At 51.8% G+C, this 192,035-nt stretch carries 158 protein-coding genes, 3 tRNA genes, 2 rRNA genes, 1 riboswitch and 1 other annotated feature; of the genes, 33 read left to right on the top strand and 130 right to left on the bottom strand.

The features are described 5' to 3' along the window. The 5 genes from HMPREF1207_RS14300 to HMPREF1207_RS14280 form a co-directional block, all read right to left on the bottom strand. Positions 1-188, bottom strand: a 16S ribosomal RNA gene (locus HMPREF1207_RS14300); the annotation flags it as partial. 465 nt (positions 189-653) lie between these two features. Beyond that, positions 654-2,672 carry an NAD-dependent DNA ligase LigA gene (ligA, locus tag HMPREF1207_RS14295; RefSeq protein ID WP_009674192.1) on the bottom strand — a complete coding sequence of 673 codons (2,019 nt, stop codon included), beginning with the start codon at positions 2,670-2,672 and terminating at the stop codon, positions 654-656. 41 nt (positions 2,673-2,713) lie between these two features. After that, a complete protein-coding gene (pcrA, locus tag HMPREF1207_RS14290; RefSeq protein WP_009674193.1) occupies positions 2,714-5,047 on the bottom strand; it encodes a DNA helicase PcrA in 2,334 nt (777 codons plus the stop codon). A gap of 50 nt (positions 5,048-5,097) precedes the next feature. Further along, on the bottom strand, positions 5,098-5,784 hold the full coding sequence (locus tag HMPREF1207_RS14285) for a heptaprenylglyceryl phosphate synthase (protein WP_009674184.1): 687 nt from the start codon (positions 5,782-5,784) through the stop codon (positions 5,098-5,100). 293 nt (positions 5,785-6,077) lie between these two features. Next, complete coding sequence (locus HMPREF1207_RS14280; RefSeq protein WP_009674186.1) at positions 6,078-6,500, bottom strand: DUF6130 family protein; 423 nt, start codon at positions 6,498-6,500, stop codon at positions 6,078-6,080. Between the two features lie 144 nt (positions 6,501-6,644). Between HMPREF1207_RS14280 and HMPREF1207_RS14275 the strand changes: the two genes are divergently transcribed. After that, positions 6,645-6,944: a hypothetical protein gene (locus tag HMPREF1207_RS14275; protein ID WP_016423760.1), complete on the top strand. Its 300-nt coding sequence runs from the start codon at positions 6,645-6,647 to the stop codon at positions 6,942-6,944. A gap of 91 nt (positions 6,945-7,035) precedes the next feature. On the opposite strand, the gene HMPREF1207_RS14270 is transcribed toward HMPREF1207_RS14275, so the two are convergent. From HMPREF1207_RS14270 to HMPREF1207_RS14245, 6 genes are all read right to left on the bottom strand, one after another. Continuing rightward, a complete protein-coding gene (locus tag HMPREF1207_RS14270) occupies positions 7,036-8,226 on the bottom strand; it encodes a spore coat protein (RefSeq protein WP_016423759.1) in 1,191 nt (396 codons plus the stop codon). A gap of 80 nt (positions 8,227-8,306) precedes the next feature. Continuing rightward, positions 8,307-8,555: a hypothetical protein gene (locus HMPREF1207_RS14265; protein WP_009674191.1), complete on the bottom strand. Its 249-nt coding sequence runs from the start codon at positions 8,553-8,555 to the stop codon at positions 8,307-8,309. A gap of 176 nt (positions 8,556-8,731) precedes the next feature. After that, positions 8,732-9,652: a DUF4340 domain-containing protein gene (locus HMPREF1207_RS14260; protein ID WP_009674181.1), complete on the bottom strand. Its 921-nt coding sequence runs from the start codon at positions 9,650-9,652 to the stop codon at positions 8,732-8,734. After that, positions 9,649-11,037, bottom strand: coding sequence for a GldG family protein (locus tag HMPREF1207_RS14255; protein WP_009674185.1), 1,389 nt, complete (start codon positions 11,035-11,037; stop codon positions 9,649-9,651). Before HMPREF1207_RS14255 ends, HMPREF1207_RS14260 begins: the two co-directional genes overlap by 4 nt. Positions 11,038-11,042: 5 nt before the next feature. Beyond that, positions 11,043-11,759, bottom strand: coding sequence for an ABC transporter permease subunit (locus tag HMPREF1207_RS14250; RefSeq protein ID WP_009674182.1), 717 nt, complete (start codon positions 11,757-11,759; stop codon positions 11,043-11,045). Further along, positions 11,752-13,158, bottom strand: a complete 1,407-nt coding sequence (locus tag HMPREF1207_RS14245; protein ID WP_009674190.1) for an ABC transporter ATP-binding protein — start codon at positions 13,156-13,158, stop codon at positions 11,752-11,754. Before HMPREF1207_RS14245 ends, HMPREF1207_RS14250 begins: the two co-directional genes overlap by 8 nt. 248 nt (positions 13,159-13,406) lie before the next feature. On the opposite strand from HMPREF1207_RS14245, the gene HMPREF1207_RS14240 reads away from it, so the two are divergent. Both HMPREF1207_RS14240 and HMPREF1207_RS14235 read left to right on the top strand, forming a co-directional pair. Then, on the top strand, positions 13,407-13,925 hold the full coding sequence (locus HMPREF1207_RS14240; RefSeq protein WP_256124246.1) for a sigma-70 family RNA polymerase sigma factor: 519 nt from the start codon (positions 13,407-13,409) through the stop codon (positions 13,923-13,925). Continuing rightward, entirely contained in the window at positions 13,918-15,240 is a 1,323-nt protein-coding gene (locus HMPREF1207_RS14235) for a DUF4179 domain-containing protein (RefSeq protein WP_016423757.1), read from the top strand. Before HMPREF1207_RS14240 ends, HMPREF1207_RS14235 begins: the two co-directional genes overlap by 8 nt. A 66-nt stretch (positions 15,241-15,306) precedes the next feature. Here the strand turns inward: HMPREF1207_RS14235 and HMPREF1207_RS14230 are convergent, their stop codons facing one another. Together HMPREF1207_RS14230 and HMPREF1207_RS14220 are read right to left on the bottom strand one after the other, a co-directional pair. Continuing rightward, positions 15,307-17,946, bottom strand: a complete 2,640-nt coding sequence (locus HMPREF1207_RS14230; RefSeq protein ID WP_009677102.1) for a U32 family peptidase — start codon at positions 17,944-17,946, stop codon at positions 15,307-15,309. Positions 17,947-18,278: 332 nt separating this feature from the next. Beyond that, the gene (locus tag HMPREF1207_RS14220; RefSeq protein WP_009677097.1) at positions 18,279-20,351 is read right to left on the bottom strand and encodes a glycosyl hydrolase family 18 protein; all 2,073 of its coding nucleotides are present in this window, start codon (positions 20,349-20,351) and stop codon (positions 18,279-18,281) included. 805 nt (positions 20,352-21,156) lie between these two features. Between HMPREF1207_RS14220 and HMPREF1207_RS14215 the strand changes: the two genes are divergently transcribed. After that, entirely contained in the window at positions 21,157-22,542 is a 1,386-nt protein-coding gene (locus HMPREF1207_RS14215) for a glycine--tRNA ligase (protein WP_009677029.1), read from the top strand. Between the two features lie 161 nt (positions 22,543-22,703). On the opposite strand, the gene HMPREF1207_RS14210 is transcribed toward HMPREF1207_RS14215, so the two are convergent. Next, positions 22,704-24,848 carry a methyl-accepting chemotaxis protein gene (locus HMPREF1207_RS14210; RefSeq protein WP_009677061.1) on the bottom strand — a complete coding sequence of 715 codons (2,145 nt, stop codon included), beginning with the start codon at positions 24,846-24,848 and terminating at the stop codon, positions 22,704-22,706. Between the two features lie 178 nt (positions 24,849-25,026). On the opposite strand from HMPREF1207_RS14210, the gene HMPREF1207_RS14205 reads away from it, so the two are divergent. From HMPREF1207_RS14205 to HMPREF1207_RS14180, 6 genes are all read left to right on the top strand, one after another. After that, positions 25,027-28,248: an FG-GAP-like repeat-containing protein gene (locus HMPREF1207_RS14205; RefSeq protein WP_009677105.1), complete on the top strand. Its 3,222-nt coding sequence runs from the start codon at positions 25,027-25,029 to the stop codon at positions 28,246-28,248. Positions 28,249-28,371: 123 nt separating this feature from the next. Then, positions 28,372-28,623, top strand: coding sequence for an acyl carrier protein (locus tag HMPREF1207_RS14200; RefSeq protein ID WP_009677019.1), 252 nt, complete (start codon positions 28,372-28,374; stop codon positions 28,621-28,623). A 4-nt stretch (positions 28,624-28,627) separates the two neighbouring features. Further along, positions 28,628-29,821, top strand: coding sequence for a hypothetical protein (locus tag HMPREF1207_RS14195; protein WP_009677109.1), 1,194 nt, complete (start codon positions 28,628-28,630; stop codon positions 29,819-29,821). Positions 29,822-29,832: 11 nt separating this feature from the next. Continuing rightward, positions 29,833-30,738 carry a hypothetical protein gene (locus HMPREF1207_RS14190; RefSeq protein WP_009677014.1) on the top strand — a complete coding sequence of 302 codons (906 nt, stop codon included), beginning with the start codon at positions 29,833-29,835 and terminating at the stop codon, positions 30,736-30,738. A gap of 153 nt (positions 30,739-30,891) precedes the next feature. Beyond that, on the top strand, positions 30,892-32,043 hold the full coding sequence (locus HMPREF1207_RS14185) for an MBOAT family O-acyltransferase (protein WP_009677092.1): 1,152 nt from the start codon (positions 30,892-30,894) through the stop codon (positions 32,041-32,043). 154 nt (positions 32,044-32,197) lie between these two features. Next, a complete protein-coding gene (locus HMPREF1207_RS14180; RefSeq protein ID WP_009677027.1) occupies positions 32,198-33,166 on the top strand; it encodes a sugar phosphate isomerase/epimerase family protein in 969 nt (322 codons plus the stop codon). A 78-nt stretch (positions 33,167-33,244) separates the two neighbouring features. Here HMPREF1207_RS14180 and HMPREF1207_RS14175 read toward each other — a convergent pair whose 3' ends face one another. Continuing rightward, complete coding sequence (locus HMPREF1207_RS14175) at positions 33,245-33,445, bottom strand: DUF2759 family protein (RefSeq protein WP_009677089.1); 201 nt, start codon at positions 33,443-33,445, stop codon at positions 33,245-33,247. A 304-nt stretch (positions 33,446-33,749) separates the two neighbouring features. Between HMPREF1207_RS14175 and HMPREF1207_RS14170 the strand changes: the two genes are divergently transcribed. After that, positions 33,750-35,366 carry a nitrite/sulfite reductase gene (locus tag HMPREF1207_RS14170; protein ID WP_009677005.1) on the top strand — a complete coding sequence of 539 codons (1,617 nt, stop codon included), beginning with the start codon at positions 33,750-33,752 and terminating at the stop codon, positions 35,364-35,366. A 270-nt stretch (positions 35,367-35,636) separates the two neighbouring features. Here HMPREF1207_RS14170 and uvrA read toward each other — a convergent pair whose 3' ends face one another. Both uvrA and uvrB read right to left on the bottom strand, forming a co-directional pair. Then, the gene (uvrA, locus tag HMPREF1207_RS14165; protein WP_009677111.1) at positions 35,637-38,528 is read right to left on the bottom strand and encodes an excinuclease ABC subunit UvrA; all 2,892 of its coding nucleotides are present in this window, start codon (positions 38,526-38,528) and stop codon (positions 35,637-35,639) included. A 468-nt stretch (positions 38,529-38,996) separates the two neighbouring features. Then, complete coding sequence (uvrB, locus tag HMPREF1207_RS14160; protein ID WP_009677026.1) at positions 38,997-40,994, bottom strand: excinuclease ABC subunit UvrB; 1,998 nt, start codon at positions 40,992-40,994, stop codon at positions 38,997-38,999. 290 nt (positions 40,995-41,284) lie between these two features. Between uvrB and HMPREF1207_RS14155 the strand changes: the two genes are divergently transcribed. Both HMPREF1207_RS14155 and HMPREF1207_RS14150 read left to right on the top strand, forming a co-directional pair. Continuing rightward, complete coding sequence (locus tag HMPREF1207_RS14155) at positions 41,285-42,085, top strand: flagellar motor protein (protein ID WP_009676980.1); 801 nt, start codon at positions 41,285-41,287, stop codon at positions 42,083-42,085. Continuing rightward, positions 42,069-42,896 carry a flagellar motor protein MotB gene (locus tag HMPREF1207_RS14150; RefSeq protein WP_016423755.1) on the top strand — a complete coding sequence of 276 codons (828 nt, stop codon included), beginning with the start codon at positions 42,069-42,071 and terminating at the stop codon, positions 42,894-42,896. The genes HMPREF1207_RS14155 and HMPREF1207_RS14150 overlap by 17 nt, the downstream gene beginning before the upstream one ends. Before the next feature lie 248 nt (positions 42,897-43,144). Here HMPREF1207_RS14150 and HMPREF1207_RS14145 read toward each other — a convergent pair whose 3' ends face one another. The 5 genes from HMPREF1207_RS14145 to ftsE form a co-directional block, all read right to left on the bottom strand. Continuing rightward, positions 43,145-44,434, bottom strand: coding sequence for a PDZ domain-containing protein (locus HMPREF1207_RS14145; protein ID WP_009677081.1), 1,290 nt, complete (start codon positions 44,432-44,434; stop codon positions 43,145-43,147). Between the two features lie 175 nt (positions 44,435-44,609). Then, on the bottom strand, positions 44,610-46,064 hold the full coding sequence (locus HMPREF1207_RS14140) for a S41 family peptidase (RefSeq protein ID WP_009677074.1): 1,455 nt from the start codon (positions 46,062-46,064) through the stop codon (positions 44,610-44,612). 95 nt (positions 46,065-46,159) lie between these two features. Then, complete coding sequence (locus HMPREF1207_RS14135; RefSeq protein ID WP_009676971.1) at positions 46,160-47,416, bottom strand: murein hydrolase activator EnvC family protein; 1,257 nt, start codon at positions 47,414-47,416, stop codon at positions 46,160-46,162. Between the two features lie 44 nt (positions 47,417-47,460). Beyond that, complete coding sequence (gene ftsX / locus HMPREF1207_RS14130; protein WP_036739724.1) at positions 47,461-48,378, bottom strand: permease-like cell division protein FtsX; 918 nt, start codon at positions 48,376-48,378, stop codon at positions 47,461-47,463. Further along, a complete protein-coding gene (gene ftsE, locus HMPREF1207_RS14125) occupies positions 48,368-49,054 on the bottom strand; it encodes a cell division ATP-binding protein FtsE (protein WP_036739723.1) in 687 nt (228 codons plus the stop codon). The genes ftsX and ftsE overlap by 11 nt, the downstream gene beginning before the upstream one ends. Positions 49,055-49,312: 258 nt before the next feature. Here ftsE and HMPREF1207_RS14120 point away from each other — a divergent pair, with 258 nt between their 5' ends. Then, entirely contained in the window at positions 49,313-50,755 is a 1,443-nt protein-coding gene (locus tag HMPREF1207_RS14120) for a VanW family protein (protein ID WP_009677051.1), read from the top strand. 127 nt (positions 50,756-50,882) lie between these two features. Here the strand turns inward: HMPREF1207_RS14120 and argH are convergent, their stop codons facing one another. The 93 genes from argH to HMPREF1207_RS13650 all read right to left on the bottom strand — a co-directional run bounded on the left by argH (position 50,883) and on the right by HMPREF1207_RS13650 (position 154,012). Next, on the bottom strand, positions 50,883-52,298 hold the full coding sequence (gene argH / locus HMPREF1207_RS14115) for an argininosuccinate lyase (RefSeq protein WP_016423753.1): 1,416 nt from the start codon (positions 52,296-52,298) through the stop codon (positions 50,883-50,885). A gap of 99 nt (positions 52,299-52,397) precedes the next feature. Beyond that, positions 52,398-53,636, bottom strand: coding sequence for an argininosuccinate synthase (locus HMPREF1207_RS14110; protein WP_009677056.1), 1,239 nt, complete (start codon positions 53,634-53,636; stop codon positions 52,398-52,400). Between the two features lie 32 nt (positions 53,637-53,668). Next, on the bottom strand, positions 53,669-54,625 hold the full coding sequence (gene argF / locus HMPREF1207_RS14105) for an ornithine carbamoyltransferase (RefSeq protein WP_009676993.1): 957 nt from the start codon (positions 54,623-54,625) through the stop codon (positions 53,669-53,671). Between the two features lie 65 nt (positions 54,626-54,690). Next, the gene (locus HMPREF1207_RS14100) at positions 54,691-55,881 is read right to left on the bottom strand and encodes an acetylornithine transaminase (protein WP_009677078.1); all 1,191 of its coding nucleotides are present in this window, start codon (positions 55,879-55,881) and stop codon (positions 54,691-54,693) included. Positions 55,882-55,922: 41 nt separating this feature from the next. After that, positions 55,923-56,708 carry an acetylglutamate kinase gene (argB, locus tag HMPREF1207_RS14095; RefSeq protein ID WP_009677010.1) on the bottom strand — a complete coding sequence of 262 codons (786 nt, stop codon included), beginning with the start codon at positions 56,706-56,708 and terminating at the stop codon, positions 55,923-55,925. Between the two features lie 45 nt (positions 56,709-56,753). Then, positions 56,754-57,980 (bottom strand): bifunctional glutamate N-acetyltransferase/amino-acid acetyltransferase ArgJ, encoded by a 1,227-nt coding sequence (gene argJ / locus HMPREF1207_RS14090; RefSeq protein WP_009677060.1) that lies wholly within the window; start codon positions 57,978-57,980, stop codon positions 56,754-56,756. An 86-nt stretch (positions 57,981-58,066) separates the two neighbouring features. Next, on the bottom strand, positions 58,067-59,116 hold the full coding sequence (argC, locus tag HMPREF1207_RS14085; RefSeq protein WP_009677006.1) for an N-acetyl-gamma-glutamyl-phosphate reductase: 1,050 nt from the start codon (positions 59,114-59,116) through the stop codon (positions 58,067-58,069). 249 nt (positions 59,117-59,365) lie between these two features. Continuing rightward, complete coding sequence (locus tag HMPREF1207_RS14080) at positions 59,366-60,250, bottom strand: YitT family protein (RefSeq protein ID WP_009676976.1); 885 nt, start codon at positions 60,248-60,250, stop codon at positions 59,366-59,368. 583 nt (positions 60,251-60,833) lie between these two features. Continuing rightward, positions 60,834-61,947 (bottom strand): peptide chain release factor 2 gene (gene prfB, locus HMPREF1207_RS14075; protein ID WP_138918248.1). Its coding sequence is split into 2 segments (ribosomal slippage): positions 60,834-61,874 and positions 61,876-61,947, totalling 1,113 coding nucleotides; the frame shifts between segments, so codons are not numbered across the junction. 197 nt (positions 61,948-62,144) lie between these two features. Next, positions 62,145-64,649: a preprotein translocase subunit SecA gene (secA, locus tag HMPREF1207_RS14070; RefSeq protein WP_009677018.1), complete on the bottom strand. Its 2,505-nt coding sequence runs from the start codon at positions 64,647-64,649 to the stop codon at positions 62,145-62,147. A gap of 493 nt (positions 64,650-65,142) precedes the next feature. Continuing rightward, positions 65,143-65,691 (bottom strand): ribosome hibernation-promoting factor, HPF/YfiA family, encoded by a 549-nt coding sequence (gene hpf, locus HMPREF1207_RS14065; protein ID WP_009677046.1) that lies wholly within the window; start codon positions 65,689-65,691, stop codon positions 65,143-65,145. Positions 65,692-65,888: 197 nt separating this feature from the next. Beyond that, positions 65,889-66,086, bottom strand: a complete 198-nt coding sequence (locus HMPREF1207_RS14060; protein ID WP_009677088.1) for a cold shock domain-containing protein — start codon at positions 66,084-66,086, stop codon at positions 65,889-65,891. A 244-nt stretch (positions 66,087-66,330) separates the two neighbouring features. Then, positions 66,331-67,089, bottom strand: a complete 759-nt coding sequence (locus tag HMPREF1207_RS14055; RefSeq protein ID WP_231392047.1) for an FkbM family methyltransferase — start codon at positions 67,087-67,089, stop codon at positions 66,331-66,333. Positions 67,090-67,154: 65 nt separating this feature from the next. Then, entirely contained in the window at positions 67,155-68,912 is a 1,758-nt protein-coding gene (locus HMPREF1207_RS14050) for a glycosyltransferase family 4 protein (protein ID WP_009677108.1), read from the bottom strand. Between the two features lie 26 nt (positions 68,913-68,938). Beyond that, entirely contained in the window at positions 68,939-70,174 is a 1,236-nt protein-coding gene (fliB, locus tag HMPREF1207_RS14045; RefSeq protein WP_016423751.1) for a flagellin lysine-N-methylase, read from the bottom strand. 26 nt (positions 70,175-70,200) lie between these two features. Continuing rightward, entirely contained in the window at positions 70,201-71,295 is a 1,095-nt protein-coding gene (locus tag HMPREF1207_RS14040; RefSeq protein WP_016423750.1) for a glycosyltransferase family 2 protein, read from the bottom strand. Positions 71,296-71,359: 64 nt separating this feature from the next. Beyond that, positions 71,360-75,055 (bottom strand): IPT/TIG domain-containing protein, encoded by a 3,696-nt coding sequence (locus tag HMPREF1207_RS14035; protein WP_016423749.1) that lies wholly within the window; start codon positions 75,053-75,055, stop codon positions 71,360-71,362. An 18-nt stretch (positions 75,056-75,073) separates the two neighbouring features. Continuing rightward, on the bottom strand, positions 75,074-75,403 hold the full coding sequence (locus HMPREF1207_RS14030; protein WP_016423748.1) for a hypothetical protein: 330 nt from the start codon (positions 75,401-75,403) through the stop codon (positions 75,074-75,076). Beyond that, positions 75,396-75,788, bottom strand: a complete 393-nt coding sequence (gene fliS / locus HMPREF1207_RS14025) for a flagellar export chaperone FliS (protein WP_009676997.1) — start codon at positions 75,786-75,788, stop codon at positions 75,396-75,398. Before fliS ends, HMPREF1207_RS14030 begins: the two co-directional genes overlap by 8 nt. 41 nt (positions 75,789-75,829) lie before the next feature. Further along, positions 75,830-77,332, bottom strand: coding sequence for a flagellar filament capping protein FliD (fliD, locus tag HMPREF1207_RS14020; protein ID WP_009677032.1), 1,503 nt, complete (start codon positions 77,330-77,332; stop codon positions 75,830-75,832). 12 nt (positions 77,333-77,344) lie between these two features. Then, positions 77,345-77,686, bottom strand: coding sequence for a flagellar protein FlaG (locus HMPREF1207_RS28495; RefSeq protein ID WP_016423747.1), 342 nt, complete (start codon positions 77,684-77,686; stop codon positions 77,345-77,347). 65 nt (positions 77,687-77,751) lie between these two features. Next, complete coding sequence (locus HMPREF1207_RS14010) at positions 77,752-78,573, bottom strand: flagellin N-terminal helical domain-containing protein (RefSeq protein ID WP_009677020.1); 822 nt, start codon at positions 78,571-78,573, stop codon at positions 77,752-77,754. 165 nt (positions 78,574-78,738) lie between these two features. Further along, positions 78,739-78,966, bottom strand: coding sequence for a carbon storage regulator CsrA (csrA, locus tag HMPREF1207_RS14005; RefSeq protein ID WP_009677067.1), 228 nt, complete (start codon positions 78,964-78,966; stop codon positions 78,739-78,741). A 1-nt stretch (position 78,967) separates the two neighbouring features. Further along, positions 78,968-79,399: a flagellar assembly protein FliW gene (gene fliW, locus HMPREF1207_RS14000; RefSeq protein WP_009677044.1), complete on the bottom strand. Its 432-nt coding sequence runs from the start codon at positions 79,397-79,399 to the stop codon at positions 78,968-78,970. A 63-nt stretch (positions 79,400-79,462) separates the two neighbouring features. Beyond that, on the bottom strand, positions 79,463-80,035 hold the full coding sequence (locus HMPREF1207_RS13995; protein ID WP_009677107.1) for a DUF6470 family protein: 573 nt from the start codon (positions 80,033-80,035) through the stop codon (positions 79,463-79,465). Positions 80,036-80,047: 12 nt separating this feature from the next. Next, positions 80,048-80,959, bottom strand: a complete 912-nt coding sequence (flgL, locus tag HMPREF1207_RS13990) for a flagellar hook-associated protein FlgL (protein WP_009676978.1) — start codon at positions 80,957-80,959, stop codon at positions 80,048-80,050. A 13-nt stretch (positions 80,960-80,972) separates the two neighbouring features. Beyond that, complete coding sequence (gene flgK / locus HMPREF1207_RS13985) at positions 80,973-82,538, bottom strand: flagellar hook-associated protein FlgK (RefSeq protein ID WP_009677022.1); 1,566 nt, start codon at positions 82,536-82,538, stop codon at positions 80,973-80,975. 51 nt (positions 82,539-82,589) lie between these two features. Continuing rightward, positions 82,590-83,090 (bottom strand): flagellar protein FlgN, encoded by a 501-nt coding sequence (locus HMPREF1207_RS13980; RefSeq protein WP_009676969.1) that lies wholly within the window; start codon positions 83,088-83,090, stop codon positions 82,590-82,592. A gap of 25 nt (positions 83,091-83,115) precedes the next feature. Continuing rightward, complete coding sequence (gene flgM / locus HMPREF1207_RS13975; protein WP_009677024.1) at positions 83,116-83,379, bottom strand: flagellar biosynthesis anti-sigma factor FlgM; 264 nt, start codon at positions 83,377-83,379, stop codon at positions 83,116-83,118. Between the two features lie 144 nt (positions 83,380-83,523). Then, complete coding sequence (locus tag HMPREF1207_RS13970) at positions 83,524-83,940, bottom strand: flagellar protein (RefSeq protein ID WP_009676992.1); 417 nt, start codon at positions 83,938-83,940, stop codon at positions 83,524-83,526. Between the two features lie 130 nt (positions 83,941-84,070). Then, positions 84,071-84,586 carry a ComF family protein gene (locus HMPREF1207_RS30310; RefSeq protein WP_231392046.1) on the bottom strand — a complete coding sequence of 172 codons (516 nt, stop codon included), beginning with the start codon at positions 84,584-84,586 and terminating at the stop codon, positions 84,071-84,073. A gap of 330 nt (positions 84,587-84,916) precedes the next feature. Further along, on the bottom strand, positions 84,917-87,160 hold the full coding sequence (locus HMPREF1207_RS30305; protein WP_016423746.1) for a DEAD/DEAH box helicase: 2,244 nt from the start codon (positions 87,158-87,160) through the stop codon (positions 84,917-84,919). Positions 87,161-87,244: 84 nt separating this feature from the next. Then, entirely contained in the window at positions 87,245-87,637 is a 393-nt protein-coding gene (locus tag HMPREF1207_RS13955) for a hypothetical protein (protein ID WP_009677033.1), read from the bottom strand. Between the two features lie 50 nt (positions 87,638-87,687). Next, positions 87,688-88,413 carry a response regulator gene (locus HMPREF1207_RS13950; RefSeq protein ID WP_009677083.1) on the bottom strand — a complete coding sequence of 242 codons (726 nt, stop codon included), beginning with the start codon at positions 88,411-88,413 and terminating at the stop codon, positions 87,688-87,690. Then, complete coding sequence (locus HMPREF1207_RS13945) at positions 88,385-89,572, bottom strand: sensor histidine kinase (protein WP_170318734.1); 1,188 nt, start codon at positions 89,570-89,572, stop codon at positions 88,385-88,387. The genes HMPREF1207_RS13950 and HMPREF1207_RS13945 overlap by 29 nt, the downstream gene beginning before the upstream one ends. Before the next feature lie 88 nt (positions 89,573-89,660). Continuing rightward, complete coding sequence (locus HMPREF1207_RS13940) at positions 89,661-92,279, bottom strand: stalk domain-containing protein (protein WP_009677094.1); 2,619 nt, start codon at positions 92,277-92,279, stop codon at positions 89,661-89,663. 480 nt (positions 92,280-92,759) lie between these two features. Continuing rightward, positions 92,760-93,968, bottom strand: coding sequence for a methionine adenosyltransferase (gene metK, locus HMPREF1207_RS13935; RefSeq protein ID WP_009677028.1), 1,209 nt, complete (start codon positions 93,966-93,968; stop codon positions 92,760-92,762). 146 nt (positions 93,969-94,114) lie between these two features. Further along, positions 94,115-94,393: an alpha/beta-type small acid-soluble spore protein gene (locus tag HMPREF1207_RS13930; protein ID WP_009677087.1), complete on the bottom strand. Its 279-nt coding sequence runs from the start codon at positions 94,391-94,393 to the stop codon at positions 94,115-94,117. A 230-nt stretch (positions 94,394-94,623) separates the two neighbouring features. Continuing rightward, positions 94,624-95,205 (bottom strand): hypothetical protein, encoded by a 582-nt coding sequence (locus HMPREF1207_RS13925; RefSeq protein WP_009677113.1) that lies wholly within the window; start codon positions 95,203-95,205, stop codon positions 94,624-94,626. Positions 95,206-95,265: 60 nt separating this feature from the next. After that, positions 95,266-98,307: an S-layer homology domain-containing protein gene (locus HMPREF1207_RS13920; RefSeq protein WP_009677021.1), complete on the bottom strand. Its 3,042-nt coding sequence runs from the start codon at positions 98,305-98,307 to the stop codon at positions 95,266-95,268. A 427-nt stretch (positions 98,308-98,734) separates the two neighbouring features. Then, complete coding sequence (locus HMPREF1207_RS13915) at positions 98,735-102,604, bottom strand: S-layer homology domain-containing protein (protein WP_009677080.1); 3,870 nt, start codon at positions 102,602-102,604, stop codon at positions 98,735-98,737. Positions 102,605-102,869: 265 nt separating this feature from the next. Then, on the bottom strand, positions 102,870-103,982 hold the full coding sequence (locus HMPREF1207_RS13910; protein ID WP_009677093.1) for a glycosyltransferase family 4 protein: 1,113 nt from the start codon (positions 103,980-103,982) through the stop codon (positions 102,870-102,872). Positions 103,983-104,100: 118 nt separating this feature from the next. Next, a complete protein-coding gene (locus HMPREF1207_RS13905) occupies positions 104,101-104,880 on the bottom strand; it encodes a WecB/TagA/CpsF family glycosyltransferase (RefSeq protein ID WP_009677062.1) in 780 nt (259 codons plus the stop codon). A 15-nt stretch (positions 104,881-104,895) separates the two neighbouring features. Further along, positions 104,896-106,044, bottom strand: a complete 1,149-nt coding sequence (gene csaB, locus HMPREF1207_RS13900) for a polysaccharide pyruvyl transferase CsaB (RefSeq protein ID WP_009677090.1) — start codon at positions 106,042-106,044, stop codon at positions 104,896-104,898. After that, the gene (locus tag HMPREF1207_RS13895) at positions 106,008-108,071 is read right to left on the bottom strand and encodes a DUF5693 family protein (protein WP_016423744.1); all 2,064 of its coding nucleotides are present in this window, start codon (positions 108,069-108,071) and stop codon (positions 106,008-106,010) included. The genes csaB and HMPREF1207_RS13895 overlap by 37 nt, the downstream gene beginning before the upstream one ends. Positions 108,072-108,170: 99 nt before the next feature. Further along, positions 108,171-109,865: a phospho-sugar mutase gene (locus HMPREF1207_RS13890; protein ID WP_009677009.1), complete on the bottom strand. Its 1,695-nt coding sequence runs from the start codon at positions 109,863-109,865 to the stop codon at positions 108,171-108,173. Between the two features lie 45 nt (positions 109,866-109,910). Next, positions 109,911-110,339: a 3-hydroxyacyl-ACP dehydratase FabZ gene (fabZ, locus tag HMPREF1207_RS13885; protein ID WP_009677001.1), complete on the bottom strand. Its 429-nt coding sequence runs from the start codon at positions 110,337-110,339 to the stop codon at positions 109,911-109,913. Between the two features lie 201 nt (positions 110,340-110,540). After that, complete coding sequence (locus HMPREF1207_RS13880) at positions 110,541-111,095, bottom strand: CDP-alcohol phosphatidyltransferase family protein (RefSeq protein WP_009677052.1); 555 nt, start codon at positions 111,093-111,095, stop codon at positions 110,541-110,543. A gap of 116 nt (positions 111,096-111,211) precedes the next feature. Next, complete coding sequence (locus HMPREF1207_RS13875) at positions 111,212-111,469, bottom strand: DNA-directed RNA polymerase subunit beta (protein ID WP_231392080.1); 258 nt, start codon at positions 111,467-111,469, stop codon at positions 111,212-111,214. Between the two features lie 29 nt (positions 111,470-111,498). After that, positions 111,499-112,368, bottom strand: coding sequence for a flagellar hook-basal body protein (locus HMPREF1207_RS13870; protein WP_016423743.1), 870 nt, complete (start codon positions 112,366-112,368; stop codon positions 111,499-111,501). Between the two features lie 76 nt (positions 112,369-112,444). Next, entirely contained in the window at positions 112,445-113,263 is an 819-nt protein-coding gene (locus HMPREF1207_RS13865; RefSeq protein WP_009677055.1) for a flagellar hook-basal body protein, read from the bottom strand. A 9-nt stretch (positions 113,264-113,272) separates the two neighbouring features. Then, on the bottom strand, positions 113,273-114,274 hold the full coding sequence (locus HMPREF1207_RS13860) for a rod shape-determining protein (protein ID WP_009677017.1): 1,002 nt from the start codon (positions 114,272-114,274) through the stop codon (positions 113,273-113,275). A 167-nt stretch (positions 114,275-114,441) separates the two neighbouring features. After that, positions 114,442-114,732 carry a sporulation transcriptional regulator SpoIIID gene (gene spoIIID / locus HMPREF1207_RS13855; protein WP_009676986.1) on the bottom strand — a complete coding sequence of 97 codons (291 nt, stop codon included), beginning with the start codon at positions 114,730-114,732 and terminating at the stop codon, positions 114,442-114,444. Positions 114,733-114,930: 198 nt separating this feature from the next. Next, complete coding sequence (locus HMPREF1207_RS13850) at positions 114,931-115,677, bottom strand: M23 family metallopeptidase (RefSeq protein ID WP_009677013.1); 747 nt, start codon at positions 115,675-115,677, stop codon at positions 114,931-114,933. 77 nt (positions 115,678-115,754) lie between these two features. Continuing rightward, entirely contained in the window at positions 115,755-116,795 is a 1,041-nt protein-coding gene (spoIID, locus tag HMPREF1207_RS13845; protein WP_009677053.1) for a stage II sporulation protein D, read from the bottom strand. 225 nt (positions 116,796-117,020) lie between these two features. Continuing rightward, complete coding sequence (murA, locus tag HMPREF1207_RS13840; protein WP_009676982.1) at positions 117,021-118,343, bottom strand: UDP-N-acetylglucosamine 1-carboxyvinyltransferase; 1,323 nt, start codon at positions 118,341-118,343, stop codon at positions 117,021-117,023. A gap of 165 nt (positions 118,344-118,508) precedes the next feature. Further along, a complete protein-coding gene (locus HMPREF1207_RS13835; protein ID WP_009677070.1) occupies positions 118,509-118,760 on the bottom strand; it encodes a DUF1146 family protein in 252 nt (83 codons plus the stop codon). 4 nt (positions 118,761-118,764) lie between these two features. After that, positions 118,765-121,317 carry a S8 family serine peptidase gene (locus HMPREF1207_RS13830; RefSeq protein ID WP_009676970.1) on the bottom strand — a complete coding sequence of 851 codons (2,553 nt, stop codon included), beginning with the start codon at positions 121,315-121,317 and terminating at the stop codon, positions 118,765-118,767. Between the two features lie 136 nt (positions 121,318-121,453). Beyond that, positions 121,454-122,968 (bottom strand): NADH-quinone oxidoreductase subunit N, encoded by a 1,515-nt coding sequence (locus HMPREF1207_RS13825; protein ID WP_009677049.1) that lies wholly within the window; start codon positions 122,966-122,968, stop codon positions 121,454-121,456. A gap of 3 nt (positions 122,969-122,971) precedes the next feature. Then, entirely contained in the window at positions 122,972-124,600 is a 1,629-nt protein-coding gene (locus HMPREF1207_RS13820) for a complex I subunit 4 family protein (protein WP_009677041.1), read from the bottom strand. Then, on the bottom strand, positions 124,590-126,464 hold the full coding sequence (gene nuoL, locus HMPREF1207_RS13815) for an NADH-quinone oxidoreductase subunit L (RefSeq protein WP_009677058.1): 1,875 nt from the start codon (positions 126,462-126,464) through the stop codon (positions 124,590-124,592). Before nuoL ends, HMPREF1207_RS13820 begins: the two co-directional genes overlap by 11 nt. Positions 126,465-126,546: 82 nt before the next feature. Next, a complete protein-coding gene (nuoK, locus tag HMPREF1207_RS13810) occupies positions 126,547-126,858 on the bottom strand; it encodes an NADH-quinone oxidoreductase subunit NuoK (RefSeq protein WP_009676991.1) in 312 nt (103 codons plus the stop codon). Position 126,859: 1 nt separating this feature from the next. Then, positions 126,860-127,390 (bottom strand): NADH-quinone oxidoreductase subunit J, encoded by a 531-nt coding sequence (locus HMPREF1207_RS13805; protein WP_009677063.1) that lies wholly within the window; start codon positions 127,388-127,390, stop codon positions 126,860-126,862. Then, positions 127,383-127,835, bottom strand: coding sequence for an NADH-quinone oxidoreductase subunit NuoI (gene nuoI / locus HMPREF1207_RS13800; protein ID WP_009676972.1), 453 nt, complete (start codon positions 127,833-127,835; stop codon positions 127,383-127,385). Before nuoI ends, HMPREF1207_RS13805 begins: the two co-directional genes overlap by 8 nt. A gap of 45 nt (positions 127,836-127,880) precedes the next feature. Next, the gene (gene nuoH, locus HMPREF1207_RS13795) at positions 127,881-128,888 is read right to left on the bottom strand and encodes an NADH-quinone oxidoreductase subunit NuoH (RefSeq protein WP_009676967.1); all 1,008 of its coding nucleotides are present in this window, start codon (positions 128,886-128,888) and stop codon (positions 127,881-127,883) included. After that, the gene (locus HMPREF1207_RS13790) at positions 128,888-129,985 is read right to left on the bottom strand and encodes an NADH-quinone oxidoreductase subunit D (RefSeq protein ID WP_009677012.1); all 1,098 of its coding nucleotides are present in this window, start codon (positions 129,983-129,985) and stop codon (positions 128,888-128,890) included. The genes nuoH and HMPREF1207_RS13790 overlap by 1 nt, the downstream gene beginning before the upstream one ends. A 4-nt stretch (positions 129,986-129,989) precedes the next feature. After that, the gene (locus HMPREF1207_RS30575) at positions 129,990-130,961 is read right to left on the bottom strand and encodes an NADH-quinone oxidoreductase subunit C (protein WP_009677050.1); all 972 of its coding nucleotides are present in this window, start codon (positions 130,959-130,961) and stop codon (positions 129,990-129,992) included. Beyond that, positions 130,958-131,476, bottom strand: coding sequence for a NuoB/complex I 20 kDa subunit family protein (locus HMPREF1207_RS13780; protein WP_009676983.1), 519 nt, complete (start codon positions 131,474-131,476; stop codon positions 130,958-130,960). Before HMPREF1207_RS13780 ends, HMPREF1207_RS30575 begins: the two co-directional genes overlap by 4 nt. Then, positions 131,461-131,826, bottom strand: coding sequence for an NADH-quinone oxidoreductase subunit A (locus HMPREF1207_RS13775; RefSeq protein WP_009677054.1), 366 nt, complete (start codon positions 131,824-131,826; stop codon positions 131,461-131,463). Before HMPREF1207_RS13775 ends, HMPREF1207_RS13780 begins: the two co-directional genes overlap by 16 nt. Positions 131,827-132,015: 189 nt before the next feature. Then, complete coding sequence (locus tag HMPREF1207_RS13770) at positions 132,016-132,420, bottom strand: F0F1 ATP synthase subunit epsilon (RefSeq protein ID WP_009677079.1); 405 nt, start codon at positions 132,418-132,420, stop codon at positions 132,016-132,018. A gap of 147 nt (positions 132,421-132,567) precedes the next feature. After that, a complete protein-coding gene (atpD, locus tag HMPREF1207_RS13765) occupies positions 132,568-133,977 on the bottom strand; it encodes a F0F1 ATP synthase subunit beta (protein ID WP_009677112.1) in 1,410 nt (469 codons plus the stop codon). A 44-nt stretch (positions 133,978-134,021) separates the two neighbouring features. Next, on the bottom strand, positions 134,022-134,885 hold the full coding sequence (gene atpG, locus HMPREF1207_RS13760) for an ATP synthase F1 subunit gamma (protein ID WP_009676985.1): 864 nt from the start codon (positions 134,883-134,885) through the stop codon (positions 134,022-134,024). Between the two features lie 48 nt (positions 134,886-134,933). Further along, on the bottom strand, positions 134,934-136,448 hold the full coding sequence (gene atpA / locus HMPREF1207_RS13755) for a F0F1 ATP synthase subunit alpha (RefSeq protein WP_009677068.1): 1,515 nt from the start codon (positions 136,446-136,448) through the stop codon (positions 134,934-134,936). 16 nt (positions 136,449-136,464) lie between these two features. After that, entirely contained in the window at positions 136,465-137,013 is a 549-nt protein-coding gene (locus HMPREF1207_RS13750) for a F0F1 ATP synthase subunit delta (RefSeq protein WP_009677091.1), read from the bottom strand. Then, positions 137,010-137,495: a F0F1 ATP synthase subunit B gene (gene atpF, locus HMPREF1207_RS13745; protein WP_009677031.1), complete on the bottom strand. Its 486-nt coding sequence runs from the start codon at positions 137,493-137,495 to the stop codon at positions 137,010-137,012. The genes HMPREF1207_RS13750 and atpF overlap by 4 nt, the downstream gene beginning before the upstream one ends. Positions 137,496-137,605: 110 nt before the next feature. Then, positions 137,606-137,818, bottom strand: coding sequence for a F0F1 ATP synthase subunit C (atpE, locus tag HMPREF1207_RS13740; protein ID WP_009677035.1), 213 nt, complete (start codon positions 137,816-137,818; stop codon positions 137,606-137,608). A 106-nt stretch (positions 137,819-137,924) separates the two neighbouring features. Then, positions 137,925-138,704 (bottom strand): F0F1 ATP synthase subunit A, encoded by a 780-nt coding sequence (gene atpB, locus HMPREF1207_RS13735; RefSeq protein ID WP_009677116.1) that lies wholly within the window; start codon positions 138,702-138,704, stop codon positions 137,925-137,927. Positions 138,705-138,730: 26 nt separating this feature from the next. Further along, entirely contained in the window at positions 138,731-139,099 is a 369-nt protein-coding gene (locus HMPREF1207_RS13730) for an ATP synthase subunit I (RefSeq protein WP_009677002.1), read from the bottom strand. Next, entirely contained in the window at positions 139,092-139,325 is a 234-nt protein-coding gene (locus HMPREF1207_RS13725; protein ID WP_009677071.1) for an AtpZ/AtpI family protein, read from the bottom strand. Before HMPREF1207_RS13725 ends, HMPREF1207_RS13730 begins: the two co-directional genes overlap by 8 nt. Before the next feature lie 197 nt (positions 139,326-139,522). Further along, positions 139,523-140,659, bottom strand: coding sequence for a non-hydrolyzing UDP-N-acetylglucosamine 2-epimerase (gene wecB, locus HMPREF1207_RS13720; RefSeq protein WP_009676984.1), 1,137 nt, complete (start codon positions 140,657-140,659; stop codon positions 139,523-139,525). 24 nt (positions 140,660-140,683) lie between these two features. Then, a complete protein-coding gene (upp, locus tag HMPREF1207_RS13715; RefSeq protein WP_009676968.1) occupies positions 140,684-141,313 on the bottom strand; it encodes a uracil phosphoribosyltransferase in 630 nt (209 codons plus the stop codon). 240 nt (positions 141,314-141,553) lie between these two features. Next, positions 141,554-142,804: a serine hydroxymethyltransferase gene (gene glyA / locus HMPREF1207_RS13705; protein WP_009677114.1), complete on the bottom strand. Its 1,251-nt coding sequence runs from the start codon at positions 142,802-142,804 to the stop codon at positions 141,554-141,556. 103 nt (positions 142,805-142,907) lie between these two features. Further along, positions 142,908-143,567, bottom strand: a complete 660-nt coding sequence (locus tag HMPREF1207_RS13700; RefSeq protein WP_009677103.1) for a TIGR01440 family protein — start codon at positions 143,565-143,567, stop codon at positions 142,908-142,910. A 29-nt stretch (positions 143,568-143,596) separates the two neighbouring features. Beyond that, positions 143,597-144,055, bottom strand: a complete 459-nt coding sequence (gene rpiB / locus HMPREF1207_RS13695) for a ribose 5-phosphate isomerase B (RefSeq protein WP_009677057.1) — start codon at positions 144,053-144,055, stop codon at positions 143,597-143,599. A 164-nt stretch (positions 144,056-144,219) separates the two neighbouring features. Then, a riboswitch (ZMP/ZTP riboswitch) is annotated at positions 144,220-144,300 on the bottom strand. Between the two features lie 102 nt (positions 144,301-144,402). Beyond that, positions 144,403-144,984, bottom strand: a complete 582-nt coding sequence (locus tag HMPREF1207_RS13690) for a low molecular weight protein arginine phosphatase (RefSeq protein WP_009676966.1) — start codon at positions 144,982-144,984, stop codon at positions 144,403-144,405. 84 nt (positions 144,985-145,068) lie between these two features. Continuing rightward, positions 145,069-145,641 carry a manganese efflux pump MntP gene (locus HMPREF1207_RS13685; protein ID WP_009677045.1) on the bottom strand — a complete coding sequence of 191 codons (573 nt, stop codon included), beginning with the start codon at positions 145,639-145,641 and terminating at the stop codon, positions 145,069-145,071. Positions 145,642-145,882: 241 nt separating this feature from the next. After that, positions 145,883-146,968, bottom strand: coding sequence for an L-threonylcarbamoyladenylate synthase (locus HMPREF1207_RS13680; protein ID WP_009677104.1), 1,086 nt, complete (start codon positions 146,966-146,968; stop codon positions 145,883-145,885). A 29-nt stretch (positions 146,969-146,997) separates the two neighbouring features. After that, the gene (gene spoIIR / locus HMPREF1207_RS13675) at positions 146,998-147,708 is read right to left on the bottom strand and encodes a stage II sporulation protein R (protein WP_009677037.1); all 711 of its coding nucleotides are present in this window, start codon (positions 147,706-147,708) and stop codon (positions 146,998-147,000) included. Positions 147,709-148,373: 665 nt separating this feature from the next. Further along, positions 148,374-149,276 (bottom strand): peptide chain release factor N(5)-glutamine methyltransferase, encoded by a 903-nt coding sequence (gene prmC / locus HMPREF1207_RS13670; RefSeq protein WP_009677038.1) that lies wholly within the window; start codon positions 149,274-149,276, stop codon positions 148,374-148,376. 7 nt (positions 149,277-149,283) lie between these two features. Next, a complete protein-coding gene (gene prfA / locus HMPREF1207_RS13665) occupies positions 149,284-150,354 on the bottom strand; it encodes a peptide chain release factor 1 (RefSeq protein ID WP_009677084.1) in 1,071 nt (356 codons plus the stop codon). 215 nt (positions 150,355-150,569) lie between these two features. Beyond that, on the bottom strand, positions 150,570-151,670 hold the full coding sequence (gene ychF / locus HMPREF1207_RS13660; protein ID WP_009677072.1) for a redox-regulated ATPase YchF: 1,101 nt from the start codon (positions 151,668-151,670) through the stop codon (positions 150,570-150,572). Between the two features lie 273 nt (positions 151,671-151,943). Continuing rightward, on the bottom strand, positions 151,944-152,399 hold the full coding sequence (locus HMPREF1207_RS13655) for a hypothetical protein (protein WP_009676990.1): 456 nt from the start codon (positions 152,397-152,399) through the stop codon (positions 151,944-151,946). A gap of 185 nt (positions 152,400-152,584) precedes the next feature. Then, the gene (locus HMPREF1207_RS13650; protein ID WP_009677003.1) at positions 152,585-154,012 is read right to left on the bottom strand and encodes an amino acid permease; all 1,428 of its coding nucleotides are present in this window, start codon (positions 154,010-154,012) and stop codon (positions 152,585-152,587) included. A 352-nt stretch (positions 154,013-154,364) separates the two neighbouring features. Between HMPREF1207_RS13650 and HMPREF1207_RS13645 the strand changes: the two genes are divergently transcribed. The 10 genes from HMPREF1207_RS13645 (at position 154,365) to HMPREF1207_RS13600 (ending at position 165,854) form a co-directional block, all read left to right on the top strand. Beyond that, positions 154,365-155,591 carry a PucR family transcriptional regulator gene (locus tag HMPREF1207_RS13645; protein WP_009676988.1) on the top strand — a complete coding sequence of 409 codons (1,227 nt, stop codon included), beginning with the start codon at positions 154,365-154,367 and terminating at the stop codon, positions 155,589-155,591. A 137-nt stretch (positions 155,592-155,728) separates the two neighbouring features. Then, entirely contained in the window at positions 155,729-156,862 is a 1,134-nt protein-coding gene (gene ald / locus HMPREF1207_RS13640) for an alanine dehydrogenase (protein WP_009676981.1), read from the top strand. A 155-nt stretch (positions 156,863-157,017) separates the two neighbouring features. Continuing rightward, positions 157,018-158,220: an alanine racemase gene (gene alr / locus HMPREF1207_RS13635; RefSeq protein ID WP_009677096.1), complete on the top strand. Its 1,203-nt coding sequence runs from the start codon at positions 157,018-157,020 to the stop codon at positions 158,218-158,220. 597 nt (positions 158,221-158,817) lie between these two features. Continuing rightward, positions 158,818-159,351 carry a tRNA adenosine(34) deaminase TadA gene (gene tadA / locus HMPREF1207_RS13630; RefSeq protein WP_009677004.1) on the top strand — a complete coding sequence of 178 codons (534 nt, stop codon included), beginning with the start codon at positions 158,818-158,820 and terminating at the stop codon, positions 159,349-159,351. 81 nt (positions 159,352-159,432) lie between these two features. Then, positions 159,433-159,506: transfer RNA gene (locus tag HMPREF1207_RS13625), tRNA-Arg, on the top strand. Positions 159,507-160,231: 725 nt separating this feature from the next. Then, entirely contained in the window at positions 160,232-161,116 is an 885-nt protein-coding gene (locus tag HMPREF1207_RS13620; protein WP_009677106.1) for a class I fructose-bisphosphate aldolase, read from the top strand. Next, positions 161,113-161,874: an amidohydrolase family protein gene (locus tag HMPREF1207_RS13615; protein ID WP_009677016.1), complete on the top strand. Its 762-nt coding sequence runs from the start codon at positions 161,113-161,115 to the stop codon at positions 161,872-161,874. Before HMPREF1207_RS13620 ends, HMPREF1207_RS13615 begins: the two co-directional genes overlap by 4 nt. 27 nt (positions 161,875-161,901) lie before the next feature. Then, complete coding sequence (locus HMPREF1207_RS13610; RefSeq protein WP_009676995.1) at positions 161,902-163,251, top strand: phenylacetate--CoA ligase family protein; 1,350 nt, start codon at positions 161,902-161,904, stop codon at positions 163,249-163,251. A gap of 18 nt (positions 163,252-163,269) precedes the next feature. Further along, entirely contained in the window at positions 163,270-164,559 is a 1,290-nt protein-coding gene (locus tag HMPREF1207_RS13605) for a 3-dehydroquinate synthase II family protein (protein ID WP_009677064.1), read from the top strand. A 65-nt stretch (positions 164,560-164,624) separates the two neighbouring features. Next, a complete protein-coding gene (locus HMPREF1207_RS13600; protein WP_009677015.1) occupies positions 164,625-165,854 on the top strand; it encodes a phenylacetate--CoA ligase family protein in 1,230 nt (409 codons plus the stop codon). Between the two features lie 104 nt (positions 165,855-165,958). Here HMPREF1207_RS13600 and HMPREF1207_RS13595 read toward each other — a convergent pair whose 3' ends face one another. From HMPREF1207_RS13595 to HMPREF1207_RS13580, 4 genes are all read right to left on the bottom strand, one after another. Continuing rightward, positions 165,959-167,995, bottom strand: a complete 2,037-nt coding sequence (locus tag HMPREF1207_RS13595) for a sensor domain-containing protein (protein WP_231392045.1) — start codon at positions 167,993-167,995, stop codon at positions 165,959-165,961. A 316-nt stretch (positions 167,996-168,311) separates the two neighbouring features. Beyond that, entirely contained in the window at positions 168,312-170,300 is a 1,989-nt protein-coding gene (locus HMPREF1207_RS13590) for an FAD-dependent oxidoreductase (RefSeq protein WP_009677065.1), read from the bottom strand. 235 nt (positions 170,301-170,535) lie between these two features. After that, positions 170,536-172,083, bottom strand: coding sequence for a CAP domain-containing protein (locus HMPREF1207_RS13585; protein ID WP_009677042.1), 1,548 nt, complete (start codon positions 172,081-172,083; stop codon positions 170,536-170,538). A gap of 216 nt (positions 172,084-172,299) precedes the next feature. Then, a tRNA-Pro gene (locus HMPREF1207_RS13580) sits at positions 172,300-172,376 on the bottom strand. Between the two features lie 186 nt (positions 172,377-172,562). Between HMPREF1207_RS13580 and HMPREF1207_RS13575 the strand changes: the two genes are divergently transcribed. The 9 genes from HMPREF1207_RS13575 to HMPREF1207_RS13535 all read left to right on the top strand — a co-directional run bounded on the left by HMPREF1207_RS13575 (position 172,563) and on the right by HMPREF1207_RS13535 (position 181,050). Beyond that, positions 172,563-173,432, top strand: a complete 870-nt coding sequence (locus HMPREF1207_RS13575) for an ABC transporter ATP-binding protein (RefSeq protein ID WP_009677110.1) — start codon at positions 172,563-172,565, stop codon at positions 173,430-173,432. Next, on the top strand, positions 173,425-175,635 hold the full coding sequence (locus HMPREF1207_RS13570) for an ABC transporter permease (protein ID WP_009676989.1): 2,211 nt from the start codon (positions 173,425-173,427) through the stop codon (positions 175,633-175,635). The genes HMPREF1207_RS13575 and HMPREF1207_RS13570 overlap by 8 nt, the downstream gene beginning before the upstream one ends. Beyond that, positions 175,632-176,348 (top strand): hypothetical protein, encoded by a 717-nt coding sequence (locus tag HMPREF1207_RS13565; protein ID WP_138918250.1) that lies wholly within the window; start codon positions 175,632-175,634, stop codon positions 176,346-176,348. Before HMPREF1207_RS13570 ends, HMPREF1207_RS13565 begins: the two co-directional genes overlap by 4 nt. A gap of 43 nt (positions 176,349-176,391) precedes the next feature. Continuing rightward, positions 176,392-177,009 carry an RNA polymerase sigma factor gene (locus HMPREF1207_RS13560; protein ID WP_009676987.1) on the top strand — a complete coding sequence of 206 codons (618 nt, stop codon included), beginning with the start codon at positions 176,392-176,394 and terminating at the stop codon, positions 177,007-177,009. Continuing rightward, positions 177,002-177,838 (top strand): hypothetical protein, encoded by an 837-nt coding sequence (locus tag HMPREF1207_RS13555; RefSeq protein ID WP_009677059.1) that lies wholly within the window; start codon positions 177,002-177,004, stop codon positions 177,836-177,838. The genes HMPREF1207_RS13560 and HMPREF1207_RS13555 overlap by 8 nt, the downstream gene beginning before the upstream one ends. Then, positions 177,835-178,677 (top strand): ATP-binding cassette domain-containing protein, encoded by an 843-nt coding sequence (locus HMPREF1207_RS13550; protein WP_009676977.1) that lies wholly within the window; start codon positions 177,835-177,837, stop codon positions 178,675-178,677. Before HMPREF1207_RS13555 ends, HMPREF1207_RS13550 begins: the two co-directional genes overlap by 4 nt. Before the next feature lie 171 nt (positions 178,678-178,848). Next, entirely contained in the window at positions 178,849-179,373 is a 525-nt protein-coding gene (locus tag HMPREF1207_RS13545; protein ID WP_009676999.1) for an RNA polymerase sigma factor, read from the top strand. Continuing rightward, the gene (locus HMPREF1207_RS13540; RefSeq protein ID WP_009677023.1) at positions 179,370-179,918 is read left to right on the top strand and encodes a hypothetical protein; all 549 of its coding nucleotides are present in this window, start codon (positions 179,370-179,372) and stop codon (positions 179,916-179,918) included. Before HMPREF1207_RS13545 ends, HMPREF1207_RS13540 begins: the two co-directional genes overlap by 4 nt. Further along, a complete protein-coding gene (locus HMPREF1207_RS13535) occupies positions 179,908-181,050 on the top strand; it encodes a hypothetical protein (protein ID WP_009677030.1) in 1,143 nt (380 codons plus the stop codon). The genes HMPREF1207_RS13540 and HMPREF1207_RS13535 overlap by 11 nt, the downstream gene beginning before the upstream one ends. 101 nt (positions 181,051-181,151) lie before the next feature. Here HMPREF1207_RS13535 and HMPREF1207_RS13530 read toward each other — a convergent pair whose 3' ends face one another. The 11 genes from HMPREF1207_RS13530 to rrf all read right to left on the bottom strand — a co-directional run bounded on the left by HMPREF1207_RS13530 (position 181,152) and on the right by rrf (position 189,338). Next, the gene (locus HMPREF1207_RS13530) at positions 181,152-181,733 is read right to left on the bottom strand and encodes a thioredoxin family protein (protein WP_009677077.1); all 582 of its coding nucleotides are present in this window, start codon (positions 181,731-181,733) and stop codon (positions 181,152-181,154) included. 381 nt (positions 181,734-182,114) lie between these two features. After that, positions 182,115-182,264, bottom strand: a complete 150-nt coding sequence (locus HMPREF1207_RS13525) for a small acid-soluble spore protein P (protein ID WP_036739717.1) — start codon at positions 182,262-182,264, stop codon at positions 182,115-182,117. Positions 182,265-182,306: 42 nt separating this feature from the next. Then, positions 182,307-182,453, bottom strand: a complete 147-nt coding sequence (locus HMPREF1207_RS29840; RefSeq protein ID WP_016423741.1) for a hypothetical protein — start codon at positions 182,451-182,453, stop codon at positions 182,307-182,309. 31 nt (positions 182,454-182,484) lie between these two features. After that, positions 182,485-182,835 (bottom strand): hypothetical protein, encoded by a 351-nt coding sequence (locus HMPREF1207_RS13520; protein ID WP_009677036.1) that lies wholly within the window; start codon positions 182,833-182,835, stop codon positions 182,485-182,487. Between the two features lie 208 nt (positions 182,836-183,043). Continuing rightward, positions 183,044-183,133 (bottom strand) — tRNA-Ser (locus HMPREF1207_RS13515). An 82-nt stretch (positions 183,134-183,215) separates the two neighbouring features. Beyond that, positions 183,216-184,499 carry a serine--tRNA ligase gene (gene serS / locus HMPREF1207_RS13510; protein ID WP_009677100.1) on the bottom strand — a complete coding sequence of 428 codons (1,284 nt, stop codon included), beginning with the start codon at positions 184,497-184,499 and terminating at the stop codon, positions 183,216-183,218. Between the two features lie 89 nt (positions 184,500-184,588). After that, positions 184,589-185,161 (bottom strand): pyridoxal 5'-phosphate synthase glutaminase subunit PdxT, encoded by a 573-nt coding sequence (gene pdxT, locus HMPREF1207_RS13505; protein ID WP_009677008.1) that lies wholly within the window; start codon positions 185,159-185,161, stop codon positions 184,589-184,591. A gap of 29 nt (positions 185,162-185,190) precedes the next feature. Continuing rightward, on the bottom strand, positions 185,191-186,072 hold the full coding sequence (pdxS, locus tag HMPREF1207_RS13500) for a pyridoxal 5'-phosphate synthase lyase subunit PdxS (protein WP_009677085.1): 882 nt from the start codon (positions 186,070-186,072) through the stop codon (positions 185,191-185,193). 115 nt (positions 186,073-186,187) lie between these two features. After that, positions 186,188-187,489: a D-alanyl-D-alanine carboxypeptidase family protein gene (locus HMPREF1207_RS13495; protein ID WP_231392077.1), complete on the bottom strand. Its 1,302-nt coding sequence runs from the start codon at positions 187,487-187,489 to the stop codon at positions 186,188-186,190. Between the two features lie 109 nt (positions 187,490-187,598). Beyond that, the gene (gene guaB / locus HMPREF1207_RS13490) at positions 187,599-189,056 is read right to left on the bottom strand and encodes an IMP dehydrogenase (protein ID WP_009677073.1); all 1,458 of its coding nucleotides are present in this window, start codon (positions 189,054-189,056) and stop codon (positions 187,599-187,601) included. A 165-nt stretch (positions 189,057-189,221) separates the two neighbouring features. Continuing rightward, positions 189,222-189,338, bottom strand: a 5S ribosomal RNA gene (gene rrf, locus HMPREF1207_RS13485). Between the two features lie 148 nt (positions 189,339-189,486). Continuing rightward, positions 189,487-191,829 (bottom strand) — a sequence feature (most likely nonfunctional fraction of RNA operon). Positions 191,830-192,035: the final 206 nt, after the last annotated feature.

Genomic DNA, 192,035 nt, shown 5'->3' with positions numbered 1-192,035 from the left:
ACCGATTATCCGGTCTTAGCTACCGTTTCCGGTAGTTATCCCGATCTTACAGGCAGGTTGCCTACGTGTTACTCACCCGTCCGCCGCTAACTCTCAGAGAAGCAAGCTTCTCATCAAGTCCGCTCGACTTGCATGTATTAGGCACGCCGCCAGCGTTCGTCCTGAGCCAGGATCAAACTCTCCGATAAAGTTGTGCTGACCTTACGGCCAGCGGTTTATCTCAAGCTGATTAAGCTCAATTTTAAATCTATGCTGGTTGTAAATTAGTTCTGTTCAGTTTTCAAGGAGCTTACTTAATGTTTGCGTCACTTGCGGTGACAAGAACTAATATTATCAGGCTTTTTAACTATTTGCAACCCCTAATTTAAAAGAATTTTCTTCCAGGTGTTTAACGAGGTTGAAAAATGGGTACAAGCATGAAATTCAGGCTTCCAAAGCCTTTGAAATAACCCTGAATAGCCGCTGCTTTCTCCTTACAGCGCGCGGCGCTTGGCATCCACGACGATGGTCAATCACATGGTCGCTACCGCAAAGATCCCGCGGGATAAACCAGAAAACTGGTGGAGTTCCTCTCTCGAACTTCTTCTATATACAAGAGTAAAGACAAGGCCCGTACGAACGAGCCTTGTCTCTTGTATCCAAACGGCGTCTAGCTACTCTCCGAGCAGAGCAAGAAGCTCCTGCTCATCATCTATAATGCGGATGCCAAGAGATTGGGCCTTGGCAAGCTTGCTGCCGGCACTCTCCCCGGCGATCACGATGTCCGTCTTCTTCGAGACGCTGCCGGTTACTTTGGCGCCGAGGGCTTCGAGCTTATCCGCCGCTTCGTCCCGGCTCATCGCGCTGAGTGTACCTGTCAGCACGATGGTTTTGCCGAAGAGGGGGTGGCTCTCGTCCGCCGCGGCGGCCGGCTTTTCTTCCGCGCGAGGTGCGACGCCCGCCGTAAGCATGCGGGAGATGCTGTCCTGCATGAGCGGATCGCGGAAGAAGCTGTAGATGCTGTCGGCGACGATACCGCCGACATCCGGCAGCGCGATCAGTTCTTCGATCGACGCCTCCATGACCCTGCCCAGGCTGCCGAGATGCTCAGCCAGCACTTTGGTCGTGGTTTTGCCCGTATTCGGAATGCCTAAAGCAAACAGGAAGGACGAAAGGTCGCACTCCTTGCTTTTCTCGAACGCGGCAAGCAGCTTGTTGGCTTTTTTCTCGCCGAAACGTTCCAGCTTGATCAGATCGTCATAAGTGAGCCTGTACAGGTCCGCAGGATCGCGTACGCCTACCTCCTGATAGAGCTGTTCCGCCGTCATGACACTGAACGTATCGATATCCATCGCGTCGCGGGAAGCGAAATGAGTAATTCTGCCGATCATCTGAGGCCTGCAGCCCAGGCGGTTCGGACAGAATAAATGGGCCCCGCGCTGTTCAAGCGGAGTTCCGCAAGCCGGGCAATTTTCCGGGTAAACGATCTCTTCACCGTCAATCTCTTCCGTGGCTTTGCCGAGTATTTCCGGGATCACGTCGTTCGAACGGCGGATATAAACAAGACTCCCTAGAGCATGCTTCAAGTTTTTGCGTTCGATGTCACCGATATTGTTCAGCGTACAGTTTTGTACGGTCACCCCTGCCAGATCGACCGGTTCCACACGCGCTACCGGCGTTATTTTGCCTGTGCGTCCCACTTCCCAGGATACGGATTCCAGAACAGTTGTAACCTCTTCGGCCTCAAACTTGAATGCGATAGCCCAGCGCGGAAATTTCTCGGTATAGCCCAGCACTTCCCGCGTACGCATATCCGCGACTTTGACTACCGCTCCGTCGATGAGGAAGTCATAGGTTAGGCGATTGCTTCCGATACGCTCCAGTTCCTCCATAACATCGTCGATAGAGTCGAAAAATTTGATGTCCGGATTAACTTTAAACCGATTCACTTTAAGAAACTCCACCATCTCCCGGTGGTCGGTGAACCGGAGGTTATCGGAATAGCCTACATTATAGAAGAAGGCGCTCAGTTTGCGTTTCGCCGTTACTTGGGGATTCAGGTTGCGAAGAGCCCCTGCGGCCGCATTGCGCGCATTTTTGAACGGTTCGGCCGCCGTCTGATTATACTGATCCAAAACGGACAGGAACATCAGGCCTTCGCCCTGCACTTCAATGGTCCCGTCTTTGTACGGAATCTCCAGAGGGACGGAACGGATGGTTTTCACCTGCTCCAGGATTCCCTCTCCTACCGTTCCGTTGCCGCGGGTCGAAGCTTGGACAAGTGTCCCCTTGTCATACGTCAAATTGAGGGTGAGACCGTCGAACTTGAGCTCAACGACGAAGGTCGGATGCGGCAGAGGATTGTCCGGATTCTGTTTGTTGTACTCGCCAACGAGCTTCAATACTCGCGTCAGCCACGCGTTAAGGCCGTCTTTGTCCCGCGTCTTGTCCAGACTCCACAGCCGGGAGAGATGACGGTGGGGTTCGAACCCTTTCAACAGCTCGCCGCCGACACGCCTTGTAGGAGAATTCGGAAGAGTCACTCCTGACTCCTGCTCCAATTCCACCAGCCGGTCATACAGCTTATCATATTCGGCATCGGTAACTACCGGGCGGTCCAGCGTGTAATAGTTGTAATTGTGCTGCTCGATAGCTTCGATGAGTGTCTTCATCTCCGCAGTGAAGTCGGCCATCTATTTTCTTCCTCTCGTCTCATCTATTCCTTAAATTAGGGTTATTGCTTCGTAATCGGTGCAAACTTGGCCAAAAGCCGTTTGACGCCTACGGGCGCCGGGAAAGCGATCTGGAGCTCGGTATCGTCCCCCTTGCCTTTAACCGCCACGATAACGCCTGTACCCCATTTGCCGTGGGATACCTTGTCGCCCATCTTGAAGTCTCCTGGCTGACTTCCCGCTGCCGCAGGGGCCGTACGAGGCGTACTGCGCACAGTCGAGGCTCCCGGAGAAGACTTGCCGAACGAGGAAGTCTGGCTTCCCCAGGAAGAACCGCCCGCGGCCGATTGTCCGAAGCTTGTGGAGCCGGAGCTGCCGAAGCCGGAGGATGTGCGTCCCCCGAAGCTCGTACCGCCGCTGCGGGACCAGCCGGAGAATGTGCTACCCCCTCCGCCGGACGAAACGATCTCCATGAGCTCCTGCGGAATCTCTTTGAGGAACCGGGACGGCGGGTTGGCGCTTGTCCGGCCGAAAAGCATCCGCATCCGGGCGCAGGAAAGGAACAGGTTTTCTTCGGCACGCGTGATCCCTACATAAGCCAGGCGCCGCTCTTCTTCCAGTTCCTCGTTGTCCGTGGCAGCGCGGCTGTGAGGGAAGACACCTTCCTCCATGCCTATGATAAAGACAACGGGGAACTCCAGGCCTTTGGCGCTGTGCATAGTCATCAAGACGACCGAGTCCTGAGGGCCCTCATCTTTGTCCATCGTATCTATATCCGCAATAAGCGCGAGATCCGTCAGGAACGCGACAAGGGATTTGTCTTCATTACGGGTTTCAAACTCGCTGGTAACCGATAAGAACTCGTCGATGTTCTCCAGCCGGGACTTGGATTCCAGCGTATTCTCACGCTGCAGTTCCATCCGGTATTGGCTCATTTCCAGAACCTTCTCGGTCAGTTCCGTTACGGACAAGTAGTCCACCATCCGGTGAAGGTTATGGATCATCTCCCGGAAGTCCGCAAGCGCGTTGCGCGTTCTCGCTGAAATTTCAAGCGATTCCACTTCATCGAGCATAGCGAACATAGAGATTCCCCGTCTGGCCGCGAAATCGGCCACCTTATCCAGAGTAGTATCCCCAATTCCCCGCTTCGGAACATTCACGACCCGCGTCAGGCTGATATCATCGTCCGGATTGGAGATGAGTCTTAAGTAAGCCAGAATATCCTTGATCTCTTTACGATCGTAGAACTTGACGCCTCCCACGATCTGATAAGGAATATCGGATTTAATTAAAATTTCCTCGATGACCCGGGATTGGGCATTGGTCCGGTACAGGATCGCGTGATCCCCGTATTTTTGCGCGGAACCGACGTTCTTATTGATTTCACCGGCGATAAAATACCCCTCGTCATGCTCGGAATCCGCCTGGTATACCCGGATTTTGCTGCCTTCGCCTTTGTCGGTCCAGAGATTCTTGGCTTTGCGGCCCGTGTTGTTGCCGATCACCTTATTGGCCGCCTGCAGAATGGTCGAAGTGGAGCGGTAATTCTGCTCCAGCAAAATGGTCGTGGCGTTCGGATAATCTTCCTCGAAGTTGAGGATATTCGTTATGTCCGCTCCCCGCCAACGGTAAATCGATTGGTCGGAGTCACCTACGACACAGAGATTCTTGGATTTGTCCGCCAGCATCTGGCACAGCATATACTGGGCGCGGTTCGTATCCTGATACTCATCCACGTGAATGAAGCGGAATTTATTTTGATAAAAGTCCAGAACTTCAGGCACATCGGTAAAAAGCTGGATCGTCGCCATTATGAGATCGTCGAAATCCAGGGAGTTGTTGCTTTTAAGTTTTTTCTGGTACAGGGTATAGACTTTGGCCACCAGACCGTCAAAATAATCCCCGATCTTCTGCTCAAAACGCTGAGGGGTGATCAGTTCGTTCTTGGCTGTGCTGAGTGCGGCCTGAACGGCTTTGGGCTCGAATTTCTTTGTATCGATGTTGAGCTCTTTCATGCAAGTTTTAATAACGGATAATTGATCGCCGGAATCCAGGATGGAAAAATTCGAAGTGAACCCGATCCGGTCGATATCGCGGCGGAGAATCCGCACACACATGGAGTGGAACGTGGAGACCCAGATGTCGTTCGCGGACGGGCCCACAAGCTGTTCGACCCGTTCACGCATTTCACGTGCGGCTTTGTTGGTAAACGTGATGGCCAGAATGCTCCAAGGGGCCACCCGTTTCGCTCCGATCAGATACGCGATTCTGTGGGTCAACACCCGGGTCTTGCCGCTCCCCGCTCCCGCCATAATGAGAAGAGGCCCTTCGGTCGCTTCCACGGCTTTACGCTGCTGAGGGTTGAGCTTCTGAACGGCTTGCTGTATATCAATCATGAAATTACCTTCCTTCCACGGCTGAGCGGCCGAAACCGATCCCCGCTTGTTTATATCAACGCCCGCACTGTTTCCAGCGCCAGGTCCAAATCTTCATATATAAGGTTGCCGACCACAATCGTATCGGCGGCTTCGGCCGCCAGCTTGGCTTTCTCGGGACCGTCAATGCCGCCGCCGTAGAAAAGCCGGGTGCCTTCGAGGACACGTCTCGTCCTTCTGACAAGCTCCATATCGCCGAAAGTTCCGCTGTATTCCACATAAAAAATGGGCAGCCGCAACAGATGCTCCGCCATACGGGCATAAGCCACAACGTCACGCTCGGTCAGGTCCGTACGGGCTGACGTCACTTTCGCGGCGGTAGATTCCCCGTTCAGAATGACATAGCCTTCGACTAGAATTTCATTCCAGTCCATGATAGCCCCGTATTCTTTGAGCGCCTCGTGATGCCGTCCGAGAATCCACTGGGGATCTCCGGCATTAAGCACCATCGGGATAAAAAACAGGTCAAAGCCCGGCACAATCGCTTCCGCATCGGACACTTCCAATATGCAGGGCACTTCAAATCCGCGTATCCGAGCAAGCAGATCCACGGTATTGTCAAACGTTACACCGGACGAGCCGCCGACAAGAATGGCATCGGTGCCGGACAAGCAAATACGCTCCAGAGCCTCGTCGGCTATTTCCCGGTCGGGGTCGAGCTTAAACACATGTTTCCAGGTTGAGCTGTCTACGATCAAAACGTTTCTTCCCTCCGCTCAAGCATAGGCGTAAATAAGCCGCCTGTCTGCACTTCAATACCCTCAGTCTATGCTACGCGTCCGGGTGTGTCAAATCAGGAAACAGACCTCTTTTTATTATAAAACAGGAATGTACGTTCGCGAAAGAGGAACTTCCATTTTGAGAGGTGGGAGTGAAAGGAAGCCCACGCTTAAAGCCGGGAAAAATAAAAAAAGAAACCGGTCCGAACGCGAGGTTCGTCCGGTTTCGGCTTCTCGGGATACCCGGTTATGTAGGCCTTGAAAGGTCCGGTTTACTTTTTAATCGTTACATCGAATACTTTTTCCACATTTAAAGGAACATGATCGTTCTGCTGGAGGGACAGTTTGATCGTATGTTTGCCCGGAGGGATGTTTTCCAGGCGGACCGGGGCGTCTGTCTTCAGCATGGCTTTCTGAACGCCATCCACGTAAATGTGGAGATGGCCTTCGCCTTGTTTGGGCGCTGCTCCCATGCTGTCGCCTGCGATCGTCAAATTGCTGACCTTGTAGGAAATAACGGCGGATGTGCCTTCCTGCGTTAAGGTTGCGTCAATAGTCGGGGCCGCGCCTGAAACGGCCGAACTGCCGACCTGCTCCGATTTGTTCTGAAAGCCGCATGCCGTTAAGGCCCCGCTGCAGGCAAAGATGAGGAGAAGCATGAGCACAAAAGATCTTTTACCGCTTATTTTACGCATGATTTAGACACTCCTTTGATTAATATAATGGCCGGGAGGGACATCCCTGTAACTTGTATATGTGGCGCAATGAGGAAACATGCCAGCATCTTCGGCAAGGGAATACTGTAAACGGCGAAAATGCACCGGAAGGGAGAGGTGAATATGGTTAAAAAGAGAGAGCAGGGAACCTGCGAATTATGTGGACGCCACGAGGTGAAACGGACCGAACATCACTTGACTCCGAAGGAAAAAGGAGGCACCTTTCTGCCTACGGCTATGCTTTGCATTCCTTGCCACAAGCAGATTCACGCCCTGTTTACGAACGAACAGCTGGAGCGGGATCTGCATACGCTTGATGCACTGCGCGGCGATGAACGGATGCGGGCTTTCCTGAAGTGGATCCGTAAACAGCCATCGGCGTCACTTCCCCGAGTCCGCAAGTCCCGGGAATTGCGGCAATAAAAAAAACGCCTTTCGAGGAGGCGTTTTTTTTGACGGCACCTTGTATTGTGCCAGGCTGCCGACAGGATTCGAAAAACCGGGGCCAGAGCGGTTAACCCAGCGGACGATATGCAGGCGGCCTGCCGCCGCCCTCACCCCTATACGGGGAGTTGTAAGGCTGCTGTGCAGATGGCGGCGTGATTGGCGTCGGGCTGGACTGCTGCGGCTGGCGGGCGTAAGACTGCCCGTACCGCTGGGGCTGGCCGGCAGAGTAAGCGCCTGGCGCGGGCTGACCCGGCTGCGGCCGGGACTGGCCGTAAGGCTCGCGAGCCGAAGCCGGGGCCGGACTGCGGAAGCCGCCGTAGGACGGCCCCGGCCCGCCGGAAGCGTAGGCAACGGGCGGCGCTGCCGCGGCAGGCGTGCCGTAAGGCACCGCTCCGCCTGTGGCAGGACTGCCGCCGTACGGGGAGCGCGGAGCTGCGTACGGCTGGGCGGCGCTTGCCGCCGGTGCGGGAGCCGGCTGCTCGGGCGCTGCGGAAGCGGGCGCGCCTCCAAAGCGCGACGGCGCCATCGGCGCGGGGGCGGCGCTTGCCGCCGGTGCGGGAGCGGGCTGCTCAGGCGCTGCGGAAGCGGGCGCGCCTCCAAAGCGCGACGGCGCCATCGGCGCGGGGGCGGCGCTTGCCGCCGGTGCGGGAGCGGGCTGCTCAGGTGCAGCGAGCGCGCTCAAGCCCGTTTCCGCCGCTTCCGCGGAAACGGACTCTTCCTCTTCCGAGACTGACGGCTCGGGATGGTAGACGTCTCCGTATGAAGAATCATAGACGGAAGACGAGGAAAGAGAAGAATAGTAATCGGGACGTTCTCCGAATATTTCAAGTTCTTTCTCTTCGTATGTAACAGGTTCTAAGGCTGTGGTTTTGTCCGCCTCTGCTGTATACAGAACCGCTTCCGGCGACGCCCCTGTTTCAGCTTCTTTCGCTTCTATTCCGGCAAAATCTTTCCGGATAGCGGCTTCCAGCTCGGAGAGCGCCCGGTCGTGGCTGGCAATCTCCTGCAGCACGTCTTCCCCACTGGCGTTTTGAACCTTCTTCTTGTCCCCGCGATCGGCCAGAAGCCTGTACAGCTTATCCTGATCATCCAGCGTCTGCTGGAGAAGCTGGCGGTAAAGAGCGCGAATGCCGGGCTGCCGGGCATCCCATGCGGCCGATGCGTATCTGGACGCAAGCCTTTTAAAATCGGCCATCGTCCGTTCGGCAGCCCCCCATTGCTTCTCTCCGGCTTGATCCGTTTGAAGTTCCTGTTTCATCTACAGCCACCTCCATTTAGTTCATACGGTCTGTTCATAAAGATCCTCTACAGCTTAGAGCCTGAGATTTAAGGTGCCAGTCATAATTCCGTGCTTCTCAGCGCGGCCAGAAGCTGCCGGGCACAGCCGAGCCGGAGCACGGCCAATTGCTCTAGCACTTCCCGCAGCTCTACATCCGTGGAAGATTCCGCTTCTTCGGCACAGCGTTTGGCCAGTGTATGTTCAAAACGGATCAGGTCACCTAACGACTGAAGCTCGGGAAGAGTGACCCTTTCCAAATGTTCTTCTTTGTAAACGACACGATGCTCGCCGGCATGACTGATTGCCATTCCCTCAACCCCCTGATCGGATATTTTTATTAGCATGCCCATTTTTTACCCGTCCTATGTGATTCATTTTCTCTTAGCACAAGCAGCTCGCAGCAAAAAAAAGAATAAAAGCATCGTGCGCTTTTATTCTTCAGGGTCTTCCGTCTAATAAACGGAGGGAATGCAGACGGCATTCTCTATTCCTTTTTCACATTAGAAGCCGCTGCTTCTTCCATAGCCGCCAGCGGAATGGCATAGGCCCAATCCCCGCCCTGCTTGGCAATCCATACGGATTTGCCGTCGGAGCGGCCGCTGTACGTATCTTTCATCTCTTTGCCATCCACGGTCCGGACAATTTCCAGCGTCCATTCCCCCGGCTTAATCGCCTCATCGGCGGCCCGTTTCGGCATTTCTTCCGTTTTCATGAATAGCAGCTTATCCAGAACCTGGGTCGCCTCCGCTCCCTCGATCTCACGATCCGGCAGCTTCCATTTAGACTGGGCCGCCGATTTATCCGGTTCGTTCTTCGTCAGGGACCATTTATGATCCTTCCAGGAGAACGTGACGCTTTTTACCTGATCGTAATCGAATTTCACCGGACTCGTCTCCACGAAATCCAGCGGCGACTTATTCAAGACGGACAGCGAGGATTCTCCCACTTGATAGACGGCAGGAGAGCTTCCCAACTGCACATAGACGTACCCTTCCACCGGCGTCGGCGAACCGGCCTTCACTTCCTGAGAAGTACCGTCTGCAAGATTTACTTTATAGACGGATGAAGGCTTGTCGAGCCCGTATTTGGCCAGATCGGACGCCTTCTCTTCGACGACCCTTTCCTGTGTCAGTAAATTAAAAGAATCCATCCAGCCTTCGGTCAAGTTAGGATTAAGCGGGGCAGCCGAGGGCTTGGTCATCGACCATTCGCCGTCCTTGCGGACCAGTTCCGTCTGCTGGCCTCCGCTCAAGATAGAGAAACTTTGGACATCCGCAACATTTACATGGACAAGAGGCTTGGATGTCTCCGCTTGTTTTTCCTTGAAAAAATCCTGGCTCCAGGCATACCAGAGACCGCCCAGAAACACGAGAATCAAAAGCAGCGCGGGCGCGAATTTTTTCACCCTTTTCTCCTCCTCCACCAGATAAACCCGCCGAGCAGCAGGAAGATCAGCGGCATAAAGACGATCGCCACGAAAAAGATCGTTTTGGCCTGCCCCGGCGTTAAAGCAGCGGTTTGATACGCTTCATTCTGTCTGGGGCGGATCGTCACCTGATCTTTTTTCTCCTGAAGCCATCCGATGCTGTTCATCGCAAAATCACGGTTGCCCTGCACGTTGATCTCTTGGTCCATCAGGAAAGTGGAACCGCCGAGTATGACGGCCTTAGGCTTGCTGTCTTTATCTTCTACGGCATAGCCCAGGTTGAGCGGGCCTTTCACATCTTTGTCGTCCTGATTCGTCTGGGATTTCATCAGCCCGGCGATATCCGTTTCCCCGTAAGCCTGTGCCGACGTCTTCAAGATCGGCGTGCTTTTAAAGTCGCCCTCTTCCTGAGCATTCAGGGCAACTGCCAGCGACATCATCGTCAGGAGATTGTAGTTTTTCAGCTTTGTCGTGATGTCGTGATCCCCGTACTCGGGAATAATCGTAAGCGGGTCGTACAGAGTGCTCTGCTTCGCTTCGATGGCGACCGCATGCTGGTCCTTGACGCCGTATGTGTTCATGAGGGCATCGATGTTTTTCCATTTGGACGCCATTTCCTGGCTGAAGCCCAGGGAAACGTACAGCTTCCCTTTTCCGCTCAGGTACTGCTTGATCAGTTCGGCCTCTTTGTCGTTCAAATCGGTTTGGGGACCGATCAGAAACAGCATGTCGGCATCGTCCGGAATCTTGCCTTCCCGGTATAGATTAAGGTCTTTAACCGTGTAATTTTCGCCCTCCAGGCTTGATTTCAAAACGGTCATTTCCTGGAGCGTCATTTCCTGGTGCCCCGATAAGAAATAAACCGTATGTTTTTCGGTGCTGGTCAGGCTTTTGACGGCCTGGGTCATCTTCTCTTCCCCGGCAAACTGATATGATCCGGAGCCTTGACCGGCCGTGAACATCTCCTGGAAGGTGATCACTTTTTTCTGGCTTCCGCTTTCAAAAACAAGACTGCTCTGCTGAACACCGTACTGCTGGACTTTGGAGGGCTCTTTCAGCATGTCGTACTGATTATACGTAATCTTGCCCGTACGTTTGCTGTATTCCTGAACCATATCCGTCACTTCGCGGGTCAGCACGCCATCCGGATCCTCCTGAGGATTCGTAAAAGCCGTGACATGAATGTCCTTGCCCAGATCTTTGAGAGTTCCCAGCGTTTGATCCGAAAGTGTGTACATTTTGTTTTTGGATAAGTCGAGCTGAAAATCTTTCAATGAATGGAGAAAGAAGGTCAGCAGAATAAAAATTCCGATGACGGCGATTGAAATCACCGCCGTATTTGTACCGCGCAGCCATTTCTTCATCGCTGTCACCTCCACCGTTTTCTTTCAAGGGTCTGCATGCCGAGAATAAGGAACACGGCCGCAAGCGTCACGAAGAACAGGATATCCGCTCCTTGAAGAATTCCCTTCTGCATATTGGCCATCCGGCCGCTCATCGAGAATTGGATAATCCATTCCCGGAACTTGCCGCCGAATCCGTCGGCCATCCAGTCGATCAGCCAGAAAAACAGAAGAAAGGCAAAACCCGCAATCCCGGCCACCATCTGGTTGTTGGATAACGTGGAGGCAAACAGGCCGATCGCCATCATGGCCGCTCCCAGCAGGAACATGCTGAGGTATGACAGCCACAGGACCGGCTGGTCCAGCGTGCCGAAGGCAGACATGATCAGCGGATAAACCAGACTGCATATGGTAAGCAGAAACTGGACGATAAGCGCGGCCAGGTACTTGCCCAGCACAATTTCGCCGATTCCGGCAGGTGAAGTAAGCAGCAGCTCATCCGTACCGTGACGGAATTCATCCGCCACCAGACGCATCGTAAGCAGCGGGATGATGAACAGGTAAATGAACGTAATATTACCGACCACATACCGGATATCGATCAGGCTGGGCTGCACCATGACAAAATTCAAGTAAAACATGATGCCCGACACCAGCACATAAAAAGCGAATGCGACATACGAGGTCGGCGAATAGAAAAACAGCTGCAGTTCTTTCGAGCAGATCGCCCACGTTCTACGCATCTTCGCCGCCTCCCTTCGACTGGCCTGCCGCCGCGCTTCCGGACTTGTCTTTCAGCGGCAGCCATTTGCTTACACGATCCAGCCTGGACGACTGTCCCGGACGGCTCTCCGGCTCGTCTTCGGCAGAGCCGGACAAGCTCTCGTCGGTCGTCAGCTTGAGGAAAATATCCTCTAGGCTGAGGCTCTCCCGCTTCATCTCCAGGATGGGATAACCAGCTTCCGCCAGACGGAAGAAAAGCGGCTCGCGGATGTCCGTGCTATCGGCTGACGAGACGAGCAGCTTGACCGTATCCGGGGCAGTTCCCCCCGGAGAAGCGGTCTGCTGCCCGCCGGTCTTCGCCTGCGGTGCCGCCGAGGCGTCTGCTCCGGCTGCAGCCGGCTCTTCGACGTCCTCCGATTGGGGCCGTCCGGGGCCGTCCGTCTGCGCGGCGGAGCCGGAAGAGCCCGCCGGCTCTGCTGCTGCATCCGGCGAGGCCGGCGTCACAGCCGCTGCCTCTGCAGCCTCACTCGCGGGGTCGCCCGCGCCGCCGGATGCCGCTTCCGCTTCCGCGTCAGCCGCTTCGCCCGCTCCAGACGCCGCAGCCTCCGGGGCACTGGTCAGGCCAAGCGCCCCCGCAGCGGGTGCGCCGTCCGCCAGCTCCCGCACAGCGGCAATGCCGGCGGTAGTGCCCAGCAGGGAGATGATTTCCTCGCGCGGGCCCTTCACTTCCAGCGACACCTCGAAGGTGTCGCCCATCGTCGCGCCGAGCATCTCCGGCTTCTCGTCGAGCACAATCTGCCCCTGATTAATAATGAGCACCCGGTTGCACAGAGTATTCACTTCGGGCAGAATGTGCGTGCTGAGCAGCACCGTATGATTTTCGCCCAGCTCGCGGATCAGACTGCGGATTTCAATAATCTGCTTCGGGTCCAGCCCCGAAGTGGGTTCGTCCAGCACAAGCAAATCGGGTTTGTGGACAATCGCCTGCGCCAGTCCCAGACGCTGCTTATACCCTTTGGACAAGCTGCGGATGATCTGGTTTTCGCGTCCGTTAAGCCCCAGCTTGTCAATAATTTCGTTAACTCTGCCTTTTTGCGCCCGGACAGGTACGTCTCTGAGATCGGCCACAAATTTCAAGTACGACCGTACGGTCATTTCCGGATAAAGCGGCGGCGTTTCAGGCAAATATCCGATCTTGCGCCTTGCCTTGCGGGGATGATCGGCCATAGACAAGCCGTCCACCAGGATGTTCCCGCCCGTCGGATTCAAGTACCCCGTAATCATCCTCATGGTAGTCGTTTTGCCTGCTCCATTGGGCCCCAAAAAGCCCACGATTTCCCCGCGCTGCATGGAGAAATTGATCTCCTTAACTCCCCGGGAGTTTTCGTAGAGCTTGCTGACTCCGTTCACTTCCAGCAATCCTGCCCCCTCCTTTTCAACGGTCAATTAGGTGTTCACCAGTCACATGTTCTGGGATGGATAGACAACGTTCTTTTGTAGAAGCCGTACTCAATATATCCAGGGCACAATAAAACAAGCTTAAACAAAACTGAATTTCGGATTAAAAAAATGTGTCTAAATTGTGACAGAAATATTTTTGCCGGATCGCCGACGATCTTCTCTCCCGAACCGTCTAATACAATAGAACTGGAAGGAGGGACCTTTTTCTGGACACCGAAACGCTTGTCCGGGCTGCACGAAACGGGGACGATCAGGCTTTTACGCGGCTTATGGATGAGGAAAAAGCAAGGCTGTACCGGATCGCCTACGCCTACCTTCACAGCCGGCCGGACGCGCTGGATGCCCTGCAGGAAACGGCATTCCGGGCATTCCGCAGTATTCGCAAGCTGCATGATCACGCACTGTTTTCCACTTGGATTACACGTATTCTGCTGAATTATTGCGCCGATGAACGAAAGCGCCAAAAACGTACCGTTCCACCGGATTACGCCGCACCGAAAGAAGTATCCGGCCCCCAGCCCGACAGCCTGGATTTATATATGGCCCTGGATTGCCTTCAACCTTCCGAAAAACAACTCGTTATTCTCAAATATATGGAGGACTGGACCTATCCCCAGATCGCCGCTCTGCTGCAAATGCCGGAAAGCACCGTCAAAACGAGGGCGCGGAAGGCGCTCGATCAGTTAAAATCGATTCTCGGAAGGGAGGATGAAGCTTATGGATGAGCACGATTGGCTGCAAAAAGAACTGCGCGGAGCGGCAGAAGGGGAAATCCCCGCCGAGGCGGACCTTGCCATAGCGCAAGGTATTCAGAGAGCCAAGGCCTTACGGCGTCGGAAGCGGACGTCCTTAACCGCTGCGGCTTCTTTTATCTTGCTGGTTACGGTATTTGCGGCCATGGTCCATGTGTCTCCCGCCTTTGCCTCTGCGATCCGTCAGATACCGGGCATGGAGGTTTTCGTCCGGATACTGAGCACACAGGATAAAGGGTTGGCGCAGGCATTCGATAACGAGTTTTTTCAGCCGATTAACATATCCCACACGCAAAACGGAGAAACCTTCACGCTCAACGGCGTCATCGCCGATGAATCACGGATCGTGGTTTTTTATTCGTGGAGCAATGCCCACTCCACCTCGAAACGCGGCCCTGAGGTGAACCTGCACCCAGCTGACGGGAGCCATATGCCGGCTATTATTGGTTTTCAGCATTCGCCAGTCCCTGCCGAGCCTGTATCTTCAGGCAGCGACTACTTGGATGCGATGCTGGTAGAGGGGGCACCGATGCCGGAAGATTTCATTTTCGAAGCCAGGCTGGCGGGCGATGACGGTCCGGTTTGGAAAATACCTTTCAAGCTCGACCGGGAGCTGTTCATGAACCGGGTGGAAACGATTCCGATCGGTAAAAGCGTCGTCATACAAGGTCAAACGGTTACATTTAATGAAGCTAAGCTTTATCCGACCCGCATTTTACTCGACGTTTCGTACGAGGAAAGCAATACTAAGCAGCTTTTCGGGCTGCGCGACATTCATTTGGTCACCGAAAAAGGGGAACGTCTTCCGAACTGGGGCGCATCTAACGACACCGAGGATAAAAAGATACTCACCTTCGAAAGCCCCTACTTCACCCAACCGAAGGAACTGTATGTGGAAGGCAGCCTGGTGACCGCTCTGGACAAAGATCAATTGACCGTGAAGCTGGATGTGGCGAACAAACAGATCGTATCTCCGGACAACCGGCTTCAGCTTCTGAAGCTAACCGACATGGGCGACAGCTACGCCGTGTCCCTCAAATTAAGCGGGCTCGATTCCTCCTGGGACAATATGAACTACACGACATGGGACAGCTGGAAAGATGCGCACGGAAACACTGTCGAAGTGTCAAACCATACCTCAAGCAGGACTTTAGGAGAAGATCCCGAATCCAACGCATCCTTGGAATCTTTTACGATTCCCAAAAAAGACTACGGAGGCGTGCTGACCACAACCCTGCACGAATGGCCGAATCCTCTAAGAGAACCGTACCGCATTCGTATCAAGTAACGACACCTATAATCGAAAAAGGCCCGCCGGTTTCCCGGCAGGCCTTTCTTTGTTCCGATCCGTTGCTTATTCCATCGTATCCACGCGGCCCCATTTAACAAGCTGACCGCGGGTAACGCCGAGCTGATTGGTCGCTTTGAGCGTCTTCCATACCTGCGTGCCGGTAATGTTGCCGCGTATTGCACGGCGGTACAGGTCCAGCACTTCCTTGACCTTCTCCGGCGATTCCTCCAGGAACTCGACGCGGTAGGAGCGTACGCCCAGTTCAAGGAAATGGTTCAAATATTCGGCGCCGGACTGCTCAATGGCGTTGTAGACCGTGTTGCGGCAGCCTTCATCCACGCGAACCGGATGGGACATGCCGATCCGGTCCTGCAGGGAGGCGCGGTGATCCTCGCAAGGGCGTCCGCAGTTCGTGAAGTCGGTGCCTTCGCTCATAAACGTGCAGTACACGCAGTGCTCCGTGTGGAACATCGGCATATGCTGCTGGATCACCATCTCCATCTTCGACGTATCCGTGCGCGACAGCATATCCACCATCTGCTGGATATTCAGATCGTACGACGGAGTGACCATGGAGCATCCGGCATCTACAAAGAGCGAAGCCGTCTTATGGTTGGCGATGTTCAGCGAGAAATCGCCGATCAGCTCCGGCTGGTACTCCTCCGGGTTCTCCGCGCGGTACTTCATGAAGAAGTACATCGCGCCGGTGTTCCGGATAAGTACCGCATCCGGCCGCAATTTCAAAATATTGCGGAAGTAGCCGGTCTCGCCGGGCATATGAATGCGTGGAGTCGCCAGCGCAATCTTCTTGCCCGCGGCATGAGCGGCCTCCACAGCGGCCGGGAACTGCTTGATGAACTCGAAATCGGCGTAGATCATATCGACGTCGGTTTCGACAGCCGCAAGCACCTGCTCGATGCCGCGGCAGAGTGCGGTCAGGCGCACGCCGTAAGGCTGCGCTGCCTGTCCGCCAGCGGCTCCGGTGCCGTCTGCGGTCTTGCCCGCCGCGTCAACCGTGTGCGCAGGGGCCGCATCCGTGCGGCCGCTTACCCGGCGCTCTTCGGCGCTCACCGGCGCCTGGAGCAGCTGCTCGTCGGCGTAAGCGTCGACCTCGCGCTTCATGTACCGGCGCGGCTTCTGGCGCTCGGCTTCGAGCAGCTCCACGGCGCGGCGGCGCAGGGCGTTCAGCTCGCGCATCGGGACGATCACGTCGCCGCTAAGCTGGACGTCCAGTCCGGCCAGCTCGAAGATCGTGCCGCCGAGACGTCCCAGCTGCTCCGCCAGCACCTCTTCGCCGAGAGGGCGCTTCAGGGCCGCTTCCAGCAGCGCTTCGCTTTCCACGAACACACTGTGGTTCGAGGAAGGATCGCTCCACCAGGTCTTCAGCGGCTGGCCTACCGCTCCCGTGACGCGAAGGTGGACCGGGAACGTACGGTACGGCTTCTCCGTTTCGTACGTCTGACGCAGACGCTTGTCGAGCGCCGGATCGCTCGTCTTCCAGATCCGGTCTCCGACGCGGACACGTCCGAGGTCCACATCGTTGCGCCCCGGCACGATTTCGATCAGGCCGCCTTCGGCTTCGCCTTCCATCTTGACGCCTTTGCGGCGCAAGTCGTACACGCGGCCGCCCTCTTCCTTCTTCGTCGGGTCGCCCGCATCGAACACGATCCCGTCTCCGCGTTTGAGCGGCGCCTCAATCTCGCAAATGACCGCATCGCGCAGAACCTGCTTCACGCGGCCGAGGAATACGCCGCGGCTCTTCGGGAACGTGCCGTCCACGAGCTTCTTGTTGTTCGTTCCTTCGAGGAACCCGCTCGTGAATCCGCGCGAGAAGCTCTGCTGGAGTTCGCGGATATCTTCCTTGGACGGCTTCGCATCCTTCCCGTCGAAATACGCGTCGATAGCCCGGCGGTACTTGCTCACGACGTTGGCTACATACTCCGGACTTTTCAGGCGTCCTTCGATCTTGAACGAGGTGACGCCCGCTTCGATAAGCTGCGGAACCAGCTCGATAGCGGCCAAATCCTTGGGCGACAGCAGGTAAGCTACGTCCCCCATCGGTTTAGGCTCTCCGTCGACGATCAGGTCATACGGCAGCCGGCAGGCCTGGGCGCATTCTCCACGGTTGGCGGAGCGTCCGCCCCACATTTCGGATGTCAGACATTGTCCCGAATAGGAAACACACAGCGCACCGTGCACGAAAACTTCCATCGGAAGCTTCGCCTGATCGCCGATCGTTTTGATCTGCTTCAAGTTGTTTTCGCGTCCGAGCACGACACGTTCGATATCGAACGGTTTTGTAAACTCCACCGCTTCCGGTGAAGTAATGGTCATCTGCGTCGATCCGTGGATCGGGAAATCCGGGGAGATGTCGCGGATCATTTTGACAAGGCCCAGATCCTGTACGATTACCGCGTCCACACCCGCATCCACGCAAGCCTCGATAAGTTCTTTCGCATCGCGAAGCTCGTCCTCAAACACGAGAATGTTGAACGTCAGAAAGCCTTTGACGCCATATAAATGTAGAAACGACATAATGTCGGACAGTTCATCCATCTTGAAATTGTGCGCGCGTGCGCGGGCATTGAATTTTTCAACCCCGAAAAAAATCGCATTGGCGCCGTTCGCTACGGCCGCCCGCAGACAATCCCAGTCGCCGGCAGGAGCCAGAAGCTCTATATCTTCTCTGCGTAAAGATCGCATGATTCATATCCTTTCATTGTGCAAATCAGGTAACATAACTAGTGTACCTTTGTGAATGTTCGCCCGCAACCCGCAAAAGCCCCCGCGGCGCCCTTTTTTTGTCATAAGGTTAACAAAAATAAGCCTCCGGACAAAATTCTTCCGCAGGCGGCTGGCGGCCCCGGCCATAAGGAAGTCGTTCACCGCTGCGTACTGCCTATTTGAAGCACATCTACAGTCGTATAAGAAAGCGAAACGGAACCGTTCCAGCGCACCCATTCCATAGAAAAAGAGCGCCGTCATAAGACAGCGCCCGCTTTTCTTCCTATAAAAATCTCCAAATGGATAAGTGCTTAGTGAGGCAGATCGTTGGAAACGACCGTTTGCAGCGTTTTGTTGCTGTCGGCTTCCAGCTCCCAGAACATGACGCCGCGCAGCCCTTTGGACTTCGCATATTCGTTCTTCGCGTGAATCGAAGCCTCGTCCTCGTAAGTGATAAAAATTTTGCTCGTCGGGTTGTACAGGTAAGGTGTCTTGGTCACGTCGTTCCAGTAACGCGTGAAGCCCAGGCCGCCCACTGTATATTTGCCGCTTGCGTCTTTCGTCAGGTAGCCTTTGTTCTGCAGGTACGAGAAGTTGAACGTGGAGCCGTCCGAACCCGTGTTGGAGGAGCCGGAGCAGCTTTGGTACAGGCCGTCGCCTTTGGCTCCCGCGTTGCAGCCGTTCCAGCCGTAGCCGTAGAACGGTTCGCCTACCGTGATTTTGCTGGCCGGCACGCCTTTATTCAGATAGATTTTGACGGCGGAATCCACATTGAACTGCGGAGTGCCCGACGGATCGCTCGGATCGTTGTAAAGCGGTGCTACGTGATTGCTGGAAGTATCCCAAGGACCGTGGAAATCGTAAGTCATGATGTTGATCCAGTCCAGATAGTTCGCAGCTTGGGTGATCCAGTTCGAAGTGCCGCCCGCATCCGCCACGAAAGTGGAATTAGCTCCGGACGCGATCGTGATATAGTACTGCTTGCCGTCCTTCTGTCCGGCGGTGTCCAGTTGTTGGCGCAGAGTTTGCAGCAGCAGGATGTAATTGGCTTTATCCGCCGAGCGCTGGCAGGTTTGACCGGAAGCGCAAGGTACGCCGATGGCGTTCGGATATTCCCAGTCGATATCAATACCGTCAAAATTGTACTGGCGGAGCAGGGAAACCGCCGAAGTCGCAAAGTTTTGGCGGGCTGTCGCATCCGCAGCCGTGTTGGAGAACTGGTTGGACCAAGTCCATCCGCCGACGGAGAAGAACAGTTTCAGCTTCGGATTTTTCGTTTTCAGCTGAGCCAGCTTTTTCAGGCTCTCGTAGCCGCCGCCTTCGCCGACATCATCCACATAAGGATCGCCCAGTACGATGGACCCGTTCGGCGCGTTGTTTGCCGCTCCGTTGCCGTCCTGGCACGGCCAGGTTTGAGCATTCGGATTCTCGGGATCATTGGAAGGGTTGCCGTGTCTGCCGTTCCAGCAAATATCCAGGAACGCGTAGTTGATGGCGGATACTTTCGTTGCATCTACGTTAGCCGGTGTGAAAGAAGGCGTATTGTACGAAGTCCAGCTTGGGAAGTAACCGATAATCTCGTTGCTTCCGGTCGGCTGTGTCGTCGTCGTTGCCGTTACAGCCGCGCTTGCAGGGGACGCGTTGCCCGCCGCATCTTTGGCTTTCACGGTGAACGTGTACGCCGTGTTCGCCTGAAGGCCCGTCACCGTGTAGCTTGTCGAGGACGTGGAGCCCGCGAGTGCTGTGCCGTTGTATACGTCGTAGCTTGTTACACCGACGTTGTCGGTAGCCGCTGTCCAGCTTAGCGCTACACTGTTAGCGGTTACATTTCCGGCCTTTACATTAGTCGGAGCAGTCGGCGCCTGCGTGTCAGGGGCTGCCGTCTTAACCGTAACCGCCGCACTGGCTGCGGACACATTGCCGGCAGCGTCTTTCGCCTTCACGGTAAACGTGTAGGACGTATTCGGCTGCAGGCCGGTTACCGTATACGAAGTCGTCGTGGAAGTTCCGGCCAGGGTCGTGCCGTTGTACACCTCGTAACCGCTTACACCGATGTTATCGGTAGAAGCCGTCCAACTGAGTGCAGCGGAATTCCCCGTTACGGTTCCCGCGTTCAATCCCGTGGGCGCTGTCGGCGCTTGCGTGTCCGGAACGGCTGTCGATTTCTTCCACAGCGCCGGTACGTTCGGCGGCTCCCAGCCCTGCAGTGCCGTATGCGGCTGCACACATTCATAGAGCGTTCCGCTGTAACTGACGATCTCACCCTTCTTGTAAGCCGTTCCCGGTGCCCATTCCGACGCGCCCAAAGCGGTCAGCGGCAGGGATACGAGCAGCAGCAGGACGACCAGAGCGAACGCTAATCCTCTTTTTGCTTTTCCATTCATCCGTTAATTCTCTCCCTTCATAATTAGGAAACTTTCCGGGACAACCCGTTTAACCCGTCCGGGCACAGCCGTTTCCTTGACTGTCATTCGTATCTTGCTCGTCAGCCTGTCGTTCTTTCGTTTATCTCCTCCTCCGAGTCTCTGTAAAAGTTAAATGGCTTTAACTTTACAAGCTGCAAAATGTGCATCTGCGGATGCATGCGTCCGGGTCATTTTTATCGCCGCAGTTCTCTTAATACCTAAACAGTTCGACTCTCAACATTTATTTCCTTCCTTTTCCATAAAAATATTTTGCGTCCCGGCTGCGCATCTGCCGCATTGATTTTTTTGCACAACTTAGGTAAACTATTCCCAACTGCATACGATGCGGCCGTGAAGGACCAATAGTACCTGAATTTCCTTCGAATCAGCGATCCGGGAATGGTGGAAGCCCGGGCAAGGAACCAGCGAAACGGCAGTCCGGAGCCGCGTGCGGCAAGAAAGGGGATGCGCCAGCCAGGCGCCATTCACCGCAATCCGATCCTTTGTCCGATGAGCAAGCGCCGGACGGGTACGGAATGACGGGGAAAGGCGGATATCCGGGCGGAGCATCAACTAGGGTGGAACCGCGGGTGCTCAAGCTCTCGTCCCTAGGCATATCGGATGCCTGTGGGATTGGGGGCTTTTTCGATTGGGCGGCGGAGGGCTCCGTACGGATCTGCGGAGTCTGCTCAGACGGAAATTCCCATGACCCGGGCAGCGATCAGGCGATTTGGCTTGCATCATGTTTTACCCATTCCCGAAATACGCAAAGGAGCGAACAAAAATGAGCGTCAACATGGATCAAATCGTAGCTCTGGCCAAGCACAGAGGTTTTATTTTCCCGGGTTCCGAAATTTACGGCGGCCTGGCCAACACGTGGGATTACGGCCCTCTCGGCGTAGAACTGAAGAACAACGTGAAGCGCGCCTGGTGGAAAAAATTCGTCCAGGAGTCTCCGTACAACGTCGGTCTGGACGCCGCTATCCTGATGAACCCGCAAGCATGGGTCGCATCCGGCCACGTCGGCAACTTCAACGATCCGATGATCGACTGCAAACAGTGCAAGGCCCGCCACCGCGCGGATAAAATCATCGAAAACGCTTTGGATGCCAAAGGCATCGAGCTCGTGGTGGACGGCTTGTCCTTCGATCAGATGAAAGCGCTGATGGACGAGCACGAAATCGCCTGTCCGGATTGCGGCAGCCGCGATTTCACGGACATCCGCCAGTTCAACCTGATGTTCAAAACGTTCCAGGGCGTAACGGAGTCCAGCTCCAACGTCGTTTACATGCGTCCGGAAACGGCGCAGGGTATTTTCGTGAATTTCAAGAACGTACAGCGCACCATGCGCAAAAAGCTTCCTTTCGGTATCGGCCAGATCGGCAAAAGCTTCCGGAACGAAATCACGCCGGGCAACTTCACCTTCCGTACGCGCGAGTTTGAACAGATGGAGCTTGAATTCTTCTGCAAACCGGGCGAGGACATGAAATGGTTCGAATACTGGCGCGCATACTGCCGCGACTGGCTCTTGAACCTCGGCGTGAAAGAAGCCAGCATCCGTCTGCGCGACCACTCCGATGACGAGCTGTCCCACTACAGCAATGCCACGACGGATATCGAGTACCGCTTCCCGTTCGGCTGGGGCGAGCTCTGGGGCATCGCCGATCGCACCGATTACGACCTGAAGCAGCATATGGAACACTCCGGCGAAGATTTCAACTATGTGGATCAAGAAGCGGGCAACGAGAAGTACGTGCCGTACTGCATCGAGCCTTCGCTCGGCGCCGACCGCGTAACGCTGGCCTTCCTGATCGACGCCTTCGAAGAGCAGAAGCTGGAAGGCGACGACAGCCGCACCGTGCTTCACCTTCACCCGGCGCTTGCTCCTTTCAAAGCGGCGATCTTCCCGCTTTCCAAGAAGCTGTCCGAAGGCGCGCAGGCGATCTTCTCCGATCTGGCCAAAAGCTTCATGGTCGATTACGACGACACCGGCTCCATCGGCAAGCGTTACCGCCGTCACGATGAGATCGGCACGCCGTTCTGCATCACGTACGACTTCGAGTCCGAACAGGACGGCCAAGTTACCGTGCGCGATCGCGATACGATGGAACAAACCCGGATGCCGATCAGCGAGCTGAAGGCGTTCATCGAGAGCAAAATTCAGTTCTAAGACAGCATGGAGCTGATTAAAAGCCCCTTATGGAGCGGAATACAGCGTGAATCTAAAAAAGCTGCGCTCCGCCCCGCAAGGGACTTCCTACATGAAAAGCCCGGCCACCGCAGGATGCTGCGTCGGCCGGGCTTTTTGCTGTGCGGTTTATCGATCCGGTTCTACACCTTGAACTTCGTCAGCGATTCGCTCAACTGGCTGGAAACGTCCTCCAGCTTTCCGGACAGGCGTACCAGCCCTTCGCTCACGCTCTGCTGCTCGCTGCTCAGGGAAGCGACTTCTTCGCTTGTCGCGGAAGATTGCTCCGCAACGGCACTCACGTTGGCCATCGCATCGGCAAGCGTCATCTGGGACTCGTTCAGATCGTTGATGGAAGTCGAGACCTCATCCAACTGGATGAGCAGATTGTCCATCTCGTTTTTCACGGAAGAGAACATCTGGTTCGCCTCCTTCACCGACTCCGTCTGTTCGCGGAACAGCGGATAAGCGGCCGACAGCGCTTCTACCGTAGCGTCCATCTCGCGCTGAATTTCCTCGGTGATCTGGGCTACGTTCACGATCGATTCTCTGGATTGGTCCGCCAGATTGCGGATCTCTCCGGCAACGACCATGAACCCCTTGCCCGCCGCTCCGGCACGCGCCGCTTCAATACTCGCGTTCAACGACAAAATATTCGTCTGCGCGGTGATTTTCGTAAGCACATCGAGAATTTTGCGGATGGAACTGGTGCTCTGCTTGAGCGTATCGACCCGGTCTACGAGAGAGTGGGTCATCTGCTCGCTCTGCAGAGTTTTCTGCGTCAGTTCATCCATCTGCTCGATGCCCCGCTCACTCATCTGCTGCACTTCGGAAGTGGCGATAGACATCCGGATGTTTTTCTCGATGACGTATTTCATCTGCTCGGAAATTTGAGATGTCAGATCGTTTCCGTTCTCGGCCGCAACTGCCAGGCTTGTCGCCCCTCCGGCGATATCTTCCGTAGCCGTCGCGATTTCCCGCGCCGAAAGCGCGGTTTTCTTGGATGCGTCCGTAAGCTCCCGCGCCGTTTCGAGCACGCTGTCCGCCGAACGGTTCGTCTGATTGACGAGATCCGTGATTTTGCTCATCATGCCGTTAAAGCTCTTGCCCACTTGGCCGATCTCGTCCTGACGCTGTGTGAAGAGAGTGCGTACCGCCAGGTTGCCCTTCTCTCCTTCGTTCATCAGATGGCCCAGCTCGACCAGCGGTTTGCCGATCATGCGGCTCATCAGCCAGCCGACCACGACCGCAAGCAGAGCGGAAATAATCGCCACCCAGACGGTCAATACGAAAATGCCGTTCGCCTTTTCCGTGATTTCATCCAGCGGCGCAAAGCCGTAAATGAGCCAGCCCGTCTGTTTGCTTTTTGTATAAACGATCAGATTCGGTTCTCCGCTCACATCGGCCTTCGTACGGCCTTGATCCTGCAGCTGGCCTTCCAGTTTAACCTGTGCTTCCTTGCCGATCATGTCGGATTTCTCGGTCACCATCAGCTGCTGTTTGGCATTCATCGCTTCGATCCTGCCCGTTTGTCCGACGTGAACGCCGGAAAGCTGATTGTAGAGATAGTCCGTCTTGATCTCCAGCAGGACCATATAATTCCCTTGTCCGTAATCGTTCTTCATTACACGCGCGACACCGAATGTAGGGAAGGAAAGCTGTGTAAAATAGCCGTTGATTTTCGAATCGAACCAGATGGCCTTACCGTCTCCATCCTTCACGCTCTTAATGAGAGCGGTATTCTCCTGAATCAGCTTTTCCTGACCGTAGCCGGTAGGAACCCCTTTTTCCGTTACCGGAATAATGTAAATGCCCGCCAGATTCTCGTCCGTTTGCGAGTATTTCTTGAGGTTGCTGTCCAGATTCATCCGGGCGATGGCGACATCCGAATCGGATATATTCGGGCGTGCAAGCTGATCCACCGAAGCGCCGACCGTTTTGTCGATCATAATATCCAGCGACATCTTCTCGTAAGTCCGGAAAAGAAAATCAAGCTTTTCTCCCGTCTGGATAACGGTCTGTTGAGCCGCTTTCGATACTTCTTCTTCCACAACGCTGCTGGAAGTCTGGTAAGACAGCGTTCCCACAATCAGAACGGCGATCAGAATGCTGAGAAAAAAGATGACGAACAGCTTCGTTCCTACGGCTTTTAGCGCGGGAATCGAATTCCCGCCTCCCCCCGGGCCGGAAGGGCCGCCCGCCGCAGTCTTGGCCGGCGCAAGGTTCTGTATCTTTTTGACCGCGCTCCGCCAGCCTCCGGCTATCTTCTCACTCCACTTGTTACTCATAGCAACTCCCCATTTGTCAGAATGATTTCGGATTGTAAATATTCACCTTTCCTATATATCGGCGCTTGAGGTTTTATTTATGAACCTATTTTTCGGCAAAATTTTTCGGATTCGGCGAATGCGCGGAACCGCGGCGCAGCCGCTCCCAAAGTTAACAAACGGAGGGAGAAGTGCTATAATGGCAAGGATCATATACAAAAATCGAGGGATGAATTTGTCGAAAAAAAGAACCGCCATAGCGGTATTTTGCCTGGCCGCCCTTCTCTTGGCAGTCGGAGCGGCAGCCTTCCTCACAGGGAAGAAAGAGCAGGTCCGCCTGCTGTACGCAACCGGCGGCGATCGCTATGACACGGCGGCATTCGAACAGTTCCGGCAGTCGCTGGCGGCGAATCTGGAGCTTGAACGGAAGCCGATGGATGAAGTGTCGGCCCGCAAGCTGCAATCGTACGATGCGGTCGTGCCGGATCCGGAGCTCGCAAACATACCCGACAACGGATACATCCAGAAGCTCCAGGACTATGTGCAAAACGGAGGGCATTTGCTTCTCGACAATGCGTTCGCAAGCAAGTTTCCCGCCGATTTTCTGGGAGCCTATCAGACGCAGCTCATAGCGCCGCCGCAGGCCAAACCGCAGTTTCAATATCCGGCCGTGCCGGTGAACGCTCAAGGCATGCAGGAAGTCATCAAACTTTTCAGCGATAATTTCTTCAAACGGGAAACGATGGACAATCTTCCGGGCTTCTATTGGGGCTACGGCCTTGATCCTTCAACGGCGCAGCCGCTGGTTACGCTGAACGGACAAGCGCTCGTCGCCGTCAATAAGGTCGGCGAAGGAACGGTACTCCTGAGCAGCACCTTCCTGCCTAACCGGTACTTTATTACGGGCTACGATCTTCAAAGCGGCATGGACCCCACGCAGGGGTTCGGCAGCCTGGCCGCCAAGTACGATCAGCAGCGGAGCCTGAAACCGGGCACCGCCTTTTTCGACAAGAAAGACCTGAAGCTGGAGCCCTACTTCAACTTCGCTTTCTCGGCGGCCAACGCCCAGTTCCGCACGGAATTCGTCACTTACGTGTCCAAGGAAACCTTCGGGTACAGCGTGACCAAAGTACTCGGGCCTTACGGGCGTCCGGCCATGTCCTACCAGAACCATTTCGAAGCCATGCCAGCGTTCAAGGACAAGGAAGCGATCCAATGGGCGGAGCTGACGAAGAAGTACAATCAGATCCCGTCCTTCTCGCTGGTCCGCTCCGCCTTCTATTGGGGACAGTGGAAAGAGAGCGTCTCCGTCCACCTGAACGGCGGATCCAACGAGAAGCCGCAGTTCAGCGGGGAATCGCCCGCTTCGTATTACAGCAGCGGCATGCATCTGCAGTCCGAGGAAGGCGCCATACGCCTGGCGGAGTATCCGGACTACAAATCGCTGGCCGATCCCGTAGAAGGCCCGCACCGGCTCGTACCGGCGTTCGCGGACATCAACGGGGACGGGAAGGAAGACCTTCTCGCCGGCAGCAGCGACGGATACGTCTACGTGTATCCGAACCTCGGGCCGAAGCCGGAGGCTTACGAGCGCGATCCCGCGCCGGGCGGCCTCAAGCTGCCGGATGTGTACGGCAAGCCGGAGAAGCTGCTGCTGACGAGTGGCCAGCCGCTCAAGACCGGTCCGCATGCTTCCGTGCATGCGGTGGACTGGAACGCCGACGGGAAGATCGACCTTCTCGTCAGCGATGCCACCGGGGCCGTGCAGATCGCGCTCGGCCAAGGCGGCGGGCGGTTCGCGCCGCTAACCGCCCTGCAGGACCCGTCCGGGCCCATCAAGGTGCCCGGACCGGCTATCGCGGCCGCGGGAGATCTCCGCGGCCAAGGCTTTCCGGACCTGGTCGTCGGAGACGCCGACGGCAAGGTCCGGGTGTACCGCGCGCCGCAGGCAGGCGCGCTGCGCCTCTCCGCCGGCGCCGTAGTCGCGGACGTCGGCGCCAAGTACGCCGCGCCGTCCGTCCGTGACATGGACGGCGACGGCCGGGCGGACCTCGTTGTCGGCAGCAACGAGGGGGATCTGCGCGTGTTCCGCCAGGAAAGCGGCGGAACCTTCACCGCCCAGGGAAGCGTAAACGGCGCCACGCTGAATCAGATGGGCACGAACGCCCTGGTCGGCGGGCACAACTCCGTGCCGGTCTGGCACGATGTGAATCACGACGGTGTCGTAGACCTGATCGTCGGACAGCTGGAGTTCGGATCGCCGGTTCCGGTCGATTCGCCGGCCTTCCCTTACAAGGCGGAACTGCAGGAGTTCCTGCAGTATACGAAGCAGAATCATCTCGAATTGTATCCGCACATATATGTGCACAATTTCGTCAGCGACGCCCAGGAGAAGCAGGAGATCGCTCTGCACAAGCAGGCGTTCGAGAAGCTCGGCCTTCCCTGGACGATGCCCGGAACGAACCAGCACACCTGGCGGATCAACTTCCCGGACCGGCTTCAGACACTCCGCAACGAGAACGAGCAGGGAATCTGGTTCAACTTTGGCTTTACGCCGTCACATACGCCTACAGAGCCCCGGCTCGGTACGGATTACATCTGGGGGCTTCCTTTCCTGCTGACGAAGGACAAGAGCGGCAGCGATCAGCCTATGCTGATTTACACGCCGGCTCCGGTGCTTCGCAAAACAGGCGAAAGCTCTACGGTCGATATTTACGATTCTTATATCAAACGCGATATGCCCATTGATTACTTCGAACACATTGAGTATCACTTCCCTGCTCGCGTAGGGGAACTGGAGGATTTCGCTTCCTTCCTCGATGACATTCGGAATCAGTACGATTATAACTTTATGACGGAAACCCAAATGGCCCGTTCCTTCCTGACTACCTTGACAACGCAGGTTACCGTGAAGCGCACCTGGGCCGACTATATCATGGACGAAGTGAAAGACCGGATTTCCGGCAAAGGCCTTCATCTGTCTCTCACGATCGGAGCGGATACGTCCGCCGTGCCGAAACAGGCGGCCGAGTACGCCAATACGCCGGGCGTCGTGGTGGAAAAAGGCGAGAAATACGCGCCTTACTCCCTTGCCGCCAAGTCCGACGTATACACCGAGCGCAGCGGCAAGCTGTACCTCGGCCTTGCCCGCGAGGCGCAGCTTCATATCGGCAAGCCTGCCGGGGAAGCTCACATTGTCCGTGCCAATGTGCCGTTCGAGCTGGATACCCACGAGAGCGGCACCTGGAAACTCAATTTGCAGGCGGCCGGTCTGCAGCAAATTAAAATCTACAGCCCGGACGGGCTGACGATCCCGGGAAATCAGGCGGATATCAAGCTTGAACAAGATGCGGCAACCGGCATGTATACACTTACGCGTTACGGAGATAAGACGACCATAAGCCTGTCTCTTAAAAAATAAACGGAGGGGCCGGTTAACGCCGTCCCGCTCCCGAGTACAGCCGGTGCCTGCCGTTCCTACGGCCCATCCGGCTGTACGCCTTCTTTACACCAATCTATTCCTGCCTGGGAGGCCCGACTGACTATGGAAGAAATCATAAAGCAGCTGGAAGAACACATCAGAAGCCGCTATGAGATTGAAGAAGATGATGACGATTTCGGCGTAGATGTTCATCTGTTCGATTACGGCTTTATCGACTCGATGGGTGCTACGGCACTGATCGCTCATATCGAGCAAACGTACGGCATTCAAGTGACGAACCAAGATCTGATGCTGTATCCGATGAATACCGTTCGCGAGATCGCCCAATTCATTTCCACGAAAACCGGGAGGTAACACCATGGAATGCAAAATATCGCTGGAACGGCTTTCCGAAAGCCAGCACGGACAGGTTAAATACGCATCCGCTTTCGTGGATGAGCACATTCAGGAAATTTCTTTGGAAGACGGACATCTCCGGATCGTCCATACGTCCCCGAACGGCGACGAAGCGATCCGCGAACGCGTAGAGCGTCTTATCGAACGCTTCTCCAAGGGCGACTTCGGTTTTAAAGAAAACATCCTGTTCCGCAACGAAGTTTCCGTTCCATACAGCGGCGACATTATCCGCGAACTCGTGGAAAGCAAGAGCATTAAGGTGCTGGAGCCGGGCCTGTTTATTTTCCGCGAGCCGTTCTCCTCTCTCATGCGCTTTCTCGACTATTCGTTCGTTACGAAGATTGCGAATCGCTTCCAGGTGAAGGAAGAGTCTTACCCGGCCGTGATTCACTCGGAGACCTTGAACAAAACGAATCACTTCACTTCTTTTCCGGAGCATATCCACTTCCTCACGCACCTACGCGAAGATTTGGATGTGATCGAATCCTTCTCCGACTCAATCCGTGCTACCGGCGGCTGGAAGGACGAGCTTCCGCTCGATCTGAACGCCACCATGCCGAAGCCTAAATTTACGATGAACCCGTCCACGTGCTACCACTGCTATGAAGGCCTGCAGGGCGAGACTCTCGAAGGAGACGGAATCGTAGTAACGGCTGTCGCGAAGTGTCACCGGTTCGAATCCAAGAACCACACCGATTTCGGCCGTCTGCTCGATTTCTCGATGCGGGAAATTATTTTTGTGGGAAAACCGGATTTCGTGAAAGAAAATCGTCTGAAATCCATCGAATACATTAAAGAGCTTGCCGTAGAGTGGGAAGTCGACAGCTTGCTTGAAATTGCGAACGATCCGTTTTTCACCAACGATTTTCAGGTAAAAGCGTCCTTCCAGCGCAATCAGGAGATGAAATATGAACTGCGTTTGACGATTCCGTACCTGGACAAGTCCATCGCCTGCAGTTCCGTCAACTTCCACAGCAACACATTCGGCAACGCCTTCGACATCAAAGTAGGCAAGCGTGCCGCCGTTACCGGCTGCGTAGGATTCGGCATCGAGCGCTGGGCGTTTGCATTCCTCGCTCAATACGGCATGAATGAGGCCAACTGGCCGGCGTCTTTCCGTGAGCAGTACCATGCTTGGCAACAAAAATCCCTATAAAGAGTGATCGTGTGAACATACTCGCTTTTTTCAAGAAGAACAGCTTCGTCCTGGGGCTGCTTCTTATTTTTGTGGTCGCTGAAGCTCTTGTCATGTGGTGGAATCCTCTTGAGACGAGCCGTCGGTTCGGTAAAGACGACTTTACGAAGACGCTCTACCATCACGGCTGGTCGCGCAGCGGAGCCGTATTTTACGGCAATTCCTCCGTTACGGGGGCGTATATCGAGGAGAAGTCGGCAGCCAAGCTGGTCGAAATGGGCTTATCCTACGGGAAGCTGACGGATTTGCAGCAGATTCTTCAGCGCGGGTTATACTCCGTGAAAGATGAGCTGGTGATCGGCATCGATGTGCATACGCTGCTGGACAAGATGGAAACCGACTACCGGTTCCCGTGGAACAAGCCCTGGTACAAGCCGTACGTATACGCGTACCGGGCCGACTTCCTGGATGCGGGCAAGGAACTGGTCCGCAATCTGGCTTTTCAGGGGAGTCTCGCTTATGAGCCCCGCTGGATCGACAAGGAACTTTATCACGGGTACGCTACGGAAGACGCGATGACCAAAGGCTGGGCCCGGTACGAGAAGGATTACAACTGGATGACGCTCAAGGACATGCAAGATAACCTGGACGCGCTCCAATGGGTACTGGATGACGCTAAAGAGAAAGGGATACCGCTTCGCGTCGTTTGGATGCCATTCCGTCAGGACCATGTAAAGCCACCCTATACCGCTGCCATGAAGCAGGAAGTGAATGCGCGTCTCAAAGCCGCGGACGTTCCCGTGCTCGATCTCATGGACCGTTATGCGCCCAAGTACTTTCACGACCTCGTCCACCTTAACCGGGAGGAAGGGGCTCCCCTGTTTACGAAGGAGGTTGACGAATGGCTGCTTTCTTTAAGAAAACCTTCGAAATCCTGATTTATGTAGGAATGCTTTATTTGGTGCTCGTTTATTTTACCGGGCAAGGTTTGTTTATCTATGAAGGGTTTTAGCCCCAGCCTCCCCATGAGGTCTTACCTGTCCGCTTATGTGTGGACCCACTCATTCTCCGTCCGTTGAAGGAGTCCTGTTATGTTTTATTTGAACATGAACGCGCTGCTTGCCATGTGCGGCATGGTGTTCGTGCTGATGGCGACGAGAAAATGGCCGCAGAACAAACGCATCCTGATGCTGCTGTTCAACCTCGGCTTTCTTTTTCTGTGGAGCGGCAAACTGTTTGCGTTCTATATCGCCTATACGCTGCTTAATTATATATTCTTCGTCTATTTGTGCCGTACACCCGTCTGGCGGAAATTTGCGTTCGCGCTGTTCATTCTCGCCAACATAGGCGCCGTAATCCTGTTTCACATGCTCGGCAAGCAGGGCTCGGTTTCGCTTTTGGCAGACGGCGTGATGACACTCGGCATCATGTTCAACGTGCTCAAAATCATCGATGCGCTGTATTTCGCCTATTTCTTCGGCAAAGACGGGCAAGCCAAGGTTATCGACTATGTGAACTACATTCTGTTCATTCCCACGTTTACCTCCGGTCCGATCTTAAAGTTCCGTGACTTCATGGCCGATGTAAAAGTGCCGTACAAAGTCGATGCGCCCCAGTTTGAGGCGGGCGTGAAGCGGATTGTTTTGGGCCTTTTCAAAAAAGTCGTCGTGGTCGTCTGGATGACCGATCTGTTCAACAAAGTGATGGACCAGGAGCTTCATACCCATCAGAGCCTCTTCTTGATGATCTGGTTCTACCTGATGATTTACATGGACTTCTCGGGCTACTCGGATATCGCCGTCGGCTTCGGCCGTCTGATGGGCTTCACGATTCCCGAAAACTTTAAGAAGCCGTTCCTCTCTCCCACTCTTACTCAATTCTGGCGGAACTGGCACGCTACCTTGGGGGATTGGTTCCGCGATCATATCTTCATTTTCTTTTCCCGCAAAACGCCATCCAAGCTCATGACCGCCGGGCTTTCGATTTTCATTATGACGCTGATGGGACTGTGGCACGGCTTCTCGTGGCTGTTTTTGATCTACGGGGTTTATCACGGGGTGATTATCGCGATTGAGAATCTGCTCGGCAAGACGACCGTCATCCGCAGAAAGGTTTCCAAGCCTTACTTCTATATGCGATGCCTGCTAACCCAGGCTCTTGTCGTCGCGGCCATTATTATTAACTTGAATAACCCCGACGTGGTCTTACGCGTTTACAAAGGTCTTTTCCATCTCCCCTTCTAAAAGAGGCAGGTGGGAAGACCTTTTTGTTTTTCCGAAAAGCAAGCCGGTTTTCCCTGACTGGAACTTGTTACGGCTGTGCGCTTCATTTCCCGGCAAAGCGGTGATATAATAAGTGTACGCGCGTTCTTTTTATAATTCGTGGAGGTGTACAAAAATGAAACTAGGCGTGTTTGCCGTCCTTTTCGGACAAAAACCTCTAGAAGAAGCACTCGATTACATTGCAGAAAAAGGCCTTGAAGCGGTTGAAATCGGCACCGGCGGTTACCCGGGTAACGCTCACTGCAAGCCCGAAGAACTGCTTGCCGACGAAAGCAAGCTAAAGGCATTTAAACATGCGTTCGATTCCCGCGGCCTGACGATTTCCGCTCTCAGCTGCCACGGTAACCCGCTTCATCCTCAGAAGGCGGTAGCCAAACAGTTCCACGACGATTTTATCCGTACGCTAGAACTGGCTGAAAAGCTTGAAGTCCCGGTCGTAAACGGATTTTCCGGCTGCCCGGGCGATCACGAGGATGCCAAATATCCGAACTGGCCCGTAGCTCCCTGGCCGAACGATTTCCAGGAGATTCTCGACTGGCAGTGGACAAATAAAGTCATCCCTTACTGGACCGAAACCGGTAAATTCGCTTCGGACCGCGGTGTGAAAATCGCCCTTGAACTGCACGGCGGTTTCTCCGTTCATACACCGGGCACCCTGCTCCGTCTGCGTGAAGCAGCCGGCGAAGTGATCGGCGCGAACCTGGATCCGAGCCACATGTGGTGGCAGGGGATCGACCCGGTTCAAGCTGTTCAAATTCTCGGCCGTGAAAATGCGATCCATCATTTCCATGCCAAGGATACTTCGATCGATCCGATCAACGTGAATAAGCACGGCATCACGGATATGCAGTCCTACTCGCTTATGCTGGATCGCGCTTGGCAGTTCCGTACCGTCGGCTACGGCCACGACATGAAGACATGGGCGGATATCATCAGCGCCCTGCGTCTGGTCGGTTACGACTATGTCGTGAGCATTGAGCACGAAGACGGCCTGATGTCGGTTAACGAAGGCTTCACGAAAGCCGTCGAGAACTTGCAGCAGATTCTTATCAAAGAACCGCTCGGCGACATGTGGTGGGTGTAACTGAACAAAAAGAAAAGCCTCTTATCCGCAGATAAGGGGCTTTTCTTCATGCGCTGCATATTTGTAAGCGGCAGCTTGTTACCAGCCTTTGATCATGACGAAATCCATGAAAAGGAATACAGCCAAGCTAACCAACGCAAATGCGATCGCGAAAACGTTTTTTCTTTTGGCCGCGAACAGACGGACCAAGCCGATTGCGATCAGGATCGTAAAAATGATCACAAATGGATCGAATCCGGAAAAACTGGATGCTTGTGCTGCCTCTTCTGCAAATAACATTGTGAGAGACCTCCTTCATTTATCCAACCAGGTAACTTAACGAAATAGCCTTTTACTCTCTATGTTAGCTCTATCGGGGTCAAGATGCAAGGCCCTAGTCTTGATGTTAACAAGTTTGTCACGATTTATTCATTTCTATGAATAGGAGGGTAATTATAAACAAAACCTGTCTCTTTCATAATAATTGTTTATACCCGCTTTTGCCCTGCACGGATTTACGCCCTGACCTAAATATGATACGATCAACCTATCCTATTTCACACTTTTTCTATCGGAATTACGTATAAAAAGGGAGGTCCCACGCATGGCTTATCAACCGATCTGGGCTCAAGACACGTCGAAGCTGAACAAAATGGAACTCGTCAAGCTTCAAAAAGACGGACTCGATGTGATTCGTACCATTATTGAAAAGTATGCTCTGGAAGGATACGATTCCATTCCTGAAGACGATATGAATTTGTTCAAATGGGCCGGTGTTTATCAACAAAAGCCCAAGGACGGCCATTTTATGATGCGCGTCCGCATCAACTCCGGCGTATTGACCAGCGCTCAAGCTCGTGCACTCGCCGGCATTGCGGAAGATTACGGACGGAATCTGGTCGACGTCACCACGCGTCAGGCGATCCAGTTCCACTGGTTGACCGTTGAGAACCTCCCCGATATCTTCAAAAGGCTGGAAGAAGTCGGCCTTTATTCTTATGAAGCTTGCGGCGACTGCCCGCGTACGATTGTCGGCAATCCGCTGGCAGGTATCGATCCCGATGAGCTTATGGACACGACTGCCCTGGTAAATGAAGTAAACGATTTCTTCTTGATGAATAAGGATTTCTCCAACCTGCCGCGTAAATATAAAATGTCGATTTCCAGCAACGTATATAACTCCGCTCATGCTGAAATTAACTGCCTCGGTTTTACACCGGCCGTTAAAATCATTGACGGAGAAGAAGTGCTCGGCTTCCATGCTTGGGTCGGCGGCGGTCTTTCGGCGAAGCCCCATCTGGCCAAACAGCTTGACCTCTTCGTGCGTCCGGAAGAAGTGCTGAAAGTCGCTACCGGCGTTACGGTTATTTTCCGTGACTTCGGCTATCGTGAGAAGCGCCACCATGCGCGCCTGAAGTTTCTCGTGGCCGATTGGGGCCCGGAGAAATTCCTGGAGAAGCTCATCGAGCTGATCGGACCTATGCCAACCCGCGGAGAGGAGAAAGTCGCCGGCTGGACAGCCGCTTATTTTGACGGCGTTCACCCTCAAAAACAGGATGGCTACAGCTATGTCGGCTTGAACGTTCCGGTAGGCCGTCTCAATGCGGAAGAGCTGCGCGAACTGGCCCGCATCTCGGACCAGTACGGCCAAGGCACGATCCGCACGACCATGTCCCAGAACATCATTCTGTCGGATATACCGAACGACCGGGTGGACGATGTTCTCCAGGAAACCGTGCTGCAGCGTCTGACGCCGTTCCCGAAACGTTTCATGAGCCGGACGGTATCGTGCACAGGCAACGAATTCTGCAACCTGGCGATCGTCGAAACCAAGGAACGCGCACGCCGCGTTGCCGAGTACCTGGACGCCAATGTGGACCTGGACGAAGAAGTCCGCATCCACTTCATCGGCTGCCCGAACGCCTGCGGCCAGAAGCAAATCGCGGACATCGGCTTGCAGGGTACGCTCGTTAAAACGCCGGATGGCCCGGTAGATGCGTTCGATATCGCAGTCGGCGGTATCCTCGGTCCCGGCGCCCAGTTTAACACCGGGCTGAAAGGCCGTGTTAAAGGGGACGATGTAGGCCCGGTGCTCGCCGAGCTTATCCGTTTCTACAAGGAGAACCGCAGTCCAGAGGAAACGTTCCATCAGTTCTTCCTCCGCGTAGGTGCACCTGCATTCCAGGCGAAATTGACGGAAATCCTTACGGTAGCTTCTTAATTCGAAAGGATGGGAATGCGCTGAATTCGGGTGCAGCTGCCGACCACAGCATCCCTTATGCTCGTACAGAGCTTTCATGATCATGAATCCCATATATTCTTAAAGAACTACAGAAAACGGGCAGGATCGTTCTAAAGCGATCCTGCCCGTTTTTCTTTTATTTACTTGTCGTCCAACGCAAAAGAAACAGGAGCAAAGCGAATCACCGCTTTGTTCCTGCTTCCTTTTTGCTTCGAGGCAAGGTGCCTAAGAGTACGCCCGACGCCTGCCTTAGCTGACCGCGTCCTCCAGCAGTTCCTTCGCGCGCTCGGCATAGTCGTCCGAACGCTTGCGGTCGCGGTCCAATATCGGTTTGAGATATTGGCCGGTATAGGAGCCTTCGACCTTGACGACGGCTTCCGGAGTACCGGCTGCGACGATTTCACCGCCGCGGTTGCCTCCTTCTGGGCCCAAATCGATCAAATAGTCGGCTGTTTTGATTACATCCAGATTATGCTCAATAACCAGAACCGAATCGCCATTCTCAACTAGACGGTGAAGCACTTTCAGCAGCCGGTCGATATCGTGAATATGCAGACCCGTTGTCGGCTCATCCAGGATATAGATCGTCTTGCCTGTACTGCGGCGGTAAAGCTCCGCCGCCAGCTTCACACGCTGGGCTTCCCCGCCGGACAAGGTCGTTCCGGGCTGTCCGAGCTTCATGTAACCCAAGCCTACGTCCAGAAGGGTATAAAGCTTGCGGTGAATCCGCGGTATATTCTCAAAGAATTCGCAGGCATCTTCTATCGTCATATCCAGGATATCGGAGATGCTTTTACCTTTATAGTTGACTTCAAGCGTTTCACGGTTGTACCGTTTGCCTTTGCAGATTTCACACGGCACATAGACGTCCGGAAGGAAGTGCATCTCGATTTTGATAATCCCGTCGCCTCTGCACGCCTCGCAGCGTCCGCCCTTCACGTTAAAGCTGAAACGGCCCTTCTTATAACCACGGATTTTCGCTTCCGTCGTGGAAGCAAAGAGATCACGGATATCATCGAAGACTCCCGTATACGTTGCCGGGTTGGAACGGGGCGTCCGTCCGATTGGCGATTGATCGATATCAATCACCTTGTCCACGTGCTCCAGACCCTTCATTTCACGATACAGACCCGGACGTACTTTGGCTTTGTTAAGATCGCGTGCCAGGGTCTTATACAGGATCTCGTTAATCAAGGTACTTTTACCCGATCCCGACACGCCCGTTACGCACGTAAATACACCCAGCGGGAATTTCACACTTACGTTGCGGAGGTTATTTTCCTTGGCTCCTTTAATCTCGAGCCATTTCCCGTTCGGCTTGCGCCGCTCGGCCGGGATCGGAATGAATTTTTTACCGCTCAAATACTGGCCCGTCAGGGAGTTGTCATTGTTCATGATCTCTTCCGGCGTACCTTGAGCGATGATTTGTCCGCCGTGAATACCCGCACCCGGACCGATATCGATAATATAATCGGAAGCCATCATGGTGTCTTCGTCATGTTCCACAACGATCAGCGTGTTGCCCAGATTTCTCATATGCTCCAGCGTCTGAATCAGGCGTGTATTATCACGCTGGTGGAGACCGATACTCGGCTCGTCCAGAATGTAGAGGACACCCATCAGCGATGACCCGATTTGGGTAGCAAGCCGGATACGCTGGGCCTCGCCCCCGGATAACGTTCCCGCCGCCCGGTGCAAAGTCAAGTAATCCAGCCCTACATTTACCAGGAACCCTAGGCGTGCTTTGATTTCTTTAAGAATCAGGTGGGCGATGGTCCGCTCTTTCTCGGACAGCCCTCCGTCAAGACCCTCAAACCAGTTCTGAGCGTCTCCGATAGAGAGCTCTGTCGCATGGGCAATGTTGGTTCCCCCTACCGTTACGGCAAGGGTTTCCGGTTTAAGCCGCTGTCCTTTACATTTCGGACATGGCTTGGAGCTCATGTACGCCTCAATGTGTTCGCGGATCCCATCCGAGAAAGTGTCGCGATAACGACGCTCCAAATTCCTTACGATTCCCTCAAACGGGACGTAAGCGTCCTTGACGGTTCCGAATTCATTCTGATAACGGAAGCGGACACGCTGCCCGTCTGTGCCGTACAGAATGATTTTGAACTGCTCCTGGCTCAGTTCCGAAACCGGAACATCCATCGGAATCTGATAGTGGCTGCAAACGGCCGCCAGGAATTGAGGGTAGTAAGTGGACGTGCTTCCCGCCCAAGCTTCAAAAGCTCCCTGGTTGATGGTCTTGTTCGGATCGGACACCAGAAGATCCGGATCTACAATCATCTGGCTGCCAAGACCGTCACACTCCGGGCAGGCTCCGAACGGACTGTTAAAGGAGAACATGCGCGGAGACAATTCATCAATGCTGAACCCGCACTCCGGGCAGGCGAGATTCTGGCTGAAGAGCAGTTCTTCCTGGTCGATAATATCGACGATAATGCGGCCTTCGGACAACTTCAGCGCCGTCTCCAGGGAATCCGCCAACCGGCTTTGAATATCGTCTTTAACGACGATACGATCAACAACGACTTCAATGTTGTGCTTTTTGTTCTTCTCCAGCGTAATCTTGTCGGAGAGATCCATGATTTCTCCGTTAACACGCACGCGGACGAAACCCTGCTTCTGAATATCGGCCAGCAGCTTGGTGTGCTCGCCTTTCCGTCCGGAAACAAGCGGAGCCAAGATTTGAAGCTTCGTCCGTTCCGGATATTCCATCACCCGGTCGACCATTTGTTCGACGGTCTGGGAAGTAATCTCAATGCCGTGTACGGGACAGTGCGGTTTCCCGATACGTGCGAAGAGAAGACGCAGGTAATCGTAAATCTCCGTAACGGTTCCAACCGTAGAACGGGGATTCCGGCTGGTGGTCTTCTGGTCGATCGAGATCGCCGGTGAAAGCCCTTCGATGGAATCGACGTCCGGCTTGTCCATTTGTCCTAAAAATTGCCGCGCATAAGCAGACAGCGATTCAACGTAACGGCGCTGTCCTTCCGCATAAATGGTATCGAAGGCCAGGGACGACTTCCCGGAACCGCTGAGTCCCGTAAGCACGACGAACTTGTCGCGCGGAATGGTCACATCAATGTTTTTCAGATTGTGTGCCCGTGCCCCTTTAATGACTATGTTTTCTGTGGCCACCTTGTACGTACACCCTCTCTATTCGCAGGCCGTCCAGTCCTTTCCCCGGAACATCTGGAAGGTTCCCTTCCCGGGTTCTAAGGCTGAGCTTCCTGTTAGTTAATCTCTTTGATGCTCCACACACTTCAAAATCCAGTCTCTATTGTCTGTTCCGGCTTGTACATACCGACTCTTCGAATATAGCAGAACAGATTTACACCAAAAAGAAATCTATGAACAAAACCCTTCGTCCAGCTGTCGCTTGAACGCGGGTCCCATTAAATATTAATCAAAACGTATATACGTCAATATATACGATAATCTATCAATTGTGCAACTGTCATCCCCAACTATACGGGTGCAGGTACTCTATTTACCATATTTGCCTCGCTTAGTACCAGTTATGCCCCGATTGGGCCGGATATAAGCAGACAGACAGGCAGGATCCCTTTCTGTTCTCCTGCCTGTCTGTGCCGCATCGTTGCTATCCTAACCTTCCGCTTTCAGTTCAAGAAGAGCATCGCGCAATTCCGCAGCTCTCTCAAATTGCAAACTCTTCGCCGCATCTTTCATCTCTGCCTCGAGACGTTCGATTACCGCGGCGCGATCTTTCTTGGACATCTTGCCTGTCTTCACTTCTGCCAGGTACTCCGTCTTCTCCTCGGCGACTTTCGTCGCCTCGATTACGTCGCGAATCTTCTTGGCAATGGTTTGCGGGGTTATCCCGTGCTCTATATTGTAGGCTTCCTGTATGGTCCGGCGGCGTTCGGTTTCCTTAATCGCCTTATCCATGGAATCCGTAATTTTATCGCCGTACATAATCACGCGTCCATCCGCATTCCGGGCCGCCCGGCCGATCGTCTGGATCAGCGAACGTTCCGCGCGGAGGAAGCCTTCTTTGTCGGCATCCAGAATAGCCACCAGCGAAACTTCCGGCAAATCAAGCCCCTCCCTAAGCAGGTTGATTCCCACAAGAACGTGGAAGGTACCGAGCCGCAGGTCGCGGAGGATTTGCATCCTCTCCAAAGTCTTGATATCGGAATGCAGATAACGCACCTTAATGCCGATTTCCTTGAAGTAATCCGTTAAATCCTCGGACATCTTCTTCGTGAGGGTCGTCACGAGAACCCGCTCGTCCTTGGCGATCCGGTCTTGAATCTCGCCGATGAGGTCGTCGATCTGACCTTTGGTTGGCCTCACTTCAATGATCGGATCAAGCAGTCCGGTCGGACGGATAATCTGCTGAACCATCTCCGGACAGTGTTCCAGCTCGTATGGCCCCGGCGTTGCCGAGATATAAACGATCTGATTCACCTTGCGTTCGAACTCCTCGAACTGCAGAGGACGGTTATCCAGCGCGGACGGCAGACGGAATCCGTGCTCGACCAGCACTTCCTTGCGCGCCCGGTCCCCGTTGTACATCGCACGGATCTGGGGCAGCGTCACGTGGGACTCGTCGACCATCACCAGCATGTCGTCCGGGAAATAATCGAGAAGCGTATAAGGCGTCGCCCCGCGTTCGCGGAACGTCAGCGGCCCGGAATAGTTCTCGATCCCGGAGCAGAAGCCCATCTCCGCCATCATTTCGATGTCGTAGCGCGTTCTCTGTTCCAGTCTCTGCGCTTCGAGCAGCTTGCCCTTGCCGCGCAGTTCCTCGAGCCGCTCCTCCAGCTCGCGCTCGATGTTCACCAGCGCACGCTTCATCGTATCTTCTTTCGTTACGAAGTGAGACGCCGGAAAAATCGCGATATGGTCGCGTTCACCCAGAATCTCGCCCGTAAGCACGTCGATTTCGGTGATCCGCTCGATCTCGTCCCCGAACAGTTCCACACGGACAGCCTGTTCGCTTCGGGAAGCCGGGAAAATCTCAATGACATCGCCACGGACACGGAACGTGCCGCGCACGAAGTTCATATCGTTGCGCTGATACTGGATGTCCACAAGCCGGTGAAGAATCTCGTTGCGGGACTTCTCCATTCCGGTGCGCAGCGACAGCAGCAGCGATCCGTATTCCGCAGGTGAACCGAGGCCGTAAATACACGACACGCTCGCTATGATGATAACGTCTCTGCGTTCAAACAAAGAACTCGTCGCCGAATGGCGGAGCTTATCGATTTCTTCATTGATGCTGGAGTCTTTCTCTATATACGTATCCGAAGAAGCTATATAAGCCTCCGGCTGATAGTAATCATAGTAGCTGACGAAATAAGACACGGCGTTGTTCGGAAAAAACTCCTGGAACTCGCTGCAAAGCTGAGCCGCCAGCGTCTTATTGTGCGCAATAATGAGGGTCGGACGGTTTAGCTGGGCAATGACCTGAGCCGCCGTAAACGTCTTTCCCGTACCCGTTGCGCCCAAAAGCGTCTGGTGCCTCGTCCCGTTCTGTATGCTTTTGACGAGCTCTTGGATCGCGGAAGGCTGGTCTCCCTGAGGAGAAAAATCCGATACGAGTTCAAACTTGTTCGTGCTCTTGATTATTTCACTCAAAATTTATCACCCACCGTCAGGTAGTCAAATTTAAAAGCACGCGGCGGCTTGCACCCCGTATGCCTGTCTTAATACCTATAAACTTTTACCCGTCTTGCTCCGATATAGAACATATATACTTACCTACAACGGAGATATTCGGGCTGCCGGAAATAAGAATATGTGTTCCCGTATAATTATACTCTTTTTATGATCCGGTTGCAAATATTCAGACTCATTTTCATTTCCTTATTTTAGGCGGCAGCCTGGTCTGCATCATGAACATATTTCGATTCTAGAGGTGGTCAATCGTGGATTTGGCAACATTGTTAGGGCTTATACTCGGCTTGGGGGCACTAATCGGGGGATACATGTGGGACGGCGGTCATCTGACCTCGCTCCTCGTTCCAAGTGCCATGCTGATCGTCTTCGGAGGCACCTTCGGTGCAGTCGCGGTGAGTTTCCCGGTAGCAACACTCAAAAAAATTCCGAAAGCGCTCGGAATCGCATTCAAGCAAACCCAGCGGGACACGACCGCCACCATCGACGAAATCGTCGACATGGCTTCCATCGCCCGCCGCGAAGGCGTACTGGCCCTGGAACAGAGAGCCCAGGAGCATCCCAATCCTTTTCTGAGAGACGGTCTTATGATGGTCGTAGACGGAACGGATCCGGAGCTTACCCGGCAGATTCTGGAGCTTGAAATGGATTCCATCGAACACCGCAACGACGGCATGTCCAAAATGTTCGAAGCCGCAGGCGGCTACTCTCCGACCATGGGAATTATCGGAACGGTGCTCGGACTTATTCACGTACTCGGCAACTTGTCCGACCCTTCCACACTCGGTCCGGCCATCGCGGTCGCTTTCTCCGCCACCCTGTACGGCGTTATGTTCGCCAACGTGGTCTATCTGCCGATCGGCAACAAGATCAAGCTGCGCGGCAAAGAGCAAATTTCCGAAATGGAACTGATGCTGGAAGGCATTCTGGCTCTACAGGCCGGTGAGAATCCTCAGTTGATCCGCAAAAAGCTGGCTTCCTTCGTTCACGAGAAGAATGCCGATAAGCAAAGCAGCGGAGAGGCGGGTGCCGTTCTTGCGGAAGAGAGGTAAGAAACAAGAAGAACACGTGAACCATGAACGCTGGCTGATTACTTATTCCGACTTGATTACGCTGCTCCTGGTATTTTTTATCGTCATGTACGCGATGAGCAAAGTCGATATGAACAAATACGAGACTATGGCCAAGGCCCTGAATTCGCAATTTATGAAAAATGAATCCCTTCTGCCTCAAGGCAGCGGAATTTCCGGCACGATTATACCCACGGCGAGCGACGGAACCAAGCCTAAGAAGGATACCTCCGCGGAAGAAGCGGCCAAGAAAGAGCAGCAGCTCAAGGACATGCTTCAAGCGATTCAGGCGTACATCAAAGAGAACAACCTGGAAGCTAAAGTTTCCGCATCGGATACACCGCGGGGCATCGCCATTACGCTGAACGATCTGTTCCTGTTCGATCTGGGTAAAGCCGATCTCAAACCGGCCGCTTATCCCGTACTTGAAAAGCTCGCTACCCTTCTACCTACGCTGAGCAACCGGGTCAGCATCGAAGGACATACCGATAATATTCCGATTTCATCCGGATCGGCTTACAAAGATAACTGGGGACTCTCGTTTGCGCGGTCGCTTTCCGTACTCCGTTATTTTACGAATACGGCTAAACTGAGCGACGATCATCTGATGGCGACGGCTTATGCGGATACCGTTCCTAAAATGCCTAACACAAGCGAAGAGAACCGCGCCAAGAACCGGCGTGTGGAGATCGTCGTATTGAGGGAGTTCCAAAATGACGAGCAGCAGCCGCAGCCACAGAAAGAAGCGCCGCCGGCAGCTGTCGCGGAAGCGGCTCCAGCAAAAGCTAACTAGTTCACGCTCCTATTGTTAAGGTTTGGGAAACTTTTCTTCCCTCCCGCCTGCATCGCAGCGCTAAAAAAACCTCGACGGTCACCATAAGGTGATGTCGAGGTTTTTATTTGGATGAAGAGCCCGCAAGCCGGTGTGCCAGTTCCTGCAGCGTCTGCTTCCGCCTGTCTCTAAACTGCTCGGCAGCGAGCAGAATGCGGACATGCGCGTTTGAGAACCGATTTCCCCGTGGAACTCGCTCCGTTCGCTCCCTACAAGATTTCTTCCGAACGTTTCGTCAACAGCCCCGTCAGCTTTCTCGTAAAATAAGTCAGCAGCGGCAGCTGCCGGATTTCGACGTAATAAACGGCATCCTGATCCGGACAAATGACGATGCCCAGCTGATGATGTTCACCCGCGAAGACGGCCCGCTTGTGAAAACGGATCTCGCCTTCCATGTCGACGATCTCCAGCTTGCAGTACGCCGAGCTCACCTGGATCGCCTGGTGCAGCTCGGTTTTGCTGTGGACCCGGACGCCGTTTACCTTGTGTACAAGCTCTCCGGGTCTCAGCCCCAGCTCGGCGGCGGGGCTGCCGGGCACCACCGCCAGAATCTTCAGCCCGCGGGGCTGGTTGATAAAGCACGGGCTGCGCTGCGCTTCTTCCCATCGTCCGTACCAGATCACCGCTTCGTGCAGCACAATTCCCAGCACGGCAGCGACAACGGTGAACGGACTCCAGACCTGCGCAAGCAGCGCGGAGAGGAAGAGCACCGCTGCATAGACCAGCAGCATAGCGGAGCTTCGCCCCACCTTCTCCTTCGGAAGCCGGGTCATCGTCAGCTCCGTAAACCCGATCATGGCGGGGAATGCGAGCAAGCTCCAGCCCGCCATCAGAGCATCGCCGGTAAACAGCGGCGACCAGGGAAAATCAACCGCTCCCGTACCCGCTTGAACCGGAACCGCGAGGAAAAGCGGCACCGGCCAGAATCCCTGGAGCTGGTAACCTCCGACGATCTTGCCCCGCTTGCCCTCGTAGAACATGGGGCTCGCCATCCGGGCTCCCTGTGAACGGATCAACAGGGCCTCCGCCGCATGTAGGACAGCCACCAGAGCAAGCAGGGACGGAACGTCCGCATTCCTTACCACAGCAGCCACGCTGCTCCAGAAACCGCCCCCTCCAGGGGCGGGCAGTCCGGCCAGCACAACCTGCAGAATACCGAGGAGTCCCACCGAATAAGCGAGGCACAGAAAACGGATGCGGATGAGAATCATCGCGACGGAGAGGCCCCACAGCAGCAGAATCGTATCGGCTTGCAGGGAGACGCCTACGAACAGCATAACGACCGATACGCCGAGTCCCGCGACCCAGCCCCATAAATAAGTCCGCCAGGTCTCCCCGATTAGGGAATGAAGGCGGGTGGCAAACAATTTTCGTTCAAATTGAATTTGTTTCCGGTACTGCAGAAGGACGAGAAGAAGTCCGATATACGTAAAAGGGTTCAGCCATAACCGGCCGAACGCCGTCAAGAAACGTCCGGCAATTTCCGCAATAATGTCCATAACTCACTCCCTCGAGGCTCGAAACACGCTTCTTTTTTGTAAAAAATCCGACGGTCCGACTTAGTTATATACATTCGACCCGCCCCTTTCATTTCCTTCCGTCCCCATGCAATTGGCAAAAAGAAGAGGACGGCCGGACCCGCGCCGGAGCGCGCAAAGTCCTACCGTCCCTCTTTTATTTCGAAAGCTGGGTCTGCAGCTCTTTAACGGCCGCTTTCAGCTGGTTGTCGTTCTTCGGAAGCTTAACGGCTTCCAGAACGGCGCTTTCCAACTTCTTGGCCGTCGCCGCATCCACATTACCGGTCACGGGCAGACCGCTGCTCTTCTGGAACGCCTTGACGGCATCCGCCGTTTTGCTGCTGTAGTAGCCGTCTGTCCGGCCCGGTTCATAGCCTACACCGGTCAGCATCAGCTGCAGGTTCTTCACATCGTCGCTGTTGCTGTCCGGCTTTAAAGTATCTTTCTTGGACAGAATCGATGCTTTGAAGAATGCCGGCTGCTCGACCGCGATATCCGGTTCGATCCCCTTCTTGTGGATCCAGTTCCCGTCCGGGGTCAGCCACTTGTAGACGGTCATTTTGATATTGCTGCCGTCTCCCATTTCCTTCACATACGTTTCCTGCACGGTGCCTTTGCCGAACGTAGTTTCGCCAACGGTCTTGCTGCCGACCGCTTCTTTAAACGCTCCCGCCAAAATCTCCGAAGCGCTGGCGCTTCCCTTATTCGTCAGCACGACAACCGGATACTTCTTGCTGCCGTCCTTGGACGTAGTCGCTTCCCGTTTGCCTTCCCGGTTTTCGATCTGTACGATCGGTTTGCCCTTCGGCACAAACGGCTCGACAATATCTATCACAACGTTGAGAAGACCGCCGGGATCGTTCCGGACGTCGATTACGAGCCCTTTCATTCCCTGCGTCTCCAGCTTCTTCAGCTCCTGCTGGAAGTGCTCCGTGGTATTTGCCGAAAACTGGCGGATTTCGATCTTGCCGATGCCGCCCTCAAGCATTTCGCCGAAAACCGTCTCAATGTCGATTTCGTCACGGACTACAACCACTTGAACCGGCTCCGTCGAACCCTGCCGCAAAATCTCCAGTTTGGCCTGAGTGCCTTTCTGGCCGCGGATTTTGACGACCGCCTGATTAACGGTTAGCCCGTCCAATTTTTCACCGTTGACAGATACGATTACATCGTTAGCCATGATTCCGGCTTTCTCGGCCGGCGATCCCTTGATCGGGGAAACGACTTTGATTTTGCCGTCTTCCGACGTAACCTCTGCCCCGATCCCTTCGAACGAAGAATTGATGCTCTCGCTGAACTGCTTCGCTTCATTGGAATCCATATACACGGTATACGGGTCTTCAAGCGACTCCAGCATTCCGTTGATGGCGCCGTTCATAATTTTGTCGTGATCGACCTTATTCAAATACTTGTTCTCGATCAGCTGGTACGTCTTTGCAATTTTGCCGACGTCCTGACTGCTGAGTCCCGAACTTCCTGCGGTTGCCGAAGCTCCGACGGATTTGCTCCCGAGAGGCAGCAGATTTCTGCCCGTAAAGGTCAGCGTCAGAATGCTGCTTGCAAACATCCCCAGCAGAACGAATGCGATCACCGTACGCCCTTTGAATTGCACTGCCGTTCACCACCTTTGTACTTGCACCCTTATGAGCTGCTCTTGTTAGTGTATGACAAGCTCTTCCAATTTATGAGTGCCAGTCGCCGAAAACCTTAATAACCGATATAGCTGGACGGATTGACCGGTTTCGAATTGATCCGGACTTCGAAATGCAGGTGATTCCCCGTTGATCTTCCCGTTGAACCTACCTCTGCGATTTTCTCGCCGCGTTTCACGGATTGACCTTTGGAAACCTTAATGCCTCCGTTACGTATATGTCCGTATAGGGTCCAAACGCCGCCCCCGTGATCGATAATGACACAGTTGCCGTAGCCGCTCCACTCGGAAGCAACCAGAACGGTGCCCGATTCCGCCGCATAAATATCGGTTCCTTGCGGTGAAGGCATGTCAATTCCCGTATGACCGGCGAAGGATCCGTTGATCGGGTCTACACGGCCTCCGTAACCGGATGACAGCGAAACTCTCTTCGGAAGCGGATAGCCCATGCTGCCTCCGGAACCCGTTGCCGGACCGCCACCGATGCCGGAACTTCCGGACGACGAAGAATTCTTTGCGGCTGCCGCAGCAGCAGCAGCTGCAGCTTTCGCATCGGCTGCTTTCTTGGCCTGAAGTTGGGATTCTTTCTTCGCATATTCCATAATCGCCTGTTCCTGATCGCTGCTAATCTCTTCCAAATGCTGCTGCTCGGCGGACAGGGATGCGATTTTCACTTCTTTTGCTTTTTCCTTGACGAGGAGATCCTGCTTAAGATCTTCCGTCTGCGCGTACAGATTTTTCACATAAGCCAGCTGTTTCTCGATCTGCTGTTTCTTTTCGGCCACAAGGGCGCGGTCTTTCTTGTTCGCTTCCAGAATCTCTTTATCCTGGCCCACGATAGATTTCAGCGCCGACATCCGGTCGATAAAATCCGAAAAGCTCGTGGAGTTCAGGACGACTTCCAGATAAGATACCGAACCGTTCTCATACATAATGCGCATACGCTTCTTCAAAAGCTCGTCCCGGGTTTCAACCCGCTTCTCCGCTTCGTCCAGCTGCTTGGCATTGTCTTCGAGGTCCTCGGTCGTGTTCTCGATCTGGACGTTCAAGCCGGAAAGTTTGGCCGTCGCGCTGTCGAGCTGGTCCATCAAGGTTTCGATATCCTTGGCGGTTTCCTGTTTTTCCTGTTGAACCTGTGTAAGCTGATTTTGAACGTCCTTCGCCTTCTGTTCGGCTGCGGACTTCATTTTCTTCATATTCGAAATTTCCTGATCGATTTTGGCCGAGTTGGAAGCCCCGTTGGCCACCGCATACGGCAGCAATGTTGTCGAGATTCCGAGTGCAACCACTAAAGGCATGAGTCTTTTCTTCAAGTGTTGATCCTCCTCTTACACATTGTGCATGCGCCCATTCACGTCTACACTTTGAGAAACTTGCGCACGGAGATGATGCTGCCCCAAATTCCGATAAGGAAACCCAGGCATAACAGCAGTCCGGCAATGACATAACTGATTTCGGCAAAAGGCTTTAATTTGATAAAGACCATACTCAGGTCCGACTTGCTGGACTCCACCAACTTGTTGTACCCGTACAGGAGCACGGCCACCGGTATGGCGGAACCGCCGATTCCCAGCAGAGCCCCTTCGATAAAGAACGGCCAGCGGATAAAAGCGTTCGTCGCGCCGACCAGCTTCATGATCGAGATCTCTCTGCGTCTGGCGACAATAGTAAGCTTGATGGTGTTGGCAATCAGAAATACGGATGTAAAAGCGAGAAGCGCTACAAGAACGAGTCCGACGTTGCGGACAATCTGCGTAATTTTGAACATGTTCTCAACCGTGCCCTGGCCGTACTTGACGCTGCCGATCGGCTTCGGTTCCTTGCCTTCGTTAAGCCCATTGATTTTATCTGCAACTCCCGCCACTTGCCGGGGGTCTTTAACCTCGACTTTAAAAGCAGGCGGCAGCGGATTCTCGTCGCCTTCGAAACCTTCCAGGAACCCTTTTCCTTCTTCCCCGAGACGGTTCCGGAGATCTTCAAGCCCTTGCTCCTTCGAAACGAAAGTGACCTTCTGGACTTCGGGCAGGGCATTCAGCTCCTGCTTCAACTGGTTGGTCTGATCTTCCGTAATGTTCAAATCCATGTACACGCGGATTTCGACTTGTTTCTCTATTTGATCTGCCACATAATTCACATTCAATGACAGCAGCAGGAATAAGCCCAGTATAAAAAGCGAAATAGTGATGGAACTGATCGACGCGAAGGTCATCCATCCGTTGCGAATGATGTTGCGAAAGCCTTCCCGCAGATGGCGGGCCATTGTCCTACTCTTCATAACCGTACTCACCTCGCAGCTCGTCACGGGCAATAATCCCGTTCTCGATAGCGATAACGCGTTTGCGCATCGTGTTGACGATTTCTTTGTTGTGGGTCGCCATCATGATCGTCGTTCCACGGAAATTGATTTCTTCCAGAAGCTTCATGATTCCCCACGAGGTTTCGGGATCCAGGTTGCCTGTCGGCTCATCGGCGACAATCACGGCCGGGTTGTTCACTATTGCCCGGGCAATTGCGATCCTCTGCTGTTCACCGCCAGAGAGCTGTCCCGGTAAAGAATTGGCCTTATCCTTCAAGTGCACGAGGTCGAGTACTTCCATCGTGCGCTTTTTGATCAACTTCTTCGGTGCCTCAATAACTTCCATCGCAAAAGAAATATTTTCATAGACGGTCATCTTCGGCAGCAGCCGGTAATCCTGAAAAATAACGCCGATGTTGCGGCGCACATACGGGATTTTCCGTTGTTTAAGCTTCTCGATGTTAAACCCGTTCACAAATATTTGCCCTTTTGTAGGTTTTTCCTCCCGATAGATCATCTTCATAAAAGTAGATTTACCGGCGCCGGACGGGCCGACAATATAAACGAATTCGTTGCGGTCGACCTTGACATCGATCCCCCGCAGCGCATGAGTTCCGTTAGGATACGTTTTCCAGACATCCTGCATTTCGATCAAAATCATCACTTCCTGTTAACGGCGGATTGATCCTAGCTCATACAAGTTCGACAGCCATCTTAAAAATCCTTTTAAAAAAGGGAATATTCAACATCTTTTCACAGCGGACGCGAATTTTGTTGGGGTTTGCCCTATTTTCGACTCAGGCATATTTGTCCGATGAATCCATAGACATGTAGAACAGGCATCCGTCTGAATGTTCAAGTTCAACTTGAGTCCAAAGTGTCAGTGCGCCAAATTCTTTGAAGGAGTTTACTTATGAAGCCAGTTAAGCGTGTGCTAACGACAATTGCCACGGTCCTGCCGCTGGCGGCCGTTATAGCTCTGGGTTCCATTGCCTTTTACGGCTCGCGCCCGGCTTTTCCGGAGCAATTCACCGTATCGGGGTGGAAGGTGGGCGGAATGGCTTACGCCGATTTCCCCGGACAGTTAAGCCGTCAGGTTGCGCTTCTGAATTCCGTTCCCGTACAGCTTGTGTCCGACCGGAAGGAAGTTCCTTCCCGCTCGCAGAAGCTTCAGGACCTGGGATTGCGCATAGACGACCGCGAGCTTCAGACACTCCTTCATGACCTTACGGAAGGAAATTTGCTGGATCGTGCGCGCAACCGCTGGAAGCTCCGCCATTACCAAGCGAACATCGGCTTGTTCATAGAAGCGGATCAGCTCGAAAAGAAGCTGCGGATCCTATGGCCCGATATCTATGCCGTACAACCGGTATCCGCCCAGCGCATCGTTACGCCCGATGACCGCGTGCAGTATAAAGCGGGACAACCCGCCCTCCGCATCGATGCTTCCCGCTTGAAGGCGGACATAGAGCGGCAGATCAGGCAGATAGATCCTAGACGGGCGGAGAATCCGCTTTCCATACAAGTCCCATTTCGGCTGCAGGAACCCGAGGTGACGGAAAAAATGCTGCGCGACCAGCATGTGGACCGGCTTATCACGCAGTTCTCGACCCCGCTTAACCAATCGTCGCCGGGACGCAAGCATAACGTCCGCTCGACCGCAGCAACGCTTCATGAAGTAATCCTAAAGCCGGGCGAAATTTTCGATTACGCCCCTATTATTGAACAGACCGGCGTTAAATTCGGCTTCCGGGAAGCTCCCGTTATCCTAAACGGCAAGCTTGTTCCCGGAGTAGGGGGCGGAATTTGCCAAGTTTCCACCACGCTCTACAACGCGGTTCTGCGCGCCGGTCTGGAGATTGTCGAACGAAGAAACCATTCGCTGCCGATCAGCTACGCCCCTTTGGGGCAAGATGCCACCTTTTCGACAGGTTTCATCAATTTTCGCTTCCGAAACGACACAAAAGCCCACCTCCTTATCCGAACGGAAATGTCGGATACGGCGCTGACTATTAAACTATTCGGGAGCATTCCCTCGGATACGACGTATGAGATTATGTCGAATACCGTTGAGACGATTCAACCGCCCGTCAAATACGTACACAACTCCGGGTTGAGAGCCGGCGAACAGGTGGAGCTAAGTCCCGGTAAGCAAGGGTTTGTGGTCGATACCTACCGGATAAAAAAGCAGGGCGGCAAAGAAGTCTCCCGTGAAAAAATTTCCAGAGACCGCTATACTCCGCAAGCGAGAGTCGTCGCGTCTAATACAGGTGTACTCAAGCCGCCGGCGGATTCCGCTCCTCCGCAAAAGAACGTTATTGAAGACGGAGTCACCCAGAACGGCAAGACACCTTAGTGCCTGCGTGACAACCCGTCCACCCGGCAAAATAGGGACAGGCCGAAACAGGAAAGGCCCTGAATAACCCGTGCGCGGCACAACGGCCAAACGCATGAATTTCATGAGCCTTTCGGTTATTTCCCCATTATTTACTTTTATCGAGCTTGCTGTCAACCCAGTTTACAGTTACTTCCAGGTTCTTCTCCGCACGCGAAATAGCTCCCTCTACCTGGCTGCTGGCCGTGCCTCCGTATACGTTACGGGCGTTAACCACCTGCTCCGGCTGAAGCACCTCGTAAATGTCGTCGCCAAACAGTTCAGAGAACTTGTTGAACTCTTCCATGGACAGATCGAGCAGGAATTTACCCTCTTGGATGCAGTAGAGGACTGTCTTGCCGATCACTTCATGAGCCTGGCGGAATGGCAGACCCTTGTTTACGAGATAGTCCGCAATGTCCGTGGCGTTAGAGAAATCCTGATTCACCGCCTGGCGCATGCGGGCTTTGTTCACTTTCATTGTCGAGATCATCGGCGCAAAAAGCTGCAGGGCGCCTTGAAGGGTACGGACTGTGTCCAGCATGCCTTCTTTGTCTTCCTGCATGTCCTTGTTATAGGCCAACGGGAGCGCCTTGAGAACGGTCATGAGACCGAACAGGTTGCCGTAGACGCGGCCGGTTTTGCCGCGGACAAGCTCGGCGACATCCGGGTTCTTCTTTTGCGGCATAATGGAACTGCCCGTACAGAACGCATCGTCCAGTTCGACGAAGTTAAATTCGGTGCTGGACCACATAACCAGCTCCTCGCAGAAACGGGACAGGTGCATCATGATGAAGGATGCATTGGCGAGAAACTCCAGAATAAAGTCGCGGTCGCTGACGGCGTCCAGACTGTTCTCGTACACTCCCTCGAAGCCAAGCTGTTCCGCTACGAAGTGACGGTCAATCGGGAACGTTGTGCCCGCAAGAGCGCCGGCCCCCAGCGGCAGAACGTTGATCCGCTTGTAGCTGTCCTGAAGACGCTCGATATCACGCTGGAACATCGACACGTAAGCCATCAGATGGTGGGCGAACAGAATCGGCTGCGCACGCTGGAGATGCGTATATCCCGGCACGATAGTATCCAGGTTGGCCTTTGCCTGCGTCAGGAGGGCTTCCTGAAGCTTCTGGAGCAGGCTGACGAATTCCACCACGCGCCCGCGCAAATACAGGTGCATGTCGGTCGCCACCTGATCGTTACGGCTGCGGCCCGTGTGCAGCTTGCCGCCTACCGGCCCGATCTCATCGATCAGCGTCTTTTCGATATTCATATGAATGTCTTCGTTGGCGATCGTGTATTCCAGCTCGCCGCGGCGGATCATGCCCAGTACGCGGTTAAGACCGTCCTTGATCGTTTCGACATCCTCTTGAGGCAGGATGCCGCATTTGCCGAGCATAGTCACGTGGGCAAGACTGCCCTGGATGTCTTCTTCCGCCAGTTCTTTATCGAACGTGATGGAAGCTGTGTATTCTTCTACTAATTGGTCGGTTTGCTTCGTAAACCGGCCGCCCCATAATTTCGACACGTTGCTGCCTCCTTCGATTTTAACGGAACAACGGGCCGCTTCCGGCCCGTTCCCCGTTTCCTGTTTCACAGGTATATAAACAAACGATTGGTTTCCCGTTTATTTCCCGGATTGCTGCTCTACGCCGGAACTTACTTTCAAACGCAGCGCATTGAGACGGATGAAACCTGCCGCATCGCCCTGGTCGTAAGCTTGGGTCGGGTCCGCTTCCATCGTCGCGATATTCGGGTTATACAAGCTCACCGGACTCTTCACGCCGGCGGCAATCACGTTGCCTTTGTACAGCTTCATGCGGACCGTGCCCGAAACGTTTTTCTGGCTCTCGGTTACAAGCGCTTGAATAGCCAGACGTTCCGGAGCAAACCAGAACCCGTTGTATACGAGTGTGCTGTATTTGGAGATCAGAGAGTCGCGCAGATGCATGACTTCACGGTCCATGGTCAGGGATTCGATGCGGCGGTGAGCCGCAAACAGAATCGTGCCGCCCGGCGTCTCGTACACGCCTCGGCTCTTCATGCCCACGAAGCGGTTCTCGACCATGTCGATACGGCCGATGCCGTGCTTGCCGCCAAGCTCATTGAGCGTCTCCATCATTTGCAGCGGGTTCAGCTTCTCGCCGTTGATAGCGACTGCATTGCCCTGCTCAAATTCAAGCTCGATGTATTCCGGCTGATCTGGCGCGTCTTCCGGAGATACGCTGAGCACGTACATATCGCGGTTGGAATCGGCGCTTGCGTCGAACCAAGGGTCCTCGAGCATGCCGCTCTCGAAAGAGATGTGCAGCAGGTTGCGGTCCGTCGAATACGGTTTCGACGCGGTCGCCTGCACCTGGATGCCGTGCTTCTCGGCATACGCGATCATTTCGGCGCGGCCCGGGAACTGCTCCCGGAACGCTTCCAGACGCCATGGGGCGATTACGCCGATTTCCGGCGCAAGCGCAGCGGCCGTCAGCTCAAAGCGCACTTGGTCGTTCCCTTTGCCGGTTGCGCCGTGCGCAATGGCCGTAGCGCCTTCGGCGCGGGCGATCTCGACCATGCGCTTGGCGATCAGCGGGCGCGCGATGCTCGTCCCGAGCAGGTATTGCCCTTCGTACAGCGCGCCGGACTGGAACATCGGATAGATGAAGTCGCTCGCGAATTCTTCGCGGAGATCATCGATGTAGACCTTGCTGGCGCCGGTCGCCAGCGCTTTTTCTTCCAGGCCGTCGAGTTCGTCCTTCTGCCCGATATCCGCTGTAAATGCGATAATTTCAGCGTCATATGTTTCTTTAAGCCAAGCCAGAATAACGGACGTATCCAAACCGCCCGAGTAGGCCAGCACGATTTTTTCTTTAGCCATGTTTTCCCTCACCTTTGCTGCCATAATTTTGGTTACATAATCGAAGCCATAACGGCTTTCTGTGCGTGAAGGCGGTTTTCCGCCTGATCGAATACAAAAGAATTCGGTCCGTCGATTACGCCTTCGCTGACCTCTTCTCCCCTATGCGCCGGGAGACAGTGCAGGAAGAGGTAATCCTTCTTCGCGTAGCGGGCAAGCTCCTCGTTCACCTGGTAGCCGCTGAAAGCACGCTCGCGCTCCTGCTGCTCCGCTTCGAAGCCCATGCTCGCCCATACGTCCGTATAAATCACGTCCGCATCCGCCACCGCTTCCTTCGGATCCTGAGTAACCAGCACGGAGCCGCCCGATTGGGAAGCAAATTCCCTGCTGCTGCGGACAAGCTCTTCATCCGGTGTGTACCCTTCCGGGGCAGCGACCGTGATGTTGAGGCCGAGTTTGGCCGCTCCGACAAGCAGGGAGTGGACCATATTGTTGCCGTCGCCGACATAAGCGATTTTAAGCCCTTCCAGGCGGCCTTTATGCTCTTGAATCGTCATATAATCCGTCAGTGCCTGACACGGATGAGAAAAGTCCGTCAACCCGTTAATAACCGGAATAGTCGCGGCACGCGCCAGATCGACCACGTTGCGGTGGGCAAACGTACGGATCATGATACCGTCCAGATAGCGGGACAACGTCTGCGCCGTATCGGAAACCGTTTCTCCGCGTCCGAGCTGGATGTCGTTTTTGCTAAGGAACAAGGCTTGACCCCCGAGCTGAAACATCCCCACTTCAAAAGAAACACGCGTCCGCGTGGATGATTTCTCGAAAATCATGCCGAGCGTTTTGCCTTTGAGAAGCTGATGGGCTTCGCCGGCCTTTTGTTTGGCCTTCAGATCGCGGGCCAGCGTGATCAGGTGATTAAGCTCCGCGGGTGTGTAATCGACCAGCCCCAGGAAATCTCTTCCCTTAAGCTGCTGCTGCATTTCTTCCTGTACCGTGCTGGACATGGGAATCCGTCCTTTCTTCCTGCAAAATGTCGGAGCGTCCGCAGAGCTGCGGACGACCTTCTTGTCTATTGTACTAAAGCAGAGGCTTTTCTTGCCAGTACATCGCAAACGACGTCCAGGCCCTTCTGCAAATCTTCTTTCGGAATAACGAGGCTTGGCAGCAGACGCACCACTTGCGGGCCGGCCGATACGACCAGAACACCCGCTTCATGAATCTCGGCTATAAGCTCCGCAGCGGGCTGCTTGCACACGATGCCGATCAAGAGGCCTTCGCCGCGCACTTCTTCGACGATCGGATTGCCCGCAAGCTTCTCACGAAGCGTCTTAACCGTCCATTCCCCAAGCTCCGCCGCGCGCTGAGGAATTTTCTCGCTCAGCATATATTCAACCGTTGCTATAGCTGCAGCCGTAGCGATTGGAGTTCCCCCGAACGTGCTGCCGTGGGAACCTGCCGAGAAAGCCGGCGCCACCTTGGCATTCCCCAGCATAGCCCCGATCGGGAAACCGCTGCCGAGGCCTTTGGCCAGAGTAAAGATATCCGGCTCGATGCCGTAATGCTCATAGGCGAACAGCTTGCCGGTGCGGCCCATACCCGTCTGAATTTCATCGACGATGAGAAGCAGGCCGCGCTCCTTGCAAAGTTCGGCCAGAGCCTTCACGAAAGCGGGATCCGCCGGGATTACGCCGCCTTCGGCTTGAACCATTTCCAGCATAACGGCGCACGTACGCTCGCTGATCAGCTTTTCGACGGAAGCAAGGTCGTTATAGTCGGCGTAGACAAACCCTTCGGGAAGGGGATGGAAGCCTTCCTGCACCTTCTCTTGTCCGGTTGCGGTCAGGGTAGCCAGCGTACGGCCGTGGAACGACTGATGGAACGTAATGATCTCGTAACGGTTCTCGCCCAGTACTTTCTGCGAATAACGGCGCGCAAGCTTGATAGCCGCCTCGTTGGCTTCTGCACCGGTCGAGCAGAAGAACACGGCGTCCGCACAGCTGTTATCGGTCAGCAGCTTCGCCAGCTTTTCCTGATTCGGGATATGGAACAGATTAGACACGTGCCAAAGCTGATCAAGCTGCGCCACAAGCTTCTCTTTAACAACTTCCGGAGCATGCCCTAAATTCGTAACGGCAAGACCGGCCATCAAATCGATGTACTCCTTGCCTTGGTCGTCCCACAATCGGCTGCCTTCTCCCTTTACCAGTGTGATTGGAAACCGGGCATACGTCGGAAACAAACTGCTTGCCTGCTGAACCATGTTCTTCACTCCCATCATTTAATTGTTAAAGATAGTTGCCGCTAGCGGATAATCCGGGTCCCGGCCTGCGCTCCGTCCAGAACGCTGCTGAGAATACCGGGGACGGAACCGTCCACGATCACGACTTCCCGCACGTCCCCTTGGATGCACTGGATCGCCGCCCGTACTTTAGGGATCATGCCCCCGTAAATATCTCCGCTCTCGATCATCGCCTCGATATCCGCAATGGTGACGGTCGGAAGAACCCGCTTCACCCCGTCCTCCACCTTCATAATACCGGGTACATCGGTTACAACGATGAGCCGGTCCGTCCCGATCCGGGATGCGACCGCACCCGCTGCCGTATCGGCATTAATGTTGTAGCGCTGGTTCCCGTCGCCGCCGAGACCGATCGGTGCAATGACGGGCATGTAGCCCATCCCGACTACGCCTTGAATCAGCTCCGCGTTCACATCGGTCACGTCGCCTACGAGTCCTACTTCGGAGGTGTTTTCCACCGGGCGGGCCGTAATCAGGCGTCCGTCTACTCCGGACAATCCCAGGGCTTTGCCTCCGGACAACTGGATGCGTCTGACGATTTCTTTATTGATCCGTCCGGCCAGTACCATTTCGACGACGTCGAGGACAGCCTCGCTTGTTTTGCGGAGCCCGCCCACGAACTCACTTGCGATACTAAGCTGATTCAGCGTCTCTGAAATGGCAGGCCCCCCGCCATGCACGATGACGGGGACAATGCCGCGGTCCTGAAGCTGCTTTAAATCCGTGAAAAAAGAATCCGGCAGTGCAGCCAGGGTACTCCCGCCGCACTTCATCACAAAACTTTCCATGTCTCCCCTTGCCTCCGTTCGTCTCCCTAAGCGGGTCCTGGCGGCCTAAGTCCGGTACGCCGCATTGATGCGGACGTAATCATAGGTCAAATCGCAGCCCCAAGCAGTCGCTCCGCTCTCACTCATATTTAAGTGCACGTCAATCTGCACGATATCTCCCTTTAAGTAAGCTTCCGCCCGGTCCTCGTCAAACGCAACCGGTTTGGACTGCTTAAGTACGGCGATGCCTCCAAGGCTTACATCCACCGTCTCCGTATTCACCGGCTGGCCCGCGCGTCCGACGGCTGCAATGATCCGCCCCCAGTTGGCATCCGCTCCGAAGCACGCCGTCTTCACAAGACTGGAGCCTACGACGGTCTTGGCAATCGCGCGTGCAGCCTCCTGTGAAGCGGCCCCGTGCACGTTGACTTCGATCAGCTTCGTCGCTCCTTCGCCGTCTCTGGCGATCGCTTTCGCCAGATGCTCCGACACGTAGCGGAATGCGGCCGCGAAGTCTTCCCAGTCCGCTTGGCCGGGCTGCAGCGCTTCCCCGCCGGCCAGTCCGCTTGCCATCACGACGACCATGTCGTTCGTGCTGGTGTCGCCGTCCACCGTAATCATGTTGAAGGTGGAGTCGGTCGCTTCGCCAAGTAGCTGCTGCAGGTGCTTGCCCTCGATGTTCGCGTCGGTGGTGACAAAACCGAGCATCGTCGCCATGTTCGGATGAATCATCCCCGAACCTTTGGCCGCTCCGGCGATATGCACCTCGCGCCCGCCGATGTTAACACGCACGCAGATGACTTTCTTCACCAGGTCGGTCGTCAGAATCGCCTGGGAAAAGTCCTCTCCGCCTGCGGCGTGAACCTTCTCCGGCAGCGCATCAATGCCGGCGAGCACTTTCGTCATCGGCAGCAGCTCGCCGATGACGCCTGTCGAGGTGACGCCGACCAGCTCTTCGGCGATCCCGAGGCGGCGTGCCAGGGCATCGCGCATAGCGCGCGCATCCGCGAGTCCCTGCTCGCCCGTGCACGCGTTGGCGTTGCCGCTGTTGACGAGCATCGCCTGGAGCCTGCCGCCTGCGGCTATGCTTTCCTGCGTCACGCGAAGCGGTGCGGCCTGGAACGCGTTAAGCGTGTAAACAGCCGCAACGGCCGCCGGGACGTCGCATACGATCGCTCCGAGATCGTTGCGTTCGGTTTTCTTTAAACCGCAATGCAGGCCGCCAGCGCGGAAGCCTTGAGGTGTAGTCACCGTGCCATCCGGCACGACGGTAAAACGGCCTAGCAGCGTCATGGATGCTCACCTGTCCTTTTTGTACATTATCCCTGGGATATCTACTATCTGTTAAATTAAAACTATCATTAAAACGATCGGAACTATTACGGATAAACCGGCGTAAGTTGAAGACCCGTCGTTTCATCCCAGCCAAGCATCAGATTCAAGTTCTGCACGGCTTGCCCGGCCGCGCCTTTCATCACGTTGTCGATAACCGAAACGACGGTGACCCGGTTCGTCCTTTCATCTACGGCAAAACCGATATCGCAGTAATTCGAGCCCCAAACTTCTTTGGTAGCCGGCCACTTGCCTTCTTCGCGAATCCGCACAAAACGGCGTCCTTCGTAGAAATTACGGTACATTTCAATAAACTCGCGGGTGTCATGCTTTCCGTTCAACTGCGCATAACAGGTCGCCATAATTCCGCGCGTCATCGGCACAAGATGCGTCGAGAAAGTGATGATGACTTCACGTCCCGCGGCATCGCTCAGCACCTGCTCGATTTCGGGAATATGCTGATGGCGGTTAAGTTTGTAAGCAGAGAGGTTCTCGTTGGCTTCCGCGTAATGAACGCCGAGACCCAGTCCTCTGCCCGCGCCGGAAATGCCGGATTTGGCATCCACAATGATCGTGGACGGATCGATCCATCCCGCTTTCACAGCCGGAACTAGACCAAGAAGTGTAGCCGTCGGGTAACAGCCCGGGTTGGAAATAAACTCTTTTCCCGGCACCTGCTCTCCGTAAATTTCGCACAAACCGAAAACCGCCTTATCCAGATCTTCCTGGGACGCGCCCTCGCGCTTGTACCACTGGGTGTAGATCTCCGGGGTTTTCAGCCGGAAATCTCCGGACAGATCGATCACTTTGAGACCGGCCTCCAGCATTTGAGGCGCCAGCTTGGCAGCCACACCCGCCGGTGTCGCCAGAAAAACGACATCCGCTTTGGACGCGATAAGCGATACGTCCACAGCATCCAGTGAATCGTGTATAATGCTGTTCAAATGAGGAAATCCGTCCGAAATAGGCGTTCCTGCACTCGAAGACGAAATTACCGAAGTGATCGTTACAGCAGGATGTCCGAGCAGCAGCCTGATCAGCTCCACTCCTCCGTAACCGGTTGAACCTACAATTGCCGCTCTCACGTGTTCCGTCATTGCTTTTTCCCCCAAACGTCCTAAAAATGATATGTATTATTATACAGACATAGGTATAATAATTCAACGACTTTTTTGCCTGCCTAGGAGCCTCTCTTCCACAGTATAAAATCACGCGCAAGAAAACAGCTGTCTATATAGACAGCTGTTTTCTGTTACAGGATACATGTTCGAAGTTGAGTGATATTGGAGAGCATCAGTCTCCAAGTCTTTTATCTTTTATGCAGAATGTTTTGTATATATGCAAAGTTATACCGCGCGTTTGAAACCTTCCCCCAGCACCTCGTTCGCATTGCTTAAAATGATAAACGCTTGAGGGTCGATTGACTGTACCAGCGCTTTGAGCTTGCTGACTTCGCTTTGACTGACGACAACCATAAGCACAAGCCGCGCATCACCCGTGTATCCGCCGGCTCCGGTTAACTGGGTCAGACCACGGTCCAGATCATGAAGAATCGCTTCGCGAAGTTTCTCCGGATCATTCGAAATGATGTAAGCCACCTTTGACGTGTTGAGCCCGACTTGCACGATGTCAATGGTTTTCGTGGTCACAAAGAGACCGATCAGCGCGTAAAGAGCTTTTTCAGGACCGAAAAAAAGACCGGCCAGCAAAATGACCATTCCGTCAAAAACGGCAACCGATACACCCAGGCTCAAGCCGGAATACTTATGTAAAATTTGCGAGGAAATGCTGAAGCCTCCCGTTGAACCGCGGCCGCGGAACACGATCCCGATACCGAGTCCCAGCACCATGCCGCCGTAGATCGTTGCAAGCAGAATGTTATGAGTCAGAGTGGGCAGATGGCTGGTCAGCATGACGCAGAGCGGCAGGACGATCGAACCTACGACTGCCTTAAGACTGTATGAGCGGTCCAGAAGCCACAAGCCGAGGAGAAATAACGGAATATTCAAGCCCCACTGCGTTAAAGCGGGCTGCCAGCCCAAAGTTTGCTGGATAATGGTCGACAGGCCCGATACCCCTCCTGAAGCAACCTGATTGGGATTGAGAAAGACGTTAAAACTGATGGAAATAATCAAACAGCCGATCAACAGCATCGCATATTCGTACACTTTCTGCTGCGGACTGTTCAGGACAAGACGGGCTTTTCTCCGTTTGCCTTTGGCCATAGCCATGGGGCGTTCCTCCTATCTTTTACCGGCCGTTTGCGCCGGTTATCTCTAGTTTTGCCTGATGAAGGTCTATTGTTGTATGAGTAAGGTACTGGAATTATTATGGCATCAAAAGAAGAGTTTGCCTACCTCTAATTAACCGTAGGTCAAAATAATTCGGAAGCGTTGCATACCCAGAACCTTGTATAGGACTGGTTCGCACCACTCGTCCAGTATCCTTCTGATTTGAAGAGATTTCGCTTTTTCAATGGCGTGCCACTCCGGTTTTTCAGCTGTGACCAGTTTGTGATTAACCACAACGCTTGGGCAGCTCCCAGCCCGCCGTGTAGCAGCGTATGACGGTGGTCGCCCAAACAATCACCACGCGTCGCCTTACCGGCGCGTCGGAAGTTCGCGCATCGGCGCGGGTAGTCAGCATGGGCGGGCTCCATGCGGTGTTCACGCAATCCGAGGATGCACAGCCTGGCCTGTTCTTACCTCTCTGGCTGCGGAATTGGCTGAGCGCTTGAATCCTCCTCGGTCATCCTTCCCCGGCACACAAAAAATGCGGGGCCGCAGGCACTTGGCCTCCTTCCCCGCACGCTTCTTATTCTTCTTTCTTCTGGATCTGCAGGCGCAGATATGCATCGATGAAAGGATCGAGATCGCCGTCCATCACCGCTCCCACATTGCCTGTCTCTTCCGTAGTCCGGTGATCCTTGACCATGCTGTATGGATGGAAGACGTAGGAACGGATCTGGCTGCCCCACGCAATGTCGGACTGCTCTCCGCGGATTTCCGCGAGATGCTTCTCCTGCTCCTCGATCTTCTTCTCGTAGAGCTTCGATCTCAAGTGCTTCATGGCCCGTTCCCGGTTCTTGATCTGGGAACGTTCCGTCTGGCACGTCACCACGACTCCTGTCGGCAAGTGCGTAATCCGCACGGCCGAATCCGTCGTGTTGATGTGCTGGCCGCCCGCTCCGCTCGCGCGGTACGTGTCGATCTTCAGATCCTCCGTGCGGATATCGACCTCCACGTCGTCTTCGATCTCCGGGACTACGTCGCACGACACGAAAGACGTGTGGCGGCGGCCCGAGGCGTCGAATGGCGAGATGCGCACGAGGCGGTGTACGCCCTTCTCCGCTTTAAGGTACCCGTAGGCGTTGTAGCCCTTAATGAGGAGCGTAACGCTCTTCACGCCGGCCTCGTCTCCGGGAAGATAATCGAGCACCTCGACCTTGAAGTCCCGTTTCTCGGCCCATCGCCGGTACATCCGCAGCAGCATCTCCGCCCAGTCCTGGGACTCCGTCCCGCCCGCGCCCGGATGCAGCTCGAGAATGGCATTCAGCCGGTCGTACGGCTGATTGAGCAGCAGCTGCAGCTGGAAGTCTTCCAGCTTGCGGAGAACGCCTTTCAAGCCGTCGGCCAGTTCGGCCGCCATGTCCTCATCGTTCTCCTCGTCAGCCAGCTGCGCCATAACGTCCAGGTCTTCATATTCGTTATTCAGCGCCTGGAACTGATCCACAACGCTCTTGATGGCGTTGAGTTCGCCGATGATTTTCTGGGCCTTTTCGTTATCGTCCCAGAAATCCGGCGCCGCCATTTTCACTTCATAATCTCCGATCTCTTCGAGCTTATGATCTAAGTCAAAGAGACCCCCTTAATTCCGTTAGTCGCTTCGCAATTTCGCGCAGGTCCTGTTTTACTTCCGGTTCCAGCATACCAACACCTCGGAGTCCTCATATTTGTTCTAGCAGTTAGTTCTAACACATGGTAGTAAAAAATTCGCCGGTCCCGGCTGCTCTAAGCTTATCATAACCGGGCCTGTGCCAGGATATAAGCGAATATGCAAGGTTATGCATGAAAAATGCATAACCTTGCATAAGATACAGCTTATAAAGTCCCGGACGGATGCGAATTACGCTCCGTGGCACTGCTTATATTTCTTGCCGCTTCCGCAAGGGCAAGGATCGTTGCGGCCGATTTGCTCTTCTTTTACGATCGGCTGTTTGCCTGCGGATTCCACTTTAGGATCCACGGCTTGGCCTTCGGCCACGGCTTGACGCTCCAGATTGCTTTCGACATGGGCCTTCATGATATAAGTGGCCACTTCTTCCTGGATGCTATCGACCATTTCGTGGAACATTTCGAAGCCTTCGAATTGATACTCACGAAGCGGGTCCGTGCCGCCGTATGCACGAAGGTGAATCCCTTGGCGCAGTTGATCCATCGCGTCGATGTGATCCATCCATTTGGAATCGACCGCACGCAGTACGACGACTTTCTCAAATTCGCGCATAAATTCAGCGCCGATCTGTTCTTCGCGCTCGTTGTATTTTTCTTTGACTTTCTCATCAATAAATTCAATGATTTCGTCGATCTCTTTACCCCAGATATCTTTGCTGTTCAGCGCATCTTCGGAAAGGAAGTTGTTATTCACGTAATCGACAACCGCCTGAAGGTCCCACTCTTCCGGAATTTGAGATTCGCTGCAGTGGGCGTTCACGATACGCTCAATGCTGGAACGAAGCATCGTTTCCACGATCTCACGGATATTCTCGGACTCGAGCACCTCACGGCGCTGTTTATAAATAATTTCACGCTGCTGGTTCATAACGTCGTCATATTGGAGGACGACTTTACGCATGTCGAAGTTGTTGCCCTCTACACGCTTCTGAGCGGACTCGATCGCACGCGTGATAAGCTTGCTTTCGATCGGCTGATCCTCTTCCATGCCAAGGCGGTCCATCATAGCCATGATGTTCTCGGCGCCGAAGCGCTTCATGAGTTCATCGCCAAGCGACAGATAGAACTGGGAGGAACCCGGGTCGCCCTGACGACCCGCGCGACCGCGGAGCTGGTTATCGATCCGGCGGCTCTCATGGCGCTCCGTACCGATAATATGCAGTCCGCCGATTTCGTGGACTTGGTCGCCCAGCATAATATCGGTACCTCGGCCCGCCATGTTCGTTGCGATCGTTACCGCGCCGGCTTGTCCCGCGCGGGATACGATTTCCGCCTCTTCGGCGTGGTACTTCGCGTTAAGCACCTTGTGCTGAACGCCTTTTTTCTTCAGCATTTCGGATAGCAGCTCGGAATTCTCGATGGAAACAGTACCTACCAGTACCGGCTGCTTATTTTTATAGCGCTCGACGATTTCTTCCACGACCGCTTTGAATTTGCCCATCTCTGTCTTATAGACAACGTCAGGCATATCTTTACGGATCATCGGACGGTTAGTCGGTACAATAATAACGTCCAGACCGTAAATCTTCTTGAACTCTTCTTCCTCCGTCTTCGCCGTACCGGTCATACCGGCCAGCTTGCGATACATACGGAAATAGTTCTGGAACGTGATCGTCGCCAGCGTCATGCTCTCGTTCTGCACCTGGAGCTGCTCTTTCGCTTCGATCGCCTGGTGCAGGCCTTCGCTGTAACGGCGGCCGGTCATCAGACGGCCCGTAAATTCGTCAACGATCAGAACTTCATCGTCCTGAACGACGTAATCCACGTCGCGGCGCATAATGACGCGTGCTTTCAAAGCCTGGGTAACGTGGTGGTTGAGGGTCACGTTCTGATGGTCGAACAGGTTCTCGATCCCGAACGCTTTCTCCGCTTTCTCCACGCCCTGCTCCGTCAAAGATACGGAACGCACTTTGATATCGACGGTGTAATCCTTCTCCGCTTCCAGCTTGCTCACAAAACGGTCCGCCGCATAGTACAAATCCGTAGATTTGGCAGCTTGTCCCGAAATGATCAGCGGTGTTCTCGCTTCATCGACCAGAATGGAATCCACTTCGTCGATAACGGCAAAATAAAGCGGACGCTGAACCATCTGCTCTTTGTAAAGCACCATATTATCGCGCAAATAGTCGAATCCGTATTCATTGTTCGTACCGTAGGTTACGTCGCAAGCATAGGCACCCTGCTTCTGCTCATGCGAAAGATCATGAAGATTGACCCCGACGGTCATCCCCAGGAAATCGTAAATTTGGCCCATTTCGCCGCTGTCACGCTGCGCCAGATAGTCGTTGACGGTAACCACGTGCACGCCTTTGCCCGCCAGCGCATTCAGATAGACGGGAAGCGTACCGACGAGGGTTTTACCTTCACCGGTTCTCATCTCGGCGATTTTGCCTTCGTGCAGAACCATGCCGCCGATTAACTGCACGTCATAGTGACGTTTGCCCAGCACCCGTTTGGAAGCTTCACGTACAACGGCAAATGCTTCCGGCAGCAGGTCGTCCAGGTCTTCGCCCTTTTCCAGACGCTCGCGGAACTCGACGGTTTTGCCTTTTAATTGTTCGTCGGACAGAGCGGAAATTTCCGGCTCGAGCCCATTTATAGCATCGACTGCTTTCCAATATCGCTTGATTTCACGTTCGTTGGAATCACCAAACATTTTTTTGACCAGTCCTAGCATCGGTGAACCCCTTTCCCTTACACTCAGTATCCTTAAATTGTATCAGTTTGCTCGTCAAGCCGCAACAAAACAAGGCTTCAGAGCGGGAACATTTCAGTTTATCAGATGTGCTTCTCTGTAGCAAACCTACTCCTTTACATACGTAAAAGCTCGCGCTTTGTTGCAGTTGTTGTCGGCAAAGCCGCTGAAAAGCCGATTTTCCGTTTCCAAAGTTGGCGAAATTTTACCGGTCGACTGTTGAACAGACGAGAGCCTTTAGAATTGTTTTATTATTCGTAAACGAGCGCAAGATCTGCGAGCTTCTTTCTACTATTAAAGAGAAGATAACGTAACGGCGGCTTCCACGTCAAACGTCAGCTGTTTTCACCCGATTTTTTGTGCCGGATAAGCTATAAACAATTAAAAAGCCTGACCCTGTCGGATCAAGCTTTGGTTTCCTATTTTCAGTTAGAAGTTCGTCTGGCACTTGCGCAATCAGTAAGACGGGTTGGGGTCAAATAGCCGGTTCGATCAGACCGTATCTGCCATCGTCCCTTTTATAGACCACGTTCACTTGCTCCGTATCCATGTTGGAAAAAACGAAGAAATCATGACCAACCATGTTCATCTGCAGAATCGCTTCGTCGATATCCATCGGTTTCAGCGTAAACCGCTTCGTCCGGACCAGCTCGTAATCCTCCTCTTCCTCATCCATGGTGAGAACCTGGCTTTCCAGCTTGCTCAACTCGCGTTTGTTGCCTTCCAGGCGGATTTTACGATTCATTTTCGTTTTGTGTTTGCGGACTTGACGTTCCAGCTTGTCGACCACCAGGTCAATAGCCGCATACATGTCTTGATCTTTATTCTCGGCACGGAGCAGGACGCCCTGGAGCGGAATCGTCACTTCCACCGTGTGGATGTTTTTGACTACGCTAAGTGTCACAAATCCTTCCGAGTTGAGGGGGGCTTCAAAGTACTTCTCCAGTCTGCTCAGCTTTTTCTCCACATACTCCCTGAGGGCAGCTGTTATCTCGAGATGATCTCCTCGAACGGTGAATTTCATATAAAACTCCTCCCTTCTGTCTCTATTATACACCAACTATTTTGAATATTCAAAAAATCTTAATATACGTTTTGTGTCCGTTCTGCGGCTAAACTGTGAACTCCGAGCGCATGCAAAAAAACACCCCGGATCGCAATCCAGGGTGCTGGTTCAAACATCTTTACCATGTTTTATGAACCGGCCAAACGGCCGAATAATTACAGCTTGTTTACGTTAGCTGCTTGTGGTCCGCGAGCGCCTTCCACGATGTCAAACTCGACAGCCTGACCTTCTTCTAGTGTTTTGAAACCGTCCGTTTGGATTGCAGAGAAATGTACGAATACGTCTCCGCCGTCCTCGCGCTCGATGAAACCGTAGCCTTTTTCCGCATTGAACCATTTTACTTTACCTTGCATCGGACACATTCCCTTCGTCTTCAAATAAATGTAAGCCTTTGCTTACCTTTTGAATATATCACCACGGAAATAATTGTGTCAATCTGATGACAAGATAATCCTAAATATTTTGAAAATTTAGGTATTCACATTTTCGACAGCATAGGCTTTAAGCCCTAGATCCCTTGTCGAAAGCGGGATTTAAGCACTTATTCACAGAGTTATCAACAAAGTTATGCACATTGTCCACAGGGAGAGATTTGTGTTAGTTTTGGAATTCTAACAAAACAAATGGATAGAATTCGAAGGCTGCCAGATCCTTTAACGTTGTTTCCACAACTTCGCCTTCTTTGTCCAGCAGCGTGAGACGTGCTCCCCGATTTGTAATTAGATCGTTGATCAGATCAAGGAAAGGACCTTCATCCGCTCCAAGCATCGCTTTATTCCATTCGAATGTGATTTTCTTAATCTTCCGGTCTTGTATCAATTTTTTCATCCCCAGAAAAGCATGATACTCTCCACCCTCGATATCGATCTTAACCAGATCAATCGTATCCAGTTCTTGCAACTCGTTATCTAAGGAGACAGCTTCGACGTCCCGGATCGTATAGTGATCGATTAAATTGTCGTCTTTAGGCTTCTCCTTCCACGAAGAATACCCATGAAATCTTTCCGAGCTCCGAAATTGCAGCGTCTTATTATCCGAATAAACTGCTTTGTTTATAACGGTCACGTTCTCTGTAAGCCAGTTCATTGCCAAATTGTCCTTCAAAACAGCGGCCGTGTTGGGATCGGCTTCGTATCCGATAACCTTCCCCGTATTTCCGACTACTTTGGCGGCCAGTACCGTAAAATAGCCTATGTTTGCTCCCACATCCACGACCGTATACCCGGGTTTTAACTGGGTAAGAAAATATTTCGTTAACGGGACTTCAAACATTCCGGTGGTAACTAGTGTAGGCATAAGGCTTAAGTCATTAGACGGAATAGTTATTACAGCATTGTAAGCCAGTTTAACCATCATTCTATTATTTCCAATGTATGTTCCATGCATCTCATGATCGCTCCCAAAATAATATTATTATCTACCTATATATTGTTTCTTTCAAAAATCAGATGCTCTATATTAGTGAAAAATTCAGGATATGCAACAGCATCGTCTAATAAAGAAATAGCTGTTAGGATCTGAGTTAAATCCTCTTTAGATTTTCCGCTCATCACATTAAGTAAATAATACATATACAAAAGATCGCTATTGTCGATACTTCTTTTAAACATATCATTAAGAATATCTAATGCTTGCGGATCTCTTTGAAGTTCAATCAAGCATAGAACAATCCATTTGACATAAACGCTTTGTGTGCTAATAGAATCAGTTTCCTGATAGAATTGAATAAACTGATTTAAAGCTGCCTCATATTGCTCTTCTAGAAAATAAATATAAGCTTGGTAATACGGAAGATGTTGAACATCTCCTCCCTTCACCTTGGTATAGCATTTCATTTGCTTCAAACCAGAATCATCATTATTCTCATGATTTAGACGCTTAGCAGCTATTTCCCACCTCGCAATTTCGTGTCCTTCAATCAGAGGATACAGAACTGGAACTAATATTTCACTTGCAGTTGAATTTAAAAGTAGCTTTCGAAATTTCTCCCAGTCATCTCTACCTGAAAAATGCTCTTCTCTAAATGAAACGTCCCAGTCATCAAAGTCATTATTTGGGCGCTGCTCTAGTTTAGCTATATCCTTATAGAACAATAAAAGTTCTGGAATTATTCTATTCCACCTGAAATTACCCGCGGTCTCCAAACCATTTAACTTTAACTGCTGATACAAGTCAGGATTGTCTATAAGGCTCTTAATTTTCTGCGCTTGATCATCTGAATCCCCAATTCTCGAAAATAATGAATTCACACTATCAATTGCGTACTCCTTAACCCCCACATTCTCAGTAGTTACAAGAGGACAACCACAGGCCATTGCCTCCAAACCTGGTAAAGAGAAAGACTCATAATGAGATCCGGACACATAAATGAATGCTCCCCTATAAAGCTCAGCAATTTGAGTTTGAGAAGGACTCACGAAAATCCTGGTGATTTCCGGATAATTTCTTGCCGGTTCATAGGGCGTTATCCATATTAGATCTAATTCATAACCAGCATCCTTTAATGTACTATAGGCTTTGATGATATCATTGATTCCCTTGAATTCCTGCTCCTCCCCCCCCATCATTAACAAATACGGAGTATTCGTTTTATAGCTATTTCCTTGTAAAGTGAAGATTTCATCATCCAAAGCGTTGTGAAAAACAACGGAGGCCCGAGAATATACGTTCTTAATATAATCGGCGCTCCTTTCAGAAACGGTTGTTATATACGTTGGAAGCTTAAATAGCTTTCGTATAGTCTCCAGCGTATCTTCATCGATTTGTGTATGATCAAATAAGTGAAAATCCCCCTGTTCAAAATAGACTACGGGTGCTATTCCTGTATCTATACAGGCTTGAATATGATCCCAATAGGTAGATACAATAACATCGCAATCAGGGATTCCTTGAGCAGCATCAATCCCGAATGGAACTTTTAAATATTCGGCTTCAATTGGGAACCAATCCGGTTTTACAAAGTGAGAAACGATTGTAACCCGGGCTCCCCATCTTTTTAAGTTATTTGCATGTTCAAAAATAATCTTGGTACCGCCGCACACGCTAACATGAGCCATCACATAAACAATATGAATATTTTCGCTTGGGGTTTGTTCTTTTTCTCTCAAAATCTCCGGTACAGCATATTTCAGATTTCTTATCCTATTTTGATATTCATTAGCGCGAAGTTGTTTAATCATTCCTCTACCCTCTAACTTAAGAAATCTTAATCTTTAACCATTAATGAAATATGAGCTAAGGAATAATAATTGTTTCTTTTTAACTCTTCTATTATTGAAGTAATGTAAGTGGCATTATGTTCAATAATCTTAGCAAAAGATTGAATAGTTCTTAAAACAACATCATCATTTAGACCTTGATATTTACCGGAAACCCCGACAAGATGAACTTTAAGCATAGCATAAATAGTCGAAATGATTGCATAGCCAAGGAACAGAGAGTCATTTTCCTCAGATAACACAGGGAATAATATATTAAATAGATAGTTAACTATATAGTTCTCCATAATATATTCCTTGGTATTCATATATGGAGAATAAAAGTTTTTAAAATTTTCTTCATAATTAAATTTAAAGGAGTTTAGTGTGTATTTTTCTTGATTTATTTTCAAGCCTTCCATCATTTCATTAAATGTTAATTGATATCTTTCACTCGAAATGCCCATTTCTATCCGTGACTTAATTAATTCAAATAATACCTGCAGCTGTAATTCTAAATTAACTTGGATTTTCTCGATAGACCCCAAATAGTCTGTATCTAGCAATTTTTCCTTATACGAATTAATTACATTTGGAATAGTGTGCCCTTTATTTTCATCAATATCTTTCTGTAAGGCGTTTATAAATAACCCCAATAACACCATTCTGTCACCTAGTGATATTTGACGATTTTGAACTATTTCAATAGATAGCATTCTTATCGGCCAAAAATATTGTGCCAATCCTCTTTCTGAGCTATTCCTTTTTAAAAGTGTCCACTGCTGTTCTATTTCAATCTCAATTTCCTCAAACTCAATTCCTTTAGTTTCAAACAATACTAATCTAGCAATTTCAGGACAAGATACTCTTCCCGATAGTTCATAAGTCCCATCCAGTTTGTTCAAGTTTCGGGGATAGGTCGTACATGTTTTGGATAAGGCTTGCTCTCCTATTTCTTTTTGGATCATACACCACTTATCAACTGTAAGCATGGGGCAGGACAAATCATCTTTTAGAATAAACCTTGCGTAGTACTGCTCTGGGTCTGAATTATCTTTACTTTTAATTCTTTTCGTTCCATCTTTTATTTTGTTTCTCAGTGTGGGATCATTTATTTTTTGATAGCTCTTAAATGTTTTCTTATCCAATGATACTGTCCAACCTGCGCAACAAGTATCTTCACATTCCCCACCAATACATTTAAATTTTTTCATGTATTCTGGCATTAATGCTAGTTGCTTCATCTTCATTACCTCCACGAATAACCATTTTAAGCTAGAATTATTTTCTCAAGGCGAGCAGTAGCTAATTTGAAATTTTCTGATGCACTAAGACGATATTCAACTACAGCTTTATCTATCTGATGGGTTAACTCATAATATAAGCCCAAATTGTAACGAGCTTTAAAGGAACCTACCCCCTCTACAGTTTCATATTTATTTGAATCAGGTTCGCCCAGTTCAATACACGTCTGAAAGGTCTCTGGAATCAAATACACATATTCCGCTGATTTCATTTCAATAAGTGTACATCCAAATAAGTAATACAAATCCGTATAATCCGGATAAAGTTCTATTCCTCTTTGTAATAAATTAAATAACTCCGAATAATTTTTTTCTTTTAATAATGCCCATCCATAAATTTGAATAACTGTGCTGTAATAGGGCTGATTTAATAGCTCTTCATGATAGACTTCTTTTAAATAATCAATAGCTTTTTTATTTTCCCCCATTACATAATAAGTTCGGCCAATTTGAAAATTAATATATGAACCATTTCTGGCATTTTTCAATTCGTTAAACAACAAAGATAGATTTCGTTCATATTTGTCTTTTGCTATTAAGCTTGAGTTGAGATATCCCTTGTGTTCTAAAGTAATACCCGATTGAAAATAGGTTGTATTGGAGCTTTCACTTTGTATTTGCTCATGAATAGCACCCGCGTAGGAAAAGCTGCTAGAATTTTTAAAAATTCTAGAGATACTTGATTTTAACGTTTCCTTATTTTCTTGTTCATTTAAAATAGTTACCCTGCCAATTTTATCATGATCATCAAATAGCAGATTACACGTATCCCTAAAACTCTCTTCTTGATTGGGTAAAACCCGTTCATCTGCATCTATCATCAAAATAATAGGCTGTGTAGCAATTTTAATCATTTCATTTCGTACTATTGAAAAATCATTCTTCCATTCCATCTGATGTACTCGAACATTTTTACTAATGGCTATTTTTACTGTGTCATCTTCAGAGCCAGTATCAACTATTATTATTTCTTTCACATAAGGTTTAACCGAATCAATACAGGCACCAATGTTATCTTGTTCATTTTTAGTCATTATGCAAGCGGATATAGGCTGACTCAAGGTTGATTCCCCCTGTGATCTAATAAAAAACAGGTGCCTATAAGGCATAGGCACCTGTTTTGGCTTACTGATACGTGTACCCACCAGTAAGCGTAACTGTCTGGCCATCGGGATTGATTACTTTAACGTCTACGGGCCCTAGTTTGGCAGAAGAAGGAGCCCTGAATCGGATTTGATTAGCACTTAAAAAAGTAACATCAAATGGAGCTCCATTGTTGAAAGAAACCTTAGCGCCGCTGACAAAATTACTTCCGTTAATATAAGTGAAATCGCCACCTGATTTTGGCCCGCTATTAGGGCTAATCGTGGTTATAGTAGGTGCTGGTTTCATCGGTTTAGGATCAAAAGTAAACCCAGCCTGTAATAATGTCGCTTGTCCATCAGGATTAACTACCTTGATCGAAACAGTCTCAGCTTTACTCCAAACTGGCGCCCTCATTCTAAGTTGTTTGTCACTTATAAAAGTGGCTAGCACTTCCTTATCACCAAAGAAAACCTTAGAACCCGTTTGGAAGTTTGCACCGTCAATTACAACAAATTCATTTGCGTCGATTACCATATGATTCGGTGTTAAACTCGAAATTACAGGTGGTGGTGGAAGAATATATTCCAGACCGCCTGTACGCGTTGCAATTTGTCCATCAACATTCGTTACTGTGATGTCGACTCTTTCTGCTCTGGGCCACACAGGAACTCGGATTCGAAGTTGCTTATCTGAGACAAACGTTGTCACAACTTGCTGATTACCGACTTTAACGACTGACTGAGCTGCAAAGTGTTCTCCGTTGATTGTTACAAAAGTACCGCCAGTTATTAAAACTTGCTCTGGTGTTACACTAGTAATTTCAGGAGCAGGTCCTAAGGCCGGGCGAATATAAGTAAATGGGCTGCTGACTTCTTGTCCGTCCGGATTCATAACTTTAAGATTAATAGTGGCCTCCACTTCCCATTGCGGAGCTCTGACACGCAATTGAGTGGCACCTAGGAAACTAACAGAAACTTCTTTATTTCCAAAAAACACTTTTGCACCATTCTTAAAAGACTGCCCATTAATTGTAACGAAGTACCCGCCTGGCATTTCTCCTGTATCTGGAGATAACGAAGAAATAACCGGAGCTGGGTCAGCAGGCGGATTTATGAAATGAAGACCTGCCGCCAAAGTACCCGACTGATTATCCGGATTTACTACCTTAACATCGACAAACTCTTCTTTATCCCAACTAGGCGCTCTAAGACGTAATTGTTTGGAATTGACGAAGGAAATAGATGTTATTTTTCTGTCATTTAGCCAAAGAACAGCTCCATCTTGAAAATTGTCTCCGTTTATAAGCATAAACTCGCCGCTCGTTCTTACCACCTCTGCTGGATCTACACTTGTGACAACAGGCGCGGGTGGTGGTGGTGGTGCAAGGTATTCATACGCTTCTTTTAACGTAGCCTCACGTTTATACATATCCACAATTTTGACATCGACTTTACCTGTTACCAGTCTTTTTGGTGCAATGATATTAATTTTCTCTGATGAAATCAAAGTAAAGGTAACTTTCGCACCGTCCAGATAAACAGATAGGTTATTATCAAAATTCTTACCTTGGATGCTTATTGTATTTCCTCCTGCGAGCAATCCGCTATTAGGTACAACAGAAAGCAATTCAAATACTTCAGGGAGGGTATAAGAATAAGCTTCTTTAGCCGTAGCCGATTGGCCATCTGGATTCTTAACAGTAATATCTACTTTCTCTTCTTGCGTCCATTGTGGGGCCCTGACTCTTAAATGCTGCTTGTCTATAAAAGTATAGGAAACAACTTTATCTTTAAATAGCACTTTGGAATCGGCAAAGAAATTTTCCCCTGTAATATTTACAAAGTCTCCTCCCGCAGCAGGACCTGCATTAGGAGTAACGCTTGTTATTACTGGTGCAGGGTAATTATAGGTATAGCCTTTACCAAGGACTGCTTCCTGCTTATCTGTATTAATAACCACTACATCAACGCTCTCTGCTTTAGCCCAAGAAGGCGTAGTGATCCTCAGCTCAGTTGCCGACACAAATTCAGTCGGTACCACACTTTGATTAAATTTAACGATAGCTCCTGATTTAAAATGTTCCCCTGTAATTGTCACGGTATCTCCACCGGTTGTTAGCCCTACAGCAGGTTGGATACCAAGCACTACGGGTGCTTCAAGATACTCATAGGCATTCGTGCTGGTTACGCTTGTCCCATCTGGATTAATAATTGTAACGTCAACAAACCCTGCTGCAGTTCCAGCTGGAGCCGTCACTTTAATTTGTTCATAAGTTGCAGCTTTAACAGTTGCATCGTGCTCACCAAATTTAACAGTAGCCCCATTCATGAAGTATTTACCGGTAATCACAACTTCATTGCCGCCAGAAAGCTTACCTTGCTTAGGGACTATTGAAATAATCTCAGGATTCGCATAGTAATTATAGGAATAATTGGCAAACTGGCCATCTGTGTTAGTCACCTTAACTTCCGCAATACCCTGTGGTCCTGGAGGAGCAATCACAATTAACTTAGTAGAGTCAATAAATTGCACCGAACTTACTGCAGTATTTCCGAAGGTTACCTTGGGATTAGCCCTAAAATTCGCTCCATGTATGGTTACTGTTTCTCCACCTTGAACCAGACCTTTATCTTCTACTAGAGAAGTGATCTGTGGTGCTGGATACATCACGTCTATTGAAGGATTGGGTACTTTAGTTTGATGAGGAGTGCCCAAATAGTCTTTGAAAGTAACATCAATATCTGCACTTCCGACGGATAGATGTCCAACTCTCTCTCCAGTCTTATGTCTGATCTTGTAATTAAAGGTGAGCGTTTCCTTTTTCAATTCGTTAAAAGTCCATGTTAACGTATTTCCAACCACAGTTGGTTGTGGAATATTGTCTTTATAGGATCCGGGAACAATTTCGAATTCAGGAGCAACTGAATCCTTAACGGTAACATCGTAGGCACTAGCCATCCCTATTTCTTCAACAATAGCCCGATAAATCTCAGCTAATCCTACTGAGCCGAGTACGAAGTGATGATGTTGAGCCGTAGTCGCCATGTCTTTCATTAGCAAATTCGGCGCACTGGTATTGGGATTCTCGTTCTGTTTTAATAAGGCAATCGTATAAAAAACAATTCCTTCACTTTTTGCCCCATTTGCTTGTTCTAGAGCTAGTTTTCGTGCATTGTCAACTGGGGCCGGTTCAGTAGCTTCTCCGTCTGTAAGTAATAAAATGACCGGTTGTGCCTCGGTTCTATGCCCACGTAATAATTCACGAGCCTTTTCAATTGCCAGCTTTGTATTAGTACCGCCAGATGCCTTGATCCCACTAATATAACTTTTAACATCTGCCGGGTTAGAGGATAGATCTTTAAATTTCACATCACTCGCAAAGTCTACAACACCCACGCGATGTTTAGTAAAATCCAATAAATCTATAAATCCAGTAGCCGAATTTTTGGCGTTTGTCATTTTATCTTCGCCATTATTATTCTTAGGATCCATACTACCGGATCTATCAATAATCAATATGATATCATTGGGCTTAACAACGTTAACGCTGTCTGATCCTTGTATATTAAGAGTAACAGTCGATTCTCCCCCCTCTAAAATTTGAGTCGGGTTAAGTGTTTTCGTTACTCTAACAATCTCATCAGCACTTGCCATTGCACTATAAGCAGGCAAAATAGCAAACACTAAGAGTAAAGACAAAAATAAATTGATGGTTCTTACCATCGTTTTTTTCATAGGGCAACCCCCTCGGATTTAGTTTTTAATATCCACAAAAAAAGCATCATTGATGTAAGATGCTTGTTTAATATAAACATTTGAAGCGTTTTTCTTTTTTTCTATCGCCACAATTTGTTTTTCGAGAGTTTTCTTTTCTAATTCTAAGGCTTGCGTAATTTCATCATGCATATTTTTAATTTCTTTCAACTTCAACTTATCTTCGTCCGTGACGCTCCTTTGTTCTAGCGAAGCATATAATTTATTAATCACTTCAGAATATTTTTCATAAACTTCAAAGCGTGGTGATTTAAGTATGCATGTATAGTTTGCTGAAATTTCATCAAGTATCTGTCGAGTACTAAGCATTAATTTGGCTCCCGCTGGTTTTTAGTGAAAGCAGAGCCTGCTTCCATGTATCAACCATTCCTCTAGCGAAATCAAGAACCTCATTTAACATATTCTCATCTTTTTTGATAATAAATTCAGCAATATATTGATTATAAAACATATACAAATTACTTAAATTTTTAGATATATCATACTTCATATCTAAGGTTACAATTAATTCCCCAAGTATAGTCTTAACCTTATACAAGGACTGGTTCATATCTTCGTACTGACTTTGAGAATACAACTGCTTCGCTTGAAGCAATAATTTGACCATTTCCTGATATAACAGCAAAGTCAATTCTCCCGGGCTTGCCGTCTCAACACGAACCTTCAAATATTGCTGTTGTTTAGCGTTTTGCATTTGTTAACCTCTCTCATCAGTTGTAGTTTGTAAACAATCATTTACCGCAGCTGCGATGAAATCCACGAACCCTGACTGTTTAATTTTTGAAGCGCCTTCTCCATAGCACCAAATTTCTTATAGTATCGATTTTCAATATCTAATAATTTGCGCTCTAGGTCTGTTTCCCTTTTACTAAAATCTTTTAGCTGTTTTCCTAGCACACTCTCATCTAATGCTTCGATAGATCCTGAACCAATCTTCTTAGTAAATTTAGTGAGCTGTGCACCTATAGTCTCATACAAACGATCAGCAAAACCTAATTCACTTTTTCGTTTTTTCATATTTTCAGGGGTATCATTGGGCGTATCAGAAGACTTAGTAAACAATACCTTAACTTCATCAAATCTAGTATTAATCGCCTCTTGAAGTTTCTTCTCATCAATCTCAAGCTTACCATTCTCACGGAAATCATTTATCACATTAATACCAATTTGTGAAAGGAGTCTTAATTGACTCTTGGGATCCGGTGGATCAGTAATTCCTTCTAAAGGTATGTTAAGAGCAGATCGCATAGAAGCTAATGTATCTTTGAGTAAACCGTCGTTATATAGATCCCCTTCACGGGCCTTTTTCTCCCATAATGTAATCTGGGAATCCGTCATGGCCTCTTTTTCCTCGCTAGTCAACGGTTGATAGGCGCGATTCTTCTTAGCCGTGGTTGCTTCGGAAAATTTATCAACTAGTTCATTGTACTGTTTCACAAAATTTTTGACTTTATCTACTACCGATGAACGATCCGCCATAGCTCCGATAGAAGCCTCACCTTGACCTCGAAGAGTAACCTGAACTCCATTAATGGTTACACTGTTTGAATTCGCTGTAATATTAGTGCCGTTGACACTATATGCTGAATCTTGCCCTTGTGCACTCAGTGGTGTACCTGTTCCGAATACATTTGCAAATGTACCACTGGCATCTGTGACTTTAACTTTTGAACCAGCGCCAGTTGCTGTAGAATTTAGATACAAAATACCACTGGACCGATCAAAACTAGCCTTTACTCCTGTATTCGCTGATGCATTATTAATATCCTTAACAACAGAATCAATAGTGGAGTCGGCAGTAATTGTAATTTCAATTGACTTAGCTGGATCTGAACCCTCAATAGTAAATGAACCACTGAGGTTTAATTTCTCCGTCGGCAGCTTATTTACTTTTTCGCTAATTATAGAAGCAGAGTTGGCCAACTGAGTTACCTTAACATTGCTTACGCCGGGATTTGTACCACTGGATGCAATATCTAGTACAGCTGTATTAGATGATGTTGATTTGACTGTTTCAAATTTACTCTCAAACCTCAGCTCATTCATCGTATTACGCAGAGCAAGCAAAGATGTGTTCATGGAACGATAATCTTCCCTCTGCCATAATGTCAGCTGCTTCTTTTTTACCAGATTATTTAGTGGCACTTTCTCAGTATCCATTAATTTCTTGATCAAGCTATCTGTATCCAGTTGCCCACTAAACCCTGTTAGCCTTGTTGGTCCGCTGATACCCGCCATTATACCCCTCCATCAAATTTTTCTATCTAAAAAAACTCCCACATTTACACACATGTTATACATCATATCCAACATTTTCTCCGAGGGAATTTCTCTTATAACTTCTTCGGTATCATCATTAACCACAACAACCATAATTGTGTTTGTCTTATCATGAACTTTCACTTTTATGTGCGTATCTGAGTCTGCTAAAACTGTATTTACCTTTTCAACAAGCTGGGGTAGAGTAAAGCTTTCTTCTAGCTTGGGATTTGTAGTTGAGTCGGCTTCTATCAAGCCGGAGACAGTCGAAGCAGAGATAACGTTTAACAACGGCGCAAGAGAACCAGGTATAGAGCTTTGATTAACCTTCATTTAATACTCTCCTAACGTAAGTATTAAAAAAACCGGCCGGAATCCCGGCCGGCCCTATGCTGGTCTTAACGAAGCAATTGCAGAACGCCTTGCGGCTGTTGGTTAGCCTGAGCAAGCATTGCAGTTGCAGCTTGTTGAAGAATACCATTCTTCGTGAATTCGCTCATTTCTTTAGCCATGTCTACATCACGAATACGGGATTCAGCAGCTTGAAGGTTTTCAGCAGTTGTGCCCAGGTTGTTAATCGTGTGCTCCAGACGGTTCTGAACAGCCCCCAGGTTAGAGCGTGTTTCGGATACTTTGTTGATAGCATCTTGTACGGCAGTAACGTTCTTACCTGCGTTTGCGTTGGTATCAAGAGCTGCAAAATCACCCTTGCCTACTTTCAATGTTCCTGCGTCCATTTTCTCTAGCGTCAGAGAAATAGTCTCGCCTTCGTTAGCACCTACTTGGAAGTTTAACGTTGTAGTAGAACCATTCAGCAATTTTTTGGTGTTAAATTGAGTTTGGTCCGCGATGCTAGTAATTTGATCTGACAGAGCGTCTACTTCTGTTTTAATTTTTGCTGTGTCTGCTGTAGTTAAAACTTCGTTAGCTGCTTGTGTAAACAATTCACCCATACGTTGCAACATTGCATGAGTTTCATTCAAAGCACCCTCAGCTGTTTGAATCAAGGAGATACCATCCAAAGCATTTTTGGAAGCTTGCTCCAGACCACGAATTTGGTTGCGCATTTTCTCAGAGATTGCAAGACCTGCAGCATCATCAGCAGCACGGTTGATACGGAAACCGGAAGACAGTTTCTCCAGAGATTTGCTTTGTGCCGAGTTGTTAGTCGACAGTTGACGTTGTGCATTGTAAGAAGAGATATTGTGGTTAATACGCATAATAAAATTCCTCCTTGAATGTAGGCAGTGATCGCATCCTTGCGTTCACCTAATTGTGGATTCAGCGAGTTTAGTCGGCCGCCAAAGCCCGCTTGCCTCCCATAATATATATATCGGATCACAGGGATAGTTACTTTAGAGCTATTTTGATAAAAACGAAAAAAATTATTTGCCTTTAACGGCTTTTAACAATGATGCCGCATTGAGATCCATTTTAACCGCCGCTTGGTTTTCCGCCTGAATAGCCTTGTAAATCTCCTCACGATGGATCGGGATATCCTTAGGTGCTTCTATTCCGATCCTCACCTGATCTCCAGCAACATCTAATACGGTGAGGACGATATCTTGACCGATTATAATTTTCTCACCTTTGAGGCGGGAGAGAATCAGCATATCATGCTCCTCCCTTGATTAGAGAATAACGGATCGGATAATTCGTGCTTTCCAATATAACCTGGGCCGCTTTATTGCGTTTTTTATTCAAAATGATTGGTGCCTTCAGATTCATCGTAACATTATCCTTGGCTCGCACACTTACAATACCAAATACTTGCGTGTCCCCTTCGTTCTTTATTTCAAGCTGCTCACTGACAGCCTTGGGAAGCTCGAACTCATAGGCAGGCTCAAACAGAAAGGGTTCCGCGATAACAAAGGCCAAATCCGCATCACTCAACGACTGGAGTACGTGGAAAGTGGGATCACCGTTATCTAATTGCAATAACGCATAGCGGCGGTTAGTCTCAAATCCAAAGATACCTGCTTCAAATGTAATCAGCTGCTCATCCGAAACGTCAATTTCACCAAATCTTGTAGATTGTACGATCATTAAATTTTCCTCCTAATAAAAAGAAAGAATAGCTATAAAATTATAGCTATTGTCTCATATGCTCTAAATAGATGCATCCCATTTTCCCCCGACTATGGAAAAAGAAATTGCATTTTTTTGAGTAACATAGGCTTCTAATTTAGCGGCTTCATACTGAATACGCGGAGAGTTCAGCTTGGGATCAAATGTAATCTTACCGTCTTGGACGGTTGTATGGATTACACTCGGTGCATATTGGATATCTACATTATCGTAAGAAGGCTCGGCTGTTACCTGTACGGGCCGGTCTTTAAAAGCATTCTGCCGGGCGATATCCGCAAATGCATTGGAATGATTAGTTATCTCCATCATTCGGTCACCGTTCTGGGCAATCTCCGCGATATTTTGCATAGAAATATCAAAAGCGCTTTGTGCGATAAAATCTCTCATTTCAATGAGTTTGGAAGAACCTAAAGCGGACCAAGCTCTCGTGGAGTCAATCTCAAGGTTTGACTTCTCCGTCTCCATACTAACTTTGGTATTGTCCTGCTGAAGGTTTAATTCCGCTTTAGGTTGTTCGATAGACAACTTCCCCTCTGTGGTAGAGAGTCCGATTTTGGCATACTGTTGGCTGATCTGAATACGCGGAATTTGCATATAAGGCTCCTTTTATCTCAGGAAGTCGAGCAAGCTCGGACGAATAATCCGCCCCATCGTATCAAGAGAGGCCTGAAATATGCTTTCCGCAGTCTTTAAATCGGTAATTGTTTTGGGTACATTTACATCTTCGATTTTAGATTGTAAATCGGTGTAGTTTAAAGTTAGATCTTCCAAACGGTCGGTTGTAAATTGAAGGCGATTTTGGCGGGCACCAACATCTGCTTGTGCGAAGAGAACCTGATCCATAGTCGTCTGAATCTCTTTTATACTCTTTTCGATGCCGGCTGTATTATCGCCATTTAAAGCAGCTTTAAGGTTATCCAGTACTTTAAAAACATTCGCTGCCTTGGTCGGATCAGCCGGATCTTGAAAGGGTCCGAAAACATCCTTTCCCAGAGAGTTTACATCGACATAGATTCCTGCACCTATCTGATAACGCATAATTCCTTCGTCGAGGCTGTAGGAAGTGTTTGCCGGATCGTCTGAAAAAGGTTTCTGATCTGTTGTTTGTCCGTTAAATATATATTTCCCCTTAAATTGGGAGTTGCCGATAGCAACCATTTGTTTGTAAAGCTCATCAATTTCCTGTCCAAGAATCTTTCTGGCTTCGGGGTTATTGGATTCTGTTGCTCCTTGTACCGCTTTTTCAGAAACCGTTTGTAGGATTTTCACAGCCTCGTTCATCACAGTATCCGAAAAATTCATCCAAGAGTCCGCATCCTTAGCATTTTCCGAAAATTGATCCGTCATACCGATTTCGCCTCTATAGCGAAGCGAGCTGGATATTCCTACGGGATCGTCGGAAGGTCGATTAATTTTTTGCTGAGTTAGCAACTGCTCTTGATATTTATCCAACCTATTATAGTTCGTTTGGAGATTTTTCATCATCGACGAACTCATCATGTTCTGTGTGATCCGCATTTAGCTACCCCTCCTATCTGCCGACAACGCCGGTCCCGTTAATCAATTTGTCGAGCATTTCATCTACAACGGTGATAACACGAGCTGAAGCGTTGTAGGCGTGCTGGAATTTAATGAGGTTGGCCGTTTCCTCATCGGGCGACACACCGCTGATCGATTGACGCAAGCTGTCTGCATGGTCGGTAAGCAGCTCGCCGTTTTCGAGCATTTTCTTGGCATGATCAGTCTGAACACCCAATTGGCTCATTACCGCTTCATAGTAACCGCCGTAGGTCGAAGATGCTGTCAAGGCTGTACCGCCGAAATCAAACGTCTTCTCCGCCAGGCCGCCGATAAGAAGCGCCAGATCGCCGTTGCTTTGCACCACTTTGTCGGTAGGTGCCGCAGGCGGTTTGCTGACGGTTTCGATACGCAGCGAAGCCGCGATCTTCTTCAAATCTTTGGCAATGTCCGGGTTAACCCGAATGTTCTCTGCCGTAAATTTCCCCGATCCGTCGGAAGTGACGAAGAAGTCCTTCCCGTTGGTAGCCGGATCTTCGAGGGTGTATCCGAGCCTATGAAGCCCATTCAAGCCATCGACGGTTACCTTCGCGTCGGCAGCCAGTTTGCGCGGATTGGCCGGATCCATTTTCGCTCCTGCCGGAGGCGTCATCCCTTTAGGCAAAATGCTTCCCGCCGGAAGGGTGACCTCGATTTTGCCGGTAGCCAGCGTATTGGCCATGAGATCGATTTGTTTGGTGTATTCGGCAATGAACGTATCCCGGGACTGTACATAGCCGAAGATCTCACCGGATGTGACGCCCGCGACATCGGCCTGCACAATAGAATCCGAGTTGAGATCGTCGATAACCTGTTTCGTTCCGAACGTGATCTGGTAAGTCTGCGAAGTCTCCGTTACTTTCACGTTACCGAGCTTGGACAGCTGATCGACAAGGTAGTCACGTTTATCCCGGAGATCGTTGGCATTATCCCCACCGGACTCAATGTGTTTAATTTGCTTCGTCAGGTCGGAGATTTCGGTCACATAGCTGTTCGCTTCAGACACTTTGACGTTGATTCTTTCCGTGATGTTGTTACCCATCGTCGCAAACTGATTAGCCATGCTGTTAAAAGAATCGGCCATCGCCATCGCCTGCTGAACGACTGCGGAACGGGCGGCCAGGTCTTCCGTGCTCGGGTTTTTGCTAAGCGTCTGCCAGGCTTTCCAGAATTCCGTGATATTCTTAGCCAGACCGTTGTTCGACGGTTCGTTAACGACGCCCTCAATGTTGCCGAGCGTTTCCGAAATAACTTTCGATTCGTTCATTAATGAGTTCTGATTCCGGTATTCCACGTCAAAATAAATGTCCCGTATACGCTGAATCGCATTGACTTCAACCCCCATGCCCAGCTGGCCGGGAGAGGTGGAATTGGTTACAGAAGGATATTCGAGCGGACGGGCGGCAACCATCTGGGCCACCTGTCGGGAATATCCCGGAGTATTGGCGTTGGTAATGTTGTGACCCGTTGTATTCAGCGCGACTTGCTGTGCGATAACACCCCGCTTGCCGAGCTCCAGTCCATGAAATGTAGAACGCATAAATTCACTTCCTTTGCTGTAGGGCCTTAAACGGCCGGAATATGTGCCGGGCTAAGCCCGTGTATCGAAGTAAGCGTTCTTGCGTTTGGCCTGTCCCTGCTGGGTCGGGTTCGCATAGATCGCGTCCTGCTCGGGTGTTGCCGTTAAGAGGTCGAGTGAAAGGTCGATGAATCCGAGTGACTGTTCCACCAGCTGCTGATTTAGAGCATTGAGTTCTTTAAGTTCTCTGATTTCTTTTAAGAGCCGTTCCTGACAATCCATCAGCTGCTGTTTTTCTTCCGCTTTGAACACCAGCTTAACCAATTCTCCGACGGTTATAAAAGGGTTCGTTTTATAGCAGCGTGTTACCATGTATTCATTGATCTTGACTACACGGCGCTGATCCAGCTCCTGGATTTCTTTAACGGCCTTGGATTCTTTCTGGACAATAGCCGACAGCTCTTCTATGGAGTTCTGAAGAATCGCTTCTCTCTTCCTTGTCCCAAGCTCCCGAAGTTCCTGGTGGCACTCAATAATGCGATTCAAAACGTTGACGATTTCGGATACGGACACAGCTTTTCACCCGTTTCTGCCGGTCTTATTTAAGGTACGGAAGGAGCTTCTCGGCGATCTTGCCCGCTTCCACATGATAGGTTCCCGATTTAACCTGCTGTTTCAATTCTTCTACTCTGCGCATTCTATTCTCATCCCCTGCGGCTCCAAGCAGCTCTTTGGCTTCCGTGGAAATTTGAACCTCGTCTTTGGGACGGTTACGTTTATCAGCGGCAGCCGTCTGAAACTGTTCTTTATGCTTGGCATACGGATTTACATTTCCGATACGATGGCTATCATTAATTTTCATAGTTATTCACCTCTTGTTATCTGATGGAGGATCCTCTACTTTCCAAGGCCGCTTTACGGCTCGATTCTACAAAAAAACCGATAATGGTTATTACTATTATCGGCAGAAGGATATGATCTTTTTAGTTAAATACAGCTTTTCTGATTAGTGCCGGTCTTTTAAGCGGTCCGTAATGCGAAAATGATGAGCGTCTTTTTCCGCGTTTGCGCTGTTTTTGCCCTCATCCATCATCTGATTCACATCCCGTACAAGGCGCTGGCGACAGGAGTCGCACATGGTATGTTCACGAATAGGGTTTCCGCAAACTTCGCAGGGATAGGTCAGATTCGGTGAATCCGCTATCGAAATACGGCCTTCGCGGATAAAACGGATAATCTGGCGCATAGGGACTTCCGTCTCTTCATGCAGCTCCTGAAGATCGCATTTACGATTCTGCCGCAGGTAGTCCGCACATGCAACATACTGAGCCTCAATGTCTTTTACGCAGGCCGGGCAAGTTTCGGCAAATCCTTTCACAAAAAGCTTTCCGCAGCGCGGACAGTTTTGAACGTTCATGCTCATTATAATCACCTTATCAAACTTCAAGTATAGTATACGACTAGTGTAACGTATTGGACTTGCGTTGAGAAGGGGCCTTCTGAAAGAGTTGGAAATATGTTTATTTCTCTCCATATCATGCACCTTGGCAGAATTAACGCGCCCACATCAGCCCGTAAACCTCTACCGGTAAAGATTGCGTTATAGTCTCGGCGCATTGGTTTAGAGTACTCCCTGTTGTGTAGACATCGTCAAGCAGGAGGACGCGAATCGGCCATCCTTGACCCGCAGCCCCCTCCTGCAGCCGCGCAATCGATCCTGTGGCTTCCTCAAGAAGCTTGAAAGCTCCCTGCAGATCGTTGAGCCGCTCCCCCCTTGACTTAAAACTCTGCTTAGCCGTATGCCTTGACCGCTCAAGCAGGGGCATCACAGGCAGCGAGAGCCGTCTTCCCAGTTCTACGGCCATGGCCTCGGCCTGATTGAAGCCTCTTTCCGCCAGGCGGCTGACATTCATGGGTACGTAACTGATGCAGTGAAAGCCGGAACCTTCGTGCCCCGCCGCCACCAGTTCTTTGATCAATTGATGATAGGCATGTACCATCATCCCGGAGAAAAGAGGAAGCAGGCGCTCATTGCCCCTGTATTTGTAGGAGGCCAGCCATTCTTTCATCAGGGAGTCATAGCGGACTGCACTTCGGCTGTACCGGAAAAAACACGTCGTTCGTCGGATACAGTCCGGACAATCATCCGGACGGCCGCAAACCGGACAACGCACAGCCATTATCCAAGGAATGGCGGTAAAACAGGTCATGCAAAGCCCGAGGCTCTCTTGGGCGGAGCTCCTGCGCCCGCCGCAGCAAACACAATTAGCCGTTTCTCGATCACGTGCGTTTATCTCGGCTTCAGGAAACTGAAACCATCGTTTCACCTTGCTCCACCATGCCGCAGGCGGCTTGGGGTTGGATAGACCGATCATTCGTTTATCCTTCCTTTCACTGACTTAATTCAATAAATAGCCTCTTTTCCGTGCTGTCCGGTTCATTTTTTTGATTTGCCGGATTGCCCCTGTTTGCGAGACGGTATTTTCCAATCCTGCAAAAAAAACAAGTCCTCGGGGGTCATCCTTCGATCTTCCCGCACGGCCTGCCATTTGAACCAAAGCCGCTTCGTTGAACAAACTGGAATCCGCGTCGAGGATGAATACGTCCGTTTTAGGCACGGTCACGCCACGCTCCAAAATCGTTGTGGTGACCAGGATGTCCGTAACCTTGCCGCGGAAGTCGGTTACCTTCACCGACCTTTCGCGGTCTTTGGACGATGTGCCGGCGATAACCTTGTCCGGCCAGAGGCCTTGAAGCAGCCCGACAAGCGGGTCCACCAGCTTGATCTCCGGCACGAACACGAACAGCTGCGCGCCGCGTTCGAGCGAGCCTTCCAGACGCGCACGCAGCGTCTGGGGCAGGGCACCGCTGCGGAGGATACGCCGCAGCGGAGGCACCGGCACCCGCTTGGGCACAGGCAGCGGGTGCCGGTGAAAGCGCACGGGCACGGTGACGTGAGGCAGGCGTCCGGACGCCGCCTCGCGCTGCAGTGCCCGCGGGGGCGTCGCCGAGAGGAGGACGTAGCGTCCTCCCGGCGCGAGAGCTTTGCGCGCGGCGAATTCCAGCGCCGCGCTGTTCAGGTACGGGAAAGCGTCGATCTCGTCGATAATCACGGCATCAAAAGCATGCGCGAAGCGCATAAGCTGATGCGTGGTTGCGATCGTGATATCGCCGTTTTCCCAAGTCTGGCTGCCGCCGCCGTACAGCGTCACGATGCTGCGGCCCTCAAATGCGCGCATCAGGCGCGGCTGCAGCTCGAGTACGACGTCCCGACGCGGCGTGGCAATCGCGACCTTGCGTCCGTGCGCAAGTTCGTATTGGAGGAGCGGGAAGATCATTTCGGTCTTTCCCGCTCCCGTGACTGCCCAGATCAGGAAGCTGAGCGCTGTTTTGCCGCCTTTCTCTCCCGCATCCAGGTCTCCGCCGCTTCGCGGCAGCCCCGCTTTTCCTGCCGCATCTTTGCTGCCGGGGGGCGATGTGCTGCTTAAAAACGCAAGCGCCTCCTTTGAAGCTGCTGTTTGAGCCGGACTCAGACCCCAAGGGGTTAAATAAACCTCCAAAGTAGGATCGAATGCAGATTCTCTTGTACTATTTTTAGGATAACGGTTTCCCCTTGGGCTTTCTTTTACATCTCCAGGCCACCGGTAAACATCCTCCTCACCCTTGTAGTTTCCCTTAACTCCTTCAATGAGCAAAGTACAGGAGCGCACTCGCCCCATAGTCAGACATTCTTCACAGTAGGCGCAATCCGTTCCGCAATGATAACAGGGAGTAAAATGAAGTTTGCCGCTTCCGCATCTCTTGCAGCTATAGGTGGTCTGCCGCCGCCAAAAGGCCGGAAACTTTCTCATCTGGTTGCTCTGTAATCCATTAGTCAAGGTGATATCCCCGTTTAAATAAGCCAATTGGATGTAAGCTTTCCAAACACTATTTTCCAACAGCTCTGCCATCCCAGAAGCCTCCAGCAACCGGATGACTTCTTCACTCAAAAGGCTTCTGCCGTTTAGTGCTTCTATAATTCGATCATATGTGGTGGAATTGTCAGGAAACGCAGATGGACCGCAAGTAAGCCAGCTGTCATAATCTATCGAACGGGAAGTGAGGGATTGAACGATTTCTGAAGGAACCGGCGGGGACGTACGCATTAATTTTTCTGGGAGGAGTGTGTTTTTTCTACCGTCAAGCGGCGGAGAATGGTTTAAAGTTGCGGTTGATTCCGTTAGGGTTGCTGCTTGTAAGTAATCATTTAAAGACGTTGATGAAAAAGGTATAGGATGAATTACATGAGGGGGGTTGAAGAGATCAGACTTGGTTTCGGGGGTACTTCTTTTACCTGTAGAATAAGAGTGGGGGATTAAAAAATCGGTTTTCAGCCAATCAGGGTCTTCTCGTGAGGAAGAAGGTGTATAAACAGACGGATGAATTTCGGGGAAAACATGGGAGAATCGCTTCATGCAGGAGGGAGAGCTCAACACATCAATCAGGGCCAGAGCTTGTCCAACTGAGACAGGAGGCTCCAGCAGCACAATCCGGACGGAACGTCCGAGCCGCTCGAACCAGTACGTGAAGTCGACGGCCATTGCAAGGGAAATGTGCCATTGCCAACCATTATCGTCGGCAGCAGCGTAAACCTGAACTTTCATGCCTCACCTACTTCAACGCTTATTCGGTTGTAAACGATTACGTAAACCACAGACGATACAGAGCCAATGAAGAATCCTAGGCGCTTACTCAAACAACGGAAGTTTAACCAACTGTTTCTGGTTGCTCACATGCATAACCACCAGGTTATCGCGTTCGGGTGATGAAGCCCATTCTTCCCAGGAAGATTCGGGCAAAACCGTTCTGATCTTAAGCTCGTAGGAACGTGAAAGCTTCTCGGCAATCCGCAGCGTATCGTCCGTAGACCCTTCGTCAATTACGGAGACGGTCAGCGATTTTCCGCTGAACCTCGCCAGAAAAAACAAAGAACGGATATACCACTCGATGTGCAGTTGGTTATCCTTGGTCACTAAAAGCAGGTGGTACGAACGTACCTCTTCATTGGGGCGTTTTAACGCATGGAGCATACATACACAGAAGATGTAGCTCCCTACAAATAACATCAATCCGGTCCACATGACGGCTCCCTCCCTTAGCATACTATATGCCTTGGCGGGAGGGTTGGTTCCTAGAGAGTCACCCAGCCGTTTTTGATGGCAATAATAACGGCCTGTGTACGGTCGTCTACTTCCATCTTTTGCAGAATGCTGCTCACATGGTTTTTTACAGTCTTCTCGCTGATATAAAGGAATTCTCCGATCAGCTTGTTGCTTTTGCCTTCAGCCATCAAACGCAAAACTTCCGCTTCACGCTTGGTCAGCGGGCTTGTCGGAACATGAATATATTTTAGTCCGGATTCTTGAACACCGTTGCCGGAACCCATAACACCGTTATCATCCAGATATGTCATACGACGGAGCTGGTTGATCAATTTACCGGTGACTTTCGGGTGAATATAAGCATGCCCGGCTACAACGGAGCGAATCGCATTGATCAGCGCCTCCGCCTCCATATCCTTCAGCAGATATCCGGAAGCACCTTTGCGAAGTGTCTCAAACACATAACTTTCATCGTCGTGAATCGAAAGGATGATCACCTTAACGTCGGGAAAAATAAGCTTTAGCCGCTCAGTAGCAACAACGCCGTTTTCCAGCGGCATATTAATATCCATCAGGACTACATCCGGCTGCATTTCGTTGCAGAGCTCGATAACCTGAATACCGTCGCCGCACTCCCCGATGACTTCCATATCGTCTTCCATATTAATGATTCGTTTGAGGCCTTCGCGAAACAGCTGATGATCGTCCGCAAGAATGAGTCTTACGTTACGCTTGGGACTCCCCTGGTTGTCCATTACCAATTTCCTCCTTGTTCTCTGCGCGAATGGGAATCAACATCGTAATCTTCGTTCCCACGTCCTTTTCTGAGTAGATGGCCATGTCCCCTTCGAGTAGCTTCAACCGTTCCCGCATCCCGATGATGCCAAAATTGTTGCCCTTGGCAATCTTATGCTCCGTTAAGTCCACATTGAAACCGATTCCGTTGTCATTAATGAAGATACTCACCAGATCCTCCTGGAAAGACAGCTCAAGTGTAACGAACGTTGCGTGGGCATGCTTGAGAATATTGGAGAAGGTTTCCTGAATCAGGCGGAAAATAGCGACCTCCATCCCGGATGGAAGTCTTGTTTCTTTGCCCGAAATTTCAAGCTTCGTATGTACCTGGGTCTTATCTTCAAAATCCTGTACGAATTTACGTACGGTCGGAATCAAGCCAAGATCGTCCAGTGCCATCGGCCTGAGATTGAAGATCATTTTGCGAACTTCCTCCAGCCCGCACCGCAGCTGGGACTTAAGATCTATGAGTTCTTCCTTTGCCGCCGTATATTCCTGTTTGGTCACCATGCGCTCCGCGATTTCCGTGCGAAGTACGACGTTCGCCATGGTCTGCGCTACCCCGTCATGAATCTCACGGGCCATGCGCTTGCGCTCGTCTTCCTGGGCCAAAATTATTTTCAGCCCGAGCAGTTGGCGGTTTTTGGCCGACTCAAGAATCCGGGTGACCTGATTAAGATCACCCGATAAATATTCGAGAACGACATTCATCTGGGAGACGATCATTTCCGCCCGCTCGAGCTGTTTGTCTACATTTTTGATTCTTTGTTGGATGTCGTTGCGTCTTTCTTTCAGGTGATTCTCTTTTTCTCTGGATACCGTAAGCTGCAGTTGGAGCGATATAGCCGCCTCGTAGGCGGTTTTGATGTCATTTTCCCGGTATCTGGCAAAGTCACGACTTACTTCCGTAAGACGGATACGCGCACGTTTGTAGCCACGTTCCAGGTTGTCCACCAGCTCGATCGTCTGGGTAACTTCATCCTTAACTTGACTTAATTCCCTAAGAAGCGACTCTCGTTCGCCCCGGGCGCTCTCGCAAATTTCGAATACCTGGTACTTGCTGCTCTCCATGACTTCGATGGCGTTCTTGATGACACGGTCTAATGCATCCACCTGCAAATCGCTCCAAACCCCTTTTCAAAACAAATTGGTCTGCCTTCTATAGTACCATACTTTGTGCTGTTTGAGAGTAAACTAATAGAACTATTTATTGCAGGTTAACGATCTGTTCGGCCTGATTCCACGTGACTTTCCAGCCTAAAGTTTCAGTCAGCAGACGCAGCGGAACCATCGTTAAATTGTTCATGATACGCGGCGGAACTTCGGCGGTAACCCGCTTGCCGTTCGTGATTAAATCGAGCTCATTGTTCCACATATCGACGATGTTTCCGTCTTTTACAACCGTTGCCCGGAGCGCCTCCTGATCCCACAGCACTTTCGCTCCCAGAGCTTCCGAAACAAAGCGTGTCGGAACGAGCGTGTTTCCGCGGTCGTTAATCGGAGCTTGCTCCAGCCAGTACGATTTTCCGTTAACGGTTGCCATCTGATTGCCGATTTGCAGGGTTACTTTGTTCAGGCTGCCGGACGGTGTATCATAATTCGGATAGCTGAAAGAGATGTCGTCAAGCTCGATCTTGCCTTGCAGCGCACGCTCGTCCTGACCTTGCTCCGGATTAACCACATAGATGCTGCGCAAAGTCAGCGGGTATTTCAGATTAAGGCCGGACAAGTTGGCCGAGATGGACTTCCAGCCCTGCCAGTTGATGTTTTTGGCGAGCTCAACCAGTTCTTTTTTACCATCCGCATCGATCACTTCGGCGCGGAGCCAGTTCTGGCTTTCGTCACCTTTTACCTTAAGGTTGATCGTTTGCGGGTAGCCGTACAACTGCGCTCCGGTATTGTTAAAGACCGCGTAAGATGCCTTGTTGCCGCTGCCTTTGGTAAAATCGTAAGCGAGCTGCAGACTGTTGTTGCCGGACTCGTTCTTCACGATGCTCAGCTTCGTACTGACTTCAGCCGGGAAACTTTCCGAAGTGGTCAAAATTGATTTGTCATCGAGGTTGTACCACATGGACTCATTGCCGAGCGGGATGTTCAGCATACTGCTGTACCCATCGTACCGGGCGATAACTTGGGCATTCTTGCTGCCCTCCAGGCTGTCTACTTTCAGGACGCCGTTCTTGACTTCGCCCTTCACACCGAGCACTTCCCACTCAAGCGACGCCGGGGAAATTTCCTTGGTTTTGCCGCTCTTGGTCGTCGCGGTTACGCTCAAATTGTAGCTTCCGCCCGCAACAAGCCCTTGTCCGCTCGCTTTCGAAACCTTCATTGAGCTGATATCCGCACGGCGTATTACTTTTACGTCCAGGTTCGATGACCCAGCGCTGGTTGTCGCCGTAATTTTACCGCTTCCGAAGCTCGTAGGAATGAAGGCATTTCCATCGAATTTCCCAAGATTGTTGGAAACGCTCCAGGTAGGCTGGACGCTGTCCGAAACAATCGGGTTGTAATATTCGTCATAACCACTGAAGGTAAACGTCGCTTTCTCGTTCAGGAACAGTTCTGTGTCGCCTTTCATAGTGAAACCCTTCGCTTGGCCTTTCGGTGCCGTTGAGAAGACTCCCAAGGCATTCACGACAGCCCTCTGCGTGCCATATTCCGTTACATGAGCCAGTTGGATATTGTTCGTGCCAAGAGGACGTTCGACCATTTGCGTGGAACCGCCGCCGTCCAGATTCATCGCTTTGTAAGCACCGATCTGAATTAGGAAACGCTGGAATTCCTGCAAGCTCATTCCTGCGCTGTTGTCGTTCTTATCGGCTGTAACCAGATAGGCCTTCTTCATATCTTGGGAGTATCCTACGCCGGTACGGGAACGGTAACCACCCAGGGAAGAGACATCACGGGAGAAGGAAGTGGCTTTAGCTCCGTCTACGAGAATGGAGTGGCCCCCGATCATTGTTTTAAAAGCATCGTTCGCATAGGCCGTTCCCGTACGCTGGTTAATAAACGCGTAATCCGCCGTAAGAGGGTCTCCGACTTTTAAATGTTCTTTGACGAATTGAGCGGATTTGCCCGCGGCTCTTAAAATGTACCCGTTCTTAGGCGGCTCGACTTTAATAACCGTATCCGGTGCGATTTGTTTGATAATCCCGTCTTGTACCAAGACCTCGGTCGGCACGGATTTTCCGTCATTGGAACGGTCCACCTGTCCCCAAGCATCGGTATACATGAACAACCCGTCCGTATGGCTGTGAGTACCGTCATCATACCAATAGTACGTTTTGTTGATGCCTCCGAGTTCGAAAGAAGTGCCGTCCTTGGCTTTTACCGCACCCTGGAAAGCAAACAGGTCAATCACCGGCTTGTTATCCTTTGTTATCCCAAAAGCGTACAACCCGGACATTTTGTTGGATGGGGTCGACATAATTTGACCGTTGGTGATTTGCGGGCCCAAGGGCACGCCCTCCGCTTGCGTATTAAAAAAGTCCCCGTTAACCGCCGCGACTGCGCCGGCCGCTTTGGCCATCGTCGCCACCGTCTGCTTGTCGGTAAACTGATTATTTTTCCCAGCGATTACATCCAGTTTTACATACGGGTTCGTCAAATCTACCTCTACTACGTTGGCAGTTGCCGAGACCTTCTTATTGTTTCTGGTAAAGTTCCAAACGTACTTCTTCATAACGGCACCCGAAGTTAAAATGCTTTCCGACTTCAAAGTAACCGTAGGGTCAGCGGCAAATGTGGGAACAGGCAGGGATACGACTACCTGAAAAGCAACGACGAATGCGAGTGTCGATCTCCACAGCTTGTTGGTAAACCTCATTCTTCTTTCACTTTCCTCTCTCCTGAATAGGTAAAATCAACTAGGACACACAATAGTATAGACTCTTAAACTAGCTAAAAAGTTACGAAATTTATGTGATTTTTCCTAGAGTATTTGAGAAAAGAGAGCAAAAGGCTCGGAATTTGGTCCAAACTGGAATAATCGGGTCTAAAATCGGTCTTTTTATGCTTTTTTGAGGGCTTAAGAGAATTAGATGTGCTTAAGGAGGTAGTGATTCAGCGACTATTAAGGTGAGCGTCGTTGTACTGTTGCGATTAGGGTTTTCCATAAATTCTGTTCAACATATTTGCCGCTGTTCCCGAATATCGCTATTTTCTCGTTCCTAGCCACATAGCTTCTTAAACTTAAACTCTACTTCCTCATATATTTAGCGAACAAAAAAACACGACCCGATCCCTTAGGATCAAGCCGTGTTCTTCACGTCTTGTCAGACAATGGTTGAAAAGTAAAACCTCAGTTCTACAGAGCTTCCGCTTTGAGCAGTTCAGCTTTGTCTGTACGTTCCCAAGGAACATCCAGATCGTTACGGCCAAAATGACCGTAAGCAGCTGTTTGCTTGTAGATTGGACGACGCAGGTCGAGCTGCTTGATGATACCGGCAGGACGAAGGTCAAAATGTTTGCGGATCAGCTCAACGAGCTTCTCTTCGCTTACTTTCCCTGTGCCGAACGTATCGATGCTGATGGAAACGGGCTTAGCAACGCCGATGGCGTATGCAAGCTGTACTTCGCATTTTTCTGCGAGTCCTGCAGCAACGAGGTTTTTGGCGACATAACGAGCCGCGTAAGCGCCGGAACGGTCGACTTTTGTCGGATCCTTACCGGAGAACGCGCCGCCGCCATGACGAGCGTAACCACCGTAAGTATCTACGATAATTTTACGGCCAGTCAGACCGGCATCCCCTTGAGGTCCGCCGATTACGAAACGGCCCGTCGGGTTGATGAAATAGTTCGTGTTCTCATCCAGGAATTGCTCCGGAACGATTGGCTTGATAACGTGTTCTTTGATGTCTTTTTGGATTTGCTCCAAAGTGACCTCTTCACTGTGCTGTGTAGATACTACGATCGCATCAACACGTACAGGCTTGTCCCCATCGTACTCAACCGTCACTTGAGTCTTACCGTCCGGACGGAGGTACTCCAGGGTGCCGTTCTTGCGGACTTCAGTCAGTCTGCGGGAAAGCTGGTGCGCCATCGAAATCGGCAGCGGCATCAGTTCCGGTGTTTCGTTCGTTGCGTATCCGAACATGAGACCTTGGTCGCCTGCACCGATCGCTTCGATTTCAGCGTCGCTCATTTGGCCTTCGCGGGCTTCAAGAGCCTGGTCTACCCCTTGCGCAATGTCAGGGGATTGTTCGTTCAGGGATGTAAGCACAGCACACGTTTGGTAGTCGAAACCATACTTCGCGCGTGTGTAACCAATATCCTTAATTGTTTTTCTGGCAATGGCTTGAATGTCCACATATTCGGAACGGGACGTGATTTCGCCGATGACCAGAACCAAACCGGTAGCCACAGATACCTCACAAGCTACACGTGCGTTCGGATCGTTCTCCAAAAATGCGTCTAACACCGCATCGGAAATCTGATCGCAAATTTTATCGGGATGACCTTCTGTCACGGACTCGGATGTAAACAAACGTCTGCCGCGTTCTAGTGCCAATGTCATCGACCTCCTACTGGATTTAGTATGTAGAAACAAGTGCGAACTTACACAAAAAATGAACCTTTTCCTCGGTGGAAAAGGTTGCTTCAGGACCTTCTTGAAGTTATGTTACTTCATTTGTCGATGAATGTCAACGAAACAGGTATGAATTATAAAGTGAAAAGAACCTCTTCCGCTTTGCGGATTAACCGGCTAGTGATAGCCCCTCCAACCGCCCCGCTGTCCCTTGAACTGATGTGCCCCCAGTAGTCCTCTTTTATCGAAGTTGCGGGGATAGAACCAAGCTCCGATGCAAACTCCGTGCTTAAATCCAAGCTTCCCAAAGCTTGTTTCCCAACAGGCAGCCCCATCTCTGCAGCGATTTCGTATTTAAGTAGGTCTAAAGCTTTATGCGACTCCGGTACCACCTTATTGTTGTTCTTCGACATCTTTTTCACACTCCTTCACTGGTTATGCGATTAGTATCACCTTTCGACTTCATTCGACCCGTATAAGTTGTTGTCAGCTTGGTTAATTTATGGAGGAGTTTACGTTCATCATAGATCGTTTTTTGGATGAAAACAAAAAACATTTACAAAAACAAAAAATGGCATGGACTCCAAATTTGGAATCCATGCCACCATTAATGTTATAAAAATGTACCAGTCTAGGGTTCTCTTTATTGAGGAACCTTAGAACCATCCGCGTTCTGAACCACATATCCACCACGGACCATTACATATACGTCTGCCGTCTCCTTAAGATCAGGCTTAACACCACGGCCGTCTCTCGGGAAAATTAGCAGGTGATTGTTTTGTACCACTGTACCCGCAGCCAGATCTTTGCCGGCCGTTACATCCGGAATGCCATTATCGTCATTACTCACGGCCAGAGTCTTACCATTACGTACAATCAGCTCAGAACCTGCGTCCGCCAAAATAGTTTGTCCGGCTTTAAGCGTAACAACTTTCATGGCATTGCCTTGACCTGTGGATGACGTTCCGCCTCCACCGTTGTTCGTTGGCAGCTTAGCGATTTCTTGCGCAATGATTTCTTTAATCTTGCTCTCTGTTAAGCTATTGCTTCCCCCGCCAGTACCAACTGACCCGCCAAGCCCTTGAACGTATTGTTCCAAATAGCTCTTGGTTACGACCGGGTCATCTGCGGAGCCGGGTGTGGGAGCGGCCGCCCTAACATTGGGAATGCCTATTAGTAAAACACCCAATCCGATTGTTGAAAGGATACCTCTCGTATAGCGCATTAGAATTTCTCCCTTATAACAAAAAGAGACCCCGAAGGGTCCACTTTTTGGTTGTAAATACTACTCGATAGTGAGGTAGATTGTTTTGCTAACACCACTAGCAGCAGTTGCTCTTACAGTCAGCTTCGTAGCAGATCCAACTGTAATTTGGCCTGTTTTGCTATTTACGCTAGCACCGGTAGCTGTGTTACTATCATTTGTTGCTTCTTCAAGGATGTAACGAACTCCAAGAAGATTGTCGTATTCGCTGATTTTTGCTTCCTTGTATTCTACACCGTACTGATCAACAACTTTAAGATCCATGTATTCATATGCATAGGTCTTATCCGCTGCACCAGTGTAGGTTTCTTCAGCAGTCATCTTATCTACTTTTACAGCTTCGTTACGTACAGTTACATCATAAGTAACGGTTTTATAGTTATCTTTGATGTCCTTGTAGTACACAGAAATCTTGGAAGTTCCTGCTTTGTTACCAAGTACATAACCTTTACCATTGGCAACGTCTGCAACTGCAACTTCATAAGTAGAAGAAGTTACTGTTTCGATACGGTTTTCTGGAATTGCAACTTTATCACCAGCACCGTCTTTAGCAGTTACTTTAATGGATTTGGCAACCGCACTGGAAGTCGGTTGTTTTTGATCTGTAGTCAGAAGACCGCTATCTTTAGCTGCGAACAGATCTTTAACTTCAGTTACGGAGTAGATCAGATCTGCATTTTTGTCGATTGCTTCGATAGATCTTGTGGCATTCGAGCTAGCATCTTTCCAGCCGTCTCCACTGTTCTTTTGCAGCTTAGCAGTGAAGGAAATTTTTCCTTTAGGCGCGCCATTCGCTACAAATTTGAATCCTTTGTTGAAAGCAGTGAAGTCAGTCAAACGAACTCCATCTCCACCAACTGTTAGATTTGCGCGTGCATCTTTAGCAGTAACCGAAAGGTTCTCAGGAGCCGTTACAACATCAGCTTCAAAGTAAACAGCGTAGCTAACGGACTTGCCGTTTTCAACAACTGGTCCACCTTTGATTTGGTCAAGCTTCTTGCCGTACTGGTCAAGAACTTCGAATTTGAACTCAGACTCTACAGTTTTTCCAGCTTCACTATAGATCTTAGTTGCAGCTTCGTCTTTAATCTTGAGAGCATCAGCTACACGTGCTTTATTGATTTTGAATTGTTTAGTCTTGTAATCATTTACGCCTGGCTCAGTGATGGAAAGCGTCACTACTGCAGTAGCGTTTTCTGGAGCAGTAACACTTGTAATCTGGATTTTACCTTTATGCTCGCCGGATTTAACAAGTTTAGTTGCTACATCTACACCAGAACCACTAACACGAATACGAGCAAGGTTCGTATCGTTTACAAGGTCATCAACGGAAAGTTTGTTGCCTTGCTCGTCGTAAGCATTAACTGGGATGTATTTGTTCGTATCACGGGAAGCAATTACATCGTCATACTCGCCAAATTCAACTTTGTTAGCGACTTTAGCGGAGTTAACACTTACTTTCTTAGTTGCGGAGGAACCACCAGCGTATACGTTGATAGTATATTCTCCACTCTTGTCTACTGCACCGGTCAAGGATACACGAACTTCTCCGAAGTTATTGTTGTCAAAGTCACCGTATTCGCTCTTAATTTCTTGAACGTAAGGTTGAACGTTTGTGAAGACATTAACAATAGCATCAGTGTCGTCATAAGCAACCGGGTTACCATATTGATCGTACTGAGTCAGAGAAATTGTAGCTGTGTCACCTTTGCTGTTAAGAGCCGTTTTACCGGAAGCATATTTAACATCGCCGAGTTCAACTTTAGTTACGAAAGGCTGAACGCCGAGTTTAAAGTTTTTGCTTACAGTTACACGGGAATCGTTGTCGTATACATAAACAGGAACGATTGTTACTCCTGGAGTGGAACCACCAGTAGCATTCTTAGTGTTGATAGTCAGAACCAAGAATCCATCGGAATCTTTTGTCAGGTTGCTGTCGAAACCTGGAGTATTAGCTGTGAAACCGCTGGAGTTAAGGGAAGACTTCTCACCGTATTGGTTTTTAGCAACCAGTTTCACACGAGCTTTTGCAGATTGTGCAATCGTGTCACTAGCGTTAACAAACTCAAGGGATTTGATTTCTTCTTTAACGCCTTGGAATTCTACGGATGCTTTATCGATTGCGTTAGCTTCAAGACCGGAAAGAACTACAGTGTAAGTTGCTTCGCCGATTTTGACATTGTCGCTAAGAGTGAGTACAGCGGATTTTTTATCAGCTGCCCATTCAGTAGTTGTAGCTACAACAGTGGATCCTTTTTTCAGTTCAAGCTTAGCTTTAGCTGTGTCAACAGGACCGTTAAGTTTAACTTCAACTTTTTGAACGCCAGTTGCTTTAGCTTCTGCAACCGAAACCTTATCAGGTACGATTTGTTGTTTAGCTGCATAAGAAGAAGTCACGAGCAGATCGCGAGTTGCAGGGGAAGTACCGTTGAACGGTTGACCTGCAGGAGTTTCAAACAATTTCAGTTCTTGAGCCAGTTGAACGTATCCTTTAGCCCAGTCGGAAACTGTTTTATCGGAAACGCCTGGTTTTGCTTTAGCTTCAGCGTCTTTACCCAGACCACGGATCAAGAAAGCTGCGAGTTGTTCTTTAGTTACATCGCCAGCAGGGTTAAATTTACCTTCTGCATAGCCATCAGTGATTTTAGCATTGTAGATAGCTTCGATGTAAGGAAGAGCGTAACCGTTAGCAGGATCGCTGGATTTTACATCATCAAAGCTGGAAGTTGTAGCGGAGGATTTCAGATTGAAAACCAAAGCAGCAACTTTAGCGAATTGGGCGCGGTTCATTTTGTCATTCAGGCCGAAACGGTTAGTTTCCACACCGTCAAAAATACCTGCTTGAATCATTTCGTCGAACTTGGCTTTTGTAGCCGCGTCCAGATCTTTAAGATCAGTGAAATCGTCAGCTTTAGCTGCGAATGCTACGGAAGAAAATACGGACAATGCCATAGCTGTGGAAAGAATTACGGATAAACTTTTTTTCATAACCTTTTTGTCTCCTCCTTGAATATCTTTCGGGTTTTGAGAGTGATTAGGAATTCTTGAGCTCATATTACTCATCGAATGATTCACCCCCTTTCCAGAGTGGTTGAGCCTAAATGTATAACTAATTCATCTGCAGTCTGAAGACCACATAGAATCTAGTAACGAAATAATAGATATGTAGACATCTAACACCACTTTAAATATTATACATGGGCGTTATTGCTACGTAAAGAAGAATTTTGAGAAATGATTCCAGAAAACCTTGCGTTTTTGGAGCTCTCTTGCTCTTCCAATGTATTAAACGAGCGGTTTCGAAAAAAGTTGCGGCTGTTGCGATTTTTTTTATTTTTTTTGAAATCTTTTTGTAACTTTTTTTATTACCCTTATGTATTATAGCTTGGGATAAAGAGGGATGTCCAATTTTGAAGACTTTGAAAAGGATTGCCTTGATTTAAGAGAAGACACGACAGCAATCGGCTGCCGTGTCTTTTCTGTTATCCACTTACTTCAGTTTGCCTTGCTGCTTCATGACACGAATCGCAACAATAGCCGCCTCGGCTCTCGTGAAGGTTTCCAGCGGATCGAAACGGACCGTTTCTTTCTTCTGGCCTTCGATAAGAACGTTAGGCTTGCCTTCGATCAATTTAGCCTTTACAACGGCCTCTACGGCCGGCTGGGCATAATAATCGATTATATTCGCGTCGGTAAATGTTTTTTGAAGCCCTGCAAGAATCTTTTTGTTGTCGGTACCCAGCTTCAAATCTGCCGCACGGGCAATCATCACGGACGCATCCTGACGAGTAAGCGAGCTGTCCGGACTAAAGCGGTTGCCCGCAGTACCCCTGACGATACCTGCTCTTGCAGCAGTCTCGATGTACTTGAAGTCATACAATCCGTACAGATTTTCAACCTTAAATACGTCGATAAAGGTCGGCGTGCCGCTGTAATTTAAAGGAAGATCGAAAATGCGAACGAGCATGGTAGCGAATTCGCCACGGGAAATCGGTTCGTTCGGGCTGAACGAATAGTTCGTTTTGCTGTTCATGATCCCTTTGGAGAACAAGGTTTCCAGTTCATTTCTTGCCCACGGGTGGCCCGTTACATCATCGAAGCCCTTATCCATGTACATAACTTGATAGTAACCGAATTTCTCAAACGGAACCGTGACCGTGTTGCTCTTCACATCCACAACGCCGCCAAGATTAACCCAACCGCGTCCTGTTAATGTGTTGTACTGCTCATACGTATCAAAGAAGAAGACGGAAATATACTTACCTGCGTCATCACGGATAGCTTGGTCGAACTTAAGAGTCAGCGTACCGCGTTTGGTAGGAACTACAGTTTGATCAACGGAACGGGTATAGAAGTTGTTTTTAAGATCAAACGGCTCCATCCCTCTTCCCCGGAGAGCGTTTTGCAGGTAATCTTCCGTCGATTGTCCGCTTGCTTTCTCGGGAATCGTACCGGAATCGATGTAGAACAATTTGCTCGCTGCGCTAAAGTTATCGCCCTTGCCTTTTCTGGCAAGTAAAGACTTGGCATAGTCGCTGCTGAATGGATTGTTGATCTTGTCTACACGGCCGTCAACAGTATCTGCAATACCGAAGTACACTTTGCGGTCGGCAGTGATGTACTGATTGTTATCGAAAGTCGGTTTAAAGCGCATAAGTTTGGTGTCTTTATCGAACTTCAGTTTAACGTCACCGTTAAATACATTGAAGTTGCTGGTCATACCGTCCAGATATTCAGCTCCGACAACCGGTGTATTTGTGTTGTAAAGCACGATGGTACCATTTGTTTTCGAGGTTCCACGGTTGACCGTGAACTTGATCGTGTTTTTGCCTGCCTTGAGATCTCTCACTTCATAAGAGAAACGATCGACATCGAGGCCGTTTTCGTTCAAGGTTTGCTTGCTTGCCGTCTCTTTACCGAAAGTAACGCTGTCCGCTTTCTCGGCGTCGATCACAATCGTGTAGAAGTTGCTGTTGATGTTCGCTTGGTACTCATGCTTTTCGTTCTCGATAAGTACCGGCTTTTTCACGACATACGGAAGCGGTTCGCGTGCAATGGTAACCGTTTTGGAAACACTCATGTTAGCTTGGTTCGTAACGGTGAACTGGAACGTCATTTCGCCTTTTTCAGGAAGCTTAATGGCATTCGTTCTGAATTCAACGCCGGAGCTAGGCATACCGGTGAAGAATCCTCCGCTTACGTTCGTACTGGAGCCGGAAACGCTGTTCCACACGTGATAGTCGGCGCGCGGATTGCCGTCTTTATCTTTGGAGTACACGTTCAGGGAAACCGTAACGTTGCCTGCGTTAGTTGTGTTAAAGAACTTTCCGTTCAATTGAACGGTACGTTCATTCGTGGCATACATGTCCGGCTTTTGAGCTTTCGGAAACTTGCTCTTGCCAACCGAATCTTCATTCGGTACGAAAAGAACGATTTCCGGTGCTTCAGCCGTGATCAGGTTTACGTTGTAAATCGCCTTGCTGATCAGAGAGTTGTTTACGTACATAAAGAATTTGATCTGGTTAGCGCCTTCGCTGAACAGTTGGGCAGGCGTAATGCCGTATTTCGTTCCCAGTCTGGCCAGATCAAACTTAAATTGACGGTTGGCGTCAAAGTCGCTCGCTTGAAGCTCGATCATTTTGTCGTTAACATAAAGCTCGACTTTGTTACCGGCGCCTGTAGGCAGGTAGTTAACTGCTTTACCCGAAAGACAAGCGACATCGGATCCGCAAGTCAGTTGTTTAACGTCACGGAGCGTGATGCCCGTGTTGCCCGGGCTAGCGATTTGATTCGCGATAATATACGGTGCGTTGTTAATTTGAATCGTATACTGACGGCTTCCGTTCTCAACTAGCGTGCCAGAAGCATCAACCGGAACAAACTTGATGTTTTTTTGGCCGTCGGTGATGTTCTCCAGTTTGTAGATAAATTCATTGTTAGACGGATTAGCAACCTCTGCGAATTCTTTGCCATCCAGGAAAACTTTGATCTTAGCTGTATGTCCGTTAGCTTTAATCTTCATTTCTACCGGCAGTTCGTTAACCTCGGTCGTTGCCGACTCGGTCAAAGAAGTGTAGATGTTCGTGTTCGTAGCGGCGTCTTTGCCCGTTACCATCGAAACATCGAGAATGCCGGCTTCGTTCGGGTTGGTGTAGTTAAAGGTATACGAAGACTCCCCTTGTCCAGCCGAACCTGTTGCATCCTTGAAAATAAATTGAATCGTTTGCGGATTACGCGCCGCTGTCCAATCAGTCAGACCGGCAACGTTCAGATCTAGAACAAGATCATAAGCCGCATATTCATTGGCACGTGTGAACGTGGAGTTTGGAGTAAATTTCTTGACTGCGCCCCCTACGGAGCTACTTGGCGTATTCAGATCAAGGCCCGCAGCCACCTGCTGTCCGTTGATCAGTACGTCAACACGATTCTGACGCAGAGCGCCGGTTGAATCATAGTCAACTTTAAGGCTTGTTTTAAGCGTCAGTTCTTTTACATCGAAGTTAGGCTTGTCCAGCAGAGACTGTGTAGTACCCGCGCTCGTAACGCCCATCTCTACCCCGAATGCAAACGGTTGGCCGTTATCGTACACGAACCGTTTTTCCGTCTGGTAGGAGTTTGAATCGTTGCTGGAATCGAAAACAATCCGGTTATCCCCGGCTTTCAAACAAATTTCCCCCGTGGAACCGCAGCCTGCGGCGGCATCTCCCCCACGGAAATATACCATTCCCTCAGTCCGGTTCAAAATACCGATTTTAGGAACCGTGCTGCCTGTTTCATAAGCCTTCACTTCGTTAGCGTTGGAAGCTTTGGCTTTAATGTCGACAGCCGTAACACCCAGCTTGATGTTGCCGCGGTCAACCGGATAAATTTTGCCGTCAACAAGACCGGCGTTATTTACCGTAAAATCAGTCAGGTTGGTCGTTGGTGTGTAATAAATCCAGCCCGGTGCGGAAGATAACGTGTTGGTATCTCCCATTTTTACGATGATGCGGTTAAGTCCTTCGGACAGCGTGATATTCGAGAACGTAATCTCGTTCGCGCCCGTTTGTGTAGGTTTGTGGGATTTCTCCACCGTAACCTGCTTTGTATTAACGTTCATGATCTCATAGTAGATCGAGCTGATCTGCGAATCGCTGATGTTCGAAATGCTCGCCTTCAGAGTGAACGGATTGCGTGTTACGCGTGTAACGTTGTTGTAATCCTGTGGAGCTTCCTTGTCCGTACCGAAATTTACGGTCTGGTTGTACATGTTTGTGATGGAAATGGTGGAAGCCGCGTAAGCCGTAAGAGGCGGAAGCAGGCTAATCAGCATCGAAAAGAGCACGAGAACGCTGAACCATTTGCGGGTATGCTTTTTCAAAACAAAACTCCTCCTTATATAAATGGATGAAATCTACAAATGGAACGTACAATCTTGCTGCCTGCGGGCCCCCTTCCGATATTAGGCGAAGCTAATCCTGGTGTCCTTTAAACAGTTGTATTTTAAATATCGGCCCGGATCGCCGAAATGTTTAGCCATTTCTCATTTTTTGGAATAAAAAAGGCACAAAAAAACCATTCCACGGATGGAATGGTTAGGTATTTTATTGGATAAGTTCAGTAAAACTATTCCGGAATACGTGCCGTCATTTGGGTAAACGGCTGTTCACGGAAGGTTTAAAGAGCAGCTTCTGGAGAAAGCGGATGACCGGCTTCTGACTGCTGCTGATGATGCCGATCGCTTCAGCGCCGACTACAAGTACAAAGAGCAGAATGACGACAATCAATACCGTCAACCAGGCGGAATCCGTGTAGTTATTCAAAATGATAGCTACCGCACCGAACATCGCCGCAATTCCGTAAATAATCAGCACCGTAGTGCGGTGGCTGAAACCCAGCTGAAGCAGGCAGTGATGCAGATGGTTCTTATCTGCTTCCGAGATCGGTTTCTTATTGAGAAAACGTCTCATGATCGCAAAGAAGGTATCGGACAACGGAACACCCAGAATCATGATAGGTGTCAACAAGGAGAGAACGACGGATACTTTGAACCCGAGTATCGACAGTGTAGCCAAGGCAAAACCGAGGAACAAGGCTCCCGAATCTCCCATAAAAATCTTGGCCGGATGAAAGTTGTAGAACAGAAATCCGGAAATGCTTCCAAGAAGTATCGTACAAAGCAAGATTACGGTAAAAGCATCGCTGAACGGTGTCAGCAGCGCAAGAACCAGAATAGTACCCGTACCGATTCCGGATACACCGGCGGACAGACCATCCAAACCGTCAATCAGGTTCACCGCGTTGGAAACCCCGACGATCCAGAGAACGGTCAGAGGCATGCTCACGTAATCAGGCAGGGAGAAGTGTCCGCCGAACGGGACATTGAATTCATTGATCTTCAGTCCGCATGCCACTACGATACAGGCCGCAACGAATTGTCCGAGAAGCTTCCATCTGGGAGAAAGCTCGAAACGGTCATCCAGAGCGCCGGTAAGCACAATAACAAATCCTCCGAGCACCAAAGCCAGCGCCGCGTTTCCGTTAACATCGGACAAGGCCGGTGAGATGACAAAGTATGCTCCGACAAAAGCCAAGAAAATCGCCACTCCACCCATACGCGCCATGATTCTCGTATGTACCTTGCGGTGATTCGGTTTATCGATGGCGCCTACCCAGAAGGCAAAACGTTTGACCAGCGGGGTCAACAACAGTGCAAACAGGCAGGATACAACAAAGCCCAGCACATATAATCCATACATAATCGGTTTTTCAACCCCTCTTGTCGCAAGTAACTTGTACTGCCGACAAAATTATACTGCTACTTTATAAACATTACCAGTCCTATTTTACACCCAAACAGACGGACAACGCCAATTTTCAATGGTTTTCATCGGTTTTTAACACATTTTCTTTGTCGCGAATCACTTTCCACGCAAATTTAGGCAGAGCCAGCATGCGTCCGAAACGGGACGGTTCCTGAAGCAGGCGGTAAAACCACTCCAGCTTAAGTTTTTGAAAAATCTTGGGTGCACGCTTCAGCTTACCGGCCAAAACGTCAAAACTTCCGCCTACGCCCATTATAACAGGAACGTCCAGGTCCCGCTTGTATTTCGAAATCCAAGGTTCCTGCGTCGAGGAAGAACGGCCGACGAGAAGGATGTCCGGCTGCAGCTGCCGAATGCTGTCCACAACCTGCCGGTCTTCCGCTTCTCCGAAATAACCGTCCCTGAAACCGACGATATCAATGAGAGGATAATCGCGCGCCAGTTTAGCCGCAGCCGCCTGAATTGTATCCGAAGTCGTGCCTAACAGGTAAACTTTCCATCTGCGCGGCTCTCCCGCTCTCATCAGCTCATGAATGAGGTCGATGCCCGGAACGCGTTCGGCGACAGGCTGTCCGACGTAGCCGGCGGCCCAAACCAGTCCGGCGCCATCCGGGACAATCAGCTCCACTCTGCGCATCATCTCCATATAGGCCGGGTCCTCGAGAGCCGACATGATCATAATCGGATTGGCGGTTATGATCTGATGCGGAATACGGGACTCGATCGCTCCCGTCAAATACTTGACGGTATCCTTCATGTTCATTTTGGAAACGGGAACGCCGTAGATCCGGACAATCGGCACGCTTGCGTTTGCGTTTGCATTAGCAGTCATTGGTCTTCATCCCTCTTAACGGTAAAATTGCATGATTTGTTGCGCCGGCAGCTGCGCCTCTTTTTTGAGCCGGTCGATGGCGGCTTGCTTGCCTTCCGCCCACTCGCGGCGGCCGTCCAGCAGCCGCCCGATTTCGGCGGCTACCGCCGCGGCGTCGAAGCTCTGCGTCGATGCCGCGGCTTTCATTCCGAGCCGGGCGAGGAATTGGTCGATCTTCGGGTCGTAGGACACGCCGACCATGGGCACGAACTGCGAGGCGGCATAAATCAGCGAATGCAGTCTCATGCCGACGAGCACATCGCAGGCGCTCACCTCGGCGAGCATGTCCTGCGGATGAGTGACGCCGCGCACGATGCGGACGTCGCCGCCTTCTCCCGCGGGAGAGAGACGCTCCGCCACATAGGCGGAAGCTTCCTCGTCCGAAGGGAGATGGAACGGCAGAAGCCGCACCTCGACGCGGCGTCTGTCCATCACGGCGCGCAGCGCCTCGGCGAGAGCGTCCAGCTCGGAGCGGTCCGCGTTCCAGAAGCGAACGGATACGCCCACGACGGGAACGCGGCCGGTTTCGCCGCTCGCATCGGCGGCGGTTCCGGCTTTGCCGGAGGCTGCCTCCCCGCGCAGCGGGAGCCCCATAACCGGGTCCGGCACCACGCTGACCGAAGAGGCCGGTACGCCCATGCGCCCGATGAGAGCCGCGGATTCTTGGTCGCGGACCGTGATCATGGCGCATTTTTTGAAAGTGGACCGGATCCAGGAAAAGAAGCGCGGATTATTCACCGGACCGATCCCCTGCGAATAAATAAAGGTCGGTTTACGCATCCACTGGGCCAGTTTGAGGACCAGCAGATAATAAGGAATGGTGCGGGAGCTGGTCGCATCCTGCAGCAAACTTCCGCCGCCGCTGATCAGTCCGTCGGACGATTTGATCGCCCGGAACAAATCCGGCACCTTCATCCGGTGGCAGGCTTCGACTCCGTACATCTCCCTTGTACGCTGGGGATTGGCGGACAGCACAACAGGCTCGATGTGGATGCCTGCCGTCTCCCCCTGTTCTTTTAGCGCAAAAAGAATCGATTGCAGAACGGCTTCGTCCCCGCTGTTGTCAAAACCGTAATAGCCCGAAACAACTAACCGTTTGCTCTTGTGCCCGATTTCGCGGCCCATGCTTTCCAACTCCTTGATGCAATTTCCCAGACGGCGATCAGCACGAGTCCGATCATAGCGCCGAATACGATTCCGTACGTAATCCGGATGCCCGAGATCTCAAGCGGCGTGTGCAAATGTGCGAATGTATCCACGATGGACAACTGTCCGACCACACCGATCAGCAGCAAATAAACGGCGTTCCGGTATTTGACCGACAGATAAGCTCCAAGCAGGAAGAGCGGGTGTGCCAACATAAATTCTTTATTCCGCGGGCGAACACCCAGCGTATTTTCCAAGAAGGAGCGGAGATAACGCTCAATCGCTGAAGTTTGACCTTCATTGCCCGTACGCGACAGGTAGTAGTAGATCACTCCGGCCCCCGCGGCTGCAGCAATTATCCAAAGCACGCTAATGTTAGTGAAAAGAAGCTTCTTTACCCGCTCTCCGCGTTCCCGATAGTTTAAGGTTTCCCGGAAGAACAGCAGGTAGAGACCGACAATGGCGATTGGCAGCAGGTGCAGAAGGCTGACACCGCGGAACTGCTGAAGCACCAAGAAGTACGAAATATGATTGAGCAAACCGACCAGGTAAACGACTCCGATTAAGGAGATCAATGTCGTTTTAATCAGCAGGCCCAAAGCATAAAGGACTGCCGATTTCGCCTTAGCTGCCCGGCCCGATTGAATAGAGCGGATCGCCTCGATTACTGCGATGCTCGGGGCCGATATCGCACAAGCGAGCGCAAGTCCCTGCGCGTACAGATCCGGCGATTTTAAGAACAACCCAGCTGCTCCTAACAGGCCGATGATAAACAGCGCCAGTATGGCTTCGGGAACGAAGTAGCCGATCAGCAGAACAATCAGGCTGACACCGCCGATCAGTGTAAAGAACCGGGCGACATTCTGGTAAGCGTTGTACGTGTAGTCGAACTGCTTGGCAGGCTCCACTTTGAAACCGGCGTCTTCGATCCTTTTAATCGCCCCGTCTTTGCCGCTCAAGCTCTCGTACAGGCCATCCAGCGGAGTGAGGATCGCTGCCTTGTCCAGATTCTTGACGGCGCGTCCGTTAAGGAAGATCATCCGGATATTCCGGTCTTTAACCGCCAGCACAAACCGGTCCGCCGTTTGTTGAATACGGGCTTCCTGATCCTCTTTGGTCAGGTTCTCCGTCAGTTTCTCGCCGTCTTTCTCCGTAAAAGAGTGCAGGCGGACGACGTTATAGTCGGTATCTTTGGCCAAAGAACCGAAGCCTTTTTGCGGTTGTTTCAACATCTCGATATTGGCCAGGCCCATATCGTATTTTTTGAGCAGAATCCCCATCTTGTGGAGAGTGACCTGTTCAGGATCATCCGAGTATCCCGGGGCGTAATCTCCGTCAATGATGATACGGCGGGCACCCATTTTGTATAATTTCGCGAGCAGCGCATCCATCTCGTTCGTGACGAATTCACGTTTGTTGCCGAGACGTACCACGATACGGAAGCCTTCATCCTTCATCATTTGAAGTGCAATAGGATCCGGGTCCATCGGCTTCATATTGGCTTCTTCCATGTTCATTTCGATAATCATGCCCGTCTGGTTCTTGAAGCTCCATGGGCTTGTCTTAACACCGAGCTTGTTAAAAGCCGTCTCGATCATCGGTTTGATCTGGGACTCTGATGCCGGATCGGTGAACAGGATATACGTAAAATTTTCGTTCGGCGAGATCGGCTTTTGCGTAAGAGAAGTCGCATCCTTGGAGGAGAACACTTCAATACGTCGGCTCAATCTTAATTCGGAAAGCGTCGATTCGTACACGGAAAGCGATCCGATGCCGGCTTTTTTCATCGCCTGAAGCTGTTCCGAAACAAATCCTTGCGGATTCGGCCGCACGTCGGCCATCTCCAATAAGTCACGATAATCAAACACAAACTCCACTTGATTTGCGGACTTCTCCGTCTGTTCGCGGAAGAAGGCAAGCGGCAGGGAAGCCAGAAGGCCGATAATGACAAGCCACCATAAAAGCTTGCGCAGCAACCGGTTTGCCGCAGTATACCTGTGTACCAATCTGTTCAACTCCGTTTCTTGAATCATGCGTCATTTGTACCCGAAAACCTCTCGGCCCCGGCACCGTATGGATGCAGGGGCCTTGGAGAGGTTCGGTTGTTACTGCTCTACTCTGCCCAGAACGAAGCGCACCAGACCTTCCAGCTGTTTCGCCGCCTCGTCGCCTGTCGTTCCTTTTACCGCAAAGTAGAATTTGATCTTCGGTTCCGTTCCGGAAGGACGGAGGCAGAACCAGGAGCCGTCTTTGAGCTTGAATTTCAATACATTTTCTTTGGGCAGCCCGTTAATGCCGCGGCTGTAATCTTCTACTTCCGCAACCTCCACGCCTTCAATGGAAACCGGCGGGTTGTTTCTCCAGTCTTCCATCATCCGTCCGATCTGCTCCACGCCGTCTTTGCCCTTTAGCGTCTTGGACTCCAGCTTCTCCAAGAAGAAGCCGTGCTGGCGGTAAAGCTCCTGCAGAACGTCGTATAGTGTCTTACCCTGACTCTTGTAGTAAGCAGCCGCTTCACAGATCAGCATGGCCGCTACGACCGCGTCTTTATCCCGGGCATAGGTTCCCGCCAGGTAGCCGTAGCTCTCTTCGTACCCGAACAAGAATTGGTGCTCACCGGTCGACTCGAACTCGGTCATTTTCTCCCCGATGTACTTGAATCCCGTCAGGGTGTTTATGACTTTCGCCCCGTAGCTTTCGGCAATAACGGCTCCCATCTCGCTCGTTACGATGGTCTTGATCACGACACCGTTAGAAGGCAGTTGTCCGCGTTCTTTTAACGAACCCAACAAATAATTGACGATTATAGCGCCCGATTGGTTTCCCGTGAGTACGAAATATTCGCCTTTATCGTCTTTCACAACTGCGCCCATCCGGTCGGCATCCGGGTCCGTTCCCACGATGATGTCGGCGTCCCACTCTTTGGCGTCTCTCAGAGCCAGCGTGAAAGCTTCCCGCTCTTCCGGGTTAGGCGATTTGACCGTAGAAAAATTGCTGTCCGGCTGCTCCTGTTCCTTCACGACGCGCACCTGCTCGAAACCTATGCGCTTGAGGGCTTCGCGGACCGGTTTGTTGCCCGTCCCGTGCAGCGGGGTGTATACGATACGGAAGTCTCCGCTCGTTTGCTTAATAACATCGGGATGTTGACTCACGGATGTAACGGCCGCATAGTATTTCTCGTCCATCTCTCCGCCCAGCCATTCCAGAAGTCCTTTCTCTTCCGCCTCGGAGCGGGAGATTTTGCGGACGCTGTCAAATCCCTTGATCTTCTGGATGTTCGCAAGCACTTGTTCGGCATCGTGCGGCACCAATTGGCCACCGTCGGCTCCATATACCTTATACCCGTTATATTCCGGAGGGTTGTGGCTGGCCGTTACCACGATTCCGGCGGAAGCTTTCAGCTCGCGCACGGCAAAAGAAAGCTCCGGCGTCGGTCGCAGTGACTCGAACACATAGGCCTTCACTCCGTTGCCCGCAAGAACAAGCGCAGCCTCCAAAGCAAATTCCGGCGACTGATGGCGCGAATCATACGCAATCACAACGGAAGGATGAGCTCCCCCGTTTTTCAAAGCGAATTCAGCAAGTGCCTGCGTAGCTTTTCCTACCGTATATAGGTTCATCCGGTTCGTACCCGCGCCGATTACGCCGCGAAGACCGCCGGTTCCGAATTCAAGATCCTTGTAGAAACGATCTTCGATCTCTTTGTCCTGTCCTGCAATGGATTGAAGCTCTTTTTTCGTTTCTTCGTCGATAGACGGGTCCTGCAACCATTTTTCATAAAGATTCTGTACACGAGTCATCGTTCATCGTCCCCTTATTAAAATGATAGGATCTTTTTTATCCGGTTAGGCGTTTGCCAGCGCAAACATGATTTCACCTTCGGCTACCAGCTCTTCTCCGACTTTAGCGGTCGCCTGGCCTTTGCCTATGGTACCCTTCAAGCGGGTGATTTTCACTTCCAGCGTCAGCGTGTCGCCAGGAGTTACCTGTCTGCGGAATCTGAACCCATCCACACCGGCCAGCAGACCGATTTTCCCGCGGTTGGCTTCCACATTCAAAATCGCAAACGCTCCGACCTGTGCGAGTGCCTCCAAGATAAGAACGCCCGGCATAACCGGATAGCCCGGAAAATGTCCCTGGAAAAAAGGTTCGTTCGCCGTTACGTTTTTGAGGCCCACGGCACGGACGCCGTCCTCTACCTCCAAAATACGGTCTACCAGCAAAAAGGGGTAGCGGTGCGGGATAATCTCCTGAATCTGCTTGTTGTCCAACATTGCAATCTTGCTCCTTCCGACGCTTTCCGTTTGTATATTTTGGTTTGAAACAACTCACACTAACCCTATCCCTTCACCGCTGCAGAAGTGAAGGTTGATATAAGGGAGCGTATTTTGCGGCCACCGAAATGGTCGTGGAATATGCTCTTTTTTTGCTTCCCTATCCTTTATAAACAATTTTTCAAGGTTCGAACAAGGTCTTTACGACCCTTTTTTTACCGGACTTATCTCTTCCGTACTTAATCGCCTGGTTTTACGATTGACCGTATTGAACTGGGCCACGTAAATAATAGAGGTGACGAAAGAAAACAAGATGACGGCCGCCAGGTATTCCGTTGCATAAGGAACGTGAAAGAGGATAAGCAGGACAGCCAGGTAGTACAGGACCGTCGTCAGCTTGCCCATGGCGTTGGCCGGAAGCGTTTGTTTGCCGCGGAAATGAAAAAAAGCCGACCCTGCGATCATGCCGATATCCCGGATGAAAAAAGCCGCTGCGGCCAGCCAGGGAATCATCCCGGAGCTGAGCAGGGAGATGATGACCGCGATCATCATCAATTTATCCGCAAGCGGATCGAGCATAATGCCCATCTGGGTAACCAGATTCCGTTTGCGGGCGATATATCCGTCTGCGATATCAGTTATGCCCGCTAGGACGACAACGAGAAAAGCCAGTTTCGTATAGCCTGCATAGAAAATGTACAGATAGACGGGAATTAGAAAAAAACGGCTTATGGTAAGCAGATTCGGTAAATTCAATCGTCTCTCCCTTTCTACGGCTAAAGCTGGAACAGGCGCGATTCCTCTCATTTTCATTGGTTTCCATTATACCGTTTCTCCGGGCAAAAAGAAAACTCCCTTGCGGGAGCCCACGCTCAGTCTGCAAACACCAAATCGAAGAGATGTTTCCAGGTGCTGATTCTGAATATGTCTAAAGTCGGCTGACCGCCGATTCCTGAATACCCGATCCAAAGCCCGACAATCAAGGCTCCCAAAAAAATGAGCGGAACGCGCAGTTTCTTCAGGACGCGAAGCGCCCCCGCGGATCTTGAAGTCCCTCCCGGTTTGCCCGTGTCCGGTTCTTTAGCCTGCGTAGATGATGCTGTTTCCGTCTCCTTGCTCTCTTCTTCCATGGACACGAGAATCGCCCCTCCTTCACGCATCAGCCGCGCAAGTTGTTAGCGAGCCCCATCATCGTATCCGCCGAGGAGATTGCTCTTGAATTCAATTGGAAAGCACGCTGAATCATAACAAGTTCGGACATTTCCTGCTGCAGATCCACGTTGGACTGCTCCAGGAAGCCCTGCTTGACAGTTACGCCGTCCGTATTGGCCGCGAAAACGTTATTCTGTGCCACGTTCGCCGGAAGACGGAAGTAGTTGCCGTCGGCTTCGCCGAGCAGCTGCGGATTAATGACTTTGACCAGCTTAATCTGGCCGACTTGTCTGCCCGTACTCGCGGGGTTGGCTTCGTTGTAAACCACTACCCGCCCCTGCTCATCCACGCGAACGCGGCTGTTCTGCAGGGTCGGATCGGCCGGATCGATCGCGATCTCAATCGGCTGATTGCTGGCCGTGTCCTTTACGAAGTAACCGTCTTTGGTGGCAAGCCCCATGGCTTTGGTCACATTGCCCGTAGCCGGGTCCACTTTGTTGTACGCGCTGAGCTTAAGAGCCCCGTCGCGGGTCCAAGCCGGTGTGTTGGAACCGGGAATGGTCACCTCGAACAGACCATCCCCTTCGATAGCCAGATCGAACGGCTCATCCGTCGGTTTCAGGCTTCCCTGCGTCATAATATTCTGCAGGCCGACCAGCTTGGCGCCCCAGCCTTGAGGAAACCCGAGAGAAGTCATCCGTCCGGTTTTCATAAAACCTTGCGGCTGATTCATGGTGTTCGTCAGTACATTCTCGAAGCTGGCTTCCTTCTTCTTGTATCCGACGGTATTGACGTTCGCCATGTTGTTAGCCAACACATCCAACTTCTGCTGCAGGCCCTGCATCGTGACCGATGCGTTAATAATCGAGTTGTTCATCGTGATCTCCTCCAAGCTTTCCGGAGAAAGCTGCTTCGAAAGCATTCCCTGAGAGGGATTTTATCATGCCCACTGCTTATACCCGGCCCACGTCATTTACTAGCTTGTCCATACTGCGGTCATAGAATTGGACCATCTTCTGGTTGGCTTCATAGGCACGGGCTGCCGTCGTCATATCGACCATCGCTTGAGTCGGATCCACATTGGAGCGTTCCACGAAACCCTTGCGGACCTCAACTTGATCTCCTGCCGCCAGCGCCACAACTTGTCCTTCGTCATTCGCGCCGACCGTGAAAAGCCCGTTGCCCTCCGGAAGAAGCACATTCGGATTCTGGACTTTCATCACGAGCGGAATGGGCGGATTGGCCGGATCGTAACGGACTGTCTGGCCGTTAGCCGCCACAAGACGATAACCGTCCGCATTGGCGACGAAACCTTCCGCATCCACCGTGAATTTGCCGTTGCGCGTATAGTGGCGTTCGCCCGCAACTTGCGGATTCTCGACCACAAACAACGCTTCCGGTTGGTAAACGACCGTACCGTCCGGGCCTACAGCCTTACCGCCGTTGTCGAACTTCAAGCCGTTTACCTGAATATCGGAAACAAGCGCATAATCAAGCGGATTTCCCGTTTGTTGAAGCGGACCCTGCGCCATGAGTCTGGCGGTTTCCTCGGCAAATACGCCCGTATTCATTCTGCCCACATTCACCACGGTACCGTCCCCGGCTTCTCCCCCGCGGATACGCGAGATAAGAACTTCCGGAAAGGAACGCGCCGAAGTGGTTTCCTGTTTGAAGCCCGGTGTATTGAGATTGGCAATGTTGTTCGTCACGGTATCGTGTTTACGCTGCTGCATGGTCAAGCCGGATGCCGCCGTGTATAATCCCCTAAGCATGAGTCACCTCTATACGAATTTTCGTTTGGTCACTTTGTCCAGGTTGTCGAGCATAATGCCCGTACCTTTGACGACGCAGTGCATCGGGTCTTCCGCAATCAGAACGGGAACCTTGAGCTCGTCCGCCAGAAGCTGATCCAGACCGTGAAGCATGGCACCGCCACCTGTCAAAATAACCCCTCTATCTATTATATCGGCAGAAAGTTCCGGAGGTGTACGTTCCAATACACTTTTTGCGGCAGTTACGATAGAAGAAATCGGATCCCACAGAGCTTCCTGTACTTCACTGGAGCGAATCGTGATCGTCAAAGGAAGACCGGATACCATGTCCCGGCCGCGGATATCCATTTCATTCTGAACACTGTCGGCTTGTACCGTACCGATTTGGACCTTAATGTCCTCGGAGGTGCGTTCGCCGATCAGCAATTTGTATTTGTTCTTGATGTACTTGGTAATCGCCGTATCGAATTTATCGCCGGCGATCTTAATGGAGGAAGAGGTGACGACATCACCCATGGATAACACGGCCACGTCCGTCGTCCCTCCACCGATATCAACGACCATATTGCCGCTCGGCTGGTAAATATCCATTCCGGCGCCGATTGCAGCGGCTTTCGGTTCTTCTTCCATAAACACTTCGCGTGCGCCGCTGCGTTCAGCCGCTTCCCGAATTGCTTTTTGTTCCACAGAGGTAATGTTGGTAGGCGCACAGATGAGGATGCGAGGATGTGAGTACCAGCTTTTGCCCCCAACTTTGGAAATAAAATGTTTCAACATCGCTTCAGTAATTTCAAAATCGGCGATTACACCTTCGCGAAGCGGGCGAATAGCCACGATGTTACCGGGCGTACGCCCTACCATTCTCCTGGCTTCTTCACCGACCGCTAGAACGCGTTTTGTATCGCTTTCGATCGCCACAACCGAGGGCTCATCGAGCACTACGCCGCGTCCTTTCACATGAATCAAGACGTTCGCAGTGCCCAAATCGATTCCGATATCCTTACTTAACATGAAAAATAATCCTCCCTAAACTAACCGTCCATCCCCATAAACTGAAGCGGTGCTTCGAATAGTATACATATTTTTCATTATAAGCTAATTTCGCAGAAAAAAACAGAAATTCCTCTTTTTTCGGGACAATTTCGACAATTTTCCGGAAGGAAGGGCGGGCTTGGGAGTCAGGATTTAACCGTAACAAGCGGTTCAGCGGATTTGACAGGTTTGGTCTTGCGGTATTTGATTTTGGTCGCTTCCCCTCCCCTAAGATGGCGGATCGATTTGTGGTATTCGAGGATCGTTTTGACCTGATTGGCCAGCTCCGGGTTGATTTCCGGCAGTCTCTCCGTCAAATCCTTGTGCACCGTGCTTTTGGAAACGCCAAACTCCTTCGCTATGGTGCGAACCGTATTTCTCGTCTCAACGATGCAAGTTCCGATCTTAATGGTTCGCTCTTTGATGTAATCGTGCACTCCCCTCGCCTCCCTACTCGGATAGTTTGGTACATTATATGAGGGGTAGGGCCTAATATTCGTTGTTTCCGCCGCTGACAAGCTATTTCCGTCCAATTATTTTGACGGACAAGGTGAAAGCTAGTCCCCCGGACGTTTTCCGCATGCAGGCAAAAAAAGACGGATAGGGTTCTCCCCATCCGCCGATATGGTAAAGATTTATTGCGGTTTGAATTCCGGAAGCAGCTGCTCCGGCAGCTCAGCTGTGCCGTCTTCCGCTTTGCGTACTTCAAAGTGAAGGTGGACGCCTTGGTCCTTCTCCAGCTCGTTGCGGCCGGCCTGTGCGATAACATCGCCTTGTTTAACGGCGGCGCCTTTGGCTACTTTCACTTCTCCAAGGCTTTGATAAACCGTTACAAGCCCGTTGTCGTGCGTAATCTCGACCAGATTGCCTACAACCGGATTTTTGTCCACCGCGGTTACTTTACCGCTGAGGGCCGCGCTTACATCAAACGCCTGCTTGTCTGCACGGACAAGATCGACGCCCACGTGAGGGGTAATCGTATCTCCGTATTCGATCATCGCCGCTTGCTTGGCTTCATTGCTGCCTTTGCTGTCGTAGGACGGAAGCGAAATCGTTACTTGGCTGCGGTCTTTTACCGGCCATTGAATGCTTTCGGTTTTGGCACCTACGGGAACGGCATTGTCTTTGTTAGCCGTTTCACCAGCAGGTTTATCGGATTGAACGGAATCAGCCGGCGTATTCGTTGCGACCGGTTTCTTAACCGCATCCTGATAGACCCACATTAAGGTTAAGATAATTGCCGCTGCCGCTACATAAGTTGCCGGGAAAACCCACTTTTTGGCCAAAAATCTCTTCCATGCGGAGTTAGGGACATTTCCTGCTCCCGTTACAGTTTGGGGAGCTTCTTCCTTGTTCTGAAACTCTTGTTTACCATCTCTCATATGGTTATCACCTCAATAACCATTGTTGACACGTTTGAGAGTTTTATACATTTGCCCTAAAGAAATTCTAGCAGGTCTTATTTTTGAGTTTTCTTGTTCAGTAGAGTGGAAGCGGAAGTCAGCTTTGCGCCGGGATAATAATAAGAGGCGATTTCCGCGGCTTTCTTTCCTTCTTTGGCCATTCCGTTCGCTCCCCACTGGCTCATTCCGACTCCATGTCCGTACCCTTTTACCGTAAATGTCCAATCCGATCCGCTCAAAGCCGCTTCAAAATCGGTAGAGTTGAGACCCAGTTTCTCTCTTATTTCTTTTCCCGTAAATGCTTTGCCCGCTATCATGGCGGTCTTGACCCGTTTGGATTCCGTCCGTTCCAGAACTTTTATGCTGCCCAAATTTAAGGACGATGAAGCCGGAAGCCCCATCTTTTGAAGAATGTCTTTATAGGAAAGGGTTACGGTTTGTTTGAATTTGGGCGAAAGCTTCTCGTCCCATGGGCTGCTGACCGACTTCAGATAAGGAACATCGGACCCCCACACATTGCGGACATCCTCCGTATACCCGTTGGAAGTGGAGAAAAATGTGGCCTGAATGGGCTTCCCCTCGTAGGTAAGAATGAGATCGGCCGTAGCCTTTACGGCGGCGTCGATCTTTTTGCTGTTCGACTCGTACGCCTTGCCTGTCCATTGTTTCTGAAGCTGGTCATCGGTCAGGTAGGCCTGATGCTGAATCGTGTCCGTGACCCATGCTTCCTTGACGGGGACGTTGCTGAAATCTCCCGTTAAAATCCGGCGTACGATATAAGTACGCGCCGCAATCGCCTGAGCTTTGAGAGCCTCTTCCGAAAACTCCGCAGGCATCTCCGCCGCCACAACTCCTTTCACATACTGCTCCAGACTTACCGTCTGAATCTGCTTCTGCTTGGAGAGGTAGACCGGAACCATAACCATGCCGGCGGATGAAGAGACTGCTTCGGTGTCATGAGGATCCGCAAAAGTGCCGGTTTGCTGTTTGACGACCACGGCGGGAAGCAAAACGGTGACCAGCAGCAAACCCGAAACCGCAATGCCCGTCCAAAGCAGTGCCGGCTGTTTGAGCTTTGAACGTCTCTTAAAGTTCATAGATGGCCTCCGTAAATGTTCCGTTCCGTCTTAGTATCGAGAAGGATAGCCAGGAGCCGCCCTTAAGGAATGGATGCTCCAATCGTCCTCTCTCTGCGGAACGGGATTACTCTCATCTTATGAAGGTATTTACTAGATTAGAACGAAAAAACCGGCCCTCCGATAGGAGAGCCGGCTTTCCTTATATCTGATTGGATCCTTTAACGGATCATGAAAGCACAGTGCTTAAGCCCAGGTGGGCTGAACGGCGAACAGTCCGATTTCTTGCGGTATCTCCTGTTCTTCTTCCTGCGGGACGACCCGTTGAATATCGGCACCCACTGAACGGAGCGCGGAGGTAATATCCACGTATCCCCGGTCGATATGGTGAAGTCCGGTAATCTCGGTCTCTCCCTCGGCTACAAGAGCGGCCAGAATCAAAGCGGCACCCGCGCGGAGGTCGGTCGCACAAACTTTGGCGCCCTTAAGCTTATTGCTGCCGCTCACGACAGCCGTACGGCCGTCGACTTTAATCGAGGCGTTCATGAGCATAAATTCGTCCACGTGCATGAACCGGTTCTCGAATACCGTCTCGGTAACCAGGCTCGTGCCGTCCGCAACCAGCTGGAGCGCCATCATCTGAGACTGCATATCCGTGGGGAAGCCGGGATACGGCAGTGTCTTGATGTCGGCCGCGCGCAAAGGTTTGTCGGCACGGACGAGAATTCCGTTCTCGTCCTCTTCCACGTGTACGCCCATTTCCTGCAGCTTCGAAATCACAGGGCGCAGGTGATCGCCGATGGCGCCTTCCACGTACAGTTCACTGCGTGTAATCGCAGCGGCGATCATATAAGTACCCGCTTCGATACGGTCCGGTATGACGCTATGTACCGCGCCCTTCATTTTTTCCACGCCTTCAATGCGGATGACACCGGTACCGGCACCCCGGACAACTGCGCCCATCGCATTCAAGTAGTTGGCCAGATCGACGATTTCGGGCTCTTTCGCCGCGTTTTCAATAATCGTCGTGCCCTCGGCCAGAGTAGCGGCCATCATGATGTTCTCGGTAGCGCCTACACTAGCGACGTCGAGGTAGATCTTCGCGCCTTTGAGGCGTTTCTCCACCCTGGCTTCGATGTAGCCTTGACCCAGCTCGATCTCCGCTCCCATGGCTTCAAAGCCTTTCAGGTGCTGGTCGATCGGGCGCGTGCCGATAGCACATCCCCCCGGAAGGGAGATACGGGCTTTGCCCAGGCGGGCCAAAAGTGGTCCCATCACGAGAAAAGAAGCCCGCATTTTACGAACGAGCTCGTAAGAAGCTTCGCACGTTTCGATCGCTTGAGCGTTTACTTTCACGCTGTGATTATGATAGCTGAGCTGCAGGCCCAGGCTTCTAAGTACTTTGTTAATTACAAGTACATCGTCAAGCGGAGGAGCGTCATGTATGACACTTTCTCCTTCCGCAGCCAAAATTGATGCCGCAATGATGGGCAGTACAGCGTTTTTGGCGCCGTTAACTTTAATCTTGCCGGCTAATTTACGGCCACCGCGGACGATAATTTTGCTCATCTCGGTCCCTCCGCGTCTTAATTTATCGTTCTAAATCGGGTAAAACGTGACTGTCGGTCTATGTCGTCATGAACACACCATTCATACAGTTCGGAATGGGGTCTGGGTTTGGCACCGTTGTACTACCATTGTTTACAAGTCTAAGCGATGTTATTCGACAAAATGTCAAAAAATTCCGTTTAATCCTACAGACCATTCCAGATACTTCAAGAAAAAACTGGCTACCAGGTAACCGAGTCCGATGGACATAAACACTTGCAGCATCTTGGCTGCGGGACTTCGCGGCTGCTTCAGCAGCACGTCGAATCGGAACTGCTGGAGTGCCCACCACGACAGTCCCACGGCGGCTAAATATACAACAATATTGATCAGGGGCATTTGCGGAACAACAGTTGTCAGTTCTTCCATATTCGACATGTTTCTACCTCTTCCTCCCGAAAACATTCGAAAACCGGGACAAAAGGGCTGCAAATTCGGCCCGGGTCGCTTGATTGTCAGGGCGGTAAGTCCCATCCGGGAATCCCCGAATCCAGCCGTCCCCGGACATTTGCTTCAGAATGCCGACGCCCCAATACCGGTCGTTAACGTCCAAGAAAGGAGAACGCCCGCGGTATTTGCCTGCCATTTGCATCGTATTCGCAATCACTTGCGTCATTTCCATCCGGGTCAGAGGCTGATCCGGCCGGAAATGCCCATCCTCATACCCGTCCATGTAACCGGCCATTGTTGTCCTTGCAATGGAATCATAGGCCCAATGGCTGCTGCTGAGATCCGGATAATCGACCGGCCTGTTCTTATCCAGGCGGAATCCGTTCGCCAGCATTACAGCGGCCTGTGCGCGGGTGATCGGCAGGTCAGGGTAAAATTTGTAGCTCCCGTCTCCGTCGATAACATGCCTGCTGGCCAGGTCTGCGATAGCCTTCTCGGCCCAATGTCCGTGAATATCGGAAAATCCGGCAACGAGAGGCTGTGCGGCCGCATTCAGCTGATACATCTGCTGAGTCGCAGCCCTGTCACTCTGCAGCTTGATATAATACAAGCCTGCCGGCAAGCGCCTGTCAAGAACGAGATTCTCGGCAGACCCTTCGCTGCTCTTGCTGTCGAGCTCCTTCAGGGTGTGATCGTACAGCGTGAACGCCATATCGCATCCCCGCTGGAGAGAGCCGAACTTCAGCTGCACCAGACTTTCCTGCTCCAGCCGGAATTGAAACCAATCCAAATCCGAAGCACTCTCTATAACGCCGGGACGATCTTCATGAAGTGTCAGTGTCGTAGCCTGGTAGGGCTTATTATTGGGTTCATTCGGGTCAATCAGCTTAGGTGTATAATCAACCGATAGCGTATACTCCCCCATCACCGGCTGCGTATTGTCCTTCACATTGCTGATCCGGATGTAATAGTCGCCTGGCGTGACATTCATAAGAGGGGTCGCCTCGGTCGCTCCTTCTCCAAACTGGTCAAAAGTTGTCGATTTTTCTCCCTTTTTCTGAATCAATACTACCGGGTCTATTCTAGCGGTATCCACGGAAGTTTTCAAGCGGAGAGTACCGGATTTCTTAAAAGAAATCATAAACCAATCCTGATCGTTCTCCTGATGAAAGGTGCCCTTCACAATCTGGCTTCTCGCAGGCAGGGAAGTCGCTTTATACTGATGGTCGTTATCTTCAAAAGCGTCTTGATAAATCTGGAAATCGGTCTGCAGCGTATACAGGACTGCCCCTGCTCTACCCGGATCCAGAAGACTTGCCGCGATTTTGCTCTTTCCCTTCTGAACAGGCAGAGTCACAACCGGATTCTGAGGGTCCGTGGTGAAAACCTCTTCTGCCTCTTTATTATCCCGAAAGTACCGAATAGAAACAGGACTAGCGTCACTTGTTTTTAAGACAAGCTTCACAAAACCGTCGTAAGGACTATCCAGTGTAAACCAATCGGTATCTTTGCCGGAGCTGAAATCCGCATGGATGAGAGTGTGTACGGGCAGCATGGGCGCATGACCCGAATCGTCGTTCGGCTCGAAACGGTCGCTCAGAAGCGGCTCCTTCATCAGCCGGTCTACCCGCAGGAGCCCGAAGCCTGTTGTCGCATCCCATCCGGGCGATTCCAGATCCTCCGCCGTCTGCTTGATGAGCTCCCTGAGCTGCCAGGGCTCCAGGTAAGGGGCGCGGCCCCATAACAGCGCCGCAGCGCCCGCCACCTGCGGAGCGGCCATCGACGTGCCCTCCTTGCTCTCGTAGCCTCCGCCTTTGGCGGTGGTGTACACCTGCCAAGGCGCCACGAGGTCAAGATCCGGTCCGTAGTTCGACCGGTCGTCCGCGAGGCGCGCGGAGGTCATGCCGCCTACCCCGAGCACCGTCGGGTACGCGGCGGGATACTTCACGCTGCCGCCTTCGTTGCCGGAGGCGGCGACGAGAAGCACGCCGCGCTCCTCGGCGTAGCGGACCGTGCCGGCCATGAAGCTTGAATATTTGTTCAAGCCCAGCGAGAGCACGACGATCTTGGCTCCGTGATCGACGGCATAACGAATGCCTTCGCCGAGCTTGGTCTCCCCGCCCGTACCGTCCGCTTCCAATGCCTTGATCGGCATAATTTTCGCGTTGGGCGCGATGCCGGCGATGCCTTTGTCGTTGTTCATCTTGGCGGCGATAATCCCGGCCACGTTCGTACCGTGGCCGTTATCGTCCTGGGGCTTCTCCTGCGGATTAAGCAGGTTCGCTCCGGGGACGAGTCTGCCTTCCAGATCGGGATGCGTCAGATCGACGCCCGTATCCACGACCGCCACGATGACGGGTTCATCGCTATCGCCTGCCTGCGCCCAGCCTTCATCCATATGTATGTCATCCAAATAGGTTTGTTTCACCCGCAAAGGATCGCTGGAAACCGGATACGCCTGTACATTCGATATGCCGACGGTCCATACGAGCAGTACAATCCCGAGCCATCCATACATCCATTTATATCGAAATTTTCGGTTCATTTAGAGAGTCCTCTTTCGGTCATTTTAAAAAAAATAATAAGCCCGGATAGTTTTACGCCGTCTAATCGAAGATAAAAACAATAAAAATAAGCCCCTCCACTGCCCAAACAGCGGAGAAGCTTATATTATATCAAATTTATGACAGGATTAGGAGGTCCCTAGTCAAACTGAATATCCGATCGATATAAGCGAGCAGATATCCGGGAACGAGTCCCAGCAATAACGTCAAGCCGGCACATATCCAAAGGGTGATTCCGAGGGGGACCGGCACGCTTACGGGCCGGTCTTCAAGGTCAGCGCGCATGAACATTTGCCGGATAATGCCGAAGTAATAATAAAACGAAATGACGCTCGTGATCATCATAACGGCACCGAGCCAGTACAGATGCGCTTGCATGGTGCCAAACAGCACATACAATTTTCCAAAAAAACCCGCAGAAACCGGAATACCCGCAAGCGACAGAAGAAGAATGACAGCGGCCGCAGAAGTCCAGGGGGCACGGTAATAAAGACCGGCAAACCCTTTAATCTCCTCGTCTCCGGTCGATCTTTCTATAATCAGAAGGACCGCGAAGGCACCGATATTCATCAGAATGTAGGCAGTCAGATAAAAGAAAAATTTGGAAAAGTTATCCACCTGCACCAGGTTGATGTGGACGGCCAAAGGAACAAGCAGATAACCGGCATTGGCAATTCCGGAATAAGCCAGCAGCCGTTTAACGTTTTTTTGCCGCAGCGCGACTGTATTGCCCCAGATCATGGCGGTTGCCGCTACCACCGACAGGGCCAGGAAGATGTCCTTCTGAAGCCCTTCGTCCCCGAACTGTCCTAAGGCAAGAAGCACATAAAAGACCCTGAACAGGATGGCAAAAGCCGCCCCTTTGGATATAACGGCGAGAAAAGCGGCGACCGGTGTCGGGGCTCCCTGATAAACATCCGGTGCCCACGAGTGGAAAGGCGCGGCCGCTATTTTGAAACCGAATCCCGCCAAGAGCAGGAAGAAAGATACATACAGGAGCGGTTTGTAGCTCTCGTAACCTGCGACGATGGCCGCCTGTATCGCCCCCAGGTTCGTTGTTCCCGCAATTCCGTAAAGGAATGACATTCCGTATAAAATAACGGCGGACGATATTCCGCCCAATATGACATACTTGAAGGCGCCCTCGTTGGACCGGGTGTTTTTCTTTTTCATGGCGACAAGCACGTAAGAAGTAATACTCAGAAGCTCCAACCCTACGAATAGCGTGATGAGATCGGCGGAGGAAGCCATCACCATGGCACCCAGCACAGCCGGCAGCAGGAAATAATAATATTCCCCGACATGCGGTATCTCCCCGTCTTCCACGCTTCCCAGACTCATCAGAATAATCAGCGCGGTTCCGCCGAGGAACGCCAGTTTCAGCAGGTTTCCGAAATCGTCTACGCGGTAGCTTTCGTTAAGGAGCACAATTCCCTGACCGGGATTAAGCTGGGCAATGACAAAGGCGATAGAGACCGCAATACCGGCGAGGGAAAGCCAGCCGATCCATTTCCGGTTGACCCCCTTCGGCAAAAACAGGTCGAGCACCGACAGCAGGATAGCCGTGATCACCAGCGTCATTTCCGGGAGCAGATGCGTTAAATCCTGTACATGAATTCGTATCGGTTCCACGTTCTATCCCCCTATCTTCCCAGCTAAGCTGTGAATCGTCTGATGAAACCCGTTTACCGTCTGCTGCAGAGGCTCGCTCAGTATACCCGGATACACGCCTAGCAGAAGAATGAAAGCGACCAGCGCAATCATCGGCACAGCTTCTATAAACCGGGCATCCGGCAGTCCCTTGTACCGTTCCGGCAGAGGTCCGTAAGTCATCTTCATGACCCCCCGCAGCACATAAGCGGCCGTCAGGATAATGCCGACTGCACCTATAATCGCCAGAATCCGGGCCGAACCGAACAAGCCGATAAACGCCAGCAGTTCGCTCACGAAGCCGGAGAGCCCCGGCAGACCGAGGGAAGCAAGCCCTCCCACAAGCAGAATAGCGCTAAGAAAAGGCATGGATTTCGCCAGCCCGCCCAGCTTGCCTAGTTCCGTCGTGGAGGTCCGTTCGTAAATACTGCCGACGAGCAGGAACATGAGAGCGGAAATTAGGCCGTGAGAAACGAGCTGGAAAATCGCTCCCTGCATGCCGATCGGATTAAAGGCCGCCAAGCCCAGCAGTACAATGCCCATGTGGCTGATACTGGAATATGCGAGCACTAGCCTGAACTCGTTCTGGACAAAAGCCAGCAGGGCTCCGTACAAAATGTTGATGACACCCAGCAGGGCGAGTACCCATGCCCAATCCTGCGCTTGCGCCGGAAACAGCAGGATGCCGAAACGGATGAGTCCGTAAGCGCCCATTTTCAGCAAAATACCTGAGTGAATCATCACCACGGGAGGCGGAGCTTCCGTGTGCACCTTGAGCATCCAGGTGTGAAACGGAAAAATCGGCAGCTTGATGCCGAAAGCGATGAGCAGCATGACCAGAAGGGCCGTTTTCATGCCCCCGCTCAAGAAGAACGGATTTTCCGCTTGAGGATTAGGCGACACCTGATTTACCAGGGCGGCCGGGTCCTGCAGCAGGTTATGTACAATCGTCTGGATATCGCCGCTGTAGAATACGGTCAGCTGATTGCCCGTGATCTGCTGGGAAATTCCCGCCGTCGTGACGAGAATAACGAATGCGACAAGCATGATGGCCGAGCCGAGTCCGTTGTAAATCAGAAAGCGGCCGGCTGCCTTTTCCCGGTCTACGCGGCCCCAGATTCCGATCAGGAAAAACATCGGAACGAGGGTGACTTCGAAAAAGAGGAAGAACAGAAACAGATCCTGGGACGTAAACACGCCGAAAACGCCGACTTCCAGCAGCAGTAGCCAGATCGAATAAGCCTTCCATCTTTTTTTGATGTAGATCGAAGCGAGGGCGGCCATTGTAAACACTAACGCGGTGAGGAAAACGAGCGGCATCGACAAACCGTCAACGGCCAGATGGTATTGAACGGTCCAGTAGAAGCTGGCGAGACCTTCGATCCCTTCTTTGTTGAGGGGGATGCGGATCCAGTCCAACTGCTCTTTGAACTGCATCCCTGACGCTCCGTTGGAATAAGCCGCATACAGCCATATGCTGAGCAGAAGCGGAATTCCGGTCGCCGCCATGCATACGGCCTGGAGCGCTTTCTTGTTCTCCTTCGGCAAAAAAAGGAGGACGAGCACGCCGAGCAGCGGGGAAAACACGATCAGACTAAGCAGGTTAGCCGACATGGATAAACCTCCTTCCGGCTACAGCAAGGATGAGAACAAGCAGGCCGAGCAGGGTAATCACACCGTAAGTCTGGACTTGGCCGTTCTGCAGGCGCGAGCCCGTTCGGCCTAGTCCGACGGCGGCTACGGCCACGAGCCGGACGACACCGTCCACGATAAACGTGTCTACGGCCTGCAAGAGATACCCGATTCCCCGCAGCGGGAGGACAATGACCGTCTGGTAAATTTCGTCGATATAATATTTACGACTCACGAGATTGTACAGCCATGGAAACTTTGCGGAGAACACAAAGCTTCCCGGCTTCCTTGCGTACAGCAGGTAGCCCAGAACGAGGCCCAGAACGCCCGCCGCCGTAGAGAGAAGCATCACGCCCGCGTGAACGGCCTCTTCTTCGGTCCTGCCTGTCAGCCAGTCGCCGAACCACCCGCTCCACGGGGTGTAGAGAAATCCGGCAAGAGCGGCGGGAACCGCCAGCAGAAGGAGCGGGAGCGTCATAGAGACCGGAGATTCGTGAACCTCTTGACCGCTGCGCGGTTTGCCCCAGAATACCAAGAAAAAGAGCCGGGCCATATACAAGGCCGTAAAGAAAGCACCGACGATGCCGACCCAGAACAGCAACGAATTCGTCTCGTAAGCCTGGGACAGAATCGCGTCCTTGGACCAGAAACCGGAGAACGGAGGAATTCCGGAAAGAGCCAGCGTTCCGATCGCGAAGGTCCATGCCGTAATCTTCATCCTTCCGCCGATTCCGCCCATTTTGGTAATATCCTGCGTGTGTACGGCATGAATAACGCTGCCCGCACCCAGAAACAGGAGAGCTTTAAAGAAAGCGTGCGTAAACAAATGAAATATTCCCGTCGTATACGTAGCGCTCACTCCAAGCGCCATCATCATATACCCCAGCTGGGATACGGTCGAATAGGCGAGAATCCGCTTGATATCGTTCTGCGCCGTTCCGATTGTCGCTGCGAAAATCGCCGTAAAACCGCCTACATAAGCGACGACCTGCATCGCCGTATCCGACGCGAGGAAAACATCGAACGTACGGGCGACCAGATAAACCCCGGCCGCCACCATAGTCGCGGCATGAATAAGCGCACTGATCGGAGTAGGGCCTTCCATCGCATCGGGCAGCCAGGTATGCAGTGGGAATTGCCCCGATTTTCCCATGGCCCCCATAAAGAAGAGAAGCGCGATCCAAGTTGCTGCGGAGCTTTCCACCTGACCGCTTGTAAACGCATTTTGTACCGAATTAAAATCCAGCGCATGACCCGGCATGCTCCAGAACAGAAGAAGAATTCCGATAAACAATCCGAAATCACCGATTCTTGTCACGATAAAAGCTTTTTTTGCGGCAGCCTTAGCCTCGGGTTTCGTATACCAGAATCCGATCAGCAGGAACGAGCAGACTCCGACAAGTTCCCAAAATAGATAAAACTCCACCAGGTTGACCGAAATAACCAACCCCAGCATCGAAAAAGAAAAGAGCGCTATGTAGCTGAAAAACACATGGACCCGCTCGTCGTCCTTCATATATCCGATCGAATAGATATGGACCAGCAATGATACGAGAGTGACAACAATGAGCATGATCGCGTTTAAATTATTGACCTCGAAGCCCAGGCTCACCGCAAAATCGCCCACCCGCAGCCACTGGAAACCGTTCCAGGTGTAGTCTTGAACGCCTTTTCCAAGTCTCTCAATAAGAATGAGAAGGGCCACGACAAACGAAGCGAAGATGGCGGCCGTGCTCAGATAAAGACCTGTTCTTCTTGCCGATCTGCCCGAAGCGGTTATCAGAACATAGGCCAGGAGCGGAAACAGCGGGATGAGCCAGGCATATTGCGAATAAACGGAAATCATATTTTTCCTTTCCTCCTTCAAGGCCATGACGTTAGACAGCTCTGCCAATCAAAGATGAGGATAAGAGCCGCACCGTTCGCCGCTAATGCTTCATGGAGTTCATTTCATCCACGTTGCCCGTTCCCTTATTGCGGTAGAGAGCGATCAGGATAGCGACGCCAACAGCCGCTTCCGCTGCCGCTACCGTGATGGTGAACAAGGAAAAAACTTGCCCGGTCAGCGCAGGTTGCGCGCCCATTTTGGCGAATGCGACCAGATTCAGATTCACGGCGTTGAGCATCAGTTCGATGGAGAGAAGAACGATGACACCGTTCCTCTTGGACAAAGCCCCGTACAAACCGATACAGAACAAAATGGCCGCCAGAGTCAGATAAGGCGTCACGACACTTGTCACGTTAATCCTCCTCTCTTTTGGCAACGACAATCGCTCCGATAAAGGCGACCGTCAGCAGCACGGACATAATTTCGAACGGAATGACGTATTCGTTGTACAGCAGTTTTCCGATCTCAAGCGTATTATCCTGCCCGGTTTGAAGAGAGCCTGAGGCCGACGGAAAGGTCGTATTTTGAATCGCATAGAAAAGGTTGCCGAAGAGCCCCAACGACCCGATACCGAGCAGAATCTTCTGAACCGGCCCGCTCTTGGCCTTCTCCTCAGCCCGGTGGTTGGTCATCATAATGCCGAAAATCATCAGGATCGAGATGGCTCCCGCATAGATCAGAATCTGGACAAAACCGACAAACTCCGCTTCCAGCAGCACATAGAGCCCGGCCAGACTGACGAACGTAAAAGCAACGGACAGCACCATATGAACGACTTTCGTGAAGGTGATCATATAGATGGCGCCTCCGATCGCACAGATGGCAAACAGAAGGAACCACCAGTTCTCCCCCTGCGACAAAAAGCTTCCTAACCCGCTAAACATCTTTCTTCGCGCCTCCTTTGGGAAGGGCGGAGTTGTTTTCTTTACGCACCAGCGTGTTGTTGTCCGTGAGCCACTGCATATCTTTAAACAGCTCGTCACGGCTGTAGGCGCTCAATTCAAAGTGGTTGGTCATCACAATCGCTTCGGTCGGACAAACTTCCGTGCAGAGATCGCAAAGGATGCAGATTTCAAAATTGATATCGTAGGTGTCGATAATTTTGCCCTTTTTATCGGGATCGGGATTGGGCTTCCCTGTCAAGGTAATACACTCCGTGGGACACACTTTCGCGCACATATTGCAGACAATACATTTGTCCGGTTCGAAATGCTGGATTCCCCGGAACCGGTCCGGCATTTGCAGGGGCACATCGGGATAAGCGTAGGTCACTTTTTTCTGAGTCATCGTTTTGAGTGTAACGCCTAATCCTTTGATAAGACCTTTCACTGGCCCTCTCCTCCTTTACGACTTCATAGAACGGCAGCGGCCGCGTTATCCGGTAAGACCCATGTAGAGAGCCGTTATAAAAATATTGAGCAGCGCCAGAGGCAAAAGAACCTTCCAGCCGAGTCCCATCAGCTGATCAATCCGGATTCGGGGCAAAGTCGCCCTGATCCAGAAAAAGAAGAAGACAATGAACGAGAATTTAAGCAGAAACCAGACAATGCCGGGAATAAAAGTGAGAAAAGCAAAAGGAGCGTGCCAGCCGCCCAGGAAAAGGACCGTCGTTAAAGAAGCGATCGCAAAGACGTACACATATTCCGCAAGCATGAAGAAAGCGAAACGGAATCCGCTGTATTCGACATGGTAGCCGGCTACAAGCTCCGATTCGGCTTCAGGCAGGTCAAACGGGGTGCGGTTCAGCTCGGACACGCCCGCAATGACGAAGACGATAAAACCGACGATCTGGGGGAGGAAGTTCCAGTTCCAGAAGTTATCGCCCTGGGCTTCCACGATTTTATGAAGGTTCAAGGTGCCGGTCATCATGATGACCCCGATCACGGAAATGACGAGAGGAACCTCGTAGCTGATCATTTGGGCGGCTGACCTCATGCCGCCGAGCAGGGCATATTTGTTGTTGGAAGCCCAACCGCCGAGAATCATTCCCAGGGTAGAAATACCGGACAGCGCTACGTAATAAAGAAGGCCGACATCAAGATCGGCATGAATGAGATTCGCCGTGAACGGAATCGTCGCCACAACGACGAACGCCGGGATAAACGTAAGCACAGGCGCGAGAATGAACAGCTCCCGGTCCGCTTTGCGCGGAATGGTATCTTCCTTGATGAGCAGCTTAAACACGTCAGCGACCGTTTGCAGCAGTCCCAGCGGGCCTACACGGTTCGGGCCGTATCTCCCCTGCATCCAGCCGATGACTTTTCGCTCAAAGTAGATGGCATACGTTACGAATCCCAGGATGATAAGAAGCAGCACAACGCCGTAGGCCGCGAAAATAAGCCCCGTCGTCCATGTCAGCGGTTGTCCGACCAGATCCAGCATCAGCCGTCCACCTCCCCTACAACGATATCAATCCCGCCGAGAATGGTAATCAGGTTCGTCATGGTTTCCCCGACCAGCAGCTTCGGTAAAATTTGAAGATTCACGAAGGAGGGGCGGCGGAACTTCAGCCGGAACGGTTCGGGCCGCCCTTTGGACATAATAAAACAGCCGATTTCCCCCCGCGGTGATTCGATCGGCGCATAAATATCGCCTTCCGGCGGCTTGATGACCCGGGGAGCTTTTCCCATCGTATCGCCTTCGGGAATCTGATCCAGCGCCTGTTCGATGATACGCAGGGATTGAACGATCTCTTCCATTCTAATGAGATAACGGTCGTAGCAGTCACCATTGGTTCCCACCGGTACGTCAAAATCGAAACGATCATAGATGCAGTAAGGCTGATCCTTACGCAAGTCCCATTTCACGCCGGTACAACGCAGGTTCGCCCCGCTTAATCCGTAAGCGATAGCCGTATCGGCATCGTAACGGCCTACGCCTTTGATCCGAGCGAGAAAAATTTCATTGCCGCTGACAAGACGGTCATACTCTTCCAGCTTACTCTTCATGTAAGGAATAAATGCCCGGATTTTGTCCAGCCAGCCTTCCGGAGCATCCCATTTGACCCCGCCGACACGCATATAATTGTAGGTAAGCCTGGCGCCGCACAGTTCATTGAAAAAGTCGATGATCATCTCCCGGTCGCGGAACGCATAAAGAAACGGACTCATCGCCCCGATATCCAGCAAATAAGTTCCCCACCAGACCAGATGACTGGCAATCCGCTGAAGCTCCATGACCAGAATACGCAAATATTCGGCTCTTTCCGGTATTTGCAGGCCAAGCATCCGTTCGACCGCATTGACCAGCACATAATTGTTTGTCATGGCCGAAACGTAATCCATCCGGTCCGTATAAGGAATAATTTGTGTGTAATTGAGATTTTCCGCAAGTTTCTCGGTACCGCGGTGCAGGTAACCCATTACCGGGATCGCCTCCCGGATAATCTCCCCGTCCAGCTTGACGATAATCCGGAATACCCCGTGGGTACTGGGATGCTGAGGCCCTACGTTAAGCAGCAGTTCTTCTGTCCGTAACAAAACGCTACACCTCCGGGTCGTACGCTTCGTAATCTTTGCGCAGCGGGTGGCCGACCCACTCGTCCGGCATCATGATGCGCGTCAGGTTGGGATGGCCGGGAAAATCAATGCCCAGCAGGTCATAGATTTCCCGCTCGTTCCAGTCCGCGGTCGGCCATACGGAAGCGACAGAGGGAACGGACGGAGCCTCCCGCTCTGTGCGCACGCGGACTCCGTATTCTTTGCGCAGCGGGATAGAGAGCAGATGGTAAACCACTTCCAGCTGGCTGCCGAGGTCTACGCCGCTCACGCTGCGCAGGTAGCCGCACTGCAGCTCCTCGTGCTGCAGGAAGACCTCCGCGGCACGCACCCAGTGCTCGCCGTGGATAACCACGAAGGGACGGTGGCCGTCGATCTCGTTGATGAACGCTTCATCAACGGCGTTTTCGGCCACCTCTCCCTTCAGGATCTCGACCAGCCGGTCCAGCAGCGGCTGGTTCGGGGACGGCGGCTTCGGCGGGGCATCCTCCGCCGGAGCCGCGGTTTTGGCGGCGCGGGCCGCCGCACGGGCTGCGCGAGCTTCGGCGGCGACTTTCGCTTTGTCGCCGCCGTCCTCGGCCGCTGCGCCCTCAGTCGGAGCAGCGCCGCTCACCGCGGCCGCAGCGGTGCCGCCGGCTTCAGCGGCAGCGGTGCTTCGCGCTGCCGCACGGTTTGCGTCCGGGCGCTGTGCAGCACCGGACGCCGGGGTCTCCGGCGCCGATTCGCCGGTGCCCGCTGCCGAGGCGCTCTGCTCGGGCGAAGGGACCCGAGGCGCCGTGCCGTCCCCCGCTGATCCTGTGCTCTCTAAACTTGTATGTAACTCGTCTTTTTCCTCTTTCGACAAAATCCCTTGTTTTTCCTTATATTCAATTGTATTCGCTTCCAATTTTTCGTCTGATTTTGTCGGTTTTGATCGAATATCGGTTTCCTGCGGATTTTCCTTTTCCTTATCGGTCACAGGTTCGTCACCTGCTTTCCGGTTTTCGCCTCGTAACGGATTTTCTCCTGAAGCTTATTGATTCCATAAATCAATGCCGCCGGATTCGGCGGACAGCCCGGAATATAGACATCAACCGGAACCACCTGATCGACGCCTTTTACAACCGCATAAGATTTTACGTACGGACCGCCCGCTGTAGCGCAGGACCCCATCGCAATGACCCACTTCGGTTCCGGCATTTGATCGTACAGACGGCGCAGCAGCGGAGCCATTTTCTTCGTCACCGTGCCGGCCACGATCATCACATCGGATTGGCGGGGAGATGTCCTGAAAATAACGCCAAAACGGTCCAGATCATAATGCGATGCGCCCGTACCCATCATTTCGATGGCACAGCAGGCAAGACCGAAAGTGAGCGGCCACAAGGAATTGCTCCTTGCCCAGGCTTTGACCTGCTCCAGGGTTGTCATAAACACGTTACGATCCAGTTCAGCACGATCCTCCGGAGTTATCGACTCTAAATTGAAGTCCATTGCAGCACCTTCTTCTTCCAAGCATAAAGTAGCCCGACACCGAGAAGCAGGACAAAAATACACATTTCCACCAGTGCAAACAGCCCCAGCTTGTTATACGCCACGGCCCACGGATACAAAAATACGGTTTCTACATCGAAAATGACAAACATTAAGGCGAAAAGATAATACCGGATATTGAACCTGACCTGACCTTCCCCTACCGGCTCATTTCCGCTTTCGTAAGTGGTCGCCTTGTCTTCGTTCGGCTTATTGGGTCTAAGCCATCTGCCGATCGTAAGAGCTGCAACCGGAAGCAAAATGCCGAGTGCGACGAAAATGGCTACGATCACATACTTTACCGCGTACATCTGCTTGAAACCGCCTCCATTTTCATAAGAAATCTTGAATCATCTCATAAAATTTGGTAATGTAACGCCTTTCCAATTATAGCATACGCTCAAAAAATGTGTCTAATGAAAATGATTTTAGATGTAAGCGTATACTTTCCTGAGAAAATAAAAAACAGAAGACGCATGAACGTCCTCTGTTCTTCTTGCTTATTTATGCTCGTAAACCCCGATCCGGTTCAACGCCCGTTTAAGAGCAAGTTCGGCGCGCTGGAAATCAGCTTCATCCTTCTTACCCGTTAAACGTTTCTCGGCGCGTTCCTTCGCAGACTTCGCACGTTCGATGTCAATGTCGCCAGGCAGCTCCGCACTTTCCGCCAGGATGACAACCTTATCTTTGCGCACTTCCATGAAACCGCCGTTCAAAGCGACAGTTTCTTGTTTGCCATTCTCAAATTTGATCGTGGCGGGTGCGATTTTCAAGGGTGTCACAAACGGAATGTGGTTTGGAAGAATGCCAAGTTGGCCTTCGATGCCGTCGACACTTACCATGTGAACATTCTGGGTATATACGATGCGCTCCGGAGTTACGATTTCCAAAAGGAAAGTACTCACGCTCATTCCTCCCCAGAACTTTCGCTAGAAAGTTCGTTCGCTTCGTAAGCTTTTCACCTTGTCAGAAAGAAGCGCTCTGCGAGAGATCCTCTCCCCGACTCGGCTCAAACCCGGGAAAGCAGGCAGATGCCCGCATGACCCGATTGCTTATACCATCGTTCTTGCCTTTTCAACGGCCTCATCAATCGAACCTACGTTAACGAAAGCTGCTTCCGGCAGATCGTCATGCTTACCGTCAAGCAGTTCTCTAAAGCTGCGTACGGTTTCTTTAACCGGGCAGTAGAGACCTGGCATACCGTTAAACGCTTCGGCAACGTGGAGCGGTTGGGACAGGAAGCGTTCTACGCGTCTTGCGCGGTTAACGGCAACCCTGTCTTCTTCGCTCAACTCGTCCATACCGAGGATCGCGATAATATCTTGAAGTTCTTTGTAACGCTGAAGCAGACGCTTAACGCCTTGCGCCACTTCATAGTGCTCTTCGCCTACTACCTGAGGAGTCAGGATACGGGAAGAAGAGGCAAGCGGGTCAACCGCCGGGAAGATACCTTTCGCGGCAATGGCACGCTCGAGGTTAGTCGTTGCGTCCAAGTGGGCAAACGCGGTTGCCGGAGCCGGGTCAGTGTAGTCATCCGCCGGTACGTAGATCGCTTGAATCGACGTTACGGAACCTTTGGTCGTGGAAGTAATACGCTCTTGAAGCTGACCCATTTCGGTTGCCAGCGTAGGCTGGTAACCTACCGCGGACGGCATACGTCCGAGGAGGGCGGAAACTTCGGAGCCCGCTTGTGTGAAACGGAAGATGTTGTCGATGAACAGAAGTACGTCACGGCCTTCCTCATCACGGAAATACTCGGCCATAGTCAGACCGGAAAGAGCAACACGCAGACGCGCGCCTGGAGGTTCGTTCATTTGACCGAACACCATTGCAGTCTTGGCGATAACGCCGGAATCACTCATCTCGTGATAAAGGTCGTTACCTTCACGTGTTCTTTCACCTACGCCGGCAAATACGGAGATACCGCCATGCTCCTGCGCGATGTTATGAATAAGCTCTTGCATGGTTACGGTTTTACCTACACCCGCACCACCGAAGAGGCCGATCTTTCCGCCCTTCATGTAAGGAGCAAGAAGGTCGATAACCTTGATACCCGTTTCCAGCATTTCAGCTTGAGTCGTCAGGTTGACATACTCAGGAGCTTGCTTGTGAATCGGGGATGTCAGGGTCCGGTCCGCAGGACCTTTGCCGTCGATCGGATCGCCCAGTACGTTGTATACACGACCCAGCGTAGCAGGACCGACCGGTACGGAGATAGCGGCACCGCTATCGATAGCTGCCATTCCGCGCACGAGACCGTCCGTGGAAGACATAGCTACACAGCGTACTTGGTTGTCGCCAAGGTGTACGGCAACTTCAACTGTCACTTCGCTGTTTTCTTGATCAGCGGATTGAGCAGTTTTTTGAATTTTAATGGCATTCAGAATCTCGGGAAGATGTCCACGTTCGAACTCGATGTCGACAACCGGTCCCAAGACCTGAACAACACGTCCTTTGCTCATTGTATTTCCCTCCTGTACTCAAATGCTTAGTTCCGCACTGCGCATTAGTTCAATGCGTTGGCACCGGCAACAATCTCCGAGATTTCCTGGGTAATTGCCGCCTGACGTGCACGGTTGTAGGAAAGTGTAAGCTCTGCAATCATCTTCGTCGCATTCTTCGTCGCGCTGCCCATAGCGGTCATACGCGCGCCGAATTCGCTCGCTTTGCTTTCCAGCACGGCGCTGAAAATGACCGTTTCCGCATACTTCGGAAGCAGTACTTCCAGAACGCCTTCGGCGGAGGGCTCATATTCGTAAGAAGAGACAGCGCTGCTGCCGGACTCCGGCTGCTCGAGCGGCAGCAGCTTTTTCTCAACCGGCGTTTGCGTAATTGCGTTATGGAACTGGTTGTAGTAGACGTACAGCTCGTCGTAATTGCCGTCGATGAAGTTCTGTACAGCGGACGAAGCGAGCTGCTTAATATCGGCAAACGTCGGAGAATCGCTGAGACCTGAGACTTCGTCAAAGACCGGGATGTTTCTCCGCTTGAAGAAATCCTTGCCTTTGCGGCCAACAACGAAAACCGCATATTCATCCGTAGATTTATGCCGCTCACGAATAGCATTTAACGCCTTCCGAAGCACGTTGGCGTTAAAACCGCCAGCGAGTCCGCGGTCTGAAGTCAAAACCAGATATCCCGTGCGTTTGACTTCACGAACCTGGAGCATCGGATGCTGAACGCCCTTCGAGCCTGCAGCCACACTAAACACCACTTCGCGGATCTTATCCGCATAAGGACGGGATGCCTCCGCATTGTTCTGGGCGCGCTTCAGCTTGGAAGCCGCGACCATCTCCATCGCTTTAGTGATCTGCCTCGTGTTCTGTTTGCTCTTAATCTGACGCTTAATCTCGCGTATACCCTTAGCCATACTGTTTCACCCCCTGCAGCTTGATTATGGAATCGCAAATTCTCATAATTATTCGGATACCGAGAATCCTTTGAGGAATGTCTCGATAGCTGCAACCAGCGCTTTTTCCGTGTCGGAAGTAAGATCCTTCGTGTCACGGATGGAGCTGGCGATTTCCGGTTTGTTGGCATCGAGGTATGCAAGGAATTCTTTTTCGTAACGGGTAATGTCTTTAACCGGCAATTCGTCCAGGAAACCTTTAGTAGCGGCATAGATGCTGATAACCTGTTTTTCGAAAGGCATCGGCTCGTTAATACCCTGCTTCAGGATTTCCAATGTACGCTCACCACGGTTCAGACGGGAAACCGTTGCTTTATCAAGGTCGGAACCGAACTGCGAGAAAGCAGCCAATTCGCGATATTGTGCAAGGTCAGTCTTCAGGGTACCGGCAACTTTCTTCATGGCTTTCACTTGAGCGGAGCTACCTACACGGGATACGGAGATACCCACGTTGATGGCCGGACGCTGACCGGAATAGAACAGGTCGGATTCCAAGAAGATTTGACCGTCCGTAATGGAAATAACGTTGGTCGGGATGTACGCCGATACGTCACTCGCTTGAGTTTCGATGAATGGAAGCGCCGTGATGGAGCCTCCGCCCAGTTCGTCGTTCAGCTTAGCTGCACGCTCAAGCAAACGGGAGTGAAGATAGAATACGTCACCCGGATAAGCCTCACGGCCCGGTGGACGACGGAGGAGCAAGGAAAGCTCACGATAAGCGGCAGCTTGTTTGGACAGATCGTCATAAACGATCAGGACATGCTCGCCTTTGTACATGAAGTATTCGCCCATTGCGCAGCCGGAATAAGGAGCCAGGAAGAGCAATGGAGCCGGTTCGGATGCACTCGCGGTTACGACGATCGTGTAATCAAGAGCGCCGTTGCGGCGGAGTGTATCCACTACGTTGGAAACGGTGGACTGCTTTTGACCGATGGCCACGTAGATACATTTCACGCCGTTGCCTTTTTGGTTGATGATCGTATCGATGGCAATCGCCGTTTTACCGGTTTGACGGTCACCGATGATCAGCTCACGCTGGCCGCGGCCGATCGGTACAAGCGCGTCAATCGCCTTGATACCGGTCTGCATAGGCTCGTGTACGGATTTACGCGCCATAACGCCAGGAGCCGCGGATTCAACCGGACGGTATCCGGAAGCTTCGATCGGTCCTTTGCCGTCAATCGGCATACCCAGTGCGTTAACAACGCGTCCGAGCAGCGCTTCGCCTACAGGCACCTGCATAATGCGGCCTGTACGCTTAACTTGGTCACCTTCACGGATGTCGGAATACGGTCCGAGAATGATGATACCTACATTGTTTTCTTCCAGGTTCTGCGCCATGCCCACAACGCCGTTGGCGAACTCGAGAAGCTCACCGGCCATGACGTTCTCCAAGCCGTGCACACGAGCGATACCGTCACCGATAGTGATAACCGTACCGACTTCAACGACTTGCAGATCTGCTGTATAATTTTCGATTTGCTGCTTAATCAGCGTGCTGATTTCATCAGGTCTGATACTCAACGAACCTCACCCCTATCTACATTGCTTGAGCTTGTTTCAGCGATTTTTCCAAACGTTCGAGTTTGCCAGCCAAACTGCCGTCGTATAGACGGTCACCGATCCGAACAGTAATGCCGCCAAGCAAGCTCGGGTCGACTACCGTCTGTACACGAATTTGTTTGCCGGTCATACGGCTAAAGTTGTCTGCAATTTCCTTGACTTGTACTTCAGACAGCGGCAGGGCTGTGTAAATCGTAGCGTCTGCCTGGCCAAGCGACTCGTTGGAAATCTGAACAAAGTCGGACAGTACAATAGGAAGCAGGGATTGCCGTCTTCTATCGATCAGGAGTTTAATCGTATTCATAACGAGCGGAGAAATCCGATCCGCAAAGATGTTCGACAAAAGCTGACGTTTCGCAGGCACGTCGATATTCGGATGATCCAGAACGCTGCGCAGTTCCGCATGATCCTGGATCGTCTGAACAATCTCGGTCAGTTCAGTTTCAACTTGAGCGACCGTGTTCTGCTCCTTCGCAGCTTCAAAAAGTGCTTTCGCATATCTTTTCGCTACCACGATGTCACTCATTTAGATCCCCCTACCTCATTCAGGTAATGGTTCACCAATTCTTCCTGTGACTTTTCGTCAACTTGCTTTTCAATAATTTTAGAAGCGATCATAACGGACATAGCGCTAACTTGACCGCGCAGTGCTGCAACCGCTTTGTTTTTCTCGCTTTCGATCTCGCGTACCGCTTCTTCTTTCACGCGGTCCGCTTCGCCTTTCGCTTTATCGACGATTTCTTCGGCTTGCTTGGAGCTCGTCAATTTAGCTTGCTCGATCATTTGGTAAGCTTCTTTACGTGCCTCTTGAATTACCTGCTTCTGTTCTTCGAGCATTTGCTCGGCTTGAACACGACTTGCGTCAGCAGAGTTCATCTGGTCGGCAATCAGCTTTCTGCGCTCTTCCATCGTTGCGAGCAACGGACCGAAGGCGTATTTGCTGAGCACCCAGTATAGAATTCCGAACGCGACAAGCGCGAATACGAACGATTCCCAATTCCAAGACATTCGAGTCACTCCTTTCCGTAACTGTGTGCTGGGGCGATTCTTCAAAAACCTAATTCATAGCGAAGGCGCGGATGGCTCAGGCCTTCCCCGCCCAACCGAGGCTATGCGAATTATTTGAAGAAAATCAGGAAGCCCAGAACGACACCGATAATCGGAACAACCTCGACGATACCAACACCGATAAACATAGTTGTTTGCAGAGTACCACGAAGCTCAGGTTGACGAGCGATACCTTCTACTGTCTTGCTTACGATCAGACCGTTACCAATACCAGCGCCAAGTGCGCCCAAACCGATTGCTAATGCTGCTGCCAGGAATTCCATGAAAAATTTCCTCCTCAGAAAATAGGTTTTGTACCTGTAATGTGTATATGGATCCCACGCCTTGCGGAAGCCGCGCAGAGCTGCTAATCGCAGCTGAGCCGATCATTTAGTGATCTTCATGATGAACGGTAGCCTGGGAAATGTAAACCATGGTAAGGATGGTGAACAAGAATGCCTGGATGGCACCTACGAAGATACTGAAGCCCTGCCAAACGGCGAGCAGCGGTATCCCTACAACACCCAGCATCATAATGGTGGAGATCAGAACCTCACCCGCAAAGATGTTCGCGAACAAACGAAGAGCAAGCGTCAACGGCTTGGAAAGCTCTTTAATGATGTTCAGCGGCAGGAAGAACCAGAACGGCTCAAAGTAATGCTTCAGATAATGTTTCGTGTTCTGTGTCAAACCGAGTGTATTCGTCATAACAAACACCATCAGGGCGAGTGCGGACGTTACGGAAAGGTCGGCTGTCGGTGATTTCCACCAAGCCACAGAAGCATGCTTGCCTGCTGCCTCCAGCTCATGAATACGGGCATCCGTCAAGACTTGCTGACCGAATAGCGTAAATCCATTATGATGGTCGGTTACGATACCGAACGGAAGACCGAGAAGGTTGGAGACAAAGATAAACATAATTAATGTCAATCCTAACGAAATGTAGGACTTTGCCTTGCTGAGCGGCATCGTACTCGCAATCGTGTTATGAACGAACTCAACGACCCATTCCATAAAGTTTTGCAATTTGGAAGGTTTGTCGACGGACAGATTCCGCACGGACAGAAGAGCCAGGACTAACACAACCACGCAGGATACGATAATCGCCAAAAAGGTTGAAATGTCAATATCGATACCATTTTCGAAGTGTAGCACGGGAAACTCATGCATTTTCCAATTTCACCCCTTTCCATGCATTACGGTTTGTGTGGACGACTCAAAATGCCGACTAGCAAAAGTATAAATGGAACCAAAAAGCAACCAATAATGGTTGAGGCGATATCAAGATGTTGTGGAAATTTAAGCGCAATCATAACGGCAAGGAGCACGGTAGCCAGACGGCTTAAAAATCCGAGACTCATGCGCTGTGCGCCCCGCTCTGCAACAGTTTTGCCGATCAAATCGACTCTGCGCTGAAGGAGCAAAGCATTGATGCCGCTTGCAACCGCACCTACTGATAATCCTGCAACTACCGTGCGTACGGAAGGGACAAGCGCCCAGACCAGTAAACATGCGGCGAGAAGCAGAAGTGCGATACGCATAGCTTTCTTGAGCAGGTCATTCATCGGGTTCCTCCAGAAACTTCTTAAGCAGCATGATAACCGAAGCGATCCCCGCGAAGAGACCAAGCATCACGCCTGCTACTATCCAGCTTCTCGGACCGCCAAAACGCTGGACTGCGAAGTTCGCGGCGAAGTAGCCGAGCAGTGTACAGATAGCGATATCAAGCCCGAGTGCGCCTACAAGGCCGGCCGCCCTCCAAGGATTATCGCGGTTTCCTTTGTTTTTCATGGCTTTGACCCCTATCAATCCTCATATATTGTATCGGAGCAAAGTCTACTTTGTCAATTCGTATAAAATCAAACATTTCGTGAACAGCACTGCCGAAATCCCTTGTATATCAAGGGATTTCAGCATTTAAAACCAAACAGTGGAACTGTACAGTGTGACCTTTGTCATTGCATCGTCACAATGTCGAAAGAGTTGCGTCAAAAAGAGTCCGGTTTTTCCGTTTTATAGCCGAAATGGTGAAGGATTCCCTGCACGATTCTGCGGGAAGCTTGTCCGTCCCCATAAGGGTTCACAGCGTCTTTCATACGATCATACGTTTGCGGATCGGTGAGCAATGCGCGTGCGCGCTCGTAAACTTTTTCCCCGTCTGTACCAACCATTTCCAAGTTCCCGGTTTCTACGCCTTCCGGACGTTCCGTAGTGTCACGAAGAACCAAGGTCGGAATTCCGAAAGACGGGGCTTCTTCCTGCATACCTCCGGAGTCTGTCAAAATCATATAAGTATGCGGATAAATATTATGGAATTCGAACACGTCGAGCGGATCAATCAGTTTAATTCTCGGGTGGTTGCCCAGAATCTCATAAGCCGGTTCCTTAACGGCCGGGCTCGGATGAACCGGATACACGATCGCGACATCCTCGAATTCGTCCGCAATGCGCTTGACCGCGTTGAAGATCTGGCGGTGCGGCTCGCCTTGCGCTTCCCTGCGGTGGGCCGTCATCAAGATGAGACGCTTGCCTTCCGCCCAGTCCAGAACCGGATGGTGGAAGTCCTTCTTCACGGTGTACTGGAATACGTCCGTTACGGTGTTGCCGGTAACATAAATCGTGTCTTCCGATTTATTCTCTTTGCGCAGGTTGCCCGCCGACAACTGGGTCGGAGCAAAGTGCAAATCCGCGAGGACGCCCGTCAACTGACGGTTCATCTCCTCCGGATACGGCGACATCTTGTTCCAGGTCCGCAAGCCCGCTTCCACATGGCCGACTTTGATCTGCTGCAGGAAGGCCGCATAGCTCGCAAGGAAGGTGGTCAGCGTATCGCCGTGCACCAGAATCAGGTCCGGCTTCGCTTCGCGGAAAACAGGCTCCAGGCCTTGAAGAACCCGGATAGTAACTTCGTTGAGTGTTTGACGGTCCTTCATGACGTTGAGGTCGAAATCTGGCTGGATATTGAACAACTCAAGCACCTGATCCAGCATTTGACGATGCTGGGCCGTTACGGCCACGAGTGATTCAATCTGTTCCGGATGCTTCTGAAGCTCCAAAATAAGCGGAGCCATCTTGATGGCTTCCGGTCTTGTACCGAAAATCGTAATGACTTTCAACCTTTTCATGAACGTACGTCCCCCCAAAATACTTTATTTCGTACCGAATAAACGGTCGCCCGCGTCTCCCAGACCGGGAATGATGTAACCGTGGTCGTTCAGATAATCGTCGATAGCGGCCACATAGATGTCAATGTCCGGATGCTCTTTCTGGACGGCTTCGATCCCTTCAGGAGCGGCGATCAGGCACATCAGCTTGATTTGCACGCATCCTCGGTTTTTCAAAGCGGTGATAGCCAGGTTAGCGGAACCGCCCGTCGCCAGCATAGGGTCCACGACGATCAATTCTCTTTCCTGTACATCTGTGGGTAATTTCACATAATACTCGACAGGTTGAAGCGTCTCGGGGTCGCGATACAGCCCGATATGGCCTACCTTCGCAGCCGGAATCAGATTCAGAATCCCGTCCACCATGCCGAGTCCTGCGCGGAGAATCGGGATAATCCCGAGCATGCGTCCGGAAATAATCCGGCAGTCCGCAGTCGCTACAGGCGTTTTGACCTGGATGTTCTCCAGCTGGATATTACGCGTAATCTCGTACGCCATCAAAGTGGCGACTTCATCCACCAATTCACGGAAATCCTTGGTTTTCGTATTTACGTCTCTTATGTATGTGAGTTTGTGCTGAATCAAGGGGTGGTCGCAAATGAACACCTTACTCATAGTATTCCTCCCGAATATCGATCTGGCTGATCTGGATGTCTTTCCAACTTTCCACAAACCTCGTCCATTATATCATATGTCTGTTTATATATCCTCCCCAAAAAGCACACTCTCTTATGACAAGAATCTGCTTTTGTATGAACAATCCGCCCTCTTTTTTTTCATAAAAAAAGGAACCCTTTACGGGTTCCCCGATTCACAAACCGCCTACTGGAAAGCAGGCTATTTTATATGGAAGAATTAATATTCCAATCCCGTGTACAGCGGGAATTTGGAGGTAACTTCTTTAACGAGTCCGCGGGCTTGCTCGTGAACGGCGGAATCGCTCGGATTTTTAAGCGTAAGGGCGATAATCTTGGCGATTTGCTTCATGGCTTCCGTATCCATTCCACGGGAAGTCGCGGCAGGCGTACCCATACGGATACCGCTGGTTACGAACGGGCTGGTCGGATCGAACGGAATCGCGTTCTTGTTGACGGTCACACCCACTTCGTCAAGCAGATGCTCGGCGTCTTTACCCGTGATGTTCAGGCTGCGCAGGTCGATCAAGATCAGGTGATTGTCCGTACCGCCGGAAACGAGGTTGATGCCTTCGGCCGTCAAGCCTTCAGCCAGCGCTTTGGCATTATCAATAACGTTCTTTCCGTATGTTTTGAAGTCGGCTTGCAGGGCTTCTCCCAGCGCAACGGCTTTAGCGGCGATGATGTGCATCAGCGGTCCGCCTTGGGAGCCCGGGAATACGGCTTTGTCGATTGCGGCAGCCCATGGCTTGCGGCACAGAATCAAACCGCCGCGCGGTCCGCGAAGCGTTTTGTGAGTCGTTGTCGTGACAAAATGGGCATGCGGAACCGGGTTCGGATGCAGACCTGCCGCAACAAGACCCGCGATGTGAGCCATGTCAACCATAAACAGGGCGCCGACTTCGTCCGCGATTTGGCCCAGTTTTTCGAAATCGATGATGCGCGGGTAAGCACTTGCCCCTGCAACGATCATCCGTGGTCTGTGTTTGAACGCGGCTTTGCGGACATCGTCGTAATCGATGCGGGAATCCTGTTCGCTTACGCCGTAAGCTACGAAATTATAGAGGATACCGGACGCGTTGACGGGGCTGCCGTGTGTCAAGTGTCCGCCATGCGCCAGGTTCATACCCAGGACTGTGTCGCCCGGCTTCAGCGCGGCCAGATAAACGGCCATATTCGCTTGAGCACCGGAGTGAGGCTGTACATTGGCATGCTCGGCCCCGAAAAGTTCCTTCGCACGGTCGCGCGCGATATCTTCGACGATATCCACGTACTCGCAGCCGCCGTAATAACGCTTGGACGGGTAGCCTTCCGCGTATTTGTTCGTCAGCACGGTGCCCATAGCTTCAAGAACCGCCTGGCTTACAAAGTTTTCGGAAGCGATCAGCTCGATTTTGTCGCGTTGACGGCCAAGCTCCAGGTTCATAGCCTCAACGATTTTCGGGTCCTGTTTACGCAAAAATTCTACCATCTATAACAACCTCCCATTGATTTTAAAATCACAATCAGTTTCACTTTGTACAAGCCGGATAAGCAGGAAAAAAGGTCCCCCGCTTATCTCGGCTCCAGATGCATTATTCGCAGGCGCCGCTGTCTGCCGCACTTCCCGGACTTGTCCGGGCAGGAGCAACAGCGCCGACGAGTACGGGAATGCCCGGGCTCTCCGAGGCAGCTTCGTACACCGCCCGTTGTCCGCCAATCAGCTTCGGACGCGTATACGCCATCGTCACGTGCGCCTCACCCACCCGTTTCACGGGCGGGCGCACAGGGACGGCTACCCGGCGGAGGTGCATGCCGATCAGCGTGTCGCCGATGTCGATGCCCGCATGGGCGGCGATCTCTTCCACGACGCATGCGCGCACTAGGTGCCGGTAAGCATGGGCGGCCATCGAGCCGCCCGCCTTGGGCACCGGCACTACATTCACCGGCTCTAGCCGGGAGTCTTGCTCCAGCAGCGCTTCTTCGACGACAAGCGCGCGGTTTAAATGCTCGCAGCACTGGAAGGCGAGCCGCAGCCCGTGTTCTTCCGCCACCCGGACAGCGGCGGCGAAAATGCGCTCGGCCGCTTCCGGCGTACCGGACGTGCCGATTCTCTGGCCCCGGACCTCGCTGGTCGAGGTACCGAACACGACGATCTGGCCGCGCTTCAAGCCGCCAGCTTCGATCAGCGCCCGGAAATTGGCCTCAACCGCAGGCCCTATTCCGTCCAGCCAGGCTTTCTCACCGTCATTCATACGATCACCTCCATTTAAAATAGAGCTCCTTACGGATGAATCGTATTCTTCTCTTCCAAAAGCTTCACTTTGTTCAGGCGGTTCTCATGACGTTCGCCGTGCGAAAACTCGGTCTCAATCCAGATCTTGACGATTTCCTGCGCCACGCCGGGTCCGATTACGCGTTCTCCCATAGCAAGCACATTCGTGTCGTTGTGCTCCCGGGTTGCTTTCGCGGAGAACATATCGTGCACAAGCGCGCAGCGGATGCCCGGCATTTTGTTCGCGGCAATGGTCATGCCGATGCCTGTACCGCAAATCAGAATACCTTTGTCCGCCTGCCCGTTAAGCACCATATCGCAAACCGGAACGGCGTAGTCCGGATAGTCGACCGATTGTTCACAGTTGCAGCCTACATCCTTCACTTCATGACCTAACGATTCCAGGTAAGGAACGATAACATCTTTAAGCCGGTATCCGGCGTGATCGGCGCCAATTGCAATTTTCATTGAAAAGCCCTCCTCGGGTGGGAATAAACTGCGTTTGGCTCTATTATAACCCAAACCGATCAGCCGGAGAAAAAAACCGGCAAATTCCGACTTAACCTGCACCTCTATAATCGTTAAGAGACAATGAAAAAAAGAGCATGACACGCGTAAATACGCATGTACTGCTCTTTTGCCCAGGCGACCGGCCGTATACCCCGATGCTCCACTGTGGTTACACCCACTCGTCGCCAGTTACACCGGGTCTTCTTTTATGCCCCTATCTTACCGTATTCCCGCAAAACTGTAAAGCCGCTAAAAAATGAAGATTTTGTTAGGCCGGGCAGAAAGATACTGCGACCCTTTGACGCTCATCGGCTTTCCTTTAGCTTTTGAACCAGTTTAACGAGCGCTTCTTCGATTTCTTCCGCCGTATGGCGATAAAGCTCCAACGAACCGCCGTAAGGATCGGAAATATCGTAATCCGGGAGTTGTTTTTCCAAGTGGATGAGCCGTGTCCGCTCTTCTATCGTGATTTCTTCGGAAAGGGCATGCTTAACCTGCACTTCGGCAATCAGCTTCTCCCATTCCGCGGCAGCCGTGACAACCTTGGGATCGTCTTCTACAAATTCTTTCAGTGTATGTGTTTTATCCGCCGCCTGCGGGAACCGCTGAATAACGGCGCGTTTATGATCTTGTGTCATCGTTAAGATGAGATCGGCCCAATCCACGTCTGCGGATCTGAGAAGACTGGAGCTGATAGAAGCTTCACAGCCTTTTTCACGCAAAACGGAGGAAGATTGCCGGGAAATCGGACTGCCGTCGGAAGCAAAAACCCCTGCAGAACGGATATGGACTTCCAGGTTATCCTGCTGGGCCATATGGCGCAGAATCCCTTCAGCCAGCGGGCTGCGGCATGTATTTCCGGTACAGACAAAAAGGATCTGTTTCATGTTTCATCTACCTCCTTACAGAGTATTCCAACGGGTTATTCCGCTCTCTATATATTGTACCGTTTTTTTGAAATCAGGGACACTTTACAGCAGAAATTTCAGACCGAACAGCAGCAAAATCACACCGCCCAGCGCTTCTCCGTATTCACCGATCCAGCTTCCCACATGACGCCCGAGCATAAGCCCCAGAATCGACATGCCTCCGCCCAGCAATCCGAAAAGCAGCACCGTCAAAACCACATCCGTTGCGAAAATCCCCAGCGAAACGCCGACAGAAAAAGAATCCACGCTCACGCTTAACGCAAACAGGACCATTCCCCAGAAGGTACGATGATCGAATGCATTGGAATCTTCTCCCCGGAACGAGCTGTAAATCATATGGGATCCTAACAAAATGAGCAGTCCGCCCCCGGCCGCCACGGCAACTTGTCCGAGTAAAGAACCGAGATAATGTCCCGCATACATGCCGAGCAGCGGCATGAGGATATGAAAGAGACCGATCACGATGCTGATTTTAAGAATATGCAGCAGGCGTATACCCCTCATTCCGATTCCAATCCCTAAAGAAAACGCGTCAAAACCAAGCGCAATAGCCATGATGAAGATCGTCACCAGTTGGCCCCATACGAAAGGTGACACGCCCGCCAGTGCCGCCATTGGTATTTCCCCCTGTCCACTTTTTCTCTCTCAAGATATGCGGACAAACCGGGAAACATGCTATGGACTTGTACTTGTCTGCATAACCGATACAGGCGGCTGCTTTTCGGAACGGAAAAGAATAAAGACGTTCCGTGGGACCTGCAACTGTCTGAAGCTTTAGCTTCTGACGGCAGTTACCTTATACGAACCGGAGAGCTTAAGAGCCCGTTCTACGGGCACCGGGTTTGCCCTTGTGTGTTTAAACCCGGATGACTTCCTGACCCGCCGCTTTCAGCAGACGGTTCATGACGGCACGGCCTATTCCCGTGTCCGGGCAGCCTTCCGCGAGAATATACGTCGCTCCCTCGCGGTCGAACTGCCGGAGCGCGGCATACAGCCCGCGCGCGATCGTCTCCGGCTCGGCCAGACGGCCGGAGGAGATTACGGCGTCCGCGTGATGCAGACCGCGGCGCTCGTCATAGGTGAGCACGCCCGTGCGCTCACCGCGGGTCTTGGCGGCGTCCAGGTCACGCCGCATCCACTCGGCGACGGCCTCCGGATCGTCGCCCAGCACCACGCGCATGCTCCCCTTCGGGGCATAATGCGCGTACTTCATGCCGGGAGCCCGCGGTGTCCCGGCCGGTTCCCCGGTGCGCACAGGCTCGCGCACCGGCACGTCCGACAGCGCCTCGCGCAGCTGCTCGGCCGTCACCCCGCCGGGGCGCAGGATGTAGACCGCCCCGGACGCCCACTCCACGACGGTCGACTCTACGCCGACGCCCGTCGGACCCCCGTCGACGATGCCGCCGATTCGTCCGCCGAGATCATCGGCGACGTGTTCCGCCATCGTCGGGCTGGGACGCCCCGAGCTGTTCGCGCTCGGGGCCGCAACCGGGCAACCTGCGGCGCGCAGCAGCGCCAAGGCGACAGGATGGTCGGGGATGCGGACCCCGACGGTAGACAGCCCCGCCGTGACCAGCGGGGAAACCGCGCCCGCGCGGACCGGCACGATGACCGTCAGGGGCCCGGGCCAGAAGGCGTCCATGAGCCTGCGCAGGGGCTCGGCCGGCGCGCCCTCCGCGAACGCGTCCATTTGGGAGCGGTCCGCGATGTGGACGATCAGCGGGTTGTCCGACGGACGGCCCTTGGCCCGGTAAATGCCTTCGACCGCAGCGGAATTCGTCGCATCGGCTCCTAAGCCGTATACCGTTTCGGTCGGAAACGCTACGGTCTCTCCCTGAACGAGAAGACCGGCAGCTTCGGCAATCGCTTTATCCGCCGTTTCTCTTGTCCCCGTCCCCGTTCCGGCTTCATCGTGAATCTGCCATAGTTTAGTCGTTGTCAATGCTGTTCACCCTTACTGGTTTCCGAAATTTATCTGAACAGATTCAGGAAGAATCCGATGATACCTTGAAGCAGTTCCCACAGAAAAAATTTCACTTCCGTATCTCCGCCGGCAGTTGCAGCCGCCGCCGATCCTTCGGCGGGAGCATCGGCCGTTTTTTTCTGCATGCCAGCGGTTTTGGCTTCACCGGGTCCTTCCCCGCCGTCTTCAGCAGGAGCCGCCTGGGCCACCGCTTCGCCCGACACGCCGTCTACAAAGCAAAGTGGAGGAAAAAGCACGCACCACCAGTTCTGGCCCTTCCCTTCGCCCAGAGATACACGAAGAGCTTCGTAATCCCCGGCCGGATAGACGCGGTTGCCGTACATTTTGGTCGGGAACGGCACCTGTCCGAGCTCCACTGTGTAAGGAAGTCCTCCCAGACCGCGGGATGTCAGTGTATCGCGGACGACTTTTTCCAGAACCGGAAGGTTTTGCCGCACAATTTGCCTCGCTTCGTCAATGGAATGCGGTCCGGTGACCCATTCGTTCATCTGAGCGACAATGGCGTCCCGCACCAGCCGCTTGATGGCCTGATCCTCCGGCTTATCGGAGTTGGCCAGTATGCGAAGACGGATCGACTGGTCCGGGATAGCCCCTTCCGCCAGAGCCGCATTCGAACGTGTACCTTCCCAGCTCATCATCATGATGGCAAGAGCGAAAAACGTATAAAACAAGTGCTTGTATGATTTGCGGATGACCATAATAATTCCCTCCCGTTTCCCGGAAAAACAGCGCCAGCTTCGAAGCTGTTCTCTGTTTCTTCCTCTGTAACGGTTAGTATGGTCAAAAGGCAATTCTTTTAAACTAGCAATCTATGATTTTTTCACGTGGAACAATTTGTGGGTGTGAAACATAGAAACCTTTAGGAAAGTGACCGGCAATCGCAGCGACGTTATCGCAGCACAGGACTTTCATAGTGGGCCTGTATGGCGAACGTGCTGATATCTCTTAAAAAATTGATGCTCGCTAGATACGAGGTTTATAGATTTCCCGTTAGGGGAAGGGTAATAGCAAAGCCTTCAGCATCTCTCTGTTTAAAAGCTATTCTTTCGCTATACCCACGTCAAAAATGGGGTTCGCCATCCTTCCCCCCCGTTGCACGCAGTCGGTTTCCTAAGCAAGCGGATTTCTCACAGCCACACGCTATTTGCGTACGACGATAAATCCTTTGAGCTACCGGTCAGACTAACGTTTGCCGATACAAGACGCGGCCCAAAGTCCTTTGTTAACCCGGACAGTCATGAAATCGACATCAACTCACTGAATATCTCCGACGTGGTCGTCTAGGACTTGGGCTTCGCCGCTCCAATCAAGGATTCATAGCCTGTGACCGGCCTCTGACTGCTTTGTGCGGGTCCTGCCAGAGTCAGGCTTCTGAGGGGTCCTGTATCGCTATGACATGCCGGTCGATCCCAGCCAGGTCCTTAACGAAGCGGATCTCGCTCCACTCCCCCGCTGCGCGCAGCAGGTCCGCCACTGCCTCCGCCTGATGGATGCCGACTTCCAGCCCGACCAGCCTCGGCTGCTTCGGCAGCAGAGGGATCTGGCCGGCCAGCCGCCGGTACAGATCCAGCCCGTCTTCGCCTCCGAACAGCGCGAGATGCGGCTCATAGTCGCGCACCTCCGGCTGCAGCGACGGCGAATCCCCCGCCGGAATGTACGGCGGGTTCGAAACCAGGATGTCGACGGGCAGCCCCCGTTCGACGCAGGGCAGGAGCAGATCGCCCTCGCAGAAGGCGATCCGCTCCCCTACGCCGCATCGTTCGGCGTTGCCCTTGGCGACCTCCAGCGCCTCCGGCGAGAGGTCGCATGCCGCCGCGCGCCAATCGGGGCGCGCATGCAACAGGCTCACCGGGATAGCTCCGCTCCCGGTGCCGATATCCGCAAGGAGCGGAGCGCCTTGCGGGAACAGGCGCGAGCCCTCGCGGAGGATTTCCTCCACGAGGAGCTCGGTTTCGGGACGCGGGATCAGGACCGCGTCCGTGACCCGGAGCGTTAGGCCGTAGAACTCCTGCTCGCCGGTGATGTACTGCACCGGCTCGCCCGCGGCCTTACGCTCCACGACCTCGCCCCACTGCTCCGCATGCGCAGCGGGAAAGGGCTCTTCCATCCGGAAGAAGAATTCCGTCCGACTCAGACCCAGCACGTGCTGAAGCAGAATCTCCGCACAGATAGCCGCGTCCTGGATTTGCCGCTCTTTGAAAAAAGAAGAAGCCTGGGTATAGGCTTCTCGGATTGACATGCCGGCTTGATAAATAAGCCTGTTCATGATGGTTTTATTGCTCCCCTTTTTCAAGAAGCTCGGCTTGCGCCGTCATAGTCAGAGCATTGACGATTTCGTCCATGTCTCCGTTCAAGATGGTATCCAGTTTGTGAAGCGTAAGACCGATGCGGTGGTCCGTTACGCGGCTTTGCGGGAAGTTGTAGGTCCGGATGCGCTCGCTGCGGTCACCCGTGCCGACCTTGCTCTTACGCTCCCCGGCATACTTCGCTTCTTCTTCCTGACGTTTAACGTCGTAAATGCGCGCGCGCAGAACCTGCAGCGCTTTCGCCTTGTTATCGTTCTGAGACTTGCCGTCCTGGCAGGTCGCCATAATGCCTGTCGGCACGTGGAGAACCCGGACCGCGGACTTCGTCGTATTAACGGACTGGCCGCCCGCTCCGCTGGAGCAGAACGTATCAACCCGAATATCGCTGTCCTTGATCTCGATATCGATCTCTTCCATTTCGGGCATTACGCCGACCGTGGAAGTAGATGTATGAATACGGCCGCCCGATTCCGTAACGGGAATCCGCTGAACGCGGTGTGCGCCGCTTTCGTATTTCATTTTGCTGTATGCGCCCTTGCCGTTAATCATGAAAATAATCTCTTTAAATCCGCCGAGGTCGTTGAGGTTCGCTTCCAGCACTTCGGTTTTCCACCCTTGGGCGTCCGCGAACTTGGAGTACATGCGGTACAGATCTCCGGCAAACAAAGCTGCCTCGTCACCGCCGGCCGCGCCACGGATTTCCACGATCACGTTCTTGTCATCGTTAGGATCTTTAGGCAGCATGAGCACCGTCAGACGCTCTTCCAGCTCGTCTTTGCGGCCGGACAGTTCCTCGATCTCCATTTTCACGAGGTCCCGCATTTCGTCATCAAGCTTCTCAGCCTGCATCGCTTTCGCCGCATCCAGCTGTTCCAGCACGTCTTTGTATTCCACATAAGCATCGTAGGCTTCTTGTAGGTCGGATTGTTCTTTTGAGAATTCCCGGAGCTTCTTCGTGTCGCTCGTTACATCCGGGTCACAGAGCAGCTCGCTCAGTTTCTCATAGCGATCCGCCAGAGCCTGCAAACGATCCAGCATTTGGACCACTCCTTACCATAATGTCAAAATAATCAGGGCCTTGCGCTGCTTTTGCAAACAGCTTAAATACTAAACGCACCTCTCGGCAGCGGTCAGGATAGTTTACGTAGGTGACCGGTTAACCGTTCAAGGGCCTCTATACCGCCGAGGGATGTACGTTCCCGCCTGTTCTATATAACACCGTATCAAGCTAAGGACACAGCCGTATCTGCACCCTAAACGTTGAAACGGAAGTGCATCACGTCGCCGTCCTGTACGATATATTCTTTGCCTTCCAGACGAAGCTGGCCTTTCTCTTTGGCCGCGTTCATCGAGCCGGTTGCGGTCAAATCTTCATAAGATACAACTTCCGCCCGGATAAAACCGCGTTCGAAGTCCGTATGGATGACGGCAGCCGCCTGCGGAGCTTTCGTTCCTTTGCGGATGGTCCAAGCTCTTACTTCCTGAACACCGGCCGTGAAGTAGGTGTAAAGACCGAGCAGCTTGTAGGCCGCTTTAATTAGACGGTCAAGACCGGACTCCTGAAGACCGAGCTCTTCCAGGAACATTTCTTTGTCTTCACCTTCGAGCTCGGCGATCTCGGATTCAACCTTCGCGCTGATGGCCACAACCTCCGCGCCTTCTTGAGCCGCAAACTCGCGGACCTTCTGCACGTAAGGGTTGTTATCGCCGTCCGCCACTTCCGCTTCGCTCACGTTAGCGGCATAAAGCACGGGCTTCATGGTCAGCAGATGAAGGTCGCGCACAAGCACACGCTCCTCGTCCGTCAGCTCCACGCTGCGGGCCGGCTGGTCGTTGTACAAAGCTTCCTTGATCTTCTCGAAGCATTCCACTTCAGCGGCATACTGCTTGTTGCCGCCTTTCATATTTTTGCGCGAACGGTCGATGCGCTTCTCCACGGAATCCAGGTCCGCCAGGATCAGCTCCAGGTTAATCGTCTCGATATCGGAGATCGGATCGACTTTACCGGACACGTGGGTAATGTTCTCGTCCACAAAACAGCGGACGACATGCACAATCGCATCCACTTCGCGAATGTTTGCCAAAAATTTATTCCCAAGGCCTTCGCCTTTGCTCGCGCCTTTGACCAGACCTGCAATATCGACGAATTCAAAAGCAGTCGGCACGATCCGGTTCGGATTCACAATATCGGCCAGTTTCTGCAATCTTTCGTCAGGCACCTCAACTACACCGACGTTCGGATCAATCGTGCAGAAAGGATAGTTTGCGGATTCGGCACCCGCTTGTGTAATCGCGTTAAATAGCGTCGATTTTCCTACGTTCGGCAACCCGACGATTCCTGCTTTCAAAGCCATGTATGTGACACTCCTTGGTTCTCAAATTAAAAAAATGCACCATATTCTATTATAAACCATTCGTCAAGGGGTTACAATTTGCTTAATTCAGGGGGATTAAGGAGGAATTCCGCTTAACCGATTAGGGTTTTTTGCCGATAGACGACCGAACATCCTGACCCCATTTTAAGAAAAAAGGACAGGATGTTCATTTAGCCTGCTTTCGTTTTCCGCTTCCTTTGAAAAGCCGATTCTGATCTTCGTTACCCGATTCTATGTATGAATTCCATTCTGTCATTTATATTTCAAGCCTTTGAGCAGACCCGCCGCACACAGTCCGACAAACAGAGCCGTCCCATGCAGTAAGATCGGGACCCAGGCAGCGGCATCTACCGGAAGCACCATCCCCCACAGAAAAACGGGCGGAAGCTGAATCAGCACAAGAACGCCCGCTATTCCGGCCAGGACGATACAGCTGAGTCCGCAAGCTTTTCCGGGCCGGATCAGTCCGACCAATCCGGCCAGCAAGATGGCCCCCAGACCGATGGAAAGATAAGCCCAGAGCTTTAACCCGCGGGGTTCGGCCACGATTTCGTGTGCAATAAACTGAATGGAGAATGCCGTTTCTCCTCCCCATATCGGGGTATATAAAATACCCAGCAGCAAGCTGAGCAGACAAGTTCCAAGGATGAACAGGAAATGACCTTTGGCGAATTGCTTTTGTCCCATTGCTTCACGGTTGGCTGACAACCTGACCCCCTCCTGAAAACGCTCTTAGTTTTATAACGACCGGAAGTCCTTAAAAGTTCCAGATCGGGCTTCCAAAAACAAGGGTTTTTCGTAAATTTTACTGAAAATAAAAGAAGGCAAGTCCGGACTCCATTTCAGAATCCGTCCTTACCTTTATAAACGTTTTGTTCATTCAAGAACCGGACTTACAGTTCAGACTGAGGATTAATGCTGATTCCGGCGCTATCGGAGTTCTTTTCGGGAAGCGCGTTTTTCCGGTGATATCCCCTGCTGTAGTAAACGACAACGAGAGCGATCAGCCAGATCGGCCCGACAATCAGCGCGACGCGCGTATCCTCGGAGAAGCCGAGAAGAACAATGACGAGCACGAGGAATGCCAAAGAGATATAGGATGTATAAGGCGCCAGCGGCATCTTGTACTTAAGATTACGAACTTGATCCGGGCTTAGTTTCTTACGGTATCTCATTTGGGAGATGAGAATCATCGCCCATGTCCATACGGCTCCGAAAGTGGCGATACTTGTTACCCAGGCAAACACTTTTTCCGGAACGATATAGTTCAGAATGACGCCGATAAGAAGCGCGATGGCCGATACGACGATGGCCTTGCCCGGAACGCCGCTTTTGGAAACCTTACGGAAGGAATCCGGCGCCTCGCCCTGCTGAGCCAGGTTGAAGAGCATGCGGCCCGTACTGAAAATACCGGAGTTGCAGGAAGACAAGGCTGCAGTCAGGACAACGAAGTTGATAATGCCCGCGGCTCCCGGAATTCCGATTTTCTCGAACGTCATCACGAACGGGCTGCCGGCTTTGCCGATTTCATCCCACGGATAGATGGACATGATGACAACAAGTGCGCCGATGTAGAAAATAAGAATACGCCAGAAGACAGTGTCGATGGCTTTTGCCAGGGTTTTCTCAGGGTTCTGGGCTTCGCCCGCGGTTACCCCGATCATCTCAACGCCCAGATAAGCGAACATAACCATCTGGAAAGAAAGCAAGAGACCCGTTACCCCGTTAGGGAGGAATCCTCCGTGGCTCCAAAGGTTGCTGAATCCGACCGCGATGCCGCCGTTGCCGAGTCCGAAGAAGATCATCCCGGCTCCGATAACAATCATGCCGATAATCGTGACAATTTTAATCAAAGCGAACCAGAACTCGAATTCCCCGTAAGCTTTAACGGCGATCAGGTTAATGGCGCTCATGAGAATAAGCGCACCAAGGGCCCAGAGCCAGCGCGGAGTTCCCGGGAACCAGTACTCCATATAAATGCCGACTGCCGTAATTTCGGCCATACAGGTGATTATCCATAGGAACCAATAGTTCCAACCGGTCAAATATCCGAAAAGAGGTGAAATATGATTTCTCGCATACCGGCTGAACGAACCGGCTACGGGATTTTCAATGGCCATTTCCCCGAGGGCTCTCATAATGAAGAAAATAATGAGACCTCCGAGCGCGTAAGCCAGCAGAATGCCGGGACCGGCAAGTTTGATCGCGGATGCGGAGCCGAGAAACAGGCCTACACCAATGGCGGCACCAAGTGACATCAAGGTGATATGTCGTTGTTCCAATCCTCTTTGCAGTTCATTGGGCTGAGTTTTTTTGGACATAGGTACCTCCTGAAAAATTCGTCTTAAACGTGTACTGATTATACCCTCCCTAAGGGCGTGAAGTCTGTCCACCAAAAGTAGCTAATTTCTGTAAAAGTAAGCGTTATCATTAGTTTTATGTTTATTGAAAGCGCTTCATTTACAAAAAGAAGTGTAGCATATTTGTGTAGGCTCTGTTTTTGTGTGATTATGAGAATGTTTCTTCCGCGATTTGTGCAAATGCACAAACCGGCGCATTCCGTCTATGGCTTTTCGCACAATCGTTTTATAATAAAAGTACCGACATTAAATGAACCTTACTTATATAAAATAAACCGCTTCGCAAGCCAAAGGAAATGGAGTCAAGACCCGCATGAGCAACGAATTAAATCCGTTCGACCGAAGTTTTGAAAGTTTGGAAGCACTGGCGGATACCATCAGCGAGGTGCTCGGCTGCGCCATCACCATAGAAGACGCCAACCATCGGCTGATCGCGTACAGCACGCACGAAGCTCAGACCGACCCCGTACGGATCGCCACGATCGTCGGCCGCCGCGTGCCCGAGAAGGTTATCGCCAGCCTCTGGCGCGAGGGGTTTATTCAGCAGTTGATGAAAAGCGAGGATCCTGTGCCCATCAAAGCGCTGGACGACGTCAAACTCGGCCGCCGCATCGCCATTTCCATCCGCAACAACCGCGAGGTGCTGGGCTACATTTGGGTGCTGGAGGATGCACGCTTATTGGAAGAAGCCGATTTCCTACAGCTTAAGCACGCCTCCCGCGCGGCCAAGACCAAGCTGCTGCAGCTGCAGCAGCAGAAACGCAAGGAGCAGGAAGGATTCGAGGACTTCTTCTGGCAGCTGCTCACCGGCCATATATCCTCGGGCGACGCCGTCCGGCAAAAGTCCGATAAGCTCGGCATTCCTCTCATGGACTGCTTCCAGGTCATGGTCGTCGAATTCGATTCGGATATCAGCGAGCAGAGGGCTCAGCAGATCCGGTACCTTATCAGTACGACCCAGCGGATCCGGATCGCCCTTCATATTGTCGACCGCACCCAGCTTGTTCTGCTCGGGACCTCTTCTTCCCGTAATCAGTTTGCGGCGGATTCCTCGGAGTTCCTGCGGCTCTTTGCCCAGCAGATGAAAGACCGGTTCGGTGTCTCCCCCGGACAAACCGCTATCGGCAATATCTATGAAGACTACGGCCTTGTCGAAAAAAGCTACCGGGAAGCTCTCTCCGTTCTTCAGGTGAAGCGGCAGTTTCCCCAGGAAACGAAACGGTTTGTCCATTACCGGGATCTCGGTTTCTATCGCTTTCTTCCTCTTATGGCCGAGGAAAACCGGATTCACGCCCACACCAACCCGTCCTTGCTTAAACTGCGGCAGTACGACCGGGAGCATAACGGCAATCTCCTGCATACACTGGAAATATTTCTTCTGCAGGACAGCAACGTCAAAGACGCCGCCGATGCTCTCCACGTTCATACCAACACGCTAAACTATCGGCTGAAACGGATTTCCGAGATTGGCAACATCGATCTGAAAGATATGGACCAGAAAGTCAGCCTATATCTCGATTTGAAAAGCGAAAAACTGTAGCGCCATTCGGCATTCTGTGGCAAGCTTTGTGGATTTACACAAAAAGCGGGCGCTTTTTTCTGGAAAGTACACGAAGCAAAAAAGCGTTTTCAAAACTATACTAGCCTTAGATTTCCTAATCTAAGGAGGCAGTTCTTATGCGGATAGGTGTTCCTAAAGAAATCAAAAACAACGAAAATCGTGTCGCCGTAACTCCTTCGGGCGTTGTGGCTTTTGTTAAAGCAGGTCATGAAGTTCTCGTGGAGAAGAATGCCGGTATCGGAAGCGGCTTTACGAACGAAGAATACTTAACAGCAGGAGCTTCCCTGATCGATCAGGCGGCAGATGTATGGGCCGGAGCGGACATGATTATGAAGGTTAAAGAACCTCTTGCTTCCGAATACGAGTACTTCCGCGAAGGTCTCATTCTCTTCACTTACCTTCACCTTGCGGCAGAGCCTGAGCTGGCTAAAGCACTCACGGCTAAAGGCGTAACGGCTATCGCTTACGAAACGGTCGAAGTGAACCGTACGCTTCCGCTGCTTACTCCCATGAGCGAAGTGGCCGGACGCATGTCCGCTCAAATCGGCGCTCAGTTCCTGGAGAAGCCGCACGGCGGCAAAGGGATCCTTCTTGCGGGCGTACCGGGCGTACAGCGCGGCAAAGTAACCGTTATCGGCGGCGGTGTCGTAGGTACGAACGCGGCGAAGCTTGCGGTCGGTCTGGGCGCGGACGTAACGATCATCGATCTTAGCCCTGAACGCCTTCGTCAGCTGGACGACCTGTTCGGCAATCAGGTGAACACGCTGATGTCCAACCCGCTGAACATTGCGGAAGCGGTTGCGGCTTCGGACCTCGTGATCGGCGCCGTTCTCATTCCGGGTGCCAAAGCGCCTAAGCTGGTTTCCGAAGCGATGATCGCTTCCATGAAACCGGGCTCCGTAGTCGTTGACGTGGCCGTCGACCAAGGCGGTATCATCGAAACCGTCGACAAAATCACGACGCACGACAATCCGACTTACGTGAAGCACGGAGTCGTTCACTATGCGGTTGCCAACATGCCGGGTGCGGTTCCGCGCACGTCTACTCTGGCGCTGACCAACGTCACCCTCCCTTATGCCCTGCAAATCGCAGGCAAAGGTGTACTGCAAGCCGTGAAAGACAACGCCGCTCTTCAGCTTGGCGTCAACGTTGCCGGCGGTTCCATTACGTATGAAGCGGTTGCCCGCGATCTCGGCTACGAATACGTGCCGGTCGGCAAGGCTTTGGACAAAATTTCGGTTTCTTCCTAAACCGGTCCTTTTCTTAGAGCCAGCCAAGCGCATCCGTCACTTTAACGAAAATATACCGCGGTTTCCGCGGCTTTCATCCCCTCGAAGCTGCTTCGGGGGGATTTACCTCTTTTCGGGTTAGTTCTCGTCAAAATGTTTTTGGAGGCGAATTCTGCATGCATCCTGCCAGTTACCGCGATACTTGGGCGGAAATTTCGCTAGACGCGATCGAACACAATGCCCGTACGTTCAAAAAAAATCTGCAGCGCGACTGCAAGCTGATGGCTGTCGTCAAAGCCGACGGATACGGCCACGGGGCCTACGAAACCGCACGTGCCGCTCTCCGCGCAGGCGCGGAATACCTCGCCGTCGCTCTGCTGGACGAGGCGCTGGAGCTGCGTGCGGCCGGCATCACGGAGCCGCTGCTTGTACTGGGCTATACGCCGCCCCGTTCCGTCAAGAAAGCCGTTCGCGCCGGCGTGACGCTCACGGTGTTTACGGCCGACGTACTGGAGGCGGTCGGAGCCGCCGCGGCGGTGTCGTCCCGGACGCCGGCACGCATCCATCTCAAAGTAGATACCGGCATGACCCGGATCGGCGTGAGAACAGCGGAGGAAGCCCTCAGCTTCGCCCGCCAAGCCATTCAGACGCCGGGAGTAGCTCTTGAAGGGATCTTTACGCACTTCGCAACCGCCGACAGCGCAGACGATACCTTTACCCGCGAGCAGTTCCGGCGGTTTATGGACATCGTCGATCACCTCTCCGACGACGGCATCGACATCCCGCTGCGCCACTGCTGCAACAGTGCCGCTACGATGCAGTATCCCGACATGCACCTGGACATGGTCCGTGTCGGGATCAGCTTGTACGGCCTGCTGCCCTCCGTAGCCTCCGAGCGGGACACTCACCCTCTGAAGCCGGCGATGCAGTTCAAGACTCGGCTCGTCCAGGTGAAAGACGTCGAGATCGGAACGCCGGTCAGCTACGGCAGCACCTTCGTCGCCGAACGGCCCACCCGGATCGGCACTATCCCGGCCGGATATGCGGACGGCCTCTCCAGGTCCCTCTCCAACCGCGGAGATATGCTCCTGCACGGAAGACGCGTCAGAATCGCCGGCAGAGTGTGCATGGATCAGACGATGCTGGATATCACGGACGTGGAGAATACCGAGGAAGGCGATCTGGTGACGATCTTCGGCAAATCCGGAGACGCGTTTCTTCATGTGGATGAAATCGCGGAACTGATGGACACCATCAATTACGAAGTCGTTTGCCTGATCGGAAAACGGGTCCCCAGAGTGTACCTCCATAAAGGGAAGCCCGCAGCCTCGGTCAACAATCTGATCGGTGAAATACCTGCTCAGGATTCTCCGTCCTGATAGGTTTGAAAATAGAAGAGCCGGTTCCTCCCCGTATTCCGGAGCCCAGTTATAAAACAGTACGAACCCGTTCCCTCTTTAAGGATCGGGTTCTTTTTTTCGTGGTCAAGCCATGGTATATTCAATAAGTTAGTCACACACTATCCACAGATTTATCACTTGTTAACATCGTTATCCACAAGTTGTTAACAAATATTCACCGGAAAACGTTATCCACTTGTGGGTAACGTTTGAGAATTCTCGGGTTTCCCGATGAGTAGAATTTCGTTCTTTTTCACCGTGTTTGAATTTTCCGAATTTTGCAACTAAACTGAATTTTCCTCAGTATTCACGCGGGTTTATGCTTCGCACTTTTCTCTTCTTTTATCTACTATCCTTAAATACGTTGTGTTTATTTATCCTATTTTACAAATAGCGTTGTTTGCCTGCGTCGCTCATTTTGGATAGACTAATGTACGATTCACAGGTACAATGAATGAAGTTATCCACACTTTTATCCACAACATGTTAACAAAGGGAATGAACGTTCGGGGCATAACTTCATTTTCTTCCCTCATAACTGCTGTAACAGGCCGGACAAGGAGCAGAAACAACTTTATGGAAACCGTACAGTTTGACCATGATTCTCATAATCCTATACAAGCCGAACACGAAAAATGGATGCGGGAAGCCATGCTCGAAGCGGACAAAGCAAAAGCGCTGATGGAAGTTCCCATCGGGGCCGTGATTGTCCGCGGCGGCGAGATCATCGGACGCGGCCACAATCTTCGCGAAACCTCGCTTGATCCTACCGCTCATGCGGAGATTATCGCGATACGCGAAGCCAGCGAGAAGCTGGGAGCCTGGCGGCTGCTGGACTGCAGGCTCTACGTCACGCTGGAGCCGTGCCCGATGTGCGCGGGCGCCATCGTCCAGTCACGCGTTCCCCAGGTGATCTACGGCACGCCGGATCCCAAAGCGGGCTGTGCCGGAACGCTGATGAACCTGCTGCAGGAAGAGCGCTTCAACCACTGCGTTGACGTGATCAGCGGGGTGCTGCAGCCCGAGTGCGCTTCCCAGTTGACTGATTTCTTCCGGGAACTGCGCCGCCGGGCCAAGGAAGCGAAGAAGGCACTTCCAGCGGAGGAGTAACCTCGCTCCTCTAAGGTTTTGCCTTGGAGATTCTTCCTCCCTCAAACCATTCTGTGGTATACTGAATAACGGAATTTATTTGCGCCCGTAGCTCAGCAGGATAGAGCGACAGTTTCCTAAACTGCAGGTCGGAGGTTCGAATCCTCTCGGGCGCGTTCTCTATTCGCTCAAAAACCCTTGGTACACAAGGGTTTTTTCCTTTTTACGGCATAGATTAAACTCGGCATTGATTGCGCGTTTTCTTGCGGGGTTAATTTGGGCAGCATTTCTCTTTGGTAGAGCCGGTTTTTCTTTTCTCCCTCCAACCGACAAATTATTTTTACAATTTATTACAAATTTTAACTCAGATTAGAAATATATTCCCCTCCCGTTTCGCTTCCCTCCGCTTCTTATATAGCGAAATTGATCCTTTATTGCCGTTCTCCCCCCTTCGTCCCCTTACTCCAATCAGGGTTTCCGAATTCATGCATCATTCGCATCATTTCCTTTCGCCATTTAAAAACAGCCAGGCCAAAATTAAATACTAAAACTTAATTTAAAGATTTTTGAGCAATTTAACGAAATTTTAATTTACTTTTTTTGTCTAAAAAAGTAAAATCATAGTTGAAGAGATGGTTATGGATCTTTATGTATCTATTTACATTTCATCCATTTCGAATCTATTGGCCTACTTCCTCTTTTCACCCCTATCTTCCGGATTATTCGTACTGTGACAAAAGAACGATTTTTTGAGATCCTCACTTCAAGACCATTCATAACATTCAGCAACAATCTTTTAGCTTGCGCTTTTCGGCCTGTCCGGTATCACTTCCATTTTCGTACAGTTCAGAGAATGGGGTTCTTTCTTATTTTGCATGTTCATCGGAAAGGAGATCTATGTATGAGTAAATTGCTGCGTCTTTCAAAGATTTTTCATCCGAAATCCGGCCGCGCTTTCATGCTTCCGGTTGATCACGGCACCACCTACGGACCTCTTAACGGAATCTCCTCCATGCCGGCTTTGCTTCGTATGGCCAACCGGTTCCGACTGCAGGCTATCATTGCTCATAAGGGAGCCATCCGTCGTGCCCTTGAAAGCAGTGAATCGCCGTGGGGAACCGAATTTATTCTCCATCTCTCGGCGTCCACTCAAATGTCACCGGATATGTCCAATAAGCAAATCGTATCGACTGTCCGTCACGGCCTGCAAATCGGAGCTATCGGCCTTTCCGTACATATTAACCTGGGCGTCCCCCAGGAACATGAGATGCTGCGCGACCTCGGTCTTGTCTGTGATGAGGCTTATGCTTGGGGCCTTCCGGTCCTGGCAATGATGAACGTTCCTGAAGAAGATCTTTCGGGGGGAGCGGCGGCGACCAACAAAATAGCCCATGCGGTCCGTATTGCCGGAGAATTGGGCGCGGATCTTGTCAAAGTCCAGACGCCGGTTACTCCGCAGAGAGCGGCTGAAGCCGTAGCCGCTTTTAACATCCCCGTACTGATGGCCGGAGGAAGCTCGGTCGGCGACAAACTGGCTTTTTTCCGTGGGATCAGGGAAATGCTCGATGCCGGGGGCAAAGGTCTGTGCATAGGCCGGAATCTGTTTGAGGATTCCCGCCCCGATGATATGTGCCGTGCGCTCGGAGATCTTGTTCATAAGGACTGCAGCGCGGAGGAGGCTTACGAGACCTACTTAGCCGCCTCCTCCCGCATGCCGCTTATCACGAAGCAGACCGACCCCGGAATTGCCGCCGTACAATTTGACCCCTGGGAGGAATACGCATGATCATTGATGGCCACGCCCACATATCGAGACAAGATTACAGCAGCCCCGAACGGCTGCTGGACGATATGAAATCAGCGGGTATAGACAAAGCCGTCCTGGTGCCGGGCGGCATGCTGGACGTTAGGCGCATGACCCGGTACATCACCGGAGAGGAAAAGCCGATCCTGACGGATCCGCCCAACGATACCGTGCTGGATATTATCCGTGAATACCCGGACAAATTTTACGGAATCTGCTGCATTAATCCTAACGACGGGGCTCCGGCGGCTCTGGCTTCCCTGGAGAAGGCCTATCGAGACGGCTTCAAAGGCCTCAAGCTGTCACCTCTTGTCCATCAGATTTCTCTTATGGGAGACGTCGTTAAAGAGCTTGCCGCCCTGTGCGGGGACTATGGAATTCCCTTCTATACGCACCTAGTCATTCAAGCAACCGCAAACACGGCCGCACTGGGTTCTCTCGCCGAAGCTTTTCCCGGTACTAACTTCGTTATCGGCCATATGGGATTCGGCCCGCTCGATATAGATGCCATAGAATTAGCGGCACGAAGGGAAAATGTTTACCTGGAAACGTCTACGGGCAACCCGCTGGCGATTCAGACCGCTGTTAAACTGGCGGGGCCGGATAAACTTATGTTCGGTTCCGAGTTTCCCTTGTCGGACCCATTCGTAGAAAAGGTCAAAATCGACCGTCTCTCCATCTCCGATGCGGATAAGGAAACGATTTTGCATCATACCATTTCACGCTTGCTTGGACTATAATATTCGCCGTATAAGGAGGGAAAGCACGTGGCCGTAACAGCCAGAAGCCAAATGGAATTGATGTCCGGACAAAAAGCGGCGGACAGGTTCGAGCCGCACGTCCGGTGGCTTAACAGCCTGACCGAGCGCGGAATGTCGGTAGAGAACCTGAGCCAGGCGGAAGTGGATGCTTATCACCGGAGGGCCTTACGCAGTTTACTTCAATTTGTGTATGAAACCAACGAGTTTTACAAACAGCGTATGGATATCACTGGTCTGACTCCCGAAGAAGCATCCAATCCGGCTTTATTTGCCCAGCTGCCTTTCCTGACAAAGGAAGACTTGCGCAATGATCCGCGCTGCATCATTTGCTCGCCTGATCTGGCTCATATCCATACTTCGACCGGCACAACCGGAGGCAAGCCGATCTTTATCGGCCATACTTTGAATGATCTTTATCGGCTGGATACGGCCCCCCGCTACCCATCCCTTATGCAGAACACGCGAAATACCGTAGTCGGAAACGCCTTACCCTACGAAATGAGCTCGTCCGGGCTTTCATTCCACCGGGTGTTCCAATATATGCAGGACTGCTGCGTACTGCCTGTCGGCAAAGGGGGAGCTTATTCTCACCCAGATAAGGCTCTTGAATGCATGCTGGCCTGGGATATGCAAACCTTGATTATTGCTCCTTCCTACGCCGTGACCCTGGCTGAACATGCGCAGAAACTGGGAATGGACCTTCATCGGGATTTCAACTTGCAGCATTTGTTTTTGACCGGTGAAGGCGCTTCACCCGCTCTTCGCGAACGGATCGAACGGATCTGGAATACACCGGTGACAACCTGGTACGGGTCGCTTGAGGTAGGTCTGATCGGGATCGAATGCCTGGAGCACCAAGGTTACCATTTGGCAGAAGGCCATATCTATACCGAAATCGTTCATCCTGTTACGGGGGAGCCCCAAGCTCCCGGCACCGTCGGCGAAGTCGTTCTCACTACCCTGATGCGCGACGGCATGCCCATAATCCGGTACAAAACCGGAGATCTCGGCTGCATTGAGGAAGGTCCCTGCCCTTGCGGCTGCCGTCTGCGCCGTTTGCAGCTGAGAGGACGTATGGGCGATCAGCTCGCCCTTAACAGCGGGAATTTTTCTCCCCTGTATCTGGAACAGCATCTCCTGCAAATCGGCGGAACAGGAAACTGGTACCAATTTATCGTTGAAAACGGGGAGCTCTCCATACTCGTCGAAGCTTCCGATTCAAGCGTAGACCGGGCGGAGCTATTAACGGAGATAAAGCTACGTATCGAAGCGAGCATCCAGCAATCCTGCGACGTTCAAGTCGTGGATTACGTGGAGCGAGACGCGGGAAAAGCCCGCCGGGTTATTCGACTATAACAAGAGGAGATCTGCGAAATGAGTAAAGCGCTGAAAGAAACGCCTGATATTAATCCGAAGGCACCTAACGATTCCACCACCCAGCCAACCGAAAAACCGGCCGAAGCGAAAGCAAGCGGTACAGCCACTCCGGTTTCCAGCCTTAATCAGGCCAAAAATAAACCTATCGCGCCCGTGCGCAGCAAATACGCGTGGTTCGATATCAGTTCTTTAACGGCTCCGGAGCAATGGGGCGCTATCGTACAAGCTCTGCCTCACCAGAAATTCACCGGCGTCGTAGCCAACGAGCAGCAGGTGAAGCAGCTCCCTCCGACTTTGGATAAAATCACTTATGTCGAGGGCACCCCTTCTCCCGATAAGCTGGCGGCTTTAAATGAAGCCTACAACATCATTATTTTGGAACCGTCGGTGATCGGCAGCAGTTGGTTCAGACGCAACCGTGAAGCCATTACCTGTAAAATCGGCACGAGTGTGAATGTAACGGACCCTGAGTCTTTGCAGCTCGCCGTAGCCATGACCCACGAGGTGTCTCTGCTAATTGTCGAATTCCGCGACGATACAAAAATTCCGCTTGAAATCGTTCTGGCGGACGCCCAGAATTTCGGTACCGAAGTGGTCATGAAAGTACGCGACGATATCGAAGCGAAAGTCGTCTTCGGCGTACTCGAATGCGGGGCGGATGGCGTCCTGATCGCGTCGGGCGATCTCGGCCAAGTGTATGCGGTCGGCGAAGTAATTACTTCAACGGGCCAAAAAGGCGGTCAGCCGCTTCAGAAGCTGACCATTGTACGGACGGAGCATGTCGGCATGGGCGATCGCGCCTGTATCGACCTGACGAGCTATCTCGGCCTCGACGAGGGTGTGCTGCTCGGTTCCTTTTCCTGCGGGGGCATTCTTGCCTGCAGCGAGACACATCCGCTTCCGTATATGCCGACGAGACCTTTCCGCATCAACGCGGGCAGCCTGCACACCTATGTGCTGGCGCCGGATAACCGGACCTGGTACTTGTCCGATCTGCGATCGGGAATGGAAGTCCTCGTCGTCAGCACATCCGGCAAAGCGAGACGCGTTTCGGTCGGCCGCGTGAAAATCGAACGGCGCCCTCTGCTTTATATCGAAGCCCGGGCGGAAGATGGAACGACTCTTAATGTCATTATGCAAGAGGACTGGCACGTGCGCGTATTCGGCACGGAGGGCCAGCCGATCAACATTACGACATTAAAGCCGGGCGACCAGGTGCTGGGCTATACAATGGACCCCGGAAGACATGTCGGCGTGAAAGTCGACGAGCTGATTATCGAACAGTAAGCGTCGTCTCTAAAACCAGATTCTTCGGATCTGCAAGCCCATACCCATTTAAGGGGGAACATCCTGTGTCCGTGAAATTTACCGCCCTTATGGAGCGATTGGAACAATCACCTTTCTATAGAAAACACCTTTCGGCAGAGGAACGGGAAATAAGAGATATTTCTCGCATCGGCGAGCTGCCGCTTACGACCAAAGACCACCTCCGTGAAGCAGGTCCCTGGAATCTGCTGGCGGTGCCGCCGGAGGAAGTCTGCCAGTACTTCGAAACGTTCGGAACGACCGGCCTGCCCGCTTCGGCTTGGTACACAGTCCGGGATCTGGAAGCGGGAGGCCGTCAGATCGGCGATTCCGGCCTGCGCCTTAGACCCGGGGACCGGCTGCTTAACCGGTTCCCTTACGCGCTGTCCCTGCCGGCTCACCTGGTTCAACAGGCCGCGCGGCAGGCGGGCGCATGCGTGCTTCCGGCCAGCAGCCGGAATACGATGACACCATATCCGCGCATCATTGAACTGCTGCGCAAGTTGAATGTAACGGTGATGACGGGCCTTCCCCGCGAGATGGAAATATTGGCGGCAACCGCACGGCTGCACGATCTCGGCTGCCGGGAAGATTTCCCCCACCTCCGGGCCATCGGCGTCGCGGGAGAACTTCTGGCCGAGTCGCGCCGAAAGAAGATTGAAGAGCTTTGGGGCGTGCCGGTTTACAACTTGTACGGCTCTACGGAGACGGCCAACATAGCCGCGATGTGCGAGCACGGCATTCTGCATGTGGCCGAAGACGATTTCTTCGTGGAAGTGCTGCAAGAAGACCTGTCAGCGGCGGTTGAGCCCGGCGGGGGCAAAGGTCTTGCCGTGATCACAACGCTGACCCACGAGGGATCCCCCCTTCTCCGTTATTTGAACGGGGACGTGATCTCCCTCGAAAAAGTCAACTGTCCGTGCGGGAGAAGCGGACGCAGGCTGACCCATTACGGACGGCAGCTGGACAGGCTGGAGGTTGCCGGCCGGATACTGGAACCGGCGGACATTCACGACGCCGTGTATTCGCTGCCGGATCTGCCGGATGCCTGGAAAGTAACGCCTGCGCAGGACGGGCTTCACTTCACGTTCGAATGGCAGGGCAAAGACGCCGGAGTGCTCACGCGTTTTGCGTCCATTCTCACCGAACGGCTTCAGCTTCCGGTTGTTGTGGAACCAGGCGAGCCCGGAGCCCTTTTCGACCGCCGCCTGCTTGTTGAGCGCCAGGTCAGCACCAAGCCGCTTTACATCGTAAAGCCGGCAGAGGTTATGCTTTAAACCGTCGTAACGTTCGGCGTCTACTCCCGATAGGGTCGAATACAGCAAAATCCCCCGTGCCTTACTTGGCCGGGGGATTTTATTTGTTTGACGGCGAAAAGTCTTCAGACTTGAACAAATGGCTGTTTCCTGCTTAAAAGCTCTCCAGCCTTCTCGCTGGGTAACGGAGGACTGATGAAAAAGCCTTGTCCGATCGTGCATTGATGCTCCTGGAGGAAATGAATCTGCCTCTCATGTTCGATGCCTTCTCCGATAAGCTGGAATTTTAAATGCCGGCCCATATCGATGATGGTTCGGACAATAGCTTCCGTGTTGGCATTGAACGTGATTTCTTCTATGAAGGTGCGATCGATTTTAATATGGTCGATAGGCAGTTTATCCAATAAGAAGAGGGAGGAATAGCCGGTTCCGAAATCATCGATCGAAAGCTTGACTCCAATCTTCTTCAATGCGGTCAAAATCACGAGAGACTGATCCAGATTCTGCATGATGCTTTCGGTAATTTCAAGCTCCAGATGAGCCGGGTTCATGTCGAATTCTTCGAGGACGCTTTGGATGGTTGAGACGAGCTGTTTATCCTGGAATTGTCTTACGGAGATATTGACGGCCAGACGGATTTCCGGCAGCCCCGCTTCCCTCCACTGTTTGTACTGGTGACAGGCTGTGTGAAGCACCCATTTGCCGATAGGCACGATAAGCCCCGTTTCCTCGGCGATCGGAATGAACTCCCCTGGCGTGACAACCCCGAGTTCCGGGTCCATCCAGCGAATCAGGGCTTCCATTCCTACAATCTCTCCGCTGGCCAGGTTAATTTGCGGCTGGTAGTGAAGGGTAAACAGCTGCTTCTCCAGGGCTCTGCGCAGCCCGTTCTCCAGCTTAAGCTTCCGGGCGAGCCGGTTGTTGTGCACCCGGTAAAACTGGTAATTGTTTTTCCCGTTTTCTTTGGACAGGTACATGGCCATGTCCGCATGTTTGATCAGTACATCACGGTCCATGCCGTCCTGCGGGTAAATACTGATGCCGATACTTGTGGTCGTATAGACCTCGTGCCCGTGCAGCTGGAATGGCTGCTTGAACTGATCCAGCACCGTCTGGGCCTGGACACGGACGCCCTCTTCCGTCACCCCTTCAAGCAAAATGACGAATTCGTCCCCGCTGTGCCTGAATACGGTATCGGACGTACCGAGACATGCCTGCAGCCGTTCGGCAACCTGTCTCAGCAGAAGATCGCCGTATATATGACCGACGGTATCGTTAATATTTTTAAACCGGTCCAGGTCCAAAAAAAGCACCGCCAATTGCGATCCCGTCTGCCCTGCTCTCTCGATCGCCATATATAGACACTCGTTGAGGTAGCTGCGGTTAGGCAGCCCCGTTAAGGTGTCATGGTAAGCCATATGATTAATCTTTTCCTCGGCCTTCTTGCGTTCCGTAATGTCCTTGCCGATACTCATGCACGCGGGCTTGCCCCCGTAATTAGTTGCAACGAGTACCAGTTCGCAGCTCCTTACCTGACCGTCCAAACGGACATACCTTTGCTCCATGCGGGCGGAAGCCCCTTTTTCCAAAACTTCGTTCACATGCTCCAGGGCATTCTTGCGTGATTCCGGATGGAGAAACCTCAAGGCCGACCGCCCTAAAAGTTTGTTCACGTCTTCCGCACCCAGTGATTGGACGGCAGCCGGATTAGCATAGACGAGCTTGCCCTTCTGCTGGACCACAATCGGCTCCGGGCATATTTCGATCAAACTCCGGTAACGGTTCTCGCTTTCTTTAAGCCGGTCGCGTTCTATGATCATCTGCCTGAAGAAATAGCTTAATGCGGCATAAACGACCGTATTAAATACGACACCGACCAGATTGGCCCGGAGATAATCGAACTGGACCGTGCTTGAATAGGTGAGCAGAAAAAGCAGAAAGCCCGCTCCGACAATCGTCGGCACCCACAAACCGGGAAGCAGGAAAGCATACAGCAGCAGAAGAGTATACATGATGGAAGGAAGTTTGAAATAGTCGATGTTGTGAAGCAGAGTAAACAAGGTAATATAGGCTATCGAAGCGAGGATATGTTGCAGCACAACTGATTTTCTCAGGAATACGGCGGATAGAACGGTCGTCAGGAATATAAACACTTTAATCATGTGGTCCTGTCCGACCGAGAACAAGTTGTTCACGATAGTGAGTACAAGAAGCGTTAATAAATAAGCCTTGCCATTTCGGATAATGTGCCGATATACGGGACTAGACCTCAGCTGCCTCATTCAAGTGCTCACTTTCTTATGGAATTATAATCTTTATACATTTACCAATTATTATCATTATAGCAGATATCTACTAGCCTAAAGGGATACATTTCTCTTGTTTTAGTATAAATTTATTTTTGTAAAAGAAATAAAACCGGCCGCACATCACGACCGGTTCCGAATATGACTCATTTCGTTTTCCCTGCACTTTCTACTACCGGTAAACGACCCCGGCTTGGGCTTTAAGCACATCACGCAGCAGCATATAAGCTTCTCCGTTGGTCAGCTTCGATTTGTTCTCGATCGCTTCGAAAGTCGCCGGTTCGACCAGCTTCTGTTCCAGCACATAAGCGGCCGATTCGCTCCGTCTTACTTTAGCTCCCACCGCCTGGGATATGGTCCAGGCCGCCTGATCCCACGTCAATGCAATGTCTCCGGGTTTGGTCAATCCCTTGACCGCCGCATCCGCGCTGCCGCTTACGGCTTTGGGGTAGGTCCGGCCAAGCACCGTCTTCATCGTGTTAAAATGGTTGGCAAACCGCCGCGGGTTGGACGGCTCGTCCAGCTGAAACTCGTTCTTCTCGCCTCCCGCGGCGATACCGAGACTTACGGCAGCTTTCAAGCCTTCGTAAGCTTTATGTTTGGTATACGTGGGCGCAGCGAATTTGTAAGGCTCCAGGCGCACGCCCTGCTTCACCAGGGTTTCCTGCAGCTCGGTAACCATCGGCTTCGACAAGGACAGCTCCCGGAAGCTGACCTTGTTTTTGGCCGCCACCGCGGCCGCGGCACCTGCCGCTTGGCCCGACGCCATCCCGACCGGGACGGTCCGAGCGGATCCGTGGGGCAGCGAATCAAAGCTCGCCGAACGTCCGACCACCAGCAGCCCGTTTATTTTCTGCGGGACCAAAGCCCGGAACGGGATGGCGTACTGACTCGGCTTCAAAACGATATCCCCGCGATACTTGGCGTCCGTACTCTGAATATCGAGGTTGTAGGAGCCGTAAGCTATCTTGTCCCACTGATCGCGGTTATCGAGCGCGTCTACCATAGTAAGCCGGTATTCGCCGATCATATGGCGCGTTTCCCGGACATACAGCTCGGGAGCCGAGCCGTCCAGTTCGAGCGGCGCAAGTTCCGGGAATTCTTTCTTCATATAATCCAGCACATGCGGGAGCTCGGCACGGCCGATTTCCATTCCTTCCTTGACGGAAGCGGGGTCTAGCGGATTAACCCCGAAGATCTGCAGCGCATTGATCAGAATCGATCCGTCGTTCTGGCGGCCGATGTTCAAGCCGCGCATGCGAACCCGCTCGGGGTTCGTCGATTTGTAATCCCACATGGCCGAGTATCCCCAGCCGCTCATGGCATCGGCGCCCATGCCTCTGAGCAGATGCGGGTCGTTCTCGCCGTTCTTTTTCATCTGCTGCCAGATTTCTTCGGTCATTCCTTTTAAACGGAATACAAGCGTAACGGCCATGAGCGATTTGTCATCCCCAAGATCCTGACGCCCGATTGTAAAAGGCACGCCGGCGGCCGCAGCCACGTCTCCGTCCTGTGTGGCGTCAATGACGGCCCGGGCGTTCACTTTGTGTTCTTTGCCGTCCGCCGTCGTGATATTCAATCCCGTTACGGTCTGCGATCCGTTCACCATCGGCGTAAAGCTCTTGGCATGCATCAGCAGGTCGATTTTCTTCTCCTTCCGCACCAGGTCGTAGAACGCGTTGGCTGCGGTTGTCACGTCGAACGAAGTGCCTTCAATCCCCTTGCGCCATTCCAGGAAAATTCCCTCATTCAGAAACTTGCCGGCGTCGGATTTCCCTTCTTCGTTGGGCGCGAAACTGTTGTCCAGGCTGTTAAGCCAGCCCTCGGTGAATAAGCCGCCCAGCACATCCCGGTCGCGGTTCTCCACGAGAAGCGTCTTCTGCCCGTTACGGGCCGCCGATACGGCCGCGGTGATGCCTTCCGGGTCCGTACCCGCGACGATCACGTCGTATTCGGACTCGGGCGCTTTAATCGAGGCCACTTTCTTGACGGATTGGGACTGACCGGGCTTGACCGTATCCGTCCCTTTCCAGGCCGACCAGGCCCACCAGCTTAAACTGATCAGCAGCAGAAAAGAAAAAGCGCTTATTAATCCCATTCCCTTACGGGGATAAGTACGTGATTGACTCTCTTTTTTTCTCGAATCCGTCGTTTGCGTCATCTTCAACCTCATCCTTCTGCGAAATAGGTTCCCCTCTATCCCCTGGTGAATAAGCCGTCGATAAATCTCTTATTTAGACGAAGCTTGGCGGGGATAGGTTTCATTTTGACTGCCCGTAAGCGAACCCGCGGGGAGACAGCCCGCCCCTTCCGTTTCTTAACCGGAAAAAAAGGGTTCCTTCTCAGGAACCCGTCGCTCCACGGGTCTTCCCGCAGGAGATGAGATGCACATTACGTTATCTCGGTGTATAAAAGTTTTGTGTGTAATATACGTTCATGGAGCCGCCGAAGTAAACTCCGACGCCCAAGCGGGTGGTATCGCCCATTATGTTTTTGCGGTGTCCGGAGGAATTCATCCAGCCGTTCACCACTTCAATCGGTCCCGAGTAACCGGCCGCGATGTTTTCCGCCGCACTCCGGAACTTCAGCCCGTCCTTCTCCATCCGGTCGAAGGGAGAGAGTCCCTGCTTGTTTGTATGATCGAAATATCCGTTCACGGCCATATCTTCGCTATGCTTGCGGGCCGTCGAGGCGATGGGCTCGTCCCATTCGAACGGCGCCTTGCCGTGACGGACGCGAATGGCATTCGTCAGATCGAACGTCTGCTTCTCGTAGGCGATCCGCTGATCCGCACTGCGCGAGGCTAAGGTGCCGGAGCTGCTTTTTGCGGCGGACATGGACGTATCCTGGACGAGCATGCCGATCAGTTTCCCGCTATCGTTTGCATCGAAGTAGAAACTGACGTTCACCCCGCCCGATTCGAACGAAACCGCACCCTTGCCCGAGTCGCTGACGGCTTTGGCGCCCGCCATTTTCTGGCGGACCGTCTCCTCGTTCATAGCCGGCGTGACTCCGTTCGCTTCCGTCCAATTACCTGTGACCGTATACAGCGCGGCGACTTGGCCATTCTTGATTCCCGCCTGCAGGTAGTGTTTGTAGTCCATGGTGTTGTAAATGTACCAGGTCAGCCCGCTGCCTCCCGTATCTTTGCGGGCGGGTTGGCCCAGCCGCTTGGTCAGGTCCGCTTCCGTATCGCCTACGGCCGCACCCTCAATCATAAAATGCCGGGCTCCCAGGCTTTCCGTCTTAGGGCTGCCGTTACTACCCGAATTGTCCAGCACGGCGACCGTTCCACCGGGTGCGGCCCCGCCGGCGCTGCCGGAATTATTCGGGATTTCCGAATAAGCGACAGCGACGAGATCGCTCTGTACGCCGAGCAGATTTTGCAGGAACTTCAACGCTTCCGCGCGGGTTAAAGCGTCATCGGGGCGGAATCCGTTCTCGCTCCCGTCCGTTTTGCCTTGAGACAAGCCTTGATCCAGCAAACGCTGCACCGCTTCCTTGGTCGAAAGCAGATTGCCCTGCGTAGCCGCAATCAGTCTGGCTGCATCTCCCCGTAAATAAGGGGAGGTTGTATTTTTAAGCAACGGCCAGGAATAAATAGCCGCTTTGGTATAATAGGGATCGAACCATTGGGAGCCTGCCGCCGTTCCGGACCCCACTTTGTTGTAAGCGCGCAGCAGCAATGCCAGAAACTCCGGTTCGGTAACGGCCTTATCCGGCCGGAACGTGCCGTCCGCATAACCGTCCGTCATCTTGTGCTCATACGCCCAGCGGATCGTTTCTTCAGCCCAGTGGCCCTTGGTGTCCTTAAACGCGGATTTATAGGAAGGGGACGTCTGGGACGCCGCAGCGGCCTTATAGCCATTCCCGCCCAGTCCTGAAGCCAGCAGAGCTGCCGTTAAAAAACCGCCGATCAACATTTTGCCTGTTCTAGTTCTCATACCCTCACTCCTTGATCGGAATTATGATGCCGCTCTTCTATTCTAGCGAATCATGGGGACGGGGTAAATTGATAATTTGATAGATTTTGGCGATTGAAGAAGTTTTTTCTTCGTCAGGCGGGTCGGAACCCTCTTTCCCGGCATACTAAAAAGACCGCCTGTCGGCGGTCTGTATGTACATGTATTAGAGAATGAGCCAATTCATGGGGGAAATGATGGTCGAGACGACAGGATTTGAACCTGCGACCTCTTGCTCCCGAAGCAAGCGCTCTACCAAGCTGAGCCACGTCTCGATTACTCGGAAATAGATCAATTCGATACTAAATATTATAGCACAGCGGCAAAAGAGTTCAATACTTCTCTTCCGCAAAATGATCGGTAAAAAGCTGGCAATCACCCGGCCGTCCAAACTATTTTACATCTTCTATCGTTGAAAGAGTACATACGCGTAAAGTAAACCTTCACAAAGGAAGATCCTCATGATTGAGATCCGCAATTTATCTAAACAATATAAAAATCACCCGGCTCTCACCGGGGTGAACCTGGAGATCGGACAAGAGATGTTCGGCCTGCTCGGGCCGAACGGCGCCGGCAAAACAACGCTCATGCGCATTTTGTCCACTCTGCTTGAGCCTACGGAAGGTACTGTTCGCGTGGGAGGCTTGAACCTGCTTTCGGATGCGGAGCATATCCGCAAAATCACGGGCTATCTCCCCCAGTATTTTCATCTCTACCCGCAGCTCACAGCCTACGAATTTCTGGACTATGTGGCCGTCATGAAAGGCATCAAAAGCGCCCGTGAGCGCAAATCCCAGATCGGCGAGATTCTGCAGCAGGTCAATCTGACCGACAAGGCGCGCGCCAAGATCAAAACCTTCTCCGGCGGCATGAAACAGCGTCTGGGGATTGCGCAGGCTCTCCTCGGGGACCCCAGGGTGCTCATCGTAGATGAGCCCACGGCGGGGCTGGATCCCGAGGAGAGGGTCCGCTTCCGCAATCTCCTGAACCGCTCCAGCCTGAGCCGGACGGTACTGCTGTCCACGCATATCGTCGCGGACATCGAGAGCAGCTGCAGCCGGGTAGCGGTGCTGCACCGTGGACGCGTCGCCTTCGCGGGAAGTCTCGCCGGCCTGCAGGAGTGCGCCGAGGGTCTGGTCTGGGAAGCGGAGCTCAGCGAGCGGGAATTTGCGGCCTATGAGCCGCATGAGGTCGTAACCGCCCGCCGGACCGACCACGGCATGCTCTGCCGCATCGTGTCGGCGACCCCGCCCGCGGAGAATGCCGCAGCCGTGAAGCCCACGCTGGAGGACGGCTACCTCGCGTTGATCGGAGGTGACCGGCGTGCATAGATGGCTGCGCGCTTTTTCGCTGGAACTGCGGCTGCTGCGCAGCAATCCCGTTCTTCTGGTCCTCCCGGTTCTGTTCGGAGCCTGGATGGTCTACTCTCTCTCAGGAATCGCTCCTCCTGTATCGCAGGACCTTTATTTGTACGTGTATGACTTTCATAAGGTGAAGCACACGCTTACTTTGGGTGCGGCCATGCTGCTGGGCATCCTGCTTATCCGCAGGGATACCGCCAAAACGGCCTACGAATGGACGGCGGGCCTTCCCGTCTCACCTGCGGTCCTTTTCAGCGTGAAATATGCGGCCGGGCTCTTGTATCTTTCCTTGTTTACGGCGGCCATGGCAGTCGTGTATGTGTGCTTTGCCCTTCACTACGGCATCGGCAGGCCTATCATGCTTCGGGAGCTTTCCTTTTTCGCAGTCCAGTACGAATGGTCCTATATGGTTACTCTGGCCTTGGCTATGCTTCTGGCCATCTCCATCCGCAACCGCATCGTGTATCTGATCGGCTTTTGCGCGTGGGTTTTCGGCACGTTTTTTATCGATCAATTCATTATCGAACGTCTCGGCATTCTGGAGCTGCGGGTACTGAAGCCCTTCCATCTCAGCGGGATAACGCTCGATTCCTTCTACGCCAATGAAGCATGGGGACCGTGGATAAAAGAACGGGAAACTTGGCTCGCCAGATGGTTTGTACTCAGTTTCACCCTGGTCCTGCTTACCGTTTGCGTTACGATTCTGAAATGGGTCCGTCCGAGCGGAACACGCGCCAGATGGGCGGGCGCCCTGATTCTTTTTACCGTCTTGTCCGCGGGCTCTTATTACACCTATGTGGGATTCTGGACTCCGCATTTTGCGGCATACCGGGAACAACTTCGGAACGCACCGACAGAATCGGTCTATAATCAGCGCGCGATTACTCAGTTTACCGTCTCTTCTTACAAAATGGAGCTGGCCCCTGCTTCTTCGGATGGACTCAGAGCCTCTGTAGAAGTGTCGCTCCGGCCCGCGGATTTGCCCCAGGGCGACGTTTCATTTACCCTGCATGATTATTTTCACGTGGAACAATTGCTGCTCGATAATCAACCTGTATCGTTTACGCGCCACGGCAATTTGGTTTCCGTCGAGAGTCGTCATTTTGACTCCTCCAAAAGCAGCCAGACGCTTACCTTCAACTATGAAAGCAAAGGAATCAATTGGACATACGGACCGCAGCAGGGTGAGCAGATTATTTCTTTCGTCATGGACCCTTATCTTTACCTGCCCAATTCGGCAGCATGGTATCCTTTACCTAACAACGGACCGCTCTACCTTACCGATGAGCGCAAAAAAGGGCTGTTCTACGGCGGACCGCAACCCCTGGCTCAGCCGGCCGATTTCGATGTCACTTTTAAAGGGTTTTCCAACCTCATCTACGGTTCTATTACGGAAAAACAAGGTGCCGCGCGCATCCAGCATTTTGAGCAGAAGGGTGTAAAACATCTGACCTTCATAGCGGGAAACCTTATTCAGTTCAGTGACCCCAAGGGCAGTCTCAAGCTGCAAACAACTCCGGGCAACCGGCTGGAAGCCGACCTTTTTTGGAAAGATATGTTGAGGATGAAAGCTTATTATGAAGCTCTTCTGCAGACAAATCTAAGCGCCGTGCGTAACATCGTGTACCTGTCTTACGGGAATCTGATTTCTCCGGACAGCCGTCAATCGGCGGTTGCGGGAAGCAGCTATTATATCAACGAATCCAGAAATCACAACCTGGACGATTATCAGCGTATTCGGACCACTTATGCTCTCCTGTTCGGAGATGACTCCTACCAAAGCAGTTACGCTGAGGTTTCCAAAGATGCGAACGGTAACACGGACGAGACCGTCAAGCCTTCCATTTTCATGGAAATCCGTGCCGCGTTTTTATATCTGTATTATCGGGACGGACTTCAGCTTACGGAGGAGCAAATCAGGAGCGTTCAGTTCTCGGACCAGTTTCTTCCGAAAGATCGAATGACCGGTGACCGGGGTCTCGGCCAACAGATCAAGAACCATATTCTCCTACAAGTCCGTGAGGCGTTGGATGCGGACAAAACGGAAGAAGTGAAAAAAGTGCTGGCCTCTTTTTATAAAAAAGGGCTTAGCGCTCCCGACGCCCCTTTCCGCTATCCGGTAGTCACCCTTGATGATTGGAACCGGGAATGGGCAAAGGTGTTCGGATCGTGAGCCTATGGCTGCAGGACCTCAGAGGATTTAAAAGCATGTGGGGCTTGCCTCCGCTTCTTTATGTACTTATGCTCGGATGTGCTATCTGGAGCTCGGATCCGGAGCAGCCGGGCAATGCATTGTTTTACGGGGAGCTTGCCTTCTACCCGCTCGTTGTCATGCTTTGTGCCGCGCTGTTTCATCGGGAGCTCGGAGGGCCTATGGAAATTTACGCGACCTTTCCCCAGTCCCTGACAGGGATGGCGGCCCGTAAAGGACTGATCCTGCTGGCCGTCTGCACAGGTTATCAGGCTGCCTGGTTTACGGCCTACCAAGCGAAATTCGGTGCCGTAACAACGCTGGTGTATTCTTACGGCCCTGCCGGTAAGTCTTCTATACGTACCTTGCACAGCTTCATGCCGCTTCTGCTCCAGATGCTGCCGGCTCTGCTGTTTATCGCCGTTCTTACCCTTACAGTTATGCTTACGGTCAAGAAGCTCTACGCCGGACTTTTTGCAGGACTCGCCCTGTGGATGCTCGATATTCTTTCACACGGGAGCTGGCTTCCTTACTTCACCATTTATACGGTCCATATTCAGGAGCAGTCTAAGGAGATCCCGGATCTTTTTCTTCCGAACCGCCTTGTTCTGCTGTCTGCTGCACTCGTTTTAACCGTAATCTTGAACTATACGGTTCATGACCGCAGCCGCTGGATTGTCTCCGAAGAAGAATAATATAGCCGGCCTCATAGACGTGACCGGAGAAAGGAAACGACAGATGCTTACGGATGAAGAGCTGGCCCAAGCCATGGCCCGCGGCGATCAGGCCGCTTTTGAGGCCTTCGTTCACCGCTATCACGCGCCGCTTCAGCATTATCTCGAGCGGACCCTGCACGATCCCCGCAAGGCGGAAGATCTGGTCCAGGAAGTATTTGTGCGTCTGCTCAAGCAGCTGCAGCAACAGAAAATTCCCGATCACATCCGACCCTGGATGTACCGGGTAGCCTTAAATCTATGCCGGGATTACTGGAAGAGCCTAGCTTACAGAAACGAGCAGCAATTGACGGCTGAACCGCCCGAGGCTCAGGATACCCAGCCTTCGGTTGTTGAAATTTACGAGCGGCAGGAAGCTCGCAAAGAAATTATCGGAGCCCTCCGCTCCCTTCCTGAAGTTCAGAAGGAAATTGTCATTCTTCGTTTCTTTCATGATCTGAAGCTTCAAGAAATTACGGAAGTTCTGCAAATCCCGCTCAGCACGACGAAGACTCACCTTTACAGCGGCCTTCGTAAACTCAAAGCTCTCCTCGGCCCCAAAGCCGGGAGCTTAACCGATACCGGCGGCGGAAGGAAAGAAAATCGCGGCAAACCGACCAAGGAGGGGACCCCTTATGTATGAACCTGACGACAAAGAGCTGGACCAACTGGAGAAAGATACGGCTGTCCTGCTGAACGGATACCTGGTTAAAACGCCTGACCGCATAGATACTGCGAACCTGCTCGGCAGGCTTCAAAGCCACTTCGATGCCATACGCGAGAACAGTCCGGGTACAACCCGGCCTGAACATTCGGCGGACCTGCGGCCGTCCCTGTGGAAGCTTTGCCGCCACCAGCTTTTTATGTACAACAAGTGGTTCTGGCTGCTTAGCCTGCTGCTCTTTGCCATGCTGCTGCTGCTGAACTCGCCTTACACCATAGCCGGCTCCTTGCCGGGCCGCTCGTCTTATTCGCTGGCTTTCCCGCTGCTGCTCGTTTGCGGCTTTCTGTACCAGTACCGAAGCTGGAATGAAGGGATGCGCATGATCGAAAGCGTCACGCCTTATCCCCCGGCGCTGCTCATGTTCAGCCGCTTAATCGTTCTGCTCGTTACGAATGCGGTGCTCGGCCTCATCGGCTCTCTCTACACGTTTGCAACCATGAGCTATTCAAGGTCCTGGATGACGCTTCCTTTTCTTTTCGACTGGATTGCTCCGCTTCTGCTCGTCACGGGGTTAACCGCATATTTTATGATGAAGCGCGGCATGCTCTCCGCTATAATGGCCGCTCTGACAGGCTGGGGTGTAGAACTGTTCATGGAGGAGTGGCTTCGCCGGGAACTAACCGGACCGGACTGGAACCGGGCACTGATTCTTCAGGCGGTGCTTATCGCGGCGGGTGTTCTTTTCCTTCTATCCGCCTATCGGAAAAGTCTGCGGCTGACAAGCGTGCAGGGATGGCGGTCGGCATGATCCGGCTTAATCAGCTCGTCCGTCTCTACGAGGGTCATATCCGGCTGCACGTAGATCAACTGACGCTAGCTCCCGGCCTGATTCTGCTCGTCGGAAAAAACGGAGCAGGCAAGTCCACTCTGCTCCGCCTGCTGGCTACCGCTGATTTTCCCGACGGAGGGGAAATCAGCTATCTGGAAGGGACCGTCAAGGAACAGCTTCCCCAGATACGGAGCCGGATCGGTTATGTGCCGACTGATGTGGAGCTTCATGAAGACATGACACCCATCCGGCTGATGAACTACATGTGTCTTCTTAAAGGAGCCGATCCTTCTCAAGGAGAACAGCTGATGCGCGAGCTGCATCTGGAGGATGTCAAACGAAAGCGGATCGGATCGCTTTCCCAAGGAATGAAGCAGCGGCTGGCAATCGGGCAGGCTCTGCTCGGCTCTCCCCGTTATCTGCTGTTGGATGAGCCTCTCAACTACCTGGATTCCATCGAGCGCAAAACGGTTATCCGCCTCTTGTACCGGCATGCCCGCGGCAGTATCGTGCTTATCGCGGCCCATGAGCTGAACGAGTGGCAGGAAGCCGACCAGCTCCTATGGCTGAACGCCGGCAAGCCGGAATTTTACGGAACGCCTGGAGCCTGGAGGCAAGTTCCTCTCGGTGTTTGGCAGGGGATTCTTCCCCGTGCTGATGCCTGCCCCTTCGACGAGGCTTGCGTGATGATCCGCAAGCTGGTTGGAGACCATATCGAATGGCGGGTGTTCAGCCGCGAATGCCCTGCACCGGGGTTTGTCCAAGTCCCGCTGACAACCGAGGACGCGTACTTTATCCGCTCCCGGCGCCTATTGTAAAATTTTTTATAAAATTCCGCCCTTGGTTCGACCGGATGGCGGTTTTTTTGTACCTGGAAAAATATTTTTACCGGAAGTGCAGAACTCGAATCAAATCGTTTCGTCTATAGTGATGGAGAGGGGAGGGAGAAAGACATTTTAACGCAGCAAGAGGAACTGCTTGTCCAAGGCATGCTTGCCGGAGATGAGGAAGCCTTTCGTGAGGTTGTCCGGACTTACCGGAATTACGTGTTTCAAATTGTGTTTTCGGTCGTCCGGCATCCCAAAGATGCGGAAGACGTCATGCAGGAAGTCTTTCTCAAGATGTATACCTCCCTCCCCCAAACCGAGGTAAAAGGCTTGAAAGCTTGGATCTCCCGCGTGGCCGTCAACAAAGCGATCGATTACAAACGCAAAGCCTACCGCCAGCGGGAAACAGCGACCGACGGTATGGAAGAAGCAATGCCCCCTCCCTCCCTGAGTGGGTCCGATACCGAAGATCCGCTGTTAAGCAAAGAGCTTCAGGCGCTTGTTATGCGCAAATTGGAGGAGCTTCCCGAAAACTATAGAGATGTCATTATTGCCTTCTACTACGAAGATAAATCGTACCAGCAAATTGCCGACGAGCAGGAAGTCACCGTGCAGACCATCAAATCCAAACTATACCGGGCAAAACAGTGGATTAAGCAGCACTGGAAGGAGGAAGAGTTCGAATGAGTCATAGAAGCCGCGATGAATGGAAGCTTTACATTGCCGGAGAAATTACGGATGATCGTCAGAGAGGCCTTTGGGAGGATCACTTGTATGAATGTGACCTTTGCCTGGAGCTATATACGGAATGCCTGGAATTCTTGTCACCGGCTCTTCCCCTTCCGGATGAGGCCGATACTGAACGCATGATCGATCAAATTCTAGCCCGAAGCGGCAGCCTGCCGGTTGTACAGGAAGCGGCTCCGATGGCTGCACAGAAACAGGAAGAACCCGAAGAAAGCCTTGACCGGACGGAAGCGAAAAAACACCGGAAAGCCCGCTCCCCGAGACGGACGGCCTTGACCCATTACGCTATAGCAGCCGCGGCGACGTTCCTGCTTATGACCACCGGCGTGTTCGGACGCATGACGGACCAGTTCTCCCTGGTCCACACCGAACAGAAGAAACCGCTCGCTACACCGGTGTCCGATAAGCTTATGGAACAGACCTTCGCTTTCTTCGATTCTCTGCATGCCCAGAAACCAAAAGGAGGACATCCCCTTGAACCCTAGATCCAACACAGTCGCGCTGCTGCTCTCGTTTATACCGGGACTCGGGCATTTGTACTTAAAACGCATTTTCAGGGCCTTCCTGTACGGAGCCGGTTTCTTCGGTCCGGTCGCTTTGGCCTTTCTCATTGTTGTGGATGGGCACGGCTCTAAAGACTATGCCGTCCTCCTCCTGCTCTTTGCGGCCGCATGTTGGGTCGTTAACATGGTCGACATGTTTATTACACTCGGCAGCAGGCCTTCGTATCCGCCTCCCGGTTACCATGAATATGGAAACCTGGGACACGATCTCGGCCATGGTCATAGTCATGGTCCCGGCCCTGGCGCCGTTCCGGAATTCAATCCGGCACTCTACGAATGGCAGCGCAGGGAGGAGCGCCGGAAGATTATCCTGGCTTCCTTTATTCCCGGCCTGGGCCACTACATGCTGGGCATGATGTACCGCGGGCTCTCCGCCATGACATTCTTTATCGGGGCAGCGATTGTGATTTTCTTCGGGGCATCGCTCACCCATACCGGAGAATTTCTCTTCTTCCTGCTCGCGCTGCCCGTGCTTTGGATCTATATTCTTTTTGATGCCGTCCGGCAGTTGGAAAAGAAACAGGCCGGCATGGAGCTGACGGACCGGACGTTCTTCGACGACTTCAGCGAAAGCCGTCAGGAAGGCAGACGGAGCAAGACGATTGCTACCGTTCTGGCCGTATTTCCCGGCGCCGCCCACTTGTATCTCGGGCTTCAAATGAGAGGGCTTCAAATCATGGCAGGCTTCCTGTTCTCCATTTATATTATGGATGTCCTCCGCCTCTCGCTCTTTTTGTTCCTGATTCCGATCTTCTGGTTTTACAGCTTTTTCGATGCCCTGCAGCTGATTTCCCGGCAAGAATTCGGATATGTCGAAGACAAGCCGATTTTTAAAGGAATCAAACGCCATCAGCGCAAGATCGGCTTTCTCATCATTCTGGTCGGCCTGTACTATCTGACGAATGAAGTACTGCTCGACGTATTACGGAGATATTATCCGGATTGGCACTGGCCGTATTCGATCTCCTCATACTTCCAAACGTTTATCGTCGCCCTGGTTTTAATCGGGGGCGGGTTAACCCTGCTCTTCAATTCCCCGAACCGGAAATCTTAAAAATTCCAACGCCAAGCTCCGCAGAGCATATTGCCCTGCGGATTTTCTTTTTTCATGAATTTAGAGACAAGAAAAGCGCACCTATCCCCTCGGTTAGCCATTCAAACCAAGTCGCAGGCTTCCTCCGGCATCCAGTGCTTATCACGACCCTCCCATTTGACATTGCAGCCAATTGGGTTAGTGACAGGGATAGGAACAGGTTTGCCTGCCGAAATCGCTTCTAGAGCCTCCTGGAGGTTGTTTACGGTCATGTTAGCGGTTTCCCTCGGGTTATCGACTCCGCGCCCTGTGTAGACCAGCTTACGTCTGTCGTTAAACACAAAGAAATGAGGGGTACGGAGAGCGCCGTAAGCAAGTGCAACTTCCTGACCCTTGTCGTGAAGATACACCCAGGGGAATTTCTTTTCCTCCATGCGTTCTACCATGTTCTCAAAAGAATCCTCCGGGTTAGTCTGGGAGCTGTTGCTGTTAATCGCAACAAAAGCGACGCCTTGTTCGGTAAATTGCTCCGCCGTGCGCCGCGTGATCTCCTCTGAACCCAGGACATACGGACAGTGATTGCACGTAAAGAAAACAACCAATGCCTTCGCGTGCCGGAAACTGTCTAATGTGTAAATATTGCCGTCCGTACCCTGTAAACGAAAATCCCTGGCCCCGTCTCCAATTCCTAACGTAAATCCCATGATTCATCCCTCCTTGACTATAAACTATACCTTATCAGTACCTCTTATGACGAAGTTAGAATCGGTTTGTTACCAAATTGTAAGAAATTTCATGCATATCAAAATGAAAAAGGAACCCCTAAGGGTTCCTTTCCGTCGGTGATTACTTGGATGATCTTCTACATCTTGCTGTTCACAAACCTTCACAGTGAAACGGCTTTTAGAACACGTCCCGGTGTCTTTGGCACATCTCCTCCAGTTTGGCTTTACAAGCTCGAATGACCTTCAGATGATTGTTCTGCTGACTTTTCCAACGGAACCACACCTCTCTGTGTTCACCGACAATCCTAGTATGTCCCGGTTCTCAATTGCTATGCACTCCGCGCGAAGTTTTTTTTATCGTTAACTTCCTTCTCCCTGATTTTGACGGGAATGATTCCGTTTCTTCGCTTTCTTCGATCCCGACAGAGGCTCATTGGCAGGAGTGTTGTATCTCTCCCGTTCCTCCTGCGTCACGTTGTCCCCCACGGGTTGCGCCTTCGGCTTGGACATCTTTTTTCACCCCAAACGGTCCGTTTTCGGAATTTTTCGCTTCTATTCTTCGTGATTCAAAGCATCCTGATGACGACGGTCATTGGTCTGCTGCTGAATTTGCTGGGCATCGTGACTGTTTACAGCCGATTTATTCAAATCTTTGGCCACATTTTGCAGATTCTTATCCCGCGTTCTTTGTCGGGTCATATCAGTCCACCCCCATTTCGGCTACAAGCAGTTACGCATGCGTGAGCTCTTGCAACACTTGAGCACATTCGTGAATATGCCGGACATAATCCTTGACCAGGCCCTGAATAATTTCGCTGGTTTCATCCGCGTGCACGTCATCACGCTCCACATCCACCAGTTCCACCTTCACTTCCCGCGAGTCCACGTAAGTACATTTAAAGTCGAACGTGTAATGCGTCCTGCCCGCGTTCGTGATATGAATCCGGATTGCCTGCGGGTCAGCCTCATCGGGCCATACGCGCGCATGATCGGACTCGGGAAGCGTATTAGGCAGTTCCTCCATCCAAGCTTTGGCGAGCTGATCTCTTTCCACAGACGGCTTTTCCGTCTTGATCATCATCCTACACCACCCCCTACCGTTAACATGCGTCAAGGCGTGGTCCGCTTATTCTTTTGCCGTTGCGACAAAAGCTGGGTGATTTCCGTGCTGCAACCTTTCTTCAAAGCAACCAAAGCACTTCCAATGGTTTAAAAGAATATACATGAACGCAAAAAAACTGCGGCGCTTAAGCTCGCAGTTCGTAAGGTCTTATTGTATAAGAGTTGAATGGCGGAGAGGGTGGGATTCGAACCCACGGTGCCCTCACAGACACGGCGGTTTTCAAGACCGCTGCCTTAAACCACTCGACCACCTCTCCAGAAAGCTACCGACTTCCGATCACAGAAGACAGTAACTGTAACAGAGAAATTTTATCACAATCAAAGTTCTATTTACAAGTGTTAATTTTTACGCAGCACCGTAACGCCATTCATGTAAGGAACCAGCACTTCCGGAACCGTAACCGAACCGTCTTCCTGCTGGTAATTTTCAAGGATGGCCGCTACCGTCCGTCCGATGGCAAGCCCCGAGCCGTTCAGCGTATGTACGAATTCCGGCTTCGCTTTGGCATCTCTGCGGAAACGGATATTGGCGCGGCGCGCCTGGAAGTCCTCGAAGTTGCTGCACGAGGAAATCTCCCGGTAGGCTTCCGAGCTTGGCAGCCATACCTCAAGATCGTACGTCTTAGCCGATGTGAAGCCGATATCGCCTGTACAGAGCGTCAGAACGCGATAAGGCAGCTTCAGAAGCTGAAGCACGCGCTCCGCGTTATGAGTGAGCTCCTCGAGCTCCTCGTACGATTCCTCGGGCTTGACGAGCTTGACCAGCTCCACTTTGTTAAACTGGTGCTGGCGGATCAGGCCGCGGGTATCCCTTCCGGCAGCTCCCGCTTCGGAACGGAAGCATGCGCTGAACGCGACGAATTTACGCGGAAGCTGCTCCGCGGCAAGAATATCATCCCGGTGGTAATTGGTCACCGGCACTTCCGCTGTCGGAATCAGGAAATATTCCGAATTCTCGATATGGAACACGTCTTCCTCAAACTTCGGAAGCTGCCCGGTTCCCGTAAGGCTGTCCCGGTTTACGATATACGGAGGAAGCATTTCTTCATACCCGTGCTCCGTACTGTGCAGATCCATCATAAAGTTCATCAGAGCGCGCTCCAGACGAGCGCCCAGACCCTTATAGAACACGAAGCGTGAGCCCGTCACTTTACCGGCCGCTTCAAAATCCAGAATTCCCAAATCCGTGGCCAGATCCCAGTGAGCTTTCGCCTCGAATCCGAATTCCGGAACGTTCCCATTGCGGCGGATCTCAATGTTATCCTCTTCCGTGGCCCCCACCGGGACGCTTTCATGAGGAACATTCGGTATAGAAAGAAGCAGGTGATTCAACTCGACTTCCAGTGTCCTGAGCTCCTCATCCAGTTCTTTGATGCGGTCACCCACGCCTTTCATTTCGGCGATCAGATCGTCCGCATCCTCTTTTGCCTTCTTACGCATCGCCACTTCCTGCGATACCGTGTTCCGGCGGTTCTTCAGCTGCTCCACTTCCTGCAGCAGCTCTCTGCGTTTCACATCAAGTTCCGCTATACGCGTAACTTCTTCGAGCTGCTTGCCTCCGCGGTTTTTCATAGCGGTTTGAACCGTTTCTATGTCGGTACGGATTAATTTAATATCGAACAAGGAGACTCCTCCTCCTAAAGTTGTAAAAATGGAACAAAAGCACCCTTCTCTCGTATGGAGCAAAAGAGGTGCTTCTGCTTTTGGATCGATTAACGGGTTTCCCGGATCATATCCAGAAAATAAGCGTGCATGCTTGAATCATCCGTCAGTTCGGGATGGAACGAAGCCGCAAGCAGATGACCCTGTCTGGCGGCCACGATTTGCCCGTTGTACTCGCTTAACACGTCCACGCCGTTTCCGACCTGATCGATAAGCGGCGCCCGGATGAAAACGGCCCTTACAGGCCGATCAATGCCCTTAACGGGCAGATCGGTTTCAAAGCTTTCCTGCTGCCGGCCAAACGCATTGCGCTGCACGGTCATATCCATCAGTCCCAGATGGGCTTCTTCCTGACCCGCAATCTTATCCGCGATCACAATCAGTCCGGCACATGTGCCGAAGACCGCTTTTCCCTGATCGGAAAAATCCTGAATCGCTTCGATAAAACCGTAGCGTCTCATCAATTTGCCAATCGTGGTACTCTCGCCTCCGGGAATGATCAGGCCGTCCAGTTCGGCAAGCTGCTCCGTCCGCTTCACAACGACGCCTTCTCCGCCAACCGCCTCGATCAGGCGGATATGTTCCGCTACGGCTCCCTGCAGAGCCAATACGCCAACTTTCATCGTTCTTCCCCGCTTCCTGCCTCGGCTGATTACCAGCCGCGATCCTGCATCCGCTCGGAAGCATGCAGCTTGGAGATTTCGATGCCTTTCATCGGGGCTCCCAGGTTTTTGGAAACCTCCGCAATCAGCTTGTAGTCTTTGTAATGTGTAGTCGCTTCTACGATCGCACGCGCGAACTTCTCAGGGCTGTCCGATTTGAAAATACCGGAGCCTACGAATACACCGTCCGCGCCAAGCTCCATCATAAGAGCCGCATCGGAAGGAGTCGCTACACCGCCTGCGGCGAAGTTAACGACCGGCAATTTGCCGTTCTCGTGAATATATAGAACCAGATCGTATGGAGCACCCAGGTTTTTGGCTTCGGCATACAGCTCGTCCTTCGCCAGGCTCTGGATTTTCCGGATTTGAGATTGAATAAGACGCATATGACGAACCGCTTCCACAATATTGCCTGTTCCCGGTTCACCTTTCGTACGAAGCATGGAAGCTCCTTCGTTGATACGGCGCAAAGCTTCGCCGATATCTTTCGCTCCGCATACGAAAGGAACGGTGAAGTCCTTCTTGTCGATATGGAACACTTCGTCTGCCGGTGTCAGTACTTCGCTCTCGTCAATATAGTCCGCACCCAGCGCTTCCAGCACACGTGCTTCTACAATATGACCGATACGCGCTTTAGCCATTACCGGAATGGAAACAACCTTCATAACCTCTTCCAGAACAGTCGGATCCGCCATGCGGGCTACGCCGCCTGCCGCACGGATATCGGATGGTACCCGTTCCAGTGCCATAACCGCGGAAGCACCCGCAGCTTCTGCAACCTTAGCTTGTTCCGCATTCATGACGTCCATGATGACGCCGCCTTTTTGCATTTCAGCCATGCCTCTTTTTACGCGCGAAGTACCCGTCTCCATATTAAATCCTCCTGGAATTTATATCCCTAGCTAGATTTTTCGTTCATGAACTTCTAAGCTAACATTTTACATGAACCTGTTCGTGAAAACAATAACTTTTCCTGAGAGAACCCGCTTAGAATAAGCCTTTAACCCCGTTGAACAGATCTGCGAACAAGTTTTTGATCGCCCGCATCATCATCCGGAACCAGCTTGCTTTTTCCATATCGTTTTCGGCCACCAAATCAACCGTTTCGGAGTTTTTACCGAAGGACAGGGTAGCTGTACCCAGCTTGTCTCCCTTTTTGAGAGGGGCAACCAGTTTGTCCGCTGCCAGCAGATCAACCTTCGTTTCCAGCTTCGTATCCGCGGTTCCCTTCTTCACGGCAAAAGCTACATCGTTTTTCAGGACAGCAGGCGCTTCCAGTTCTACGCCTTTTGTAATCGGCACGGTTTTCTGCGCGTCGAGAGCAGTTCCGGCTTTAGCCAACGTTTTGAATTCAAAATTGGTAAATCCGTAGTCCAGCACTTTGCGTGTCTGGTTAAAACGTTCCGGCTCCGTTTTCGCACCCATCACAACGCTGATTAAGCGCATGCCGTTGCGTTCGGCCGTACCAGTAAAGCAATACTTGGCTTCATCGGTATGACCGGTTTTAAGGCCATCTAGACCCTGATAAGCATACTTCTTGAAATTCACATTGCTGCTGTTGCCTTCAAGCATCCAGTTGTAATTAATCATCGGACTTTTATCCGATTCGCGTAGTTTTTTTGAAGGAACCTTTGTATACTCCAGCACTTCTTTATGCTCTGTAACCAGATGTCTTGCGAGAATGGCTACATCCTTCGCTGACATCACCGTCTCCCCTTGAATACTTTTAGGGGCATTCTCCTTAATATCCGCTCTGGATAGGCCCGTCGCATTAATGAATTGGGCTTTATCCGACATGCCGAGCTCTCTTGCTTTGTCGTTCATCAACTTGGCAAAACCTTCTTCCGACCCGCCAAGCTTTTCCGCAAGAACAATAGAAGCATCGTTGGAAGAATAAATCGACATCGCATAAAACAAATCTTTGATGGTCAGGGTTTCGCCTTCCGCGATTAGCTGGCCGGACCCGATTACGCTGGCCGCGTACTTGCTTGCCGTGGCGGTATCTTCCCACTTAAGCTTGCCATTGTGAATCGCTTCCATAACGAGGTATTCTGTCATCATTTTGGACATACTTGCCGGAGGCAAGACTTGATCGGCATTTTTCTCAAATAAAATCTGTCCTGTGCTCGCTTCCATCAGAATAGCAGAACTAACATCCAATTCGGGTTCGCCGTCAGCCGCCAACGCGGTAACCGCAAATATGTGAAGGAAGGATACTTGTAGCATTGCAAAAACGAGGGCCAAAGATACTTTTCTTTTCCAGAAACCAAATTTTTTCAACTCACACACTCCTATTTGTAAATTCATGATGAGTCTTATTGTACCATTCCCCAGGCATAAAAAAAAGGAGACCCCGGTCCTGAAACCGGGGTCCCCTATATGGCTCGAAATATTCTAGTTACATCGAGTAGTTGGGGGCTTCTTTCGTAATTTGCACATCATGCGGATGGCTTTCGCGTAGACCCGCACCCGAGATACGAACAAACGTTGTATCGTTGATCAAAGTGTCGATGTCGGGAGCACCGCAGTACCCCATACCGGAACGAAGACCACCAACGAGTTGATAGATGGTATCGGCCAGCGGCCCTTTGTAGGCTACACGTCCTTCAATACCTTCCGGCACCAGCTTGGTTTCGTTCTCCTGGAAATAACGATCCTTGCTGCCTTCTTTCATTGCTCCGAGCGAACCCATACCACGGTAAACCTTAAAGCGTCTGCCTTGATAGATCTCCGACTCTCCCGGGCTTTCCTCCGTACCTGCAAAAAGGCTTCCCAGCATAACGGCGCTTGCGCCCGCGGCGATCGCCTTTACTACATCACCGGAGTACTTGATGCCGCCGTCTGCGATGATCGGTACGTTGTACTCACGTGCAACGGACGCACAATCGTAGATAGCGGTGATTTGTGGAACACCGATACCGGCGATAACACGGGTTGTACAAATTGACCCAGGGCCAATTCCAACTTTGACGATAGAAGCGCCTGCTTCGATCAGATCACGCGTTCCGTCTCCGGTAGCCACGTTACCGGCAATAAGCGGCAGCTCCGGATATTGGTTGCGAAGCTTTCTGACCGTCTCCAGAATGTTGATATGATGACCGTGAGCCGAATCAACAACCAGCACGTCCGCTCCGGCTTCTACAAGTGCCGCGGCGCGTTCCATCACGTCTTTGGAAACTCCTACTGCGGCTCCGCACAGCAGACGACCGAACTCGTCTTTGCCTGCATTAGGGAACTGAATAGCTTTTTCGATATCCTTAATCGTGATGAGACCTTTCAGGACAAAAGAGTCATCCACCAGCGGCAGCTTTTCGATCTTGTGCTGTTGAAGAATTCCTTCCGCCTGCTCCAGGGTTGTCCCAACCGGAGCCGTCACCAGATTTTCTTTTGTCATGACTTCCTCAATTTTAATGGAGTAGTCATGAACAAAACGCAAATCACGGTTGGTCAAAATCCCAACCAGTTTCTTATTCTCATCGACGATCGGCACGCCGGAGATTCTGAACTTCGCCATGAGTGCTTCCGCATCGTATACATGATGCTGCGGTGTAAGGTGGAATGGGTTCGTAATAACACCGGACTCCGAACGCTTAACCCGGTCTACCTCGCCGGCTTGCTGCTCAATGGACATATTCTTATGAATAATTCCGATTCCGCCTTCACGGGCGATTGCAATCGCCAGAGCGGCCTCTGTCACCGTATCCATCGCTGAACTGAGGAGAGGAATATTTAATTTCACTTTCGGGGCAAGCTTGGTGGAAACATCAATCTCTTTACCGAACACATTTGATTTACGAGGCACCAGAAGTACATCGTCAAACGTCAATCCTTCTTTTGCGAATTTAGCATCCCACACAGGGTTTGCCCTCCTCTTCTGTCTTTAGATATTATTGCAATCATACATAAGGCGTTTTTTCATGTCAAGAAGCAGAGCATGACAATCTTGGCGTTCCCTGCTAGCATGTCTCTTTTCTATAACAAAAAACCTTTTCGAACTCTCATTCGAAAAGGTTTTATTTGTGCTTGGCAACGTCCTACTCTCCCAGGACCCTTCGGTCCAAGTACCATCGGCGCTGGAAGGCTTAACGGTCGTGTTCGGGATGGGTACGCGTGGTTCCCTTCCGCCATCGTCACCAAACAGGTGTCTATTCAGACAAATCAGGGTTGCTCCCTGAAAACTAGCAGCGAAACGTGCAGCCGATCCATCCAAAGATCTTGTGGTGCATATATAGCCTATGCTTTCGATGCGGTCTTTCCTGTCGGAAATAACCTTGTAGGTCAAGCCCTCGACCGATTAGTATTGGTCAGCTCCACACATTGCTGTGCTTCCACCTCCAACCTATCTACCTCGTCGTCTTCAAGGGGTCTTACTAATTGGGAAATCTCATCTTGAGGGGGGCTTCACGCTTAGATGCTTTCAGCGCTTATCCCTTCCGTACATAGCTACCCAGCGATGCCTCTGGCGAGACAACTGGTACACCAGCGGTACGTCCATCCCGGTCCTCTCGTACTAAGGACAGCTCCTCTCAAATTTCCTGCGCCCGCGACAGATAGGGACCGAACTGTCTCACGACGTTCTGAACCCAGCTCGCGTACCGCTTTAATGGGCGAACAGCCCAACCCTTGGGACCTACTTCAGCCCCAGGATGCGATGAGCCGACATCGAGGTGCCAAACCTCCCCGTCGATGTGGACTCTTGGGGGAGATAAGCCTGTTATCCCCAGGGTAGCTTTTATCCGTTGAGCGATGGCCCTTCCATGCGGTACCACCGGATCACTAAGCCCGACTTTCGTCCCTGCTCGACCTGTATGTCTCGCAGTCAAGCTCCCTTATGCCTTTGCACTCTTCGAATGATTTCCAACCATTCTGAGGGAACCTTGGGGCGCCTCCGTTACTCTTTAGGAGGCGACCGCCCCAGTCAAACTGCCCACCTGACACGGTCCCTCTACCGGATCACGGTAGTAGGTTAGAACTCCGATACGATCAGGGTGGTATCCCAACGGCGCCTCCACCCAAGCTGGCGCTCAGGCTTCAAAGGCTCCCACCTATCCTGTACAGATCGTACCAAAGTCCAATATCAAGCTGCAGTAAAGCTCCATGGGGTCTTTCCGTCTTGTCGCGGGTAACCTGCATCTTCACAGGTATTAAAATTTCACCGGATCTCTCGTTGAGACAGCGCCCAAGTCGTTACGCCATTCGTGCGGGTCAGAATTTACCTGACAAGGAATTTCGCTACCTTAGGACCGTTATAGTTACGGCCGCCGTTTACTGGGGCTTCGGTTCACAGCTTCGGGTTACCCCTAACCGCTCCCCTTAACCTTCCAGCACCGGGCAGGCGTCAGCCCATATACTTCGCCTTGCGGCTTCGCATAGACCTGTGTTTTTGCTAAACAGTCGCTTGGGCCTTTTCACTGCGGCCCCCTCGTGCTATTCACACTACCGGGGCACCCCTTCTCCCGAAGTTACGGGGTCATTTTGCCGAGTTCCTTAACGAGAGTTCTTCCGCGCGCCTTAGAATTCTCTTCTCGCCCACCTGTGTCGGTTTGCGGTACGGGCACCTTCGCCTGGCTAGAAGCTTTTCTCGGCAGTGTGAGATCAAGACCTTCGCTACTGTAATTTTCGCTCCCCATCACAGCCCAGCCTTCACGATGTGCGGATTTGCCTACACATCAGCCTCACTGCTTGGACGGACATCCATCAGTCCGCGTCCCTACCCTGCTGCGTCACTCCATTGCTCATAACGGCTTACGGTGGTACAGGAATTTCAACCTGTTGTCCTTCGACTACGCCTTTCGGCCTCGCCTTAGGTCCCGACTTACCCTGAGCGGACGAACCTTCCTCAGGAACCCTTAGGCTTTCGGCGGATCAGATTCTCACTGATCTTTTCGTTACTCATACCGGCATTCTCACTTCTGTACAGTCCAGCAGTCCTCACGATCTACCTTCACTCCGTACAGAACGCTCCCCTACCCATGCACGCTAGGTGCAAGTCATAGCTTCGGTGGTGTGTTTAGCCCCGTTACATTTTCGGCGCAGAGTCACTCGACCAGTGAGCTATTACGCACTCTTTAAATGGTGGCTGCTTCTAAGCCAACATCCTGGTTGTCTGTGCAACTCCACATCCTTTCCCACTTAACACACACTTGGGGACCTTAGCTGATGATCTGGGCTGTTTCCCTCTTGACAATGGATCTTAGCACTCACTGTCTGACTCCCGGGGTAATGTCTGTGGCATTCAGAGTTTGACTGGACTTGGTAACCCTTGGCGGGCCCCGTACCCAATCAGTGCTTTACCTCCACGACACATCCCCCGAGGCTAGCCCTAAAGCTATTTCGGGGAGAACCAGCTATCTCCGAGTTCGATTGGAATTTCTCCGCTACCCCCACCTCATCCCCGAATTTTTCAACATTCGTGGGTTCGGGCCTCCAGTGCGTGTTACCGCACCTTCACCCTGGACAGGGGTAGATCACACGGTTTCGGGTCTACGCCTGCATACTATAGTCGCCCTATTCAGACTCGCTTTCGCTGCGGCTCCGCCTTTTCAGCTTAACCTCGCATGCAAACGTAACTCGCCGGTTCATTCTACAAAAGGCACGCCATCACCCATTAACGGGCTCTGACTTCTTGTAGGCACACGGTTTCAGGTTCTTTTTCACTCCCCTCCCGGGGTGCTTTTCACCTTTCCCTCACGGTACTGCTTCACTATCGGTCGCTAGGGAGTATTTAGCCTTGGCAGATGGTCCTGCCGGATTCCGACGGGGTTTCACGTGTCCCGCCGTACTCAGGATCCGTCTAGGCATACGTTCACTTTCGGCTACAGGGCTGTTACCTCTT

The sequence above is a fragment of the Paenibacillus sp. HGH0039 genome (genome assembly GCF_000411255.1).
Classification (GTDB): domain Bacteria; phylum Bacillota; class Bacilli; order Paenibacillales; family NBRC-103111; genus Paenibacillus_F.
The sequence above is the reverse complement of the archived record's forward strand: the minus strand, read 5'-3'. Positions and strand labels throughout refer to the sequence as shown.

Coding starts and splice junctions, on each gene's coding strand:
- HMPREF1207_RS13685 (WP_009677045.1), bottom strand. CDS start 145,641: ATGGCGGCACTGGCGGGCGTGTCACCTTTCGTATGGGGCCAACTGGTG.
- HMPREF1207_RS14060 (WP_009677088.1), bottom strand. CDS start 66,086: ATGCAAGGTAAAGTAAAATGGTTCAATGCGGAAAAAGGCTACGGTTTC.
- HMPREF1207_RS28495 (WP_016423747.1), bottom strand. CDS start 77,686: ATGAAGGTTAATCAAAGCTCTATACCTGGTTCTCTTGCGCCGTTGTTA.
- HMPREF1207_RS13550 (WP_009676977.1), top strand. CDS start 177,835: ATGATCCGGCTTAATCAGCTCGTCCGTCTCTACGAGGGTCATATCCGG.
- HMPREF1207_RS13940 (WP_009677094.1), bottom strand. CDS start 92,279: ATGAGGTTTACCAACAAGCTGTGGAGATCGACACTCGCATTCGTCGTT.
- HMPREF1207_RS14010 (WP_009677020.1), bottom strand. CDS start 78,573: ATGCGTATTAACCACAATATCTCTTCTTACAATGCACAACGTCAACTG.
- HMPREF1207_RS13890 (WP_009677009.1), bottom strand. CDS start 109,865: ATGACTCGTGTACAGAATCTTTATGAAAAATGGTTGCAGGACCCGTCT.
- HMPREF1207_RS30305 (WP_016423746.1), bottom strand. CDS start 87,160: ATGAAAGTTCAGGTTTACGCTGCTGCCGACGATAATGGTTGGCAATGG.
- HMPREF1207_RS13830 (WP_009676970.1), bottom strand. CDS start 121,317: ATGAACCGAAAATTTCGATATAAATGGATGTATGGATGGCTCGGGATT.
- HMPREF1207_RS13605 (WP_009677064.1), top strand. CDS start 163,270: ATGAGTAAAGCGCTGAAAGAAACGCCTGATATTAATCCGAAGGCACCT.
- HMPREF1207_RS14110 (WP_009677056.1), bottom strand. CDS start 53,636: ATGGCTAAAGAAAAAATCGTGCTGGCCTACTCGGGCGGTTTGGATACG.
- spoIIR (WP_009677037.1), bottom strand. CDS start 147,708: ATGGTCATCCGCAAATCATACAAGCACTTGTTTTATACGTTTTTCGCT.
- HMPREF1207_RS14195 (WP_009677109.1), top strand. CDS start 28,628: ATGGAATGCAAAATATCGCTGGAACGGCTTTCCGAAAGCCAGCACGGA.
- csrA (WP_009677067.1), bottom strand. CDS start 78,966: ATGCTGATTCTCTCCCGCCTCAAAGGTGAGAAAATTATAATCGGTCAA.
- HMPREF1207_RS13595 (WP_231392045.1), bottom strand. CDS start 167,995: ATGATTAAAGTGTTTATATTCCTGACGACCGTTCTATCCGCCGTATTC.
- HMPREF1207_RS14215 (WP_009677029.1), top strand. CDS start 21,157: ATGAGCGTCAACATGGATCAAATCGTAGCTCTGGCCAAGCACAGAGGT.
- HMPREF1207_RS13650 (WP_009677003.1), bottom strand. CDS start 154,012: ATGTCCAAAAAAACTCAGCCCAATGAACTGCAAAGAGGATTGGAACAA.
- metK (WP_009677028.1), bottom strand. CDS start 93,968: ATGACATTGGCACTAGAACGCGGCAGACGTTTGTTTACATCCGAGTCC.
- HMPREF1207_RS13835 (WP_009677070.1), bottom strand. CDS start 118,760: ATGTCGAATATGGAAGAACTGACAACTGTTGTTCCGCAAATGCCCCTG.
- fliS (WP_009676997.1), bottom strand. CDS start 75,788: ATGCAAAACGCTAAACAACAGCAATATTTGAAGGTTCGTGTTGAGACG.
- ychF (WP_009677072.1), bottom strand. CDS start 151,670: ATGGCTTTGAAAGCAGGAATCGTCGGGTTGCCGAACGTAGGAAAATCG.
- argB (WP_009677010.1), bottom strand. CDS start 56,708: ATGGAAAGTTTTGTGATGAAGTGCGGCGGGAGTACCCTGGCTGCACTG.
- HMPREF1207_RS14035 (WP_016423749.1), bottom strand. CDS start 75,055: ATGAAAAAAACGATGGTAAGAACCATCAATTTATTTTTGTCTTTACTC.
- HMPREF1207_RS14210 (WP_009677061.1), bottom strand. CDS start 24,848: ATGAGTAACAAGTGGAGTGAGAAGATAGCCGGAGGCTGGCGGAGCGCG.
- HMPREF1207_RS14280 (WP_009674186.1), bottom strand. CDS start 6,500: ATGCGTAAAATAAGCGGTAAAAGATCTTTTGTGCTCATGCTTCTCCTC.
- HMPREF1207_RS14145 (WP_009677081.1), bottom strand. CDS start 44,434: ATGGACATTATTGCGGAAATTGCCGGACGTTTCTTGACGGCGTTCGGC.
- HMPREF1207_RS13615 (WP_009677016.1), top strand. CDS start 161,113: ATGATCATTGATGGCCACGCCCACATATCGAGACAAGATTACAGCAGC.
- HMPREF1207_RS13585 (WP_009677042.1), bottom strand. CDS start 172,083: ATGAGAACTAGAACAGGCAAAATGTTGATCGGCGGTTTTTTAACGGCA.
- HMPREF1207_RS13805 (WP_009677063.1), bottom strand. CDS start 127,390: ATGTTTAGCGGGTTAGGAAGCTTTTTGTCGCAGGGGGAGAACTGGTGG.
- HMPREF1207_RS14180 (WP_009677027.1), top strand. CDS start 32,198: ATGAAACTAGGCGTGTTTGCCGTCCTTTTCGGACAAAAACCTCTAGAA.
- HMPREF1207_RS13820 (WP_009677041.1), bottom strand. CDS start 124,600: ATGTCGGCTAACCTGCTTAGTCTGATCGTGTTTTCCCCGCTGCTCGGC.
- fliD (WP_009677032.1), bottom strand. CDS start 77,332: ATGGCGGGTATCAGCGGACCAACAAGGCTAACAGGGTTTAGTGGGCAA.
- HMPREF1207_RS14230 (WP_009677102.1), bottom strand. CDS start 17,946: ATGCGATCTTTACGCAGAGAAGATATAGAGCTTCTGGCTCCTGCCGGC.
- hpf (WP_009677046.1), bottom strand. CDS start 65,691: ATGAAATTCACCGTTCGAGGAGATCATCTCGAGATAACAGCTGCCCTC.
- HMPREF1207_RS13870 (WP_016423743.1), bottom strand. CDS start 112,368: ATGAACAACTCGATTATTAACGCATCGGTCACGATGCAGGGCCTGCAG.
- HMPREF1207_RS14220 (WP_009677097.1), bottom strand. CDS start 20,351: ATGAATGGAAAAGCAAAAAGAGGATTAGCGTTCGCTCTGGTCGTCCTG.
- HMPREF1207_RS13775 (WP_009677054.1), bottom strand. CDS start 131,826: ATGTACGCGGTAAAGTATGTGATCGTAGCCATTTTCGTCGCACTCGGC.
- HMPREF1207_RS13590 (WP_009677065.1), bottom strand. CDS start 170,300: ATGACGCAAACGACGGATTCGAGAAAAAAAGAGAGTCAATCACGTACT.
- argC (WP_009677006.1), bottom strand. CDS start 59,116: ATGACGGAACACGTGAGAGCGGCAATTGTAGGTTCAACCGGTTACGGA.
- HMPREF1207_RS13850 (WP_009677013.1), bottom strand. CDS start 115,677: ATGAGAGATGGTAAACAAGAGTTTCAGAACAAGGAAGAAGCTCCCCAA.
- HMPREF1207_RS13750 (WP_009677091.1), bottom strand. CDS start 137,013: ATGAGTGACATCGTGGTAGCGAAAAGATATGCGAAAGCACTTTTTGAA.
- HMPREF1207_RS14185 (WP_009677092.1), top strand. CDS start 30,892: ATGTTTTATTTGAACATGAACGCGCTGCTTGCCATGTGCGGCATGGTG.
- secA (WP_009677018.1), bottom strand. CDS start 64,649: ATGCTAGGACTGGTCAAAAAAATGTTTGGTGATTCCAACGAACGTGAA.
- spoIID (WP_009677053.1), bottom strand. CDS start 116,795: ATGAACTTTAAGAGACGTTCAAAGCTCAAACAGCCGGCACTGCTTTGG.
- csaB (WP_009677090.1), bottom strand. CDS start 106,044: ATGGGCCGCGAAATCGGGCACAAGAGCAAACGGTTAGTTGTTTCGGGC.
- HMPREF1207_RS13560 (WP_009676987.1), top strand. CDS start 176,392: ATGCTTACGGATGAAGAGCTGGCCCAAGCCATGGCCCGCGGCGATCAG.
- flgL (WP_009676978.1), bottom strand. CDS start 80,959: ATGCGGATCACACAGAACATGATGAGTTCGTCGATGATGAAAAATCTC.
- HMPREF1207_RS14270 (WP_016423759.1), bottom strand. CDS start 8,226: ATGAAACAGGAACTTCAAACGGATCAAGCCGGAGAGAAGCAATGGGGG.
- atpE (WP_009677035.1), bottom strand. CDS start 137,818: ATGGAATTCCTGGCAGCAGCATTAGCAATCGGTTTGGGCGCACTTGGC.
- HMPREF1207_RS29840 (WP_016423741.1), bottom strand. CDS start 182,453: ATGACCCGACAAAGAACGCGGGATAAGAATCTGCAAAATGTGGCCAAA.
- fabZ (WP_009677001.1), bottom strand. CDS start 110,339: ATGTTGGACAACAAGCAGATTCAGGAGATTATCCCGCACCGCTACCCC.
- atpB (WP_009677116.1), bottom strand. CDS start 138,704: ATGCATGAGTTTCCCGTGCTACACTTCGAAAATGGTATCGATATTGAC.
- HMPREF1207_RS13700 (WP_009677103.1), bottom strand. CDS start 143,567: ATGAATGACGGTGAGAAAGCCTGGCTGGACGGAATAGGGCCTGCGGTT.
- HMPREF1207_RS14120 (WP_009677051.1), top strand. CDS start 49,313: ATGAAGCCAGTTAAGCGTGTGCTAACGACAATTGCCACGGTCCTGCCG.
- HMPREF1207_RS13925 (WP_009677113.1), bottom strand. CDS start 95,205: ATGCGCTATACGAGAGGTATCCTTTCAACAATCGGATTGGGTGTTTTA.
- HMPREF1207_RS14235 (WP_016423757.1), top strand. CDS start 13,918: ATGGATGAGCACGATTGGCTGCAAAAAGAACTGCGCGGAGCGGCAGAA.
- murA (WP_009676982.1), bottom strand. CDS start 118,343: ATGAGCAAAATTATCGTCCGCGGTGGCCGTAAATTAGCCGGCAAGATT.
- HMPREF1207_RS14170 (WP_009677005.1), top strand. CDS start 33,750: ATGGCTTATCAACCGATCTGGGCTCAAGACACGTCGAAGCTGAACAAA.
- HMPREF1207_RS13930 (WP_009677087.1), bottom strand. CDS start 94,393: ATGTCGAAGAACAACAATAAGGTGGTACCGGAGTCGCATAAAGCTTTA.
- HMPREF1207_RS13645 (WP_009676988.1), top strand. CDS start 154,365: ATGAGCAACGAATTAAATCCGTTCGACCGAAGTTTTGAAAGTTTGGAA.
- HMPREF1207_RS13525 (WP_036739717.1), bottom strand. CDS start 182,264: ATGTCCAAGCCGAAGGCGCAACCCGTGGGGGACAACGTGACGCAGGAG.
- HMPREF1207_RS14080 (WP_009676976.1), bottom strand. CDS start 60,250: ATGGCTATGGCCAAAGGCAAACGGAGAAAAGCCCGTCTTGTCCTGAAC.
- atpF (WP_009677031.1), bottom strand. CDS start 137,495: ATGTCTTGGAATTGGGAATCGTTCGTATTCGCGCTTGTCGCGTTCGGA.
- HMPREF1207_RS13555 (WP_009677059.1), top strand. CDS start 177,002: ATGTATGAACCTGACGACAAAGAGCTGGACCAACTGGAGAAAGATACG.
- HMPREF1207_RS13955 (WP_009677033.1), bottom strand. CDS start 87,637: ATGTGGACCGGATTGATGTTATTTGTAGGGAGCTACATCTTCTGTGTA.
- HMPREF1207_RS13780 (WP_009676983.1), bottom strand. CDS start 131,476: ATGGACTTCAATTTAGAGTCGATAACTCCGGAGGATCGTGCTGAACTG.
- HMPREF1207_RS14275 (WP_016423760.1), top strand. CDS start 6,645: ATGGTTAAAAAGAGAGAGCAGGGAACCTGCGAATTATGTGGACGCCAC.
- HMPREF1207_RS13875 (WP_231392080.1), bottom strand. CDS start 111,469: ATGGAAGAAGAGAGCAAGGAGACGGAAACAGCATCATCTACGCAGGCT.
- HMPREF1207_RS13540 (WP_009677023.1), top strand. CDS start 179,370: ATGAGTCATAGAAGCCGCGATGAATGGAAGCTTTACATTGCCGGAGAA.
- HMPREF1207_RS13530 (WP_009677077.1), bottom strand. CDS start 181,733: ATGGGATTTACGTTAGGAATTGGAGACGGGGCCAGGGATTTTCGTTTA.
- HMPREF1207_RS14250 (WP_009674182.1), bottom strand. CDS start 11,759: ATGCGTAGAACGTGGGCGATCTGCTCGAAAGAACTGCAGCTGTTTTTC.
- HMPREF1207_RS13575 (WP_009677110.1), top strand. CDS start 172,563: ATGATTGAGATCCGCAATTTATCTAAACAATATAAAAATCACCCGGCT.
- HMPREF1207_RS14030 (WP_016423748.1), bottom strand. CDS start 75,403: ATGCTTAGTACTCGACAGATACTTGATGAAATTTCAGCAAACTATACA.
- atpD (WP_009677112.1), bottom strand. CDS start 133,977: ATGAGCAAAGGACGTGTTGTTCAGGTCTTGGGACCGGTTGTCGACATC.
- HMPREF1207_RS13995 (WP_009677107.1), bottom strand. CDS start 80,035: ATGCAAATTCCGCGTATTCAGATCAGCCAACAGTATGCCAAAATCGGA.
- HMPREF1207_RS13730 (WP_009677002.1), bottom strand. CDS start 139,099: ATGAATGACCTGCTCAAGAAAGCTATGCGTATCGCACTTCTGCTTCTC.
- flgK (WP_009677022.1), bottom strand. CDS start 82,538: ATGCGTTCTACATTTCATGGACTGGAGCTCGGCAAGCGGGGTGTTATC.
- pdxT (WP_009677008.1), bottom strand. CDS start 185,161: ATGAAAGTTGGCGTATTGGCTCTGCAGGGAGCCGTAGCGGAACATATC.
- HMPREF1207_RS13910 (WP_009677093.1), bottom strand. CDS start 103,982: ATGTATGGATTATATGTGCTGGGCTTTGTTGTATCCTGCCTGTTTGCA.
- HMPREF1207_RS13520 (WP_009677036.1), bottom strand. CDS start 182,835: ATGATGATCAAGACGGAAAAGCCGTCTGTGGAAAGAGATCAGCTCGCC.
- HMPREF1207_RS14100 (WP_009677078.1), bottom strand. CDS start 55,881: ATGGTTCAGCAGGCAAGCAGTTTGTTTCCGACGTATGCCCGGTTTCCA.
- HMPREF1207_RS14265 (WP_009674191.1), bottom strand. CDS start 8,555: ATGGCAATCAGTCATGCCGGCGAGCATCGTGTCGTTTACAAAGAAGAA.
- ligA (WP_009674192.1), bottom strand. CDS start 2,672: ATGGCCGACTTCACTGCGGAGATGAAGACACTCATCGAAGCTATCGAG.
- pdxS (WP_009677085.1), bottom strand. CDS start 186,072: ATGGAGACGGGTACTTCGCGCGTAAAAAGAGGCATGGCTGAAATGCAA.
- glyA (WP_009677114.1), bottom strand. CDS start 142,804: ATGGTAGAATTTTTGCGTAAACAGGACCCGAAAATCGTTGAGGCTATG.
- tadA (WP_009677004.1), top strand. CDS start 158,818: ATGGAAACCGTACAGTTTGACCATGATTCTCATAATCCTATACAAGCC.
- HMPREF1207_RS13620 (WP_009677106.1), top strand. CDS start 160,232: ATGAGTAAATTGCTGCGTCTTTCAAAGATTTTTCATCCGAAATCCGGC.
- HMPREF1207_RS13905 (WP_009677062.1), bottom strand. CDS start 104,880: ATGACTGCTAATGCAAACGCAAACGCAAGCGTGCCGATTGTCCGGATC.
- HMPREF1207_RS13545 (WP_009676999.1), top strand. CDS start 178,849: ATGCTTGCCGGAGATGAGGAAGCCTTTCGTGAGGTTGTCCGGACTTAC.
- rpiB (WP_009677057.1), bottom strand. CDS start 144,055: ATGAAAATTGCAATTGGCGCCGATCACGCCGGATACCGGCTTAAAGAT.
- HMPREF1207_RS13690 (WP_009676966.1), bottom strand. CDS start 144,984: ATGAAACAGATCCTTTTTGTCTGTACCGGAAATACATGCCGCAGCCCG.
- argJ (WP_009677060.1), bottom strand. CDS start 57,980: ATGACGCTGCTAGGCCGTTTTACCGTCGTGCCGGATGGCACGGTGACT.
- nuoH (WP_009676967.1), bottom strand. CDS start 128,888: ATGCTGGATCTGGTCGGACAACCGCTGACATGGACGACGGGGCTTATT.
- HMPREF1207_RS13860 (WP_009677017.1), bottom strand. CDS start 114,274: ATGTTAAGTAAGGATATCGGAATCGATTTGGGCACTGCGAACGTCTTG.
- ftsX (WP_036739724.1), bottom strand. CDS start 48,378: ATGAAGAGTAGGACAATGGCCCGCCATCTGCGGGAAGGCTTTCGCAAC.
- prfA (WP_009677084.1), bottom strand. CDS start 150,354: ATGCTGGATCGTTTGCAGGCTCTGGCGGATCGCTATGAGAAACTGAGC.
- nuoL (WP_009677058.1), bottom strand. CDS start 126,464: ATGATTTCCGTTTATTCGCAATATGCCTGGCTCATCCCGCTGTTTCCG.
- fliW (WP_009677044.1), bottom strand. CDS start 79,399: ATGATCGTACAATCTACAAGATTTGGTGAAATTGACGTTTCGGATGAG.
- flgM (WP_009677024.1), bottom strand. CDS start 83,379: ATGAAAATTAATGATAGCCATCGTATCGGAAATGTAAATCCGTATGCC.
- HMPREF1207_RS30310 (WP_231392046.1), bottom strand. CDS start 84,586: ATGAAAGAATGGCTGGCCTCCTACAAATACAGGGGCAATGAGCGCCTG.
- HMPREF1207_RS14200 (WP_009677019.1), top strand. CDS start 28,372: ATGGAAGAAATCATAAAGCAGCTGGAAGAACACATCAGAAGCCGCTAT.
- HMPREF1207_RS14175 (WP_009677089.1), bottom strand. CDS start 33,445: ATGTTATTTGCAGAAGAGGCAGCACAAGCATCCAGTTTTTCCGGATTC.
- pcrA (WP_009674193.1), bottom strand. CDS start 5,047: ATGATTGATATACAGCAAGCCGTTCAGAAGCTCAACCCTCAGCAGCGT.
- HMPREF1207_RS13725 (WP_009677071.1), bottom strand. CDS start 139,325: ATGAAAAACAAAGGAAACCGCGATAATCCTTGGAGGGCGGCCGGCCTT.
- atpG (WP_009676985.1), bottom strand. CDS start 134,885: ATGGCTAAGGGTATACGCGAGATTAAGCGTCAGATTAAGAGCAAACAG.
- HMPREF1207_RS14255 (WP_009674185.1), bottom strand. CDS start 11,037: ATGAAGAAATGGCTGCGCGGTACAAATACGGCGGTGATTTCAATCGCC.
- alr (WP_009677096.1), top strand. CDS start 157,018: ATGCATCCTGCCAGTTACCGCGATACTTGGGCGGAAATTTCGCTAGAC.
- HMPREF1207_RS13950 (WP_009677083.1), bottom strand. CDS start 88,413: ATGGACAACCAGGGGAGTCCCAAGCGTAACGTAAGACTCATTCTTGCG.
- HMPREF1207_RS13865 (WP_009677055.1), bottom strand. CDS start 113,263: ATGCTTAGGGGATTATACACGGCGGCATCCGGCTTGACCATGCAGCAG.
- upp (WP_009676968.1), bottom strand. CDS start 141,313: ATGAGTAAGGTGTTCATTTGCGACCACCCCTTGATTCAGCACAAACTC.
- argF (WP_009676993.1), bottom strand. CDS start 54,625: ATGTCCAGCACGGTACAGGAAGAAATGCAGCAGCAGCTTAAGGGAAGA.
- fliB (WP_016423751.1), bottom strand. CDS start 70,174: ATGAAGCAACTAGCATTAATGCCAGAATACATGAAAAAATTTAAATGT.
- ald (WP_009676981.1), top strand. CDS start 155,729: ATGCGGATAGGTGTTCCTAAAGAAATCAAAAACAACGAAAATCGTGTC.
- HMPREF1207_RS13970 (WP_009676992.1), bottom strand. CDS start 83,940: ATGAGCATGAACGTTCAAAACTGTCCGCGCTGCGGAAAGCTTTTTGTG.
- HMPREF1207_RS13920 (WP_009677021.1), bottom strand. CDS start 98,307: ATGAGTAATATGAGCTCAAGAATTCCTAATCACTCTCAAAACCCGAAA.
- HMPREF1207_RS14205 (WP_009677105.1), top strand. CDS start 25,027: ATGGCAAGGATCATATACAAAAATCGAGGGATGAATTTGTCGAAAAAA.
- prmC (WP_009677038.1), bottom strand. CDS start 149,276: ATGAACAGGCTTATTTATCAAGCCGGCATGTCAATCCGAGAAGCCTAT.
- wecB (WP_009676984.1), bottom strand. CDS start 140,659: ATGAAAAGGTTGAAAGTCATTACGATTTTCGGTACAAGACCGGAAGCC.
- HMPREF1207_RS14050 (WP_009677108.1), bottom strand. CDS start 68,912: ATGATTAAACAACTTCGCGCTAATGAATATCAAAATAGGATAAGAAAT.
- HMPREF1207_RS14055 (WP_231392047.1), bottom strand. CDS start 67,089: ATGATGGTTAAACTGGCTTACAATGCTGTAATAACTATTCCGTCTAAT.